This window comes from Nocardia sp. NPDC056611 (assembly GCF_042792755.1).
Classification (GTDB): Bacteria; Actinomycetota; Actinomycetes; order Mycobacteriales; family Mycobacteriaceae; genus Nocardia.
Window position 1 is genome coordinate 338,805 of the sequence record NZ_JBHTVV010000001.1, and the last position, 227,589, is coordinate 566,393.

203 protein-coding genes, 2 tRNA genes and 1 pseudogene (2 of these 206 running past the window's edge) are annotated in these 227,589 nt (G+C 69.0%); 105 read left to right on the forward strand and 101 right to left on the reverse strand.

Translation table 11 applies throughout. From position 1 onward, the window contains the following. The 4 genes from ACFRAQ_RS01445 to ACFRAQ_RS01460 form a co-directional block, all read left to right on the forward strand. Window positions 1-16,840, forward strand: the final stretch of a protein-coding gene (locus tag ACFRAQ_RS01445) for a non-ribosomal peptide synthase/polyketide synthase (protein WP_379092551.1). The gene continues 27,272 nt to the left of window position 1, outside the view; the window shows 16,840 of its 44,112 coding nt (coding positions 27,273-44,112); the start codon falls outside the window, past its left edge; it ends in the stop codon at window positions 16,838-16,840. A gap of 339 nt (window positions 16,841-17,179) precedes the next feature. Further along, window positions 17,180-17,929: an ABC transporter ATP-binding protein gene (locus ACFRAQ_RS01450; RefSeq protein ID WP_357091369.1), complete on the forward strand. Its 750-nt coding sequence runs from the start codon at window positions 17,180-17,182 to the stop codon at window positions 17,927-17,929. Further along, complete coding sequence (locus tag ACFRAQ_RS01455; RefSeq protein ID WP_379092554.1) at window positions 17,914-19,482, forward strand: hypothetical protein; 1,569 nt, start codon at window positions 17,914-17,916, stop codon at window positions 19,480-19,482. Before ACFRAQ_RS01450 ends, ACFRAQ_RS01455 begins: the two co-directional genes overlap by 16 nt. Window positions 19,483-19,603: 121 nt before the next feature. Next, window positions 19,604-20,287, forward strand: coding sequence for a hypothetical protein (locus ACFRAQ_RS01460; protein ID WP_379092557.1), 684 nt, complete (start codon window positions 19,604-19,606; stop codon window positions 20,285-20,287). On the opposite strand, the gene ACFRAQ_RS01465 is transcribed toward ACFRAQ_RS01460, so the two are convergent. After that, window positions 20,260-21,408 carry a GDSL-type esterase/lipase family protein gene (locus ACFRAQ_RS01465; RefSeq protein WP_379092560.1) on the reverse strand — a complete coding sequence of 383 codons (1,149 nt, stop codon included), beginning with the start codon at window positions 21,406-21,408 and terminating at the stop codon, window positions 20,260-20,262. The genes ACFRAQ_RS01460 and ACFRAQ_RS01465 overlap by 28 nt on opposite strands. 110 nt (window positions 21,409-21,518) lie before the next feature. Here ACFRAQ_RS01465 and ACFRAQ_RS01470 point away from each other — a divergent pair, with 110 nt between their 5' ends. After that, window positions 21,519-21,992 carry a MarR family transcriptional regulator gene (locus ACFRAQ_RS01470; protein ID WP_357280812.1) on the forward strand — a complete coding sequence of 158 codons (474 nt, stop codon included), beginning with the start codon at window positions 21,519-21,521 and terminating at the stop codon, window positions 21,990-21,992. A gap of 93 nt (window positions 21,993-22,085) precedes the next feature. Further along, window positions 22,086-22,928 carry a patatin-like phospholipase family protein gene (locus ACFRAQ_RS01475; protein ID WP_379092565.1) on the forward strand — a complete coding sequence of 281 codons (843 nt, stop codon included), beginning with the start codon at window positions 22,086-22,088 and terminating at the stop codon, window positions 22,926-22,928. Window positions 22,929-22,944: 16 nt separating this feature from the next. On the opposite strand, the gene atzF is transcribed toward ACFRAQ_RS01475, so the two are convergent. From atzF to ACFRAQ_RS01505, 6 genes are all read right to left on the reverse strand, one after another. Next, window positions 22,945-24,549 (reverse strand): allophanate hydrolase, encoded by a 1,605-nt coding sequence (gene atzF / locus ACFRAQ_RS01480; RefSeq protein ID WP_379092568.1) that lies wholly within the window; start codon window positions 24,547-24,549, stop codon window positions 22,945-22,947. Window positions 24,550-24,586: 37 nt separating this feature from the next. Next, entirely contained in the window at window positions 24,587-26,521 is a 1,935-nt protein-coding gene (locus ACFRAQ_RS01485; protein WP_379095714.1) for a 5-oxoprolinase/urea amidolyase family protein, read from the reverse strand. 74 nt (window positions 26,522-26,595) lie between these two features. Beyond that, window positions 26,596-27,216: an urea amidolyase associated protein UAAP2 gene (locus ACFRAQ_RS01490; protein ID WP_379092571.1), complete on the reverse strand. Its 621-nt coding sequence runs from the start codon at window positions 27,214-27,216 to the stop codon at window positions 26,596-26,598. Next, entirely contained in the window at window positions 27,213-27,959 is a 747-nt protein-coding gene (locus ACFRAQ_RS01495; protein ID WP_379092574.1) for a DUF1989 domain-containing protein, read from the reverse strand. The genes ACFRAQ_RS01490 and ACFRAQ_RS01495 overlap by 4 nt, the downstream gene beginning before the upstream one ends. A gap of 2 nt (window positions 27,960-27,961) precedes the next feature. Then, window positions 27,962-28,111, reverse strand: coding sequence for a hypothetical protein (locus ACFRAQ_RS01500; RefSeq protein ID WP_379092577.1), 150 nt, complete (start codon window positions 28,109-28,111; stop codon window positions 27,962-27,964). Window positions 28,112-28,127: 16 nt separating this feature from the next. Next, entirely contained in the window at window positions 28,128-29,684 is a 1,557-nt protein-coding gene (locus tag ACFRAQ_RS01505; RefSeq protein WP_379092580.1) for an amino acid permease, read from the reverse strand. Window positions 29,685-29,868: 184 nt separating this feature from the next. Here ACFRAQ_RS01505 and ACFRAQ_RS01510 point away from each other — a divergent pair, with 184 nt between their 5' ends. After that, a complete protein-coding gene (locus ACFRAQ_RS01510) occupies window positions 29,869-30,558 on the forward strand; it encodes a TetR/AcrR family transcriptional regulator (protein WP_379092583.1) in 690 nt (229 codons plus the stop codon). A gap of 10 nt (window positions 30,559-30,568) precedes the next feature. On the opposite strand, the gene ACFRAQ_RS01515 is transcribed toward ACFRAQ_RS01510, so the two are convergent. Beyond that, a complete protein-coding gene (locus ACFRAQ_RS01515; protein ID WP_379095717.1) occupies window positions 30,569-31,960 on the reverse strand; it encodes a TerD family protein in 1,392 nt (463 codons plus the stop codon). Between the two features lie 173 nt (window positions 31,961-32,133). On the opposite strand from ACFRAQ_RS01515, the gene ACFRAQ_RS01520 reads away from it, so the two are divergent. After that, a complete protein-coding gene (locus ACFRAQ_RS01520; RefSeq protein WP_379092585.1) occupies window positions 32,134-33,801 on the forward strand; it encodes an MFS transporter in 1,668 nt (555 codons plus the stop codon). Window positions 33,802-33,861: 60 nt separating this feature from the next. Here the strand turns inward: ACFRAQ_RS01520 and ACFRAQ_RS01525 are convergent, their stop codons facing one another. Both ACFRAQ_RS01525 and ACFRAQ_RS01530 read right to left on the reverse strand, forming a co-directional pair. Further along, the gene (locus tag ACFRAQ_RS01525) at window positions 33,862-34,257 is read right to left on the reverse strand and encodes an NUDIX domain-containing protein (protein ID WP_379092588.1); all 396 of its coding nucleotides are present in this window, start codon (window positions 34,255-34,257) and stop codon (window positions 33,862-33,864) included. 42 nt (window positions 34,258-34,299) lie between these two features. After that, on the reverse strand, window positions 34,300-34,824 hold the full coding sequence (locus ACFRAQ_RS01530; protein WP_379092591.1) for a hypothetical protein: 525 nt from the start codon (window positions 34,822-34,824) through the stop codon (window positions 34,300-34,302). Between the two features lie 158 nt (window positions 34,825-34,982). On the opposite strand from ACFRAQ_RS01530, the gene ACFRAQ_RS01535 reads away from it, so the two are divergent. Continuing rightward, on the forward strand, window positions 34,983-36,350 hold the full coding sequence (locus ACFRAQ_RS01535) for a serine hydrolase domain-containing protein (protein WP_379092594.1): 1,368 nt from the start codon (window positions 34,983-34,985) through the stop codon (window positions 36,348-36,350). A gap of 12 nt (window positions 36,351-36,362) precedes the next feature. On the opposite strand, the gene ACFRAQ_RS01540 is transcribed toward ACFRAQ_RS01535, so the two are convergent. After that, window positions 36,363-36,953: an isochorismatase family protein gene (locus ACFRAQ_RS01540; protein WP_379092597.1), complete on the reverse strand. Its 591-nt coding sequence runs from the start codon at window positions 36,951-36,953 to the stop codon at window positions 36,363-36,365. Between the two features lie 136 nt (window positions 36,954-37,089). On the opposite strand from ACFRAQ_RS01540, the gene ACFRAQ_RS01545 reads away from it, so the two are divergent. Next, a complete protein-coding gene (locus tag ACFRAQ_RS01545; RefSeq protein ID WP_379092600.1) occupies window positions 37,090-38,076 on the forward strand; it encodes a GlxA family transcriptional regulator in 987 nt (328 codons plus the stop codon). Here ACFRAQ_RS01545 and ACFRAQ_RS01550 read toward each other — a convergent pair whose 3' ends face one another. From ACFRAQ_RS01550 to ACFRAQ_RS01570, 5 genes are all read right to left on the reverse strand, one after another. Beyond that, the gene (locus tag ACFRAQ_RS01550; protein WP_379092603.1) at window positions 38,077-38,874 is read right to left on the reverse strand and encodes a family 1 encapsulin nanocompartment shell protein; all 798 of its coding nucleotides are present in this window, start codon (window positions 38,872-38,874) and stop codon (window positions 38,077-38,079) included. Between the two features lie 38 nt (window positions 38,875-38,912). Continuing rightward, entirely contained in the window at window positions 38,913-39,920 is a 1,008-nt protein-coding gene (locus ACFRAQ_RS01555; RefSeq protein ID WP_379092606.1) for a Dyp-type peroxidase, read from the reverse strand. 63 nt (window positions 39,921-39,983) lie between these two features. Continuing rightward, window positions 39,984-40,310 (reverse strand): cupin domain-containing protein, encoded by a 327-nt coding sequence (locus tag ACFRAQ_RS01560; RefSeq protein ID WP_357091284.1) that lies wholly within the window; start codon window positions 40,308-40,310, stop codon window positions 39,984-39,986. Window positions 40,311-40,415: 105 nt separating this feature from the next. Beyond that, a complete protein-coding gene (locus tag ACFRAQ_RS01565; RefSeq protein ID WP_379092609.1) occupies window positions 40,416-40,910 on the reverse strand; it encodes a dihydrofolate reductase in 495 nt (164 codons plus the stop codon). Beyond that, entirely contained in the window at window positions 40,907-41,713 is an 807-nt protein-coding gene (locus ACFRAQ_RS01570) for a thymidylate synthase (protein WP_379092612.1), read from the reverse strand. Before ACFRAQ_RS01570 ends, ACFRAQ_RS01565 begins: the two co-directional genes overlap by 4 nt. 20 nt (window positions 41,714-41,733) lie before the next feature. On the opposite strand from ACFRAQ_RS01570, the gene cobF reads away from it, so the two are divergent. The 3 genes from cobF (at window position 41,734) to ACFRAQ_RS01585 (ending at window position 45,213) form a co-directional block, all read left to right on the forward strand. Next, entirely contained in the window at window positions 41,734-42,498 is a 765-nt protein-coding gene (gene cobF / locus ACFRAQ_RS01575; RefSeq protein WP_379092615.1) for a precorrin-6A synthase (deacetylating), read from the forward strand. Between the two features lie 123 nt (window positions 42,499-42,621). Further along, entirely contained in the window at window positions 42,622-44,232 is a 1,611-nt protein-coding gene (locus tag ACFRAQ_RS01580) for an AMP-binding protein (RefSeq protein WP_379092618.1), read from the forward strand. 114 nt (window positions 44,233-44,346) lie between these two features. After that, window positions 44,347-45,213 (forward strand): Fpg/Nei family DNA glycosylase, encoded by an 867-nt coding sequence (locus ACFRAQ_RS01585; protein WP_379092621.1) that lies wholly within the window; start codon window positions 44,347-44,349, stop codon window positions 45,211-45,213. Between the two features lie 5 nt (window positions 45,214-45,218). Here ACFRAQ_RS01585 and ACFRAQ_RS01590 read toward each other — a convergent pair whose 3' ends face one another. From ACFRAQ_RS01590 to ACFRAQ_RS01600, 3 genes are read right to left on the reverse strand one after another with little or no spacing between them, the layout of a single operon-like run. Next, the gene (locus ACFRAQ_RS01590; protein WP_379092624.1) at window positions 45,219-45,641 is read right to left on the reverse strand and encodes a type II toxin-antitoxin system VapC family toxin; all 423 of its coding nucleotides are present in this window, start codon (window positions 45,639-45,641) and stop codon (window positions 45,219-45,221) included. Further along, window positions 45,638-45,958: a type II toxin-antitoxin system Phd/YefM family antitoxin gene (locus tag ACFRAQ_RS01595; protein ID WP_379092627.1), complete on the reverse strand. Its 321-nt coding sequence runs from the start codon at window positions 45,956-45,958 to the stop codon at window positions 45,638-45,640. The genes ACFRAQ_RS01590 and ACFRAQ_RS01595 overlap by 4 nt, the downstream gene beginning before the upstream one ends. Window positions 45,959-45,979: 21 nt before the next feature. Next, window positions 45,980-46,669, reverse strand: a complete 690-nt coding sequence (locus tag ACFRAQ_RS01600; protein ID WP_379092630.1) for a pyridoxamine 5'-phosphate oxidase family protein — start codon at window positions 46,667-46,669, stop codon at window positions 45,980-45,982. 176 nt (window positions 46,670-46,845) lie between these two features. On the opposite strand from ACFRAQ_RS01600, the gene ACFRAQ_RS01605 reads away from it, so the two are divergent. The 3 genes from ACFRAQ_RS01605 to ACFRAQ_RS01615 all read left to right on the forward strand — a co-directional run bounded on the left by ACFRAQ_RS01605 (window position 46,846) and on the right by ACFRAQ_RS01615 (window position 50,418). Further along, window positions 46,846-48,246: a PLP-dependent aminotransferase family protein gene (locus ACFRAQ_RS01605; RefSeq protein ID WP_379092633.1), complete on the forward strand. Its 1,401-nt coding sequence runs from the start codon at window positions 46,846-46,848 to the stop codon at window positions 48,244-48,246. After that, window positions 48,243-48,488 carry a DUF2630 family protein gene (locus tag ACFRAQ_RS01610; protein ID WP_357280742.1) on the forward strand — a complete coding sequence of 82 codons (246 nt, stop codon included), beginning with the start codon at window positions 48,243-48,245 and terminating at the stop codon, window positions 48,486-48,488. Before ACFRAQ_RS01605 ends, ACFRAQ_RS01610 begins: the two co-directional genes overlap by 4 nt. A gap of 316 nt (window positions 48,489-48,804) precedes the next feature. Then, window positions 48,805-50,418, forward strand: coding sequence for a carboxylesterase/lipase family protein (locus ACFRAQ_RS01615; protein ID WP_379092637.1), 1,614 nt, complete (start codon window positions 48,805-48,807; stop codon window positions 50,416-50,418). A gap of 6 nt (window positions 50,419-50,424) precedes the next feature. Here the strand turns inward: ACFRAQ_RS01615 and ACFRAQ_RS01620 are convergent, their stop codons facing one another. Beyond that, a complete protein-coding gene (locus ACFRAQ_RS01620; protein ID WP_379092640.1) occupies window positions 50,425-51,675 on the reverse strand; it encodes a hypothetical protein in 1,251 nt (416 codons plus the stop codon). Window positions 51,676-51,825: 150 nt separating this feature from the next. After that, on the reverse strand, window positions 51,826-52,587 hold the full coding sequence (locus ACFRAQ_RS01625) for a crotonase/enoyl-CoA hydratase family protein (protein ID WP_379092643.1): 762 nt from the start codon (window positions 52,585-52,587) through the stop codon (window positions 51,826-51,828). Between the two features lie 65 nt (window positions 52,588-52,652). Between ACFRAQ_RS01625 and ACFRAQ_RS01630 the strand changes: the two genes are divergently transcribed. From ACFRAQ_RS01630 to ACFRAQ_RS01640, 3 genes are all read left to right on the forward strand, one after another. Then, window positions 52,653-53,282 carry a TetR/AcrR family transcriptional regulator gene (locus ACFRAQ_RS01630; RefSeq protein ID WP_379092645.1) on the forward strand — a complete coding sequence of 210 codons (630 nt, stop codon included), beginning with the start codon at window positions 52,653-52,655 and terminating at the stop codon, window positions 53,280-53,282. 12 nt (window positions 53,283-53,294) lie between these two features. Continuing rightward, on the forward strand, window positions 53,295-54,917 hold the full coding sequence (locus ACFRAQ_RS01635; protein ID WP_379092648.1) for an acyl-CoA dehydrogenase family protein: 1,623 nt from the start codon (window positions 53,295-53,297) through the stop codon (window positions 54,915-54,917). A 133-nt stretch (window positions 54,918-55,050) separates the two neighbouring features. Further along, entirely contained in the window at window positions 55,051-55,287 is a 237-nt protein-coding gene (locus tag ACFRAQ_RS01640; RefSeq protein ID WP_379092651.1) for a hypothetical protein, read from the forward strand. On the opposite strand, the gene ACFRAQ_RS01645 is transcribed toward ACFRAQ_RS01640, so the two are convergent. Next, window positions 55,288-57,813: a UvrD-helicase domain-containing protein gene (locus tag ACFRAQ_RS01645; protein WP_379092654.1), complete on the reverse strand. Its 2,526-nt coding sequence runs from the start codon at window positions 57,811-57,813 to the stop codon at window positions 55,288-55,290. A gap of 364 nt (window positions 57,814-58,177) precedes the next feature. Here ACFRAQ_RS01645 and ACFRAQ_RS01650 point away from each other — a divergent pair, with 364 nt between their 5' ends. Continuing rightward, window positions 58,178-58,486 (forward strand): chorismate mutase, encoded by a 309-nt coding sequence (locus ACFRAQ_RS01650; protein ID WP_357091322.1) that lies wholly within the window; start codon window positions 58,178-58,180, stop codon window positions 58,484-58,486. Between the two features lie 211 nt (window positions 58,487-58,697). On the opposite strand, the gene ACFRAQ_RS01655 is transcribed toward ACFRAQ_RS01650, so the two are convergent. Continuing rightward, entirely contained in the window at window positions 58,698-60,149 is a 1,452-nt protein-coding gene (locus ACFRAQ_RS01655) for an NAD-dependent succinate-semialdehyde dehydrogenase (protein WP_379092657.1), read from the reverse strand. Between the two features lie 89 nt (window positions 60,150-60,238). Here ACFRAQ_RS01655 and pgi point away from each other — a divergent pair, with 89 nt between their 5' ends. Further along, window positions 60,239-61,879, forward strand: coding sequence for a glucose-6-phosphate isomerase (gene pgi / locus ACFRAQ_RS01660; protein WP_379092660.1), 1,641 nt, complete (start codon window positions 60,239-60,241; stop codon window positions 61,877-61,879). Window positions 61,880-61,960: 81 nt separating this feature from the next. Here the strand turns inward: pgi and ACFRAQ_RS01665 are convergent, their stop codons facing one another. Next, window positions 61,961-62,929: a M23 family metallopeptidase gene (locus tag ACFRAQ_RS01665; RefSeq protein WP_379095720.1), complete on the reverse strand. Its 969-nt coding sequence runs from the start codon at window positions 62,927-62,929 to the stop codon at window positions 61,961-61,963. A gap of 854 nt (window positions 62,930-63,783) precedes the next feature. On the opposite strand from ACFRAQ_RS01665, the gene sucC reads away from it, so the two are divergent. From sucC to purH, 6 genes are all read left to right on the forward strand, one after another. Further along, complete coding sequence (gene sucC / locus ACFRAQ_RS01670) at window positions 63,784-64,950, forward strand: ADP-forming succinate--CoA ligase subunit beta (protein WP_357091328.1); 1,167 nt, start codon at window positions 63,784-63,786, stop codon at window positions 64,948-64,950. Window positions 64,951-64,964: 14 nt separating this feature from the next. Beyond that, window positions 64,965-65,879 (forward strand): succinate--CoA ligase subunit alpha, encoded by a 915-nt coding sequence (gene sucD, locus ACFRAQ_RS01675; protein WP_357280709.1) that lies wholly within the window; start codon window positions 64,965-64,967, stop codon window positions 65,877-65,879. 292 nt (window positions 65,880-66,171) lie between these two features. Further along, entirely contained in the window at window positions 66,172-67,164 is a 993-nt protein-coding gene (locus ACFRAQ_RS01680; protein ID WP_379092664.1) for a DUF5336 domain-containing protein, read from the forward strand. Window positions 67,165-67,284: 120 nt separating this feature from the next. After that, on the forward strand, window positions 67,285-68,886 hold the full coding sequence (locus ACFRAQ_RS01685; protein ID WP_379092667.1) for a DUF6350 family protein: 1,602 nt from the start codon (window positions 67,285-67,287) through the stop codon (window positions 68,884-68,886). Window positions 68,887-68,989: 103 nt separating this feature from the next. Further along, complete coding sequence (purN, locus tag ACFRAQ_RS01690) at window positions 68,990-69,625, forward strand: phosphoribosylglycinamide formyltransferase (protein ID WP_379092670.1); 636 nt, start codon at window positions 68,990-68,992, stop codon at window positions 69,623-69,625. After that, window positions 69,622-71,196, forward strand: a complete 1,575-nt coding sequence (gene purH, locus ACFRAQ_RS01695) for a bifunctional phosphoribosylaminoimidazolecarboxamide formyltransferase/IMP cyclohydrolase (protein ID WP_379092673.1) — start codon at window positions 69,622-69,624, stop codon at window positions 71,194-71,196. The genes purN and purH overlap by 4 nt, the downstream gene beginning before the upstream one ends. A gap of 92 nt (window positions 71,197-71,288) precedes the next feature. On the opposite strand, the gene ACFRAQ_RS01700 is transcribed toward purH, so the two are convergent. Then, complete coding sequence (locus ACFRAQ_RS01700) at window positions 71,289-71,747, reverse strand: hypothetical protein (protein ID WP_379092675.1); 459 nt, start codon at window positions 71,745-71,747, stop codon at window positions 71,289-71,291. Window positions 71,748-71,964: 217 nt separating this feature from the next. On the opposite strand from ACFRAQ_RS01700, the gene ACFRAQ_RS01705 reads away from it, so the two are divergent. Then, window positions 71,965-72,525 (forward strand): LysM peptidoglycan-binding domain-containing protein, encoded by a 561-nt coding sequence (locus tag ACFRAQ_RS01705; protein ID WP_379092678.1) that lies wholly within the window; start codon window positions 71,965-71,967, stop codon window positions 72,523-72,525. Between the two features lie 178 nt (window positions 72,526-72,703). Here the strand turns inward: ACFRAQ_RS01705 and rpsR are convergent, their stop codons facing one another. Genes rpsR through rpmB form a run of 4 tightly spaced genes read right to left on the reverse strand, consistent with a single transcriptional unit; the run spans window position 72,704 to window position 73,733 of the window. Next, complete coding sequence (rpsR, locus tag ACFRAQ_RS01710) at window positions 72,704-72,958, reverse strand: 30S ribosomal protein S18 (protein WP_357092315.1); 255 nt, start codon at window positions 72,956-72,958, stop codon at window positions 72,704-72,706. Between the two features lie 50 nt (window positions 72,959-73,008). Next, window positions 73,009-73,314 (reverse strand): 30S ribosomal protein S14, encoded by a 306-nt coding sequence (gene rpsN / locus ACFRAQ_RS01715; protein WP_379092682.1) that lies wholly within the window; start codon window positions 73,312-73,314, stop codon window positions 73,009-73,011. A gap of 1 nt (window position 73,315) precedes the next feature. After that, window positions 73,316-73,486 (reverse strand): 50S ribosomal protein L33, encoded by a 171-nt coding sequence (gene rpmG, locus ACFRAQ_RS01720; protein WP_379092685.1) that lies wholly within the window; start codon window positions 73,484-73,486, stop codon window positions 73,316-73,318. 10 nt (window positions 73,487-73,496) lie between these two features. Further along, window positions 73,497-73,733: a 50S ribosomal protein L28 gene (rpmB, locus tag ACFRAQ_RS01725; RefSeq protein WP_357280687.1), complete on the reverse strand. Its 237-nt coding sequence runs from the start codon at window positions 73,731-73,733 to the stop codon at window positions 73,497-73,499. A gap of 110 nt (window positions 73,734-73,843) precedes the next feature. On the opposite strand from rpmB, the gene mrf reads away from it, so the two are divergent. Genes mrf through rpmF form a run of 3 tightly spaced genes read left to right on the forward strand, consistent with a single transcriptional unit; the run spans window position 73,844 to window position 75,595 of the window. After that, window positions 73,844-75,130 carry a ribosome hibernation factor-recruiting GTPase MRF gene (mrf, locus tag ACFRAQ_RS01730; RefSeq protein WP_379092688.1) on the forward strand — a complete coding sequence of 429 codons (1,287 nt, stop codon included), beginning with the start codon at window positions 73,844-73,846 and terminating at the stop codon, window positions 75,128-75,130. 4 nt (window positions 75,131-75,134) lie between these two features. Continuing rightward, entirely contained in the window at window positions 75,135-75,422 is a 288-nt protein-coding gene (locus ACFRAQ_RS01735; RefSeq protein WP_379092691.1) for a type B 50S ribosomal protein L31, read from the forward strand. Further along, the gene (gene rpmF / locus ACFRAQ_RS01740; RefSeq protein ID WP_379092694.1) at window positions 75,422-75,595 is read left to right on the forward strand and encodes a 50S ribosomal protein L32; all 174 of its coding nucleotides are present in this window, start codon (window positions 75,422-75,424) and stop codon (window positions 75,593-75,595) included. The genes ACFRAQ_RS01735 and rpmF overlap by 1 nt, the downstream gene beginning before the upstream one ends. A gap of 86 nt (window positions 75,596-75,681) precedes the next feature. Here rpmF and ACFRAQ_RS01745 read toward each other — a convergent pair whose 3' ends face one another. Together ACFRAQ_RS01745 and ACFRAQ_RS01750 are read right to left on the reverse strand one after the other, a co-directional pair. Then, window positions 75,682-75,906, reverse strand: coding sequence for a hypothetical protein (locus tag ACFRAQ_RS01745; RefSeq protein WP_213559337.1), 225 nt, complete (start codon window positions 75,904-75,906; stop codon window positions 75,682-75,684). Between the two features lie 292 nt (window positions 75,907-76,198). Next, the gene (locus ACFRAQ_RS01750) at window positions 76,199-77,227 is read right to left on the reverse strand and encodes a glycoside hydrolase domain-containing protein (protein ID WP_379092698.1); all 1,029 of its coding nucleotides are present in this window, start codon (window positions 77,225-77,227) and stop codon (window positions 76,199-76,201) included. 131 nt (window positions 77,228-77,358) lie between these two features. On the opposite strand from ACFRAQ_RS01750, the gene ACFRAQ_RS01755 reads away from it, so the two are divergent. Next, complete coding sequence (locus ACFRAQ_RS01755) at window positions 77,359-78,144, forward strand: VOC family protein (protein WP_379092701.1); 786 nt, start codon at window positions 77,359-77,361, stop codon at window positions 78,142-78,144. A 6-nt stretch (window positions 78,145-78,150) separates the two neighbouring features. Here ACFRAQ_RS01755 and ACFRAQ_RS01760 read toward each other — a convergent pair whose 3' ends face one another. From ACFRAQ_RS01760 to ACFRAQ_RS01780, 5 genes are read right to left on the reverse strand one after another with little or no spacing between them, the layout of a single operon-like run. Next, the gene (locus ACFRAQ_RS01760; RefSeq protein WP_379092704.1) at window positions 78,151-78,990 is read right to left on the reverse strand and encodes a hypothetical protein; all 840 of its coding nucleotides are present in this window, start codon (window positions 78,988-78,990) and stop codon (window positions 78,151-78,153) included. Between the two features lie 46 nt (window positions 78,991-79,036). Continuing rightward, a complete protein-coding gene (locus ACFRAQ_RS01765; RefSeq protein WP_379092707.1) occupies window positions 79,037-79,732 on the reverse strand; it encodes an ATP/GTP-binding protein in 696 nt (231 codons plus the stop codon). Beyond that, entirely contained in the window at window positions 79,713-80,090 is a 378-nt protein-coding gene (locus tag ACFRAQ_RS01770; RefSeq protein ID WP_357092287.1) for a DUF742 domain-containing protein, read from the reverse strand. The genes ACFRAQ_RS01765 and ACFRAQ_RS01770 overlap by 20 nt, the downstream gene beginning before the upstream one ends. A gap of 31 nt (window positions 80,091-80,121) precedes the next feature. Then, entirely contained in the window at window positions 80,122-80,529 is a 408-nt protein-coding gene (locus tag ACFRAQ_RS01775) for a roadblock/LC7 domain-containing protein (RefSeq protein ID WP_213559341.1), read from the reverse strand. Then, the gene (locus ACFRAQ_RS01780) at window positions 80,526-83,831 is read right to left on the reverse strand and encodes an ATP-binding protein (protein WP_379092711.1); all 3,306 of its coding nucleotides are present in this window, start codon (window positions 83,829-83,831) and stop codon (window positions 80,526-80,528) included. Before ACFRAQ_RS01780 ends, ACFRAQ_RS01775 begins: the two co-directional genes overlap by 4 nt. A 331-nt stretch (window positions 83,832-84,162) precedes the next feature. Between ACFRAQ_RS01780 and ACFRAQ_RS01785 the strand changes: the two genes are divergently transcribed. The 9 genes from ACFRAQ_RS01785 (at window position 84,163) to ACFRAQ_RS01825 (ending at window position 92,712) form a co-directional block, all read left to right on the forward strand. After that, window positions 84,163-84,852 (forward strand): response regulator transcription factor, encoded by a 690-nt coding sequence (locus tag ACFRAQ_RS01785; RefSeq protein WP_379092714.1) that lies wholly within the window; start codon window positions 84,163-84,165, stop codon window positions 84,850-84,852. A gap of 88 nt (window positions 84,853-84,940) precedes the next feature. After that, entirely contained in the window at window positions 84,941-86,326 is a 1,386-nt protein-coding gene (locus ACFRAQ_RS01790) for a HAMP domain-containing sensor histidine kinase (protein WP_357280877.1), read from the forward strand. A gap of 745 nt (window positions 86,327-87,071) precedes the next feature. After that, the gene (locus ACFRAQ_RS01795) at window positions 87,072-88,526 is read left to right on the forward strand and encodes a S1C family serine protease (protein WP_379095723.1); all 1,455 of its coding nucleotides are present in this window, start codon (window positions 87,072-87,074) and stop codon (window positions 88,524-88,526) included. A 98-nt stretch (window positions 88,527-88,624) separates the two neighbouring features. Continuing rightward, the gene (locus tag ACFRAQ_RS01800) at window positions 88,625-89,119 is read left to right on the forward strand and encodes a MogA/MoaB family molybdenum cofactor biosynthesis protein (protein ID WP_357280873.1); all 495 of its coding nucleotides are present in this window, start codon (window positions 88,625-88,627) and stop codon (window positions 89,117-89,119) included. Beyond that, entirely contained in the window at window positions 89,116-89,334 is a 219-nt protein-coding gene (locus tag ACFRAQ_RS01805) for a hypothetical protein (RefSeq protein ID WP_379092717.1), read from the forward strand. Before ACFRAQ_RS01800 ends, ACFRAQ_RS01805 begins: the two co-directional genes overlap by 4 nt. 245 nt (window positions 89,335-89,579) lie before the next feature. Beyond that, a complete protein-coding gene (locus tag ACFRAQ_RS01810) occupies window positions 89,580-90,254 on the forward strand; it encodes an MspA family porin (protein WP_379092720.1) in 675 nt (224 codons plus the stop codon). Between the two features lie 63 nt (window positions 90,255-90,317). Then, window positions 90,318-90,989: an MspA family porin gene (locus tag ACFRAQ_RS01815; RefSeq protein WP_379092723.1), complete on the forward strand. Its 672-nt coding sequence runs from the start codon at window positions 90,318-90,320 to the stop codon at window positions 90,987-90,989. 299 nt (window positions 90,990-91,288) lie between these two features. Continuing rightward, complete coding sequence (locus ACFRAQ_RS01820) at window positions 91,289-91,969, forward strand: MspA family porin (protein WP_379092726.1); 681 nt, start codon at window positions 91,289-91,291, stop codon at window positions 91,967-91,969. Window positions 91,970-92,031: 62 nt separating this feature from the next. After that, entirely contained in the window at window positions 92,032-92,712 is a 681-nt protein-coding gene (locus tag ACFRAQ_RS01825) for an MspA family porin (RefSeq protein WP_379092729.1), read from the forward strand. Window positions 92,713-92,800: 88 nt separating this feature from the next. On the opposite strand, the gene mscL is transcribed toward ACFRAQ_RS01825, so the two are convergent. The 5 genes from mscL to ACFRAQ_RS01850 all read right to left on the reverse strand — a co-directional run bounded on the left by mscL (window position 92,801) and on the right by ACFRAQ_RS01850 (window position 96,686). Continuing rightward, window positions 92,801-93,202 carry a large conductance mechanosensitive channel protein MscL gene (gene mscL, locus ACFRAQ_RS01830; RefSeq protein WP_379092732.1) on the reverse strand — a complete coding sequence of 134 codons (402 nt, stop codon included), beginning with the start codon at window positions 93,200-93,202 and terminating at the stop codon, window positions 92,801-92,803. A gap of 79 nt (window positions 93,203-93,281) precedes the next feature. Continuing rightward, window positions 93,282-93,929 (reverse strand): SAF domain-containing protein, encoded by a 648-nt coding sequence (locus ACFRAQ_RS01835; protein WP_379092735.1) that lies wholly within the window; start codon window positions 93,927-93,929, stop codon window positions 93,282-93,284. 87 nt (window positions 93,930-94,016) lie between these two features. Continuing rightward, on the reverse strand, window positions 94,017-94,331 hold the full coding sequence (locus ACFRAQ_RS01840; protein ID WP_357092261.1) for an FmdB family zinc ribbon protein: 315 nt from the start codon (window positions 94,329-94,331) through the stop codon (window positions 94,017-94,019). Window positions 94,332-94,401: 70 nt separating this feature from the next. Further along, window positions 94,402-94,986 carry a 5-formyltetrahydrofolate cyclo-ligase gene (locus ACFRAQ_RS01845; RefSeq protein ID WP_379092738.1) on the reverse strand — a complete coding sequence of 195 codons (585 nt, stop codon included), beginning with the start codon at window positions 94,984-94,986 and terminating at the stop codon, window positions 94,402-94,404. A 47-nt stretch (window positions 94,987-95,033) separates the two neighbouring features. Further along, entirely contained in the window at window positions 95,034-96,686 is a 1,653-nt protein-coding gene (locus tag ACFRAQ_RS01850; protein WP_379092741.1) for a purple acid phosphatase family protein, read from the reverse strand. 200 nt (window positions 96,687-96,886) lie between these two features. On the opposite strand from ACFRAQ_RS01850, the gene ACFRAQ_RS01855 reads away from it, so the two are divergent. The 4 genes from ACFRAQ_RS01855 to glpR all read left to right on the forward strand — a co-directional run bounded on the left by ACFRAQ_RS01855 (window position 96,887) and on the right by glpR (window position 101,205). Further along, a complete protein-coding gene (locus tag ACFRAQ_RS01855; RefSeq protein WP_379092744.1) occupies window positions 96,887-97,825 on the forward strand; it encodes a UTP--glucose-1-phosphate uridylyltransferase in 939 nt (312 codons plus the stop codon). 33 nt (window positions 97,826-97,858) lie between these two features. Next, a complete protein-coding gene (gene glp, locus ACFRAQ_RS01860; protein WP_357280640.1) occupies window positions 97,859-99,118 on the forward strand; it encodes a gephyrin-like molybdotransferase Glp in 1,260 nt (419 codons plus the stop codon). A gap of 82 nt (window positions 99,119-99,200) precedes the next feature. Next, window positions 99,201-99,869, forward strand: a complete 669-nt coding sequence (locus tag ACFRAQ_RS01865; RefSeq protein WP_357280638.1) for a GNAT family protein — start codon at window positions 99,201-99,203, stop codon at window positions 99,867-99,869. A gap of 184 nt (window positions 99,870-100,053) precedes the next feature. Next, a complete protein-coding gene (glpR, locus tag ACFRAQ_RS01870; protein WP_379092748.1) occupies window positions 100,054-101,205 on the forward strand; it encodes a gephyrin-like molybdotransferase receptor GlpR in 1,152 nt (383 codons plus the stop codon). Window positions 101,206-101,683: 478 nt separating this feature from the next. Here glpR and ACFRAQ_RS01875 read toward each other — a convergent pair whose 3' ends face one another. Together ACFRAQ_RS01875 and ACFRAQ_RS01880 are read right to left on the reverse strand one after the other, a co-directional pair. Continuing rightward, window positions 101,684-102,748, reverse strand: coding sequence for a hypothetical protein (locus ACFRAQ_RS01875; RefSeq protein ID WP_379092751.1), 1,065 nt, complete (start codon window positions 102,746-102,748; stop codon window positions 101,684-101,686). Next, window positions 102,748-103,482: a ParA family protein gene (locus ACFRAQ_RS01880; RefSeq protein WP_379092754.1), complete on the reverse strand. Its 735-nt coding sequence runs from the start codon at window positions 103,480-103,482 to the stop codon at window positions 102,748-102,750. The genes ACFRAQ_RS01875 and ACFRAQ_RS01880 overlap by 1 nt, the downstream gene beginning before the upstream one ends. 295 nt (window positions 103,483-103,777) lie before the next feature. Here ACFRAQ_RS01880 and ACFRAQ_RS01885 point away from each other — a divergent pair, with 295 nt between their 5' ends. Beyond that, window positions 103,778-104,728, forward strand: coding sequence for a C40 family peptidase (locus ACFRAQ_RS01885; protein WP_379092757.1), 951 nt, complete (start codon window positions 103,778-103,780; stop codon window positions 104,726-104,728). 69 nt (window positions 104,729-104,797) lie between these two features. Continuing rightward, window positions 104,798-105,748 (forward strand): SMP-30/gluconolactonase/LRE family protein, encoded by a 951-nt coding sequence (locus ACFRAQ_RS01890; protein ID WP_379092760.1) that lies wholly within the window; start codon window positions 104,798-104,800, stop codon window positions 105,746-105,748. On the opposite strand, the gene ACFRAQ_RS01895 is transcribed toward ACFRAQ_RS01890, so the two are convergent. Continuing rightward, window positions 105,697-106,359: a TetR family transcriptional regulator gene (locus ACFRAQ_RS01895; RefSeq protein ID WP_379092763.1), complete on the reverse strand. Its 663-nt coding sequence runs from the start codon at window positions 106,357-106,359 to the stop codon at window positions 105,697-105,699. The two genes, ACFRAQ_RS01890 and ACFRAQ_RS01895, sit on opposite strands and share 52 nt — an antisense overlap. A gap of 89 nt (window positions 106,360-106,448) precedes the next feature. On the opposite strand from ACFRAQ_RS01895, the gene ACFRAQ_RS01900 reads away from it, so the two are divergent. Then, the gene (locus ACFRAQ_RS01900) at window positions 106,449-107,531 is read left to right on the forward strand and encodes a substrate-binding domain-containing protein (RefSeq protein ID WP_379092766.1); all 1,083 of its coding nucleotides are present in this window, start codon (window positions 106,449-106,451) and stop codon (window positions 107,529-107,531) included. Between the two features lie 206 nt (window positions 107,532-107,737). Then, entirely contained in the window at window positions 107,738-108,448 is a 711-nt protein-coding gene (locus ACFRAQ_RS01905; RefSeq protein ID WP_379092769.1) for a MarR family transcriptional regulator, read from the forward strand. Here ACFRAQ_RS01905 and ACFRAQ_RS01910 read toward each other — a convergent pair. Further along, a complete protein-coding gene (locus tag ACFRAQ_RS01910) occupies window positions 108,442-108,783 on the reverse strand; it encodes a hypothetical protein (RefSeq protein ID WP_379095911.1) in 342 nt (113 codons plus the stop codon). The genes ACFRAQ_RS01905 and ACFRAQ_RS01910 overlap by 7 nt on opposite strands. A gap of 12 nt (window positions 108,784-108,795) precedes the next feature. On the opposite strand from ACFRAQ_RS01910, the gene ACFRAQ_RS01915 reads away from it, so the two are divergent. Further along, on the forward strand, window positions 108,796-109,749 hold the full coding sequence (locus ACFRAQ_RS01915; RefSeq protein ID WP_379095727.1) for an undecaprenyl-diphosphate phosphatase: 954 nt from the start codon (window positions 108,796-108,798) through the stop codon (window positions 109,747-109,749). Window positions 109,750-109,819: 70 nt separating this feature from the next. On the opposite strand, the gene ACFRAQ_RS01920 is transcribed toward ACFRAQ_RS01915, so the two are convergent. After that, window positions 109,820-111,451 carry a cutinase family protein gene (locus ACFRAQ_RS01920; protein WP_379092772.1) on the reverse strand — a complete coding sequence of 544 codons (1,632 nt, stop codon included), beginning with the start codon at window positions 111,449-111,451 and terminating at the stop codon, window positions 109,820-109,822. Window positions 111,452-111,596: 145 nt separating this feature from the next. Beyond that, window positions 111,597-113,000 (reverse strand): lipase family protein, encoded by a 1,404-nt coding sequence (locus tag ACFRAQ_RS01925; RefSeq protein ID WP_379092775.1) that lies wholly within the window; start codon window positions 112,998-113,000, stop codon window positions 111,597-111,599. Window positions 113,001-113,274: 274 nt separating this feature from the next. Between ACFRAQ_RS01925 and ACFRAQ_RS01930 the strand changes: the two genes are divergently transcribed. The 11 genes from ACFRAQ_RS01930 to ACFRAQ_RS01980 all read left to right on the forward strand — a co-directional run bounded on the left by ACFRAQ_RS01930 (window position 113,275) and on the right by ACFRAQ_RS01980 (window position 122,772). Beyond that, window positions 113,275-113,685: a zinc ribbon domain-containing protein gene (locus tag ACFRAQ_RS01930; RefSeq protein ID WP_379092778.1), complete on the forward strand. Its 411-nt coding sequence runs from the start codon at window positions 113,275-113,277 to the stop codon at window positions 113,683-113,685. After that, entirely contained in the window at window positions 113,682-114,827 is a 1,146-nt protein-coding gene (locus tag ACFRAQ_RS01935) for a thiolase family protein (protein WP_379092781.1), read from the forward strand. Before ACFRAQ_RS01930 ends, ACFRAQ_RS01935 begins: the two co-directional genes overlap by 4 nt. Continuing rightward, window positions 114,824-116,365 (forward strand): class I adenylate-forming enzyme family protein, encoded by a 1,542-nt coding sequence (locus ACFRAQ_RS01940; RefSeq protein WP_379092784.1) that lies wholly within the window; start codon window positions 114,824-114,826, stop codon window positions 116,363-116,365. The genes ACFRAQ_RS01935 and ACFRAQ_RS01940 overlap by 4 nt, the downstream gene beginning before the upstream one ends. Then, a complete protein-coding gene (locus ACFRAQ_RS01945; RefSeq protein WP_379092787.1) occupies window positions 116,358-117,134 on the forward strand; it encodes a crotonase/enoyl-CoA hydratase family protein in 777 nt (258 codons plus the stop codon). Before ACFRAQ_RS01940 ends, ACFRAQ_RS01945 begins: the two co-directional genes overlap by 8 nt. A gap of 2 nt (window positions 117,135-117,136) precedes the next feature. Next, window positions 117,137-118,051 carry an SDR family NAD(P)-dependent oxidoreductase gene (locus ACFRAQ_RS01950; protein WP_379092790.1) on the forward strand — a complete coding sequence of 305 codons (915 nt, stop codon included), beginning with the start codon at window positions 117,137-117,139 and terminating at the stop codon, window positions 118,049-118,051. Window positions 118,052-118,064: 13 nt separating this feature from the next. Then, window positions 118,065-118,766, forward strand: a complete 702-nt coding sequence (locus tag ACFRAQ_RS01955; RefSeq protein ID WP_379092793.1) for a TetR/AcrR family transcriptional regulator — start codon at window positions 118,065-118,067, stop codon at window positions 118,764-118,766. A gap of 14 nt (window positions 118,767-118,780) precedes the next feature. Further along, window positions 118,781-119,344, forward strand: coding sequence for a DUF4822 domain-containing protein (locus tag ACFRAQ_RS01960; protein ID WP_379092796.1), 564 nt, complete (start codon window positions 118,781-118,783; stop codon window positions 119,342-119,344). Window positions 119,345-119,492: 148 nt separating this feature from the next. Further along, window positions 119,493-119,981: a carboxymuconolactone decarboxylase family protein gene (locus ACFRAQ_RS01965; protein ID WP_379092799.1), complete on the forward strand. Its 489-nt coding sequence runs from the start codon at window positions 119,493-119,495 to the stop codon at window positions 119,979-119,981. A gap of 84 nt (window positions 119,982-120,065) precedes the next feature. After that, the gene (locus ACFRAQ_RS01970; RefSeq protein ID WP_379092802.1) at window positions 120,066-121,637 is read left to right on the forward strand and encodes an HD domain-containing phosphohydrolase; all 1,572 of its coding nucleotides are present in this window, start codon (window positions 120,066-120,068) and stop codon (window positions 121,635-121,637) included. A 44-nt stretch (window positions 121,638-121,681) separates the two neighbouring features. Then, window positions 121,682-122,047, forward strand: a complete 366-nt coding sequence (locus ACFRAQ_RS01975; protein ID WP_379095730.1) for a peroxiredoxin — start codon at window positions 121,682-121,684, stop codon at window positions 122,045-122,047. Between the two features lie 20 nt (window positions 122,048-122,067). Beyond that, the gene (locus tag ACFRAQ_RS01980; RefSeq protein ID WP_379092805.1) at window positions 122,068-122,772 is read left to right on the forward strand and encodes a hypothetical protein; all 705 of its coding nucleotides are present in this window, start codon (window positions 122,068-122,070) and stop codon (window positions 122,770-122,772) included. 4 nt (window positions 122,773-122,776) lie between these two features. Here ACFRAQ_RS01980 and ACFRAQ_RS01985 read toward each other — a convergent pair whose 3' ends face one another. Genes ACFRAQ_RS01985 through ACFRAQ_RS01995 form a run of 3 tightly spaced genes read right to left on the reverse strand, consistent with a single transcriptional unit; the run spans window position 122,777 to window position 123,825 of the window. Next, window positions 122,777-123,208, reverse strand: coding sequence for a hypothetical protein (locus ACFRAQ_RS01985; protein ID WP_379092808.1), 432 nt, complete (start codon window positions 123,206-123,208; stop codon window positions 122,777-122,779). A 57-nt stretch (window positions 123,209-123,265) separates the two neighbouring features. Then, window positions 123,266-123,397 carry a hypothetical protein gene (locus ACFRAQ_RS01990; RefSeq protein ID WP_357280600.1) on the reverse strand — a complete coding sequence of 44 codons (132 nt, stop codon included), beginning with the start codon at window positions 123,395-123,397 and terminating at the stop codon, window positions 123,266-123,268. Next, window positions 123,397-123,825 (reverse strand): hypothetical protein, encoded by a 429-nt coding sequence (locus ACFRAQ_RS01995; RefSeq protein ID WP_379092811.1) that lies wholly within the window; start codon window positions 123,823-123,825, stop codon window positions 123,397-123,399. The genes ACFRAQ_RS01990 and ACFRAQ_RS01995 overlap by 1 nt, the downstream gene beginning before the upstream one ends. Window positions 123,826-123,955: 130 nt before the next feature. On the opposite strand from ACFRAQ_RS01995, the gene ACFRAQ_RS02000 reads away from it, so the two are divergent. Next, window positions 123,956-126,670: an ATP-binding protein gene (locus ACFRAQ_RS02000; RefSeq protein WP_379092814.1), complete on the forward strand. Its 2,715-nt coding sequence runs from the start codon at window positions 123,956-123,958 to the stop codon at window positions 126,668-126,670. A gap of 87 nt (window positions 126,671-126,757) precedes the next feature. Continuing rightward, window positions 126,758-127,795, forward strand: a complete 1,038-nt coding sequence (locus tag ACFRAQ_RS02005; protein WP_379092817.1) for an alpha/beta fold hydrolase — start codon at window positions 126,758-126,760, stop codon at window positions 127,793-127,795. A gap of 63 nt (window positions 127,796-127,858) precedes the next feature. Here the strand turns inward: ACFRAQ_RS02005 and ACFRAQ_RS02010 are convergent, their stop codons facing one another. The 8 genes from ACFRAQ_RS02010 to ACFRAQ_RS02045 form a co-directional block, all read right to left on the reverse strand. Continuing rightward, window positions 127,859-129,454 carry an ABC-F family ATP-binding cassette domain-containing protein gene (locus ACFRAQ_RS02010; RefSeq protein WP_379092820.1) on the reverse strand — a complete coding sequence of 532 codons (1,596 nt, stop codon included), beginning with the start codon at window positions 129,452-129,454 and terminating at the stop codon, window positions 127,859-127,861. A 192-nt stretch (window positions 129,455-129,646) separates the two neighbouring features. Then, window positions 129,647-131,089 (reverse strand): aldehyde dehydrogenase, encoded by a 1,443-nt coding sequence (locus ACFRAQ_RS02015; RefSeq protein ID WP_379092823.1) that lies wholly within the window; start codon window positions 131,087-131,089, stop codon window positions 129,647-129,649. Window positions 131,090-131,238: 149 nt separating this feature from the next. Next, entirely contained in the window at window positions 131,239-132,696 is a 1,458-nt protein-coding gene (locus ACFRAQ_RS02020; protein ID WP_379092826.1) for a dihydrolipoyl dehydrogenase family protein, read from the reverse strand. Window positions 132,697-132,715: 19 nt separating this feature from the next. After that, window positions 132,716-133,162 (reverse strand): VOC family protein, encoded by a 447-nt coding sequence (locus ACFRAQ_RS02025; RefSeq protein ID WP_379092829.1) that lies wholly within the window; start codon window positions 133,160-133,162, stop codon window positions 132,716-132,718. A 36-nt stretch (window positions 133,163-133,198) separates the two neighbouring features. After that, entirely contained in the window at window positions 133,199-134,050 is an 852-nt protein-coding gene (locus ACFRAQ_RS02030) for an alpha/beta fold hydrolase (RefSeq protein WP_379092832.1), read from the reverse strand. Between the two features lie 196 nt (window positions 134,051-134,246). Continuing rightward, window positions 134,247-134,609, reverse strand: a complete 363-nt coding sequence (locus tag ACFRAQ_RS02035; RefSeq protein ID WP_379092835.1) for a hypothetical protein — start codon at window positions 134,607-134,609, stop codon at window positions 134,247-134,249. 917 nt (window positions 134,610-135,526) lie between these two features. Further along, a complete protein-coding gene (locus ACFRAQ_RS02040; RefSeq protein WP_379092838.1) occupies window positions 135,527-136,387 on the reverse strand; it encodes a cold-shock protein in 861 nt (286 codons plus the stop codon). A 156-nt stretch (window positions 136,388-136,543) separates the two neighbouring features. Continuing rightward, window positions 136,544-137,692 carry a hemopexin repeat-containing protein gene (locus ACFRAQ_RS02045; RefSeq protein WP_379092841.1) on the reverse strand — a complete coding sequence of 383 codons (1,149 nt, stop codon included), beginning with the start codon at window positions 137,690-137,692 and terminating at the stop codon, window positions 136,544-136,546. 484 nt (window positions 137,693-138,176) lie between these two features. On the opposite strand from ACFRAQ_RS02045, the pseudogene ACFRAQ_RS02050 reads away from it, so the two are divergent. Both ACFRAQ_RS02050 and ACFRAQ_RS02055 read left to right on the forward strand, forming a co-directional pair. Beyond that, a pseudogene (locus tag ACFRAQ_RS02050) lies at window positions 138,177-138,908 on the forward strand (tyrosine-type recombinase/integrase); the annotation flags it as partial. Window positions 138,909-139,507: 599 nt separating this feature from the next. Continuing rightward, complete coding sequence (locus ACFRAQ_RS02055) at window positions 139,508-140,857, forward strand: hypothetical protein (RefSeq protein ID WP_379092844.1); 1,350 nt, start codon at window positions 139,508-139,510, stop codon at window positions 140,855-140,857. Window positions 140,858-141,527: 670 nt separating this feature from the next. Here the strand turns inward: ACFRAQ_RS02055 and ACFRAQ_RS02060 are convergent. Continuing rightward, window positions 141,528-142,061 (reverse strand): hypothetical protein, encoded by a 534-nt coding sequence (locus tag ACFRAQ_RS02060; RefSeq protein WP_379092847.1) that lies wholly within the window; start codon window positions 142,059-142,061, stop codon window positions 141,528-141,530. A 217-nt stretch (window positions 142,062-142,278) separates the two neighbouring features. Between ACFRAQ_RS02060 and ACFRAQ_RS02065 the strand changes: the two genes are divergently transcribed. The 3 genes from ACFRAQ_RS02065 to ACFRAQ_RS02075 are packed head-to-tail and all read left to right on the forward strand — an operon-like array spanning window position 142,279 to window position 143,955. Beyond that, on the forward strand, window positions 142,279-142,611 hold the full coding sequence (locus ACFRAQ_RS02065; protein WP_379092850.1) for a hypothetical protein: 333 nt from the start codon (window positions 142,279-142,281) through the stop codon (window positions 142,609-142,611). After that, entirely contained in the window at window positions 142,592-143,122 is a 531-nt protein-coding gene (locus tag ACFRAQ_RS02070) for a DUF6879 family protein (protein WP_379092853.1), read from the forward strand. The genes ACFRAQ_RS02065 and ACFRAQ_RS02070 overlap by 20 nt, the downstream gene beginning before the upstream one ends. Continuing rightward, window positions 143,119-143,955, forward strand: coding sequence for a helix-turn-helix domain-containing protein (locus tag ACFRAQ_RS02075; protein WP_379092856.1), 837 nt, complete (start codon window positions 143,119-143,121; stop codon window positions 143,953-143,955). The genes ACFRAQ_RS02070 and ACFRAQ_RS02075 overlap by 4 nt, the downstream gene beginning before the upstream one ends. Window positions 143,956-145,101: 1,146 nt before the next feature. On the opposite strand, the gene ACFRAQ_RS02080 is transcribed toward ACFRAQ_RS02075, so the two are convergent. The 4 genes from ACFRAQ_RS02080 to ACFRAQ_RS02095 form a co-directional block, all read right to left on the reverse strand. Continuing rightward, a tRNA-Ala gene (locus ACFRAQ_RS02080) sits at window positions 145,102-145,174 on the reverse strand. Between the two features lie 384 nt (window positions 145,175-145,558). Next, complete coding sequence (locus tag ACFRAQ_RS02085; RefSeq protein ID WP_379092859.1) at window positions 145,559-145,798, reverse strand: hypothetical protein; 240 nt, start codon at window positions 145,796-145,798, stop codon at window positions 145,559-145,561. A gap of 58 nt (window positions 145,799-145,856) precedes the next feature. After that, window positions 145,857-146,417 (reverse strand): TetR/AcrR family transcriptional regulator, encoded by a 561-nt coding sequence (locus tag ACFRAQ_RS02090; RefSeq protein WP_379095733.1) that lies wholly within the window; start codon window positions 146,415-146,417, stop codon window positions 145,857-145,859. A gap of 179 nt (window positions 146,418-146,596) precedes the next feature. Then, window positions 146,597-147,325 carry a uracil-DNA glycosylase gene (locus ACFRAQ_RS02095; RefSeq protein ID WP_379092862.1) on the reverse strand — a complete coding sequence of 243 codons (729 nt, stop codon included), beginning with the start codon at window positions 147,323-147,325 and terminating at the stop codon, window positions 146,597-146,599. 119 nt (window positions 147,326-147,444) lie between these two features. Here ACFRAQ_RS02095 and ACFRAQ_RS02100 point away from each other — a divergent pair, with 119 nt between their 5' ends. The 7 genes from ACFRAQ_RS02100 to ACFRAQ_RS02130 all read left to right on the forward strand — a co-directional run bounded on the left by ACFRAQ_RS02100 (window position 147,445) and on the right by ACFRAQ_RS02130 (window position 155,165). After that, window positions 147,445-148,119, forward strand: a complete 675-nt coding sequence (locus tag ACFRAQ_RS02100) for a trimeric intracellular cation channel family protein (RefSeq protein ID WP_379092865.1) — start codon at window positions 147,445-147,447, stop codon at window positions 148,117-148,119. 105 nt (window positions 148,120-148,224) lie between these two features. Then, window positions 148,225-148,668, forward strand: coding sequence for a GyrI-like domain-containing protein (locus ACFRAQ_RS02105; RefSeq protein ID WP_213559389.1), 444 nt, complete (start codon window positions 148,225-148,227; stop codon window positions 148,666-148,668). Then, window positions 148,665-149,099, forward strand: coding sequence for an effector binding domain-containing protein (locus ACFRAQ_RS02110; protein ID WP_357280559.1), 435 nt, complete (start codon window positions 148,665-148,667; stop codon window positions 149,097-149,099). Before ACFRAQ_RS02105 ends, ACFRAQ_RS02110 begins: the two co-directional genes overlap by 4 nt. Window positions 149,100-149,348: 249 nt before the next feature. Then, complete coding sequence (locus ACFRAQ_RS02115) at window positions 149,349-150,098, forward strand: hypothetical protein (RefSeq protein ID WP_379092870.1); 750 nt, start codon at window positions 149,349-149,351, stop codon at window positions 150,096-150,098. Window positions 150,099-150,100: 2 nt separating this feature from the next. Next, entirely contained in the window at window positions 150,101-152,248 is a 2,148-nt protein-coding gene (locus ACFRAQ_RS02120) for an Rv1355c family protein (RefSeq protein ID WP_379092873.1), read from the forward strand. A 64-nt stretch (window positions 152,249-152,312) separates the two neighbouring features. Then, a complete protein-coding gene (locus tag ACFRAQ_RS02125; protein WP_379095736.1) occupies window positions 152,313-154,136 on the forward strand; it encodes a putative bifunctional diguanylate cyclase/phosphodiesterase in 1,824 nt (607 codons plus the stop codon). A gap of 129 nt (window positions 154,137-154,265) precedes the next feature. Beyond that, window positions 154,266-155,165, forward strand: a complete 900-nt coding sequence (locus ACFRAQ_RS02130) for an SDR family oxidoreductase (protein ID WP_379092876.1) — start codon at window positions 154,266-154,268, stop codon at window positions 155,163-155,165. Between the two features lie 57 nt (window positions 155,166-155,222). Here ACFRAQ_RS02130 and soxR read toward each other — a convergent pair whose 3' ends face one another. Further along, window positions 155,223-155,732, reverse strand: a complete 510-nt coding sequence (gene soxR / locus ACFRAQ_RS02135) for a redox-sensitive transcriptional activator SoxR (protein ID WP_379092879.1) — start codon at window positions 155,730-155,732, stop codon at window positions 155,223-155,225. Window positions 155,733-155,858: 126 nt separating this feature from the next. Between soxR and arcA the strand changes: the two genes are divergently transcribed. Together arcA and ACFRAQ_RS02145 are read left to right on the forward strand one after the other, a co-directional pair. Beyond that, window positions 155,859-157,085 (forward strand): arginine deiminase, encoded by a 1,227-nt coding sequence (gene arcA / locus ACFRAQ_RS02140; protein ID WP_379092882.1) that lies wholly within the window; start codon window positions 155,859-155,861, stop codon window positions 157,083-157,085. 7 nt (window positions 157,086-157,092) lie between these two features. Beyond that, on the forward strand, window positions 157,093-157,467 hold the full coding sequence (locus ACFRAQ_RS02145) for a GntR family transcriptional regulator (RefSeq protein WP_357280540.1): 375 nt from the start codon (window positions 157,093-157,095) through the stop codon (window positions 157,465-157,467). A 29-nt stretch (window positions 157,468-157,496) separates the two neighbouring features. Here ACFRAQ_RS02145 and ACFRAQ_RS02150 read toward each other — a convergent pair whose 3' ends face one another. Continuing rightward, window positions 157,497-159,104: a dolichyl-phosphate-mannose--protein mannosyltransferase gene (locus tag ACFRAQ_RS02150; RefSeq protein WP_379092885.1), complete on the reverse strand. Its 1,608-nt coding sequence runs from the start codon at window positions 159,102-159,104 to the stop codon at window positions 157,497-157,499. A gap of 138 nt (window positions 159,105-159,242) precedes the next feature. On the opposite strand from ACFRAQ_RS02150, the gene rsmI reads away from it, so the two are divergent. Beyond that, the gene (rsmI, locus tag ACFRAQ_RS02155; protein ID WP_379092888.1) at window positions 159,243-160,097 is read left to right on the forward strand and encodes a 16S rRNA (cytidine(1402)-2'-O)-methyltransferase; all 855 of its coding nucleotides are present in this window, start codon (window positions 159,243-159,245) and stop codon (window positions 160,095-160,097) included. A gap of 109 nt (window positions 160,098-160,206) precedes the next feature. After that, window positions 160,207-161,439 (forward strand): cytochrome P450, encoded by a 1,233-nt coding sequence (locus ACFRAQ_RS02160; RefSeq protein ID WP_379092891.1) that lies wholly within the window; start codon window positions 160,207-160,209, stop codon window positions 161,437-161,439. On the opposite strand, the gene ACFRAQ_RS02165 is transcribed toward ACFRAQ_RS02160, so the two are convergent. The 8 genes from ACFRAQ_RS02165 to ACFRAQ_RS02200 form a co-directional block, all read right to left on the reverse strand. Continuing rightward, window positions 161,340-163,688, reverse strand: a complete 2,349-nt coding sequence (locus tag ACFRAQ_RS02165) for an MMPL family transporter (RefSeq protein WP_379092894.1) — start codon at window positions 163,686-163,688, stop codon at window positions 161,340-161,342. The two genes, ACFRAQ_RS02160 and ACFRAQ_RS02165, sit on opposite strands and share 100 nt — an antisense overlap. A gap of 110 nt (window positions 163,689-163,798) precedes the next feature. After that, complete coding sequence (locus ACFRAQ_RS02170; RefSeq protein ID WP_379092897.1) at window positions 163,799-164,983, reverse strand: peptide synthetase; 1,185 nt, start codon at window positions 164,981-164,983, stop codon at window positions 163,799-163,801. Window positions 164,984-165,013: 30 nt separating this feature from the next. Continuing rightward, a complete protein-coding gene (locus ACFRAQ_RS02175; protein WP_379092900.1) occupies window positions 165,014-166,054 on the reverse strand; it encodes an NAD-dependent epimerase/dehydratase family protein in 1,041 nt (346 codons plus the stop codon). Window positions 166,055-166,091: 37 nt separating this feature from the next. Beyond that, window positions 166,092-166,361 carry a hypothetical protein gene (locus ACFRAQ_RS02180; RefSeq protein ID WP_379092903.1) on the reverse strand — a complete coding sequence of 90 codons (270 nt, stop codon included), beginning with the start codon at window positions 166,359-166,361 and terminating at the stop codon, window positions 166,092-166,094. Then, window positions 166,358-168,178: a fatty acid CoA ligase family protein gene (locus ACFRAQ_RS02185; RefSeq protein ID WP_379092906.1), complete on the reverse strand. Its 1,821-nt coding sequence runs from the start codon at window positions 168,176-168,178 to the stop codon at window positions 166,358-166,360. Before ACFRAQ_RS02185 ends, ACFRAQ_RS02180 begins: the two co-directional genes overlap by 4 nt. Beyond that, a complete protein-coding gene (locus ACFRAQ_RS02190; protein ID WP_379092909.1) occupies window positions 168,175-169,086 on the reverse strand; it encodes a hypothetical protein in 912 nt (303 codons plus the stop codon). The genes ACFRAQ_RS02185 and ACFRAQ_RS02190 overlap by 4 nt, the downstream gene beginning before the upstream one ends. A gap of 9 nt (window positions 169,087-169,095) precedes the next feature. Beyond that, window positions 169,096-170,148: a 3-oxoacyl-ACP synthase III family protein gene (locus ACFRAQ_RS02195; RefSeq protein WP_379092912.1), complete on the reverse strand. Its 1,053-nt coding sequence runs from the start codon at window positions 170,146-170,148 to the stop codon at window positions 169,096-169,098. Between the two features lie 339 nt (window positions 170,149-170,487). Beyond that, the gene (locus ACFRAQ_RS02200) at window positions 170,488-171,159 is read right to left on the reverse strand and encodes a TetR/AcrR family transcriptional regulator (RefSeq protein WP_379092914.1); all 672 of its coding nucleotides are present in this window, start codon (window positions 171,157-171,159) and stop codon (window positions 170,488-170,490) included. Window positions 171,160-171,359: 200 nt separating this feature from the next. On the opposite strand from ACFRAQ_RS02200, the gene ACFRAQ_RS02205 reads away from it, so the two are divergent. Both ACFRAQ_RS02205 and ACFRAQ_RS02210 read left to right on the forward strand, forming a co-directional pair. Next, window positions 171,360-172,157 carry a helix-turn-helix domain-containing protein gene (locus tag ACFRAQ_RS02205; protein ID WP_379092917.1) on the forward strand — a complete coding sequence of 266 codons (798 nt, stop codon included), beginning with the start codon at window positions 171,360-171,362 and terminating at the stop codon, window positions 172,155-172,157. After that, complete coding sequence (locus ACFRAQ_RS02210) at window positions 172,157-173,794, forward strand: helix-turn-helix domain-containing protein (protein ID WP_379092920.1); 1,638 nt, start codon at window positions 172,157-172,159, stop codon at window positions 173,792-173,794. The genes ACFRAQ_RS02205 and ACFRAQ_RS02210 overlap by 1 nt, the downstream gene beginning before the upstream one ends. Before the next feature lie 216 nt (window positions 173,795-174,010). Here ACFRAQ_RS02210 and metG read toward each other — a convergent pair whose 3' ends face one another. Further along, entirely contained in the window at window positions 174,011-175,567 is a 1,557-nt protein-coding gene (gene metG, locus ACFRAQ_RS02215) for a methionine--tRNA ligase (protein WP_379092923.1), read from the reverse strand. A 54-nt stretch (window positions 175,568-175,621) separates the two neighbouring features. On the opposite strand from metG, the gene ACFRAQ_RS02220 reads away from it, so the two are divergent. Together ACFRAQ_RS02220 and ACFRAQ_RS02225 are read left to right on the forward strand one after the other, a co-directional pair. Next, window positions 175,622-176,449, forward strand: coding sequence for a TatD family hydrolase (locus ACFRAQ_RS02220; protein WP_379092926.1), 828 nt, complete (start codon window positions 175,622-175,624; stop codon window positions 176,447-176,449). A gap of 249 nt (window positions 176,450-176,698) precedes the next feature. Continuing rightward, on the forward strand, window positions 176,699-177,826 hold the full coding sequence (locus ACFRAQ_RS02225; RefSeq protein ID WP_379092929.1) for a transglycosylase family protein: 1,128 nt from the start codon (window positions 176,699-176,701) through the stop codon (window positions 177,824-177,826). Between the two features lie 136 nt (window positions 177,827-177,962). Here ACFRAQ_RS02225 and ACFRAQ_RS02230 read toward each other — a convergent pair whose 3' ends face one another. The 3 genes from ACFRAQ_RS02230 to ACFRAQ_RS02240 form a co-directional block, all read right to left on the reverse strand. Further along, on the reverse strand, window positions 177,963-179,579 hold the full coding sequence (locus ACFRAQ_RS02230; RefSeq protein WP_379092932.1) for an FAD-dependent monooxygenase: 1,617 nt from the start codon (window positions 179,577-179,579) through the stop codon (window positions 177,963-177,965). Beyond that, window positions 179,558-180,871 carry a serine hydrolase domain-containing protein gene (locus tag ACFRAQ_RS02235; RefSeq protein ID WP_379092935.1) on the reverse strand — a complete coding sequence of 438 codons (1,314 nt, stop codon included), beginning with the start codon at window positions 180,869-180,871 and terminating at the stop codon, window positions 179,558-179,560. The genes ACFRAQ_RS02230 and ACFRAQ_RS02235 overlap by 22 nt, the downstream gene beginning before the upstream one ends. A gap of 112 nt (window positions 180,872-180,983) precedes the next feature. Then, the gene (locus ACFRAQ_RS02240; RefSeq protein WP_379092938.1) at window positions 180,984-181,751 is read right to left on the reverse strand and encodes an SDR family NAD(P)-dependent oxidoreductase; all 768 of its coding nucleotides are present in this window, start codon (window positions 181,749-181,751) and stop codon (window positions 180,984-180,986) included. Window positions 181,752-181,913: 162 nt separating this feature from the next. Between ACFRAQ_RS02240 and ACFRAQ_RS02245 the strand changes: the two genes are divergently transcribed. Further along, window positions 181,914-183,071, forward strand: coding sequence for an alpha/beta hydrolase family protein (locus tag ACFRAQ_RS02245; RefSeq protein ID WP_379092941.1), 1,158 nt, complete (start codon window positions 181,914-181,916; stop codon window positions 183,069-183,071). Between the two features lie 25 nt (window positions 183,072-183,096). On the opposite strand, the gene ACFRAQ_RS02250 is transcribed toward ACFRAQ_RS02245, so the two are convergent. After that, window positions 183,097-184,605, reverse strand: coding sequence for an alpha/beta fold hydrolase (locus ACFRAQ_RS02250; protein WP_379092944.1), 1,509 nt, complete (start codon window positions 184,603-184,605; stop codon window positions 183,097-183,099). 238 nt (window positions 184,606-184,843) lie between these two features. Here ACFRAQ_RS02250 and rsmA point away from each other — a divergent pair, with 238 nt between their 5' ends. Next, a complete protein-coding gene (rsmA, locus tag ACFRAQ_RS02255) occupies window positions 184,844-185,725 on the forward strand; it encodes a 16S rRNA (adenine(1518)-N(6)/adenine(1519)-N(6))-dimethyltransferase RsmA (RefSeq protein ID WP_379092947.1) in 882 nt (293 codons plus the stop codon). Window positions 185,726-185,755: 30 nt separating this feature from the next. On the opposite strand, the gene ACFRAQ_RS02260 is transcribed toward rsmA, so the two are convergent. Both ACFRAQ_RS02260 and ACFRAQ_RS02265 read right to left on the reverse strand, forming a co-directional pair. Further along, entirely contained in the window at window positions 185,756-187,348 is a 1,593-nt protein-coding gene (locus ACFRAQ_RS02260) for an ArnT family glycosyltransferase (protein ID WP_379092950.1), read from the reverse strand. Window positions 187,349-187,792: 444 nt separating this feature from the next. After that, window positions 187,793-188,557 carry a TetR family transcriptional regulator gene (locus tag ACFRAQ_RS02265; protein WP_379092953.1) on the reverse strand — a complete coding sequence of 255 codons (765 nt, stop codon included), beginning with the start codon at window positions 188,555-188,557 and terminating at the stop codon, window positions 187,793-187,795. A 93-nt stretch (window positions 188,558-188,650) separates the two neighbouring features. On the opposite strand from ACFRAQ_RS02265, the gene ACFRAQ_RS02270 reads away from it, so the two are divergent. After that, entirely contained in the window at window positions 188,651-189,859 is a 1,209-nt protein-coding gene (locus ACFRAQ_RS02270) for an FAD-dependent monooxygenase (RefSeq protein WP_379092956.1), read from the forward strand. Between the two features lie 9 nt (window positions 189,860-189,868). Here ACFRAQ_RS02270 and ACFRAQ_RS02275 read toward each other — a convergent pair whose 3' ends face one another. Further along, window positions 189,869-190,264 carry a VOC family protein gene (locus tag ACFRAQ_RS02275; RefSeq protein ID WP_379092959.1) on the reverse strand — a complete coding sequence of 132 codons (396 nt, stop codon included), beginning with the start codon at window positions 190,262-190,264 and terminating at the stop codon, window positions 189,869-189,871. A 230-nt stretch (window positions 190,265-190,494) separates the two neighbouring features. Between ACFRAQ_RS02275 and ACFRAQ_RS02280 the strand changes: the two genes are divergently transcribed. Together ACFRAQ_RS02280 and ACFRAQ_RS02285 are read left to right on the forward strand one after the other, a co-directional pair. Then, the gene (locus tag ACFRAQ_RS02280) at window positions 190,495-191,073 is read left to right on the forward strand and encodes a hypothetical protein (RefSeq protein WP_379092962.1); all 579 of its coding nucleotides are present in this window, start codon (window positions 190,495-190,497) and stop codon (window positions 191,071-191,073) included. Between the two features lie 177 nt (window positions 191,074-191,250). Next, window positions 191,251-191,583, forward strand: a complete 333-nt coding sequence (locus ACFRAQ_RS02285) for a chorismate mutase (RefSeq protein WP_379092965.1) — start codon at window positions 191,251-191,253, stop codon at window positions 191,581-191,583. Here the strand turns inward: ACFRAQ_RS02285 and ACFRAQ_RS02290 are convergent. Further along, a complete protein-coding gene (locus tag ACFRAQ_RS02290; protein WP_379092968.1) occupies window positions 191,542-191,937 on the reverse strand; it encodes a GerW family sporulation protein in 396 nt (131 codons plus the stop codon). The genes ACFRAQ_RS02285 and ACFRAQ_RS02290 overlap by 42 nt on opposite strands. Window positions 191,938-192,103: 166 nt before the next feature. Then, window positions 192,104-192,328 carry a hypothetical protein gene (locus ACFRAQ_RS02295; protein WP_379092971.1) on the reverse strand — a complete coding sequence of 75 codons (225 nt, stop codon included), beginning with the start codon at window positions 192,326-192,328 and terminating at the stop codon, window positions 192,104-192,106. 466 nt (window positions 192,329-192,794) lie between these two features. On the opposite strand from ACFRAQ_RS02295, the gene ACFRAQ_RS02300 reads away from it, so the two are divergent. Together ACFRAQ_RS02300 and ACFRAQ_RS02305 are read left to right on the forward strand one after the other, a co-directional pair. Then, on the forward strand, window positions 192,795-193,667 hold the full coding sequence (locus ACFRAQ_RS02300) for a helix-turn-helix domain-containing protein (RefSeq protein ID WP_379092974.1): 873 nt from the start codon (window positions 192,795-192,797) through the stop codon (window positions 193,665-193,667). After that, window positions 193,664-193,858, forward strand: a complete 195-nt coding sequence (locus tag ACFRAQ_RS02305; protein ID WP_379092977.1) for a DUF397 domain-containing protein — start codon at window positions 193,664-193,666, stop codon at window positions 193,856-193,858. The genes ACFRAQ_RS02300 and ACFRAQ_RS02305 overlap by 4 nt, the downstream gene beginning before the upstream one ends. On the opposite strand, the gene ACFRAQ_RS02310 is transcribed toward ACFRAQ_RS02305, so the two are convergent. The 5 genes from ACFRAQ_RS02310 to ACFRAQ_RS02330 all read right to left on the reverse strand — a co-directional run bounded on the left by ACFRAQ_RS02310 (window position 193,859) and on the right by ACFRAQ_RS02330 (window position 198,572). Then, window positions 193,859-194,359, reverse strand: a complete 501-nt coding sequence (locus ACFRAQ_RS02310; protein WP_379092980.1) for an LpqN/LpqT family lipoprotein — start codon at window positions 194,357-194,359, stop codon at window positions 193,859-193,861. 180 nt (window positions 194,360-194,539) lie between these two features. Beyond that, window positions 194,540-196,780, reverse strand: a complete 2,241-nt coding sequence (locus ACFRAQ_RS02315) for a heavy metal translocating P-type ATPase (RefSeq protein ID WP_379092983.1) — start codon at window positions 196,778-196,780, stop codon at window positions 194,540-194,542. After that, window positions 196,777-197,673, reverse strand: coding sequence for a hypothetical protein (locus ACFRAQ_RS02320; protein WP_379092986.1), 897 nt, complete (start codon window positions 197,671-197,673; stop codon window positions 196,777-196,779). Before ACFRAQ_RS02320 ends, ACFRAQ_RS02315 begins: the two co-directional genes overlap by 4 nt. After that, window positions 197,670-197,876: a heavy-metal-associated domain-containing protein gene (locus tag ACFRAQ_RS02325; protein ID WP_379092989.1), complete on the reverse strand. Its 207-nt coding sequence runs from the start codon at window positions 197,874-197,876 to the stop codon at window positions 197,670-197,672. Before ACFRAQ_RS02325 ends, ACFRAQ_RS02320 begins: the two co-directional genes overlap by 4 nt. 102 nt (window positions 197,877-197,978) lie before the next feature. After that, on the reverse strand, window positions 197,979-198,572 hold the full coding sequence (locus ACFRAQ_RS02330; RefSeq protein ID WP_379092992.1) for a TetR/AcrR family transcriptional regulator: 594 nt from the start codon (window positions 198,570-198,572) through the stop codon (window positions 197,979-197,981). A 93-nt stretch (window positions 198,573-198,665) separates the two neighbouring features. Between ACFRAQ_RS02330 and ACFRAQ_RS02335 the strand changes: the two genes are divergently transcribed. The 3 genes from ACFRAQ_RS02335 to ACFRAQ_RS02345 all read left to right on the forward strand — a co-directional run bounded on the left by ACFRAQ_RS02335 (window position 198,666) and on the right by ACFRAQ_RS02345 (window position 202,253). Then, window positions 198,666-199,418 carry an SDR family oxidoreductase gene (locus ACFRAQ_RS02335; RefSeq protein WP_379092995.1) on the forward strand — a complete coding sequence of 251 codons (753 nt, stop codon included), beginning with the start codon at window positions 198,666-198,668 and terminating at the stop codon, window positions 199,416-199,418. A gap of 19 nt (window positions 199,419-199,437) precedes the next feature. Further along, window positions 199,438-200,376 carry a 4-(cytidine 5'-diphospho)-2-C-methyl-D-erythritol kinase gene (locus tag ACFRAQ_RS02340; protein ID WP_379092998.1) on the forward strand — a complete coding sequence of 313 codons (939 nt, stop codon included), beginning with the start codon at window positions 199,438-199,440 and terminating at the stop codon, window positions 200,374-200,376. 68 nt (window positions 200,377-200,444) lie between these two features. Then, entirely contained in the window at window positions 200,445-202,253 is a 1,809-nt protein-coding gene (locus tag ACFRAQ_RS02345) for an ABC-F family ATP-binding cassette domain-containing protein (protein WP_379093001.1), read from the forward strand. 111 nt (window positions 202,254-202,364) lie between these two features. Here ACFRAQ_RS02345 and ACFRAQ_RS02350 read toward each other — a convergent pair whose 3' ends face one another. Then, window positions 202,365-203,228 (reverse strand): Abi-alpha family protein, encoded by an 864-nt coding sequence (locus ACFRAQ_RS02350; protein ID WP_379093004.1) that lies wholly within the window; start codon window positions 203,226-203,228, stop codon window positions 202,365-202,367. Beyond that, window positions 203,219-204,541, reverse strand: coding sequence for a hypothetical protein (locus tag ACFRAQ_RS02355; RefSeq protein ID WP_379093007.1), 1,323 nt, complete (start codon window positions 204,539-204,541; stop codon window positions 203,219-203,221). Before ACFRAQ_RS02355 ends, ACFRAQ_RS02350 begins: the two co-directional genes overlap by 10 nt. A 350-nt stretch (window positions 204,542-204,891) precedes the next feature. On the opposite strand from ACFRAQ_RS02355, the gene ACFRAQ_RS02360 reads away from it, so the two are divergent. Further along, entirely contained in the window at window positions 204,892-205,779 is an 888-nt protein-coding gene (locus ACFRAQ_RS02360; protein ID WP_379095740.1) for a DUF4393 domain-containing protein, read from the forward strand. Window positions 205,780-205,862: 83 nt separating this feature from the next. Beyond that, complete coding sequence (locus ACFRAQ_RS02365) at window positions 205,863-206,384, forward strand: nuclear transport factor 2 family protein (RefSeq protein WP_379093010.1); 522 nt, start codon at window positions 205,863-205,865, stop codon at window positions 206,382-206,384. Between the two features lie 31 nt (window positions 206,385-206,415). Here ACFRAQ_RS02365 and ACFRAQ_RS02370 read toward each other — a convergent pair whose 3' ends face one another. Further along, entirely contained in the window at window positions 206,416-208,041 is a 1,626-nt protein-coding gene (locus ACFRAQ_RS02370) for a peptide chain release factor 3 (RefSeq protein WP_379093013.1), read from the reverse strand. A gap of 103 nt (window positions 208,042-208,144) precedes the next feature. Then, on the reverse strand, window positions 208,145-208,723 hold the full coding sequence (locus tag ACFRAQ_RS02375) for a TetR/AcrR family transcriptional regulator (RefSeq protein ID WP_379093016.1): 579 nt from the start codon (window positions 208,721-208,723) through the stop codon (window positions 208,145-208,147). A gap of 109 nt (window positions 208,724-208,832) precedes the next feature. Here ACFRAQ_RS02375 and ACFRAQ_RS02380 point away from each other — a divergent pair, with 109 nt between their 5' ends. Beyond that, window positions 208,833-209,495, forward strand: a complete 663-nt coding sequence (locus ACFRAQ_RS02380; protein ID WP_379093019.1) for a lysophospholipid acyltransferase family protein — start codon at window positions 208,833-208,835, stop codon at window positions 209,493-209,495. A 66-nt stretch (window positions 209,496-209,561) separates the two neighbouring features. Here the strand turns inward: ACFRAQ_RS02380 and ACFRAQ_RS02385 are convergent, their stop codons facing one another. Then, window positions 209,562-210,032, reverse strand: coding sequence for a hypothetical protein (locus ACFRAQ_RS02385; protein WP_379093022.1), 471 nt, complete (start codon window positions 210,030-210,032; stop codon window positions 209,562-209,564). A gap of 118 nt (window positions 210,033-210,150) precedes the next feature. Next, the gene (locus ACFRAQ_RS02390) at window positions 210,151-210,408 is read right to left on the reverse strand and encodes a hypothetical protein (protein WP_379093025.1); all 258 of its coding nucleotides are present in this window, start codon (window positions 210,406-210,408) and stop codon (window positions 210,151-210,153) included. 372 nt (window positions 210,409-210,780) lie between these two features. Between ACFRAQ_RS02390 and ACFRAQ_RS02395 the strand changes: the two genes are divergently transcribed. Next, window positions 210,781-211,377, forward strand: a complete 597-nt coding sequence (locus tag ACFRAQ_RS02395) for a 50S ribosomal protein L25/general stress protein Ctc (RefSeq protein WP_379093028.1) — start codon at window positions 210,781-210,783, stop codon at window positions 211,375-211,377. Between the two features lie 25 nt (window positions 211,378-211,402). Beyond that, window positions 211,403-211,984, forward strand: a complete 582-nt coding sequence (pth, locus tag ACFRAQ_RS02400; RefSeq protein WP_357092023.1) for an aminoacyl-tRNA hydrolase — start codon at window positions 211,403-211,405, stop codon at window positions 211,982-211,984. 73 nt (window positions 211,985-212,057) lie between these two features. Here pth and ACFRAQ_RS02405 read toward each other — a convergent pair whose 3' ends face one another. Both ACFRAQ_RS02405 and ACFRAQ_RS02410 read right to left on the reverse strand, forming a co-directional pair. Further along, entirely contained in the window at window positions 212,058-213,704 is a 1,647-nt protein-coding gene (locus ACFRAQ_RS02405) for a fatty acyl-AMP ligase (protein WP_379093032.1), read from the reverse strand. Between the two features lie 107 nt (window positions 213,705-213,811). Next, complete coding sequence (locus ACFRAQ_RS02410) at window positions 213,812-214,984, reverse strand: aminotransferase class V-fold PLP-dependent enzyme (protein ID WP_379095743.1); 1,173 nt, start codon at window positions 214,982-214,984, stop codon at window positions 213,812-213,814. A gap of 124 nt (window positions 214,985-215,108) precedes the next feature. Between ACFRAQ_RS02410 and egtA the strand changes: the two genes are divergently transcribed. The 4 genes from egtA to egtD all read left to right on the forward strand — a co-directional run bounded on the left by egtA (window position 215,109) and on the right by egtD (window position 219,958). Continuing rightward, complete coding sequence (egtA, locus tag ACFRAQ_RS02415; protein WP_379093035.1) at window positions 215,109-216,515, forward strand: ergothioneine biosynthesis glutamate--cysteine ligase EgtA; 1,407 nt, start codon at window positions 215,109-215,111, stop codon at window positions 216,513-216,515. A gap of 280 nt (window positions 216,516-216,795) precedes the next feature. After that, window positions 216,796-218,139 carry an ergothioneine biosynthesis protein EgtB gene (gene egtB, locus ACFRAQ_RS02420; RefSeq protein WP_379093038.1) on the forward strand — a complete coding sequence of 448 codons (1,344 nt, stop codon included), beginning with the start codon at window positions 216,796-216,798 and terminating at the stop codon, window positions 218,137-218,139. Beyond that, window positions 218,139-218,990, forward strand: a complete 852-nt coding sequence (locus ACFRAQ_RS02425; RefSeq protein ID WP_379093041.1) for a class II glutamine amidotransferase — start codon at window positions 218,139-218,141, stop codon at window positions 218,988-218,990. Before egtB ends, ACFRAQ_RS02425 begins: the two co-directional genes overlap by 1 nt. Continuing rightward, window positions 218,987-219,958 (forward strand): L-histidine N(alpha)-methyltransferase, encoded by a 972-nt coding sequence (egtD, locus tag ACFRAQ_RS02430; protein ID WP_379093044.1) that lies wholly within the window; start codon window positions 218,987-218,989, stop codon window positions 219,956-219,958. The genes ACFRAQ_RS02425 and egtD overlap by 4 nt, the downstream gene beginning before the upstream one ends. 6 nt (window positions 219,959-219,964) lie before the next feature. Here egtD and ACFRAQ_RS02435 read toward each other — a convergent pair whose 3' ends face one another. The 5 genes from ACFRAQ_RS02435 to ACFRAQ_RS02455 form a co-directional block, all read right to left on the reverse strand. Beyond that, the gene (locus ACFRAQ_RS02435) at window positions 219,965-220,603 is read right to left on the reverse strand and encodes a DUF2461 domain-containing protein (protein WP_379093047.1); all 639 of its coding nucleotides are present in this window, start codon (window positions 220,601-220,603) and stop codon (window positions 219,965-219,967) included. A gap of 42 nt (window positions 220,604-220,645) precedes the next feature. After that, window positions 220,646-220,978: a hypothetical protein gene (locus tag ACFRAQ_RS02440; RefSeq protein WP_379093050.1), complete on the reverse strand. Its 333-nt coding sequence runs from the start codon at window positions 220,976-220,978 to the stop codon at window positions 220,646-220,648. 179 nt (window positions 220,979-221,157) lie between these two features. Then, on the reverse strand, window positions 221,158-222,138 hold the full coding sequence (locus tag ACFRAQ_RS02445) for a ribose-phosphate diphosphokinase (RefSeq protein ID WP_379093053.1): 981 nt from the start codon (window positions 222,136-222,138) through the stop codon (window positions 221,158-221,160). Continuing rightward, window positions 222,135-223,637, reverse strand: coding sequence for a bifunctional UDP-N-acetylglucosamine diphosphorylase/glucosamine-1-phosphate N-acetyltransferase GlmU (glmU, locus tag ACFRAQ_RS02450; RefSeq protein ID WP_379093056.1), 1,503 nt, complete (start codon window positions 223,635-223,637; stop codon window positions 222,135-222,137). Before glmU ends, ACFRAQ_RS02445 begins: the two co-directional genes overlap by 4 nt. Window positions 223,638-223,713: 76 nt before the next feature. Further along, a tRNA-Gln gene (locus ACFRAQ_RS02455) sits at window positions 223,714-223,784 on the reverse strand. Window positions 223,785-223,991: 207 nt separating this feature from the next. On the opposite strand from ACFRAQ_RS02455, the gene ACFRAQ_RS02460 reads away from it, so the two are divergent. The 3 genes from ACFRAQ_RS02460 to mfd all read left to right on the forward strand — a co-directional run. Further along, window positions 223,992-224,606: a TetR/AcrR family transcriptional regulator gene (locus ACFRAQ_RS02460; RefSeq protein WP_357280857.1), complete on the forward strand. Its 615-nt coding sequence runs from the start codon at window positions 223,992-223,994 to the stop codon at window positions 224,604-224,606. 229 nt (window positions 224,607-224,835) lie between these two features. Continuing rightward, entirely contained in the window at window positions 224,836-225,483 is a 648-nt protein-coding gene (locus tag ACFRAQ_RS02465; RefSeq protein WP_357280388.1) for a TetR/AcrR family transcriptional regulator, read from the forward strand. A 165-nt stretch (window positions 225,484-225,648) separates the two neighbouring features. Then, window positions 225,649-227,589 carry the 5' portion of a transcription-repair coupling factor gene (gene mfd, locus ACFRAQ_RS02470; RefSeq protein ID WP_379093059.1) on the forward strand. The gene runs 1,677 nt beyond the window's last position, so only the first 1,941 of its 3,618 coding nucleotides appear in the window; its start codon is at window positions 225,649-225,651; the stop codon falls past the right edge of the window.

The window sequence follows — 227,589 nt, forward strand, 5'->3', positions numbered from 1 at the left end:
CGACTTCTTCGAACTCGGCGGCAACTCGCTGATCGCCACCCAGGTCGTCGCCCGCGTGGGCGCGGCCCTCGACACCCGGATCCCCGTCCGAGCCCTGTTCGACGCCCCGACCGTGGCCGCCCTCGCGGCCCGGGTCGAGGCGCAGGCGGGCACCGGCAGCCGCCGCGCCCTGGTGGCGCAGGCCCGCCCGGACGAGATCCCGCTGTCGCTGGCCCAGCAGCGCATGTGGTTCCTCAACCGCTTCGACACCGCCTCGGCCGTCAACAACATCCCGCTCGCGGTGCGCCTGACCGGCGACCTCGACACGGATGCGCTGCTGGCCGCCGTCGGCGACGTGCTCGAGCGCCACGAGGTGCTGCGCACGGTCTACCCGGAGAACGCCGAAGGCCGTGGCGTGCAGGTGATCCTGCCCGCCGACCAGGTCCGCCTCGACTCGGCCGCCGATGCCGGAATCCACGGCGGCGGCACCGGGCTCGGCGCGATCGACGTGGCCGAGGCCGACCTGCGCGAGCGGATCGCCGAACTGGTGCTCACCGGCTTCGACGTCACCGCCGCCGCGCCGGTGCGCGCCGGACTGTTCCGGGTCTCGGATGCCGGAGTGCCCACGCACGTCCTGGTTTTCGTGGTCCACCACATCTCCGGCGACGGCTGGTCGGTGCGCCCGCTGGCCCGCGACGTCATGCTCGCCTACGCGGCGCGCGCCAATGGCGAAGCGCCGCAGTGGGCTCCGCTGCCCGTCCAGTACGCCGACTTCGCGCTCTGGCAGCGCGAGACCCTCGGCTCCGAGGACGACGCCGACTCGCTGATCTCGCAGCAGGTGGCCTACTGGAGCAACGACCTGGCGGGCCTGCCCGACCAGATCGACCTGCCTTCGGACCGCCCGCGCCCGGCCGTGGCCTCCAACGCCGGTGGCGTGCACGAGTTCGCCATCGACGCCGAGCTGCTGGCCGGACTCGAGGCCCTGGCCCGCCAGCACGGCGCCTCGCTGTTCATGGTCGTGCACGCGGCCTTCGCGGCACTGCTGGCCCGGCTGTCCGGCGGCGACGACATCGCCATCGGCACCGCGGTCGCCGGTCGCGGTGAGCAGGTGCTCGACGACGCCATCGGCATGTTCGTCAACACCCTGGTGCTGCGCACCGGCGTCGACTCGGGGGAGAAGTTCACCGAGCTGCTGGCCCGCACCAAGGACAGCGACCTGGCCGCCTTCGGCCACGCCGACCTGCCGTTCGAGCGCCTGGTGGAGATCCTCAACCCGGCCCGCTCGCAGGCTCGCCACCCGCTGTTCCAGGTCATGCTGTCGTTCCAGAACACCGGTGAGGCGACCTTCGCCCTGCCGGGTCTGGAAGTGGCCGGCGTGCCGCTGGACGTGGTCACCGCCAAGTTCGACCTGCACCTCAACCTGACCGAGCGTCCCGGCAGCGACGGCATGATCGCCGAATTCGCCTACGCCACCGATATGTTCGACGCGGCCACCATCGCCGGGTTCGGTGAGCGCCTGGTGCGTTTGCTGTCGGCCGTGGTCGCCGAGCCGACCGCGCTGGTCGGCGATATCGAGCTGCTGAACGCGGCCGAGCGCCGCCAGGTGCTGCGGTCCTGGAACGCCACCGAATACGACGTCAAGCGCGTCGCCTTGGGCGGCAAGAAGATCGTCGCAGAGGTCACCCTCGCGTCGATGTTCGAGAACCAGGCCAAGAACACTCCGAATCTCACCGCCTTGGTGTTCGAGGGGACGCCCGGGCAGAGCCCGGAAATTCCTATACAGCTGTCCTACGGTGAGTTCGCGGCCCGCGTGCACAAGCTCGCCCGTCACCTCATCGCCGAGGGCGTCGGCCCGGATTCCTATGTGGCCCTGGGTATGCGCCGCTCCTTCGACCTGCTGATCGGCATGTACGCCGTCACGGTCGCCGGTGGCGCGTACGTGCCGCTGGACCCCGACCACCCGGCCGAGCGCAACCAGTACGTGCTCGACACCGCACAGCCCGTGTGCGTGCTCAGCACCACGCGCGACGAGTTCGAAACCACCACGCGCACACTGCTGATCGACGAACTGGACCTGTCCGGCCACTCCGACGCTCCGATCACCGACGCCGACCGCATCGCCCCGCTGCGCGGCGACGACGTCGCGTACGTGATCTTCACGTCGGGTTCGACCGGCCGCCCGAAGGGTGTGGCCGTGAGCCACACCGCCATCGTCAACCGACTGGTCTGGATGCAGACCGAGTACGGCCTGTTCGACGACGACGTGGTGCTGCAGAAGACCCCGGCCACCTTCGACGTGTCGGTGTGGGAGTTCTTCTGGCCCTTGCAGATCGGCGCGTCGCTGGTCATCGCCAAGCCGGACGGCCACCGCGATCCCGGCTACCTGGCCGACCTGATCACCGAGACCGGTGTCACCACCGCGCACTTCGTGCCGTCGATGATGTCGGTGTTCGTGGCCACCCTGGCTGACCGGGAATCCGATACGGAGAAGGCCTCCGAACGCATTTCGCTGCACCAGGTCTTCGCCTCCGGTGAGGCGCTGCCCGCGCCGACCGCGCAGAAGCTGCGCGAGCTCACCGGCGCCCGCCTGCACAACCTGTACGGCCCGACCGAGGCGGCCGTCGACGTCACCTACCACGAGGTGGACGACGCCGACACGCTGTCGGTGCCGATCGGCGCCCCGGTCTTCAACACCCGCGTGTACGTGCTGGATGCGCGTCTGCACCCGGTCGCCCCGGGTGTCGCGGGTGAGCTGTACCTCGCGGGCGTCCAGCTGGCACGCGGCTACGTCGCCCGCCCCGAGCTGACCGCCGACCGCTTCGTCGCCGACCCGTTCCACGACGGCGAGCGCATGTACCGCACCGGCGACCTGGTGAAGTGGACGCCGCGCGGCGAGCTGGAATACCTGGGCCGCACCGACTTCCAGGTCAAGCTGCGCGGTCTGCGCATCGAGCTCGGCGAGATCGAGGCCGCCCTCACCGCCATCGACTCCATCGCCCAGTCGGTGGTCGTGGTGCGCGGCGACGAGCGCCTCGGCGAGCAGCTGGTCGGCTACGTCATCCCGACCGCCGGCCACACCGTCGACCTCGACGCCGTGCGCGCCGAACTGCAGGACGGCCTGCCCGGCTACATGGTGCCGGCCGCCCTCGTGGTGCTGGACGCCTTCCCGCTCAACGCCTCCGGCAAGCTGGATCGCAAGCAGCTGCCCGCGCCGGTGTTCGAGGCCAAGGTCTTCCGCGCGCCGTCCACCCCGATCGAGGAGATCGTGGCGGGCACCTTCTCCGACGTCCTGGGCGTCGGACGGGTCGGCGTCGACGACGACTTCTTCGAACTCGGCGGCAACTCGCTGATCGCCACCCAGGTCACCGCCCGCCTCGGCGCGGCCCTGGACACCCAGCTGGCCGTGCGCGATCTGTTCGAGGCGTCCACGGTCGCGGCGCTGGCCGCGCGGGTGGAACGCAATGCCGGTTCGGGCCGGCGCCCGAGCCTGGTCGCGGGGGAACGGCCCGCGCACCTGCCGCTGTCCCCGGCGCAGCAGCGCTACTGGTTCCTCAACCAGTTCGACACCAGCACTTCGGCGGTCGACAACATTCCGCTCGCGGTCCGCTTCACCGGTGCGCTCGACCTGTACGCCATGAAGCAGGCCATCGGCGATGTGATCGCCCGCCACGAGGTGCTGCGGACCGTGTACCCGCGGTCGGCCGAGGGCCCGCACCAGGTGATCCTGGCCGCCGCGCAGACCGATCTGACCTTGGTGCCGGAGCCGGTGACCGAGGCCGAACTGCTCGGCAAGATCATCGAATTCGCCATGACCACCTTCGACGTGACCGTCGAGGTGCCGCTGGCGGTCAAGATGTTCGAGATCACCGACAGTGAGACCACCCAGCATGTGCTGGCCTTCACCGTCCACCACGTCTCCGCCGACGGCTCCTCCATGGGCCCGATGGCGCGCGACATCATGGCCGCCTACGTGGCCCGGGTGAACGGCGATGTGCCGCAGTGGCAGCCGCTGCCGGTGCAGTACGCCGACTACGCGCTGTGGCAGCGCGAGGTGCTCGGCCGCGAGGACGACGCCGAATCGCTGGCCGCCCAGCAGGTCTCGTACTGGACTCGCGCGCTGGCCGAGCTGCCGGACCAGCTGGAGCTGCCCACCGACCGGCCGCGTCCCCCGGCACAGTCGTTCCACGGCAAGGCGCTGCGCTTCGACATCGACGCCGAACGCCACGCCAAGCTGCACGAACTGGCCCGCGCCAACAACGCCTCGCTGTTCATGGTCGTGCACGCCGCCCTCGCGGTGCTGCTCGCCCGCCTGTCGGGCACCGACGACATCGCGGTCGGCACCCCGATCGCGGGCCGCGGTGAACGCGAACTCGACGACCTGATCGGCATGTTCGTGAACACCCTGGTGTTCCGCACCCAGGTCGACGGCAACGCGAGCTTCGCCGACCTGCTCTCCGAGGTCCGCGAACGCGACCTGGAGGCCTTCGCCAACGCCGACGTGCCGTTCGAGCGCCTCGTCGAGGTGCTCAACCCGGTCCGCTCCACCGCGCGCAACCCGCTGTTCCAGGTGGGCCTCTCGTTCCAGAACCTGGCCGAGACCGCCTTCGAACTGCCGGGCCTGCACGTGGCCGCGGTCGAATTCGACTCGCAGCTGGCCAAGACCGACCTGCACGTCACGCTGTACGACCGCTACACCGAGGACGGCACCCCGGCCGAGATCCTCACCGAATTCGGTTACGCCGTCGACCTGTTCGACGAATCGACCGTGCGCGCGTTCGCCGACCGGTTCGTGCGGGTGCTGGACGCCATCCTGGCCGACACCACCGTCGCCGTCGGCGACATCGACCTGCTCGACGACGACGAGAACACCCGGATCCTGCGCCGGTGGAACAACACCGCGCAGGATGTGAACGCGGTGTTCGACGGCGGCTCCGAGGCCACCCTGGTCTCGCTGCTCGACCGTGCGGTGGCCGACGACGCGAAGGCCGTGGCCATCGTCGCCGACACCGCGGACGGTGTGGAGAACCTCACCTACGCCGAACTCGACACGCGGGTGAACCAGCTGGCCCGTGAGCTCATCGCGCGCGGCATCGGCACCGAAGACCGGGTGGCCCTGGCCATTCGACGGTCCACCGACCTGGTCGTCGCCATGTACGCGGTCGCCAAGGCCGGCGCCGCCTACGTGCCGATCGATCCGGATCAGCCCGCCGAGCGCGTCGGCTACGTCCTGGAGACCGCCGCGCCCAAGGCCGTACTCACCACGGCCGCGGTCGGTTTCGACACCGACCTCGCCGAGGTGCTGCGCATCGACGAGCTGGACCTGTCCGCCCATTCGGCCAAGCCGATCGCCGACGCCGACCGGGTGCGGATGCTGACCGCCGCCAACACGGCGTATGTCATCTTCACCTCCGGTTCCACCGGCCGCCCCAAGGGTGTGGCGCTGCCGCACGGCGCGGTCGTGAACCAGCTGCTGTGGAAGGTCACCGAATTCGGCCTCGACCCGGCCGACGCGGTGCTGCTCAAGACCGCCGCCACCTTCGACCTCTCGGTCTGGGAGTTCTGGTCCGCCGCAGCCTGCGGTGGCCGCCTGGTCATCGCCGCGCCCGACGGGCACAAGGATCCGGCGTACCTGAACGAGCTCATGGCCCGCGAATGGGTGACCACCCTGCACGTGGTGCCGTCCATGCTGGACGCGCTGCTCACCGACGGGCTGCCGGACTCGCTGTGGCGCATCCTGGCCATCGGTGAGGCGCTGCCCGGCCCGCTGGCGCAGCGCGTGCTGCGGGAGCGTCCGCGCACCGAGCTGTTCAACCTGTACGGCCCGACCGAGGCCGCGGTGTCCATCACCAACCACCGGGTCACCGAACGCGACGAGCTGTCGGTGTCCATCGGCTCGCCCGAATGGAACTCCCAGGTGTTCGTGCTGGATTCGCGTCTGCGGCCGGTGCCGGTGGGCGTCTCCGGCGAGCTGTACCTGGCCGGTACCCAGCTGGCGCGCGGCTACTTCGGCCGCCCGGACCTCACCGCGGACCGCTTCGTGGCGAACCCGTTCGCTGACAACGGTTCCCGCATGTACCGCACCGGTGACCTGGTGGCCTGGCAGGCGAACGGCGAACTCGAGTACCGGGGCCGCACCGACTTCCAGGTGAAGATCCGCGGCTTCCGCATCGAGCTCGGCGATATCGAATCCGCGCTGCTGCGCCTGGATTCCATCGCCTCCGCCGCCGTGGTCGCGCACACCGACCCGGTGCTCGGCGACCGTTTGGTGGCCTACGTGGTCGGCGCCGACGGCGATCCGGACAAGCAGGCGCTCCAGTCGGCGCTGGCCGCCGAGCTGCCGTCGTACATGATCCCGTCGGTCTTCATGCCGCTGAACGCGTTGCCGCTCAACGCCAACGGCAAGCTGGACCGCAAGGAACTGCCCGAGCCCACCTTCGAGAAGGCGGTCTTCCGCGCTCCCGTCAGCCCGATCGAGCAGATCGTGGCGGGCGTGTTCGCGGAGGTGCTGCGCGTCGAATCCGGCCGTATCGGCCTGGACGACGACTTCTTCCAGTGGGGCGGCAACTCGCTGCTGGCCACCCAGGTCGCCGCGCGCCTCGGCGAGGCGCTCAACACCCGGGTGCCGGTGCGACTGCTGTTCGAGGCGTCCACGGTGGCCGCGCTCGCGGCCCGCGTGGAACGCGACGCCGGGGCCGGTGGCCGCAAGGCGCTGACCGCCGCACCGCGACCGGAGAACATCCCGCTGTCGCTGGCCCAGCAGCGCATGTGGTTCCTCAACCGCTTCGACACCGCCTCGGCGGCCTACAACGTGCCGGTCGCGGTGCGCCTGTCCGGTGCGCTCGACGAGGACGCGCTGCGCGCCGCCATCGCGGATGTGGTTGCCCGCCACGAGATCCTGCGCACCATCTACCCGCAGACCGAGCAGGGTCCGGTGCAGGTCATCCTGCCGCCGGCGCGGGCCGTGCCCGAGCTCGCGGTGCGCACCGTGACGACCGACGAGGTCGTCGGCGCGGTGGTGGAGCTGACCTCCACCAGCTTCGACGTCACCGTCGAGGTGCCGATCAAGGTGGCGCTGTTCAGGATCGAGGACGACGCGGCGGCTCCGGTCGTCGAGTCCGAGGCGGCCGCGCACGCGGCGGCCTACACCTTCGACTTCGCCGACATCGCCCCGACCGGCCAGTACCCGGCCGTGGACCCGAACGCCCCGGTGAGCGCGGAATACGTACTCGCCCTGGTCATTCACCACATCTCCGGTGACGGCTCCTCGGTGGCCCCGCTGACCCGCGACCTGATGACCGCGTACGCGGCGCGCTCCCTCGAGCAGGATCCGGGCTGGACCCCGCTCGCGGTGCAGTACGCGGACTACTCCATCTGGCAGCGCGAACTGCTCGGTGACGAGAACGACGCGGACTCGCTGGCCGCCAAGCAGGTCGCCTACTGGCAGCAGGCGCTGGCCGGGCTGCCCGACCAGCTGGACCTGCCGGCCGACCGGCCGCGCCCGGCGGTGCAGTCCTTCGCCGGTGGCAAGATCGACATCCGCATCGACGCCGAATTGCACTCGGGGCTGGTCGATCTGGCCCGCGCCGAGGGCGCGACGCTGTTCATGGTCGTGCACACCGCGCTCGCCGTGCTGCTCGCGCGTCTGTCGGGCTCCAGCGACATCGCCATCGGTACGCCGATGGCCGGACGTGGCGAGGCCGTCCTCGACGACCTCATCGGCATGTTCGTCAACACCCTGGTGTTCCGCACCGAGGTCGACGGCGGCGAACCGTTCGACGCCCTGCTGGCGCGTCAGCGCGAGACCGACATCCAGGCCTACGCCAATGCGGACGTGCCGTTCGAGCGCCTCGTCGAGGTACTCAACCCGGCCCGTTCCACCGCGCGGCACCCGCTGTTCCAGGTGGGTCTGTCCTTCCAGAACCTGACCCGCTCCACCCTGGAACTCCCGGGCCTGAGCGTGTCCGGCCTGGACGTGGACACCGAGCTGTCGCAGTTCGACCTGCACCTGATCGTCTCCGACCTGTACGGCGACGACGGCGCGGCCGACGGCATCACCGGCATCCTGACCTACGCGACAGACATCTTCGACCGGGAGACCGTGGTCGGCTTCGCCGATCGCTTCGTGGCCCTGCTGCGCGAGATCGTGGCCGCGCCGCGGATCGCGGTCGGCGAGATCGAGATCCTGGCCGCCGCCGAGCGGGCCGAGATCCTGGACCGGCGCAATGACACCGCGCACCCGGTCGATGCGAGCGCGACGCTGGCGTCGATGCTCGCCGCGACCGTGGCGGCCAAGCCGACCGCCATCGCCCTCATCGGCCCCGACGGCGAGACGCTGACCTACGGCGAACTCGGTGCGCGGGTCAACGGCCTCGCCAGGCACCTGATCTCGATGGGCGTCGGCCCGGAGGCGCGGGTCGCGCTGGCGTTGCGGCGCTCGATCGACCTGATCGTGGCCATGTACGCGGTCTCGGTCGCCGGTGGCGCTTATGTGCCGGTCGACCCTGACCAGCCCGCCGAGCGGACCGGGTACATCCTGGAAACCGCCGCGCCCGTGTGCGTGCTGACCAATGCCGCGGCCGAGTTCTCGACCGATATCGCACCGCTGGTGCGGATGGACGAGCTGACGCTGTCCGGCGCGAACCTCGCTCCGGTCACCGACGCCGAGCGGGTCGCCCCGCTGCGTCCGGACCACACCGCCTACGTCATCTTCACCTCCGGTTCGACCGGCCGCCCGAAGGGCGTGGCGCTGCCGCACGCGGCCATCGCCAACCAGTTGCAGTGGAAGAGCGCCGAATTCGGGCTCGGCCCGGACGACGCGGTGCTGCTCAAGACCGCCGCCACCTTCGACCTCTCGGTCTGGGAGTTCTGGTCGGCCGCCGTCACCGGTGGCCGCCTGGTGATCGCCGCGGCCGATGGCCACCGCGATCCGGCGTACCTGAACGAGCTGATGGCGCGCGAGCGGGTCACCACCCTGCACGTGGTGCCGTCGATGCTCGACGCGCTGCTCACCGCGGGCGACGGCACCATGAACGACGCGCTGCGCCGGGTGCTGGCCATCGGTGAGGCGCTGCCCGCCGCCGTGGCCCAGCGCTTCCGCGCCGGGAACCCGGATGCCGGGCTGTTCAACCTGTACGGCCCGACCGAGGCCGCGGTGTCCATCACCAGCCACCAGGTCACCGACGCCGACCGGGGTTCGGTGTCCATCGGTGCGCCGGAATGGAACTCGCGGGTCTACGTGCTCGACGCGCGCCTGAACCCGGTGCCCGACGGCGTGTCCGGTGAGCTCTACCTCGCCGGCGCCCAGCTGGCCCGCGGCTACTTCGCGCGACCGGACCTGACCGCGGATCGCTTCGTGGCCAACCCGTTCGCCGTCGGCGAGCGCATGTACCGCACCGGTGACCTGGTCGCCTGGCAGGCGAACGGCGAACTCGAGTACCGGGGCCGCACCGACTTCCAGGTGAAGATCCGCGGCTTCCGTATCGAGCTCGGCGAGATCGAGGCCGCGCTGCTGGCGTTGCCGGAGATCGCGCAGACCGCGGTGCTGGCCAAGCAGGACGCCAAGACCGGTGACCGCCTGGTCGCCTACCTGGTGCCGTCCGGCTCGGGTGTGGATGTGCCGCTGGTGAAGTCGGCGCTGTCGGCGGGTCTGCCGTCGTACATGGTGCCGTCGGCCTTCGTGGTGCTCGACGCCCTGCCGCTCAATGTGAACGGCAAGCTGGACCGGAAGGCGTTGCCGGAGCCCGAGTTCGAGACCACCGCCTTCCGCGCGCCCTCCACCCCGATCGAGGAGATCGTGGCGGGCGTCATCGCCGAGGTGCTCGGTGTCGAGCGGGTCGGCGCGGACGATGACTTCTTCGCCCTCGGCGGCAACTCGCTGCTCGCCACCCAGGTCGCCGCGCGCATCGGCGCGGCCCTGGACGCGCGGGTGCCGGTGCGCGCCGTGTTCGAGGCGTCGACCGTCGCCGGGCTGGCCGCCAAGGTCGAGCAGCACGCCGGAGCGGGAGATCGCAAGGCGCTCACCGCCGGACCGCGACCGGAGACCGTGCCGCTGTCGCTGGCACAGCAGCGCATGTGGTTCCTCAACCAGTTCGACACCGCGTCGGCCGCGTACAACGTGCCCGTCGCCGTGCGCCTGACCGGCGCGCTGGATGTGGACGCGCTGCGCGAGGCCGTGTCCGACGTGATCGGCCGCCACGAGACGCTGCGCACCATCTACCCGCAGGTCGACGGCGCCGCCGCACAGGTGATCGTGACCGCCGCGCAGGCCATGCCGGATCTGCGTCCGGTCACCGTCACGGCCGAATCGGTGACCGAGCGCATCGCCGCTCTGATCACCACAGGCTTCGACGTCACCACCGAAGTTCCGTTGCACGCCAAGCTGTTCCGCGTCGAGGACGCTGGGGACGTCGAGCACGTGCTCGTCTTCGTCACCCACCACATCGCCGCCGACGGCTGGTCCATGGGCCCGCTCACCCGCGACGTCATGGTGGCCTACGCCGCCCGCGCCGCCGGCGTGCAGCCCGGCTGGGCCCCGCTGCCGGTGCAGTACGCGGACTTCTCGATCTGGCAGCGCGAGGTGCTGGGCTCCGAGGACGACGCCACCAGCCTGATCTCGGCCCAGGCCGAATTCTGGCGCACCGCGCTGGCCGACCTGCCCGATGAGCTGAACCTGCCCTCGGATCGCCCGCGCCCCACCGCGCAGACCTTCCGCGGCGGCCGGGTGCTGTTCCCGATCTCCAACGATCTGCACCGCGGCCTGCAGCAGATCGCGCGCACCAACAACGCGACCATGTTCATGGTCGTGCACACCGCCCTCGCGGTGTTCCTGGCGCGTCTGTCCGGCACCACCGACATCGCCATCGGCGCGCCCATCGCGGGCCGTGGTGAAGCCGAGCTGGACGATCTGATCGGCATGTTCGTCAACACCCTGGTGCTGCGCACCGAGGTGAGCGGCCAGACCGGCTTCACCGAGCTGCTCGCCGCGAACAAGGACAGCGACCTGGCGGCGTTCGCGCACGCCGACATTCCGTTCGAGCGGCTCGTCGAGCTGCTCAACCCGGAACGCTCCACCGCGCGGCACCCGCTGTTCCAGGTGGCGCTGTCGTTCGAGAACCTGCCCGGCGGCTCCTTCGAGCTGCCCGGCCTGAAGGCCGCCGCGGTCGACTTCGAGAACGAGATCGCCAAGTTCGACCTCATGCTCACCCTGACCGAGGCCCCGGCCGACGCGGACGCGGGCATGTACGCCGAATTCGGTTTCGCCCGTGACCTGTTCGACCAGGAGACCGTCGAGGGCTTCGCGGAGCGGTTCGTCCGCCTGCTGTCCGAGATCGTCTCCGCGCCCCGCAAGGCGGTCGGCGACCTGGAGATCCTGGCCGCCGACGAGCGCGCCGACCTGATCGCCCGCACCGGCGGACCGGCCATCGCGCCGCGCACGCTGCCCGAGCTGCTGGCCGACGCCGTCGCCAACAACCCGGTCGGCGAGGCCGTCGCCTTCGACGGCCAGGCCCTGGGCTACGCCGAACTCGACGCGGCCTCCTCGCGTCTGGCGCGGGTGCTCATCGAGCGCGGCGCCGGACCGGAAACCCGTGTCGCCGTGGCCATCCGGCGTTCGTTCGAATCGGTGCTGGCCATCTGGGCCGTCGCCAAGTCGGGCGCGGCGTTCGTGCCGGTCGATCCGTCCTACCCGGCGGACCGCATCGCGCACATGGTGGACGACTCCGGCGCGGTGCTGGGTCTGACCATCGACGCCGAACTCGAGGGGCTGCCGCCGGTCGCCAGCCTGGCGGGCTGGATCTCGCTCGACGACCCGATGGTGCACGCCGAGATCGCCTCGCACTCGGCCGAACCCGTCACCGACGCCGAGCGGTGGGGCGTGGTCCGGCCCGAGCACGTCGCGTACGTGATCTACACCTCCGGCACCACGGGCATGCCCAAGGGCGTCGTGGTGACGCACGCTGGTCTGGCCAACTTCGCCACCGAGCAGATCGTGCGCTACCACCTCGACTCCGGTTCGCGCGCACTGCACTTCGCGTCGCCGTCGTTCGACGCGTCGGTGCTGGAGTACCTGCTCGCCATCGGCGCGGGCGGCACCCTCGTGGTGGTTCCGCCGGGCGTCTACGGCGGCGAGGAGCTCGCCGAGCTGATCAAGCGCGAGCGGGCCACCCACGCGTTCATCACCCCGGCCGCGCTCGCCACCCTCGACCCGAAGGGTCTGGACTCGCTGCGGGTGCTGGTCGCCGGTGGTGAGGCCGTCCCGGCCGATCTGGTCGAGAAGTGGGCGGTGCCCATCGGAGAGGGGGCGCAGCAGAACCGCACGATTCGTGCGTTCCACAACGGTTACGGCCCCACCGAGACCACGATCATGACCAACATCAGCGACGCGCTGACGCCGGGCGAACTGGTCACCATCGGTGGTCCGATCCGCGGCATGCAGGCGCTGATCCTGGACGCGCGGCTGCGGCCGGTGCCGGTCGGCGTCGCCGGTGAGCTGTACCTGTCGGGTATCCAGCTCTCGCGCGGCTACCACGACCGCCCGGGTCTGAGCGCCGAGCGGTTCGTCGCCAACCCGTTCGTGGCGGGCGAGCGCATGTACCGTTCCGGTGACGTGGTCCGCTGGACCCCGGACGGCCTGGTCGAATACGTGGGCCGCAACGACTTCCAGGTGAAGGTCCGCGGTTTCCGTATCGAGCTCGGTGAGATCGACGCGGCGCTGGCCTCGCACGAGACGGTCGACTTCGCGGTCACCGTGGGCCACAAGACCGAGGCGGGGGCCACCATCCTGGCGGCCTACGTGCTCCCGGTCGCGGGCCGCAGCATCGACATTCCGGCGCTGACCGAGCACGTCTCGGGCCGCCTGCCGGAATACATGGTCCCGACCGCCATCACCGTCCTGGACGCCATCCCGCTGACCCCGGTCGGCAAGCTGGATCGCCGGGCGTTGCCCGAGCCGGTGTTCACCGCGCGCGACTTCCGCGCTCCGGTCACCGAACTCGAGGCGACGCTCGCCGAGGTCTTCGCCGACGTGCTCGGCGTGGAACAGGTGGGCGCGGACGACTCGTTCTTCGCCCTCGGCGGCGACTCGATCCTGTCCATCCAGCTGGTCTCGCGGGCCAAGGCGCGCGGCATCAAGTTCTCGCCGCGCGACGTATTCGAACAGCGGACCGTCGCGGGCCTGGCCGAAGTGGCCACGCTGGGCGACGACACCGCGCAGGAGAAGCTGGCCGAACTGCCCGGCGGTGGGGTCGGCGACATCCCGCTGACGCCGATCATGCACGCCATCCTGTCGAGCGGTTCGTCCTACGAGCGGTTCTCGCAGACCATGCCGCTGCGCCTGCCGGACGGCATCACGCGACCGGTGCTCGTCGGGGCCATCTCGGCCCTGTTCGACCACCACGACGTGCTGCGCTCGCGCCTGCGTGGAAACGCCTCGGACGGGTTCGAATTCGAGGCGCTGCCGCGCGGGGCCGTCGACGTCGACGCGCTGGTGCACCGGGTCGAACTGGCCGCGGACATCTCCGACGAGGAGCTGACCCGCGTCGGCAGCGTCGAATTCGACGCGGCCCTGGGCCGTTTGGATCCGGCGAACGCCGCCATGGTGCAGTTCGTCTGGTTCGCCTTCGCCCCCGAGGGTTCCGACGAGGCGCGCGTCCGCCGCGACGTGCTGCTCATCGTCGCGCACCACATGGTGGTGGACGGCGTCTCCTGGCGCATCCTGATCCCGGACCTGGGTCTGGCCTGGTCGCAGGTGGCTTTCGAGCAGCCGATCGCGCTGCCCGAGACCGGCACCTCGCTGCGCCGCTGGGCGCACGCCCTGGTCGAGGAATCGCGCAGCGAGGCGCGGGTCGCGGAACTGCCGTTCTGGCAGCGGGTCACGGAAACCCCGGACCCGCAGCTGGGTTCGCGGGCCTTCGACCCGAAGGTCGACACCTTCGACACCGTCGAGCGGATCGAGGTCAGCGTTCCGGCCGAGGTCACCGACGCCGTACTCACCGCCGTCCCCGGCCTGTACCGCGGCGGCGTGAACGACGGCCTGCTCTCGGCGCTGGCCATGGCCGTCGCGCGCTGGCGCGGCGAGACCACGGGCGGCTCGGCGCTGATCAAGCTCGAGGGCCACGGCCGTGAAGAGGAGATCGTTTCGGGCGCGGACCTCTCGCGCACGGTCGGCTGGTTCACCGCCGCCTTCCCGGTCCGCCTGGACCTGAACGGCGCGAACCTCGACGACGCGTTCGCGGGCGGAAACGCCCTGGGCGACATCGTGAAATCGGTCAAGGAACAGCTGCTCGCCATGCCCGACAAGGGTCTGGGCTGGGGTCTGCTGCGGCACCTCAACCTCGACACCGCCCCGCAGCTGCGGGACGTCGGCCAGATCAGCTTCAACTACCTGGGCCGCATGTCCGCGGGCGAAGCGCCCGAGGGCATGGCCGAGATCGGCTGGGTGCCGGTCGACGACCTGGGCCGCCTGGACGGCGACATGGACGCCGACATGCCCGCCAACGCCACCCTCGACATCAACGCCATCGTCACCGACGGCGAGGACGGCCCGCAGCTGGGCGCGGCCTTCTCCTACCCGCGCGGCCTGCTGGAGCGCGAGCGGGTGCAGGAGTTCGCCGACCTGTTCGTGGCGGCGCTGACCGCGCTGGCCGCGCACGCCGAGCGGCCGGAGGCGGGCGGTCTCACGCCGTCCGACCTGCCGCTGGTCCGGGTCGCGCAGTCCGACATCGAAGTCTGGGAACGGAACTACCCCGCCCTGGGCGACGTGTGGCCGCTCTCGCCGCTGCAGTCCGGTCTGCTGTTCCACGCGTTGCTCACCCAGAACACGGTGGACGTCTACACCATTCAGACCGTGCTCGACCTGAGCGGTGTGGTGGACGTGGACCGTTTGAAGGTGGCCGCGCAGGCCATCCTCGACCGGTACCCGAGCCTGCGGACCGCGTTCGTCACCGACGCCGACGGTCAGGCCCACCAGGTCGTGCTGGATCGCGTGGAAGCGCCGTTCCAGGTCATCGACCTGACGGATCTGCCCGAGGCCGAACGCAATCCGCGCATGCGGGAGATGATCGAGGCCGATCGCGCCGATCACTTCGATCTGTCCGCGGCGCCGCTCATGCGGTTCACCGTGTTCCGGATCAGCGACGACCTGGTGCACCTGGTCATCACCACCCACCACATCCTGGTGGACGGCTGGTCCATGCCGCTGCTCATGCAGGATCTGCTGGTGCTGTACGCGGTGCGCGGTGACGCGTCGGTGCTGCCCCGGGTGCCGTCGTTCCGGAACTACCTGGCCTGGCTGGCCGGACGGAACCGGGACGAATCGATCGAGGCGTGGAAGCGCGCCCTGGCCGGGGTCAGCGAGCCCACCCAGCTCGCGCCGGCCGCCACCCGCGACGAGAACTACGAGATCGGCCGCTACACCGTCGATATCGACGCCGACCGCACCCGCGCGCTCACCAAGCGCGCCGGGGAACTCGACGTCACGCTGAACACGCTGATCCAGACCTCCTGGGCGGTGCTGATCGGCCGCCTCACCGGACGCAGCGACGTGGTGTTCGGCGCCACCGTCTCCGGCCGCCCCGGCGACCTGCCGGGCGTCGAAGCCATGGTGGGTCTGTTCATCAACACGGTGCCGGTGCGCATCCGGGTCGACGATCGCCTGACCATCGGCGGGCTGCTGCAGCGCGTCCAGAGCGATCAGGCCGACCTGCTCGAGCACCACCACATCGGGCTCACCGAGATCCTGCAATTGGCCGGCGCCGGAGCGGAATTCGACACCATGATGGCGTTCGAGTCCTACCCGGTGGACAAGGACGCGATCGCGGCCGCCAGCTCCATCGACGGCATGTCGGTCAGTGGTGTCGGTATCAACGACAACACCCACTACCCGATGAGCCTGGTCATCATGGCGGGCGAGACCATCGACATCTCCATGCGCTACCTGGGCAGCCGGTTCACCGCCGACGAGGTCGTCATCCTCGCCGCGCGCTTCAACCGGATCCTGGACGCGCTGGTCGGCGATGCCGACGGCCTGGTCGGTGACATCGACATCCTCGATGCCACCGAACGCGCCCGCATCCTCGCCGAAAGCGCCGTCACCCCGGCCGATTCCGCGGCCGACGCGGCGCGGGTGGGCACGGCGACCGTGGCCAACGTGCTGGCCGAGGTCGTCGAGGAGGACCCGCAGGCGCCCGCCCTGCTGTCCGGCGGCGAGGAGATCGCGTACCACGTCCTGGACCGCCGCAGCTCCCAGCTGGCGCGTCTGCTCATCGACCGCGGCGCGGGCCCCGGCGACGTCGTCGCCGTCGCCCTCCCGCACTCGGTCGACGCGGTCGTGGCGGTCTGGGCCATCCAGAAGGCCGGCGCCGCGGCACTGTTCGCCGACACCCTCTCCTTCGGTGACATCCTCGCCGCCGGAGCCGGTTTCGGCATCGCCCTGGAACCCGCCGCCAGCTCGGTCCGCTGGCTGGTCCCCTCGGACCCCAAGGTCCAGGCCGACCTGACCGCCCGCCCGGCGCACCCGGTCTCCTACACCGACCGAGTCCGCCCGCTCTCCGAAACCGACCCGGCCTTCATCTACCGTCACGCCGACACCTGGGCCACCCTCACCCAGTCCGAGGCCCTCGACCGCGCGGCCACCCTGCGCGCCGACCACGAGATCGACTACGAGTCGACCACGTACACCACCGCCTCCACCGGCACCGCGGCCATCGACGAGTTCCTGTCGTCGTCGACCGCGGGCGCGCTCTCGGTCCTCCCCACCGGCGACATCCCCGCCGACCTGGAAGACGGCGAAGTGACCCACTGGTTCACCACCGAGACCGACCCGGCGGGCGAAGCGGGCGACGAAATCCGCATCATCCCCAGCTAGCGGCAACTCGCCGGTGACGAACGAACAGATGTTCGTCACCGGCGAGTCGTTCGTCGGACCGCGCTAGCCTCGACCGCGTCGGCGGTGGATTCGACTTCAGCTGCGAATCAGGGGGTGTTTGCCTCGGCGATGCCACTACCCGAGCTGGTCGTCATGCGGCGGCCCTTCGAAATCGCTTTCGACACAGCGAGACTCTTGCCCCAGCCCCGGTCCGGGGTGGGTTCGTTGCGCCATGAGAGCCGTTCGCGATAACTCGTTGAACAGCGGGTTCGGACGTATCGTGGGCAAAGCGCCGTGGGGGCGCGCGCGAAGGAGGGGCTTGTGACGACCAATGGGCAGATGGCGCTCGAGCTGAGCGGGCTGTACAGGAGATTCGGCGGGCCCTGGGTGGTCGAGGGCGTGAGCCTGGCGGTGCCGCCCGGGTCGTTCTTCGGGCTGGTGGGGCCCAATGGCGCGGGGAAGACGACCACCCTGTCGATGGCGGTGGGGTTGTTGCGGCCGGACCAGGGGCTGGCGCGGATCTTCGGGCACGACGTGTGGGCGGACCCGGTCGCCGCGAAGGCCGTGGTCGGGGTGCTGCCCGACGGGATGGCCTTGCCCGAGCGGCTGACCGGGCGCGAGCTGTTGAACTTCACCGGGCTGCTGCGCGGGATGGACAAGGCGACCGTGGTCGGCCGGGCGGACGAGCTGCTGCACGTGCTGGAGCTCGATGGCGCGGAAAACACTGTGGTCGTGGACTATTCGGCCGGTATGCGGAAGAAGATCGGGCTGGCCACGGCGCTGCTGCACGCGCCGAAACTGCTGGTATTGGACGAGCCGTTCGAAGCCGTGGATCCGGTGTCGGCGGGGACCATCCGGACGATCCTGCAACGGTTCGTGGCCGCCGGGGGATCGGTGGTCCTGTCCAGTCACGTGATGGCTCTGGTGGAATCGATCTGCGATCGGGTGGCCGTGATCAACCGGGGCCGCGTGGTCGCGGGCGGCACCCTCGCCGAGGTCCGTGGCGACGGGACCCTGGAGGAGGCGTTCGTGCGGCTCGTCGGCGGGCGGGTCGGCGGCGAGGAGGGGCTGTCGTGGTTGGCGTCCTGATCCGGATGCGGCTGCGCATCATCGGACGCGGCCTGCGCGAGACCCGGTCGGCGCTGAACTTCGTGCTGGGCAGCATCTTCGGACTGCTCGCGGCCCTGTTCACGGCGCTCATCATCGCCACGGGACACGAGAGCGTACACGGCGGCGTGACCATCGCCGCGGCGTTGTTCGGGGCCTGGACCCTGGGCTGGATCTGCGGCCCGGTGGTCACCGGAACCAGCGACGAAACCCTGCAACCCGAGCAGTTCCGGTTGCTGCCGTTGACGACTCGGGAACTCGCCTACGGACTCGGGGCCGCCGCGTTCGTGGGACCCGCGCCCATCGTCAACCTCATCGCCTTCGGCGGGCTGGTCCTGCTGGGCGCTCAGATCGGCTGGGCCGCAGCCGGAATCGCGGCGCTCGGCGCGGTCCTGCAACTCGTGTTCGTGGTGCTGCTGGCCCGCGTGGTGGTGGCCTGGCTGGGCGCGGCCATGCGCTCCCGGCGCGGCAAGGACCTGGGCGTGCTGTTCGCGGCGCTCATCGGGCTGGCGTACTACCCGCTGAACCTGCTCATCACCACGGCCGGGCCGAAACTCGACGGCGACCGCGGCGGCCTGTCCATCCTGCTGCGCTCGGTCCCGTCGGGCTGGGCCCCGTACGCCGTCGAGGCCGCCTCCCGCGGCGACTACCTGCTCGCGCTGCTGGCACTGCTGGGTCTGGCCCTGCTGTCGCTGGTGCTGTGGCAGTCGTGGGCGGTGCTGCTGGAGCGCCGGCTCACCACCCCGCCCGCACCCGAGGCCCAGATGGTCGACACCGGCGGCGGCCTGCTCGACCGCTTCCTGCCCACCACTCCGGTCGGCGCGGTGGTCGCCAAGGAACTACGCACCTGGTGGCGGGACGGCCGCCGGCGCGCGGCCCTGATCCCGCTGCTGATCATCGGGTTCGTGCTGCCGATCTTCCTGTCGGTCCGCAACGGCGGTAGCGGGACCATCGCGTTCTCGGGCGCTTTCGTGGTGTGGCTGGCCACCATGTCCTCTACCAACCTGTACGGATTCGACGGCACGGCGGTCTGGCAAACGCTGGTGACGCCGGGCGCGGCCCGGGCGGACGTGCGCGGCCGGGCCTACGCCTGGGCTCTGCTGGTCGGGCCGGTCGCCGTGATCTCCACGCTCGTCCTGCCCGGCGCGCTCGGGCTGGCCCACCTGTATCCGTGGGCGCTGTCCACGCTGCCGGTGCTGTTCGGCGTGGGTGTGGGGGCCGTCGTGTACCTGTCCACCCACGCCGCCTTCGCGCTGCCGCCGCAGCGCGGAAATCCGTTCGCGGGCACCGGGAACCCCGGCTGTATGAAGATGCTCATGCAGTTGGCGGTGGGCGTGGTGCAGGTGCTGGCCGCCGCTCCCGCCCTGGCCATGCTGGGAATCGGCGCCTACCTGCACAATTCGCTCGTGCAATGGTCCGCCCTGCCGGTCGGTGTACTGCTCGGCGTACTCGCCGCGCTGCTCGGAATCCGCTTGGCGACCACCCGATTGGAGGATCGGGGTCCGGAACTGCTGGCCGAGGTGAAACCGCGCTGACCGCCGCTACTCACCCCGCCGCCGATCATCGGCCCGGAATCGGGTAGCGCACTACTGCCGACATTCCGGGCCGATCCGGCGACGCTGGTCCCACTGCTCGAAACATTGGGAGACAGCGAAAGTGGATCAGATCCTGTATTGGAACGCGGTGGCGCTGGAGTCGGACCGCATGGCGCACACCGACACCGGCGGTTCCCGTGCCCTGGCCGTCGTACACCTGGCCATGCACGATGCCATCTTCAGCATTTTCGGTGCACCGCACGGCACCTGGCTGACCGCGCCACCCGTGGCGGCCCCGGGCGCCGCGCCAGAAGCCGCCATCGCGGTCGCCGCCCACACCACCCTGTCGGCGCTCTATCCGGAGCGGATCACGCGGTTCGACAAGGCCCTGCGGGAAGCGGGATTGCGCGGGCCGGGCACCCGCCGGGGCGGCCACCAGGGACAGGCCGTCGCCCACGCGATCCTGAGGGCTCGCGCGGACGACCCGGCCGACCCGGAATCGGGTCGCGATACACCGCATCACGGTTCCGCCGACGCCCCGACCCGCTTCTGCAATCTGATGACCCGCGAGATCGCCATCGTCCAGGGCAATGACGTGGAACAGAACGCCCGCCTGTTCGCCCTGGTCAACGCCGCCCTCGCGGGAACCGTGATCCGGTGCGGGGACGACGCCGCCTGCGTGGGCACGACCTTCCGGACCATCGTCGGCTACTACGCCGCCGCCGACGGCCTCGAAAGCCTCACCGACGATCTGTGGGCCGCCGGGTTGCGGCAGGATCAGGCGGCCGGACCGCGCGTGCCCTGAAAAGCGGGCGGCAGCACGGTGAGATCCACCGTCTCCGCCATCGCCCGGGCTCCCGCGTCATTGAGGTGCATACCGTCGCCGCCGTCGAGGTCGGGGCGGATGAAGTCCGGCCGGGCCGGATCCTCCACCGCCGCGGCCACATCGAAGACGGCGTCGAACACGTCGGTGCCGCGCAGCCACTCGTTGACCGCGTTCCGGACCGGAATGCCGTCCGCCAGCGAGAGGCCGGGGTAGATCGCCCCCGCGAACGGCCCGATGGTGTTGGCGTACACCGGAAGTCCGGCCGCGTGGGACCGCTCGGCCAGCGCGGTGAACCCGGCGATGAGCGCCTCGGCGGTGGCGGTCCCGGCCAGGATGAGGTCGTTGATGCCGAAGTTGGCCCACACGGCCGTCACCCCGGGCACCGACAGCACGTCCCGCTCGAACCGGGCCAGGCCGTGCTCGCCGATCTCGTCGGTGAGCAGCCGGTTGCCGCTGATGCCCTGGTTCACCGCCCACCCGGCGGCCAGCCGCTCGTTGAGGACATCCACCGAGCGCCGGTTGGCGGCGTGGGTGGACCCGACGCCCTCGAACCAGGAGTCGCCGAAGGCCACCAGCACCGGCACGTCGGCATCGACAGCGACGTCGATGCCGGTGAGGAAGAACCGCAGCGCGGTCTCCTCGGCATCGGACGGTGCGGCGTCGCCCGTCCGATCACCGGCGCTGATCCAGCTCGAATCCATCGGGAACTGGGCGAACGCGGGCCGGGTCGGCTCCGGGAGGTACACGCTGACCGCCAGTTCGGCGCCCGCCTCCACCGGCAGCTCGACCGGATCGCTGACCAGATCGGCCCCGGCCGGGATCCGCGTCGATGCGGACCCCGCGAACCGCACCTCGGTATCGGTCTCCGCCACGATCTCGCCGCCCGCCTTGCGGAGCGCGACCCGGGCCGCCCCGATCACCAGGTCCTCGGTTCCGTACCGATTGGTCAGCCGGACCCGCAGGCTCGACCCGCCGCCGGCCACCCGCACCACCTGGCGGACCGTCTCGTCGGCGAAGTCCCGCGGCTCGGCCAGTTTGATCTCCTCGGCCGGATTCACCAGCGGCGCACGGAATCCCGCTGCCCAGCGCTGTGTCGTCATGAGAACCTCCGTTTAGTTGCTGTGCGGAATATTGCGCTGACAACAAGATAGCGCATTTGTTCCGCGTGTCAACTATCCCCAGCGAAATCATCTGGTTTACGCTGGTCGGCGTGGATCCCAAGCATCTCTTCGACGACCCCCGGCTGACCGCCGTCGGCCTGCTCTATGAGGCCCACGAGGGGCTCATCGCCCGGCTCGAGGAGACCTGGAAGAGCAATGGACTCTCCGGTCTCGACCTCAATGCCCTGATGCGCTTGAGTCGCTCACCGGGCCGCCGGCTGCGCATGACCGACCTGGCCACCCAGACCGGTTTGTCCACCAGCGGCGTCACCCGCCTGGTGGACCGCTTGGAACGCAACGGCTTCGTGCGCCGCGAACCCGACCCCGCCGACCGCCGCAGCTCCTATGCGGTCCTCACCGCCGCCGGTGCCACCCGCGTCGCCCGCGTGCTGCCCGCCTACCTGGACGGCATCGACCGCTGGTTCACCAGCCTGCTCACCCCCGCCCAGCTCGACGACCTCACCGCGAGCCTGCGCGTGATCCGGGACGCCACCAATGCCGCGGCCACCCAGATCTCGGAATGAGCCGACATTCCGCACAACCGCCGCGACGGGCGCGCAGCCGGTAACTTGCGAACCGCAGGGTGTGTGTTCTTCGTGGTGAGAAAGTGGGACGGAATGACGACCGAACGTGCGCTGGTCATCGGCGGCGGTGGTGTGGCGGGGATTTCCTGGGCGACCGGCATCGTCGCCGGGCTCGCCGACGCGGGGGTGGATGTGACGGGGGCCGACCTGCTACTCGGGACGTCGGCGGGGTCGAACGTGACCGCGCAGCTCGGCAGCGGGACCGAGCTCGCGGAACTGGTCCGGCGGCAGGCGGATCCGGCGGTGCAGAGCCGCGAGATCGTGCCGTCCATGGAGAAGTTCGCGGGGCTCTGGGAGACCATGGCGGCGATCATCGAAGAGACGCAGGGGGATTCGCCCGAGCGGCGGCAGCGGATCGGGGCGCTCGCGTTGACCGCGGAGACCGTCCCCGAGGCGGACCGCCGGGCCGTCATCGAGACTCGGCTGCCGGTGCACGAGTGGCCCGCCCGCGACCTGCGCATCGTCGCGGTCAACGCCGAGACCGGGGAACCTCGGGTCTTCGACAAGGACTCCGGGGTCGCGCTGGTCGACGCCGTGCTGGCCAGTTCGGCGGTGCCCATGGTGTGGCCGTGCGCCACCATCGACGGGGTGCGCTACACCGACGGTGGCGTCCGGACCTCGGTCAACGCCGACTTCGCCACCGGCTACGCCCGCGTGCTGGTGATCGCGCCGATGCCCGATGAGGAGCTCGAGGCGCAGGTCGCGGGACTGGTCGCGGCCGGGGCGCGGGTCGAGGTGATCGCGCCCGACGAGGCGGCCACCACCGCCTTCGGACTCAATCCCCTCGACACCGCCACCCGGGTCCCGGCACTGGAAGCCGGTCGCGCCCAGGGCAAGTCGGACGCGGCGCGGATCGCCGCGCTCTGGCAGGACTGATCCGAGAAGGACCGCCTCAGCCGATGGCGCCGGCCGCCAGCGCCGCCTTCCACCCGCCGTATTCGCTGATGTCCTTCGCGGATTCGGCGGCCGCACCGGCGCAGCCGAAACCGGTGTGCCAGGTGCCGTCGGCCAGCTCGACGGCACCGAGCTGCATCGGGGCGGGCAGCTTCGCGAGGAAACGGCCGAGCGCGGCGGGGGAGAGCAGCCAGCGCTCCCCGGCCACCGCGACGCCGGATTCGGCTGCGGCGACGCGAGTTACGGCCGGCTTGGGCGGGACCGTGTCGAGCGCGCCGAGGCGGTAGTGCGGGGCGGTCTCGACCGGGCCGCCCCAGCGGGCGCCCAGCTCGATCAGCTGGTGTTCGAGGGGCTGACCACGCAGATGCGCGCCGAAGACGATCAGGTCCTGCACGGGCGCGACGGCCGTCGGCCAGCACCGGTCGAGCGGCGTGCCGGTGATCAGGGCGGCGATATCGATCGCGACGGCGTCCTCGAACGCGCGGGCCAGCACCGTCACCCCGAAGTGCGGCTCCTCGGTGGGGACCGCCACCGCGCACAGGTCGAAGAGGTTGCAGAAGTTCGTGTACGTGCCCAGCCGGGAGTTGACGCCGATCGGGTCGGCGGCGACCTCGGCGATGGTCGGGTGGATCGGCACGGTCGGCGTCAGCAGCACGTCCGCGCCCGCGAGACTCGCCATGGCGGCGGCGCGCAGGCGTTCCAGCGCGGCGAGATCGGTGACCAGCCGGTGCGCCGGCAGGTCGCGGGCGGCCCGGATGATGGAACCCACTGTGGGATCGACGGATTCGGGATGCGCGTCGACGAACTCCCCGACCGCGGCGTAGCGTTCCGCGACCAGCGCGCCCTCGTAGAGGAGCTTCGCGGCGGCCAGGAACGGCGTCGGATCGATCTCGACAATGGTCGCGCCCGCAGCGCGCAGCGCCGCGACGGTGCGCTCGAACGCGGTGTGCCACCGCGGATCCAGGTCCGGCAGCGTGCCGAAGACGGCCACCACGGGCTCGGGCGGAGCGGCCAGGCGGGTGTCGGCGGGCCACGGACGGCCCGCGGCACCAGCGGCCATCACCCCCATGGCGCGGTCGGCCAGGTCCAGGTCGGCGGCGAAGATCGTCACGCAGTCGTAGGACCGGCACGCGGGCACCACGCCCTCGGTCGAGATCACGCCCACCGTCGGCTTGATGCCGGCCAGGCCGTGCAACGCGGCGGGGACGCGTCCCGAGCCCGCGGTATCGGTGCCGATGGCGATGTCCGCCTCGCCCGCGGCCACCGCCACCGCCGAGCCGGAACTCGAACCGCCCGAGACGTATCCGGGCCGGAGCGTATTCTCGACGACCCCGTACGGCGAGCGGGTACCGACCAGGCCGGTGGCGAACTGATCGAGATTGGTCTTGCCGACCACGATCGCGCCCGCCGCCCGCAGCGCCGCCACCGCGGGCGCGTCCCGCTCCGGGGTGTAGGCGAAGTCGGGGCAGGCCGCGGTGGTCGGCAGTCCCGCCACGTCCACATTGTCCTTGACGGCCAGTCGCAGCCCCGCCAGAACTCCTGCGGCGGCGGCGATGTCGGCGGCCACCTCGGCCTCGTCGCGGCGGTGAATCCACGTGGTCATTCGTGCTCCCGGATCAGGTCGGAGTGGTGGGATCAGGTCAGGGCGTTTCGGCGAGTTCGCCCGCCTCGCGCCAGGAGTTGCGTTCGGCGGTGAAGGCGTCGGCCTGCCGGTCGCGGAAGTCCGCGATGGAGGCGGCGTTGTCGGCCAGGAACTTCCGGTAGTCGACGAGCCGGAACTCGCCGTCCTCGGCCAGCAGTCGCCCCCGCCCGGCGGCGGTGTCGGCGCGCAGGTCGAGCAGTTCCTCGGCGCTCACCGGATACCAGCTGATCCGGTCGAAATAGCGCAGCAGCCACGGGTCTTCGCCGATCCCGCTGGAGCGGTGGTTCCACACCTGGGTGGTGCGGCCGACGAACTGGTAGCCGCCGGGACCCTCCATGCCGTAGATGCACAGGTACGCGCCGCCGATGCCGACCGCGTTCTCCGGCGTCCAGGTGCGGGCCGGATTGTACTTGGTGGTGACCAGCCGGTGCCGGGGGTCGGTGGGGGTGGCGACCGGTGCGCCCAGGTACACGTCGCCGAGGCCCAGCACCAGGTATTCGGCGGCGAAGACGGTGTCGAAAACCTCGTCCACGGAGGCCAATCCGTTCATCCGGCGGATGAACTCGATATTCCACGGGCACCACGGGGCGTCGGCGCGGACGCCGTGCATGTACCGGGTGATGGCCTCCCGGGTGGACGGGTCGTCCCAGGACAGCGGCAGGCGCACCGTGCGGCTCGGGACCACCAGCCGGTCGGCGGAGGGCAGGTCGGCCTCCACCTCGGCCAGCAGGTCCAGCAGCTTGCGGGTGGGCAGGCGATCGGGATCATTGCGCACCTGCAGTGACCGGACGCCCGGGGTCAGCTCGGTGATGCCCGGTTCGGCGCGTTCCAGCAGCGCCTGGTGCAGGGCGTGCACGCGGGCGCGCAGCTCCAGATCCAGTGTCATATCGCCGTATTCGACGAGCAGGCCGTCATTGCCCGCACGGCGGTAGGTGACGGCGGTGTCCGCGCCGTCGCGACGGGCCAGCACGCCGTCGTCGCCGTCACCGCCGGTGGACAGCACCACCGGCCAGGCGGCACGGCGCTCGGCTCCCAGTTCCCGCAGCGACGCCGCGCGTTCGGCGCGCACCGGCACGAAGCGCACGCTGTCACCCGGGGTGAGCTGGCCCAGCTTCCAGCGGTCGGCGGCGACCACGGTGACCGGGCAGACGAACCCGCCCAGACTGGGGCCGTCCGGGCCGAGCAGGATCGGGGTGTCGCCGGTGAAGTCCAGCGCGCCGATGGAATACGCGGTGTCGTGGATATTGGAGGGGTGCAGGCCCGCCTCGCCGCCGTCCAGGCGCGCCCACTGCGGCTTCGGCCCGATCAGCCGGACACCGGTCCGGTCGGAGTTGAAGTGCACCTCGTAGTCGGTGCCGATGATGGTGTCGAAGTCGGCGCGGGTGAAGAACTCCGGCGCACCGTGCGGGCCCTCGGTGACCGCCAGCTCCCACCGCCGGGTCAGCACCGGCTGATCGTCGCCGGGCACCCCGGCCGTCACCCGGCCCGCCGGGCCGAGCTCGAACCCGTCGTCGGCCGCCAGCGCGCGCCCGGTGCCGCCGCCGAACTTGCCGAGCGTGAAAGTCGAACGGCTGCCCAGGTATTCGGGCACCTCGATGCCACCGGCCACCAGGACGTAGCACCGCATGCCCGGCCCGCGCACCATGCCGACATCCAGCACCCCGCCCGCGGGCACCAGCACGCTGCGCCACTGCCGGACCGCGCGGCCGTTCACCGTGACCGGCACCGGCGCGCCCGTCACACACACCCAGGTGTCGGTGTCGAAGCGCAACGCCGGGCCGCCGAGCGTGCACTCCAAACCCGCCGCGCCCTCGGGATTCCCGAGCGCCCGATTGCCCAGCCGGAACGACAGATCGTCCATCGGGCCCGACGGCGGCACTCCCACATGCCAGTAGCCGACCCGGGCGGGCCAGTCCTGTACCGTCGTCTGCATGCCCGGGCGGACGACCCGGAAAGCCGGTGCGGGGGAGGGGTTCTCGGTCACGCTGAGATCGGGGAGCACGGCTGTCATCGGGTCACCACCATGCGGACGGGCGTCGGGTCGAAACCGTTGCAGGGATTGTTGATCTGCGGGCAGTTGGAGACCAGCACCAGGGTGTCGATCTCGGCGCGCAGGGTGATGGTCTTGCCGGGCGCGGACAGGCCGTCCACGATGCCCAGCGTCCCGTCCGCCTCGACCGGAACGTTCATGAACCAGTTGATGTTCGAGACCAGATCCCGTTTGCCCAGCCCCCACTTCAGGCCCTCGGCCAGGAAGTTCTCCACGCAGGCGTGCTGATGGCGGGTGTGGTGGCCGTAGCGCAGGGTGTTGGATTCCTGCGAGCACGCGCCCGCCACGGTGTCGTGATTGCCGACCTCGTCGGCGGTCACCGTCATCAGCGGGGTGCCCGCCTCGGTGAGCAGCACGCTGCCGGTGGTGAGGAAGATATTGCGCTGCGCGGTCACGGTGGCCTGGGCGCTGTAGCGGTCGGCGTGGTCGGCGGCGTTGTAGAGCAGGCAGTCCACGGCCTGATTGCCGTGCAGGTCGATGATCTCCAGCTGCTCCCCGGCCCGGACGACGGCCGACCAGGGGGCGCGGGCGGGGACGGTCTCGTCGAGGACCACGGTGCGGTCGGTGGTGGTGATCATGCGCGGGCCTCCAGAGTGCGTGCGTGCCAGTCCTGTTCGGTGTTCTCCACCGCGCGCAGGTATTCCGGGTCGGAGTCGGGGGCCGGGGCCAGAGCGGCGGGCGCGGCCCAGGCCACGACCTCGAGCGAGGTCACGGGCGTGGGATCGAGGGGGTGTTCGGCATTGGCGATCAGCAGCGTCACCGGCAGGTGGATCAGCAGGTCGACCGCCGCGCCCGCGCCCGCGCCGCCGGTGACGGTCAGCGCGCCGTCGGGTGCCACGCGCACGCCCCGGAAGAACGACACCGTCGGACCGATGTCGCGGGGGTCCAGTCCTTGTTTGACCCCGGCCATCCTCAAGCCCTGGCGTGCGGCGGGCGAAGGACCGCAGAGGGTGTCGTGCTGCCCCGAGGTATCCGTGAGAACGGTGGCCAGCACGCGGCCCTGATCCGACAGCAGCGGATGGCCGGCGCCCAGGTACGCCTGCCACGGCACCTTCACCGTGTCCGCGACATTCAGCCGCTCCCACGGTGATTCGGCCCGCAGCAGCAGGACGTGCGCGCACGCCCCGCCCTCCGGGTCGGACAACCGCACCCGGGTGCCGCGGGCCAGCACGACATTCGCGTAGCCGCCGGCCGGAATGCGCTGGGCGAAGGTGACGGTCGCGGCATCGATGTCGGCGGGCAGACTCGGTCCGTGGCCGGCGGCGGCCGCCGCCTGCGCGCGGGCGTGATCCCGCGCTCCGGTCGTGTTCGCTGTGGTCATTACTACTCCGTTCCTCGGGGGTCGCCGGAATCCCGGCCGTGGTCGGCGCGCCTGTCGCGCCACCGGCGGTAAGCCCGGCGCAGCAGGTCGTCGAGCACCATGGCCAGTTCCGGGCGACCGTGCAGACGTGGGTCGGGTTCCGGCGAGATCATCGGGATGCCGTGCGGGTCAGGCGATCTGGACGGCAGGCTCGGCGTCCGGTACGCGGGCGGGTGTCACCAGCCGGTGCACCACCGCCCCCACCGCCAGTGTGGCCAGGACGAACAGCGGTGCGGCCCAGAGCATCCACCAGCCGCCGCCGTTCGGGGTGTAGACGGCGCTGCGCGGCCAGGCCAGGTTCACCGCCATGGCGACGCCCCAGACGACGGCCAGCGCGTTGATCGCGATGCCGTAGCGGCCCAGCGCGAAGAGCTTGGTGCCCGCGGCGTCACCGGCCACGTCGGCGGGCCAGCCCTTGATCCGGCGCATCAGCAGCGGCACCGTCACCAGCAGGTAGGCGAGGTAGAGCATGACGATGCAGACACTGGCCAGGGTCGCGAAGATGGCCGCGTTGCCCAGGTTCAGCAGTAGCAGGCCGATGCCGAGCACGCCGATCGCCACCGCGGGCCACACCGGGGTGCCGAAGCGGGGGTGCACGGTCGCCAGCTGCTTGGAGAACGGGAGCCGCTCGTCGCGGGCCATGGAGAACAGCAGTCGCGAGCCCGCCGTCTGGATCGCCAGGGTGCACACCGTGATAGCGCAGGCCACGCACGCCAGCACCACCTTGCCGGGTGTGGTGTCCAGCTTGGCCTCGATCACGTACGCCAGCCCGCCGCTCGCCAGTGAGCCGTCGGTCAGGCTCGGGGCGGCCATCAGCGCGCCCAGCAGGATGAGTCCGCCGCCCAGCGCCGACACCGCCAGTGCGGACAGGATGGTGCGCGGCGCCACCTGACGGGGGTTCCTGGTCTCCTCGGAAAGCTCACCGGCGGAGTCGAATCCGACCATCACGTAGGCGGCCATCAGCCCCGAAGCCAGGAACGCGGCCCAATAGGGCCCAGCCGCCGCCTGATCGGTGTGGGTGACCACGCCCGGGCCACGATCGGTGTGGGTGAAGAAGACCGCGATCACCGCGAGCACGCCGATGATCTCGATGGTGACGCCGAGCGAGTTGATCCGCGCCATCCAGTCGATGCCGATCACATTGATCAGCGTGGTGAGCGCCAGCAGCGCGCTGCCCAGCAGCACCGCGTTCGAGGCCCCGTCGCGGGAGGTGAGAGCGGTGTCGGTGCCGATCAGCTGGAAGCCGGACCAGATGGTCGGCAGCACCACCTGCAACGCGATGGCGGCGGCCGCGGCGGTCACGATCTGCGCGATGATCATCATCCAGCCCGCGAACCAGCCCACCACCTCCCCGGCCAGGCGACGCGACCACTGATAGATGCAGCCCGAGATCGGGTAGCGGGCGGCCAGTTCCGCGAAGTTCAACGCCACCAGGAACTGGCCGGCGAAGACGATCGGCCAGGTCCAGAAGAAGGCCGCGCCTCCGAAGGAGTACCCGAAACCGAAGAATTGGAAGATCGTGGTCAGGATGGAGACGAAGGAGAAGCCGGCCGCGAAGGAGGCGTAGCGGCCGAGCTTGCGGTGCAGCACCGGCTGATAGCCGAAACGCGCCAGATCGGTGCTGTCGGCGCTGGTATCGGGACCGGTCGGAGAGCCCGGGGTGAGGGCTTCGGCGGAGGCAACCATGGGCGGTGAGTCTTTCCCGAGGCGAATATCTATCGCTTGAAAGGTTTCCATTCGCGATCGCCGCTCCGGTGACGCCGATGTATCGGGTGCGTGGCCCGCCGTAACTTCTGCGTTGCCGGTATTTCTATCAAGTGACAGGAACCTCACCTGCCAGGTCGCGGCGACGGTAGGACAGAATGAAAAGGTGACCCAACTCGGACCCGGCCGGCCCAGGCTCGAACCGCGTCGGCGCGCGGGCCAGACGCCACGCGCCGAAATCCTCGACGCCGCCGCCGAATTGTTCACCAGCCACGGGTACGGAAACACCTCCACCCGGGCGGTCGCCGACGCCGTCGGCATCCGGCAGGCCTCGCTGTACCACCACTTCGCCGCCAAGGACGACATCCTCGACGCGCTGCTCGCCGAAACGGTCACCGCACCACTGGAATTGGCGGGCACCCTCGCCGAACGTCCCGAACCCGCCGCCGTGCGGCTCTACGCGCTGGCCTGGTTCGACGTCAGTCAGTTGTGCGCCGGCCGCTGGAACCTCGGCGCGCTGTACCTGCTACCCGAGCTGCGCAGCGAACGCTTCGCCCGCTTCCGGGAACGCCGCGACGAACTGCGCGGCCATTACGAGACCCTGGCCGCCGCCGTCATCGCCGAGGCCGGGACGGGCGCGGTCGCCGGCGCCGAACGACTGCCGTTCCGGCTGGTCGAATCGGTGATCAATATGCGCTCCGACGAGGGCGCGGCGCCCGAGTACGCCGAACAACTCATCCCCGACGCCATCCTGCGGCTGCTCTGCTGGACCGGCCCGCTCGCCGAGAACCGGCTCGCCGCACTCGAATTGGCGCGCGAACTGCGCCCGGCGGTACACCGGGCGCCGTCGAACTGAGCCGGTCGGCTCAGGACTTGCCCTTCGAGGTGCCCCACTTCAGGCCCCAGCCGTAGGCCTGGTCGACCGCCATCTTGCCCCAGAACTTGCGGCCCTCCGGCGGTCGGATGAACCGGCCCTCGCGGCGCACCACCAGCTCGCCGCCGATGTTCTCGATCAGCGCCAGCACCATCTCGCGCGAATCGTCCTGGCAGCCGCCCACTTCCATCTCGATCGGCGGGGCGTCGCGCGGGAACAGGGTCGCGGTGGCGTGCACGCCACGGAAATCCTGGGCGCCCTCGTAGATCGAGGCGAACACCAGGATGCGGCGGAAGGCCGCGGTCTGGTCCAGATTGATGGCCAGGTTCTCGCCCGCCGCGCTGCCGCCGGTGCGGTCGTCCTGATCCAGCGCGATGAACGGCGGCTTGGTGAGATTGCCGAACGTGTCCAGCGCGCTGACACAGCCGCGCGAACCGTCCGTCAGCTCCCAGAAGGCGCACAGGTCCAGATCCAGGCCGCCCTGCGCGCGTTTGCGCCCGAACAGACCGCCCGAACTCGGGACCGACCAGTTCAGGTTGACCCGCATGATGCCGCCGGTCGCGCCCGCCTTGGTCAGCGAGACCGCGGGGGCCTCCTTGGTCAGCGAGATCTTGGCCAGGTTCACCCGCGGCGCGGGCGCGGGCGGCTGCCCGGGAGCGAACTGCGGTGGCGGCGGCGCGGGCGCGAACTGTTGTGGCGGCGGTGGGGGTGCGAATTGCTGCGGTGCGGGTGGGGGTGCGAATTGCTGCGGCGCGGGCGGCGGCGTGAACGGTTGCGGCGGCGGTGGCGGCGCGAACTGCTGCGGCGCGGGCGGCGGCGTGAACGGTTGCGGGGGAGCGAGCGGCTGCGGCGGAATCGGCTGCGGGGCGGGCGCGTCGTCGACGGTGATGCCGTAATCGGTTGCGAGTCCGGCGAGTCCGGAGGCGTAGCCCTGGCCGACCGCGCGGAACTTCCAGCCCCCGTCGCGGCGGTACAGCTCACCCAGCACGAACGCGGTCTCAGAGGTGGCGTCGGCGCTGTCGAACCGGGCCAGCTCCACCCCGCGGGCATCCACCAAACGCACGTGCAGGCCGCGGAATTGGGCGAAGGTGCCGCCGTCCGCGGAGGCGGCCAGCACGATGCTGTCGATCTGCGGCTCCACGCGCGGCAGATCCACCGACAGCGCGTCGACCACCACGGGTCCGGGCTGCTTGCCTCGGTGGTGCACGGCGCCGGAGGCGTGCGCGGGCTGGTTGTAGAACACGAAATCGGCGTCCGAGCGGACCCGCCCACCGGCCAGCAGCAGCGCGGAGGCGTCGGCGTCGGGGACCCCGGGTCCCGATTCCCAGCCCAGTTCGATCCGAACTTCGGAGGCCGCCACCGGAACGTTGGAACCCTTCATCATCGACACGATTTCCAAGTTATCCGATTCCGGCATGCACTGTTTCCCCTTTCCGACCGGCTAATGTTCGGCTGTCCAATGACCTCGGCCTACACTGATCAACGGACATTTCGCGCATAGATGGCTAACTGAAACATCGGCGTCCACGGACAACTGTTCAGCGGCGGGAGCGACGGATGACGGAAACTCGGCCCGATCTGGGGCGCAGGAAGTGGATCACCCTCGGAGTCTTGGCGCTGGGCCTGGGCATGGTGGTGCTCGACGGCACCATCGTCTCGGTCTCACTGCCGGTCCTCATCGACGAGCTCGGGCTGAATTTCACTCAGGCGCAATGGATCAACAGCATCTACGCGGTGGTCCTGGCCGCGCTGCTGATCACCAGCGGCCGACTCGGCGACCGGCTCGGACGGCGCACCATGTTCGCCGCCGGCGTCATCGTCTTCCTGCTCGGCAGTCTGCTCGCCGCGCGGGCGCACAGCGCGGGACCCCTCATCCTCGGACGCGTCATCCAGGGCATCGGCGCGGCGGGCGTCATGCCCGGCACGCTGGCCACCGTGAACGCGCTGTTCCGCGGCCGCGACCGGGCCATCGCCTTCGCCGTGTGGGGCTCGGTCATCTCCGGTGTCGCCGCCATCGGGCCGCTGCTCGGCGGTTGGCTCACCACCTACTTCACCTGGCCCTGGATCTTCCTGGTGAACATCCCGCTGGGCATCGTGGTGCTGATCGGGCTGGTGCTGTTCGTGCCCGAGACCCGCACCGGCAAGAACGCGCCCGGCCTGGACGTGGACGGATTCCTGCTCAGCGCAATGGGTTTCGCGCTGCTGGTGTTCGCGCTCATCGAGGGCCAGACCTACGGCTGGTGGAAACCGCTGCGGGAGTTCCCGATCGCCGGATGGAAATGGCCGGTCAGCGCGCCCATCTCACCGATCCCGGTGCTGCTGGTGCTGGGCGTGCTGGCGCTGTACCTGTTCGTGAAGTGGGAACAGCATCGCCATCTGATCGGACGCTCCGCGCTGCTGGATCCCGCGCTGTTCCGGATCCCCAGCTTCCGCTGGGGCAATATCACCGCGTTCCTGGTGGCGCTGGGCGAATTCGGCCTGCTGTTCGTGCTGCCGCTGTTCATGGTGAACGTGCTCGGGCTGTCCACCCTCGGCGCGGGCTACGTCCTGGCCGCCATGGCCGTCGGGGCGTTCCTGGCCGCGGGGATCGCCGAAGGGCTGGTGCGGCGCTACGGGCCGGTGCGGGTGGTGCAGCTGGGCCTCGCCTTCGAGGTCGTCGCGGTGGCCCTGGCCGCGCTGTTCGTCACCCCGCACATCTCCGGCTGGTGGCTGGCCGTGCTGCTGATCGGGTACGGCATCGGACTCGGCATGGCCTCCGCCCAATTGACCGGGACCGTGCTCGCCGATGTGCCGCCGCGCAATTCAGGTCAGGGCTCGGCCACCCAGAGCACGGTGCGGCAGGTCGGTTCGGCCTTCGGTACCGCGGTCGTCGGTGCGTTGCTGTCCGCGGCCCTGGCGCACGATCTGCCGAGCCGCCTCGCGGCGGTCAAGGATCTGCCGCCGAACGTCGCCGACACCCTCGCCACCGCCACCCGGGAATCCGCGGGTGGCGCCATCCCCGGGGTGCGCGAGCACGGAGGCGGCGCGGCCATCGCGGACGCGCTGAGCCGGGCCTTCACCGACTCCACCCGCACCACCCTGCTGGCCGCCGCGCTGTTCCTGCTGGTGGGCCTGGCCGCGGCCACCCGCATCCCGAACCGGCCCTACACGGGGGCCGCCGACAACGTGCCGCCCGACGACTCGCGGGCATTGTCCGACGGCACCGGGGACGGTGAGAGCAGCTGACCGTCCCGGCACCGGCCGGACGAACGGGCTGACGTCTTCGGTCGCGTAACGGTTCCCGGATCAGTCGATCAGACCGAGCGCGTGCAGGTGCTGGAAGACCAGCAGCGAACCGGGAGCGACCTCGTCCATGGCGGCGTACTCGGCGAGGGTGAACCAGCGCAGTTCGGCGATCTCGCCCGAGGGCCGCGGCTCCTCGGTGAGCTCGCCCAGGAAGCAGGTCATGTGCAGGCGGGTGCCGGGCGCGTGCCCGTACGCCTCGGCCTCGAACACGCCCAGCTCGCTCACCCCGGCCGTGCCGACCCCGAGCTCCTCGTGAATCTCCCTGTGCAGGGCCATCTCCGGGGTCTCGCCCGGGTCGATCTTGCCGCCCGCCATGTAGAAGACGGTCTTGCCGTCGGACCGGGTCTGCAGCATGCGGCGGTCCCGGATGTGCGCCAGTGCCGCGGTACGAATCACGGCACCCACCCTAACCGGGCGCCGATGCGGGCTCGCCGGAGATCACCGCGTGGGCGGGGCGATCTTCCAGTGCTCCTGCAACGCCTCGGCGATCTCCGGCAGGATGGTCACCGGAATCCGGCGCTGCCGCAACATGGTTCGGATCTCGGTGACCTGCTCGCGCTTGCGCTGGTCGTAGGCACCGGCCACCGGGCGGTGCACCGGCGGGATGGACAGCAGCACCAGCTCCCGATGCGGCTCGTCGCCGTCGGTCAGGTCCAGCGCCAGCGTCCAGCGGCCGTGCTCGTCGAGCGCGAACCGCGCCGCCACCACCCGATCCCACGCCACCGTCGAGGTGCCCCACGGCGTCCGGCGCACGATCGCCGCCTCGGTCAGTTCCACCCCGTCCCGCCCGAACAGCAGGATCAACAGCCCCACCGCGGCAGCCACCCCGAAGAACAACCCCGTGAACACCCGATTCAGCCCGAAGACCCCGATCGTCCCGGCGCAGACCACCGCGACCAGGAACACGCCCGCCGCCGCGTAACCGGCAATCCGGCGTCCCGGCACCACGCCCGCCCGCACCATCGCTCATCGCCTCCCGCAACCGACTGCGCGTCACCGTACCCGTCCCGGGTCCCGGCTGCCCGGCGATCTCGACACCGGCGCCGTCGCCGACCTAACCTACGGTGCCCACTCCTACCGCCTCCGGCGGTGTGGGTCGGCATTACCCGAAGGAGCGACCCATGGTGCCAGCCGTCGATCTCGAACGCCGGTTGGGCGACCTGCTCGAGGAGTACGGGGTACCCGGCGCGCAGGTCGCGGTCCTGTCCGGCGGCCGGATCACCGACGCGGCCGCCGGGGTCCTCAACACCGCGACCGGTGTTGCGGCGACCACGGATTCGGTGTTCCAGATCGGCTCGATCACCAAGCCGTGGACCGCGACCCTGATCATGCAGGCCGTCGTCGAGGGCCTGCTCGACCTCGACGCCCCGGTCCGGCGCTACCTGCCCGAATTCCGGGTGCGCGACGCGGCCGCGGCCGCCGCCATCACCGTCCGGCAGCTGCTCGGTCACACCTCCGGCATCGACGGTGACCTGTTCCTCGACACCGGGCGCGGCGCGGACGCGGTCGCCAACTTCGTGCCCGCCATCGCCGACGCCGGGCAGGTGCACCGGCCCGGCGCCATGTTCTCCTACTGCAACAGCGGGTACGTACTGCTCGGCCGCATCCTGGAAGTGTTGCGCGGCAAGCCCTTCGACACGCTGCTGCGGGAACGGCTGGTGACCCCGCTCGGACTGACCCGGGTGGCCACCGACGCCGACGAGGCCATCCTGTTCCGGGCCGCGGTCGGGCACACCGGATTCGAGCCCGGGACCGGTCCGTTGCCCGCGCCGGTGTGGGCGCTCCCGGCCTCCAATGCCCCGGCCGGAGCCCGGCTGGCCATGTCCGCGCGCGACCTGCTGGGATTCGCCCGGCTGCACCTGTCCGGCGGGCGCGCCCCGGACGGAACCGCCGTGCTCCCGGAATCCGCGGTCCGGGACATGACCCGGCCGCACATCGAGGTGCCCGATATCGGCTACGGCACCCACTGGGGACTGGGCTGGCAGCTGTTCGACGCCGCGACGGGGCTGTTCGGGCACGACGGCAGCACCCTCGGCCAGAACGCCTTCCTGCGCATCGCGCCCGCCTCCGGCGTCGCGATCGCCTTGCTGGCCAACGGCGGAAGCGCGTTCGCGCTCTACCGGGACCTGGTCGAGGACCTGCTGTGGGAACACGCGGGCATCCGGCTGCCCGCCCGCCCGGTGCCCCCGGCCCGCCCCGAACCGGTCGACGCCGCGCGCGTCAGCGGCCGCTACCGCTCCGCCATGTACGAGCACGCCATCGACGTGGACCCCGGCGGACGCGCCTGGCTCTCCACCAAACCCCTCACCGCGGAGGCCGCCTTGGTCGCGGTCCCCGACCGCATCGAAGTGCTGCACCTGCGGCCCGACGCGCTCATCGCCGCCCACCCGATCCGCGGCCGCCACACCGTCTACGGCCTGATCAACGGTGACGGGCACGCCGGGACGCGCTACCTGCACACCAGCCGCGCGATGCCCCGCCAGCCCTGACCCCGGGGGCGGTCAGTTCAGCTCGGAGCCGGAGGCGACCACGACACCGTAGAGGTCGGCGATGGTGGCCAGGGCGCTCTCGTGCAACTGGGCGGCGCCGACCTCACCGGCGGCCGACCGCAGGGGACGGGTGGCGGACGCGTCGGCCACGACCGTGGGGCGATTGCCGCGCAGGAACGCGCCCTCGGTGGTGAAGGTGACGCACATGTGGGTCATGAAACCGGCGATCACGACGTTCTCGTGGCCCGCCGCGTCCACGTGCGCGGCCAGGTCCGTGCCGACGAAGGCGTTCGGAACCGTCTTCACCACAACGGGTTCGCCGTCGATCGGGGCCACCCGGGGATGGATGCGGCCGATCTCGTCGGTGATGTCGTAGGGCGTGCCCGGACCGCCGTCGTTCACGATGTGGATGACCGCCGCACCGGCGGCCCGGGCCCGCGCCAGCAGGTCGGCGGCGGCGTCGAGGGCGGGTTCCCAGCCGGTCAACTCCATCACGCCGCGGGTATAGGTGTTCTGGTAGTCGACCAGGATCAGGGTGGCGTCGGACAGGGTGGCGGGGGTCTGATCGAAGCCGCTGAGGTCGCGCAGGGTCTGGGCGGACATGGGAATTCCTCCGGTCGTGTGTCGTCCGCGCCGCCTGGTGCGGGGGACGTCGTCCACGCTATGAGCCCGCGGGCGTGTCGGAAATGTCATGTAACCTGCAAATCCGGACATTGCCGGATCGGGCGGACGGAGGACCGTGGGCACCATCGAACGATTCGTGGTCATCGTGCTGTTCGACCGCGTCGACCTGCTCGACGTGACCGGACCACCCGAGGTCTTCGCGCTGCTGCGGCGAGAGATGAACGGGGAGACCGGATATCGCGTCGCGCTCGCCGCGGAGACCCTCGACCCGGTGACCACCTCCGCGGGCGTGCGGGTGCTGCCCGACATCACCTTCGCCGAGATCGGCGACCGCGGTATCGACACCCTGGTCGTGCCCGGCGCCGTCGACGTGGACGCGGACGGCCGGGTTCGCGCGCTCAGCGACCCGGCCGTGGTCGAGTGGGTGCGCAGACTCGCCGGACAGACCCGGCGAGTCGCCTCGGTGTGCGTGGGCGCGCACATCCTCGCCGACGCCGGACTCCTGGACGGCAGACGCGCCACCACGCACTGGTCCACCGCCACCCAGCTCGCCGCCGAGCACCCGGCCGTCGAGGTCGACGCCGACCCGATCTTCATCCGCGACGAGAACGTCTGGACCGGAGCGGGACTCACCGCCTGCCTCGACCTGGCGCTCGCCCTGGTCGCCGACGACTTCGGCGACGCCCTCGCACTGCGGGTGGCCCGGCAGCTGGTCATGTTCCTGAAAAGGCCCAGCGGGCAGAGCCAGTTCAGCGTGTCACTCGAACCCATCTCGACCACGCGGCGCATCGACGACCTGCGGCACTACATCACCCGCCACCTCGGCGACCAGCTCACCGTCGCCGACCTCGCCGCCGAGGCGCATATCAGCGAACGGCAGCTGACCCGCGTCTTCAAGACCGACCTCGGCACCACCCCGGCCGCCTACATCGAGTCCGCGCGCGTGGAATTCGCGCGCAACCAGCTCGAGACGACCGATCACACCCTGGAACGGGTGGCGACGCTGAGCGGCTTCAACACCACCGACACCCTCACCCGGGCCTTCCGGCGCACGCTGGACACGACGCCGACGGAGTATCGAAACCGCTTCCGCATCACCTGATCACGCTTCGAGCGCGACCGCCGCCTCGGCCGTGTACACCAGGAACGTCAGGCTCTCCTGGAAGTACAGCTGCACCGTCTCCGCGTCGTGGGACAGATAGCCGATCGACAGGTCCTGGCCCAGCTGCAGATCGAAATCGCCACCGCGCGTGGACAGTACGAACGCGCCGTCGATGGCCGGCGCCCAGATGATCTCGCCGTCGATGAGCCGCTCGATGTGCGTGCGGATCGGGTGACCGTGATCGGAGGTCTCGCTGACCGCGGTGTACAGGTCTGCCGACAACAGCACCGAATACGGGCCGTCCACACCCGCCAGCCGCAGCTTGCTCAACGCCTGCGCCACCGCTTCGGGAGCCAGGCGCGCGTCACCGGGCAACTTCACCGGCTCGCACGAGGTGGCGGCCCGGATGCCCTGGATCTCCGCCGCCGGATAGCCCTCGAAGATCGCGCGGTCCTCCGCGAACGCGATCTTCTTGGCGGCCGCCTTCACCGGGTCCAGGTCGGCGTCCTGGGCTCCGCGTTCCACATTGTCGAGCTCGGTGCGCGAGAGCGTGAACGGCACCCGCAACTCGATCAGCGGCACCACCGCGCGCTGCCGCGCCTGTACCCCGTCGCCCGGGGATTCGATCGCCGTGGTGCGGCCCGTACCGACCGCGGAATAGTCGACACCGTGCGGTCCCGACAGATCGACCACGCGGCGACCCGCGATGTGCCGCTTGAAGGTTCGCGTCGCCTCCTCCTCGATGGCCTTCCATGCCTCCGAGGTGATCGGCGCCAGTTCGCGATGCAGGTTGTTCATACGTCAGCTCCTTGTCGGTTCGACGATTTCGTAGCTACTCAACGATTTCGCAGCGTCCCGATTCCCAGCGACCCGTCAGGGGATCCCGCGCCATTGGATTCCGGCGCGGCGACCGCGGCCGCCGCCGGCGCGGGCGCGTCGGGAAGAGCGTCGAAGAACGCCGCGTGCGGGGCGAAGAACGAGGTGCCGGTGATGGCGGTGGAGAAATCCAGGATGCGGTCGTACGCCGCCTCGTCGCTGCCCAGGAACATGCGGGTCAGCATGGCTTCCGGCACCGCCGGATCGTCGGCGTAGGCGATGTAGTACGTGCCGTATTCGCCGTCCTGGACCGAGCCGAACGGCATATTGGCGCGCACGATATTGCCGGAGACGTCCTGATCATTCACGGCCACATGGGAATCCGCGGGCTGATCGTCCTCGGAGAGCTCGAAGTCGTCGAGTTTGGTTCGCCCGATGACCCTTTCCTGCTCGGTGGTCGAGAGCGCCTTCCAGGCGGCCATATCGTGGAGGTACTTCTGCACGATCACGTAACTGCCACCGGCGAATTCGGGGTCCTCGTCACCCACCAGCGCGGCGGTCACCGCGAGCTGGCCCTCCGGATTCTCGGTGCCGTCCACGAAACCGAGCAGATCGCGCTGTTCGAAATAGCGGAAACCCACCGTCTGATCCACGATCGTGCCCGCCCCCGCCAGCCGTTCGGCGAGCTTCATCGCCAATTCGAAACAGGCGTCCTGGACCTCGGCCCGGATATGGAACAGCAGGTCACCCGGCGTGACCGGGGCCTGGTGCCGCTCCCCGACGTAACCCGGAAACTCGTGCAGCTGTGCGGGTTTCGGCCCGGCGAACAGACGGTCCCAGGCCGCGGACCCGATGCTGGTGATGCAGGCCAGGCCCGAACCCGGCAGTCGGAAACCGACGGAGCGGCGCAACCCGGGCAGATCGGCGAGCAAATCCCGCGTCACCGCCTCGCCCCCCTCGTCGATGGTCACCACGAGGAAGAGTGCGGCCGGGGTGAGCGGGTCGATGATCGGCTGTGGCTCACGCATGAGCACCAGCCTAGGCCCTGCCCTCCACCGCCGAACGGTCCGGTCCGTCCGTGTCGGGGCGCCCTACTTGGCCACGGTCAGCAGAAACGCCACGTCATCGATGGCTTTCACACTGTGCCGGGCATTCGGGATCACGATCAGATCGCCGGCCGAGCCCTTCCACTCGTTGGCGCCGCTGATCAGCACCAGCACCCCGCTGATCACCATGAGCGTCGCCTCGCCCGGATTCTCGTGCTCGGCCAGCGTCTGTCCGGCCGTCAACGCGATCACCGTCTGCCGCAGCGAATGCGCGTGGCCGCCGTAGATCGTCGACGAACTACGCCCGCTCGAGGCCGTGGCGGCCAGCTTCAGCTGCTGGCGAGCAACCGCGGTCAGCGACTTCTTGTCCATGGACTGCCTTTCGCCGGAGTATCGCTGAGTATGCCGGACACACCCGGGGCGCTCGGCGGTTTCGACGCGGTGTGTGCGGGAATTGCCGGACGAGGAGTCCGACCGTTATCCGCGCGGGCGGGTATAACGACGGAATCGATAGCGCAGACCCGTCGACGACTCACGCCAATCGGCCGCCTCGGCCCGCCACTGCCGGTCGATCGCCGGCGCGACAGTGTCGCCGTCGATGTCCGCGTCGATCTCGGTGACCATCAGCTCGGTCGCGAAAGGCATTGCCGCGCGGTAGATCTCACCGCCGCCCATGATCCACACCGACTTGTCGCCGGTCATCTCCAGCGCCTCGGCCAGCGAACCCGCGCGCTCCGCGCCGTCCACCGCCCACTCCGGCTGCCGGGTCACGACGATATTGCGGCGGCCGTCCAGCGGACGGAAACGCGCGGGCAGCGAATCCCAGGTCTTGCGGCCCATCACCACCGGATGACCGAAGGTGACGTCCTTGAAATGCGCCATGTCCTCGGGCACCCGCCACGGAATCGTGTTGTCCCGCCCGATGATTCCCCGCGTCGTCTGCGCCCAGATCAGGCCGACGGTTCTGCTCACACCGCCACCGGCGCCTTGATGGCCGGATGATGCTGGTAGCCCTCGATTTCCACGTCCTCGTATTCGTAGTCGAACAGCGAGGGGGCGGGACGCAGGTGCAATGCCGGGAACGGGTACGGCTCACGGGTCAGCTGCTCGCGCACCTGCTCCACGTGATTGTCGTAGATGTGGACGTCGCCGCCGGTCCAGATGAACTCGCCGGGCTGCAGTTCGGTCTGCTGCGCCACCATCAGGGTCAGCAGCGCGTAGCTGGCGATATTGAACGGCACGCCCAGGAACAGGTCCGCGCTGCGCTGATACAGCTGGCACGACAGCTTGCCGTCGGCCACGTAGAACTGGAAGAACGCGTGGCAGGGGGCCAGGGCCATCTTGTCCAGCTCGGCCACGTTCCAGGCCGACACGATGATGCGGCGCGAGTCCGGGTCGGTGCGCAGCGTCTGCAGCACCTGCGAGATCTGATCGATGTGGGTGCCGTCCGGGCTCGGCCACGACCGCCACTGCACGCCGTAGACCGGGCCCAATTCGCCCTGCTTGTCGGCCCATTCGTCCCAGATGGTGACACCGTGCTCGCGCAGCCAGCTCACATTCGAGTCGCCGCGCAGGAACCACAGCAACTCGTAGACGATCGACTTGAGATGCACCTTCTTGGTGGTGATCAGCGGGAAGCCCTGCGACAGGTCGTAGCGCAGCTGATGCCCGAAGATGCTGCGGGTGCCGGTGCCGGTGCGATCCGCCTTCGGGGTGCCGGACTCCAGCACCAGTCGGAGCAGGTCCTCGTACTGGGTATCTCGGGCGCTCTCCACGCCTGGCAAGCTTACGCACCGTGCGAAAGTTGTTTGTGATCGGAATCGGGGCGGGGGACCCGGACCAGGTGACGGTGCAGGCCGTCAAGGCGATGCGCCAGGTGGACGTGTTCTTCCTCATCGGCAAGGGAGCCGAGAAACAGGAGCTCACGGACGTGCGCGCGACGATCCTGGCCGAACACGTCCAGCATCCGCACACGGTCGTGGAGATCACCGACCCGCCGCGCGATCGCAGCGTGCCCGCGCGTGGCGCCGACGCCGCCTACCAGGGCGTGGTCGCCGACTGGCACGAGGCGCGCGCCGAACTCCTGGAACAGGCCTTCGCCGGAACCGAGGGCGTCGGCGGCATTCTCGTCTGGGGCGACCCGTCTCTCTACGACAGCACGCTGCGCATCGTCGAACGCGTCCTCGACCGTGGCCGCATCCAATTCGACTACGAGGTCATTCCCGGTATCACCAGCGTGCAGGCCCTCGCCGCGGCCCACCGCACCGTCCTGCACGAGATCGGCGAACCCCTCCACATCACCACCGGCCGCCGACTGCGGGACGAGGGGCTGGCCGACGGTCAATCCACCCTGGTCATGCTCGACGGCGAATGCTCGTTCACCCAGCTGCCCGGCGACGACATCTACATCTGGTGGGGCGCCTACCTCGGCATGCCCGACGAGGTCGTCATCGAAGGCCCGCTGCGGGTCGTCGAATCCCGCATCACCCGCCGCCGCGCGGCGCTGCGGGAGGCCAAGGGCTGGATCATGGACATCTACCTCCTGCGCCGCTCCCTCTGACGGATCCGGCGCGGCTGTTGACTCTTACTGGCGGAGCGTCAATAGTCGGAGCGACGGTGTAGCGGGGGTCACAGTCCGGGGTTGGACAACGGGCTGGGACCCCCTCGCGTGTGGAGGTACGGCATGACGACCCCGATCCAGCGGGCCCTGGAACTACGTGACGAGTACGGGGCCGCCGACGCCTGCGCGGCCGAGCTGCTGTGCGACCGGCATCCCGGCGACGCGGTGGCGTTCACCTTCGTGCAGCCCGACCTGTCGAGTGTCGACGTGACCTTCGGTGAACTGCGCGAGAAGTCCCGGCGAGCCGCCGCGGCGCTCGCGGAACTCGGTGTGGCGGAAGGTGATCGGGTCGCCACCCTGATGGGCAAATCGCAGGAACTGGTGATCGCCCTGCTGGCCGTCTGGCGGCTCGGGGCCGTGCACGTGCCGCTGTTCACCGCCTTCGCTCCCGGCGCGATCGCCTTGCGCGTCACCGGGAACGGCACCACATTCGTCATCACCGACGGCGACCAGCGGGCCAAACTCGCGCCGAGCGCGGACCTCCCGGCCGAACGCGACTGGCGGATCATCACCACGGGCGTGCCCCAAGACGACGACGTCGCCTTCGCCGATCTGCTCGAGAACACCGGGCCCGCACCGGAATCCGTGGCCATCGGCGGTGACGGCGTACTCGTGGAACTGTTCACCTCCGGTACCACCGGCAAACCCAAGGCCGTCCCCATGCGGCTGGGCGGCATGGCCGGGGTGGTCATGTACCTCGAATACGGCATCGACTACGCCGACGGCGACGTGTTCTGGAACATCGCCGACCCCGGCTGGGCGTACGGGCTCTACATCGCCATCCTCGCGCCCATGGCGACCGGCAGACGCAGCATGCTGGTCTGCTCGGCCTTCGACCCGGCCCTCACCTGGCGGGTGCTGGACCACTTCGGCGTCACCAACTTCGCCGCCGCGCCCACGGTGTACCGCGCGCTGCGCAACAGCCCCGTGCCCGATGGCGTGCGGTTGCGCCGCCTGTCCTCGGCCGGAGAGCCGCTCACCCCCGACGTCATCACCTGGTCGAAACAGATACTGGGACTGGAGATCCGCGACCACTACGGGCAGACCGAGACCGGCATGACCGTCGTCAACGCCTGGCACCCCGACCTGCTGGCCGACATCAAGATCGGGTCCATGGGCCACCCCATGCCCGGCTACACCGTCGAGATCCTCGGCCTGGACTCCGACGAGCCGGCGCCGGTCGGGCAGCCCGGCCGGGTGGCCATCGCGACCTCCAGCCCACTGCTGCTGTTCCGTGAGTACCGCGACGCCCCCGAGGCCAGCGCCGCCCGGTTCACCGCCGACGGCCGGTGGTACCTCACCGGCGACGTCGCCTCCCGCGACGCCGACGGCTACCTCACGTTCGCTTCGCGTGACGACGACGTCATCCTGATGGCGGGCTACCGTATCGGCCCCTTCGAGGTGGAAAGCGTCCTCACCGAGCACGATTCGATCTCCGAGGCCGCGGTCATCGGCGTCCCCGACGAACTGCGCGGCGAGGTGCTCATCGCGGTCGCGGTCGCCACCCCCGGAATCGACCCCGACGACACCCTCACCACCGACCTCCAGCACCTGGTCAAACGGAAACTGGCCGCCCACGTCTACCCCCGCCGCATCCACTACGTCCCCGAACTCCCCAAGACCCCGAGCGGCAAGGTCCAGCGCTACCTGCTGCGTCAGCAGTTCCGCGACTGAGGGCGAACCGCTGGCCGCGCTGAATCCCGGGGGTGTCGGCGGGGACGGCTAGGGTGGGAGACGATCATCCGGGTCGGCAGACCCGGAGATGCCTCGGGGATTGGAGGAGATCCGTTGCCCGAACTACCGGAGATAGTGGCGCTCGAGCAGTTTCTGGCCGAGCATGCGGTGGGGGCGGTGGTCGGCCGGGTGGACGTGGCCGCGCTGAGCGTGCTCAAGACCTTCGATCCGCCGGTGACGGCGCTGTCGGGGCGCGATGTCACCGGGGTGGGGCACTGGGGCAAGCACCTCGGAATGGATTGCGACGGGCTGTGGTTGATCACCCACCTGTCCCGGGGCGGCTGGCTGCGGTGGATCGACGAACCGGGAGCCAATCCACCCAAGCCCGGCAAAGGCCCGCTCGCCCTGCGTGTGCACTTCTTCACCCCCGAAGGGGCCACTCCCGCCTTCGATCTCACCGAGGCGGGCACCAAGAAACGGCTGGCCGTATGGATTACGGCCGACCCGCTCTCGGTGCCCGGCATCGCCCGCCTGGGACCGGATGCCCTCGCGGTGAGCGAACCCGAATTCGCCGAGATCCTCGGCGGCACCTCCCAACGGGTCAAGAACGCCCTCACCGACCAAACCCTCATGGCGGGCATCGGCAACGCCTACTCCGACGAAATCCTGCACACCGCAAAGATTTCCCCCTTCGCCAACTCCGGCACCCTCAACCCCCGGCAGCTGGCCGCCCTCTACTCCGCCATGCGCGCCACCCTCTCCGACGCCATCCTGCGCTCGGTAGGCCAGGACGCCGCCCGCCTCAAGGGCGAGAAACGCTCCGGCTTCCAGGTCCACGCCCGCACCGGCCTCCCCTGCCCGGTCTGCGGCGACACCGTCCGCGAAGTCTCCTACGCCGACAAGTCCTTCCAGTACTGCCCCACCTGTCAGACCTCCGGCAAGATCCTCGCCGACCGCCGCATGTCCCGCCTGCTGAAATAGCGGGGTCAGCGATTGTCCGGATGGGTGACCTTCTGGACATCGACCAACCCGGCCAGGCCGGTGAAATCATCCGGATTGACCGTGAACAACGGCAAACCGTGCACGGAGGCGATGGCGGCGATCATCAGCTCGACCCGCCGAGGTTTGGGCTTGCGTCCGGCCGCGAGCACCGACGCGACGATGTGCCCGAACCGCCGCGCTGCCCGGGTGTCGAAGGGGAGCGGCTCGAACAGGGCTTCCGCATTCTGGAGGCGCTCGATCCGGCTGGCGCGTTCACCCGGTTCGGTCGCGAAATGCGGGCCCGCCGCGAGCTCGGCCATCGTCACCGCGCTGACGACCAACTCGGCGGGCAGCTCATCCGGGTCCAGTGCCTCGAGCAGAATGAGCATGTTCGTATCGACCAGCCCGCGAACGGGTACCGGGCTCATTCGCCACCGTCTTCCGCGAATTCCCCACGGCGATAGGCCCGGTCGTACGGGTCGTAGAGCGAATCGTCGATGAGTTCACCCGGATGGTTCGGCGCTCCCGTCGCGGCACCGGACGGTCCGCTGAAGGCCGCGATGGCTTCGGTGAGCGGAACGGCCGTGCGCCGGCGCAGATTCCGGTGCGGAACCAGATCCGCGACCGGGGTTCCATCGACCGTGATGGTGTAGGAGCGCCCGGCGCGGACCTCCCGGAGAACCCGGCTCGCGTCGTTCCGCAGCTCCCGTTGAGGGATCTCCGGAAGCTCCGCTGGACTCGTCATCATCCCAGGATACGGGACTGGCTACAGCGTTACTACGCTTTCGCTACACCTCTCCATGACGTGGTTCGGAACCTCGATGCCCGGCTCCAGATCCGCGGCCGGGATGGGGGCGTCGAAGATCTGGCGGAGGGGGAGGATGCCTGCCCAGACGCCGCCGGCGGCGATGTCCTCGGGGGTGTCGCGGGGGCCGCCGGTGCGGATCTTGACCGAGGCCTCGGTGAGGTCGACGGCCAGGACCAGGGTCGCGGCCATCTCCTTCTTGTCGGGGGAGCGCACCGAGTCCCACGCGCCGGGGGCGGCCTGGTCGACGATGACGCGGAGGGCGTGCATGCGTTCTTCCGGGTCGGTGAGTTCGGTTGGCCGGGCGTGGATTACGGCCGATCGGTAGTTCATGGAGAAGTGCATGGCGGAGCGGGCGTAGACGATGCCGTCGACGTGGGTGACGGTCAGGGAGACGTCGCCGGTCATGGCGGCGCGCAGGTTGCCGGCGCCGGTGGAGCCGTGCAGGTAGAGGGTGTCGCCGTCGCGGCCGTAGATGGTGGGGATGACCACCGGGGCGCCGTGCAGCAGGACGCCGAGGTGGCAGAGCAGGCCGGTGTCGAGAATGGCGTCCAGGTCGGCGCGGTCGGTCCTGCCCCGCTCCTTGGACCGGGTGAGGCTGCTGCGCGGGGTGGGTGACAATGAGGTCCGGGTCGTCGCTGTCTCACTCATATGACCAGTTTCGGCGGGGAATTGGCATTGTTGAATAGCCAATTCTTCGGAAGATTCGCAGACCACTTGTGGCCTCGCGCTGTTGGGGTCCATTCGCGGCTGCCGTCGGCTCGCAGGTGCTGAGGTGTCGAGTGGCATCCTGATATCTACTGTTCGCAGAGAAATCAGGAGGCCACTTGCGGGGGAATCGCCTGGTTGACGATGATCTGCCGTTCGCCATCGAGCGGGATGGGCGGGAGCCGCTGACCGTGCAGGTGGCCGATGGGCTGCGGCGGGCCGCGACCAGCGGGGCGCTGCGCGGGGGTGATCGGCTGCCGTCCTCGCGGGAGTTGGCTGCTCGGTTGGGGGTGAGCCGGACGGTGGTGACGGCCGCCTATGACCAGTTGCACGCGGAGGGGTGGCTGGACGGCCGGCACGGGTCGGGGACGTATCTGACGGCCACGCCGCCGCGGGTGGACGCGCAGGCCGATGGGCCGCAGCGGGTCGACCCGCTGGCCGGGCTGCTGGATCTGGGTGCGGGAGCGCCGTCGATCGAGGCCATCGATGCCGCGGCATGGCGTCGCGCGTGGCGGGCCGCGTCGGATCGGCCGCCGGTGATCCGGCGGGATCGGCGCGGGGAGGCCGCGTATCGCGAAGCCGTGGCGGAACACCTGCTGCGGCATCGAGGATTGGGTGCGGGCAGCGGGGCGACCGTGCTCGCCACCGCCGGAACCAGCGCGGCGGCAGGCGAACTCGCGGCCGCGCTGCTGCGGCCCGGCGATGTGGTGGCGATCGAGGATCCGGGGTATCAGCGGGCCGGCGGCGCGTTCCGGGCGGCGGGCGCGCGCCTGGTGCCGGTGCCGGTCGACGCCGACGGGCTGCGCGTCGAGCTGCTCCCCGAGAACGCGCGCATGGTGTATTGCACTCCAGCGCACCAGTTTCCGCTCGGCGCGCGCATGCCCGCGGCGCGGCGGGTACAGCTCATCGAATTCGCGCGCCGCGCCGGAGCACTGGTGATCGAGGACGACTACGACGGCGAATTGCGGTACGACACCGCGCCGCTGCCCCTGCTGGCCACCCTCGCCCCGGACGTGGTCGTGCACCTCGGCACCACCAGCAAGATCCTCACCCCGACGCTCGGAACCGGCTGGCTGGTGGCCGATCCCGCCGTCACCGAGGCCGTGCTCGCCCACCGCGAACTCACCGGCGCCAGCCCCTCACCCGCCGGACAGCAGGTGGTGGCCGAACTCGCCCGCGCGGGAGACCTCGCCCGGCATCTGCGCCGCCTGCGCCGCGACATGCCCGCCCGCCGCGCGCTCGTCCTGGAAGAACTGCGCCGCCACGGTCTGGAGGTGCGCGGCGACGACGCGGGTTCGCACATCTACGTCCCCCTCGCGAGCGCGGAGCAGGAGGATCGCGCGATCACCGCGTCCCGGGCGAACGGCGTCTACCTCGACGGCCTGGCCCGCCACCACGTCGGCCCCCGGCACACCTTCGGCATAGCCCTCGGATACGCCGCCCTGCCCGCGGCGGACCTGCCCGGCGCGGTCCGGTTGGCCGGAAACGCGCTGGCCCGGGTCGTACAGTGGACCGCATGACCGAAAAGGACATCCACGCGCGCATCAAGGAACTCGTGGATCGTGAGCACGAGCTGCGCGCCCAGACCACCGGCGGCGAACTCGACCCCGAGGCCGAACGCCGCCAGCTCGCCGAGATCGAGGTCCAGCTCGACCAGTGCTGGGACCTGCTCCGCCAGCGTCGCGCCCGCTTGGACCAGGGCCGCAATCCCGACGAGGCTCAACCCAACTCCGCCCGCCAGGTCGAGGGCTACCTCCAGTAGCGGAAGCCCCGCGCCCCCAGTACCACCTCGAGCGGTCTCGGACCGAACCGTGTGACCTCGCCGCGCGCCGCCTGCCAGTAGGTCTCGGCCTCCTGAACCGGCCGGTGTCGTCCGCCCTGGGACAAGAGGCGGGACCCCCGTCATGGTGTAGCGGGAGCCGTCCGCCTTGGACAACCGGATCCTCCGTCCCGCAGCGGCTGGAGCTGCGGCCACTCCTAGGCGGGCGCCGCGCGCCCCGGGTGGCGGGAGTCGCCAAATATGGGGTCCCCACGCGTAGGCCCTGGGAGCGCCCGACCGTTGGGTCTACGCTTTTCAAATGGTGGCAACCACAGACATCACGACCGCGGACGGGGTGGTGCGCGGAATCCGGGGCCGCCGCGTCTCACGCTGGCGGTCCATTCCCTTCGCCGCGCCGGCGGTCGGCGACTTGCGCTTTCGGGCGCCGCAGCCGGTGCGACCCTGGACCGGGGTGCGGGACGCGACCGACTTCGGCTATGCCGCAATGCAACACCGTGACGGTGCGCGGATCGGGCCGCGGCAGGCGCAGGCGACGGGGGAGGACTGCCTCACCCTGAATGTGGCGGCGCCGAACTCGCCGTCGGGGACGCCGCGGCCGGTGCTGGTGTTCATCCACGGCGGCGGCTACATGATCGGAACCTCCGCGCTGCGACTGTATTCCGGTGCGCGGCTGGCCGCCCGCGGCGATGTCATCGTCGTGTCGGTCAACTACCGGCTGGGCGCGTTCGGGTACGTCGATTTCGGTGAATACTCCACGCCCGACCGGCAATTCGACTCCAATCTGGGTCTGCGGGACCAGGTCGCGGCCCTGGAGTGGGTGCAGCGCAATATCGCGGCGTTCGGCGGTGACCCCGGCAACGTCACCATCTTCGGCGAATCCGCGGGCGCGCACGCGGTGCTGTCGCTCATGGCGACCCCCGCCGCGGCCGGACTGTTCCATCGCGGCATCGCGCAGAGCGCGCCCGCCGACTGGGCGCCGAGCCAGGCCGAGGCCCGCCTCTTCGCCCGCCGCTGCCTCGACGAACTCGGCATCGACCCCGCCGACGCCGCCCAGGCCCTGAGCACCGCCGGGGCCAATGACATTCGCAAGGGCGTCGACCGCGCGCTGGCCCGGGTCATGCACGAGCAGCCGGGCCTGTTCCCGGTCGCCCCGGTGGTGGACGGCGAATTCCTGCCCGCCGCACCGGTCGCCGCGTTCGCCCACGGCACCGCGCACCGGGTGCCGCTGATCCTCGGCACCAACCGCGACGAGGCCACCCTGTTCGTGCGCCTCGACGACACCCTGCCCACCACCCCCGACCGCATGCGCTGGCTGCTGCGCCACGTCGACCAGGCCCTCGAGGCCGACGGTGAGGGCCCCATCTTCACCAAACTCGGCCGGACCATGCCGACCTCGGAGGAACGCCTGCACGACGCGCTGTCCGAATACGACGCGGCCGTCGAATCCCGGGTCGCCGCCGCCTATCCCGGCTTCCCGGGCAAGAAGGCCACCATCCGGATGGGCGGCGACTTCACCTTCTGGCGGCCCTCGGTCCGGGTCATGGAGGCGCACAGCCGATTCGCGCCGACCTACGCCTACCGCTACGACTTCGCCCCGCGCGCAGTCCAGGTGAGCGGGTTAGGCGCGACCCACGCCCTCGATTTGATCCCCGTGTTCGGCGCGGTCGACACGGGCATCGGGCGGGCCATGACCGCCCTGGGCGGGCATCGCGGATTCCAATCGGTGTCCAAGCAGTTCCAGGACAATTGGCTGTCCTTCGCCCGCACCGGCGCCCCGCTCCCGGCCTGGCCCGCCTACACCGAGGACCAGCGCGCCACCCTCATCATCGATGCACCGAGCCGGGTCGAATTCGACCCGGACCGCACCAAACGCCTGGCCTGGCAAGGGGTCCGGATTCCGGCGCTCACCTGAGCGGCGTCACCAGCGGGTGGACGGCAGGCCGAGCGCGGACAGTTGCGCGTCGGCCAGCGCCGTGAGCGCCGCGGCCGTGGGGACGGCATCGGGGTCCAGGCTCACCAGAGACAGCGTGTAGGTGTCGGCGATCCGGGTCAGGTACCCGGACAGCCGGGTGCGGGGCAGGGCATCGAGCCGCAACCCGGGGTGGATGGCGCGCGCCGCCACGCCGGTGCAGGCGTGCGGCCCCAGCGCCAGCAGCGATTCGGGCAGATTGCCGATATTGGAGCACAGGATGTCCCGCTCGCCCGCGCCCTTGGCCAGCCGGTACGCCCAGCGGTCGGGGATGACCTGGAGCAGTTCCTCGGGAATGCCGCCGGGGCTGGTCATGCGGTGCTCGTAGGCCCGGCGGGCCTGCTGCCGCAAGGAGGCCGGGGTGTCGTCGCGGGTGATGGCGATCTCGGTCATGGACATGTCGTTGTCCACGCGCGGTTCGTCGCGGGTGTCGACGGGAAGGCTCGCCGCGATGGTGTCGGGCTGGAATCCGCCGGCCCACAGCATTTTCGCGATCACGTAGACGAACAGGCTGTTGGCCGTCCCCGCGTGTGCGACGGCGACGCGATTCCAGTCGCGGGCCGGAATCTGTAGCACGGTCGCGAGGGTGGCCGGTCGGTCACCAGATTTCCTGCCGCCTGATACCGCCTCGCGGTCGGTGTTCGGGACCGGTCGCGCCGGGATGCCGCGGCGCAGCGCGCGAGCGGTTCCGCCCAGCACGGTCGCCCACATGCCGCGCGCGTCGGCCCAATCCGAATGCCCCGCAACGGGAGCCGCGAGCGGAATGCCCGACAGCGCGTTGTCGATGGCCAGGGTCAGTGCCCGCCCGTCGGCCAGGGCGTGCGAGCAGGTCAGCGCGACCAGGCAGCCGCCGTCGTCGAGCCGCGCCGCCGAGAGCCGCCAGCCGGGCCCGGTCTCCGGGTTCAGGTCCTCGCCCTGCCGGTCGGCCCACTCCAGGATCGCGGCGACCGGGATCGGCTCGCTGGTCATGGTGAACGGGTGGGCGGACTCGTTGGGCTGCCAGCGCGGCCGCGCCCCGGGTACCCGGGAGCGGACCACGCGCCGGCCCAGCGGCCCGGTGCGCAGATCGCGGTGCACCCGCCACAGCAGGGCCGGATGCACGGGTTCGGCGGTACGCCAGAGTCCCTGCAGGACGATCGGGGTCCCCAGACCCCGATGCGACCGCAGGAAGATCTCGTCCAGCACGCTCAGCCGATTCATCGAACGGCTAGCGTACCGATCGGTCCGGCAGGGCGCTGCCGGGCGTATACGGGGCTTCCGCGAGGCGGGCCCGCCGTGCCGAGCCGGGCTGCCGCCCCGCCGGGCGCGCGGTCGCTCCGACGGCCCCGCTTCGCGCTGCGGCTGCGCTGACTACGCGCTGTTGCCGTGCCGTCCGGCGCCCGCGGCGAAACGCTGGGCGCCGTCGAGCGCGCCGTCCATGAGGGCCTTCGTGCCGTGCCGCAGTTCGTTGGAGATCGCCGCCGGCTCCTCGAGCCCGTCCTGCTCCAGCACCGACATCCGGTCCGAGCGCAGGCAGGTCTGCGGCAGCGCCGCCAGTTCGAGCGCGAGTTCCTCGGCGGCGCGCCGGGATTCGCCGTTCGGCACCACCCGGTTCACCAGGCCGATCTGCAGCGCCTCGGGGGCCCCGACCGCGCGGCCGGTGAGGATCAGATCCATGGCGCGGCCCTCGCCGATGATGCGCGGCAGCCGCACCGTGCCACCGTCGATGAGCGGCACGCCCCAGCGACGGCAGAAGACGCCGAAAGTGCTGTCCTGCTCCGCGATTCGCAGATCGCACCACAGCGCCAGCTCGATGCCGCCCGCGACCGCGTAACCGGAGACCGCGGCGATGACCGGCTTGGACAGTTTCATGCGGGTGGGGCCCATGGGCCCGTCGCCGTCCTCGGTGACCCGGTTGGAGCGTTCGGTGCCCAGCGCCTTGAGGTCGGCGCCGGCGCAGAAGGTGCCGCCGTCGCCCCACAGCACGGCGACCGCGGCGGTGGGGTCGGCGTCGAACTCGCGGAAGGCGTCGGCCAGGGCTTTCGCGGTCGGGCCGTCCACCGCGTTGCGGGCCTGGGGGCGGTGCAGGATCACGGTGTAGACGGGGCCGTTGCGCTCCACTCGTACTGTCACGCGGCCGACGTTACGCCGTAAACCCGGGGTTGCGTCAAGAAATGAATCGGTGGTTCACTTCTTGCATGGCCTATCGGAGAACACCCGCTGTCCAGGCTCGACTGGACGCTCAGGCGGGGTCGATCGTGCGCGCGGCCATGACCGTCCTCTCCCGCGACGGCTTCGCCGGACTGTCCATGGCCGCCGTCGCCGCCGAGGCCGGGGTCGCCACCGGCACCGTCTACAAGAACTTCAGCGGCAAGTCCGAACTCGTCACCGCCGTCTTCCGCGAGGTCGTCACCCGCGAGGTCGACGCCGTCGCCGAAGCGGGCGCGGCGGGGGCGGGCCGCACCGCCTCCGACCGGGTCACCGCGGCCGTCGAGACCTTCGCGGGCCGCGCCCTCAAGAACCCCAAACTCGCCTACGTGCTGCTCGCCGAGCCCGTGGACACCGCCGTCGACGCCGAGCGCCTGCGCTTCCGCCGGGCCTTCGCCGAGACCTACGTGGCCGCCATCGCCGACGGCATCGCCCATGGCCAACTGCCACCTCAGGATCCGGCGACCTCCGCCACCGCGCTGGTCGGCGCGATCGGCGAGGTGCTGGTCGGCCCGCTCTCCCAGCAGCTCCAGAGTGAGTCGGTGCTGCCGGAACTGGTCGCCTTCGCCCTGCGCGCCCTCGGCGTCCCCGCCGAAGTTCGCGGCGTCCCCCACGAATAGGAGTCACCCGTCATGCACACCCACGACGTCTTCAACCAGGTGCCGCCCATCTCCCCGTTCGACAACTCCCGCAACCCCGCGCTGATCGAGGGCCTGCACCGGGAGGGCGCGGGCTGGGCCGAGGCCGAGGTGCGGGAACTGGGCGTGCTCGCGGGCGGGATCGAGGCCCAGGAGTGGGGGCGGGTCGCCAACGAGTGCCCGCCGGTCCTGCACACCCACGACCGCTACGGCCACCGCATCGACGAGGTGGAATTCCACCCGTACTGGCACAACCTGATGGATGTCGCGGTCACCCATGGCCTGCACGGCGCGCCGTGGCGCGACGACCGGCCGGGCGCGCACACCGCCCGCGCCGCCAAATTCTTCACCTGGGGCATCGCCGACGCCGGGCACATGTGCCCGATCTCCATGACCTACGCGGTGGTGCCCGCGCTGCGCCACAATCCGGAACTCGCCGCCAAGTATGAGCCGTTGCTCGCCTCGCGCACGTACGATTTCGGCCTGCGCGAGCCGTCCACCAAGGCCGGTCTCATCGCGGGCATGTCCATGACCGAGAAGCAGGGCGGCTCCGACGTCCGCGCCAACACCACCACCGCCACCCCGCTGCCCGACGGCAGCTACCGCATCGTCGGCCACAAGTGGTTCACCTCGCACCCCATGGGCGACCTGTTCCTCACCCTGGCCCAGGCTCCCGGCGGCCTGTCCTGCTTCCTGCTACCCCGGGTGCTGCCCGACGGCACCCGCAACGCGCTGCGCATCCAGCGGCTGAAGGACAAGCTGGGCAACAAGTCCAACGCCTCCTCCGAACTCGAGTACGAGAACGCCATCGGCTGGCTGGTCGGCGCGGAGGGCGCGGGCGTCAAGACCATCATCGAGATGGTCAATATGACCCGCCTGGACTGCGTGATCGGCTCGGCCACCGGCATGCGCGCCGGGGTTGTCTTCGCCACCCACCACGCCCGCCACCGGGAGGTATTCGGCAAGAAGCTCATCGACCAGCCCGCCATGCGAAACGTGCTGGCGGACCTGGTGATCGAATCCGACGCCGCCACCACCGTCATGATGCGCCTGGCCGGGGCCACCGACCGCGCCGACTCCGATCCGGCCGAGGCCGCGCTGCGCCGCATCGCGCTGGCGGTCACCAAGTACTGGGTGTGCAAGCGGGCCCCCGCGCACGCGGCCGAGGCGCTGGAATGCTTCGGCGGCAACGGCTACGCCGAGGAATCCGGCATGCCGCGGCTGTACCGGGAAGCCCCGCTCATGTCCATCTGGGAGGGCTCGGGCAATGTGGCGGCGCTGGACGCGTTGCGCGCCATGGGTCGTCAGCCCGAGACCGTCGAGGCGTTCTTCAACGAGGTCAACCTGGCTCGCGGCGGCAACCGTCACCTGGACGAGGCGATCGACCGCATCGGCAAGGAGCTCACCGACTTCGTCGACATCGAATACCGGGCCCGCCGCGTGGTCGAGCTGATGGCGCTGGTGCTGCAGGGTGCGCAGTTGGTGCGGCACGGCCACCCGGCCGTCGCGGACGCCTTCTGCGAGACCAGGTTCGGCGGCGACTGGGGCATCGCGTTCGGCACCCTGCCCGGGGGCGTGGACGTCGAATCGATCATCCAGCGCGGCTACGTGGACTGACCTCTCAGCCGAAGGCGAGGCCCCGCGCGACCAGGGCCTCGCGCAACACCCGAATCGCCTTCGGTCCCATGTCATCATGGGAGCGCGCACAGCTGTTGGTGCTGAAAGCGAAGCAGGACAACGGGAGTCGAGGATGAAACTCCGGGCACGCACCGGTGACGGGGATTACGGACTGCTGGTGGCCGTCGCCACTGCGTACGACATGCGTTCCGCACGCCATGTGCGGCAACTGCTGAACAGCCACGGGGTGCGCGCCACGCTGGGGCCGGCGCGCATCCACCGGTGGCGGAACCTGAAGGACCACTTCCGGATTCTGGTGTTCCCCGAGGACGCCGTGCGCGCCTACGACGTCCTCAGCCGCCTCGGCTGATCAGAGCTTGGTCAGGGTCCGGCTGTAGGACGGGATCAGCCGGATCTTGCCCGCGGTGCCGAAGTCGATGGTGACGGTGGCCAGCGCACCGAAACCCTCCGCCGCGATGACCCGGCCCAGACCGTACTTGTCGTCATTGACGCGATCGCCGACCGCCAGCACCAGGCCGGTGTTGTTGCGCTTCACCCCGGCCGCCGCCGGAGCGGGCCGGCCCTCGCCGCGACCGCGCAGACCGGGACGAGAGTCCGACCAGCCGTCGCCGCGCGTCCAATCCCGTTCCAGGCCGTCGTCCTCGCCGCGGCGGCGGAAACCGCGCGACTGCGACTGCGAGGGCGTCGGCTCCAGCCGCTGCCAATCCATCAGATGACCCGGAATCTCCTGCAGGAAGCGGGATTCCGGATTCGACACCGGCTGCCCCCAGCCCGAACGCACCACCGCGCGGGTCAGATACAGGCGCTTGCGGGCCCGGGTGATGCCGACGTAGGCGAGGCGGCGCTCCTCCTGCAACTCCGCCGGATCGCCCAGCGCGCGCATGTGCGGGAACTGGCCGTCCTCCCAGCCGGTCACGAACACCACCGGGAACTCCAGGCCCTTGGCGGTGTGCAGGGTCATCAGGGTGACCACGCCCGAGCCCTCCTCGGGAATCTGGTCCGCGTCGGCCACCAGCGAGACCCGCTCCAGGAACGCCGCCAGCGACCCCGGCTCGGGCTCGCCCTCGGCCTGCTCGGGCACCAGGCCCTCGTCCCGCGCGGCCTCCACATTGTTGCGCGCCTCGGAACTGAATTCCCGTGCGACGCTCACCAATTCGTTGAGGTTGTCCAGCCGCGCGCCGTCCTGCGGATCGTCGGAGGCCTCCAGCTCGGCCCGGTATCCGGTGCGATCCAGCACGGCCTCGACGATCGAACCCACGTCGGGGAAGTCCACGGCGGCGGTGCCGCCAGTGTGCTCGGCGGCCGCGCCGCCAGTGTGCTCAGCGACCTGCGTTCCGGCCGCCCGGATCTCCTCCAGCAGCTCCAGGAACCCCGAAATCGCCTTCTGCGACCGGGAATTGAGCAGCGCGACCTTGCCCGCGGCGGCATCCCGCAACGCCTGCGCGAAACCGATATTCCGCTGCTCGGCGTGCACGGCCACACACGCCTCCGCGCGATCACCGATCCCGCGCCGCGGGGTGTTGAGCACCCGGCGCAAGCTCACCGCGTCGTTCGGATTCTCCAGCACCCGCAGGTAGGCCACGATGTCGCGGACCTCCTTGCGCTCGTAGAAGCGGACGCCGCCGACCACCTTGTAGGGCAGGCCCATCCGGATGAAGATCTCCTCCAGGGCGCGCGAATTGTTGTTGGTGCGGTAGAAGACCGCCACATCCGCGTAGTTGGCGTCGCCCTGATCCACCAGCCGGTCGATCTCGCGGGCCACGAACGAGGCCTCGTCGTGCTCGTTGTCGGCCACGTACCCGACGATCAGATCGCCGTCGCCCTGATCGGTCCACAGCTTCTTGTCGCGGCGGCCCTCGTTGCGGGCGATGACCGCGTTGGCGGCGGTCAGGATGTGCTGGGTGGAACGGTAGTTCTGTTCCAGCAGAATGGTTTCCGCGTCCGGGAAATCGCGTTCGAATTCCTCGATATTGCGGATGGTCGCGCCGCGGAAGGCGTAGATCGACTGGTCCGCGTCACCCACCACGCACAGTTCCGACGGCGGCACCCGATGCTCGGAGCCAGTGTCCGGGTCGTCGCCCCACGCCCCGCCGCGGTGATGGCCGACCAGCTCGCGCACCAGCACATACTGGGCGTGGTTGGTGTCCTGGTACTCGTCGACCAGCACGTGCCGGAAGCGGCGGCGGTAGTACTCGGCCACCTGCGGATGCCGCTGCAGCACCGACACCGTCTCGCCGATCAGATCGTCGAAGTCGAAGGCGTTGGCCGCGCGCAGCCGCCGCTGGTACTCGCCGTAGACCCGGGCCACGATGCGCGGCAGCTCGGTCTCCTCGGTCTCGGCGTCGGACGCGGCCTGGGCGGCGTCGATGAGCTCGTTCTTGAGGTTCGAGATGGCGGTGGCCAGCAGGCGCGGCGTGTACTTCTTCGGGTCGATCTCGAAATCGCGGATGATCATGCCCAGCAGCCGCCGGGAGTCGTCGGCGTCGTAGATGGAGAAGTTGGAGTTCATCCCCGTCAGCAGCGACGCCTGGGTGCGCAGGATGCGCACGCAGGAGGAGTGGAACGTCGACACCCACATACCGGCCGCACGCGGGCCGACCAGCCCGGCGACGCGTTCACGCATCTCGGCGGCGGCCTTGTTGGTGAAGGTGATGGCCAGGATCTCGCTCGGCCGCACCCCGCGGGCGTCGAGGAGATAGGCGATACGACGGGTCAGGACCGCGGTCTTTCCAGAACCGGCCCCGGCCACGATCAGCAGCGGGGTACCGGTGTGCATCACCGCGGCGCGCTGTTGTGGATTCAACCCTTCGAGCAACGCTCCGCCACCCCGCGCTTGCTGGGGCTTCTGCTCGTCCTGTGCCACCGTCGTATTCATCGCCCATCCACGCTACCGGCGCGCACCGACAGCCGTCGGGCGGGATCGCACAGGTGTCCGATTAGTGCCGGTCCGGCGAACTTCTGGTGAACCGTGTGACAGGAGGAAACTCAGGAGATTCACAAACGTACCCGTTTTGCATGGGTACCTCTCCGTGGCAGACTCGTCCTATGACCGGCTCGACCGCGGTGCGACACACCTGCTCACCGAGGGCGCGGTGCACCTGAGCCCGATCCTGGGGAGACAATGATTTTCCAGGGGGGACAATGTATGGCCGACAGGTCAGATTCTTGGTGAAGAACCGATCGGTAACAGGATGGGTCCACCCGCCGATCCACGTTCTGGACCACGAGGAGTTGAAAGTATGAGCATCTCGACGACGGGACATTCCGAGTCTGCCACCGGCTCGGACTCCGCCCCGCTGCCCTCCGAAGCGGAGATCGAAAAGCTGCGCCTGGAGATCGACAAGCTGGACGCCGAGATCCTCGCGGCCATCAAGCGCCGCACCGAGGTCTCGCGCATCATCGGACGGACCAGAATGGCGAACGGCGGGCCCAAGCTCGTCCACTCCCGTGAGATGAAGGTACTCGAGCGATTCAGCGAGCTGGGTCAGGAGGGGCACACCCTCGCCATGCTCCTGCTGCGTCTGGGCCGCGGCCGGCTGGGTCATTAACAACTCTCGTAACTCTCAGGGGCTGCGCCCCTGAACCGCGGACCCTTCCGACTCGGGAAGGTCCGTTAACGCTGAGCGCCGCCCGGCTCGATACAACAGGCGGTGCGTCGCGAATCGCGGGCACACACAAGCCACGCTGCATGCGGAGCCACGGATGCAGCACCCCCAGGCCGCCCCGGGTGTCTCGACCCCGGGGCGGTTCTTCGTCTTCCTAGGGCAGGGCGATGTACTTGGTGTCGAGGTACTCCTCGATGCCCTCGTAGCCGCCCTCCCGGCCGAAGCCGGATTCCTTCACGCCGCCGAAGGGCGCGGCCGGGTCGGAGATGACGCCGCGGTTGACGCCGACCATGCCGGTCTCCAGGCCCTCGGCGACCCGCAGCGCCCGGTCCAGGCTGCGCGTGTAAACGTATGCGACCAGGCCGAATTCGGTGTTGTTCGCCGCCGCCAGGCCCTCGGCCTCGGTGTCGAAGCCGACGATCGGGGCGACCGGGCCGAACACCTCCTCCCGCAGGATGCGGGCCTGGGACGGGATGTCGGTGAGCACGGTGGCCGGGTAGAACCAGCCTGGCCCGCCCGGGGCCTTGCCACCCAGCTTCACCTGCGCGCCCGCCGACACCGCGTCGTCCACCAGATCGCTCACGGTGTCGAGCTGGTCCTCGTTGATCAGCGGGCCCAGGGTGGTGTCCGGGTCCACGCCATTGCCCAGCCGATATTCGGCCATGGCCGCCACCAGCTTGTCGGTGAATTCCTGGCGAACCGAATTCTGGACGTGGAAGCGGTTGGCCGCGGTGCACGCCTCACCGCCGTTGCGCAGTTTGGCCAGCACCGCGCCCTGTACGGCCGCGTCCAGGTCGGCGTCGTCGAAGACCACGAAGGGGGCATTGCCGCCCAGCTCCATGGAGGTGCGCAGCAGACCGTGCGCCGACTGCTCGACCAGCTTCTTGCCGACCGGGGTGGACCCGGTGAAGGTCAGCTTGCGCAGGCGCGGGTCGTTCAGCAGGGGAGCGGTGACCGCGCCCGACCGCGAGGTGGCGATCACCGACAGCACGCCGTCCGGCAGCCCGGCCTCGCTGCACAGCCGAGCCAGCAGCAGCATGGTCAGCGGGGTCTCGCCCGCCGGCTTCACGATCATGGTGCAACCCGCCGCCAGCGCCGGGCCGATCTTGCGAGTTCCCATGGCCAGCGGGAAGTTCCACGGCGTGATGGCCAGGCAGGGCCCGACGGGCTGCTTGTGCACCAGGATTCGACCGGTCCCGCCCGGGGCGGCCTGGTAGCGGCCGTGCACCCGGACCGCCTCCTCGGAGAACCAGCGGAAGAACTCGGCGCCGTAGCGGACCTCATTGCGGCTCTCCGGCAGGGCTTTACCCATTTCCAGGGTCATCAGCAGCGCGAACTCGTCGGCCCGCGCGGTGATCGCCTCGAAGACCTTGCGCAGGATCTCCCCGCGCTCGCGGGCCGGGGTCGCGGCCCACTCGGCCTGCACCGCGGCCGCCGCGTCGAGCGCGCGCACCGCGTCCTCGGGGGTCGCGTCGGCCACCTGGGCGATGACCTCACCCGTGGCCGGATTGTGGACGGGGAAGGTCGCGCCGCCGGTGGCGTCCACCGGCCCCCCGATCCAGAGCTGTGTGGGAATGGATGAAAGAAGCTCAGTCTCAGACACCATGTCCTCAGGGTAGGACCGCATGCAAAGCCTCGCCCCGCCCGTAGCGAAGCGGAGGGCAAATTTGGCACCGTGGTTGTAACCTGCCGAGAGTGAGCAGCGACATCACCGCGTCGGCGGTCTGGCGGAAACTGCACGATCATCACTCCTCTCTGGCCTCGCGGCACCTGCGCGAGTTCTTCGCCGAGGACCCCGAGCGCGGCCGGGAGTTGATCGTGCGGGTCGGTGACCTGCATATCGATTACTCCAAGCACCGCGTCACCCGCGAAACCCTGGATCTGCTGGTCGAATTGGCGGAGACGGCCGGGGTCGAGCGGCGTCGCGACGCCATGTTCGCGGGGGAGCGGATCAACACCTCCGAGGACCGCGCGGTCGGGCACGTCGCGCTGCGTGTCCCCGCGGGCGGCCACATCGACATGGACGGCGAGGACGTCGTCCCCGAGGTGCAGGACGTGCTCGAGCGGATGGGCGCGTTCACCGACGCCGTGCGCTCGGGGGAGTGGCGCGGCGCGACCGGCGAACGCATCACCACCGTGGTGAACATCGGCATCGGCGGCTCCGATCTGGGCCCGGCCATGGTGTACCTGGCGCTGCGGCACTACGCCGACGCCGGCATCGCCGCCCGCTTCGTCTCGAATGTCGATCCGGCGGACCTGGTTTCGAAGCTCGACGGCCTGGACCCGGCCACCACGCTGTTCATCGTCGCCTCCAAGACCTTCTCGACCCTGGAGACGCTCACCAATGCCACCGCGGCCCGCCGCTGGCTGGTGGCGGCGCTCGGCGAGGATGCGGTCGCCAAGCACTTCGTGGCGGTGTCCACGCACGCGCAGCGGGTGTCGGACTTCGGCATCGACACCGCCAACATGTTCGGGTTCTGGGACTGGGTCGGCGGCCGCTACTCGGTGGACTCGGCCATCGGACTGTCGGTGATGGCGGTCGTCGGCAAGGAGCGCTTCGCCGAATTCCTGGCCGGAATGCACACCGTGGACGAGCATTTCAGGAACGCGCCCCTGGCTGAGAACGCGCCGGTCCTGCTCGGTCTGCTCGGCGTCTGGTACTCGAACTTCTTCGGCGCCCAGTCCCGCGCGGTGCTGCCGTACTCCAACGACCTGGCCCGCTTCCCGGCCTACCTGCAGCAGCTGACCATGGAGTCCAACGGCAAATCGGTGCGCGCCGACGGCTCCCCGGTCACCACCTCCACCGGCGAGATCTTCTGGGGCGAGCCCGGCACCAACGGCCAGCACGCCTTCTACCAGCTGCTGCACCAGGGCACCCGGCTGGTGCCCGCCGACTTCATCGGATTCGCCCGTCCCACCGACGATCTGCCCACCATGGACGGCACGGGCAGCATGCACGACATCCTGATGAGCAACCTCTTCGCCCAGACCAAGGTGCTGGCCTTCGGCAAGACCGCCGAGGAGATCGCCGCCGAGGGCACCGCCCCGAACCTGGTGCCGCACAAGGTGATGCCCGGGAACCGGCCCTCCACGGCCATTCTCGCGCCCCAGCTGACCCCGTCGGTGCTCGGACAGCTCATCGCCCTGTACGAGCACCAGGTCTTCACCGAGGGCGCGATCTGGGGCATCGACAGCTTCGACCAGTGGGGTGTGGAGCTCGGCAAGCAGCAGGCGCTGGCGCTGGCGCCGTTGCTCACCGCCGCGGAAGATCCACAGCCGCAGGCGGACTCCTCCACGGACGCGCTGATCGGCTGGTACCGCGCGAACCGGCGCTGACCGGACCCAGGGCATCGACCCGGCGAGATACGAGAAAGGCGCGTCCCGCAGGACGCGCCTTTTCGCTGTTCCGGGGGCCGGTCAGTCCCTTTCGGGGCCCAGGGAGATGCCGCGGGAGGCCAGCCAGGGCAGCGGGTCGATCTTGTCGACACCGTTGAGCCAGACCTCGAAATGGCAGTGCGGGCCGGTGGAGAACCCGCGGTTGCCGACCGTGGCGATCTGATCGCCGGCCATCACGCGCTGGCCCTGCGAGACCGTCGCGGTGTCGATGTGGCCGTAGATGGTGACCGTGCCGTCGTCGTGCAGCAGGCGGACCCACATGCCGAAACCCGAAGCGGGCCCGGCCTCGAGCACGGTGCCGTCGGCGACCGCGTAGATCGGGGTGCCGATCGGGGCGGCGATGTCCACACCCTGGTGGGCGACGCCCCAGCGGATGCCGAAGCCGGAGGTGAAGGTGCCCGCGGCGGTGAACTTGGTCCACAGCGGCCGGTACTTCGAGGCCTCCTGGTTGGCCATGTCGGCGGCGAACTGCTTGCCCTTGGCCAGAATGTCGTTGAACTGGTCCAGGTTCGCGGGCGCGTTCGGGTTCAGCACCTGCGGGGAGCCCGCGGTGGTGTCGGAACCGCCGACCACGGAGGTCGCGGCGACCTCCTTGACCTGGTTGGCCGCCTGGTAGTCGACATTGCTGCTGTCGCTGGCCGAGGCTTCGATGGTGGCCTGGCCGGCCGCCACGACCGCACCGGCCGCGACCGCGACCACGGCCGCCCGGCCCTTGAGGGCGGTCGGCGGGGCGGGTAGGCGGTGCGAGCCGCCGGCGCGGCGCTTGCCGCCGGTCCGGGCCGGACGCGGCTCGTCGGCCGAATAGTCGTCGAGCGCACCGTGATCGACGCGGGCGCCGTCACCGGAGAACTGGAGCTTCTCACCGGACGCGGTCTTGAAGCTGTAGACCGGTCGGTAGTTGTCGGAGGGGGTCGGGTCCGCGGTCTGATCCCAGTTGGTCCGCGACTGCGGCGCCCAATCGGTGGGATTCGGTGCGGCCCAGCCGTTCACCGTGGTCTGGGCGTTGTAGTCCCAGTTCGGTTCGGCCTGCCAGTCGTCGGATTCGGCCTGCTGCCACTGCGGGGCCTCGTCCCACTGCTGCTGGGGGTCCCACTGCTGCTGGGGGTCCCACTGCTGCTGGGCCTCACCCCACTGCCCGCCGCCGTTCCAGTCGGCGTCGGACTGCCACTGCGCCTGCGGATCCCACTGGGCCTGCTGGTTCCACTGCTGCGCGGGCTGTTCCCACGGCTGGGCGGGCTGCTCCCACTGGGCGCCGCCGTTCCAGGCCTGGGTCGCGTCCCACTCGCCGTGGGCGACCGCGCTGTGGGTACTGACGGGAGAATCGAATGTCGTTGCGCCGCCGGAATGATCCGCGTCCTCGCGATAGCGGTGGCCGCGGCGGGGCCGGTGCTGCGAAGGGAACGAGCTGTCGCTCAAAGCCTGCCGTCCTCCTGTCCGTGACCGGGTTGTGACATCGACCGCAACGACGGTAACGAAACGATTGCGGCTCAGCAAGCGATGGGACTGCTTCGACACACTGCTGTGACATTCATCACTCGTTTATCCGGAATGTGCTCACTGTGCCTTGGGTAACCGCGTGAGGTTTGTCAACTACGCCACGTAGTAGCCAGTGTCACTCTCCGGGATTCGCTGGCTCCACCTGGCACCGGGTCAACAAGCTACCCGTCAGTAGCATTGACGAGGGGTTTTCCACTCCCGGAGACAATCCCGTGACCTGCGCCACTTAGGCTGTATGCGGCTGATTTCCGCTCCATGTGACTGATTAGAGTCCGAGCCGACCCGCCTCCGACGACGGGCCGCCAACCAAGACGTTGTCACAACAACGCAGACGAGACGGTGAGTACATGGATCTCTTCGAATATCAGGCGAAGGAACTCTTCGTGAAGCACGGAGTGCCTTCGTCGGAGGGCCGCGTCACGGACTCGGCCGAGGACGCCCGTGCGATCGCGGAAGAAATCGGCAAGCCGGTGATGATCAAGTCGCAGGTCAAAGTCGGTGGCCGCGGCAAGGCCGGTGGCGTGAAGTACGCCGCCACCCCGGACGACGCCTTCACCCACGCGACCAACATCCTGGGCCTGGACATCAAGGGCCACATCACCAAGAAGGTCCTGGTCGCCGAGGCCAAGGACATCGCGGCGGAGTACTACATCTCCTTCCTGCTGGACCGCTCCAACCGCACCTACCTGGCCATGTGCTCGGTCGAGGGCGGCATGGAGATCGAAGAGGTCGCCGCCACCAAGCCGGATCGTCTGGCCAAGGTGCCGGTCGACGCGGTCAAGGGCGTGGACCTGGCCTTCGCGCGCAGCATTGCCGAGCAGGGCCACCTGCCGGCCGACATCCTGGATGCCGCGGCGGTCACCATCCAGAAGCTGTGGGAAGTCTTCATCAAGGAAGACGCCACCCTGGTCGAGGTCAACCCGCTGGTGCGCACCCCCAACGACGAGATCCTGGCCCTCGACGGCAAGGTCACCCTGGACGAGAACGCCGAGTTCCGCCACGCCGACCACGCCGAGTTCGCGGACATCGACGCCACCGACCCGCTCGAGCTCAAGGCCAAGGAGAACGACCTCAACTACGTCAAGCTCGACGGTGAGGTCGGCATCATCGGCAACGGCGCGGGTCTGGTCATGTCGACCCTCGACGTCGTCGCGTACGCCGGTGAGAACCACGGCGGCGTGAAGCCCGCCAACTTCCTCGACATCGGTGGCGGCGCCTCGGCTGCCGTCATGGCCGCCGGCCTCGATGTCATCCTGGGTGACGCCCAGGTCAAGTCCGTGTTCGTGAACGTCTTCGGTGGCATCACCGCCTGTGACGCGGTCGCGAACGGCATCGTCGGCGCCCTCAACACCCTGGGCGACGAGGCCAACAAGCCGCTGGTCGTGCGCCTCGACGGCAACAAGGTCGAGGAGGGTCGCAAGATCCTCGCCGACTTCAACCACCCGCTGGTGACTCTCGCTCAGACCATGGACGAAGGCGCCGACAAGGCCGCCGAACTGGCCGCCGCCAAGTAAGGACACGAACCCACATGTCTATCTTCCTGAACAAGGACAACAAGGTCATCGTCCAGGGCATCACCGGCGGTGAGGGCACCAAGCACACCGCCCTGATGCTGAAGGCGGGCACCAACGTGGTCGGCGGTGTCAACGCCCGCAAGGCCGGCACCACCGTGTCGCACGTGGACAAGGACGGCAACACCGTCGAGCTCCCCGTGTTCGCTTCCGTGGCCGAGGCCATGGAGAAGACCGGCGCCGACACCTCCATCGCGTTCGTCCCCCCGGCCTTCTCGAAGGACGCCATCATCGAGGCCATCGACGCGGAGATCCCGCTGCTCGTGGTCATCACCGAGGGCATCCCGGTGCAGGACACCGCGTACGCGTGGGCCTACAACGTCGAGAAGGGTCAGAAGACCCGCATCATCGGCCCGAACTGCCCCGGCATCATCACCCCGGGTGAGTCGCTGGTCGGCATCACCCCGGCCAACATCGCCGGCAAGGGCCCGATCGGCCTGGTCTCCAAGTCGGGCACCCTGACCTACCAGATGATGTACGAGCTGCGGGACTTCGGTTTCTCCACCGCCATCGGCATCGGCGGCGACCCGGTCATCGGCACCACCCACATCGACGCCATCGAGGCGTTCGAGAAGGACCCGGAGACCAAGCTCATCGTCATGATCGGCGAGATCGGCGGCGACGCCGAGGAGCGGGCCGCGGCCTACATCCAGGCCAACGTCACCAAGCCGGTCGTCGGCTACGTCGCGGGCTTCACCGCCCCGGAGGGCAAGACCATGGGCCACGCCGGCGCCATCGTCTCCGGCTCCGCCGGTACCGCCCAGGCCAAGAAGGACGCCCTCGAGGCCGCGGGCGTGAAGGTCGGCAAGACCCCGTCCGAGACCGCCGCCCTCGCGCGCGAGATCCTGGAGAAGGCTTCCATCAGCGCTTGATGGTTCTCGTGCCCCGCTGATGCCGATGCGGGCCGCAGGCCCACCTGCTCCCCATGGCTGATACGAAGGCCGCCTGTCGAATTCGACAGGCGGCCTTCGTGATTCGCGGGAGTGTGAGCAACGCGTCGTGCGCCGGGCGTTTGGGGAGGCGCGGGGGCGGGTACTGCCGTCGGGTACTGCGCCGAATCGGGCTATTGCGGTAGAGGCACGGGTGGTGGTAGATGCTGCCACCGGCCGCTGCGTGCAGTAGCGTCGGTGGAAGTTCGTGAACGACTCGATAGGAGACGACGACATGGCTTACCCGACCGGGGGCTCGGGATACAACGCGCCCCAGCCGACGCCTTCCTCCGGTTCCGGATTCGGCGCGGGCGCTCCCGCGGCCGGTTCGGGAACCTCGCCTGTTGCGGGCAAGGGGCTGCCTTTCTTCCTGACCGTCGGCGTCGCCGCGCTCGGCGTCCTCAACTTCCTGCTGGGCTTCGCGCCCTATGTCGGCACCAAGGCCGTCGAGATCGGCAACACCCGGGTCGGCGGTGACACCACCTTCAGCCTGTTCGAGAGCGCGGGCTCCGCGGCGCTGGTGACGCTCCTGCTGATCGCCGGCCTGGTGGCCGGGCTGTCCCTGCTGCCCAAGCAGAGCGGCAACACCGGTCTGGTGGCGGCGGCCTCGCTGGGCGCGTTCCTCGGAATCCTGTTCGGCTCCTTCAACCTCGGCGACAGCATGACGCTGAAGTGGGGCGGCTGGGTGATCCTGTTCCTGTCGTTCGTGCAGGCCGTGGTCGCGGTGCTGGCGCTGCTGTTCGAGGCCGGCATCGTGAAGGCGCCGGAGCCGAAACCGGCCGCGCCGCAGGGCGGTTTCGGTCAGCAGCCGCAGCAGCCGTTCAGCCAGACCGGCCCGCAGTCCTACCAGCAGCCGTCGTACGGTCAGCAGGGCGGTTTCGGCCAGCAGCCGCAGCAGTCCTTCGGCCAGCCCGCCCAGCCCGCCTACGGTCAGCAGCCGTCGTACGGTCAGCAGGCCGGGTACGGTCAGCAGCCCGCGGGCTACGGCACCGGTTCGCAGCCGACCTACGGTCAGCAGCAGCCCGGGTACGGTCAGCAGCCGCAGCAGTCCTTCGGCCAGCAGCCGTCCTACGGCGCGCAGCAGCAGCCCGCGGGCAGCGCGGACGCGACCCAGCACTTCGGCGGTCAGCAGCAGCAGCGCCCGGCGCAGCCGTTCGGTGGCGAGCAGGCGGCCGATCCGGCCGCGGACGCCACCCGCGCCTTCCGTCCGGGCCAGGACGACAAGTAGTTTTCCGCGTCAAAGGTGCGGCCTCCGGTATCCGACCGGGGGCCGTTCTCTTTGCCCGCGCGCCGCTCGCCCGGCGCGCCTGACCCTACGGTTTCCGAGATGCTGCCACGCTGGTTGTCCATGAGTGCCCCGAGAACTGCCCTGGCTCGCCTGAGCGACCCCGACCTGCGGGCGCCGCGGCGGCCGCGGGTGCAGCGGGGTGGGGGCGACGGCGGGGGATTCGGTTCGCTCACCCCGGAATTCGCGCGGGTCCTGATGCTGGTGGCGGCGCGGGCGTCGGCCATCACGCTGCTGATCATCTTCATTCTGGTGTACGCCACGTTGTTCGCGGCCGGCGGCGGCATGGGCGGCTCGTCCGGGGCGATCGCCGCGAGCTGGCTTGCGGTGCACCAGGTTCCGCTGGTCATCGGCAAGACCGGGATCGGCCTGTGGCCGCTGCTGCCGACCTTCCTGATGCTGTGGCTGGTGGCCCGCGACAGCGCCCAGGCCGCCGACTCCGACTGCGAGATCCGCGATCTGGGTTGGGTGCTGGGCGCGGCCGTCGGCGGTCCGCTGCTGATCACCGCGGTCTGCCTGGCGGTGGCCGAGGACGCGGCGGCCCTGGTGCCGCTGCAACCGCCGGACACCCTGGCCGCGTTCGCCTGGGTCGCCTGGCTGAATCTGCTGGCCGCCATGGCCGGTATCGGTTCGCGCCGGTGGCGCGAGTTCGCGGAGCTGCTGCCGATTCCGCTGCCGGACTGGGTGGTTCCCGGCGCCCGGGCGGGTGCGCTGGCCGCGGGCCGGCTGCTGGCGGCCGCGGCCGTGCTGACCGTGGTGTCGTTCCTGGCGCACTGGTCCCGGATCGGCGACACCTATCACGCGGCCGCCGGAAGCGTCTCCGGCGCACTGGGTTTGACGCTGCTGTCGCTGGCCTACCTGCCGAATATCGCGGTCGACGGGGTGAGCCTGCTGGTCGGCGGGCAGGTGCGGATCGGCCCGGGATCGTTGAGCCTGTTCGCGATCGACGGTGCGCCGGTGCCCGCGGTGCCGGTGGCGGCCGCGGTGCCGTCGGGTCCGGTGGCGCTGTGGTGGCTGGTGCTCTTGCTGGCGCCCGCGGCGATCGGCGTGCTGTCGGGGCTGGAATGCGGTCGCACCTCCCGGGATCGGGCGACCGCGCCCTGGGCGACGCTGACCGCCGCCGGGGTCGCGGCCGTGGGCATGGCGCTGCTGGGCGCGCTGGCCGGCGGCGAGCTCGGCACCTTCGGCCGGATCGGCCCGGCCGCGCTGAGCGCGGTGCTGGTGTTCGTGTGGTTCGCGGTGGCCGGATACGTGGGCCTGCTCGGTGCGCGCTGGTTCGGCGGCCCGGCCGTGGCGCCCGCCGTCGCGGACGACGTGTACGCGGATGACGAGTACGACGACTACGAGTACGCGGACGACGAGTACGAGGACGACTACGCCGACGACGACTACGCCGAAGGCGAGTATGCCGACGACGACTACGACGACGAGTACGACGACTATGGCGACGAACTCGGGGAGGACGCCCCCGCCCCCGCCTCGGAGCCCGGTACCGGCCACCACGCCGAGAGCGGCTGGTACGACGACGAGGATCTCGACGACGCCCTGGACGCCGAACTGGTCGACGACCAGGACGACGACGGGTCCGCCGCCGGTGTGAAATCCGCCGACAACCCCGACATCGTCGACGCGGAAGTGGTAGAGGGAGACCTGCCGGACAAGTAGCCGGTGCACGGTCGTTAGGCTGTTGGTCGGCGGATAGCTTCCCGCTGTCCCTTCCCCGCCCCGATCGACAGGGAGTAGTGCGCTGACGTCCACGCCCGCCCCGATGTTGCCGCCGACCGCACCCGCGTCCGTCGTGGTGCTCGCCTCCGGCACCGGGTCCCTGCTGCGTTCCCTGTTGGAAGCGACCCGGCAGCCGGGCTACCCGGCGCGGGTGGTCGCCGTGGGCGTGGATCGCGACTGCGCCGCCCTGGAGCACGCCGAGGCGTTCGACGTCTCCTCGTTCAAGGTCGCGCTGGGCGAGTTCGCCGACCGTGCCGAATGGGATCGGGCGCTGACCGAGATCGTGGCCGCCTTCGCACCGGATCTGGTGGTGTCGGCGGGCTTCATGAAGATCCTGGGCCCGGCTTTCATGGACCGTTTCGGCGGTCGCATCATCAATACCCATCCCGCGCTGCTGCCCGCGTTCCCGGGTGCGCACGGCGTGCGGGACGCGCTCGCCTACGGCGTGCGGGTGACCGGTTCGACCGTGCACCTGGTCGATTCGGGCATCGACACCGGGCCGATCCTGGCGCAGGAGGCGGTCACCGTGCTGCCCGATGACGACGAGGCGACCCTGCACGAGCGCATCAAGGTCGTGGAGCGCCGGCTGCTGGCGGAGACCGTCGCCGCCGTCGCTACCCGAGGCATTGTCTCCGATGGACGAAAGGCAGTTATCCCAGATGAGCGAGTTCTCCGGTGAGTGAACGCAAGCCGATCAAGCGGGCCCTCGTAAGCGTCTACGACAAGACCGGGCTGATCGAACTGGCTACCGGTCTGCACCAGGCGGGCGTGGAGCTGGTCTCCACCGGTTCGACCGCCGGCAAGATCGCCGACGCCGGCATTCCGGTCACCAAAGTCGAAGACCTGACCGGTTTCCCGGAGACCCTGGACGGCCGGGTCAAGACGCTGCACCCCCGCGTGCACGCCGGCATCCTGGCCGACACCCGCAAGGAAGAGCACGTCGACCAGCTGGTCGAGCTCGGTGTCGAGGCCTTCCAGCTCGTCGTGGTGAACCTGTACCCGTTCACCCAGACCGTGGCCTCGGGCGCGAGCGTCGACGAGTGCGTGGAGCAGATCGACATCGGCGGCCCGTCCATGGTGCGCGCCGCCGCCAAGAACCACCCGTCGGTCGCGGTGGTCGTCAACACCGGTGACTACGCCGAGGTGATCGCCGCCGTGGCGCAGGGTGGTTTCACCCTCGCCGAGCGGACCGCCCTGGCGGCCAAGGCTTTCCAGCACACCGCCACCTACGACGTGGCCGTCGCCAGCTGGATGACCAGTGTCGCGGTTCCGGCCGTGGCACCGGAATCGGCTGCCGCGCAGCAGTTCCCGGAGTGGATCGGCGGCACCTGGCAGCGCGAGGACGTGCTGCGTTACGGCGAGAACCCGCATCAGGCGGCCGCGCTGTACACCAGCCAGGGCGGCCCGCGCGGGCTGGCGCAGGCGCAGCAGTTGCACGGCAAGGAGATGTCGTACAACAACTACACCGACGCGGACGCCGCCTGGCGCGCCGCCTACGACTTCGACGCTCCGGCCGTGGCGGTCATCAAGCACGCCAACCCGTGCGGCATCGCGGTCGGCGCGGATATCGCCGAGGCGCATCGCAAGGCGCACGCCACCGACCCGGTCTCCGCGTACGGCGGCGTGATCGCGGCCAACCGTGAGGTCTCGGTCGAGATGGCCGAGCAGGTCGCCGAGATCTTCACCGAGGTCGTGGTGGCCCCGTCCTATGCCGACGGCGCGGTGGAGGTGCTGGCGCGCAAGAAGAACGTGCGCGTGCTGGTGGCCGACCCGGCCCAGCGCAAGGGCGCGGAGCTGCGTCCGGTCAGCGGCGGCGCGCTGCTGCAGGACCGTGACATCCTCGACGCCGAGGGCGACAGCGCCGCCAACTGGACTCTCGCCGCGGGCGAGGCGGCCGACGAGGCCACCCTGCGTGACCTCGAATTCGCTTGGCGCGCTTGCCGTGCCGTGAAGTCCAACGCCATCCTGCTGGCCGACGACGGCGCGGCCGTGGGCGTCGGCATGGGCCAGGTCAACCGGGTCGACTCCTGCAAGCTGGCGGTGGAGCGGGCCGGGGAGCGGGCCAAGGGTTCGGTGGCCGCGTCCGACGCGTTCTTCCCGTTCTCGGACGGCCCGCAGATCCTGGTGGCGGCCGGTGTGCGCGCCATCGTGCACCCGGGCGGTTCCATCCGAGACAAGGACACCATCGACCTGTGCCGTGAGGCCGGAGTCACCTTGTACCTCACCGGATCTCGTCACTTCGCGCACTGAGCGTGAGTCGGCGGTGACGCGGTAGCGGTACCACGAGATCGGGACAGGGCCCGGATCGCCTATGCGGTCCGGGCCCTGTCGCGTATGCGGGATTACGTGGCGCTCAATACTTTCCGATCGCCGAGTGGGGACTTCAGTGGCACCTCGAGGGTGCCGAAGACGGCGATCATGGTGCACATCCTGCCGACCGCGTCGGCGCGGGTGCCCGAGCGCAGGTCCACGGTGACGGTGGACGAGGTCTCGGTGACGCTCGCGTCCACGCCGTAGCATTCGGGGGAGCCGGTCTGGAAGTTGACGGCGATCTTGTCGGGGGCGACGCGGGTCCAGCTGTCGAACGGAATGCCGTGCGGGCTCACGATGGTCGGGTCGGCGGTGAACTCGCGTCCGATCTGTCCGCTCGTGGCTTCGGTGGGCGTGGCGGCGGTGGTGGTCGCGCCGGTGCTGCTGGAGGTGGTGCCGCCGTTGCCGGAGTTCCCGCAGGCGGTGAGGCTGAGCCCGATCAGAGTGGCTGCGGCGGCAGCGATCAGGCGGCGTGCCCGTATCCCGTACATGGCTGACACCCTAATGTCCCGCCGCCGCACGACTGGTCCGGAGCGCCGTGTAAGCCCAGCCGGCGAATTTCTGGCGAAGACACGCCGAAATCTTCGCAGAACCGGCGCGTAACGATGCGGTGACGGGGGCGGAGTCGGTACTGTCGTCCCCAGATGTGCGAATGCAGTTCCGCGACATCGTCTTATCTCATGTTCCCCCCTCCCGAAAGGACGCACCGTGGGCGACTCGTTGAAGGTTGGCGAAGAACTCGGTCGTGGTCAGTCGCTGCAAGGCGGCGCGTACACCCTGACTCTGCAAGATGATGGCAACCTGGTGCTGTCCGACCCGAGTGGCAAGGTCGAATGGGCTTCCGGCACCAACGGTCAGGGCGTCGTGAAGGCGACCCTGCAGGATGACGGCAACTTCGTCCTCTACAAGGAGGACGGCGCCGCCTGGTCCACCGAGACCAATGGCAAGAGCGCGGAGCGCCTGGTCGTGCAGGCCGACCGCAATGTGGTGCTGTACGGCTCCGACGGCGGCTCGCTGTGGTCGTCGGGCACCAACACCGACAACCCGCTCCCCGCTCCGGAGCCGGTCCAGACCCAGGCCGCCGCGGTCGAGGATGTCCCCCCGCCGCCGCCCGCCGCCCAGACCTACACCGTCGAGCCGGGTGACACCCTGTGGGCCATCGCCGAGCGCTTCTACGGCGACGGCAACCGCTACCAGGAGATCGCCAACGCGTCGGGTGTCGACAACCCCGACCTGATTCAGCCCGGCCAGGTGCTGACCATCCCGTAAATCGCGGCTCCGCCACGTGAACGAGAACGAGGCCCCCGAGTGCAAAAAGCACTCGGGGGCCTCGGATTTGGGGTGGACGGGCCGTGCCGTCGCTCCCGCTCACACCTCTGCCGGGGTTTCAGGGAGTACCCCTGAGCGTCCGAGAGTTGTTCCCATTCCTGGGCTTTCGCTCCGCGGGCTATCGGCTCGTGAAGGGCAGCAAGGCCATTTCGCGGGCATTCTTCACGGCCACCGCCACCTGGCGCTGCTGCTGCGGGGTCAGTCCCGTCACGCGGCGGCTGCGGATCTTGCCGCGGTCGGAGATGAACGTGCGGAGCAGGTTCACGTCCTTGTAGTCGACGGTCTCGACGCCGGCCGCGATGAGGGGGTTCTTCTTCGGGCGGCGGGCCTGCTCGGCCCGCATCTTCTTCGACGGTGCTCGCTTCACTGCCATGTCAGCGGTTCCTCACTCACGCGGTGTCGTTGTCAACGAATGGTGGATGCTTACCAGCTCGATTTGTGCACACCGGGCAGCTCTCCTCGATGAGCCATCGCGCGAACCCGCACACGCGAGAGGCCGAACTTGCGGAGATGGCCGCGGGGGCGTCCGTCCGCGGCGTCCCGATTGCGCAATCGTACCGGACTGGCATCGCGCGGCAGCTGCTGTAAGGCGGACTGCGCGGCCGCCCGCTGGGCGTCGCTGCTGGTCGGTTTGCGGATGATCTCCTTGAGCTCCGCGCGCCGCCCGGCCCAGCGTTCCACGATCAGTTTGCGCTCTTCGTTTTTGGCGATCTTGGACTTCTTCGCCATGTCACCGGTCCTCGCGGAAGTCGACGTGCTGGCGGACGACCGGGTCGTACTTCTTCAGGACCAGCCGGTCGGGGTCGTTGCGCCGGTTCTTGCGCGTGACGTAGGTGTAGCCGGTCCCGGCCGTGGACTTCAGCTTGATGACGGGCCGGATGTCGGTCGATTTCGATGCCATCGTCTTCCTTTCAGATCTTCTCGCCGGCGGCGCGCAGGCGAGCGACGACCGCTTCGATGCCGTCGCGGTCGATGACCTTGATGCCCTTGGCCGAGACCCGCAGCGTGATGCGGCGGTCCTCGCTGGGCAGGTAGTAGGTCTTGCGCTGGATGTTGGGGTCCCAGCGCCGGTTGGTCCGCGTGTGCGAGTGCGATACGGACTTGCCGAAGCCCGGCTTGCGGCCGGTGACCTGGCAGATGGCCGACATGGGCACTCCCTTCGGGGGTAGACGATACTGACAATCGTTTTCGACAACGAACTTATTCCACGGTACATTGACTCTCCGGTAATTGAAAATCATTGTCGAAAGGGGGACCGGTGGCGTCCCAACGCAAGCCTGTGCTCGTCCTCGCGGGACTCCCCGGACGCGCGGCCGACGGTGTCGAGCAGGCCGCGCGCCTGCTGGGCGCCGAGCCCGGCACCGTCGTGGTCCGGCACGACCTGAGCGAACTGCGTGAGGGTGTGGTGCGCCGGACGGTTCGTCTCGACGGGCGCGAGACCGTCACCGTGCTGGAACTCGCGCACGGTTGCGTCTCCTGCACCCTGCGCGCCGACCTGCTGCCCTACCTGTGTCAGCTCGCCGAACGGGATTCGGTGCGGCGCATCGTGCTCGCGCTGGATCCGGCCTTCGAAGCCGAAGCGGTGTGCCAGGCCGTCAATGACGTGGTGGTGACCGGTGTGCTCGGTCGCGTCGACGGCCCGGCCGCCCGCAGCGTGCGCATCGATACCGTCCTCACCTGCGTCGACGCCCGCGATTGGCTGGCCGACGCCACCGGCGACGAGACCCTCGCCGAGCGCGGCCATGTCACCGCGGAGGACGAGCGCACCGTGGCGCAGCTGGCCGTCGGCCAGGCCGAGTTCGCCGATGCGCTGCTGGTTTTCGACTCCGGAGCCGACCTGCTCGACCGGGAGCGCACGACCGCCGTGCTGGCCCGGCTGTCCCCGCGCGCCCCGATCAGCTGGGTAGCCGACCCCGCCACCCTCGACGTCGACGATCTGACCTGGCTGCTGCGCCGGGTGCCCGACGGCGCGCGCCGCGGCGCGGCCTTCGATCCGCACGCCCCGCTGCTGGCGGGCGCACCGCCGTTGGAGCCGGATTGCGGTGTGGCGCTGCTGGAATTCGCCACCGACCGCCCCTTTCACCCCGATCGACTGCACTCGGCCATCGATGTGCTGCTGGAGGGCGTGGTGAGCGCGCGCGGCCGGGCCTGGCTGGCCACCCAGCCCGACGAGGTGGTGTGGCTGGAATCGGCGGGCGGCGGGCTGCGCGTCGGCGGCGCCGGAAAGTGGCTCGCGGTCATGACATCCCGCGAGCTGGACGAGGTGGACCCGGAACGCCGCGTGCTGGCCTCGCTGCGCTGGCACGAGCACTTCGGCGACCGCCACACCTCGCTGGTGATCCTGGTCGCCGACGCCGACGCCGACGAGATCCGGAACGCGCTGCATTGGGCGCTGGTGGACGAGGACGAACTGCGGCAGGTGCGCTTCGCCCCGGAACGGGTCGCGCTGTGGGTCGACCCGTTCGGCGATCAGCACGAGGAGCCGTGCGACACCACCCGCTCGACGCCCGCCGGCGACGGCAAGACCCGCAACAACGAAAGGTGAAGTGATGAAACAGGGAATCCACCCCGACTACCACCCGGTGGTCTTCCAGGACGTGGGCACCGGCAAGTGCTTCCTGACCCGTTCCACCGCGGTCTCCACCCGCACCATCGAGTGGTCGGATGGTAATACCTACCCGCTGCTGGTGGTGGACGTGACCGCCGATTCCCACCCGTTCTGGACCGGGAATCAGCGCGTCCTGGACACCGCGGGCCGCGTGGAGAAGTTCGAGCGCCGCTACGGCAAACGCGTTCGAGGAAACCGTGATTCGATCACCGGAGAGGAGAACGCCTGATGGCCGTTCCGAAGCGCAGGATGTCGCGCGCGAACACCCACAGCCGCCGTTCGCAGTGGAAGGCGAGCCCGCCGGATCTGGAGCCGGTCACGGTCGGGGGAGTGGTGCGTAGGGTGCCGCGGCGGCTGCTGCGAGCCGTCGAACGCGGGCTGATCGATCCCGGGAAACTCTGAGTTCGAGAAGACCGCGGGTCGTGGGGGTTCGGGGCTTGGCCCCCGAACCTCCCCACTGCTGCGGGTCCGGGTTTCCCCGGGGCCCGTCAGCCCTCCTTCGCGGCCAGGTCCACCAGGGTGGCGGCGAGACGGAAGTACTTGTTCTTGCCGAGGTCGGCGATGGTCTTCACACCGAGCGCCTCGAGCAGCTGGGCGTCGTGCTTCTCGGTGAGTCCGGCGAGCGCCGACGGCGGCGCGGCCAGGATGTCGTCGAGAGACTTGGATTCGTAGGCCTTGTCGAGAGCTTTGTCGAGTACCACGTTGACGGCCACGAGAGCCTCCTTCGTCTGGAACTGGAGCAAGAGAACGGACGAGCCCGACAATAGCGTTGAAGTTGCTGTCCCACCAGTGATCTGCTCGGGTGTTGCGGAGGCCCCGGTCACGGGTGGACTTTTCGCGAGGGTGCGAAAAAGTCTTCCTAAAGTTGTGAAGTCGTGGCCTGGTGACGGTATTCTCGTGCCTTGAGGGCGGGTTCTTCTGATTACAGGAGAACCCGCTCATCGCCACTTCAGAGGCCGTTTCGGGTTCTTCCCCCGACGGAGAGAATCCGACAATTCACCCAATCTAACTGTCGGATACGGCTTTCGGCGCGGCACTCGCCGAGGCTGATCCATTCGCGGCCTTATCGCCGGAATGTCCGTTCGGTCCGGTTCCCCAGCCCGGCAACGGCACATCCGGCAGCAACTGCTCGAGCTTTGCCAGCTGATCGGCGAACGCGGTGGCCGGACCCTCGACGAGCGAGAACGGGAAGGGCCAGTGCCCCTTGCCCGCCACCCGCGCCAGTTCCTCCTTCAACTCGGCGGTGGTGGCTTCGAGTTCGCTGATCTCGGTGCGCAGTTCGTCGATCCGCGTGAGCGCGGCCGCCAGCCCGTCCACCACCGTCCGGTTGCGGCCCTGGGCATCGGTGCCCAGCTGCGGCCAGCCGTTGAGGCCGGGTCCGCGCAGCTGGATCTGGATGTCGTGCAATGCCGCGTCCTGTTCGGGTGTCAAGTCGGGTTCCTCCGTTTCCACATCCCACTGGCCGAAATCGATTCGGTCGGTTTGATTCACATCGCATTCCACGCCGTCGACGATCACCTGCTCGCCGTTCTGGTAGATCGCGATCCGCGGATCCACCCGCCCGCCCGACCACGCCACCGTCTGCCACGCCCAGGTCGCCGTCCCGGCGTCCAGCGCCCGGCTCACCGGCCAATACCCGCCGTAGATACCGACATTCGAGCGTCCGAGGACACTCGCCGCGCCGTCCAGGTAGGCGTCGATCGGCACCTGCTGTTGCGGGGTGGCGTCGAAATCCGCGGAGAAGTAGATCGGCCGATCCGTCCGCCCGCCGCAGCGCAGCATCTGCGCCAGCGCGGCGCGCGCGTCGGTGACGCCCGCGCCGTAGCCGTCCAGCATGCGGGCGGCGGTGGTCTCCCAGTTCGCGACGATGGAAATCCCGTGTGCGCGCAGGTCATCCGCTTCGGCGGGGGTGAGCAGCTTGCCCGGCAGCGAGGGGCCGCCCTCGGACAGGTAGCGAACCACGAAGTCGTAGCCGTTGGCCGTGATGGCACTCGGCGCGGGCCGACCTGCGGCGTAGTCCAGCCCGAAACGCATGACTCCCACTGTAATTCGACGGCGGCGCCGCCGGGAGCCGAATCCGAACCATCGCGGCGATCGATCGAGAGTGGTTGACTGGGGACGCTTTGTGAGGTGCGTCACTGATGAGTGGGAACGGAGATTCGTAAATGCCTGTACGCGACGAGGCGTGGCCGCCCGGAACACCGTGCTGGGTCGACTGTCAGGTCGATGATCCGGCCAAGGCCGGCGAGTTCTACGCCGGACTGTTCGGCTGGGACATGCAAGGCGGCGGGGAGGAGTCGGGCGGCTACCTGATGGCGCTGCGGGACGGCCGCGCGGTGGCGGGCATCGGGCCCAAACCCGAGGCCGGGGTGCCCGCGGTGTGGACCACGTACTTCGCGGTGGCCGACGCCGACGCGTGCGCGCGGCAGGTGACCGCGGCGGGCGGCCGCCTGCTGGTGCCCGCCTTCGACGTGATGGAGTTCGGCCGCATGTTCGTGGCCGCCGACGCCTCCGGCGCGCCCTTCGCGGTGTGGGAGGCCCGCGCCCACGACGGCGCGGCCGTGTACAACGAGCACGGCGCCTATGTCTGGAACGACTTGCACACCGGCGATTTCGCGGCCGCGAAGTCCTTCTACGCGGCGGTCTTCGGCTTCACCTTCGCCGAATTCGACGACGAGACAACGCGATACGCCACCTTCACTCCGCTCGGCGAGACCGGCTCGGTCGGCGGCATCAACGACGACAGCGTGAACGGCGTCGCCCCCGCCCAGCCCTACTGGCTGACCTGGTTCCAGTCCGAGGACATCGATTCCGGCCTGACCCGCGCCGTGGAACTGGGCGCGACCGTGCTCATGTCCGCCACCGACGGACCGTTCGGCCGGATGGCCATCATGGCCGCGCCCCAGGGCGAGCTGTTCGGTCTGCTCGATCCCCGGGACGTGCCGCGCTAGTGCGGATCAGAGCATCGATTCCGGTCGGCGCGCACCCTGCTGCTGCGACGCCGCGGCGTGCTGCGAGGCCGCCTGCAGCGACGTGCTGTGCGCGACCGCCGGGTCGGGGACCGCCATCGGGGCGCGGGCCTCGCGCCGGTCCGGGGCGACCAGGATGGCGGTGATCGGAATCGCCAGCGACAGCGTGCCGATGATGAAGAACGGCACGAAGAAGGTGAACAGCACGTTCCCCTGCGGCGCGGGCGCGCTCGGGTCCACGTGCACCTGCAGCCCGGTCAGTCCGGCGTAATGCATGCTGGTCACGAGGACCGCGTACACCACCGCGCCGGCCAGCACCATCGGCACCGAACCGACCCACAGGCTGAACCACAGGGTGAGCGCCGAGAGCACGAAGGCGATCGCGTACACCGCGACGGTGGACACCAGGCCGCGGTCCGCGGTGCCCTGGATCCGGATGGCGCCCAGCAGCAGCTGGTGCACGTCGCCGATTCCGAAGGCCATCACGGCCGCCGCGACCAGCAGCCGCCACCACACCAGCGTCTTGCCGGTGATCAGCAGCGCCAGGAACACGGTGATCGCCGACAGCACCGAGAACAGCGTGATCGAGAGGTTGTCGTAGCGCAGCTGGGTGCCGCGCACATCGAAACCGAGCATGGAGACGAACACCGGCATGGCGACCCCGACGCCGCCGATCGACACCGCCGCCACGAAAAGCCATACGATCCGGAACTTCTGGGTCACCGACTTGGTGGACTGCCGAATGCACGCCAGCCCGCAGGCCGCCCCCGCGAACGACACGATCACCGCCAGCGCGAGCACCCAGTAGCCCATCGAGAAGTAGATCATCCAGACACCCCTGTCCTTCGTAAGCCCGAACCCGGATGGGCGAACGTCAGCCGCGCTGCGCGGTCTCGCGCTGCGCCACCATCAACCGTTCGATCGCGTATTCGGTGACCGCGGCCAGCGACCGCCGCACCTCGACCGGGTCGCGCGCGTCGATGTCCACGATCGGCACGCCCTCGCGGACACTGAGCGCTTCGCGCAGCTCGGCGACCGGGAAGCGCGGCGCGTCCGGGAAGCGGTTGACCGCGATCAGGAACGGCAGCGACTTGGCCTCGAAGAAGTCCACGGCCGCGAAGCTGTCCTCGATGCGGCGGGTGTCGACCAGCACGACCGCGCCGATGGCGCCCTTGATCAGGTCGTCCCACATGAACCAGAACCGCCGCTGTCCGGGCGTGCCGAACAGGTACAGCACCAGGTTGCCGGGCAGGATGATGCGCCCGAAATCCATGGCCACGGTGGTGGTTTCCTTGCCGGGCGTGGCGGCGAGGTCATCGACCCCGTCCGAATAGCCGGTCACCATGGCCTCGGTGCGCAGCGGCACGATCTCGGAGACCGCGCCGACGAAGGTGGTCTTGCCCGCGCCGAATCCGCCCGCCACGACGATCTTGGTCGACGCGGTGCGCGACTCCTCGCCCGGCCGCGGCGGGTACTGCAGTCCCGGGTTCGGGAACTGCCCGGTGGTATACGCCGGCCCCCCGTGCGGGCCGGCGGGGTAGCCTCCGCCGTTATAGGGCGCGGAGTCCATGCAGGGTCCTCTCCATCAGGGAGCGGCGCTCGTCGAAGGTCGCCTGATCGCTCAAAGTCGAATGCACACGCAGGGTTCCGGCGACCACCAGATCGCCGATGACGACCCGGACCATGCCCAGCGGACGGCCCAGGTGCGCCGCGATCTCGGCGACCGAGAGCCGGGCCGTGCCCAGCCGCAGGATCTCGGTGCGCACGTCGCCGGCGGGCCAGTCGAAGTGGGCGGTGTAGGACAGGGTCTCGACGACCGCTTCCAGCGGTAGCTCGACCGCCGGCTCGGTACGGCCGGAGGTCAACGCGTAGGGACGAACTCGGGTGGTCGGTGGCCGGTTACCGCCACCGCCATGAGGATTGGTCATTTGCGGCTCATCTAGGCAGTGTTCGACTCATCTAGGCAGTGCGGGCGGTGGCCGAGACGACGGAGCCGACCCGGTCGACCAGTAGGGCCATCTCGTAGCCGATGCGGCCGATGTCGTGCTGCTTGTTGGCCAGCACCGCCAGGTGCGAGCCATTGCCGACACTCATGACCAGCAGGTAGCCGCGCTGCATCTCCACGATGGACTGCATCACCTTGCCGCCCTCGAAAAGCTGTGCGGCGCCGGCGGACAGGCTGGCCAGACCGGCCGTCACCGCGGCCAGCTGCTCGCCGCGGTCGGACGGCAGGTGCGGGCTGGTGGCCTGCAGCAGACCGTCCGCGGAGACCAGCACGGCGTGCGAGACCCCGGGCACCTCCTTGGTGAAGCGGGTGACCAGCCAGTTCAGATTCTCATCCGTTGTGGTGCTCTGGGTGTCGGTCATGCATGCCCTCCGTCGTTGTACTGGGAGTCGGCCCGCCCGGAGTGGACGCCGCTGAGATGCCTGCTGAGGCTGTTGCGGATCTCTTCCGGGTCGCGGCCGGTACCGTCGTCCTCCTGGGCGACCGCGCCCGGCACCAGCTGGGCGCCGGGCCGCCGAATCGGCAGGCCGCCTTCGGTACGACTGGTTGTGGTCGGGTTGGCCGCGTCCTCGGCCGCGGCCCAGCCGACGTCCGAAGTCGACGACCAGGCGGCGCCGGTCTGCTGCCCGTCGGCCGGTTCCACCAGCCACTCGGAGACCATGCGCTGGTAGATCGGGGTCGGAGCGCCCTCGACCGGACGCAGGCCGGTCTGCGGCGCGGCCGGTCGCGATCCGGCGGGTGCGGCCTCGTTGCCGCGCGCGGCGTCATTGCCGCGAATAGCGTTGTCGGCGCCTCGAACAGCGGCGCCGCCGATGTCGCCGGCGGTCACGCTGCCGGGGACGGCGGTGGGCGGGAGCGTGGGGCGGTCGTTGTCGCCGAAGGCACTGAAACCGTTGCCGAAATAGCTGCCGGTGTCCGGGCCGTTGGGGTTCTCGACGTAGCCGCTGCCGCCGTTGCGGGTGCTGGTGATCGGCGCGGTCGGAGCGGGCGGCGGTGCGAAGGACCCGGCCGGTGTGAAGGGCTCCCGCGCCGGGGGCGTGAAGGGCTCCCGCGCCGGGGGCGTGAAGGGCTCGGGCGCCGGTGTGAAGGGCTCGGGCGCCTGCGCCACGGGCTCGGGTGCCGGAACGAGGCGCTCGGGCACCTGGGCGACCCGCTGCGGCATAGGCGTGACCTGCTGGGGCGCGACCCGCTGGGGGAGCGGGGCGACCGTTTCCGCGGCCGGGGCGATCGGCTCCGGCGCGTAACCGGCCGGTTCCTCCGTGTCCGGCACGGACCCGGCGGCCTGCTCGGAAACCGTGTTGTGCTCGGCCGATTCCGTGGACTCGGCGGCCTCGCCCCAGAAGCTCATGGGGGCGGGCCCTTGCGGGGCCGCGGGTTCGGGCCGGACAGCGCTCGCGCCGTAGGCCCGGGCGTCGTCGGGGGTGAAGGCGTCGGTGAATCCGTCGGAGAAGCGATCGGCCTGCTGCTGCGGCGGTTCCGGGAACGCGGGGACGATCGGGTGCTCACCGGTATCGGTGCCCGGCTTGCGCTGCGGCAGGCCGGAACTGGTGGTCGGGAAGCGGCCGGTGGGCGGTTCGGGCAGATTCGGCACCGGCGTCAGCCGCGGCGGGTTGACCACGGGGTTCGGTCCGGTGATCGGCCCGACGGGCGGCGGAATCTGACCCGGCGCCGCCGGAATCGGCCCGGAGGCGGCCGGAATCGGGCCCGAGACGAGGGCCGCGGCCGGGATCGGCCCGGAGGCCAGGGCCGACGGGGGCATGGGCAGCGCCGTGGCCACCGGGTACTGACCGGTCGGGTCGCCGACGCGTTCCGGCGCGGGCGAGACCAGGCTGCCCGGCAGGTGCACGCTGGCGGTGATGCCCGGCTGCTGCACCATGGCGGAGGTGCGGCGCAGGCTCACCGTGATGTGGTGCCGCTTGGCCAGGCGGCCGACGACGAAAAGACCCATGCGGCGCGCGGTCTCGACATTGACCTCGCCACCGGAGGCGAGGCGGTCGTTGATGCCCTGCAGGTCGTCGGCGTTCATGCCGAGGCCGCGGTCGGTGATCTCGATCAGGTAGCCGCCGTCCACGGCGCGCGCCACCGACACCGCGACCGGGGTGGTGGGCGGGGAGTAGCGCAGCGCGTTGTCGATCAGCTCGGCCAGCAGGTGCTCGATGTCGACCGCGGGCTCGCCGGCGACGATGCCGTCGGGCACGGTGCCGATCTCGACGCGCTGGTAGTCCTCCACCTGGGAGACCGAGGACCACAGCATGTCCGACAGCGGCACCGGCGCGAGATGGCCACGGCGCAGCGCGGTTCCGGCCAGCACCAGCAGGTTGTCGCCGTTGCGGCGCATGCGGGTGGCGAGGTGGTCGAGGCGGAACAGCGACTGCAGGCGCTCGGAGTCGTCCTCGTCGCGCTCGAGTTCCTCGATCAGCGACAGCTGCTGCTCCACGAGGGATTGGCTGCGGCGCGAGAGGGTTTCGAACATGTTGCCGATCTGCAGGCGCAGTCGCGCCTGTTCGGCGGCCAGGTGGAGGGCCTGGGAGTGGATGTCGTCGACGGCACGGGCCAGCTGCCCGATCTCCTCGGTGGTGTGCACGTCGACCGGCGAGATCTCCGGGGTCGCGCCGCCGGCACGCACCACCTCGAGCTCCTGCGGCAGGTCGATGTGGGCCACCTGCAAGGCGTCTCGCCGCAGGCGGCGGACCGGCACGACCAGCGAGCGGGCCACCACCAGCGCCAGCGCGAGACCGGCCAGCAGCATGCCGATCACGACCGAGGTGTCACGCAGCACGTTGTTGCGCGCCTCGGTGGTGAGCTCGGACAGCTTGGCGCCCATGGTGCCCGCGACGGTGGCGACCTCGGAGGCGTAGGCGTCCGCGCTGCCGCGCAGCGAGTCCTGCATGGCGGGCAGGGTGCCCGGGTCGGGCACGTTCTGCATCAGGATGCCGACGCGGGCGCCGGCGTTGTCCTTCAGCGTGTTCGCGTTCTGCGCCGATTCCGGCGCCATGCCGCGGTACACCTCGATCATGGTGATCTCGGCGCCGATGGCGGTGAGCAGCTTGGTCCGCAGCGCGGGGTTGGCCCCGGCGCCCGGCACCGCGAGCATGACGCGCTCCTGGGTGAGCAGGCGCGAGGCGGTCAGGGCGGCGCCGAACTGCAGGAAGGACTGCTGCACCCGGAGGTCGCCGACGGTGGGCGCGCCCGCGAGCGAGTTCTGCGCCCGGGTCTGCACCTCGTCGGCCTGATCGCCGATGGTCTGGGGGGAGCTGGTGCGCAGGCTGTTGCGCATGGTCTTCGCGACCGCGATGGCGGTGCCGAGTTCCTTCACGACGCCGGGGTCGGCGTTGGAGGACTTGAGCGCGGTCTCCAGTTCGGCCTGGGCCTGGTCGAACTTGGCGGTGGCGGCGTCGAGGTCGGCGTCCACGTCCTGGTTGCCGCCGACGATGGCGGCGACCGCGAGTTCATTGGTGCTGGTGAGGAATTTGACCGTGGGACGGAGCACGTCCATCTGCTCCGAGGCCGCGCTCAGTTTGGAGATGGTCTGCAATTCGCTGTTGATGCGCAGTACCGCGAAGGTCGCGGCGAGAAGCACCGGGAGCACCAGCACGATGCCGACCTTGCGGGTAACGGGCCAGTTGGACAGGCTGAATTGCCACGACCGGGGTGCTGCTTCCATCCCGCTTCCGTCGCCTCCGCTTTCACGATTGACCCCCGGGTACGTATGCGGTTGTACGGCTTTGGGGTCGAGCCCGCGCAGAACCAACTAAGGGTCTTCTTTTCCGGCCTGCAACATACCGCGTGAGCTGAGTAACGGCAATTCGGAAGACGTAGTGTATAAGCCTCCGAATGCGGGCTTGCCGCAACGGCTTTCGCGTCGAATTGGGTGACATTGCAACCACTCGGCATCGGCCGTTCGTAAAACACGCAGGTCATCTGCCTCACCCATCCGGCGTGTCGGAAGGGCCCTTCTCAGTGGACTCTCAGTCGTTGTGGGCAGACTGGTTGCCATGCGCATTCTGGTAGTCGACGACGACCGCGCGGTTCGTGAATCGCTGCGTCGCTCGCTGACCTTCAACGGGTACACCGTCGACCTCGCCGTCGACGGTCTGGACGCCTTGGAGAAGACCGCCAGTCAGCGACCCGACGCCCTGGTCCTGGACGTCATGATGCCCCGGCTGGACGGGCTCGAGGTGTGCCGCCGGCTGCGCAGCACCGGCGACGATCTGCCGATTCTGGTACTCACCGCACGGGATTCGGTGTCCGAGCGGGTCGCCGGGCTGGACGCCGGCGCCGACGACTACCTACCCAAGCCCTTCGCGCTGGAGGAACTGCTGGCCCGGCTGCGCGCCCTGCTGCGCCGCACCGCCGGCGACCCGGTCGACGCCGCCTCCGAGGCCATGTCCTTCGCCGACCTCTCGCTCGACCCCGTCACCCGCGAGGTCACCCGCGGCGAACGGCCGATCAGCCTCACCCGCACCGAGTTCTCCCTGCTGGAAATGCTGATGGCCAACCCGCGCCGGGTGCTCACCCGCAGCCGCATCCTGGAGGAAGTGTGGGGCTACGACTTCCCCACCTCCGGCAACGCGCTCGAGGTGTACATCGGCTACCTGCGCCGCAAGACCGAAGCCGACGGTGAGCCGCGGCTCATCCACACCGTGCGCGGCGTCGGCTACGTGCTGCGCGAGACTCCTCCGTAGGCAGGCGCTCGTGGGTAGAAGCGTTCCCCGGCGGACGGTGGTCGCCGGACTCGGATCGCGGACGGAGCACGACGGGCTGCGGCCGCCGATGCCGCTGACCCGTTCGGTGTCGCTGCGCTGGCGGGTGACACTGCTGGCTGCCTCGGTGGTCGCCGTCGCCGTCGCCTTCACCTCCATCGCCGCCTACGCCATGGTGGCCCGGTCGCTGTACGCCGACGTGGACTCGCAGCTGCGGGCCCGCGCCTCGGTGATGATCGACAACAACCTCGACAGCCTCGGCTTCCAGTCGCTGGTGTTCGCGGGGCTGTACTCCAGCGATGTCGGGGTGGCGCTGGTGTTCGCGGACCAGTCGCAGTACGTGCCGCCGCAGACCACGATTCCGCCGATCGGCAATCAGGAACGGCAGGTGGCCCGCGGCGAGATCGGTTTCTCGCTGCGCACCGTCGACGACCAGCGGGTGCTGGCCCGCCGCACCCACTCCGGATCCACGCTGGTGGTGTCGCAGCGGCTGCAACCCACCAAGGAAGTCCTCGACCGGCTGGCCTGGCTGTTGTTCGTGGTCGGCGGCTGCGGGGTCATCGTCGCCGCGGCGGCCGGAACCACCGTGGGCCGCACCGGGTTGCGACCCATCGCCCGGCTCACCGCCGCCACCGAACGCATCGCCCGCACCGACGACCTGACCCCCATCCCGGTCACCGGCGACGACGAACTGGCCCGGCTCACCGAGAGTTTCAACACCATGCTGCGCGCCCTCGGCGAATCCCGGGAGCGGCAGCGCCGCCTGGTGGCCGACGCCGGCCATGAGCTGAAGACGCCACTCACCTCTTTGCGCACCAATATGGAACTGCTCATCGCCTCCTCCCGGCCAGGCGCGCCCCGCATCCCCGACGAGGACATGGCCGAACTGCGCTCCGACGTGATGGCCCAGATCGAGGAGTTGTCCACGCTGGTCGGCGATCTGGTCGATCTGGCCCGCGAGGACGCCCCGGAAACCGTGTACGAGCGCATCGACCTCGGCGAGATCGCCGAACGCGCGCTGGAGCGAGTCCGGCGGCGGCGCACCGGAATCGATTTCGAGGCCCAGCTGCGGCCCTGGTTCGTCTACGGCGACGAACCCGGCCTGGAACGCGCCCTGCTCAATGTCCTCGACAACGCCGCCAAGTGGAGTCCGGAGGGCGCGCAGGTGTTCGTCACCATGCGCGAGAACGGGCGCGGACTGCTCGAGTTCGCCGTCGACGACGCCGGGCCCGGCATCCCGCCCGCCGAACGCGAGCTGGTGTTCGAGCGCTTCTACCGCACCACGGCCTCGCGCTCCATGCCCGGCTCCGGGCTCGGCCTGGCCATCGTCAAGCAGGTGGTGACCAAGCACGGTGGCACCATCAACATCGACACTTCCGACCGAGGGGGCGCGTTGATCCGTATCGTTCTGCCTGGAGAAAGCGCACCGCCCCTGCCCGCCGAGGCGGACAACTGAACCCGGAAAGCTCGGCGAAAAGCAAGCACGGTCTCAGTCCACTCTCAGTCGTTCCCGCCAGGCTTGGCGACGAGACTCGAGGAGAAAACGAGAAATGACCGAGGATTCGAACCAGCGGGGCACCGAGCCCGAAGGCCAGGCCGCCGACCACGCCGCCGCGGCCGGCGCACCCTCCGGGCCCGCCGGCGCGCAGCCCGCCTCCGGCGGCCAGGCCCCCGGTTCCGACCGCCCGGCCTCCGGCTCCGACACCACCGCGTCCGGCCTGCCGAAGCGGGACCCCGCGGGCGCTCCCGTGGCCGACTCCTTCAACGGCTTCGCGGCCGCCACCCCGGGTTCGGCTCCGGCGCCCGGCGCGTTCCCGTCCCCGGCGCAGCCCGGCCATCCCGGAGCGCCCGCGGCGGGTCCCGCGTCGAGCGCTCCCGGCGCGCCCGGTTTCGGTGCGGCGCAATCGTTCTCCGGCGGGATGCCCCAGGCTCAGGGCAGCGATCCGCGGGCCGATCAGCCCGCTGCGGGCGCGCAGCCGCCCGCTGGTTCGGCGCCGGCCTTCGGTGATCCGGGCGGGACGGCGTACGGCGTTGCGGGGCAACCGGGTTCGGGTGCGGTCGATCCGGCCACCCAGGTGCTGCCCGGTGCGGCGCACCCGGGTTTCGGCGCGCCGCAGGGTGGCCCCGCCTACGGGTCGGCTTTCGGTGGCGCACAGCCTTATTCGCAGCAGTACGGTGGTGGGAATCCGCCGACCGGGGAGATTCCGGGCGGGGGTTACGGGCAGGCGTACGCGGCGTCGGGGGCCGGGTACGCGGCCGGGCAGCAGCCCACGTCCGCTACCGGACAGCCGCCGACCGCCGGGACGGGACAGCAGGCTGCCGCCGGGGCGGGGCAATCGCCCTACGCCACGGGCCAGCAGCCCACGTACGCCACGGGCCAGCAGCCCGCGTACGTGACGGGGCAGCAGTCGGCGTATTCGACGGGGCAGCTTCCGGCGTACGCGGCGGGTCCGCATCCGACGCAGGTGATTCCGGCCGTGCCCGGTGGTCCGGGTGGGCCCGGGATGCCGGGTGAACCGGGTCTGGCGTACGGCGGCGCGCCGGGGCCGAAGCGGTCGGGCCGCACCGGTCTGGTCGCCGGCGCGGTCGTGCTGGCGCTGCTCAGCGGCGGTATCGGTGGCGCTGTGGGCGCGCTGGCCACCCACAGCAGCGATCACGGCACGGTGAGCAATGCGCTGGATCAGCCCGCGGGCAACGGCAAGGCCGCGCCCGCGCCGGAGGGTTCGGTGCAGGCGGTGGCGCAGAAGGTGCTCGCGAGCGTCGTCATGATCCGGGTCGCGGGCGCGCGGGCCGAGGGCGAGGGCTCCGGGGTGATCCTGTCCTCGGACGGGCTGATCCTCACCAATAATCACGTGGTCAGCGGCGCGGGCCAGAACGCCAAGATGGATGTGGCGTTCAATGACGGCTCGACCGCTCCGGCCACCGTGGTGGGCGCGGACCCGGTCTCCGACATCGCGGTCATCCGGGTGACCGGCAAGTCGGATCTGAAGCCGATCGAGCTGGGGCAGTCCGGCAATCTGCAGGTGGGTCAGGGCGTGGTGGCGATCGGTTCGCCGCTGGGCCTGGCGGGCACGGTGACCAGCGGTATCGTCTCCTCGCTGAACCGTCCGGTCTCCACCAGCGGCGAGCCGGGTTCGCAGGGCACGGTCATCGACGCCATCCAGACCGACGCGGCCATCAACCCGGGCAATTCCGGCGGTGCGCTGGTCGATATGAACGGCAAGCTGGTCGGCATCAATACCGCCATCGCCACCATGGGCACCGCCGAGTCGGCGGGCGCGCAGAGCGGCTCGATCGGCCTGGGCTTCGCGATCCCGGTGGACACCGCGCGCCGCGTCGCCGACGAGCTGATCAAGAACGGCAAGGCCACCTACGCCCAGATCGGCGTGACCGTGCGGGCGCAGGACGATGTGAACGGCGCGCGCGTGATGGACGTGTCGCCCGACGGCCCGGCCGCCAAGGCGGGCATCCCGAAGAACGCGATCATCACCAAGATCGACGACCAGATCGTGGACTCGGGCAATTCACTGATCGCCGGGGTGCGCTCGCACCGGCCCGGCGACAAGGTCAAGGTGACCTACACCGACGACCAGGGCAAGAACCCCAAGACTGTCGAGGTCACCCTCGGCGAAGCAGCCGCGGAGGGCGGACGATGAGCAACCGTGTCAATGGCAGGGAACCGGTACCGGCGATCCGTGTCACCTCCGACGGGGGATGGGAGCTGTTGTCGGACAAGGGCGCTACGGTGAGCACCATGGAAATCGATGCCGCTGTGGCGGGCCGTGCTCTTGTCGTGGTCGTCGACGATCGAACCGCCCATGGCGGAGTGGACTCGCTGGGTCCGCTGGTCACCGAGCTACTCACCGAGGCCGGGTTCCTGGTGGACGCCTCGGTGTCGGTGTCGGCCGATGAGGTGGAGATCCGCAATGCCCTCAATACCGCGGTGATCGGTGGTGTCGACCTGGTCATCTCGGTCGGCGGCACCGGTATGTCCCCGCGTGACGTGACGCCGGAGGCCACCGAGGAGGTGCTGGACCGGGTGCTGCCCGGGATCAGCGAGGCCCTGCGGGCGTCGGGTCTGGCCTCGGGGTCGCTGGACGCCGGCCTGTCGCGCGGTCTGGCCGGGGTGTCGGGCAGCACGCTGGTGGTGAACCTGCCGGGTTCGCGCGCCGCGGTCCGGGATGGCATGGCCACTCTGGGCCCGCTGGCGAGCAAAGTCATCGATGAATTGTCCGGTCTGTCGGAATGACCGACGCCGACACACCTGATTCACCCGAGTCGCCCCGTCCGGCCGAGCGCCGGGCGGGGTCTCGTCGTCTGACCCCCGCCGAACGCGCCCGGCTCGCGCGCGTCTTCGGCGACGAGCTGCCGTCCACGACCAAGGACGAGCGCACTCCCGAGCCGGATTCCGTTCAGTCCTCCGATGATTGGCTGCGCGCGCAGAAGCCGCCCCATCACGGTTGAGATTCGCTTACATCACGGCTGCCGGGAATTAGCCATCTCTCGAAGGTCGTGATTTGGCGCGCCGTTATCAATTTGTTGCCAAACGGTAGCTGTTGTGGCTAAAATCTCCTCCGGGTCAACAAAGCTACGGCTGTAAAGAAAATGAGCAGCGCGCTTGATAGTTGCTCTTGCCGAGTTCTGTGCCGTAGTGGCTCTCTTCAGCCCCGGTGGTCGGGGTTGTCCGCAAAAAAACTGATGAGGGAACAATGAGCGAGAACCGGACTGCCGGTTTGCGTTGGACCGCGCGTGCCGCGGGCATCGGCGCAGCCGCCTCCGTGGCTTTCGGCCTGCTGTCGACCGGCGCCGCCAACGCCGACACCTTCGTACCGTTGCCGGACGGTCAGAAGGTCGGACCGGGCGTGACCATCAACCGTCTCGGCGAGCACGCCGTCATCTCGCCGTCGCTGTCGGCGAACGGCGCGGGCCGCACCGCCTGGCTCTCGGGCAAGGTCGTCGCCGACGTCACCGAGACCCCCGCGGGCACGGTCGGCCCGAACAACGGCCCCACCAACGGCCCGGGCACCAACAACTCCTCCACGCACGGCGCCTCGCAGGTCAACACCGGTTACATCATCGGCTGCCAGGTGAACATCGCCGACAACGCCATCTCCGCCGGTGTCTCCGGTGGCGTGAGCCTGACCGGCGCGAACGCGGGCGGTTCCATCGGCGTGAACCTCGGCCCCGGCCAGGTGACCTTCCTCCAGATCAACTCCAAGGACATCCTCGACGCGGGTCGCTACTCCATCGACTACAAGGATGTGCCGGTCGACGTGCAGGGCTGCGCGGGTTACGCCCAGGCGCGCGCCTACACCGTGGTCGAGATCATCGGTGACCACTACTCGAAGACCACCCTCTACGGGCAGCCGTTCAGCCTCGGCTGACGTGTGGTCAGACAACCGATTCATCTCTCGCGCAAGCGAATTCGACCCTAGAGGGAAACCATCATGAACGTTCGCAAAACCATGGCGCGGGCCGCCGGGATCGGCGCCGTCGCCACCGCCGCCCTGGGCCTGTTCTCCACGGGTGCGGCCAACGCCGACACCTTCGTGCCGCTGCCGGGCGGTTCCATCACCGAGACCATGGACGACGGCACCGTCGTCACCATCTCCATGACCGGCGAGTCGGCCAACATCAACCCGTCGCTGGGCTCGACCCCGCTGCACCGCAACGCCTGGGTCTCGGGTAGCGCGCGCGTCGAGCTGTCGGGCACGCACGGCGATGCCGGCGGCAAGATCGTCCCCGGTTACGTGGTCGGCTGCCAGGTCAACATCTCCGGCGGCGGCGCCAACGGCGGCCCGAGCGCGGGCGCCAACTACGACGGCTCGAGCCCGTCGGCCGGTGCGAATGTCGGCGGCAACCTGACCCTGGGCCCCGGCCAGTCGCAGGCGTTCTACGTCCTGGATCAGGAAGCGCCCGACGATTTCGGCAGCGAGGCGCACTACAAGCGCAACAAGTTCTCGGGTAACTCCGGTTCGGTGACGTGGTCGGATGAGACCATCAACCTGAACGGCTGCGGCGGTTACGCGCAGGCGCGCTCGTTCATCGCGGTTCAGGTCGAGACCGACCATGTGATCACCGCCTACACGCTGTGGGGTCAGCCCTTCAGTCTCGGCTGATCAGTTTCCGCTCAGCGGAATGCCAAGGGGCCCGGTGCGATTAGCACCGGGCCCCTTTTGCTATCCACGACTTTCTCTGGATACCTGCGGGTTTGTGTCGGCGAGTGGTCGATCCTGTTCGCTCACGTCTCAGAGCTCACAGCTGTGATGTAAAGTGCCCTCCGTCGCTACGGGAAAAGAATTCGTAACGAGTAACACAGTGGCAACAATGTGGCGACAAACTCAATCGGGGATTCGCAAGAGTCCCATTTCAACCTCGGTGGTCGAGGTTGACCGCAAGAAACCTGATGAGGGGAAGTATGAGCGAGAAGCGCTCCCACGGTCTGCGTACCGCGGCCCGTTTCGCGGGCATCGGCGCGGCTGCTGCCGTGGCCATCGGCCTTTTTTCCACTGGTGCCGCTAACGCTGACACCTTCGTGCCGTTGCCGGACGGCCAGAAGGTGAACCCGGCGGGCACCGTCACCATTACCCGGACGGGCGAGCACGCCATCGTGTCGCCGTCGCTCGCTGCCAACGGTGCCGGCCGTGTGGTGTGGGTGAGCGGCGCCGCCTCCGCGGTGGTCACCGAAACCCCCGAGGGCACAGTCGGTCCGAACAACGGCCCGGTCGGTATCCCCGGCAGCAACAACTCGTCCACCCACGGCACCTCGCAGATCAACACCGGCTACATCGTCGGCTGCCAGATCTCCATCGGTGAGGACGCGATCTCGGCCGGTGTCTCCGGCAGCATCAACCTCGACAGCGCGAGCATCGGTGGTTCGATCGGCGTCAACCTCGGCCCCGGCCAGGTGGCCTTCGTCCAGATCGACTACAAGGACATCACCAAGGCGGGCACCTACTCGGTCGAGTACCGCGACGCCGAGATCCAGATCCAGGGCTGCGCGGGCTACGCCCAGGCGCGTGCGTACACGGTCGTCGAGGTCATCGGCGATCACTACTCCAAGACCACCCTCTACGGCCAGCCGTTCAGCATCGGCTAAGTGGTCTCCGCCCGCCAAATCCTTTCTCGCGCAAGCGAACCAAATCTGAGGGACAACCAGATATGAACATCCGTAAGACAATGGCGCGGGTGGCCGGTGTCGGTGCCGTCGCCACCGCGGCCCTTGGCCTGTTCTCCACCGGTGCGGCCAATGCCGACACCTTCGTGCCGCTGCCGGGCGGCGAGCTCACCCAGACCCTGTCCGACGGCACCGTGGTCACGGTGAAGCTGGTCGGCGAGTCCGCCAACATCAGCCCGTCGCTGGGTGCCACCCCGGTGCACCGCAACGCCTGGGTCTCGGCGTCGGCGCAGGTCAACATCTCCGGCGACACCACCGCGACCGGCGGCAAGATCTACCCCGGCTATGTCGTGGGTTGCCAGGTCACCATCGACGGCGGCGGCGTCAGCGGTGGTGCGGAAGGCGGTGCGAGCTGGGACAGCAGTGGCAACGCCACCCCGACCGGCGGCGTGAACTCCGGCGCCAACCTGACCCTGGGTCCGGGCCAGGCCAAGTCGTTCTACATCCTCGACCTGGAGATGCCGGACGACTTCGGCCACGAAATCCACAAGAAGCGCAACGCTTTCAGTGGCACCAGCGGTTCGGTCACCTGGTCGGACGAGACCATCGGCCTGAACGGCTGTGGCGGTTACGCCCAGGCGCGTGCCTTCGTGAGCGTCGAGGTCGAGACCGACAACGTGATCAGCTGGGTCACCCTGTGGGGCCAGCCCTTCAGCCTCGGCTGATCTACACCCCGGTGTAATCCGAACGGGCCCGGCGCTTTTCGCGCCGGGCCCGTTTTGCCTTGTGATGCAGGGGAGTTCGCGCCGCGGGTCAGAGTTCGTGCCGCCCGCCCGCGCTGCGCTCCGCGAGCAGGTCCCGGATCTCGTGCAGCAGTTCGTTGTCGGTGAGCACGTCGTCCGCCTTGGCGCCCCACCTCTTCTTGGCCTTGGTGGCCGGGACGACCAGGATGAAGTAGAGCAGGGCCGCGATGATGACGAAATCGATGGCCGCGGTGATGATCGGCCCGATCGCGATGAAGGTGGCGGGCTTGTCGGCCACCAGCTGGAAGCCCAGCCCGAGCTGATTGGTGCCGCCGAAGACCGCCAGCAGCGGTGTCACGATGCCGTCGGTGAAGGCGGTGACGACCGCGACGAAGGCCGTACCCATGACGACGGCCACGGCCAGGTCGATGACATTGCCGCGCATCAGAAAATCTTTGAAACCCTTGAGCATTGCCGAAACTCCTCTACCTGAGGGATCGAACGCAGAATGATGGGGTTGTGAGGCGATGCTAGTTCACCGATGCGCCGGTTCAGTGGAACACGACCGTGAGCGCCGTCCGCAGCGAGGCGGCGGCCACCGCGGTGGCGCGTCGGGAATCCAAGGCGACCAGCACCACCCGGTCCGTGCGCCCGCGGGTTCCGTCGGCCTGCGGCACCAGCACCACGGCGGCGTCGGCGGCCAATAGCCGTGCGGGACGGCCGGTCCCGCCGGTGTCCTCGCCCGCCACCACGTCCACCCGGTCGCCGGTGCGCAGGATCTCGGCAACGGCGTTGTCCGCCAGGCGGATCGGGACGATGCGCGCATCGGGGGAGCCCGCCGCCACGGCGGCCAGTCGCGGGCTCAGCACCCGCACCTCGGTGAGGATCTCCCCGGCCGTGAGTGCGGCGGCGAGGGTGGCCCCGCGCACCCGCGCGGCGTCGCGCACGGCTCCGGCGGGCAGGGTCGCGGTCTCCCGGTCGGCGGTGCGCAGATCGCCGTCGCCGAGCACCTGCCCGGGCGGCAGCTCCCGCGCGGCGACCAGGACGGGTGTCCGGTCCGCGGATGGATCCGGGCGTACGGCCAGGAAGGCCGCCGCCATGAGCAACGCGACCGCCCCGGCCCGCCGCAGTAGCACCGAGTCCGCCCAGGTCAGGCGGCTACGGAACTCGTGCGGGAAAGCTCGATACGATCGCGTCACGGGGGCAGCGTACGGTCGCCCCGACACCGGCACGCCCGGGCCGGACCCGGGCTGTGGATAACGAAGAGCCTGTGGAGAAAGCTGAGATCAGGCCGCGGACGTGCTGGAACCGCTGGACGACGAGGTCGAGGTACTCGACGTGGACGCGCTCGACGCGGTGGAGCTCGACCCGCCGTTGTCCGACGAAGAGGACGACGGCTTGGCCGGTTCGGACGAGGTGGAGCCGTTACGGCTGTCGGTGCGGTAGAAGCCGCTGCCCTTGAAGACGATGCCGACCGAGTTGAACAGCTTGCGGAGCTTGCCGTTGCAACGGTCACACGTGGTCAGTGCGTCATCGGAGAAGGACTGCACGATGTCGAACTTGTTGTCGCACTCGGTGCATGCATACGAGTAAGTAGGCATCGGGAAACCTCCACGCTCTTCGTCGAATTAGCACTCTACAGCTGGCAGTGCCAACGCTGCCAATCGGGTGTCAATTCCCGGCTCGATCTCCGAGGCGGCGCAGCCCGCCGAACGGGGTCAGTGCCCACCCCATTCGATGGTCGTGTGACTCCTCCGGCAAACGGTCCACGAGTTCGTCGTCGCGCACCACGGCGATCAATCGCGCGTCGCCGCGCGCGGCGTTCAGACTTCGATCGTAATAACCGGCTCCGCGTCCCAATCGGACCCCGCGCCGATCCACCGCGAGCGCCGGAATCAGAATCGTCGAAGCCGTCGAGATTCCGTCCGCGACCGGGACTCCGTCCGGTTCGCGCAGCCCGAACCGGCCGCGGCGCAGCCGGTCGGGCCCGGTGTATTCGGCCCAGGCGAGCGGCCCGGGTTCGCCGGTGACCGGGAGCAGCACCCGGGCGCCGGCGGCCCGCAGCGCGTCGAGCAGGGCCACGGAGCCGGGTTCGCCGCCCACGGGCACGTAGGCGCAGACCCAGCCGCTGTCCGCGAGCCGTCCGGCCGCGGCGGCCAGCGCCGCGGCCTCGCGCTCGCGGACCTCGGCGGGCAGGGCCTTGCGGCGCGCGAGGATCTCCGCGCGCCACGCCGTCTTGTCCCGCTCGTCCGTCACGCTTCCACCCTAGGGCGGCCGTTCTGGGCGATCCGCGCCCGCCGCGCTCAGCGGTCCGCGCGCGGCCGGGTCAGGGTGAAGGTGTCGACGGCCTTCAGCTCGCTGGTCGGCCCGGTGAGGGCGTAGTAGGTGCCCTTGATGGTGGTGTTCCCGCCGGGTGTGCCGGGGTCGACGTCGAAAGCGCAGAAGCCGTAGGGATGTTCGGCGTCCTTGAACGCCGACCAGGGCGCGTCCTCCAGCACGTACGTCGGGACCTTCTTGCCGGTGGCCGGATCCGCGTTCCCGACAGCGGTGATGACCCGGCACCTGTCGCCCGGGAAGAACAGATGGTTGGACGGCACCGAGGTGCCGCCCCCGCCGATCACCAGGTGCACGGTGCCCTTGCCGGTGTCGACGACGTCCTTGCGGGTGTCGGCGGGCTTGGGGGTGAGGGTCTCGGACCCGGTCGTCCCGCGCACGGGATGCGAACGCTCGTAATGGTGTTCGTGCCCGCACAACACCAGGTCGACCTGGTATTTGTCGAACAGCGGCAGCCATTCGGCGCGGATGCCCAGGTCCGCGCCGTTGGCCTTGTCGGCCGAGGAGATGGCGACCTGGTGCATGAACACCACCACCCAGTCGATGCCCTGGTCGGCGCGCGCCCCGGCCAGTTCGCTTTCCAGCCAGCGTTTCTGGGCTCCGCCGGAGTAGCCCTTGACGTAGCTGTTGCCGCCGTCCTGCAGGCAGACGTCGTCGTTGGCGACCGCGATCACCCGCATGCCACCGACGGTGAACGAGTACCACAGGCCCTGGGCGTGTTCCTCGCTCCCGGCGTCGGGGACGGTGAAGTAGGTCTGGAACGCCTGGTAGCCGATGGGCCCGTTGCCGAGTTCGTTCTCGTGGTTGCCGGGGGCGGGCATCCAGGGCCGGTAGCGGGCCGAGCGAGAGTTGTTGGCCCACCAGTCGTTCCAGGTGCGGATGCGGTCGGTGGACAGATTGGCGTAACAGAGGTCGCCGTTGACCAGGTTGAACAGCGGGGCCAGTGATTCCACCGCGGAGGTGATGTCGCCGGCGTACTGGGAGCCGAGGTTGTCGTTGAGGGCCTTGCCGTCGACGATCTTGCCGACGGTGGGTGTGCCCTGGTCGCCGAAGCTGGTGAACCGGAACTTGGCGCGTCCGGCGGGCGCGGTGCGGATGGTGCCCAGTTCCGGCGGCGCGCCGTCGTGCCCGGCGGCGTAGACGTAGTCGGTGTCGGGGGACAGGCCGGTGAGCCGGGCGTGGTGGGCCTGGATCTCGATGCCGGACTTGGAATCCCGGTAGGTGCGGGTCCGCGCGGAAACCGCCGTGCCGAATCCGGAGTCGGCGGTGCCGTAGCGCACGGTGGGCGCGCTGACCGATCCGAGGGTGTGCCAGGTGACCACGACCTCGCGGGCCGCGTCGGCCCCGAACTGGAGGTGCAGCCCGGAGACCCGGGGCGCGGCGGCGCGGTCGGGGGTGGTGACGAGTTCGGCGGAGCGAGGCCAGGCGGCGGTGGATCCGGAGCTCTTCAGCGCGACCGCGCCGCCCGCGCCGACGGCCAGTCCGGCCAGGCCCGCGACGGCGGAGGCGCCGAACAATCGGCGGCGGCTGACCGCCCGGGTGGTGTCAGGGGTGCTGACAGTAGGTGTGTCGGGGTTGTCCGGCGTGGAATCGGGGTTGTGGGAATCCTCACGATCGGTCATGGGTGTCAGTCAACAACCAGTGGGTACGAGGGAGGTCACAGTGCGACGAACGCCAAATGAAAAGAACGGGTCGGTCGGTGAGAACGCCCTCGGTCCGGCGTTCGGTGCGCTCCTGCCGTCCTCGCCCCTTAGGCTCTCGGGGATATCGAGGCGGCCACGAGCCACTCTCGGGCATATGACGGATGGATAGGGTGAAATTCATGACAGCTACTGGCGGCGGAACCGAGTCGTGCTTCCGCACCGCGGTGGTCCCCGCGGCCGGGCTCGGCACCAGGTTCCTGCCCGCGACCAAGACGGTTCCCAAGGAGTTGCTGCCGGTGGTCGACACCCCGGGCATCGAATTGGTCGCCGCCGAGGCCGCGGAATCCGGCGCCAATCGGCTGGTGATCGTGACCTCGCCCGGAAAAGACGGTGTGGTCGCGCATTTCGTCGAGGACCTGGTGCTGGAGAGCACCCTCGCCGAGCGCGGCAAGTTCCATCTGCTGGAGAAGGTGCGCAAGGCCCCCGCCCTGCTCGACGTCACCTCGGTGGTGCAGGAGGAGCCGCTGGGCCTGGGTCACGCGGTGGCGCAGGCGGAATCGGTGCTCGACGCCGACGAGACCGCCATCGCGGTGCTGCTGCCCGACGACCTGGTGCTGCCCGGCGGCGTGCTGGAGCTGATGGCCGACGTGCGGAACACCTACGGCGGTTCGGTGCTGTGCGCCATCGACGTGCCCAAGGAAGAGGTCAGCGCCTACGGCGTCTTCGACGTCGAGGAACTGCCCGACGGCCCGTGTGACGTGCTCAAGGTCAACGGCATGGTGGAGAAGCCCGCCGTGCACGAGGCGCCCTCCACCTTCACCGCGGCCGGGCGATACCTGTTGGACCGCGCCATCTTCGACGCGCTGCGTCGCATCACCCCCGGTGCGGGCGGCGAACTGCAGCTGACCGACGCCATCGCGCTGCTGATCGCGGAAGGCCACCCGGTTCATGTCGTAGTGCATCGTGGGTCGCGGCACGATCTGGGCAACCCTGGCGGTTATCTTCGTGCTGCGGTCGATTTCGCTCTGGAACGCGAGGAATACGGTCCCGCTCTGCGCGAGTGGCTCGAGCAGCGGCTCGGTCCGGACTGGAATCCGCAGCTGACCACGTGCGAATGAGGCGACGAGCAGGCGCGACAACGGAAGGGCGGCATGCGCTCGGTTGAGGATCAGCAGATCAAGGTGACCGCCGCGGCCGTGGCCCCACGGCCGGTCCGGGTCGCGATCAGCGAGGCACAGGGTTTGCTGTGCGCCGAGGATGTGGTCACCGAGCGCCCGCTGCCGGGCTTCGACCAGGCCGCCATCGACGGATACGCCGTGCGCAGTGTGGATGTGGCCGGCGCGGGCGCGAATATCCGTGACGAGGACGGCAATTCGGTGCTCCTGAGCCTGCCGGTGGTGGGCGAGGTGGCGGCCGGTTCCCGCCAGCCGATCCGCCTGCAGCCCCGCCAGACCGTGCGGGTGGACACCGGCGCGCCGCTGCCCACCCTCGCCGATGCCGTGCTGCCGCTGGAGAACACCGACGGCGGCCGCGCCCGGGTCAAGGTCTACGAGGCGGTCCGGTCCGGGGACTACGTGCGCCGCATCGGCGACGACGTGCAGCCCGGCGATCTGGCCGTGCGCGCCGGCACCATCATCGGCCCGGCCCAGGTGGGCCTGCTGGCCGCGGTCGGCAAGGACAAGGTGCTGGTGCATCCGCGGCCCCGGCTGTCGGTGCTGTCGGTGGGCGGCGAGCTGGTCGACATCGACCGCACGCCCGGACCCGGCCAGGTCTACGACGTGAACTCCTACGCCCTGGCCGCCGCCGCGCGCGACGCGGGCGCGGACGTGAACCGGGTCGGCATCGTGAGCGCTGATCCGAAGCGGCTGCGGGACGTGGTGGAGGGCCAGCTGGTCCGCTCCGAGGTGGTCGTGATCGCGGGTGCGGTCGGCGGCTGGGCGTCGGAGCAGGTGCGCGAGGCCCTCGAGGGGCTCGGCGAGCTGGAGATCACCCGGGTCGGCATGCATCCCGGGTCGGTGCAGGGTTTCGGCCTGCTCGGCCGCGACGAGGTGCCGACCTTCCTGCTGCCCGCGAATCCGGTTGGCGCGCTGGTGGTTTTCGAGGTCATGGTGCGGCCGTTGATCCGGATCGCGCTGGGCCGTCGTCACCCCATGCGGCGCATGGTGCGGGCGCGCACCATCCTGCCGATCGCCTCGATCCCGGGCCGCCGCGGCTATCTGCGCGCGCAGCTCATGCGCGACGAGCAGACCGGCGACTACCTGGTGCAGCCGCTGGGCGGCCCGAACGGGGCGTCCTCGCATCTGCTGGCCACCATGGCCGAGGCCAACAGCCTGATCGTGATCGACCCCGAGACCACCGAGGTGCGTACCGGTGACGAGGTCCAGGTCGCGTTCCTGGCTCAGCGTGGGTGAGGCCCGACATGATCGGTCAGGGCACGAAGGCGTCACTCCTCCACCCAGCACTTGCTCGCGTCACCACGCAGGGCACCCGAGCATGGCGAATGGATTCAGCGTGAACGTCTTCCGTTCGGCCCAGCATCCGGGCTGGCCGGCGCATCTGGGTCCGGTGCGGGTCGCGGCGGGCACGGTCACGCTGCGGCCGATCCGCCTGCGGGACGCGTCCGCGTGGGGCCGGATCCGGGTCCGGGACAAGGATTATCTGGAGAAGTGGGAGCCCACCGGCCGCGGTCCGTGGGAGGCGCGTAACCACTCCAGCAATTGGCCCGCGCTGTGGTCGGCGCTGAAGGCCGAGGCGCGGCGCGGCGCCATGATTCCGCTCGTCATCGAGGTGGACGGCCAGTTCAGCGGTCAGCTCACGGTGGGCAATATCGTGCGCGGCGCGCTGCGGTCGGCGTGGATCGGTTACTGGGTGTCGAGCGAGCTGGCCGGGCAGGGCGTGGCCACCGCGGCGCTGGCCCTGGGCCTGGACCACTGCTTCGGCGAGGTGGGCCTGCACCGGGTGGAGGCCACGGTGCGGCCGGAAAACCTTGCCAGTCAGGCGGTTCTGCGCAATGTCGGTTTCCGCGAGGAGGGCATGCTGCAGCGCTACCTCGACGTGGACGGCGCGTGGCGGGATCATCTGCTGGTCGGCATGACGGTCGAGGAGGTTTCGGGGACCGTGGTGGACAGGCTGATTCGTGCGGGGCGCGCCAGCAAAGCCTGATAACTCGCTGAGCGCGGCGTGTGAGAGTTTTCGCGACCGAATTCGTGTGACTAGTGTTGCGTGTGTGGTCGGCGCGCCTGAGGGGAATACCCACGGCGTGGAATTAACCTACGCACGTCGGTGGTGCGTCTGTTTTCCGATCAGAAGGGACAGACAACAGGGCGGGACGGAGGTGTAAGGGCCAATGCCGAATTCGATCTTGTGGATCGGGTTGGTGGTGCTCTGGGTCTTCGTGCTCTTCCCGATGCTGGCCAATCGCCATCCCCGCATCCGGCAGCACACCGACGCCGCCCTCTCGACACGAGTGTTGCATCGCGGTGGTGCCAAGCGACGCACCAGGAAAGGTCCGGCGACCGGACATGACACCGACCCGGACTACGTGCCGGTTCGCAGAAAGCTTCACCCGAATGAGGATCCGGAGGATCGGATGACCAGATCGGACGACAGCCCCGCCGAACCGGAAGCCATCACCGCCGCCGCCGCGGCCGCGACGGCAGCAACCGTAGCCGAGAAGGACGAGGTCGTCGCCGCGGTGAGCGCCGAACTGCCGGAGCCCGAGACGGATTCGACCGACCCGGAGGACACCGACGACGCGGACGAGGACGCCGCCGAATCCGAGCCCGCCGCAGCGGAATCCGAGACCTACCCCGAAACCGCCACGGATGAGACAGAATCCGAGATCGTGGATGCCGCGGCCGAGACCGACGACGCTGAGCCGGAAGCCGCCGTGGCCGAGGTGTCGGCGGCCGAGCCCCGCAAGCGGGTCTCCCGCGCCCCCGCCCTGCGTGACCCCGAGCCGGAGCCGGAGCCGGAATCCGAATCCGACGACGAGGACGAGGATTTCGTGCCGTCCCGGCGCGGACGCGGCGGATTCGACCCCGAGGCCGACGCCGCCGCCCGCGCGGCCCGCTACACCTTCCGCCAGCGCGCCGTCCTGGGCCTGGTGCTGGCCGGCCTGCTGTTCGCCGCCTCCGGCGTGGCCATCTCCTCGATCCTGTGGTGGCTCGCGGCGCTGTCCGGCACCGTGCTGGTCGCCTACCTCGCCTACCTACGCAAGCAGGTCCGCATCGAGGAGGACATCCGCCGCCGCCGCGCCGCCCGCGCGTCCCGCACGCAGACCGAGTCCGACGCCGACGCCGAGGAGGAGCGCCGCACCCGCGAACGCCCCCGCCCCGACCGCGACGAGACCCGCACCCAGCTGCGCCGTGCCGTTCTGGTCGAACCCGACGACGAGGACCCGTTCTTCGAGCACCTCGACCTCTTCGACGCCGCTGAGGCCCGCGCCACCCGCCAGCGAGCCGCCGGCGCCCGCGAACGCCGCGCGGTAGGCGAATAGCCCACAACGCACCGAGAAGGGCTCCCCGTTGAACGGGGAGCCCTTCTCGCATATCCGGGTCGTCAATAGGCGGTGCGGGCGAGGAGCCGCGCCACGGCTGTGCGGGTGAGGCCCCGAGCCATGGGTGATGCGAGTGAAGCGCTGAGCCGACTGGGGTTCGGAGTGACGCCGAGAGTTCGCACGGGGGTGAGGCCGAGAGTTCATCGGGGGCGGGGCGTGGGTGGGTCGTGATTCATTGGGCGCGCGTCGGGCATGAGCCCCCCGATGACTGCCGGTTGATACGCGACGACCGCGGCTACTGTGAGCGCCGCTCCGCGTTGTCTGGAGTTCGGGTGTGAGGCTGCGGGTTTCCGTGGGTTCGGGGGCGTAGCCCCTGAGAGGTTCGAGAGGTGTCTCTCGCGAAATTGAATAGGCTTTTGCTATTACAGCGAAAGGGCCCGGCTTTCGGCCGGGCCCTTTCGGCGGGTGCTGTCGCGAGCTAATCGACGTCCGGCATTCGGCCGGTTGCCGGAATCTGCCGCTCGATGAGTTCGGCCAGCGTCCGGAGTTTGGCCGCGAATTCGCGCGCGGCCACCGGATGCTCCCCGGACCCCTTCACCACCTTCTGGGTGAGTGCGGTGAGCCGGGATTCGACCGCGCTGAACACGTCGGAGGTGGCGGGCTGCTCCTCGGTGAGGTCCCCGCGCAGCCAGGCGCGCAGCCGCTGCACGACCGCGCCCTCGTCGTAGTCGTCGGGCAGGACGGCGACGGCTTCGCGGAGTTTGCCCGCGGTGACCTTCACGTCGGCGGCCAGCGTGGTGTACACGGTGACCGCCGCGTCCTCGCCGTAGGCCGCGGCCACCGGCAGCAGCTCGCGGATCTGGCCCTCGTTGAGGGCGGGCGCGACCGGGTGCAGGCGCGCGGCGAGCGGCCAGGCCCGGATCAGCTTGTGCGCGTAGGACCGTTGCATGTCCCAGCGCTTCTCCACGTACTCGTCGAAGGTGGCGTGGTCGGCGCGGTAGAGCCGGCCGTCGCGCACGATCTGCAGGGCGCGCCCGGCGGTCCAGAAGGCCACCCGCAGCGCGTCGATGGAGGACTCGCACACCTCGAGCTGATCGGACTCGCTGCGGCTGAGCGGTCCTTCGCCACCCGTCGTGGGCAGCGGCAGATCCAGTACGCCGGGCGTGCTCTCGGCCGCCGCCGGGGTCGCCTCGCGCGCCACCGGCTTCGGCGCCGGAGCCTTCGGTGCGGCCGGGATCCTCGGTGCTGCCGGGATCTTCGGCGCGGGTGTGACCGGTTGCGCCGCCACGGGTTCGGCCGCCACCGTCTCGGGCTTCAGGGTGGCGGCCGCGGTGGCGGCGGGCGCCGCCGCCGCTTCCGCCGGGGCCGCCGCGGGCGCGGCCGGCGCCATGAGGACGGTGGTGGCGGCCGGTGAGAGTTTCGGTGTGCGCGGCCATTTGGCGTCGCGCAGCGGGGACACCGGGGGAGTGTGCTCGGCCTCGTCGGAGAGCGGGTTGCGGCCCAGGCCGCCGCCGATGGAGGTCTTTCTCCGCTGGGGTGGCATCAGGCCGACACCTCCGCCGGCACGCACGACTCGATGTAGTCGCGCACCAGCTCGTCGCCGACGGCCCGGTATTCGCCGAGATCCTCGATCGGGTTCTCGGCGCCGTCACCGACTTCGCCGTCGGCGGCCTCTCGATACCACTTCCAGGCGCTGACGTAGGAGTCGAAGACCTCGTAGCCCGCGTCCTCGAGATTGCCGCGCTGCGTGCGGTATTCGGTGGATACGTTGACGCCGTTCTTCATGGTGACCGGAACCTTGGTCATGAGCACACGCACGCGAACGGCCTTCTCGTGTTCGGCGGCCGCTTCCTCGGCGGCGCGGTAGGTACTGGGGACGCGTTTGACTTCCGAGGGGCTGACGCTGGTGACGAGGATGAGTTCGTCGCTGACGGGGACGGCGGCCTTGAAGATGTCGGCCGATTCACCGCCGGCGTCGACGATGATCACGTCGTAGTTCGCGGAATTGTCGGTGATGCAGTCATTCACGTGCCGCGAGGGGAAGGCGAGCAATTCGAAGGGAATGTCGACCTCGGCCTTCTGTAGTCGCCGATACCAGGAGTACCCGGTCTGACTCAGCGGGTCGGCGTCGATCACCAGTACTCGAAGTTCGTGCGCGGTAGTGAAATACGAGGCGAGGAAGAAGGCGGATGTCGTCTTGCCCACGCCTCCTTTGAGATTCCCGAGCGTGATCACCAGTGGCTCGGGAAGGTTGCCTAGCGCAGGGGATTTGGTCATCGATCAACCTCCTGTTGATGGGGAGGGCAGCTTCCTCGATCAGTCTCACACGCGCGCGGGACGCGCCCGTGAAGGCTCGCTCGGGGGTGTCGAATTGGTTGGAAACCGGCTGTGTCCAATTGGACACAGCCGTCAATGGTTACCGTTTCGTAATGAATAACACGCATGTCATTCATTGCCACCTCCGACGTTCCGGCGAAATATGCATTCTCGGATCTGCTGGCAGTACCGAAGAATTTCGCGTGATGGACGGAAACCGGATAGCTCTCACGGCTTGATCGGAGGACGACCGCTCATGGAAACCAACGGTGATAGACAGAAGGTTCGATTACTTCCGCGGCTGAGCCTGCGGACCCTGGTGACAGGAGTCCTCGGAGCTGCAGCCATAGGAGCCGCCCTGTTCTTCGCGGCGGGCCAGGCGCAGGCGGCGCCGGTGACGATCCCCGGTATCGGGGCGATCGACATCCCGGACGAGATCGCCGCCCCGCTCGGCCGGGTGACCCCCGCGATCGGCATTCTGCCCCCCGCGGCCGGAACCACTTCTCCCACGCCGGAATCGGCGATCGGCGAGCCGGACGCCCCCCGGATGACGGTGGCGCCGCAGCACATCGTCATCGCCCCGGCCGACACGATGCCCGACCCGGCGCCGGTGCAGTCACTGCTCCCGGAGTCGCTGCGCCCGGCCATCGTGCCCCCGGCGATCGGCACCCCTGCCGTCGCCATTCCTGCCGTCGCCGCCCCGACCGGTGTGATCCAGGCCCCCGCGCCGGTATCGCGCACGGTATCGGTGGCCGGTCTCGGCACCTTCGCGGTGCCCGCCGCCCTGCCCCCGCTGACCGGAATCCCCGGCGTGACCGATTCCGCGGTCACCCGCACCACGGTGCCCGCGGCGATGCCGAAGACGGCGGGCGAGCGCGCGGTCGAGGCGGCCCGCACCAAACTCGGCGCGAACTACAGCATGGGCGGGAGCGGCCCGGACTCCTTCGACTGCTCCGGTTTCGTGCAGTGGTCGTATCGAGAGGCGGGCGTGGAACTGCCGCGCACGAGTTATTCACAGCTCGCTGCGGGAACCCCGGTCGGGATCGACGAATTGGAGCCGGGCGATCTGGTCTCCTACTACGGTGGTGGCCATTCGGCGATGTACCTCGGCGATGGAAAGATCATTCACGCCAGTGACTACGGTTCCGGGGTGAAGGTCTCACCGCTGTCGAATATGCCGGTGACCGGAGCGCGTCGCTTCCAGTGAACCGATCGAGATCGGCGGACGTGATTCCCCCGAATTCTTGATCAATCGACCGATAGTGCGAGGTAGGGCATGGGTGCAAGGAAAACGGTGGCACTGGCTCTCGCCACGCTCGCGGCCGCGGCCTGGTCGACTGTCGCCGAGACTCCCGCGAATGCCGCACCGGTGTGTGCGAGCGCGGGCGGGCCGACCGTCACCGTGGCGAATCTGCCGGGGACCGCGCTGGAAGGCATCACCGTCGACCCGGCCGGGCGCGCGTTCGTCACCGATCTGGTGAGCGGGCGGGTCTTCCGGATCGACGCCCCTGGCGCACCGGCGGTGCCGATCGCGCGGGTGCCCTCCGGCGGGGCGGGTGCGCTGGCCTGGCTCCCGGACGGCCGGCTGCTGGTCGGATACGGCGCGGATCCCCGTGTCCTCGTGGGTGATTCGCTGCGGCAGGCGGGCATCGTGACCGTCGACCCGGACACCGGGGCGGTGGCTCCGTTCGCGGCCGGGTTGTCGGCGGGCGACGGTATGGACGTGGCGGCGGACGGAACCGTCTACGCGACCAATGATTTCGGCTCGCTGGTGGGCCGGGTGAATCCGAACGGCGTGGTGCAGGCCGACTGGGGCAGTCTGCCCAGCGCCAATGGCGCCGTGCTGAACCGGGATGGCTCCTACCTGTACGTGTCGCGGACTTTCGCCAATCCGGGCGTGAGTCGCATACCCACCGATGCCCCGTGGGCTCCGCAGTCGTTGCTGGACCTGTCCGGTGGTGACGCCCTCGCGGCCGCGGATGGGCTGACCCTGGATTCGGCGGAGCGCCCGGTGCTGCCGTTCAATCTGTCGGGTGAGGTCGTGCGGATCGACGCTCCGGGCCGGTACTGCGTGCTCGGCGCCGGCCCGCGGCTGACCAGCGCGGTGCAATACGGCCGTGGCGCGCAAGGCTTCTCGGCGGGCCGGCTCTTCGGCGTCACATTCGGCGGTGTGGTCTACGAGGTGCCGGGCGGCTTCGATCCGGACGCCCGGACGGCGGCCCCCTGACCGGGGTGGTTCACCGGTTCACTGAGTAGTCCGACGATCATGGCGATGATGCTGTCGCGCACCTCGTCGCGTTCGATCTCGGTGGGCAGCACGTACCGCTCGTAGTCGGCGAGCAGGGCGAACATGACCGTGGTCATGGCCTGCAGCCGGTACCGGCGTTGCGCCGGAGTCAGTTCCGCCAGTGCGTGATACAGCCTGGCGACGAGAACTCGTGTTGTCTGCCAACGTTTTTCGTTGAGATTGGGTCCGGTGACCGCCGGATGGGCGCGGGCCTGCTCCAGGAACCGCGCGTAATGCGTCGAGCCCTCGGCGTAAGGCACGTCGAACATGGGCCGCACCAGAATGGCGACCAGCGCGGCGACGCTGTCCGGGGCGCCCGAGGACTCGTGCTCGGCGAGCAGTTCGGTCCGGCGGGATTCCAATGCGGGCTGATGGCGTTCGATAATGGCGGCGATGAGTCCGTCCCGGGAACCGAAGTGATAGTGGACCGCGGAGTTGTTGCGTTGTCCCGCCGCCACCGCGATATCGCGCAGGGCCACATGCGGCCCGCGTTCGGCGATGGTGCGCTCACCGGCGAGCAACATGAGCTCGCGCGCGTCAGGACTGTTCACGGTGCTATCGTGCCCCTTCGTCTCGCACCGCGTGGTCCCGGGTGGACGCGCGGGCGGATCCGTGGGCATTCGGACGGCGGTGATGATCGATGACGCCACGTGCGGCCCGGTCGCGCCGGGCGACGGTGGACCTGGCCCTGGTCGTCCCGATGAGCGGTTCGGCCGGCATCTTCGGGCCCTCCTGCGAGGCGTGCGCCGCGCTGGCCGTCGAGGACATCAATGCGATGGGCGGGATCCTGGGCCGCCCGGTCCGGCTGCATCCGGTGGACGCGGGCGCGCCGCTGCCGGTGCTGGCCGCGCGGATCGACCGGATGGTGAGCCGCGGCATGATCGACGGCGTGGTCGGCTGGCACCTGTCGAACGCGCGCAAGGCCATCACCCCGTACACCGCGGGCCGGGTGCCCTACATCTACACCACCTTCTACGAGGGCGGCGAGGACTCCGACGGCGTCTACATGGTGGGGGAGACCCCGGATCAGCAGTTGTTCCCCGCGCTGCGCTGGTTCCGTGCCGAGCTGGGGGTGCACCGCTGGTGCATCGTCGGCAACGACTATGTCTGGCCGCGTGAAACAGCAAGGGTCACTTGGGAATTCGCTGACACGAGCGATATCGACGTGGTCGGTGAGGTTTTCGTGCCGTTGGGCAGCCGGGATTTCACCGCGGCGCTGGAGCTCATCCGCAGTTCGCCCGCCGAGGGCGTGCTGCTCTTCATGGTCGGCGCGGATTGCGCGGCGTTCAATCAGGCTTTCGCGGCGGCCGGGCTGGACGAGAGCCGCCTGCGGCTGAGCATGATGATCGGCGAGGACGTGCTCTATGCGGGCGGTCCGGACAGCGCGCGCGGATTATTCACCGCCAGTGGCTATTTCGAGAGCCTGGTATCGCGGGAGGCGATGGCCTTCGGCAGCCGCTACACCTCCCGCTTCGGTCAGCTGGCGCCGGCGCTGAACAATATCGGCGAATCCTGTTACGAGGGCCTGCTGTTGTTCGCCTCGCTGGCGGAGGCGGCGCACAGCCTGGACGTGCGGCTCATCGAGCGCGGCGCGGCGCGGGTGAGCTACGGCGGCCCGCGCGGTGAGGTGCGGGTGCGCGGCGCGCACACCACGCAGCCGGTGTACCTGGCGGGCGCGGACATCATGGACTTCACGGTGCTGGCCGACCTGACCGGATTGTGAAGCGCGGGCTGTTCGACTGATGGCGAACGCTACGTTGCGTTCCCAACCGGGGTGAAGACCGAATGCCGTCACGAACAGGATAATGCAAGTGTGCCAAGGGTTTTCGATTGTCGCGATGATCATTTGCGGCGCCCACCGGGCGGTTTTCGTGTTGCAATAGGGTGATGCCGCGCCGCCTCGGCGGCATCTGATGAAGGAGCCGCTCCGTGCCAGGAGGAAGACTCAGCCCCGATGATCGCCGCCTCATCGCCGCCGGTCTGGCCCGGGGCCTCGGCTACGCCGAGATCGCCCGTCGCCTGTCCCGGCCGACCTCCACCGTGAGCCGTGAGGTGACCCGCAACGGCGGTCCGGGCCGCTACCGCGCGGAGCTGGCGCAGGCCGCCACCGCGGTGCGGTCGCGCCGCCGCACGCCGCGCCCCAAACCCGTCGAGAAGCCTTCCGGCGTCGACGAATACGGCCGCGATCCGATGCTGCTGACCGAGGTCAGCGACCGCTTCGCGCTGCTGTTCGCGCAGTTCGGGATGCCGCGCATGGCCGCCGCGGTGCTGGCCCGGCTGTACGCCGCGGACTCGGGCAGTCTCACCGCCGCCGAGCTGGCGGCCCAGTTGCGGGTGAGCCCCGCGACGGTGTCCGCCGCGGTGGGGCGGCTCGAGGAGCGGGCGCTGATCCGCCGCGACCGGGACCCGGGCACCCGCCGCGACCGCTACGTGATCGACGAGTCCGCTTGGTACCGAGCCACTCTCGCCGGGGCGCAGGTCAACGAGCGGCTGGCGGCCCAGGCCCGGCACGGCGCGGACGCGCTCGGTGTGGCCACGCCCGCCGGGCTGCGGCTGCTGGGCATGGGGGACTATCTCGAGCGGGTGGGCCTGGACATGGTCCGTTCCGCCGAACGCTGGCGGCCGCGGCTCGATCAATGAGCGACGGCGATGCCGGGAAATCTGCGATGAATGCGATCGACATACTTGCGCACCGTGGAAAGTTCGGCCGAGATCGTTTGCCGGGCTTCCGCGGTGGGCGCGGTGTGTAATCGCCGCGTCAGTTTGACTACATGCCTTTCCAATTCGTCCAGGAAGATGCGGGCCTGAGCTAACTCGGGATCCTCGCCGACATCGGGATTACCGAATCCCCTGTACTGCATATCGCCGAAGTATTCCACGCTGCCGGACGCCGCGCCGCGCAATTGGATTGCTTCCGGTAGCCTCGCCAGGCGAGCTGCCCCGGCGCCATCGGGGTGTTCGGGTCCCCGCACCACCGCCCGACAGGAATTCGAATGGCCATCAGTTACCTGGAGTCGATCGTCGTCGGCGCGCTGCAAGGGGTGAGCGAGCTGTTCCCGGTCTCCAGCCTGGGCCATAGCATCCTGCTGCCGGCCTGGGTGGGCGGGCAGTGGGCCGACGATCTGAGCATGTCCGCCAAGGATTCCCCGTACCTGGCGTTGCTGGTGGCCATGCACGTCGCCACCGCGCTGGCCCTGGTGATCTTCTTCCGGCGGGAGTGGGTGCGCATCCTGCGCGGCCTGTGGGATGTGGCGCTGACCCGCGAGATCCGCACGCCCGAAGCGCGATTGGGCGTGCTGCTGGTGGTGGCGACGATTCCGGTCGGCCTCGCCGGACTGCTGTTGGAGAAGATCGTCCGCAACTATCTCGGCACTCCCGTGCCCACCTCGATCTTCCTGGCGATCAACGGTTTCGTGCTGCTGTCCGCGGAGATCATGCGCAAGCGTGAGCCCGAGCCCGACTTCGTGCTCGCCGGCCCGACCGGCCGCCGGGACGTGTCCATGGAGGACACCATCGTGCTGCCGATGACCGACCCGGACCGCGCCTCGGACGTGCGACTGTCCCGCCTGACCATGCGCGACGCCACCCTGATCGGATCGGCCCAGATCGCCGCGCTCTTCCCGGGTATCAGCCGTTCGGGCAGCACCATCGTGGCGGGCCTGTTCAAGGACATGCGCCACGAGGACGCCGCCCGCTTCGCGTTCCTGCTGGCCACCCCGGTCATCCTGGCGGCCGGCGTGCTGAAGACGCCGGAGCTGTTCAAGCCCGAGAACCACGCCATCCTCGGTCCGGCCGTGGCGGGCAGCGTGGTCGCGGGCGTGCTGTCCTATATCTCGGTCAAGTTCCTGACCGCGTACTTCGAGACCAAGACCCTGACCCCCTTCGCCGTCTACTGCCTGATCGCGGGGCTGGGCAGCCTGGTCTGGTTCACCATTCGCTGACTCGTCTCCCCGGGTGACGAAACCAGAACGCGCCCGGCATCCGAGGGATGCCGGGCGCGTTGCTGCGCTGTCAGTTCGTGGGCGTGGTGGTGGGCGCCGCGGTGGTGGTGGTGACGACAGGTGTCGTCGCCGGAACGGTGGTGGTCACCGGGGGCGTGGTGGTGACCGGCGCGGTGGTGGTGTCCGGGGCGACCGTCGTGGTGGCCGGAGGCGTCGTGGTGGTGACGGCCGGGGCCGGGGTGGTGGTGGTCGTCGTGGTTCCGGTCGCCGGTGTGGTGGTGGCGGCCTCGCCGGACTTCGGGGCGGCGGCCAGCGCGGCCGGGGCCTTCGAGGTGGTGGTCGGGGTCGGCGTGGTGGTCAGCGTCTTCGGGTCGAGCTGGTGGGCCTGGGCCTGCTTCGCCAGTTCGGTGAGCCAGGCGGCGGCGTACTCGGCGGAGCTGACGGGCTTGCCGTTGTCCGGGTTGGAGTCGTGCCAGTAGTCGAAGTGGTGGCCGGTGCCGTTCGGGCCCAGGGTCAGGTTGTACGGGTCGTTCATGATCACCGGGATGGTGTTCTGATTGGTGGTGATCAGCCCGATGACCTCGTTGAACACCTTCTGCGGCAGGTACGCCAGCGGCGACATGTTCTCCGCGGCGATATTGTCCGCGGCCACCGGGGTCGCGTTCTGCTGGTTCGCCTGGTAGCCGGGCTGCGACACCTTGAGCAGCACGTCGAGGAAGGTCTCCTTGCTGGTCCACCAGCCCGGGTTGTGCGCGATGTCGGCGAAGGCGTCGCCCGCGATCTTGCCGAGCACGACGGCGACGTCGATGCCGGTGGTCGGGTTGAGGCCCTCGTTCTGCATCTGGTCGGCATTGATCTGGCGGCCGACATTGATGGCGAGCTGCAGCAGCGAGATGTTCTTCGGCGCCGCGCAGGTGAGGTCGCCGTCGGAGCAGAAGGACGCGATGCGGCCGTTCAGCGCGCCGAAGTCACCGGCCTGGTCGGGCAGCGCGCCCTGTCCGCCCGCGACCTGCTTGCCGGTCTGGTAGCTCTGGTTGAAGTTGTCCGGACGGCTCGGGTCCTTCGCGCCCGGGAACGGACCTTCCCCGGCGGTGCGGCCCGCGTCGGCGAGGATCACCACGCCCGCGACATTGCCGGGATCCACGATCCCGTATTTGCCGTCCGCGCCCGCGCTCTGGTGGCCGATCTGCATGGCGACTCGCCGCACCACGTCCGCGCCCTCGGAATAGCCGACGATCGCGTACTTGGTGTTCGGGCAGGCCGCGGAAATATCCCGCATGACCTGCTCGGTATTGGCGACACCGGTATTGACGGCGTCCTCGTAGCTGTTCAGGTTCGCGGGATAGGAGATGTAGACGGCCGAATACGAATTGGAGTCGACCGAGCCGCCGGGGGCGTTGACCACCGGGTCCACCCAGTGGCTCTGGTAGTCGTCGGACAGGGCGGCGGGCAGTTCGTTGCCGTTCGCGTCGACGAGCATCTTGGTGGTCCCGGACTGCGGCGAGTCGTTGCGTCCGGCCACCGAGATGGTCACCATGTCATGGCATTCGGTGACCGACGAAGTCAGCGCCGGATCGGCCTGCTTCGAATCCGGCCCCGTCAGCGCGTAGGTGGCCGCTATCGCGGCCGCCACACCCAGCACTGCGGGAGCGGCGACCGCCGATGCGATCTTATGTCGTTTCGCGAACCCGCGAATATCCATGCCCGAATCCCCATTTCACCCCGACAAGTGAACTGTCAGGCCCAGCGACTGAGCGGGCCGTCTTCACACGGAGACGTCGTAACCGGAGATCCGAGTGTTACTTATGCGAATGAGTCGTTACCGCACCCTGACCCGAACCCGCTGATCAGGCGCCGATCGGTTTGCCGAAGAATGAGGCGAAGGTCTCACCCAGCGTCTCGCCCAGGGACTGCAGCTCACCGGGGGTGCCGAGCATGGACGGCATGTCGGTGGTGGAGCAGCCCGGTTGCGCGCCAATACCGTTCAAGCGATCGAACAGCCACAGCAGCGCGGCCGGTCCGCCGGAGACCTCGCCGATGACATGCTCGCTGGCCCAGTCCCGGGTGTAGGCGACCTGTGCTCCGGGCTGCGCGCAGTAGGTGTCAACCAGCTTGTCGGCCGCGGGTAACGGCAGGATCTCGTCCCAGCGCGAGTGCCACACGAACAGCGGCATGTCCGGCAGGCTCTTGCCCAGGCGGGTGTCCTCGAGCATGGCCTGAACAGCGGGTTCGGCGAGCGGGTCGGGGGAGTTGATCATGCCGGTGATATTGAGGAACGGCAGCAGCGCGGTCTGGTACTGCACGCAGAACGGCGCTTTCACCGTGCGCAGCAGCTGGCCGAGCGGGTTGAGCTTCTGGTCCAGCAGGGCGCTGAAGTCCGGGTACTCCCGCGAGAGTCCGAGGACCGCTCCCAGCACCAGGCCCGCGGTGGCCTGATTGTTGGCCATGAGCAGTGCCGCGCCGAGGTCCGCGCCGGTGCCGCCGGAGGCCGCGCCCACGATATTCAGTTCCGGCGCATAGGTTTTGCGCATCTCGGCGGCGTGCATGGTGGGCATCGACCCGCCCGAGTAGCCGTACAGCGCGGTCGGCGCGCCCGCGCCGACGCCGAGCGGCGCGAACGAGGTGGCGGCGCGAATGCCGTCGAGGGTGATGCGTCCGGCCAGCGGCCCGGCGGCGTACGCCGAATTCGGGCCCTCGTGATCGGGGATCACCACCGCGAACCCCTTCTGCAGCGCGGCCTGCGCGAAGAGGAATTCGGCGGGGGCGACGATCTGCCCGAGGAACGGCGCGGCCGAAAGGTGTTGCAGCGCATAGGAGGGACTGCAATATCCCTGCGTGGAGTCCTCGGCGATCTGCACCGAGAGCAGCTTGCGCGGCGCGGGCGCGGTGCCGCGCGGCTTGATCAGGGTGGCGACCGCTCCGATGGCCTCGTCGCGACTGTTGTTGGAGCGGTAGGAGACCTGCCAGGCGTCCACGTTCAGCGGGATCAGCCCGAAGTTGCCGAGATTGACCTGCCGGGCCGCGATGATCTCGCCGGGCGCGGCGGCGGCGATCACGTCGGCGGGCGGGTTGTAGAAGCCGGGATCGAGTTCCGGCGGCAGTGGCAGCACCTGTGCCGGCGCGATCGAGGGCGGCGCCGGCGCGGCCGGATCGGCGTGCGCCGGTCCCACCGTGAATGCCGCCGCCACCAGCGTCGTGATGGACACCGTCCCGAAGCGTACGAGCCGCCCGGTCAGTCGTCTGGTCTTCATCGACCCACTTCCTCACCCTGAATCCCCAAGTTGTGAGACTACCTAGTCTCAATATTGCGTGGCTCACTCTGCCACACCTGTGACCGGGCTCGCAATATGCGCGAGCGGCGGAATCGGGGATTGGGCGGATTCGGCCTATCGACGCCGGTGGCGTGGTTCGACGGGCCGGGATGCGAGGTCGTGGGGCAATTTCGGCAAGGCCCTTCCCAGTGGCGGGGATCACTGCTAGTTTCACACTTACTGAACGCTCAACAAGTAAGTTTGCGAGGTCTCGATGCGCGTTGCCGTCAACCCCAGGCTCTATGACCCGCTACCGGACGATCCGGTGCTGCTCGGCTGCGAATGCGAGGCGTGCGGCCGGGTGTACTTCCCGCCGATCGGGCTCGGCTGCGAGATGTGCGGCGCAGGGGAGGGGCGGCTGCGTGCGCGGCCCCTGCGCGCGGAAGGCGTGGTGTTCGCGGTCGCGGAGGTGGCGGTCGACCCGCTCGGCGCGGCCCCGTTCACCGTCGCGGAGATCGTGCTCGACGAGGGGCCGCTGATCCGCGCGCTGACCCACCCCGACTCGCCCGCGCCGCGGATCGGCGATCGGGTCGCCGCGCGCTGGCGGGTCGTGCGGGGCGACGACGCCGAGATGGTCGAGCCCGCCTTCGCGGCGGTTCCGGCCGGGAGCGAGGTGCGGGCATGAGCACGGACCTGCGGCCGGTGTGGGTCATCGGCGTCGGCTTGCATCCCTATCGGAAGGCCGGCCGCACACCGTATCCGGAGCTCGGCGTCACCGCCGTCCGCGCGGCGCTCGCCGACGCGGGCCTGCGGTGGGATCAGGTGGACACCGCGTACACCGGAACCGCCACCACCTCGATGGCGTTGTCGCGCTTGATGTATCGGCATCTGGGTGCGACCGGCATCCCGATGGTGCAGGTCGAGAACGCCTCCGCGTCGGGGTCGAGCGCCTTCCGGCAGGCGTACCTCGATGTCGCCGCGGGCCTGCACGATGTGGCCATCGCGGTCGGCGTCGACAAGCCGCTGAACCTCACCATGCCCGCCCGCGCCGCCGGGCTGGAGGACCTGGTCGGGAATCGGCTGCTGCCGGTCTCGCACTTCGCGCTGCTGGCCTCGCGGTACATGCACGAGACGGGCGCGACGCCGGAACAGATCGCGCGGGTGGCGGTGAAGAACAGCCGCAATGCCGCGCTCAATCCGAACGCGCAGCGCCCCAGGGCCAGAACGCTCGAGGAGGTGCTGGCCCCGCCGGCCCTCAGCGGCGTGCTCACCCGCCTGCAGTGCTGTCCGATCGGGGAGGGCGCGGCCGCCGCCATCGTCGTCTCCGAACGGGCGATCACCGACCTCGGCCTCGACCGGGGTCGCGCGGTGCGGGTGCGGTCCTCGGCGCTGCGGTCGGAAACCTATTACGGCACCGAGAATTTCGACGCCGCCCTGACCGCGGAGACCACAGCCGAGGCGTTGCGGGCGGCCTGCGTGAGCATCGACGACGTGGATCTGATCGAGCTGCACGACGCCTTCACGGTGGAGGAGCTCGTCTATCTCGAGGCGATGCAGGTGTGCGAGCCCGGCCGGGCCGCGGCCGCCCTGGCCCGGGGTGATTTCGATATCGGCGGCAAGGTCGCGGTCAACACCTCCGGCGGGCTGCTGTCCATGGGACATCCGATCGGGCCGACCGGCGTCGGGCAGATCGCGGAGCTGGCTGTCCAGCTGCGCGGCGAAGCCGGGCCGCGGCAACACCCCGATGCGCGAATCGGCTTGGCGCACATGGTCGGAATCGGCGCGGTCTGCGCCGTACACGTGCTCGCACGCGAGGAGGAATGGTGAACACACCCGACATGGGATCCCCGGAGTTCTGGGCCGTCCATCGACCGGACGCACCCGCGGTGGTCAGCGGCGGCGCCGTGCTGACCTATCGGGAATGGAACGACGCGGCCGACCGGGTCGCGGAAGGCCTGGCCCGGTGCGGGCTGACCGGCGGCGATCGGATCGGCACGCGGTTCCGGCTCGCGCCGGAGTACTTCGTCGTCCAGCGTGCCCTGCAGAAGCTCGGCGTGGCCCAGGTGGCCGTGAACTGGCGGTTGACCCCGGACGAGGCGCTGTACATCCTGCGCGACAGCGGCGCGAAAGGGCTGGCCTGCAATGACATCGACGTCACCGGATGGGATCCGGACATGGTCGGCCTGCTGATCACCGTCGGCCAGACCGCGGGCGCGCCCGGGGTCCGCTACGAGGATCTGCTCGAAACACCGGACGCCCCGACTCGTTTCGGTGCGGCTCGGCCCGCTCTCGTGCTCTACACCTCCGGTACCACCGGCCACCCGCGCGGCGTCCCGCCGACCGACCCGGCCACCGTCACCGATCCCGAACGCCTGTACCGGTTCCTGACCTCGGTGGCCTCCGTCCCGCCCCTGCCCGACGCGGTGCGGGCACTGCTCACCATGCCGATCCATCACGGCGCCGGACCGGCGGTCACGGCGTCGGCGTGCGGGCGCGGCGGGACCGTGGTCACGCTGGATCCCTTCGACGCCGAGGCGGCGTTGCGGCTCATCCACGAGCATCGCATCCAGTCCTGGATCGCGGTGCCCACCATGCTGCTGCGCCTGCAGAAACTGCCCGGCGCGGTACTCGACCGCTACGACCTGTCCTCGCTGCGGCACCTCGGAACCGGGGCTGCACCGGTCCCGCAGTCGCTGAAGGAATGGGTGGTCGAGCGCTTCGGCGACGACGTGCTGTGGGAGAGCTACGGCGCCAGCGAACCCGGCATGATCAGCTACACCGCGCCGGAGCATCAGATCGCCAAGCCGGGCACCAGCGGCCTGCCGTTCGACGGGGTCGAGATCGCCATCGTCGACGCGGAGTGGAATCGGCTGCCCGCCGGGGAATCCGGGGAGATCGCGGTCAATACGCCGATCGTGTTGCGCAATTATCTCGGCGGTCCGCCGCTCGGCGAGGACGTGATCAAGGACGGCTTCTACCGCACCGGCGACGTCGGCTACCTCGACGCCGACGGCTTCCTGTTCATCACCGACCGGATCAAGGACATGATCGTCGCGGGCGGGGTCAACATCTATCCGGCCGAGATCGAGAAGGCCCTGGTCACGCACCCGCGGGTGATCGACGCCGCGGTGATCGGCATCCCCGACGAGGATTTCGGCGAGAAGCCGCTGGCCTACATCGTCGCGACGCCGGGATCCGCGCCGACCGAGGCCGAACTGCTGGCCCACCTGGAAGGACGGCTGGCCGGGTACAAACGCCCCCGCCGCTTCGACTTCGTCACCGACCTGCCCCGCAACCCGGTCGGCAAGGTTATGAAACACGAACTGCGCCAACCATATTGGGAAGGACGTGAGCGCAATGTCTGACCGACCCGATCTCATCGTGACCGACGTCGTCGACGAACGGATCCTGCTCATCCGGATCGACCGGCCCGAACGGCGCAATGCCTTCGACGGCGCGACCGCCCGCGCCCTGGAGGCGGCCATCGACCGCTACGAGGCCGACGACGCGCTGCGCTGCGCGGTCCTCACCGGCTCCGACCTGGTGTTCTCCGCCGGACAGGATCTGATCGCCGCCGCGACCGGCGATATGGGCGTCACCGAACGCCGCGGCGGCTTCGGCATCATGGCCCGGCCGCCGGTCAAACCCATCATCGCCGCGGTGGAGGGCCACGCCCTCGCGGGCGGCCTCGAACTGTGCCTGGCCTGCGATCTGATCGTCTGCTCGCGCACCGCCACCCTGGGCCTGCCGGAGGCCGCGCGATCGCTGGTGGCCATGGGCGGCGGCTGTTTCCGGCTGCCCAAGCGGATTCCGTATCACCTGGCCATGGAGCTGATCCTGACCGGAAAGCCCAGGCACGCCACGATGTTCGCCGAACTCGGACTGATCAACCGGCTCACCGAACCGGGCGGGGCGGTCGACGGCGCGCTGGAGCTGGCCCGCGACATCTGCGCCGCCGGGCCGCTGGCGGTGCGGGCGAGCAAGCAGATCGTCGTCGACTCCCAGGGCTGGACCGACGAGGAAGCCTGGGCGAAGCAGATGCCCTATCTGACCGCACTCCAAGAATCCGAGGACCTGCGAGAAGGCCTGCGCGCCTTCGCCGAGAAGCGGCCGCCGGTCTGGAAGGGACGCTGACCATGCTGACACCGAGCTTCGAGAGCGGTCTGCTGGACGGGCAGGTCGCGATCGTCACCGGTGGTTCCCGCGGAATCGGCGGCGCCACTTCGACATTGCTCGCGGCCAATGGAGCCAAGGTCGTCATCGCCGATGTGGACAAGGACAAGGCGGACGAGGCGGTGACCGCGATCAACGACGCCTACGGCGCGGGGTCGGCCGGCGCCTTCGTCGCAGACCTGGTGGCGCCGGGTGCGTGCGATGACCTCGTCGCCCACGCGATCGCCGAGTACGGCGGCCTCGACATCGTGGTCAACAATGCCGGATACGCGTGGGACGCCCGCGTGCACGCCATGACCGACGACCAGTTCCAGGCCATGCTCGACATCCACCTGATGGTGCCGTTCCGCCTGGCCCGGGCCTGCGCGCCGGTATTCCGCGCGGCCGACCGGGCCGACGCCGCCGAGGGGATCACGCGGCACCGCAAGACGGTGATGGTGTCCTCCATGGCCGGGCTGCTCGGGCTCGACGGCGCGGCCAACTACGCCTCGGCCAAGGCCGGTGTGCTCGGGCTGGCCCGCACCCTGGCCCAGGAGTGGGGGTCGATGCACGTGAACGTCAACGCGGTGGCGTTCGGGATCATCCAAACCCGTTTCGGGCAGCCGCAATCCGATCGCGAGGTCATCAACACCGGTGGCCGCGAGATCCGGGTCGGCATGCCCGCCAAGCAGGCGCGGCGGATGGGCATCACCGTGGATCCCGATGTTCCGCTCACCGATGCCGAGATCTACGCGGCGCGGCCGATGCCGTTCGTCTCGCTGGGCCGCACCGGCACCGTCGGGGAGGCGGCCGATGTCATCTTCTGGCTGTGCTCGCCGCTGTCGAACTACGTGACCGGGCAAGTGGTGCCCGTCAACGGTGGTTCACGACTGGGCTAGTTAGGGTTGCGCCATGGCGGGTCGCGCGGAGAGGTCCATGGCGGAGGCCACCGAGCAGTCGGTGGCGCGGGCGGCGAAGGGGAGCGACGCGGCCCCGCCCCCACGCCGCACCCAACGGGAACGGGCTGCTCAGGCCGGTCAGGCGCTGCTGGACGCGGCCGAGTCGCTGTTCTCCGAACGCGGTGTCGACCAGACGTCGCTCGCCGATGTCGGGCAACTCGCGGGCTACAGCCGCGGATTGGCCAACCATCACTTCGGCACCAAGGCGGCCCTGGTCGATCAACTCGCCCAGCGCATCCAGGCCCAGTTCGTCGGCGAGGCGGGTGTGGCCGAGCTCGAGGAGCCCGGATTCGATGCCGTCGCGGTGCTGTCGCGGCTGGCCGAGGACTACCTGACGGCCATGATCGGATACCCCCGGACCAGCCGCGCCTTCTTCGTGATGTGGGGCGCCGCAATGCCTTCCGAGGCGGCGCTGCGCCCGGTGTTCGCCACCGACGACGAACGCTTCCGGCACGGCGTCGAGCAGTTGCTGCGCGCCGGACAGCGCAATGGATCCGTGTCCGCCGACGTCGAACCGGCGTCCACCGCGACGGTGCTGACCGGCATGTTGCGCGGCGTGGCGGCCCAGTATCAGATCGCTCCCGACGCCGTGGATCTGCCCGCCGCCATCCGATCCTGCCAGCGATTCCTTGAGCGAGGACTTGCCACCGGATAGCTAGAGTGGGCCGGATGACAGGTAAAGAGATGACGAGGAACATCGCGACTCTTGCCGTGGCCCTCGCGGCGGTCGGTGCGCTCGGAGCGTGCAGCAGTAACGACAATTCCAGCTCCGACACCACCTCCGCCCAGCCGACCACTTCCGTCCAGCCCACCACCTCCGCGGCCGCCTCCGCCACCGTGGCCGTCCCGCCCGGTTCCCCGGCGGCCCTGCTGGCCGCGACCGCCTGGGAGACCACCTCCGCCACCGACGCCCAGGGCAACCAGGTGCCGCTGACCGACGACAACGTGAAGAACTACGTCGGCTTCGCCTACTTCAAGCCCGACGGCACCTTCACCATGTACAACCTCGACGACACCCCGAAGATGCACGGCGACTGGTCCGTCCCCGCCGATGGCAAGACCCGCACCATCGTCGCGAAAGACGATGCGGGACAGGAGCAGTTCCGCCGCGTCACCGACATCATCACCTTGAACGACAAGGAATTCACCTACCGCGTGTCCCCGGACGCCAACGACAAGACGGTGTACTTCGACATCATTCACACCCCCACCACCCACCCGGAACCGAAGTAACCGGTCGCAGCGCCCGCGTCATCCCCGGATGGCGCGGGCGTCTTCTGTTTCGGCCGTGGCCCACCTCACAGGCTGGACGCTGTCACGCGGACGCGTTCTCCGGCGTCTTGTGGTCGTCCAATTCATCACCGCACGTGAGGATCACATGATGGAACCCCGAATCGACCTGAACACCAACGCGGTCGGCGCCAAGCTCGGCAAGCGGTTCGCCGGTGTCGGCCTGGCGATCACCCAGTCGGGCCTGCCGAAATCGTTGATGGAGCTGGTGGAGTTGCGGGCCAGCCAGATCAACGGTTGCGGCTTCTGCGTCGACGGCCACACCAAGGAGCTGGCCGCCGCGGGCGAATCCGCGACCCGCGTCAACCTGGTCGCCGTCTGGCGCGAATCGACCGTTTTCACCGAGCCCGAGCAGGCCGCCCTGGCCCTCACCGAGGAGGGCACCCGCCTCGCCGACACCGGTCACGGCGTCTCCGACGAGACTTGGGCGCTGGTCCGCAAACACTACGACGAGGACCAGGCCGCGGCGCTCGTCTACGTCATCGCGCTGATCAACGCGGCCAACCGGCTGGCGGTCATCACGAAGACCAAGGGCGGCTCCTACCAGGCGGGCACCTTCGAGGCGATCGCCGCCGACTGACGGGCACGCCCCGGTCCGGCCCGTCGGTCCAGGCCGCGGGCCGATCCGAGATCGAACGGCTCGGCGCGCGCCTATGCTCGCAGCATGGCGCGTGACGCTCGGGAGACGGGTGTTTCGCTGGCGGCACTGCTGGCAGCGTTCTCGTTCGCGATGGATCTCGGCCTGGGCCAGCCGATGGCGCACGTCCTGCGGTCCTGGCGGCTCGCCACGCGACTGGGGGAGCGGGTCGGGCTGACCGAGGGGGAGCGGTCCGACCTGTACTACACCGCGGTCCTGGCCTGGGCCGGATGTGTGGCCGACGCGCCCGAGGTTTCGGCGTGGTTCGGGGACGATATCGCGTTCCGGGCCGACAGCTACGGGACCGATCTGCGGGGGCTCGGCGGAGCGCGGTTCTTCCTCTCGCACGCGGGGGCTTCCGGGCCGTTCGCGCAGCGGGTGCGGAAGACGGTGGCGATCGCGGCGAAGGGCGGGCGCGATATCGAGCGCGGGCTCATGTCGCACTGCCTCACCACGTCGACCATGGCCGACCGGCTCGGGCTGGCCCCCGCGGTCGGGGATTCGCTGCGGCAGTTCTTCGCGCGGTGGGACGGCAAGGGCGTGCCGGTCGGGGTCGGCGGGGATCGAATCGGGTTGGGGATGCGGCTGTTCCATCTCGCCGACGTGGCCGAGGTGTTGCATCGGACCGCCGGAATCGAGGCCGCCGTCGAGGTCGCCCGGGCTCGGCGGGGCACCCAGTTCGATCCGGCCGTGGTGGACGAATTCTGTGCCTCGGCGCGGGACCTGCTGGCCGACAATGATTCCGATCCGGACTACGGGGAGCTCATCGCCGCCGATCCCGCGTTGCGCCGCAATCTCACCGGCGCCGAACTGGATACGGCCCTCGAGGTGATCGCCGACTTCACCGATCTGCGCTCGCCCTATCGGGCGGGCCACTCGCGCGGCGTGGCCGATCTCGCGGCCCGGGCCGGGGCCGCCGCCGGGCTCGCCGAACCCGACGTCACGGTGCTGCGTCGCGCGGCCCTGCTCCACGACATCGGGTTGCACGGTGTTCCCGCAACGATTCTCGACAAGCCCGGCCCCTTGAGTGTCACCGAGTTGGAGCGGCTGCGCATGAACTCGTACTACACCGAACGGGTCCTCGCCCGCCCCGCCGGACTGGCCCGGATCGGCGCCATCGCCGCCATGGCCTACGAGCGACTCGACGGCTCGGGCGCGCATCGCGGCCTGACCGGCCCGTCTATTCCGGTCTCGGCGCGGCTGCTGGCCGCCGCCGACACCTATCGCGCGATGAGCGAACCGCGCGCGTACCGGGAGGCCTTGCCGCCCAAGCGGATTCTCGCCGAACTCCGCTCCGAGGTGCGCCGCGGACGGCTCGACGCGGGCGCGGTCGACGCCGTCCTCGAGGCGGCGGGACAGCCCCGTCAGCGCCGCCGCACCGGCCCGGACGGCCTCACCCCGCGGGAACTCGAGGTCCTGGCCCTCATCGCCCGCGGCGCGTCCACCCGCCAGGTCGCCCGCACCCTGGGCATCGCCCCGAAAACGGCGGGCACCCACATCGAACGCATCTACACCAAGACCGGTTCGTCGACCCGCTCGACGGTCACCCTCTACGCCGTCCAGCACGGTCTGCTCGACACTCTGACCACCGATTCGTAGGGAGAACGCCCGACGACATCCGGATTCGCCGCGCCTACCGTCGAATCATGTCGAAAGCCGTGATCAGCCTGACCACCGGGCTCGAAGACCCCGAGAAGGTCACCGTCGCGTTCCTGGTAGCCGTGGGCGCCGCCGAAACCGGGCGCGAGACCCTGATGTTCCTCACCAAGGAGGCGGTCCGGCTCGCGCTGGCCGACACCGCGGTCGGCGTCGCCTGTGACGGCTGCCCGCCCCTCCAGGAGCTGTGCAAACGCTACGAAGCGGCCGGCGGCCGCTACTTCGTGTGCCCGGTCTGCTTCAACGCGAAGCAACTCGAGGCCGGCAACCTGGTCGGCAATGCCGAGCTGCAGGGCACCATTCCGATGTGGCAGTGGATCGGCGACGACCCGGCCACCACCTTCAGCTACTGACTCCCACCGGAGGTGACCCCATGCTCGATCTGGCCTCCCGGCTCACCGGCCTCCCCGAACACCGCGGCCAGGCGCCCTGGCCCGGCCACGAATACGTCAAGGGCTGGGGCGTTTTCGGCCTCCCCTTCGACAGCGGCCATGTGCTGGCGCTCCGCGTCTTCCCCGAAAACGATTTCGGCCCTTACAAAACCGTCTGGCATCGGGACCCCGAAGGCCGCTGGTCGATCTTCGTGGACGGCGAGCGCCTGGATCACGCGTGCCCGCGTTACTACGGCCCCGCCTGCGACCACACCGGTTTCGCGTCGATCAGCGCCGAATGGACGGGCCCGACGTCCCTGCACGTCACCGTCGACAAGCCCGCCCTGGATTGGACGCTGACCGTGACGGAAACCCCGGCCCTGCGCGCCCTCAACGCCGTCGGCGGCCACCTGCCACTCGCCACCTGGCGCTCCCGCACCCTCGTCCGCTCACGCGAAATGATGGCCACGGCACTGGGATTGGGGCGACTGCAGATGGCGGGAACCATGCCCAGCGGACACACCGGCCTTCTCATGCCGGAACGCATGTACCTGGTCACCGACTCGACCGCGGTCCTCGACGGTCACGACCTCGGTCGCCCCGCCCACCTGGACGCCAACCCCCGGATCGGCGACGTCACCCTGCCCGCCCGCGGTGTGGTGGCGATCGGCCAGGCGATGTGGCAGATCCGGGACGACGCGGACTGACGCGTCAGCGCACGCTGGGCTCCACCCAGCGGCGCAGCGCGTCGATGGTGGTCTCCGGTGACGTGTTGAAGCAGAACCGAATTCCGGGCACCTCGTCGGCCAGCGTGTTGACCAGCCGCTCGAACAGCAGGGTGTGCTCGCCGGCCATCCGGACGCCCGCGCCGATCATGGCGGCCCGGAACGTCTGCCCCGCAATGCGTTCGCGCAGTGCCGCTTCCGCCGCATCGGGGTCGGCGGGCAGCTGACACGACACCAGATCGAACCCGGCCTCGCGCAAGGCGGCCTCGCCGGCCGTGATGCGCGCGGTCAGAATCTCCTCGGTCAACTGGGGGTAGTTGCTGTAATCCACAGCGCTGGGATGCAATCCGACCGACAGCACGGTCGATCCGTTCGGGTTCTGCTGGTTCACGAGGTCTTCCGAGCCGGTTGTCGTCATGGACGGTACAAGCGCGCGAAGCCGCCCGATCTTCCCGAACCGACAACCGGATCCGGACTAGCCGAGGAGGTCTCGCACCGACGGACCGCGACCGTGCAGCACGGCGGTCTCGGACCAGAGCAGCATCGCGACCGGTCCGCAGACGAAAAGGTCGGCGATCACGTGCTGGTGGGGCTGCGATGCGGACATCACGCGGCCCGCAGCGGTGTCGCGAAGGACTTGCGGAGCGAGGACGGGCCGATGAGGGGCAGCAGCGCGGCGAGGATCTTGCCCTTGAACGCCTGCGGGGTGCGGGTCAGCTCGACGTCCACCCGGCTGCCGGGCAGGTCGGGGGCGATGCGGAAGACCCAGCCGCCGCCCGCGCCGAAGAGTTTGGAATCGAGGGTGGTGATGGTGACGGTGTCGCCGGACGGGTCCCAGTCGTAGCGGGCGCGCTCCCAGGCGGCGGCGGTGCCCTCGGTGACCTCGGCCCAATTGTCGCCGCGAGCGTGGACGACGAAGTGTTCGGCGTCGATGCTGGGCCAGGCGTCGGGGCGGGTCGGGCCGAAGTCGGTCAGCACGTGCATGACCTCGGCGGGGGACAGGGTGGACATCAGGTGGAATCGAACGGTAGCCATGGAAATACCTTCGCGGTCACGGCCGGGTCGCCGAATCTGTCAGATGACGCTGTCTTGACGTAATCGACGGTGGGTAGGGTCGCGGCGGGACCCACATCTTCCGTGCGGGCCCGGAGGAGGATTCCGCACCATGCCGTTGTTCGGACGCGACACCGAACTGAAAGACCTGTCCGCCCTGGTGGACGGACCCGGCGAGCGCAGCGGCATCCTGATCGAGGGCGAGCCCGGCATCGGGAAGTCGACACTGGTCGAGCAGACCGTCGCCGTCGCCTCCGCCGCCGGTCACCGCGTGCTGCGAACCGCGGGCGTGGAAGCCGAACGCAATCTCGTCTACGCCGGGCTGCAACGGCTCCTGTATCCGCTGCGCCGCGAGTTCGGCGCCCTGCCCGCCCGGCAATTCGAGGCGCTGACAACCGCTCTGGGCATGTCGGAGAGCACCGACGAGCCGAGCATCCACCTGGTCGGGCTCGCCGCCCTGACCCTGCTCGCCGATTCGGCGGCCGAGCGCGCGGTGCTGATCGTCGCCGAGGACGTGCACTGGCTCGACCTGGCCAGCGCCGAGGTGCTGGCCTTCGTCGCGCGCCGCATCGACTCCGAACCCGTTGCGCTGCTGGCGACCCGGCGCGACGGCGCGGCCTCGCCGTTGAGCGCCGCCGGGTTGACCGTCATGCGGCTCGGACCGCTGCCCGGCGATGACGCGAACGCGCTGCTCGACGCCATCGCACCGGATCTGCCCGCTCAGCTCCGGCGTCGCGTGCTGGCCGAATCGCACGGCAACCCGCTCGCCCTGACCGAGCTACCCACGACCGCAATGGATCTCACCGAGAGCGCTTCGGCTCTGCCGTTGACCGAGCGTCTGGAACAGGCCTTCTCGGCCCGGAGCGCCGCCCTGCCCGGCCCGACCCGCTCGGTCCTGCTCGTCGCCGCCCTGAACGACGGCGACGCGGTCGCCGAAACCCTGACCGCCGCCGGGATTCTCCTGGATTCCGCCGCCACCGCCGAGGATCTCGCCCCGGCGGTCGCGGCCCGGCTGGTCGACATCGGTTCCGGCACGGTCACTTTCCGTCATCCCCTGGTGCGGTCGGCCCTGGTGGCCGCGGCGACCGGCGCGGAACGCCGCCGCGCCCACCTGGCCCTCGCCGATGTACTCGCCGAGTCGCCGGAACGTCAGGTGTGGCATCGGGCGGCGGGCACGGCCGGCGCCGATGAGGACGTCGCCGCCGCGCTCGAAGCCGCCGCCGAGCGGTCCCGGCACCGCGGCGGCGCGGTCGCCGCCATGGAACACGCCGCGGCTCTCACCGTCACCCCCGGCCGCCGCGCGGACCGCCTGCTGCGCGCCGCCGAACTGGCCGTCGACGCCGGTCGCCGCGACACCGTCGAACGGCTGATGGACGCCGCGCGCATGCTGCCCCTCACGGCCGGACAGCAGGCCACCGCGGCCTGGCTGCTCAGCGGTTTCGAGGACGGCATGCGCGAAAGCCACACGCGCATCGGTGAACTGGCCGTGCTGGCGGCCGACGTCGCCGCCGACGGCTACCCGGATCCCGCGCTGCGGATCCTGTGGGCGGCGGCGGCCCGCTGCTTCTGGTCCGAACCCGGGCCCGACACCCGGCGCGCGGTGCTCGCGGTCGCCGACACCTTCGCCATTCCCGACGGCGATCCGGCCAAGCTGGCGATCGACTCGATCGTGGCCCCGTTCGAGCGGGGCGACGAGGTCCTCGGCCACCTGCGCACGCTGGCGGCCACCTCCGGCCGCGACACCGAGGTCGACCACTTTCTCAGTAGCGCCGCCTACCAGGTCGGCGCGTTCGATCTGGCGGCCCAGTTCGCCGCGGCGTCCGCACCCGGATTCCGTTCCGCCGGACGGCTGGGGCTGCTGACCCGGGCGCTCGCGATCCAGGCGTGGAGCCTGGCCCGGCTCGGCGATATCGCCACCGCCGCGCCCATCGCGGCCGAGGCGGCGGCGTTCGCGCTGGAGACCGAGCAGCCGTTCATGCATGCGGTGATCGTGTCGGTACAGGCCGAAATCGCCGCGCTGCGTGGCGATTACACGCACGCCACCACCCTGGCGGCGGACGCCGAACGCACCGGACTGGCCGCGGGAGCCCGGCCTGTGCTCGCCACCGTGCAGCTCACCCGGGGGCTCACCGCGCTCGGGGAAGGCCGATTCGACGACGCTTTCACCGACCTGGCCCGCATCCACGATCCGCGCGATCCCTCGCATTCGCCGGCGCTGGCCGCGTACTTCCTCACCGAACTCGCCGAGGCCGCCGTCCGCGCCGGTCGAGCCGACGCCATGACGGACCTGCTGCGTGGTCTCGAAGCGGCCGCCGCGTCCACGCCGTCACCGGCCCTGCACATCGGCCTGCGCTACGCCCGAGCGGTGCTCGCCGGCGACAAGGCCGCCGAGGCGTTCGCCGCCGCCCTGGCCGCGGATCTGACCGGCTGGCCGGCCGAACGCGGTCGCTTGCACCTGGCCTACGGCGAATGGCTGCGGCGGCAGCGCCGCGTGGTCGAGTCCCGCACCCACTTGCGCACGGCCCGTGAGATCTTCGATGCGCTCGGCTTCACCGCGTGGAGCGAGCGGGCCCGCCTGGAACTGCGCAGCGCCGGTGAATCGAGCCCGAACCGCGACCCCGATGCCCGCGAGCGGCTCACCCCGCACGAACTGAGCATCGCGCAACTCGCGGCGCAGGGCCTGACCAACCGGGAGATCGGGCAGCGGCTCTACCTGTCGCACCGGACCGTCAGCACCCACCTGCACCGGATCTTCCCGAAGCTGGGCATCAGTTCGCGCGGGGATCTCGCGGCCCTGCTCCCCACCCTGGACGACACGGCCGGATGATCGGCCGGTCGCCGACGCGACCGATCGACACCGATTACGTCATCCGACGCACGCGGCGGCCCGGGTCCGCTCCCTAGCGTCGAAGGCATGAACTTCGACCGACGACGCCTCTTCGGCGCCACGCTGGCGGCGGGCCTGGCCGCGGCCACCCTCACCGCCTGCGCCACCGACTCCACCACCCCCGCGCCGGCTCCCGCGAGCGTGAACCTGCGGGCCGGATCGGGGGCGCACACCAGCCTGGGCCCGATCAAGAAGATCGACGCGGGCGTGCTGAACGTCGCCTACGCCGAATTCGGTCCCGCCACCGGGCAGCCCGTGATCCTGCTGCACGGCTGGCCCTACGACGCCTACAGCTTCGCCGATGTCGGCCCGCTGCTGGCCGACGCCGGGTACCGGGTCCTGGTGCCCTTCCTGCGCGGCTACGGCGAAACCACCTTCCGGTCCCCGCAGACCGTGCGCAACGGGCAGCAGTCGGCCATCGCGCGCGACATCGTCGACTTCATGGACGCCCTGCACATCGACAAGGCCGTGCTCGGCGGATTCGACTGGGGCGCACGCACGGTCGACGTCATCGCCGCACTGTGGCCGCAACGCGTCAAGGCCATGGTCGCGGTGAGCGGCTACCTGATCACCCAGCAGGCCGCCCAACAGCAGCCCTTGCCGCCCGAAGCGGAGCTCGGCTGGTGGTACCAGTACTACTTCGCCACCGAACGCGGCCGCGTCGGCTACGACCGCAATCGCCACGACTTCAACAAGCTCATCTGGCAACGCGCCTCTCCCGCCTGGACTTTCGACGACGCCACCTACGACCGCAGCGCCACCGCCTTCGACAATCCCGATCACGTCGACATCGTCATCTCCAACTACCGGTGGCGGCTGAGCCTGGCTCCCGGCGAACCGCAGTACGACGGCTACGAACAGCAGCTCGCCGCCGGGCCGGTCATCTCGGTGCCCGCGATCACCGTGAGCAGCGATTTCGACGGTGCGGCCAAGGACGGCAAGGGGTATCGCGGCAAGTTCACCGGCAAGTACGAGCACCGCGTCCTCGACGGGATCGGCCACAACGTCCCGCAGGAAGCGCCCCAGTCGTTCGCGCGGGCGATCATCGACGCCGACCATCTCTGACGGTGGCGGAAGGTTGTGCGGATCCGGCTCCGAGCACACGAAGGCGCCCGGAGCCGGAGGCATTCACAGGGAGCCGCGCTGCTGGATGCGGCCGCCCGGTTCGAGTTCCACCACGGTGTCGACCCCGATCCCGCGCAGGAAGGGATAATCGTGGCTGACCACCAGGATCGCGCCGCGATAGTCGGCCAGCGCCTCGGTCAGCTGCTCGACGCTGGTGATATCGAGATTGTTGGTCGGCTCGTCCAGAATCAGCAGCTGCGCCGGCGGATCGGCGAACAACAGGCGGGCCAGCGACACCCGGAAGCGTTCACCGCCCGACAGCGTCGAGACCGGACGTTCGACACTGCTGCCACGTAACAGCAAGCGGGCCAGATGATTACGGATCGCGGCCGGGGCTGCCGTGGGTGCCGCGGCGTGCACGTTGTCGAGCGCGCTGGCGTCCTCGTCGAGGTTGTCCAGACGCTGCGGCAGATACCCCACCCGATCGGTGAGCAGACTGCCCCGTTCCGGATCGCGGCTCGTGAGCAGGTTCTCGATCAGCGTCGATTTTCCGGAGCCATTGGGGCCGACCAGCGCGACGCGTTCCGGGCCCTGAATGATGACCCGCCGATCACCGTCACGCAGTTCCGCGATCCGGCGGCTGCGCGGCACATCCGGATCCGGGAGATCGAGGTGGATGTGCTCCTCACGGCGGACCCGGGTCGACGCGTCGTCCAGCAGCTGTTGCGCGGCGTGGAGTTTCGCGTCCAGTGTGGTGCGCATGGCGCCCGCCGAGCCCTGGGCCCGGCTGGCCCGGTTGCCCGCGAGAATCCGTGGAATCCCGCCGTCCCGCTGTGTCGCGCGGGCGGTGCGCTCGCGGCGGGCCAGCTTGGTCTCGGCCTCGATCCGCTGCCGCTTCTCGACCTTCACGGCCTGTTCGGCGGTGCGGGCGGCCTGGACTGCCGCGGCCTGCTCCTGTTCGACAGCCGCCTTCCAGGCGCTGAAGGGTCCGCCGAAGACCGCCAGTTCCGCACCGCGCAGCTCCGCGGTGGCGTCCATCCGCTCGAGCAGTTCGAGATCGTGACTCACCACGATCAGGGTTCCGGGCCAGGAATCCACGAATCCGGCCAGCTTGGCGCGGGTTTCGCGATCGAGGTTGTTGGTCGGTTCGTCGAGCAGGGTGATGGGGGTGCGCTGGACCCGCAGGCCGGTGATCGCGACCAGGACGGCCTCGCCACCCGAGATCTCGCCGACCCGTCTGTTCAGATCGGCTGCGCTGAAACCGATGTCGTGGAGGGCCTCGTCGGCGCGGGCTTCGATGTCCCAGTCGTCGCCGATCGTCTCGAAATGCTCGTCGCTCGTCTCGCCGGACTCGATCGCGCGCAACGCCGCGAGCTTGCCCGCGATACCGAGCAAGTGGGCGATCGTCGCCTCACGGCCGAGGGTGAGGCTCTGCGGGAGATACCCGACCGCGCCGGTGGTTTCGACCCGCCCCGCCGTCGGGGTCAGGCTTCCGGCGATCAGCCGCAACAGCGTTGATTTCCCCGCGCCGTTGCGGCCGACCACACCGGTGCGCCCGGTGCCGAGGGTGCCGCTGAGCCCGGACAGCGCGATGCTGCCGTCGGGCCATTCGAAGGACAGATTCCGCAGGGTGACGGCGGAAGGCATGGATGTGGACATGGGTTGTCGACTCTTTCCTGCTCGCGAACGAGCGGCCGGACGTGATTCGGGAACGTCTCGGAGCCGGGCGAAGGCCAGGAACGCTCGGCCGATGGGGCCGAGCGACAGGTGTGTGAGAAAGCGCCGCCTTCGACCGGGCGGCTAGATTCTGTCGACTTCCTCGATGAGCACGGGACCACCCTAGCAGCGACGTCAGACGGTGATCGTCTGGAATTCGGTGTACTGGCCCAGGCCGACCGCGCCGTATTCGCGGCCGATCCCGCTGGCCTTGAAGCCGCCGAACGGGCCGTCGAAGCCGACCGGCGCGCCATTGACGGTGACGGTCCCGGTCCGGATTCGCCGGGCCACGGACAGCGCCGCGTCGACGTCCGCCGACCACACGCCTCCGGAGAGCCCGTAGTCGGAGTCATTGGCGATGCGGACGGCGTCGTCGAGGTCGTCGTAGGCGAGGACGACCAGCACCGGGCCGAAGATCTCCTCTCGGGCGATCCGCATGGACGGGGTCACATCGGCGAAAACCGTTGGCGTGACATAGAAGCCGTCCCGCAGCCCCGGCGGCAGCTGCGGGCCGCCGCAGACCAGGCGCGCGCCCTCGGCGATGCCGAGCTCGATGTAGTCGCGGACCCGCTGTTGCTGATCGCCGCGAACCATCGGGCCGATGAAGGTCGCCGGGTCGCGTGGGTCACCGACCGGCAGGGATGCCACCAGCCCCGCCAGCGCCTCGACCACCTCCTCGTAGCGGGAGCGCGGCGCGATGATGCGCGTCTGGGCGATACAGGATTCGCCATTGTTCAGCAGCGAACCGAACTTCAAGCCGTTCAGGACCGCGGTCAGATCGGCATCGGGCAGGATCACCGCCGCCGACTTGCCGCCCAGTTCCAGGCTGACCCGTTTGAGCTGCTCGCCCGCGATGGCCGCGATCCGGCGACCGGCCCCGGTCGAGCCGGTGAACGCGATCTTGTCCACCCCGGGATGGGAGATCAGGTACTCGCTCGTTTCCCGTTCCGCGGGCAGCACACTGATCACACCGCCGGGCAGGCCGATGCGATCCACCAGCTCGGCCAGCAGGCCCATACTGAGCGAGTTCTCCGGAGAAACCTTGAGCACCACGGAGTTTCCGGTCAGCAGGGCGGGCAGGATCTTCGACGTGGCGGACGAGAAGGGGGAGTTCCACGGGATCACCGCCGCCACCACGCCGACCGGCTCGCGCCGAACCACGCTGCGCACCGGGGAATCCGGGTCCGATGGGGTGAGGGTGCGCTCCCAGTCGAAACTCTCGGCGGCGGTCAGATAGGCGTTGGCCTGCCGGGTCAGCGCGGCCTGACCCGCCCGGGTGAACCACGCCGCGGAGCCGTTCTCGGCGGTGATGAGCTCGGCGATCCGGTCGGCCTGCTCCTCGCGCAGTTCGTTGAACCCGCGCAGCACCGTGATTCGTTCGCTCGGCGGGGTGTCGCGCCATTCCCCGCTGTCGAAGGCGGTGCGCGCCGCCGCGACCGCGCGGTCCACGTCGGCGGGTTGCGCCTGTGCCGCCGCGCCGATGAGTGATCCGTCGTGCGGGGACAGGATTTCCAGCAGCGCCGGTTCGGCGGGTTCGGTCCAGGCGCCGCCGACATAGAGCCGGTCATAGGTGATCATCCGTGTGCTCCTGCGTCGAGGGCGGGGCGAAAGATGCTGGTCATGGTGGTGACGCTAGAAGCCGTCGGGTGCGGGCCGCGAGCGTCGGATGACGTACTCGCTGACGGTCACGCTCCCACTCCTCGAGCACGATGCGCGGCGCTCCCCGGTCAGGGCTTCGCGCGCTGATCCCGGTAGGTCTCCAGCAGTCGCAGCCACACTTCGCTGATGGTGGGGAACGACGGCACCGCATGCCAGAGGCGGTCCACGGTGATCTCGCCGGTGATGGCGATGGTCGCCGAATGCAGCAGCTCCGCCACGCCCGGCCCGGCGAAGGTGGCCCCGACGATCACCCGGCGCTCCGGGTCGATGAGGATGCGCGCCCGGCCGCGATACTCCGGATCGTGCTGGATCGCGCCCGCGACCCGGCCGATCTCGTAGTCGACGACATCCACCGTGCGGTCCAGCCGCGCCGCCTCCTCGGTGGTGAGGCCGACCGCGGCGATCTCCGGATCGGTGAACACCACCTGCGGCACCGCGACCAGATCGGCGGTCCCGGCGTGCGCGCCCCACGGCGAACGGTCCAGCTCCCGACCGGCCGCCCGATCCGCGATGACCTGCCCCGCGATCCGCGCCTGATACTTGCCCTGATGGGTGAGCAGCGCCCGGTGATTGACATCGCCTACGGCGTACAGCCATTCGCCGTCGACCGCGGTCACGGTGAACGCGTCATCGGTGGCGAGCCAGTCGCCGGAGCCCACACCGACTGTCTCCAAGCCGATATCGTCGGTGCGCGGCGCCCGGCCCGTCGCGAACAGCAGCTCGTCGACGACGATCCGCTCACCGCCGGACAGACCGAGGTGGATGCCGTCGTCGGGTCCACCCGCCCGTTCCGCGGTCACGATGCCCGACCCGAACCGCAGGTCGACACCCGCCGCCCGCAGTCGGTCGGCCACCAGGTCCGCGGCGAACCCCTCGACGCGGGCGAGCAGCCGCGGTTCCCGCGCGATGAGCACGACCTCGGACCCCAGAGCCCGCCACGCCGTGGCCATTTCGACGGCGACCACTCCCGCGCCCACGATGCCGAGCCGGCGCGGCGCCTCGCGGGCACTGGTGGCCTCACGACTGGTCCACGGCCGCAACGCGTCCAAGCCCGGCAGCGGCGGCAAGGCCGCCCGGGTGCCCGTGCACACCGCGACCGCGTGCCGGGCCCGCAATCGCACGGTGCCGCCGCCGGGAGTCTCGACCGTCACCTCCCGCACCCCGTCGAGCCGCCCGTGACCGCGCACCAATTCGATGCCGGCCGACTCGAGCCATTCGACCTGGCCCCGATCGTCCCAATCGGCCGCCATCCGGTCGCGATGCTTCAGGACCGCGTCGGCGTCGAGGGGACCGGTGACCGCGTTCGCGACGCCCGGGAACCGCGCGGCCTCGCCGTACAGCAACGCGGGCCGCAGCAGCGCCTTGCTGGGTTCGCAAGCCCAGTACGAACATTCGCCGCCGACCAGCTCGGATTCGACGATGACGGTGCGGAGTCCCGCGGCGGCGGTGCGGTCGGCGACATTCTCGCCGACCGGCCCCGCCCCGAGGACGATGACGTCGTAGATCTGGATGTTCTCGTCGGACATGATCTGCTTTCGGTCCGGGTCAGCGGCCGGGTGCGCGCTGAGTGATTTCCTGCAGGAACCAGCTGTTGCCGTCGGGGTCGTCGAACGCCGCGAAGGAACCGTAGCTGCGGCGCTCCGGGTGCGTGCCGGCGACGCGATCGGTGGTGCCGGCGTGATGGAAGACGCCGGTCGAGTCCCGGAACGGACCGTCGACGGCGACCCCGCGCTCGGCCAACTCCGCGACCGCCTTCTCGATATCGGTGACCACCAGGTGCAGGCCGCGCAGCGTTCCCGGCGCGGAGTCGCTGACACCCGCCCCGAAGATGATGGAGCATTCGGACCCCGGCGGCGTCACCTGAATGACGCGGTAGCCGTCGTTCACCGCGAAATCCGCGTCCAGCCGGAAGCCGAGCCGATCCACATAGAACGCCTTGGCGCGGTCGACATCCGACACGGGCAGCACGACGACTTCGAGTTTCATATCCATGATCGTGTTCTCCTGTGGTGTAAGGATTGTCGAGGTTCAGTGCGCGGCCGCGGCGGCCTGCTCGATCACGTCCGCGACCACATCCGGATGCGACACGGCCACCGAATGCGACGCCTTCACCTCGGTGACCGTCGCGTGCGCCCGCTCGGCCATGAACCGCTGCGCCTGCACCGGGATATTCAGATCCTCGGTGGTGACGATGTCCCAGCTGGGCTTGTCCTGCCACCCCGCGACGGTGGCCCGCTCCTCCAACGCCGCCTGCGCGATCGGCCGCTGCGCCGCCGCCGCGAGAGCCGCCTCGCTCTCGGGGACATCGGCCGCGAACTGGGCCCGGAACTTGTCCTGCTGAATGTAGAGATCGGTTTGCGCGACCCCGTCGACACCGGTGTACGCCACCGGATTCAGCGTGCCCGGCAGCGTCGACCCCGGGAACTTGTTGGTCAGTTCGAGCGCGTTCTCACCGACCGCGGGCAGAAAAGCGGCCACATAGACCAGCCCCTTCACCTTGTCGTTCCCCGCGGCCGCCGCACTGATGACGGACCCGCCGTAGGAATGCCCGACCAGAACGACGGGCCCATCGATCTTGCTGATCAGTCCCCGCAGCGAGGCGGCATCATTCGCCGGGCCCCGCAGCGGATTGGCCGCCGCCACCACGGGATACCGATCCTTCCGCAGCTTCTCGATCACCGCGTTCCAACTCGACCCGTCGGCGAACGCCCCGTGCTCCAGCACGATGGTCGGCCGCGGCGCATCATCCACGGGCCCGGCCTTGGTGACGGCCTCCGCACTGCACGCGACAACCAGACCGCCTCCGGCCACCCCCGCCACGACCGCCGTGGCAACCCGCGCCGCCCGCCGCCGCAGCCATCCATATCCATTGCCGACCATGAGTTTTCATCCTCCGAAGCAGTGAGATCCAACAACGTGATCCCACTGTCGCCCTCCGGCCCCCACCGCCACATCCGTCAGCTGACGCTACCGGCGACGTACACCCTCGGTGCGTCGTCGGTCGAGGTCGGCGATCTCGACGCTGAAACGACAACCGCCCGTGACCTCTGTCGAGGTCACGGGCGGTGACTGTGGACTAAGGGTGGTAGATCTCGACGTAGGCATTTGTCGCCACGGCGAAGACGCCGGGACCCATTCCGGTGCACCCTGCCGAGATGGTTTGACCGGAGGGTGTGAAGGGATAGCTGAGCACCTTGTAGGGCCCGACGGCATACAGCGGGAACGGCCCGCTGGCGTAAAGGCCGACACAGTCGAGATGGAGCACATAGTTGGTGCCGCCATCCGCCCCGCAGACCGCGGACGCGTCGAACACCCCTCGCGTCACGCTGCAGTCCTGTGGCGCGGCCTGCGCGCTACCCGACCCGGCCACCGCCCCGAAGCCCAATCCCGAAACACTCATGGCCGCAACCGTCGCGGCGATACCCAATGACTTGCCCATGAATCCCCTCGGTTCGTATCGCATGAAGAGCCAGGAGCCGACTCCCGATCGGACTACCCAACTCGAGGAACCAAACACCCGACAAACCAGGTCGGACGTTCCGAAGCGTATCGGGCAGATGCCCAGTTTCGTTTCGGCAGACACCTTCCGGATCCGCGCCTCTCCGAACATGCAACAGAGCCGCAGGTCATCAACCTGCGGCTCTGTGTTCGGTGGAGCTAAGGGGAATCGAACCCCTGACCTTCTCGATGCGAACGACAACTCGATTGGGTTTGTCCGTATTGGGTGGTCGCTGATTCTGTTGGATCCGTAGCGTGAACAGGCATTCGCGTGTTGACGGTGTTGGTCGATTCGGGCGGTACCTGCATCTGCTGCGGACGAACTGCGGACGGGAGCCGCTCGCAAGAGGACGCCAGGGGGTCGTTCAGGCCCTTGTGCCTTCCGTGCCGCCAGTGGGTGGCGAAGAATGATCTTGAAGTCAGCGTTAGTGAGTGGTCAGCAAGGCGACGCGTCGCTCAACCGCTTCCGCGTCCATGAGAAGTGCGCTGAGACGACCGCGAATGCCCCGGCGGCTCAGGGAAACCGGGGCACTTGCAGGGTCAGTTGCTACGACCGGGCCGACAGGCTGCTGAGGAGGCCGCCGATCACCGGAATGGAACTCGCGCTACCGGTTCGCCGCCGGTGGGCTGGGTGCAACTCGGCTCGGCCGGAGCGGACTGCATTATGGTGACTGCCAGTGGCCCTCCAAAGGGGGTGCCGTAGCCGCCCTGGCTGTATGGGCCATCATGAGCTGCCACTGCCCCGCCGCAGGTGGCGTCCACTGCACAGTCACGTCCTGGCCGGCTGGAGGTCCTCATGCCGCTGTCTTCATTCCTGTGCAGGCGCTTGAGCTTGAGCGGGAACTCTCACCAGAGAGCTCATGAGGTGGGGGTGATCCGCACGTTGGTGGCTTTCGGTCCCTTCCTGCCCTGCCCGATCTCGTATGTGACCCTCTGGCCAGCGACAAGTGATGGTTGACCAGGTGTTGTGATCGCCGATGCGTGCACGAAGACGTCCTGGCCCTCGTCGTCAGGCTTGATGAAACCGAATTGTTTGGCCGGGTCAAACAATTTCACTGTTCCGGTATGCGAGTGCGGCAGTGAGTCCACGTTGAGTTTTTGCTGCCACCAGCGGCGGTGCGCTTCGGTTGTCGCCTCCTGGATCACTTCCAGGTGCGGAGCCGTGATGTAGACAGCAAAGGTCGCCCCCGCGGTAAAGATGGCCATCGCATACTGCCCTGCGGCGAGCTCTGTCGTCGCCGCCAGCAGGGGCGCTTTCCCCAGCAGCGTTGACAGGCTCTGCAGCCCCGACGGCATTGACCCGAACACCGGAACTGGGATCTCTGCGATCCTGGGCCCCAAACCCGGGTAGCGGAAAGTGAATGTGTACAACAGATCCCGTGCCGACAATGTGCCCGCCGAGTCGATGTAGATCGACTTGACCTCGAATCCGGGCATCACGATGTTCAGCCAGTTGACCGCTGCACGCACCATAGGGTCGGCTTCAACGATTCGCGCGCGATAGACTGCCGGTGCAGACGTGTGCTGGTCGGACTTCAGGCCCATCTCGGCCAGCTCGTTGAATAGGTCCCCGAAGCTCGCCGCAGTGGCACTGTCCAGTTCGGCGGCGCGGCAACCGACTTCAAACCACGCTCCCGACGGACTCCCGATGAAGGCACTGGTTGCCATGCCCCATTGCTCGAAGCTGACTTCCTGTTGTTGTTGCGTTGTAATAGTCACCCCATCTCCTTTTCATCTGCAAGTGCGTTCGTTGCGGGTATTGGCCGGCACGCTGGAGCGATGCTCGATCACCGGATCGCTCAGCACGACCGATCCGATACTGGTAGTAACCCCAATCCATGGTCGGCGGTAATCCTTCACATTGCCAGGTCCTGGCTAGAACGACGCCGGCCAGTGCCATGCGGAAATGTCTGCGGGGTAGCCGGGGTCGACTGTTCCGGCGCCGGTCTCGCCGCGGGTGACGCGTATGTACCGGCCGCCTTTGAAGAAATAGCACTTCGAACCTGAATACAGGGTGGCGTCGATGCCCTCATTTCCGAAGCCGTACGCGGTCAAGCCCAATGCCGCTATGGATCCCGGGTAGCCGGGATCAAGGGTCCCGGAACCGGTGTCACCGCGCGCGACTGAGATGAATTCGTTGCCGGCAAAGAAATATGTCCTTGAGCGGTGGGTGCCGGTAGTTGTCTTGGACCACCCATTCGAGTGATGGGCGGCGTCGATGCCGTCTGTTCCGAAGCCCTCTGGCCACTGCCATGCGGAGATATCGGCGGGGTAGCCGGGGTCGACAGTTCCAGGACCGGTGTCGCCGCGGGTGACGCGGATGTACTTGCCGCCGTTGAAGAAGTAGCACTTCGAACCCGAGTACAGGGCGGCATCAATGCCATTCATATGGGAATCGAAGCCAGTCGGCCAGCCCCATGCGGAGATGTCCGCCGGGTAGCCGGCGTCGATGTTTCCGAGGCCGGTGCTGTGATTGACGCGGATGTACCGGCTGCCTTTGAAGTAATAGATCTTGGTGCCCGAGTACAGGGCGGCGTCGATGCCGTCTCTGCCGAATTCGTTCAGTGGCCAACCTCCGGCGATTTGCTGCGGGTAGCCGGGGTCGACGGTCCCGGCACCGGTGTCGCCGCGGGTGACACGGATGTATTTGCTACCAGCGAAGAAATAGGTTTTGTCGCCGCGGCGAAAGGCGGCGTCGATGCCGTCAGTTGCCCAGCGACCCGGCCAGCCCCATGAGTCGATGTGCTTCGGGTAGCCGGGGTCGACAGTTCCGGCACCGGTGTCGCCGCGGGTGACGCGGATGTACCGGCTGCCGGAGAAGAAGTAGCACTTTGGACCCGAGCGAAACGCGGCGTCGATGCCGTCATTTCCGAAGCCGGCCGGCCAGCCCCATGCAGAGATGTCCGCCGGGTAGCCGGGGTCGACAGCTCCGGCACCGGTGTCACCGCGGGTAACGCGGATGTACTGGCCGCCGTTGAAGAAATAGGTCTTGGTGCCCGAATCGAGGGCAGCGTCGATAGGCATTGCATCTTCCCTCTCGTAGTATTTGCTGGCTGAGCCTGAGATTGTTACGTCATTGGCGCCCAGGGCCCCACAGGCGCCCGATCACGTTGACCTCTTGGTCGGTCTGCCATGTCGCAGGACCGTCGGATGCCCGCGAGAAGTCACGTGATGACTGTTGCATCGTGGTCGCGAGTTGGCGCGAGTAGTGAACTACTTGAATCCAGCCAGCCAGACTAGGCGGGCGCGGCCATCGACGGCACCAGGATTCCGATGGTCTGACGATGTGTGGCGCGGCAATCAGCGGAGGCGTCCCTGTGACTGCGGATCGACCGCGGGGCTTCGATCGGTGCGTTGATTGCCGACACTGGATGCATCCGATGGAGATAGACCCACGCACTGCTTATGTGGGGATCCAGCAATACCTGCAAAGGGATGCGTCGGAACGGGTCAGTCTGCGTGCGACCCAACTATCGGACTCCAGATCTGCGGTATCTGGTGCGCCAGATACCTCACGCACGTTCAGGTCGAGCTGCTAGCGCGAGAGGTGACCGAGATGCCCACGGTTATGCGGTTTCTGGCCCGCACCGGATTGCGGTGGGGAGAGATGGCCGCGCTGAAGGTATCCGACTTCGACATGCTCCGCCGGCGGGTGAACGTCCGCGAGGCCGTCGCCGAGGTGAAGGGGAAGACAGTGTGGTCCACGACCAAGACTCATGCTCGCCGCTCGGTACCGTTCCCGAAGTTTCTCGCCGACGAACTCGACGCGCAAATGCGCGGGAAAGGTCGCAATGCCCTGGTCTTCACCTCTCCTCAGGGTGCGGTGTTGCGGGTATCGACTTACCGGAAGCGCGTCTTCCGTCCGGCGGTCTCCCGCCTGCGCAACCCCGAACGACAGGCAGCCGGCACAGGAGACAGGAGCGTGTCCGCCGTCGTCTCCCTTGGTGCCCAAGGAGACTGCGGAGCCGGTGCCGAGGAGTCACGATCGTTTCCGTAGTTCGCCCCGCACGATCTCCGGCACACCGCGGTGTCGCTGGCGATCAGCGCGGGTGCGAACGTGAAGGCCGTCCAGACCATGCTTGGCCATAAGTCTGCCGCCATGACCCTGGACGCCTACGCCGACCTGTTTCCCGACGATCTCGAATCCGTAGCCGAGGCCCTCGACGCTGCCGCTAGGTCCACACTCGTCGCCGCTGCGGACGAACTGCGGACGGGCACCGACAACCAAGATTCCGAATAGATCCGAAAACCAAAACCGCCCGCAGCCTCTGCCGAGGTTACGGGCGGTTCTTCGTGTTGTGGAGCTAAGGGGAATCGAACCTTTTCGGTACCGCCGAGAGTGACTACCGCACCCAACGGCCGACTGTCGACGACACCCTTGAAAGCTGTGCTGATCAGGTGTTACGTCAACTCTTGACGATCTTGGCGACCGAACACAGATTCGAACGGCTAAGGCGGTCATTTACTTTATTGGGACTTAGTTGGACGCTCTGTAAGACCCCGCCCGGCGTGTTGTCATGCAGACACGCCGGGCGGGGTTTCTGGGTAGTGATCACCTGGCTATCGGGCGGAGGGCGTACTGCCGACGCCGAGCCAGGCTTGGGGCTGCGACGCGTGGAGTCCACCAGTTGTCCGCGCCACGTCTTTCGCTATGTACTCCTAAAGCGGCTGCCCTGAACCGTTGTGCCACCACGGGCAGGGTGTGGGCGTTTCTCTACAGGCCGGGTGCGGGATGTTGGTGGTTCTGTAGTGGGGAAGCGGGATTGTGGCCGTATTTGTCACTAGCGGATAGGAGTTTCCTTGAGGGGTACCTGCGTGTCTACGGCTACGATTTCAGACGTGACGGAGCATATGCAGGAAACGATGAGCGGGACCGCGGGGTACTTCTGGGATCAAGTGCCCAAAGAATTGGACCTTGAAACCTCGCTGCCAGGTTATGTCCAGCTTCAAGAGGACGGATACTTCCACATTGTTGTCGTTACAAGTCATGCAAAGTCGGCAATAGATTGGGATAGCCGAGATCGGGACTATCCAAATTCAATTGTCGGTATGACAAACGTTCGTGGATCACTGTTCTTCGATTTCGCCGGAATGAGCGAGAGCAACATCATAGGAGCTACGCGGGCTTCAACGAGAACATTTAAGACTAGGTCGAGTATCGTTGGTGTTAGTCTCGATGAACTGAAGACTGATAATTTTCGGTCTCTAAGTGTTCGAATGCCCAATTTGACGAAATGGTCAGGTCTGAACCATATTAAGGAGGAGGTTACAAGAGGCGATGATCAAAGGCTGAAATCTTGGTCGGGCAGCGTAGATTCGACGGAACCTATTGTCGGCAATCTTGGTAAGGGTCTGACATTATCACTTTCGACATCATGGTCCGTAAGCGGGCCTAGTGATAACAGAATTGTCGCAGCCCCGCTCGTGATCAGCACCGAGGTTAACCGGCCAAGGAGTTGGCAAGACTTGATCGGGCCACTTGTTGCGGTGCAGGACCTGATCAATCTAGCGCATAAAGGGCACGTGGTGGCGAACGGCGGAACAGCAACGCTGGACTTAAACCCCGGCTATCGGCCGAGTGGTGCACCGGAGTTCTGGTCCGACAGACTCATGCGGCTTCCCGCGGGTAGTGCACCGCCTGTCAGCATGGACGAATTCCCCGCCTTCAATTTGTCGCACATAGGCGGGATGAAGGGGATTCGCGCATGGATCAGGCTGGACAGAGATCATCCTAGGGCCACGGGCCCACTGGTAAATACATACAGGTACGGTCGGTCTGGCGTTGAGATGAGACTTATGGAAGTTGCGCTTGGAATTGAGTATTGGACAAAAGCGAACAATAAGCTCAAATGGGCAAAGCTTGTAAAGAGTGGTGGAAAAACCGAGAAGCTTCCAAATGCGCTCGCACGTAAGGTGGGTAGACCTTTTGCTGATTTCGTCGGTGATCCCACCGTTTGGTCCGAGTTGTTTTGGGATGTCTATAACAGCCTTAAGCACGCCCCAAACTTTCAGTATGATGTAGACAATATCTATTACTTGGGAGAATCGGGGGCGCTGTTGCTTGAGGCTGCGCTGCTGAACAGGGTTGCTGGTAATAGTTTACCGGCTCGGGCGATATTTGCCAGCCATAGAAATCACAATATAGGCCGCGGGATTACGCAGCTTGTCTCATTGAGCAGTCCGAAATGACATCCGTTTTAGCCTCCTGCTGTGATTGTTTGATGACCTCCTGATTGTCGATGTGCCTATTCGGAGGAAAGCGCCGAAGGCGCGCGGCAGTCCTATGACGGCGACACACCGATTCAGACTGGGCTTGCGTCGGGAAGTCGGTGAGCGGGCGGTTTGGTTCGGCCCTCCCCACCCTGGTTCTGTGCCCGGGGTGCCTGCCCGGGAGCGGAGCGGGAGGGCCGGCGCACCGGGCGGCGTGCGCATGCGCGCCGCTCTTGATTCTGTAGAGGAAAATTCGCCAAGTTCTCGTCGGGGGTTCCCGATCTTCCTTCTTCTCCTTTCCTGCCTCCACTCTTCGGGGGTTCCGCTCACTTCTCCCGCAGCACGGGTGTCGAGATTGCGGCACACCTGGATTCGCGAGACGCATCAGGGAGCCCCCACCTCACGTCACGCCTTCCGGCAGGCACGCCCCGTGTGCAGGTGTCAGTGGTGGCAGGCAACCGAAGCGTGTGTAGGGAGTGGCCCCAGTCCGTCTCCGGTGGACTGGGGCCACTCCCCGTGTGGTCGAAACCCTCGGCGCGGTTGCGGTGGCCGAGGGTCAATTCCGAAATGCGTTGTGGAACAGCGTTATCGGGTTGTCCTGAATCGGTCGATACACCACACCTTTCGGTTCCCGAGCACTCGGAGTGGTCTAGGCGCCGTCTGCCTTGGCGGGTGGTAGGTCGCGAAGGGGTGGCATTGTCCGGCGGGCGTAGGTCTCTTCCGGGTTTACCGTGATCACATCGAGTTGCTGCACCAGCGTGCCCGGGATCTCGCTGCCCTCGAAGTGCTCGGGGCTGGGGACGATGACCGCTTCGGCGTCCAGGCGGGTTGCTTGGGCCTTCAGGCGAGCCAGTGGGGGCCGTCCGAACCTGGGGTCGTAGATCACCATGTCGGTGAAGTCGTAGCCCAGGCGTGTTGCGAGCTTGCGGATTTGGCTCTGGTCCCAGAGCTGCGCCAGCCCGGACACGTCGGTTCGGATGTATCCCAAACATGTTGGCTTGTAACGCATTACAGCCCCTCTGTCCTCATGTCCATCGAGTGCGATGTGTCCGTGTATTTCGAGATAGAACCCTGAGCAGTCGTCTGCTTCGGCCCCAGTGCTCTGGAGCTCGAGCACGCCCCCGGGGAACGGGAACAGGCGTGTACGCGAGGTGGTCACTGCTTCATCTGATTCGTCGATCACGACTGCCCCTGTCGTTGCTGGTGAGGCGCTCCGGGACCGAGACGACTGCACCGACCCCGAACGCCTGATCTGACGCTAGGTCTGCGGGTAGAGGCCACTCCAGGAGTTTTCTCGAGTTTTCTAGACAAACGAGGTTCCGGCCCGGAATCGGGTGCTGAGCGGGACGATTGGTTGGGCGTGACGACATCCGCCACGCGACCAAGCGGGAGGACTGATCATGAGCAAGCGGTTGCGGTTTCTGGGAAAGAACGGTTCACCCGGCAACACCTGTCCGTCGCTGTACGAGACCGAGGACGGTTTCGTCACGCAGGGATGGCGCACCGATAGCCCTGGCACGGTCGAAATCCCTCATGTGCTGCTGGGTTACGCCGATCCCGGAACATTCATCGGCTCGCCTCTTCAGGACACGGGTCGAGGCACGTTCCTGGTGAGTGGTGAGCCAGTTACGGACCCGGATCTGTTGGCGCAGATGGAGATCGCGCCCAACGAGACGGCCGTGGAAGTGCCGAAGATGGAGAGGACGTTCTACGGTGAAGCTGTTGCAGGGTGAGGCCCTCGATGACCTGATCCGAAGCAGCCAGCGCGAGGCGTTCCACCTGGAATTGAAGGACGACTACGAGTCTCCTGGTGGGGACGAGCCGTACCGAAATTGGTTGGCCGGAGGCCCGGCGGACGACTATGCCTGGTTTCAAGGTTGGCTGAGTCTGGTGCGGGACTTCACAGCTCGGGGCGCTGTGATGCGCCGGGTGCGGGTTGTCACGGTACCTCTCACCGACTATCAACGGTGGATGCTGGAGATCACCGCGAAGAACGTGGATGCAGGGGAACAGGTTCGATACCTGCCGAGGCAGCTGGCCGACTCGGGCCGATTGACCACCGACGACTGGTGGCTGCTGGACGATGAGACCGTGGTCTATACGACGTTCGAAGAAGATGGACGATTCGCCGGCGCTGCCGTCACCCATGATCCGCGGATTGTTGCCTACTGCCAGGAGGTCCGAGACTACGTATGGTCGGCGGCTGTGCCGTATGCCGAGTACGTAACCCTCCAGACACGGTGACCAGCGCTGTTCACGAACAACGGCAAGCTCTCGGAATACGGCTCCGAGAGCTTCGTCGTGATGCCGGTCTGACTGGCCGGGCGCTGGCCAAGACGGCGAACTGGCCCGAATCGAAGATCAGCAAGCTCGAGTACGGCAGGCAGACGCCCACAGAGGATGATCTCCGAGCTTGGTGCGAGCACACGGGCAGCGGCGACCAGTTGCCGGATTTGATTGCAACGCTGCGGAATATCGAAGCTGCCTACATGGAGTGGAGGCGGGCGCTGGGCATCGGCACGCGTCGGCACCAGCGAAGGCTGGATCGAGTCGCGCAGGCCGCGGGCCAATTGCGCTGGTATGAGCCAATACTGATTCCCGGACTACTGCAAACCCCGGGATACGTTGAGGCGGTGCTCCGCAGAATGATCAAGTTCTATGGAATCCCCAATGATCTGGACGAGGGTGTTTCGGCGCGGGTCGAGCGTCAGCAGATCCTGCACCAGGGCAATCGGAGATTCTCGTTTGTGATCGCTGAACAGGCTCTACAGACCACGGTCGGAGACGGTTCGGTGATGGTTGGGCAGTTGGAACACCTGCTCGCCGTGATGTCCCTGCCGCGCCTTGTCATTGGGATCGTGCCGGCGCGGTTCGCTCTTGACGGTCCGGCTATCAACGGCTTCGTGATGTATGACAACCGGCTGGTTTTGGTGGAGACGGTGAGCGCTGAGCTGTCGATCAACCAGCCACGCGAGATCGCGCTGTACGGCAAGCTGTTCGCCCAGCTGGCCGACCAAGCCGCCTACGGTGAGCCAGCGCGCCAGCTGATCATGAGTGAGCTCGAGAGGCGGAGCTAGCTGCGGGTGCCCATCCTAGGTCGTTTTGGGCAGGTTCCGTGTCAACGGAGCCCCGCTGTGCGTGGTGATTTCTGGTGCAGCGGTGGAGATTCGGTCGTCCACCGCATTCGGTGAACGCCGGCTATTGGAGGTCACCACCTCGTCCGTGGAGGTGTTCCTGAAAGAGCTCGGAGTGGCCAAGGTCCGTCGTCCATGCGGACGGGGCGCAACGTGTTGTCTGGGATGTTCCGGTACGCGGTGCGTAAGGATGCGCTGAGCGTCAATCCGGTTCGTGAATCCCAGCTGGCCAAGAATGTGGAGGCTAAGGGCCGGACCGGTGGTGCGCGAGATATCACGGTGGAGGAGTGCGATTCATGCTGGCCGCGGTGCGAACCTCACCGGCTCCCTGCCCTCGCAAGCTGTCTCGCGCAGAACGGAACCGCAATACGCCGGTGAAGTCGTACACGCCGCCTACGGTCCCGGACTACTGCGAGAGCACCGACCTGGCCGACTGGGTGAACCTCCTCACGGCAACTGGGCTGCGGCGCAGTCAGACTCTCGGCTTGCTCTGGTCCGACATCGATCGAAGGCTCGGACTCTTCAGATGAGCGGCAAGGTCGTTCGGGCCAAGGGAGAGGGCTGGTTCGGGTCGAGAAGGACGACGATCCGAAGAACCCGCCGGGGTGTCATCGCACTGCCAGAGTTTCGCGGTGGAGATGTTGAACCGGCGGAAGGTGGCACACTGGCGGCCCGGAGACTGGGTCGCCTCCCGATCCGAAGACGAAGGTCGTGGATCTGGTGTTCCCGTCCACCGTGTGGACCTTGCGCGACGCAGAATGTCGGCCACGAGCGGCAGCGGGTACGTGTTGCCCTCGGCATCCCGGAGGACGTGACGGCGCACAGCTTCCAGGGTGCGGTGGCCACGATTCTGGATGACGCCGGGTTGTCGGCGCGGGTGACAGCGGACGTGCTCATGCACGTTGATCCGGCCATGACCCAGCGGCACTACATGGCTCGCGGGCGGGCGCACCAGGCCGCCGCCGATGCGCTGGACCGTGCAGTCAGCGGGCAGGGCTGTTCCGCCATGGCGGCAGGGATTAGTTGGAAGATCAGGAAAAGCAAGAGGCCGGCCCTCTGCGAGGAACCGGCCTTCACCTGCGGTAACTGTGGAGCTAAGGGGAATCGAACCCCTGACCTTCTCGATGCGAACGAGACGCGCTACCAACTGCGCTATAGCCCCGCGTCGGATCTTCCGATCCGCGCTCGGAGAACATTAGCAGGTGGGGTGGGGAGTCGGCGAATCGGCTGGTTGGGAGGGGTTTCTTGGGGTGGTGATGGGGAGGTGGGCGGGTGTTCCCGGCTGGGGAAGAGCGGTGGAAGGGGCTGCGCGGGGGATGTTGCAGGGGCCGGGCGGGCGCAGTTTGGGGGGCGGGGAGGTGTTGGGTGTGGGGCTGGGCGGGTGGAGACGATTTTGGGTGGTGGTGGAGAGCTTGGCGGGGGTGTGCGGGTTTCTGGTGGCGGGCTGGGGGGACTGGGGTGATGGAATGGGTATGCGGTGGAATTCGCGGCGGGGGTGGACGTGGTTCGGGCGCAGGTGATTCCGTTGCTGCCGGGGGTGGGCGGGCTACGGTTGCTGGGTTTGTGGGATGAATTCCTGTCCGGCGAACGGAAATTCGAATCCGGGCCGGTGTTGATTCATGTTGATATGAGCATTGGTAATGTGCTCGGGGCGGGCGTCGGAGCGGAATTCGTTCGACGCGTACGGGAATGCGGCGGGGAGGCGTTGGGCGATCGGCTCGTTGTCGAACTTCGCTTCGGGGAGAAGTCCGATCGGGCGTTCGACATAGTGCACGCCATCGCTCACGATCTGCCCGAATTCCGGGAGAACGTGCGCGCGTCGTGGGCCGCACAGGTCCGAACGGTCAGGCCGGTTCGCTGTAGGAGTCGAGGACTCGCAGGAACAGGTCGATCCGGTACTCGCGGACCGCGGGGTTGTCCGGTTCCAGCAGGCATTGGGCCAGGGTGCCGTCGTGTACGGCCACCAGTGCCCGGCCCAACGCGGCCGGATCGGGCACTCGCCGGGCATTGCGCCGCATGAGCGCCACCACCACCGGGGTGAGCGCCGCCGCGATCGCCTCCTCACGCGCCACCATCACCTGCCGCAGATCGGGATTGCGGAGGGCGTGCGCGGTGAACTCCGAGGTGATCCGAAACCACTTGTCGTCCACCGGAACCGCGGTGAGGACCTGTTCCACCGCGCGCCGGGGATCGTTCGCCACCGAGCCGGGCGCGTCCAGCACCGCCGCCGCCTCGGCCAGCATCAGCGCCGACCGCTGCTCCCACATGGCGAGGAACAGCTCCTCCAGCGAGGTGAAGTTCGAGTAGAACGCGCCCCGCGTGAACCCGGCCCGCTCACACACCTGCTCGACCGAGCACCGGCCGAAACCCTCCTCGGCGAACGCCTCGAACGCCGCGTCCAGCAGCCGCTGCCGGGTCTCGGCCCGCCGCGGCCGGACGCCGTTCCCGCCACCCCGGACGGTCGCGCCGCCCTGCCCGGATTCGTCATCGGCCCTGCTCACGACCGTATCCTAGCCGGTCCGCCCACCCCGCCCGGTTCGCCGAGTGGCACACCCTGGCGGGAGTTTCGGACAAAACCCCTCCATCATGTGCCACTCGGCGGTTGGGGGAGGCCGGCGGCGTGGGCGGCGTCGCGGAGGACCTGCTGCAGCATTTCGGGGGTGAGGCGGCCGGTGAAGGTGTTTTGCTGGGATGGGTGGTAGGCGCCGAACAGGTGGATCGGGGATCGGGCGGGGGTGGCGCCGTTCAGTTCGATGTGCGCGCCGTGGCCGAAACGGGGCTTGGGTTTGGGTACCGCCCAGCCGGATTCGGATAGGGCGGGGAGCAGGGCCTGCCAACCCCAGCCGCCGAGCACCACGATCGCGCGCAAGGTCGGCGCCAGCAGCGTCAATTCGGTGGTGAGCCAGTGGCGGCAGGTGTCGCGTTCCAGGGGTGTCGGCTTGTTGTCGGGCGGCGCGCAGTGCACCGGCGCGGTCACGCGAGTTCCCAGCAAACGCAGACCGTCGTCCGCGGAGACGCTGGTCGGCTGATTGGCCAGGCCGACCGCGTGCATGGCGGCGATGAGCACGTCGCCGCTGCGGTCACCGGTGAACATGCGACCGGTGCGATTGCCGCCGTGCGCCGCGGGCGCCAGCCCCACCAGCAGCAGCCGGGCATCGGCCGGACCGAGCCCGGGAACCGGCTTGCCCCAGTAATTCTCGTCACTGAACGCGGCCCGTTTCTCGTGGGCGACCTGTTCGCGCCACGCCACCAGTCGCGGGCAGGCGCGACAGGCGGTCAGTTCCGCATCGAGCTGGGCAATTGTGCGGCACACCAGGCGACTCAATCACATTTCGGCCCGTACCGTGCGGCTGGGCGTCGGCACGGCGGACCGGGCATACTGAGCGCCGTTAGCGGAGAGTTAGCGACCCCAGGAAGGGAACCGGGCGTGCAATGAGTGATCTCGTCGAACTCGGCACCGCCGCCGACGCCGCGCAGAGCGCGGGAAACCTGATGGGAGTGTTCGCATTCGGAGTGTCGGGTGCGCTGCTCGCGGTGCGCCGCCGCTTCGACGTGGTCGGCATCGCGGCCCTGTCGGTGGCGACCGCGACCGGTGGCGGTGTGATCCGCGATCTGGTGATCGGCCGCACCCCGCCACGCGCCTTCGTCGACCTCTCCTACGCGGCGACGGCACTGCTGGCCGCGGTGCTGATCTTTTTCTGGCACCCGCCGGTCCGCCTGACTCGCACCCCGCTCAATGTCGCGGACGCGATCGGTCTCGGCATCTTCTGTGTGACCGGCACGGTCACCGCGTTCCAGCACGGCATGTCGGCGACCTCGGCCGCCGCGCTCGGTCTGGTGACCGCGGTCGGCGGCGGTGTGATCCGCGACGTGCTGGCCGGTGTCACACCGAGCGTCCTGAGTGACGGAGAGCTCTACGCGGTCCCGGCGCTGCTCGGATCCGCGGTGACCGCGACCCTGCTGCACTACGGCCAATACACCTACTGGACAGGCGCTTTGGCTGGTGCGGGCGCGGTCTCCCTGCGCCTGCTCGCGCTGTATCGGCACTGGCACGCACCCATGGCCCGCCCGCACCGCCGCCGCGAGGACGACCCCGCCGCCCGGTGAGACGAGCGCCTCTGTCGTGTCGCCCAGCACGGTTCCCGGCGATTGATAGCATGGCGAAGGCTTGGCCGACCGGCTGTGAATCACACCTCGAGAGAGTTCCTTCCCATGCAGTTCGAGATCGTCGAGCGGGACGAGACCTGGGTTGCCGGTTTACCGGTGCGCAGTCCCAAACGCGCCCTCGGTGAACTGCGCGATCACGACCTCGAGGTGGCCTGGGCCGCGGTCCTGCACCAGGACCTGGGCGGCCCCCTCGCCTCCGCCTACACCGACTACGCGGCCGAGTTGGGCACCTACAACACCCAGATCGTCGGCTACCAGTGCTCCTCCCTCGACGAGGTGACCCGCGGCCATCTGGTGGCCCGGCTCCCGCGCGGCACGTACGCCCGCTTCTCCTCGATCGGCAATTTCCCGCAGGTGATGACCGACCTGTGGACGCAGATCGCCTACGCCGAGGAGCACAACCAGATCAAGCGCATTCACACCGGTGATTTCGAGACCTACCCGCACGCGTACAAGATCGATCTGTACCTGGCGGTCGAGCCGTCATGACCTATTCGATCGTGGTCCGCCCCGGCGGCGTCTACGGCGGCCTGGTGGTTCCCCGGGTGCGCCCCAGCTTCAAGGTCTCCAACAGTGAGCTCATCGAGTTCCTGCGCGACCGCCTCCGCGACCGCGGCGCCACCCAGCGCCCCCTGGCCACGGTCTACGTCCCCGACCCCGCCGGCAACTACAACGTCCTGGTCTCCTACGAATACCCCGGCCCCGACGAAGCCCCCACCGGCGACATCCTCATCCGCGTCCCCAAGGGCGTCTACGCCCGCTTCAGCCCCAACGGCGACTACCACGACCCCGTCGAGGACGTCTGGGCCCAGGTCGACGACGCCACCGCCTCCGCCGAGATCACCCGCGCCTACCGCGAGGAGATCGAGATCTGGCACGGCCCGTCCGAACTGGAGCTGTTCATCTCCATCCTGGTCTGATAGCCGGTTGTTAACTGATTGAGAACCAACCGGTCTTGTCGAAGGTTTTCATGACTGATAGCAATGGTTTGACCTGGCGGGATTTCTTTACGACCATTCGGGTTTCGGAAGATTTGCCGGACGCCTGGACAATTTCTGCCCCCTGGCGGATACTCCCCTAGGCGCCTTCGTCCGTCGGTCGTGGATGCACGACCGTATCGGGCGAAGGCGCAGCAGTCGCGCGGGTCGTTTTTAGTGGAGTGGAACTGTATGGCAGTCGAACCGATCGAGCGCGTACCGGAGGGAAGTCCTGGTCACGGCATGCTTCGATTTCAGGAGTCGCGAACGGGATTCACGATCTTGGTCGGCCCTCCGGAGGCCGACCCGGATCTGTGGCGCCGAAACATGGACGGCGCGCTCGCGGCCTATCGGCGGTTCGGCTCCGAGGAAGCACTCGAGTACGACAAGGTGATCGACGGCGTCAGCACATCGCTGTTCCTCGTGGCGCTCGATCCCGAGGGCCGGGTGGTCGCGGGAGTGCGGGCGGAGGGCCCGCACAAGCAGGTCGACGAGATGCGTGCTGTCGCGAGCTGGGAAGGGCTGGAAGGTGACTCGGCTTTCCGGCACCTGATCGCCGAACAGATCCCGCGCGGTGTGATCGAGTGCAAGGCCGGCTGGGTGGACCGTGATTCCGAACACCGCCACGCGCTGGCCGATTGGATGTCGCGGGCCTGCGTTCATGCCGCGCTGCTACTCGGCGTCCGCTACATCGGTTCGCATTCTCCGGAGCACGCGTTGAATCTCTATCGCAGCAGCGGGGCGAATGTGGCGTGGTGGATTCCGCCGTCATCGTATCCGGATGATCGTTATCGGACCTTCGCGATCTGGTGGGATATGGATACATATGCTTCCGTGGCGACCGAATCGCAAGCGCGAATGATCGAGATCGAATTGTCCCAATTGCGGGAGAATGGTCTGTTGCCGCGCATTGACTGGGCGCCGGCCCAAGGGCTGGCGTAATCATGATCGAAAACGGCGGATCGGACGAGCATTATCGCCCGATACTGCTCGATGAATCCGATCCGGAGCAGGCCACCCGGCTTGCCGAGTTGTTGTCGGATTCGACGATCGAGGTTCGGGACTTGCGAGCCGGTCTGCGTGCCGAGTTCGCGAGTCTGGTTGCGCCGCCGGAAATATCCGATTCACCGGATTTGGAGCGGTGGGCGTATTACCCCTGGCGCCGTGCTGTCATCGCGCTGCCCGGTCCGGAACTGCTTCGCACCGTCCGGCTCGACCGGAATCGCAACAACCTGACTCGCGCGGAACAGGAGATCCTCGGCACCCAGGCCATCGGTGTGGTCGGGCAGAGCGTCGGTCACGCCGTGGCCCACGTACTCGCCATGGAAGGCACGTGCGGACTGCTGCGGCTGGCGGACTTCGACGCCGTCGAGCTCTCCAACTTGAACCGGCTCCCGGGCACCCTGTTCGACCTCGGAGCCAACAAGGCCGTGGTCGCCGCCCGCCGGCTCGCCGAGCTGGATCCCTACCTGCCCGTGGAGGTCTTCCCGACCGGGGTCGACGAGGAGAACATCGAAGCCTTTCTCGCCGGTCTGGACATCGTTGTGGAGGAATGCGATTCGTTCGACATGAAGCTCGCGGTGCGCGAGGGCGCCCGCCGCCTGAGGCTCCCGCTGGTGATGCATTCCAGCGATCGCGGGCTGCTCGATGTGGAGCGTTTCGACCTGGAACCGGAGCGGGAGCCGTTCCACGGCTTGTTGGGCGGCGTCACGGCCGCCGAACTGCGCGGACTGTCCACCCGCGACAAGACCCCGCTCATGGTCCGCGTTCTGGACGGCCGCAATCTGTCGGCCACGCTCGCGGCGAGCATGGTGGAGATCGGCGAGACTCTCAACAGTTGGCCGCAATTGGCCTCCGACGTGCAGCTCGGCGGCTCGAATGTGGCCGCGGCGGTGCGCCGGATCGGACTGGGGCAGAAGCTGAGGTCCGGGCGCACGCGCGTCGACATCGAGAAGAGTCTCGACGAGATCGTCGAGCCCGAGTTCCGGGACGAACTGGTGTGGCCGGACGGACCGGACGAGCCGGGACCGCGGTCCGGCATCGAGGCCGTGCTCGAATGCGCGCAGCGGGCGCCCTCGGGTGGCAATGTCCAGCCGTGGACGCTTCGCGCCGACACGGCCGAGGTGACCATCGCCCTCGCGCCCGAGCGCTCCTCGATGATGGATATCGGCGGTCGGGGCAGTGCGCTCGCGGTCGGAGCCGCGCTGTTCAACGCGCGTGCTGCCGCTGCCGCGCAGGGGATGCTCGGTGAGAGCGAACTGCGGACCGGCGCAGCGGGACCGCTCACCGCCGTGATGCGGTTGGGCTCGGGTGCTGACCCGGAGTTGTCCCAGCACTATCGGGGGCTGCTCGATCGGCACACCAATCGTGGCGAGGGGACCGGCGCGCCGATCCCGGTCGAGGTCTTGGACGGACTCCGGGCCGTCGCGAACCGGGCGGGCGCGACGTTGCGCATGGTCACCGACCGCCGCGGTATCGACTCCGCGGCGCGCATCCTGGCCGAATCCGAGCGGACGCGCTACCTGACCCGGGACATGCATGCCGAGATGACATCCGAGCTGCGATGGCCTGGCGACGATCTGCGAACCGGGATGGATCTGCGCACCCTGGGCCTTCGGCCGGACGGTTTGGCCAAGCTCGAGATCGCCATTCGCCCCGATGTGATGGCCCATCTGCGCTCCTGGTCGGGCGGTGCTGCCCTGGTGGAGGACACACTGACGAAGCTGCGATCCAGTTCGGCCGTCGCCGCGCTGACCTTCCCGCGCCCGGAATTGGACGGGCGATCCGAGCTCGTCGCATATGCCCAGGCTGGCGAGGCGATGCAGCGGGTATGGATTGCCGCCGAACGATCCGGACTCGCGGTTCAGCCGGTTTCGCCGGTATTCCTTTATGCCCGACGCCCCGGGGAACTACACGCGGTTTCCCCGGAGTTCGCCGATACACTAACGTCACTTCAGGGCAGCTTCCTGGAGCTGTTGGAAGTGCCTGGGCACGAAACGATGGCGCTGGTGCTGCGTCTCGGCTACGCGTCGGAACCTGCTGTTCGCAGCGGGCGACGTCCGATACCGAGTCTCGGCATGCGCGGCGAGTGAGATCGGAGACAAGGTGCCTCGGCGAACTCTCGACTCATTGGTGACCCAGGTCGCCTCGGAGTTGATGGCGGTCGATGCGTCCACGATGGCGGCCGCGAGTGAGCGTGTGCTGGCCTGGCTGGTGGAGCACTTCGATGTCGATTTCAGCTTCCTGCGTTTCACGGATGAGACCCGCGCGGCTTCGGTCCTGATCGCGGAGTGGCCGCATCGAACGATGCCCGCGGATATCGATCCCTTGCAGGTGGCCGACCTCGAGGATCCGACCGAGGCGTTGACACGGTTCGGCGAGACCGTCGAACCGATCATCATCAGGCCCATCCCCGAATTCGCCGACTATCAGCGACTGATTCACCAAGCCGCCGGAATCGAAGCCGTGTCTGCCGCCGCGGTGCCCCTGGTTTCCCGTGGCAAAGCGACCGGATTGCTCGGTTTCATCAAAGAGGGCGACCGCGAGTGGAGTACTCGCGAGCTCAATGTTCTCAAGGCGATCGCCGCCCTGTTCGCTCAGTTGCAGGCGCGCGTGGTGGCCGAGGAGCGGCTCAGATATATCGCCATGCACGACGATCTGACCGGGCTGGTGAACCGGCGCGCGCTGCTGGAGCACATGGAGGATCGGCTGCGGCCCGGTAATGCCGGGCCGGTGGCGACCTTCTTCCTCGATCTGGATCGGCTCAAGGCGCTCAACGACTTCCTGGGGCACACCGCGGGTGACAATTTCATCCGCTCGCTCTCGACCCGGTTACGCGAGAACCTGGATCCTTCCGACATGATCGCCCGTCTGGGCGGCGACGAGTTCGTGATCGTGCCCGCGAAGCCGATGGACGCGGAGTCGGCCGGGGCGGAGGCGACGCGGATTCAGCAGTTGATCGGGCGGCGGGTGACGGTGGGGGAGGAGACCGTCAGTCGCGGGGCGAGTGTGGGTGTGGCGCTGGGGATTCCGGGGGCGACCACGGTCGCCGATGTGCTGCGGCGGGCCGATCATGCCCTGTTGTCGGCGAAGTCCAGTGGCGGCAATGGGGTGGCTGTTTTCACCGATGCCATGCGGGCGCAGTTCGAGTTGCAGGACGATGTCGAGCTGAATTTGCGGAGCGCGGTGTCGGACGGGTCGCTGGTGCTGCACTATCAGCCCGAGGTGGATTTGCGGACGGGGCGGGTTGTCGCGTTGGAGGCGTTGGTGCGGTGGCAGCATCCGACGCGGGGGTTGTTGCCGCCGGGGGCGTTCGTGGGGGTGGCGGAGGCCACGAATCTGGCGGGGGAGCTGGGGCGGTGGGTGATCCGCACGGCCAGTGAGCAGTTCGCGTTGTGGCGGCGGCGGGGGCTGGCGTCGAATGTGGTGATCCGGATCAATGTGTCTCCGGTGCAGCTGGTTTCGCTGGACTTCGTGGAGACCATGGAGGGGATTCTGCGCCGGTACGGGATCGACGGGTCGTCGGTGTGCCTGGAGATCACCGAACATGTTGTGGTGCAGGATCTCGCGCGCACGCAGGTGACGTTGCGCGGGCTCAAGCGGATGGGCGTGCAGATCGCGATCGACGACTTCGGGACGGGGTATTCGTCGCTGTCGCATCTGAAGGCGCTGCCGGTGGACGCGGTGAAGATCGACCGCGGGTTCGTGCAGCGGCTGGGCGCCAGCGCGGATGATCTGGCGATCGTGAAATCGATTGTGGGGCTGGCTGGTTCGTTCGGTCTCGGCGTGGTCGGCGAGGGGGTGGAGACCACGGTGGCGGCGCGCACGCTGGTGGCGCTGGGCTGTTATCGGGCGCAGGGCTTCCTGATCGCGCGGCCGATGCCGGCCGAGGAGGTCGAGGAGCATCTGGCGGCGGGCCGGATCGCGCTGGATCTGGATCTGCCCGGTACCAGCCGGTCGGTCCTGCCGGGACCGTCCTGACCTGCCCGGAAATAATTCGAACCCCCGGGAAATCGGGGCGAAACCGGTACTCGTCCGACTCGCGAACACTATTGTTCGTGATGTAGCGTGCGGTTCTGACAGGGCTGTCGAAGTAAGGGATGGATCGGCGTGCGTGATCGTGGCCTGAGCGGCAAGAAGACTTTGATTACCGGCGCGGCGAGCGGCATCGGCCGGGCCACGGCGCTGGCGGCGGCCCGCAAGGGCGCCCGGCTGGTGCTCACCGACGTGAACGCCGAGGGGCTGGACGCCACCGTCGCATCCATCCGTTCCGGCGGCGGCGCCGTGGAAGTGGCCACCGCCCTCGACATCAGCGACTACGAGGCCGTCACCGCGTTCGCGGAGAAGGTGCACGGGCAGGTCGGCTCGCTCGACGTGGTGATGAACATCGCGGGCGTCTCCACCTGGGGCACCGTCGAGAACCTCGAGCACAAGCACTGGAAGCGCATGGTGGATGTGAACCTCATGGGTCCCATCCACGTGATCGAGAACTTCGTGCCGCCCATGGTCGAGGCCGGGCGGGGCGGGGCGCTGGTCAACGTGTCCTCCGCGGCCGGTCTGCTCGCGCTGCCCTGGCACGCCGCGTACAGCGCCAGCAAGTTCGGTCTGCGCGGTGTCTCGGAGGTGCTGCGCTTCGATCTGGCCCGCCACGACATCACTGTCCACCTGGTGGTGCCGGGCGCGGTCGACACTCCGCTGGTGCAGACCGTGGACATCGTCGGCGTCGACCGTGACGACCCGCGAATCCAGGCCTGGATCAAGCGCTTCCGCCGCCACGCCAAGTCGCCGGACGAGGTGGCCGAGACGATCCTGCGCGGCGTGGAGAAGGGCACCTACCTGATCCACACCCAGTTCGACATCCGATTCGGCTACTGGTGGGCCCGCAAGTTCGCCTGGCCGTACGAGTTCGCCATGCGTCGCGCCAACGACCTGTTCACCACCTTCCTGCCCAGGCCGGAGTCGAAGTCCGGGCGGCAGGACGAAGTGACGGGTGCGAACACGGCGGATTGACCGGCGGGTCGGGCCTGGCGGTAGGCCGGACCCGGTGCGGCGGATCGGCCGACCGGGTCAGATCTGATCGGCGGTCGGCTCGCAGACGCCCGGCTTGGTGCAGTTCTCGGCCGCGTGCGTGTCGAGCACCCGCGCTCCCGGTCCCTCGTCGCCCAGGTGGTCGTGGGCGTTGAAGATCTTGCACACGCCCAGCGACAGGCACCCGCAGCCGATGCATCCGGTGAGGTTGTCGCGCAGCCGCACCAGCTGTTCGATGCGGTCGTCGAGATCGGCGCGCCAGGTGGTGGACAGGGTCTCCCAGTCGCGACGGCTGGGGTTGCGCCCGTCGGGGAGGTTGTCGAGGGCGCGGCGGATCTCGGCGAGCGGTATGCCGACCCGCTGGGAGATGCGGATGAAGGCGACCCGGCGCAGGGTCTCGCGGGAGTAGCGGCGTTGGTTGCCGCTGGTCCGGCGGGCGCTGATCAGCCCTTCTCGTTCGTAGAAGTGCAAGGCGGACACCGATACTCCGGCTCGCTGGGCGAGCTGACCGGGGGTCAGCTCCTTCGCCTGCCACGACGCGGTCTGCATTCCTGAACATTACTCCAGGTTTCCGGCCGCGGCGACCCGGCGACCGGAGGATTCACCGGGGCGACTCGAGGTTTTCCCGGGTGCGAATTGCATGCCATCCGTGCCGCGGGCAACTACCGTCGTGTCATGGGAACAAAGGCCGCACCCACGGCGCGACCGTTTTCCGTGACCTCGGAGGTCGGCGCACTGCGCACGGTGCTGTTGCACCGCCCGGGCGACGAGCTGCGCAGGCTCACCCCGCGCAACAACGATCAGCTGTTGTTCGACGCCATTCCGTGGGTGGAGCGCGCCCAGCAGGAGCACGACATCTTCGCCGACGTGCTGCGCGGCCGCGGGGTCGAGGTGCTGCTGCTGGCCGATGTGCTCACCGAGACCATCCAGGGCAGCGGCGCCGCCCGGATCCAGGGTATTTCCGGGGCCGTGGACGCCCGCCGGCTCGGTCACGTGCTGGCCGACGAGCTGGCCTCCCACCTGCGCCGGGTGCCCGCCCCGGAGCTGGCGCAGATCCTGATGTCCGGCATGACATTCGATGAGCTGCCGTTCGGTCAGGACGCCACCTCGCTGGTGCGCCGCATGCATCACGGCCACGATTTCGTCATCGATCCGCTGCCGAACCTGCTGTTCACCCGGGACTCGTCGTTCTGGGTCGGCCCGCGCGTGGCGATCACCTCGCTGGCGCTGCCCGCGCGGGCCCGCGAAACCTCGCTCACCGACCTGATTTACGCCTTCCACCCCCGCTTCCTGGGTGTGCGCCGGGCCTACGAATCGCACACCGCCCCCATCGAGGGCGGCGACGTGCTGCTGCTGTCCCCGGGCGTGGTCGCGGTCGGGGTGGGTGAGCGCACCACCGCCGCGGGGGCGGAAGCGTTGGCGCGCAGTCTCTTCGAGGATGACCTGGCCCACACCGTGCTCGTCGTGCCGATCGCCCAGACCCGTGCGACCATGCATCTCGACACGGTCTGCACCATGGTCGACGTCGACGCCGTGGTCATGTATCCGGCGATCCAGGACGAATTGTGCGCCTTCACCATTCGTAAGGAGGAGGGTGGCGTGAGCATCTCCGGTCCCGACCCCTTCCTGCGGGTGGCGGCCGAGGCCATGGGCATCGGCAAGCTGCGGGTGGTCGACACCGGCCTGGACGGCGTCACCGCCGAACGGGAGCAGTGGGACGACGGCAACAACACCCTCGCCCTGGCCCCCGGCGTGGTGGTGGCCTACGAACGCAACGAGAACACGAACGCGCGGCTCGAAGACGCCGGAATCGAGGTGCTGCGCATCCCCGGCTCCGAGCTGGGTTCCGGCCGTGGCGGTCCGCGCTGCCTGTCCTGCCCGTTGTCGCGTGACGAGGTGTGATGAAGCCATGCTGGACATCCCGGTCGACCACCACTCGACGGTCCCGCCGTATGAGCAACTGCGCCAGGGCATCATCGCCCGGGTGCGCTCCGGTGAGCTCGCCGCGGGCACCAAGATCCCCACGGTCCGGGCGCTGGCGGCGACGCTGAAACTGGCCCCCAATACGGTGGCGCGCGCCTACCGCGAGCTGGAGCAGGACGGCATGCTCGAAACCCGCGGGCGGCTGGGCTCTTTCATCGCGTCCTCGGGCGACCCGACCCGCGACCTGGCGGGCCGCGCGGCCACCGAGTACGTGGCGGTGATCAGGCGACTAGGTCTGGACGACGATGCCGCGGAGCGCTATCTGCACGCCGCCCTCGGCGAAAACGACACGGCGCCATAGTTTCCGGCGGTCGACGCCGAGCGTCGGTCCTACCTCCAGCTGGGCAGCCACAGGTGGTCGTGCCAGTTGCCGGGTGTGATCGGCATACCGGTCAGGATCGGCCACAGCCAGATGAAATTGGCGATGACCAGCGCCAGGTACAGGCACACCAGCAGCAGCCCCAGCCCCTGTCGTTCACTGGGCGGGGTGAACATCTGCCAGCCCGGCGCGCCCGAGAGCCGCCGTCCGCTGGGCGGCGCGTGGCCGAGGATGTCGCCGAGCGCCAGCGCCACGCCCATGGCGAGGAACGGGGCCAGCGGCACCGCGTAGAAGAAGTACATCTGCCGGTCCAGGTCCAGGAACCAGGGCAGGATTCCCGCCCCGTACCCGACCAGGACGGCGGCGTAGCGCCAGTCGCGCCGCACGATGCTGCGCCACAGCGCCCACCCGAGCATGGGGAAGACCACCCACCACAGCGCGGGCGTGCCGATCGCCATGACCGCCTTGACGCAGGCGGCCTGCCCGCACCCGCTGACATTAGTGTCGGCGTAGTAGTAGAGCATCGGCCGCAGTCCCATGGGCCAGGTCCACGGCTTGGATTCCCACGGATGGTGATTGCCCGCGGAGTTGGTGAGTTCCTTGTGGAAGTTGAGGACCTCGCCGCCGTAGTACCAGAGTCCGCGCAACGCGCCGGGCACCCACGAGAAGTCCCCGCCGCGACCGACCTTCGACCCGACCGCGTACCGGTCGTAGCTGGTCTCGCTGGCGAACCAGCCCCAGAAGGACATGAGGTAGACGAACACCGGTACGACCATCAGCGCGTAGACGGTGGGCCCGAGGTCGCGCCGGGCGACGCCCTCCCACGGCTTCTTCACCCGATACCCGCGTCGCGCGGCCAGGTCGAACGCCAGTGACAGCGCCGCGAACCCGACGATCCAGTACGCGCCGGACCATTTGGTGCCGCAGGCCAGTCCGAGCATGAGGCCCGCGCCGAACCGCCACCAGCGCACGCCGAACCGCGGCCCGTATTCGGTGTCGTCGATGCGTCCCTCGGCGGCGACCAGCGCGATGCGGGCGCGGATGTCGTCGCGGTCCACCACCAGGCAGCCGAAGGCCGCGGTGACGAACAGCGCCTGGAAGATGTCGAGCATGCCGATGCGCGAGGACACGAAGGTGAGTCCGTCGCAGATCAGCAGGATGCCCGCGAACGCGCCGATCAGGGTGGATCGGGTCATCCGCCGCACGATGCGGATCACCAGCAGCACCAGCAGCGTTCCGGAGACGGCGGCCGTGAACCGCCAGCCCCACGGCCCGTATCCGAAGATGGCCTCGCCGAGCGCGATCATCTGCTTGCCGACCGGCGGGTGCACCACCAGCCCGTAGGCCGGGTTGTCCTCGACGCCGCCGTTGGTGAGCACCTGCCAGCCTTGCGGCGCGTAGTGCTTCTCGTCGAAGACCGGCGTGTGCAGGTCGGTCGGATAGTTCAGCAGCAGGAACCGGGTGATGCCCGCGATCGCGGTGAGGAACAGCGTGACCACCCAGCCCCGCGCCCAGTCCGTGGGCCCGAAATCGGGTGAGGGCGCCAGCGGAGCGGGACTCGACAGCGCCGCCGTCTCCGCCTGAACCGCTGACGGTCGCACGTCGGTTACCTGGGTCACGCCGTCGATCGTAAGCGGTCGCGCCCCTCGAGTCGCCTTCCGGTGAGCCGCCGCCACTCCGGTGGCGGCCCCCGGCCGAGGTTCGCGCGCCCGCGCCGGTAGGTTCGGCGGGTGTCTCGGAGTGGAACAGCGGAACAGATGAGCGCCGGGTCCGGTGCGCCGGGCCGGCTGGTCCTGGCGGCGACGCCGATGGGCGATATCGGTGACGCCTCGCGGCGATTGCGGGACGCGCTCGCCACCGCCGACATCGTGGCGGCCGAGGACACCCGGCGGACGCGGTCGCTGGCGAAGGCGCTCGAGCTGGAGATCTCCGGCCGGGTGGTGAGCTTCTACGACCACGTGGAGACCGCGCGCATCCCGATGCTGCTCGAGGAGATCGAGTCCGGGAAGACGGTGCTGCTGGTCACCGACGCGGGCATGCCGTCGGTGAGCGATCCCGGTTATCGGATGGTGGCGGCGTGCGTGGAGCACGGCCTGCCGATCACCTGCCTGCCCGGGCCGTCCGCGGTCACCACCGCGCTGGCCCTGTCCGGCCTGCCCGTCGAACGCTTCTGTTTCGACGGGTTCCCGCCCCGCAAGTCCGGGCAGCGCAAGGAGTGGCTGCGCACGCTGACCTCGGAAGCCCGCGCGGTGGTGTTCTTCGAGGCCCCGCACCGGCTCGCCGACTGCCTGGCCGACGCGGTCGAGGTGCTCGGCCCGACCCGCCGCGCCGCGGTCTGCCGGGAGCTCACCAAGACCTACGAGGAGGTCGTGCGCGGCACGCTGGCGGAGCTGGCCGCCTGGGCCGTCGAGGGGGCGCGCGGTGAGATCACCGTGGTTCTCGAAGGCGCGCAGCCCGTTTCGGCCGAGCCCGCCGATCTGGTCGGCCAGGTCGAAGCCCTGATCGAGTCGGGGCTGCGGTTGAAGGACGCGTGCGCGGAGGTGTCCGCCGCCACCGGGGCGTCGCGTCGCGAGCTGTACGACGCGGTGCTGGCGTCTCGTTCCGCCGAATAGCACTGTGCGGGTCGGTGTTCGGCCCGCGATTGTCTGGCCAGTGTGCCCACTGGAAGGGGTGCGCCGATGCCGCGCCCGGCCCGGCGGGCCGCTGTTACAGTCCCCGTTCATGGTGCATGAGACGGCCGCTCCGGCAAGTGAATTGGTGCTGGAACCGTTCGAGTTGAGCGACGATTTCTATCAGCGGCCGCACGACGCGTACGACCTGTTGCGGGCGCGCGGCGCGGCGCATTTCGTGCGCTTCCCGGACGGCGGGACCGGTTGGCTGGTCACCGATTACGAAGCGGCGAAGGCCGTCTTCCTGGATCCCGCCGTCAGCAAGGCTCTCAAATCGCCGGGCGCGCAGGCCGCGCTCGGTGGTGATGCCGGCGGCGCGGCCATGTTCGGCGACATGATGCTGTTCTACGACCCGCCGGAGCACACCCGGCTGCGGGCCCTGGTGAATCGCGCGTTCAGTGGTCGCGCGGTGCGCGAACTGGCCCCGCGCATCACCGAATTGGCCGACGGTCTGCTGGCCGGGCTGGCCGAGGACGCCGCGACCGAGCAGGATCTGCTGGACCGCTACGCGTTCCCGCTGCCCATGCTGGTGATCTGCGAACTGCTGGGCGTGCCCAACGAGGACCGCGACAGCTTCCGCGCCTGGTCCACGACCCTGGTCTCCAATGACGAGACCCCCGAGGCCCGTGGCGCCGCCGTCAGCCAATTCCTCGGCTATATCGACGGATTGATCCGCGCCAAGCAGGAAGCGCCCGCCGATGACCTGCTGTCCGAACTGATCTCGGCCAGTGAGGACGGCGACCGGCTCTCCCACCGCGAGCTGATCAGCATGGTGTTCCTGCTGCTGATCGCGGGTTTCGAGACCACCGTGAACCTGATCTCCAATGCCGTCGCGATCCTGTTGACCGACAACGGAGTCCGGGCCGCTCTCGCCGCGGACCCGGGCCGGATGGCGGATTTCGTGGAGGAAGCCCTGCGCTTCGAGTCCCCGGCCGGCGAGGGCACCTTCCGCTACACGACCGCCCCGGTCACCGTCGGCGGCATCGAAATCCCCGCGGGTCAGCGGGTTCTGGTGTCGATGGCCGCCGCCGACCGCGACCCGTCGCGCTTCGACGACCCGCACCGGGTGGACCTGGACCGCGCCGACAAGAATCATCTCGCCTTCGGCTACGGCGTCCACCGGTGCGTCGGCGCTCCGCTGGCGCGCATGGAGGGTGGGGTCGCGCTGACCCGCCTGCTCGCGGCCTACCCGGACCTGGTGCTCGCGACCGACACCGAATTGTCCTGGCGCAAGTCGCTGATCGTGCGGGGACTCACCGCGCTGCCGGTCCGCCTCCGTCCCTGACCCGGGGTCCACCAGTTGGCGGGCCCCATCAGTTTCACCAGCGCCGGGACCAGCAGCATGCGGACCAGGGTGGCGTCGATGATCAGCGCGATCACCATGCCCAGGCCGAGAAACCGCATGGGCGTGAGCGGCGACAGCGTGAACGCGCCGGTGATGAGCACGAGCAGCGTCGCAGCGGCGGTGATCACGCGCGCGGTCCGCACGGTTCCGACGCGCACCGAGGTCTCGGTGTCCGCGCCCGCGTCGTGCGCTTCCACCATGCGCGACAGCAGGAACACCTCGTAGTCGGTGGAGAGCCCGAACACGACCGCGATGATGAGGACCATCATCCCCGCGGACAGCGGGCCGACGCTGACGTGCAGCGCACCCGCCAGATGCCCCTGATCGAAGATCCAGGTGAGCACGCCGAAGGTGGCGGCCAGGCTGAGGAAGGCCATGAGGACGGCCTTGAGCGGCAACACGATCGAGCGGAACGCCACCGCCAGCATGAGCAGCGTGACGGCCACCATGACCGCGATCATGAGCGGGAGCCGATCGAGTACCGCCGCGATGCTGTCGACGGTGGTGGCGCTTTCGCCGCCGACCCGCAGCTCGAGTCCGTCCGGATGCAGGTCCCGCAGGTCGCGCACGATGCCCTGGGCGCGCGGTGAGCGGTCCGGGGCGGCGAGCGCGGCGTGCACGATGACAGTGTCGTCGCGGGTATCGAGGGCCAGCGCCTGCCGGACTCCGGGGACGCCGCCGATCTCCCGCAGCGCGCGGCTGACCACGGCCTGAGTCGGTGTGCCGCCGCCGGTTTCGCGGACCAGGATGGTGGCCCCGCTATTGGCGGCGGGGAAGTGCGCCGTCAGTTCCTCGACGGCGACCCGGGTTTCATTGCCCGCGGGCAGGGCGGTGTGGTCGATGTCGCCGAGCCGGACACCGGTCAGCGGCGCGGCCAGCACCAGCAGGATCGCGCCGACGGCGAGGGCGATCACGCCCGGCCGCCGCATGACCGCGGTGACGACGCCACCCCAGAACCGTTGCGCCCGAGCCTCGGAACGATCGAAGGCGTCCGCGCGCCAGCTCCACTTGCCGATCCGCGGACCGAGCAGCGCCAGGATGGCGGGCAGCGCGGTCACCGACAGCGCGGCGGCCAGCCCCACCGCCGCGATCGCCCCGATCCCGAGCGAACGCAGCACCGCCAGCGGGAACACGAACGTCCCCGCGAACGCGCACATGAGCAGTAGCGCCGAGAACAGCACCGTGCGCCCGGCCGTGCCCAGCGTGCGGGTCACCGCCGCCTCCACGCCGGTTCCGCGCGCGAGTTCCTCCCGGAACCGTCCGACGATGAAAAGCCCGTAATCGATGGCCAATCCGAGCCCCAGCAGCGACACCACGTTCATGGCGAACACGCTGACCTCGGTGAGCCTCGCGATCAGCCCGACCGCGCCCAGCGCCCCGATCACCGCCAGGGTGCCGATCGCCACCGGCAGCGCGGCGGCCACCACACCGCCGAACACCAGAACCAGCACCAACGCCGTCAAGGGGATCGAAATGGATTCGGCCAGTACCAGATCGTCCCGTGATTGCGTGCTGATCGTGTCGGCGAGCGCGCTGTACCCGGTCAGCTTGGTGTCGAGCCCGTCGACCCGCAGCGCGGCAGCGATTCTCGGATACTCGGCCACCCGCTGGTTGTCGTCGCCCGCCGAGAACACCACGGCGACCGCCTGCCGCCCGTCGGCCGACCGCAGATACTGCGATCGCGCACTGCTCCAATAGCTTTCGACGGGCCGCCGCAACAGCGCCGGGTCGATGGACGCGATGGCCGCTGTCACCCGTGGCCCGATATCCGCCAGCGACTGCCCTTCGGGCGCGGTGTACACGGCGATGACATCCGGATTCTGCGGCCCGAGCCGCTCGGTGACCCAGGCGTCCACCTCCGTGGATTCACTGCGCGGCACCACGAATCCCGCCGAACTCACCCGCTGCTGCAGTCCGGTCGCGAACACCCCGCAGGCCAGTGCGAACAACACCGCCACCACCAGCACGGTCTTCGGCCGGGCGACCACCACGCGCGCCCACGCGGCGACGAGACCGCCGACCGCCGCGTGATCACCGGATGCCGCGCCACCGCGCGATTGTCCGCCGGCCGCCCCGGATTCGGTTGTGGCCGAGTAGTCGGTCGGCTGGGCGGGCCCGCCGGTGGCGCCGGGCGAGTCGCCCTCGATCCCAGCTCCGGTGGCCTCGGTGGAATTGCCGGTGGTGGTCATGGGCACTCCGATCCTGTTGTGCGCGAGCGGGTGAGCGCGGCGGGCGGGGCACTGTGGCCAGGCCGGACTCGCTCGGCGGCGTCGCCGCTACACCCCGGTGGGCTCGGTCCCTAGTTGTGAGCGGTCGAAGGTTGCTGGGCGAGTTCGCTTTCCAGCGTCCGGACGATGCGGTCCAGTAGTGCGTCCAGGCGTTCGGGCACGCCGCGGCCGCTGCGCGCGGAGACGGTGAGCTCGGTGCGGCCGCCGCATTCGGTCATGCCGATGAGCAGTGGCATGGCGACGCTGTGCTGCGGCATCACCTTGATGGCGGTGGGTGCGAAACCGGGGACGGCGAGGGCGTCGAGGTCGTAGCGGCCCATGTGGGAGACGGTGGCGGAGGCCAGGTTCAGGCCCGTCCGCGAGCCCAGGGCGTTGAGTACGCGCAGTAGTCCGCGTCCGGCGGCCTGCGGCAGGTACTTCAGCCCGCCGTTGTCCATCTGGTTCAGTTCGCGGTTCTCCGCGAGCCCCGCGCGCTTGATCTCGTTGAGCTGCCGCCAGTCCATGCCCGGCCGCGCGTCCAGGAACAGCGGCAGCGCGAGATTCGCGGTCGACCGCAGCTCCGGGTCGTGGCGTCGGATGTCGACGGGGATCATGATCCGCGAGACGGGCCCGCCCTCATCGGCCAACATGGCCGCCACCCGCATCAGTGTGCCCGGCCCGGTCGCGTGAATGGTCCTGGTGCGCAACAGATGCCGGTGCTCGCCACGCTCCTGGCGGCCGTGTCCGGTCGCCGATCGGAAGCGCGGCAGCATGAGGGTGGGCCGCCCGGGCGCGCCGATCCGCTTCACCAGTTCGGCGTCGGCGATCGGGTCGGCCGCGCCCACCGGCTCCTCGCCGCGCAGCGCCCGCAGCACGTCGGTGGTCCACATGACCATGCCCATGCCGTCCATGACGCCGTGGAACACCCGGAAGACCAGGGCGGTGGTCGTGCCGGTGAGCAGCAGCACCTCCACCGTGGCGTCCGGGGTCGGCCCGATCGGGCTGGTCAGCACCGGATCCGCTTCCAGCGCGGGGTAGCGCAGCGTGTGCTCGACCACGCGCACGCCGGGTGCGCGTCCGCTGTCCACCCAGTGGCGGCCGTCGCGCACCAGGCGCGCGCCCGGGTTCGCGGCGGCGGCGGTGGCGACCGCGCGCCGCAGCGTCTCCGGGTCGATGCTGCCCGTGCCCTCCACCACCAGTTGCATGAGGAACGGCGGAGCCAGATCCCGCATCGGGAAGTAGATGAGTTCGGTGGGGGAGATGGGACGGCGGAACATGGGTCTACCTGCCTGGATCGTCTCGATGCGTTAGATCTGCGCGTTCAATGCCACCGCGCCGCCCTGGCTTTCGAGCCAGGTCAGGAAACCGGCCAGGCCGGTCTCGCGGTCCACGATCGGCCGGTAGCCGAGATCGCGGGCGGCGGCGGAGGTGTCGTAGGTCGCGGTGCGGGTCATCAGCGCGACCACGTACCGGGACAGCGGCGGCGACCATCGGGTGGCGACGAACGGTATGCGCCAGACGGTTTCGATGGTGGCCACGATCGCGGCGAGGACCTTCGGATTCGGCTGCCGGGTCGGCTTCGGGTAGCCGAGACCGGTGGCCACCTCGCCGAGGAAGCCCCACACGTCGGTGCGTTCGGCGTCGGCGACGAAATACGCCTTGCCGCCGGCGTTCTCGCTGCGCGCGGCCAGCACGCAGGCCTCGGCGATATTGTCCACGTGGCACAGCGAGGCGTACACCTGCCTGCCGTAGGACAGGTCCGGCAGCGACCCTTCGCCCGCCCGGCCCAGCAGCCGCACGATCGGCCCGGACCGGTCGCCCGCGCCCCAGATGGCGCGCGGCCGCAGCGCACACGTGGTGAACCCGTCCGTATTCGAGGCCAGGACCAGGCGTTCGGCCGCGGCCTTGGTCTCGGAGTAGTGGTTCAGGTAGCGGCTCGGGTACGGCACCGATTCGTCGATATCGACCTGATCGCCGCCGTCGCGGTCCATGAGCGCGCTCGGGCTGGACACGAACACGAACCGCGCAGCGCCATTGCGCTTCGCCGCCCGCAGCAGATTCTCGGTGGCCGTGACGTTCTCGGCGACGAACTGGTCGCGCGTGCCGCGATCGTCCACCCGTGCGGCGCTGTGGAAGACCACGTCCACGCCCTTGGTGGCGCGGTCCAGGGACCCCTGATCGGTGAGGTCGCCGGTGACGACCTCCACCCGATCCAGCACCTCCGACAGATCGCGCAGGTTGCTGGTCGGCCGGGCCAGAATGGCCACCTCGTAGTCGCCGTCGCGGACCAGGCGGCGCACCAGCGCCCCGCCCAGGAATCCGGAAGCGCCCGTCACCAATGCCTTCACGCCCTGTCCTTTCCGCGTGCCCGGGAGCGCTGCGTGGTCATGCGGCCTCCTGCGTCTTCCACCAGGTGATCCCGAAGATCTGTGTCATGGCCGCCGTCTTGACCGGCGAGTGCCCGCTGTCCGCGGTGGCGCGCAGGGCGGCCGGGATCTGGGCCGCGTGCACCACGACGCTCAGGAACGCGTCGATCCAGAACACCGCGCGCAGCAGCCGGTTCTCCGGGGCGCGATCCCCCGCCGCGAGCAGCACGCCCACGGCGAGATACAGCCAGCCCAGCACCGGAATCGCCCGTAGTACCAGCACCTTCATCGTCGTTCGTCCTTTCCGAGCCGCTCCGCCGCCCAGACCGTGAGCTGCTCGCGGCCGATCTTGGCATTGTGTCGGATATCGACCGGGAACTTCGGGTGGAACAGGAACGTGGAAACCGCTGCGGTGACCGTGAATTCGGCCGCCCGCGCGCGCAGCCCGGCCGTCACGGCCGCGGGATCCGCGCCCGGTTCGGTCTCGACGCACAGCACCGGCCGCTGCGCGCCCCGCTCGCCCACGCCGACCAGCGCGGTCCGGGCCACGCCGGGCACGGCGTTGAAGACCTGCTCCACCTGCACCGAGAACATGGGTCCCGCGGCGGTCTGCAGCCGCTGACTCTTGCGTCCGCAGAACCAGATCCGGCCCTCGCCGTCGATGCGGGCCAGGTCGCCGGTGCGATGCCACACCGTCTCGCCGTCCTGGATCTTGCCCGCCGCGTTCGCCGACTCCGGCCAGTAGTAGCGGGTGCTCACGTTCGGCCCGGCCACCACCAGTTCGCCGATGCCGCGGGTGGCGGCCAGCTCGGTCTCGCGGGCCTGCGCGTGCGCCCAGGTCGGGATCGGGTCGTCGGTGATGGCGACCAGCCGCGCGCGCACGCCTTCGGCGGGACGGCCCACACAGGTGCCCTCGCCGAGGCGGGCGCGATCGGCCGGACCGGCCAGCAGCTCGCGGGATTCGATGGTGGACATGGGCAGCGCCTCGGTGGAGCCGTACCCGGCGTACACCTCCGCGTCCGCGGGCAGCACCCGGCGCAGCCCGGCGATGCAGGTGTCCGGGACGGGCGCGCCGCCGGAGAAGATGCTGTGCAGCGTCGGCACCGGCGTCCGGTGGGTCTCCAGGTGCCGCAGCAGCGGGATCAGCACGGCGGGGGAGGCGAACATGGTCTTCACCCCGAACCGGTTGATCGCGTCCACCACGTGCGCGGGATCGGTGGAACCGACCTTGCTGGGCACCAATGGCGGCAGCACACACCGGGATCCGAGGAGCATGTCGAGAATGCCGACCAGCGGCAGCGTGATCAGCGAGGTGCCCGGCTCCACCCGGCCGCGGGCGGCGTGCACCTGCTCGACCATGGCGCTGAGATTGCCGTGCGTCATCTCCACCGCCTTGGCGGGGCCGGTCGAGCCGGTCGTGTAGGCGATGAGCAGCACCTCGTCGGCGGGCGCGGGCACCCGCTCACGCAGGGTGAAGGCGTCGAACGGGGCGCGGTGCTCACCGGACGGCCGCCGTGAGTCGGCGACGGAGGCGAGCAGTTCCTCCAGTCGCGCAGCCACTTTCGCGCCGACCGGACCGGCGGCGTCGCCGCGGAAACGGGTGCCGAACCGGCTCGCCGTCACCGGGGCGTCCCAGCTGCGCAGGGTCGGCCCGCCCCAGAACCAGCGCGGGCCCACGGTCAGCGTCACCCGCACATTGCGGAAGTACTTGGCGAACAGCACCCGCGCCGCGTGCGCCTGCGGGATGCCGATGAACGCCTCCGCGTTCGCCGCGCGCAGGCAGTTGAGCATCTTGCGCACACCCATGCCCGGATCGATCACGACCGGGATGGCGCCGATCTTCAACAGCCCCAGCATGATCGCGTACAGCTCCGGGCTGGGCAGCACCAGCACGATGGTGCGGGTGCCGCGGCCCACCCCGGCGGCGGCCAGGTGCAGGCCGATGGTGTCGGACCACTCGTCGAGCTCACGGTAGGTGAGGTGGCGGTAGTCCGGCAGGCCGGAGGCGGTCTTCCCCGCGGGGTAGATCACCGCCTCACGGTCCGGATCGGCGGCCACCACCGCACGGAAGCGGTCGATGGCCTGCCAATAGGTCGCGGTGGTCACGCCGCGGCCCCGACCACGGCGGGTAGGCGGTACACGACGGCGGCCGCCGACGGGCCCGCGCCCGCCGCCACGAACAGCACATCGCGGTACCCGGTCAGCGATTCCGCCTGGGCGGCAGCGTGATACGCCAGCGACAGCGACGCGGTGTGCGGGTCGCCCTGGGACAGGTCCGGGAGGAACACCGCGTCCGGGGCGATGCCCAGCTCCTCGGCCAGGCGGGCCGGGAAGTCGCCGCTCGGGGTGGCGGCGATCAGGGCGGTGGTGGTCTCCTCCACGTCACCGCCCGCGAGGGCGGCGCGGGCGGCGTCGGCGGCGACCGTGAGCAGCCGGTCCAGGTAGTCCGGCTCACGGTCCACCGTCATCAGGCCGCGGCCGCGGTCGCCCATGGTCTCGGTGTCCACGTACGACTCCAGGCCGGGGGTGCCCGCGGCGGCCCGGGTGTGCACGTGGCCGAAGCCCTCGGGCTCGCCGGTCTGCTCCAGCAGGAGCGCGGCGCCGGCGGTGGCGTAGGGGAATTCGTCGTCTGCGGCCGCGCGGGTCATCGACGGGTGGGTGTCACCGGAGACGATCAGCACGTGCTCGGCGCTGCCGGTCGCCAGCACCGCCTGGGCCACCTGCACGGCATTGAGCACGCTGGTGCCGGCGTTCATCAGGTCGAAGGAGAAGGACCGCGGGTCCTCCTTCACGTAGTCGAGGCCGATGCCCGCGGCCTTCTGGATCAACGCCGAGACGGCGGGCTCGACGGTATTGCTGTCGCGGAAGATGCCCGCGTTGATCATGACCCCGACCTGTCCGGGCTCCACCCCGGCGCTCTCCATCGCCCGGCGCGCGGCCCGGCCGCTGAGCTCCACGATGCTGAAAGTGTCGGTGTCCCGGGCGATTCCGGTGGATTTGATGCGCACACCCATGGCGGTACCTCAGACCTTCAGCGACGAGATGGTGGTGGACAGGAATCCGCCGACGACGCCCGACGCCGCGGGAATCATCAGGATCTTCGATCCGGCGGCCAGGTTCTGCTGGCTCAGCTGATCGTGCAGCACGATGAAATGGGAAGTGCTGGAAGTGTTTCCGTACTTCTCGATGACATTCAGGTCCGGCGGCATGGGGTGGCCGAATTCGCGTTCGGCGATGGCGTTCATGAACGGGATCGCGGCCGCGCCGAACTGGTGGTGGACGATGTAGTCGAAGCCCTCGTCGGCGAAGGTGAAGCCCTGCGCCTCCATGAAATTGCGCTGGGTGTCGGTCCACAGCAGGAACCGGGCCTCGTTGTGCATCTTCCGGTTGTCGGTGTACAGCGCGACGCCGTTGGACTTGTCGCTCGGCATTCCCAGACAGAGGTGGGAGAACTCCGACGCGGTGGTGAGTTCGATGTAGTGGATCACGTCGTTGTCGTCGACGGCTTCGTCCAGCACCACGCACGCGCCGGAATCGCCGACGGTGAGCGAGGCGAATTGCAGATCGTATTTGCTGGAGATTTCATTGACCGCGGTTTCCGCGATCGGTGTGATGGCCTCACCGCTGACCACGATGCCGCGTTTCACGGCGCCGCTGCGAATCATGCGGTCGAGAATGTAGACGCCACTCATCATGCCGGCGCACGCATTCGAGAGATCGAATGCGATGACATCCTCGCGGGCGCCGATGGCGCGGGCGATCGTGCCGGCGAAGGACGGCTCCATGTACATCTTGGTGCCGTGCTTGCTGCGGGTGATGGAGGTGGAGATGATGATGTCGAGATCGCCCGCGGCGTACGACGACCTGGACAGGCAGTCCTCGACCGCCTTCATGGCGAGCGCGAAGGAATCCTCGCGGCTCTCCGGGCGCGTGTCGCGGAAGCGGCGTTCCTTGACTCCCGTAATTCGTTCGAGATCGAATTCGGGAGCCTCCTTCAATCGCGCGACGAGTTCTGCTGTGGTGACCCGGTTCTCGGGCAGATAGGCGCCGATCGATTCGAATCGAGATTGCGGCACAGGGGACTCCTGAAACTGGGGAGGCTGAAAAGCGTTGGGGGGAAAGGTGATCGACTGTGATCGTCAAGCTCGGATGCGCTGAGGCTACCCGAGGGTAACCAGCTTGGGGAACTGTCGCGTTCCGTGTAACCGTCTGAGACGAAAGGTGAACAGTCACTTACTGTTACTGGCAGTGACAGAAAAGCCCTCAGCGCAGCCAGCCTCGCCGAGGTCGCGCTGAAATGGGGGTTTGACCTTCTCCGGCAATGCAAGTGAACATCCGGCTATCCTCGGTCATGCGCCTTCGGCATGGTCCGGATATGACAGGACGAGGCCCCCTGTTGTGAGTGAGTTCACGCGTCAGGCGCGTGCGGGCAGCCCCAATACCGCGTTCACGAATTCCACGAACAGCGGCGCCAATTCGGGCACCCGATGCGCCCCCTCGGCGACGATGACCCGCCGCGTGCGCTCCCCGATCGCGTCCGGGATCAGCGCGAACAGTTCGTTCGCGATCACCGGCAGGCTCGGATCGGTCACCCGTGCCTCGGCATAGAACGCGCGATACAGATCCGCGAACCGATCCACCGACAGATCCCGCAGCGCCACCGATTGCTGATCCACCTTGAACGCCTCGACCAGCATCAGCCGCGCGAAATCCGGCTCGGAGGCCACGGTTTCGCAGAATGTCACCACGATGGACTCGATCCGCTCGTGCGCCCCCGCATCGGTCGGCAACTGCCCCAGTTCATCGGCGATCCGAGTCGCGATGATGTCCGAAGCCGTCCGCACCGCCTCCACGAAACACTCTTCCTTATTGCTGAAGTGCTCGTAGAACGTACTGCGCGATACCCGGGCCCGCGCCACGATATCGCTCAATGTGACCGCGTAATACCCTTTCCCCTCAACGCATTCCACCATCGCCTCCAGCAACCGCCCCCGCTGCGAGGTGAGTACCGCCTCCCGGGCGGCCCGATGCCGCTGATCGAAGTCCGTGCGCTGCAACCCCGCGGCCGACCCACCCCAACCCCGCATCCAAACCTCCCTGACTGAACTGTCAACACTTCAGATCCCCATTATCGAGCCCCCGCCGAAGCCGCCCCACCCCGGTATTGACATCGCATGCCATCAGTCTCCTGCGGTTGTCCTCTCAACCGGGTCCCGCGTCACTGTGACCTGCACCGGACCGTAGGCTGACGGAAGATTTCCGGAAGGGTGGACGACAGGTGCTAGGAGTGTTCGACTCGATCCCCGAACAACCCTTGCTCGGGATCTACATGCGGTATCGGCGCGAGACGCTCGGCATCACCCAGGAGGAAACCGCCAAGCGCATGTTCGTCAGCCTCTCGCTGTACCGGAAGCTCGAGAGCGGGGAACGCGCGCTCACCGCCGAGCGGCTCTCGGACTGGTGCGCCGTCATGGACGCGCCGAGCTGGATGCTCGAGAAAATGGTCTCGCTGACGATGCCGAAGATCGCGACGGTGGCGCGGGGAGTGTGGCCGCCGGTGCTGCGTCGGGAAGACCTCGATCATCTCCACGCCCTGCCCTACCCGGCCTTCTACCATCGGTTCCCCGAATACGAGGTGCTGGCGGCCAATTCGGCGGCGACCGCCGTGTTTCCCTGGCTGGCCCCCGCGCCCGAGGGTTCCGAGCGCCCGGTGAACGTCATCGAACAGATGATGACCGTGCCCGAAGCGCGTGAGTCCCTGGTCAACTGGGACACCGTGGCGCACCGGCTGCTGTTCACCCTCCGAGTCCTCTCGCCCGGCGTCGTCGCCCCCGAACGGCTCGCGCAGATCATCCGGACCTGCCACGCCGATCCGGAGTTCCAGCGCATGTGGAACACCCCCATGGACGAGGACCTCTACACCGATTCGCTGATGCTGGTCCGCGATCCGGAAGCCGGCGAGATCAGGCACTTCACCATGCGCGCCTACAACGCCTATCACCCCCAGGACTGCTCCTACCAGCTGTTCGTCCTCACGCCGCGAACCCCCGGCACCGCCACCGTCGACCCCTTCGCGCTCGCATGATGGACATCGAACCCGAACCGTCGCTGCTCGCGATGTACCTGCGCTACCGGCGCGAGACCCTCGGCATCACCCAGGAGGAGATCGCGCGGCGCATGTTCGTCTCGCTCTCCCTCTACCGGAAGCTGGAGAGCGGCGAGCGGGCGCTGACCCCGGAGCGGCTCGAGGACTGGTGCGTCGCCACCGAAGCGCCGATGTGGATGCTCGAGAAGATGGTCACTCTGGCGGTTCCGAAGATCATGACGATCGCCCGCGGGGCCTGGCCGCCCGAACTGCGTCAGGAAGACCTCGACCACCTGCGGGCCCTCCAGTACCCCGCGTACTTCCACCGCTTCCCGGAATACGAGGTGCTCGCGGCCAACGAGGCTGCGACGGCGGCGTTTCCGTGGCTGGCGCCCGCGGGTGCCGGCGCGGAGCGTCCGGTGAACGTCATCGAGCAGATGCTGACCGTCCCCGAGATGCGGGAACTGCTGGTCAACTGGGACACCATCGCGCATCGGCTGGTGTTCGGACTGCGTGTCCTCTCGCCCGGCATCATCGCCCCGGAGCGGCTCGCGCAGATCATCGAAACCTGCAGCGTGAACCCGGAGTTCGAGCGGATGTGGAACACCCCCATGGAGGAGTACTGTTCAACGACTCCCTGGTGCAGGTCCGTCATCCCGAATCCGGCGAGATCATGTCCCTCACCATGCGCTCGTACAACCCGTCCCTCCCTCAGGACTGCTCCTACCAGCTGTTCATGCTCACGCCGCGCACGCCCGGCACCCCCACTGTCGACCCTTTCGCGATCGACTGACCCGCCCCGAGGAGGTGGACCGATGGTGTCCGGTGAGAGTCGGCCCGCGCCGGAGCAGCCCATGCTCGGCATGTTCATGCGCTACCGGCGCGAGCATCTGGGATTGACCCAGGACGACGTGGCGCGACGCATGTTCGTGAGCCTGTCCCTCTATCGCAAGCTCGAGAACGGTGAACGCCCCATGTCGCCGGAGCGGCTGGCGGACTGGTCCCGGGCCATGGACGCGCCCGCGTGGTTGTTGCGCAAGATGGCTTCGCTGGCGCTGCCGATGGCCTCCGCAGTGGAGGCGGGGGTGTGGCCGCCGGCGTTGCGGGCCGAGGATATCGAGCATTTGGAGGCTTTGCCGTTTCCGGCGTTCTATCACCGGACGCCCGAGTACGAGATCTTGGCGGCGAATCAGGCCGCGCGGGAGGCGTTTCCGTGGCTGCTTCCCACGCACGCGGATGCCGAGCGGCCCGCGAATGTCATCGAGCAGATGATGACCGAGCCGATCGCGCGGGAGGTGCTGATCAACTGGGAGCTGATCGTGCATCGGCTGCTGTTCATCCTGCGGGTGAACGCGCCGGGGACCGTCGCTCCGGAGCGGCTCGCGCAGATTCTGGAAACCTGCCGGGTGAATCCGGAGTTCGAGCGATTCTGGACCACCGACCTCAGTGAAGAGCAGTTCAACGATTCACTGGTTCTGGTGCGGGACCCGGAGACCGGCGGGCAGATGGCGCTGACCATGCGCTCCTACAACGCCTGGCATCCCGACAACTGCCCGTACCAGTTGTTCATGCTCACGCCCCGGGCCGACCCGGCGCCGAGCGTGAGTGCCCCAATTCGTGCGACCTCTGCGGGTTGACCCTGCCGCGACGGGGCCGGATGCTTGTTCGGCGAGATCAAACTGCTGCTGCCCGGTCCGAGCCCGTGCTTCGGATCGGGCAGTTTCGCGTTTTCTCGCGGCATTCCCGTTCCGGTGCTGGTGGAGTTCGGAGGGGAATCTCCACCCGTGGTGGATACGGGTGTGACGACTCGGTGACCGCCCGCCGAAGGGGGGCGGGCGGCACCGGATCTCGCATTACTTGGGGGTCGCGTACTTCGGGAAGACGACTTCCGGCTCGGGGAGAGCCGTGCCCGGGACCAGCGGGGTGGAGACGTCGGCGAAGGTGCGGTCGGGGGCGGCCAGCAGGTCGAGGATCTTGCCTGCCGACGCGGGGATCACCGGCTGGACCAGGATCGAGACGATGCGCAGGACTTCCATGGTCACGTAGAGGATGGTGCCTTCGCGGGCGGTGTCCTCGGGGGTGCCGGCCTTGGCCAGGGTCCAGGGGGCCTGGGCGGAGAAGTAGCGGTTGGTCTCGCCGAGGGTGAGCCACAGCTGTTCCAGGCCGAGATGGATCTGCTGCTGGTCGAATTCGGCGCGGACCTTCTCGAGCAGGCCGTTGGCGCGGTCCAGCAGGGCCTTGTCGTCCTCGGTGAACTCACCGGGGGTGGGGACCACACCGGCGAAGTCGCGGCCGACCATCTTCAGGCAGCGCTGGGCCAGGTTGCCGTACTCGTTGGCCAGGTCGGAGTTGATCCGGCCGATGATCGCCTCTTCGCTGTAGGAGCCGTCCTGGCCGTAGGAGATCTCCCGCAGCAGGAAGAAGCGGACGGCGTCCAAGCCGAAGGTGTCGACCAGCTCCATCGGGTCGACCACATTGCCGACCGACTTGGACATCTTCTCGCCCTTGTAGTTGACGAAGCCGTGCACGAAAACCCGCTTCGGCAGCGCGATTCCGGCGCTCATCAGGAACGCGGGCCAGTACACGGTGTGGAACCGCGAGATGTCCTTGCCGATGATGTGCAGATCCGCGGGCCAATACTTCTGGAACGAGCCCGAGGAGGTGTCGGGGTAGCCCGCGCCGGTGAGGTAGTTGGTGAGCGCGTCCACCCACACGTACATGACGTGATCGGGGTGCCCGGGCACCGGAACGCCCCAGTCGAAGGTGGTGCGCGAGATCGACAGATCCTTCAGACCGGCCTTCACATACGAGACGATCTCGTTGCGCCGCGTCGCGGGCGCGATGAACTCCGGCTGCGTCTCGTACAGTTCGAGCAGCTTGTCCTGGTACTTGGACAGGCGGAAGAAGTAGTTCGACTCCTCGGTCCACTCCACCGGGGTCTTGGTGTCGGTGGAGATGCGGGTGCCGTCCTCGAGGACGGTGGTCTCCTCCTCGGTGTAGAACGCCTCGTCGCGCACCGAGTACCAGCCGGCGTAGGTGTCGAGGTAGATATCGCCCGCGGCGACCATCTGCTCCCAGATCGCGACCGACGCGGCGAGGTGGTCCTCGTCGGTGGTGCGGATGAAGCGGTCGAAGGAGATGTCGAGCGCCTTGTCCATGTTCTCGAAGACGTCGGAGTTGCGCGAGGCGTACTCCTGCTCCGAGAGCCCGGCGGCCTTGGCGGCCTGCTGCACCTTCTGGCCGTGCTCGTCGGTGCCGGTCATGTAGAACACATCGAAGCCGTCCAGCCGTTTGAAGCGGGCCAGGGCATCGGAGGAGATGTACTCGTAGGCGTGCCCGATGTGCGGTGCGCCGTTCGGGTACGCGATGGCCGTGGTGACGTAAAAGGCGGGGCGATCGGATGCGCTCATGGTGTGTCTACTCTATCTGCGTGTCCTACGTCGCTCGCGTGAATATCCCCGTCCATGAGTAGCCGCCGACCTGCGCCCGAGCCGCCGGAGCCGCTGTCACCGCTGATCGACGCGCACACCCACATCGACGCCTGCGGGGCCACCGATCCGGAATCGGTTGCGGCGCTGGTGGACCGGGCCCGGGCGGTCGGCGTCCGGGAACTGGTGACGGTCGCCGACGACCTGGAGGCGGCCCGCTTCGCGGTGCGCGCCGCCCACTGGGACGACCGCGTGTACGCCGCCGTCGCGCTGCATCCGACCCGCGCCAACCACCTCGACGACGCCGCCAAGGCCGAGCTGGAGCAGTTGGCCGCCGATCCGCGCGTGGTCGCGGTCGGCGAGACCGGCCTGGACTACTACTGGCCGGGCAAACTGGAGGGCTGCGCCGATATCGAGGAGCAGGTCGAGGGCTTCCGCTGGCACATCGACCTGGCCAAACGGCTGGGCAAGCCGCTCATGATCCACAACCGCGAGGCCGATCACGACCTGCTGGCCGTGCTGATCGACGAGGGTGCGCCGGACGAGGTGATCTTCCACTGCTTCTCCTCGGACCCGAACATGGCGATGGCGTGCGTGGAACAGGGCTTCGTACTGAGTTTCTCGGGCACGGTCAGTTTCAAGAATGCGCACGAATTGCGGGAGGCCGCGAAACTGGTTCCGGACGAACTGATTCTGGTGGAAACCGACGCGCCGTACCTGACGCCGCATCCGTTCCGGGGCGCGCCGAACGAGTCCTACATGCTGCCGTACACGCTGCGCGCGCTGGCGGAGCTGCGGGAGCAGGATCCGGCGCAGCTGGCCAAGATCACCACGGCGAACGCGCGCCGCGTCTACGGGATCTGACGCCCGGTCTACAGGATCTGCGGGGCCGCGGAAACGCGGCCACCGCACCTTTTTTCGTCTTCGCGCGATTCCCGCGTTGCCATCGGCACGAGTTGAATTGGTGTGGTTTGGCTCACTAAGATCTGCCGCGATCGTGATTCACCTGCGGTTCGATACCGGGTCGTGACCCTCGTTCCCGCAGCACTACCGCGAGTGGTTGTGATTCACTGACCCCCTCGTTATCGTATTGTGACCATGCCGGGATTTCCGATGCACGCTTTGGCGAAGATCAACTCGTCGCGTTCCCCGATGTTGTACGGGGCGATCGCGGCGATGCTCGTCACGCTCATCGTCGGTGCGGGCGTCGCCATCATGAGCAAGAAACAGGTGACCTTCGTCGTCGACGGCAAGAATTTCGTCGAGTCCACCATGCGCGGCGATGTGCGCGGCGCGCTGGCGGACGCCGGCTACGGCATCTCCGGCCGCGACGACGTGTCCCCGTCGGCGGGTGCGCGCATCAGCGACGGTTCCACCATCACGCTCAACCGCGCCCGCGAGGTCTCGCTGATCGTGGACGGCACCCCGTCCAAGGCGTGGACCACCGCGCTCACCGTGGCCGAGGCCGTGGTGAAGCTGAATCTGCCCGGCGACGTCTACACCTCGCCCGCGCGCCCGACGCCGCTGCCGCTGCTGGGCGCGCAGCTGCTGATCACCAACCCGCGCACGGTCGAGCTGAGCGACAACGGTTTCGCCCCCGCCCTGGTCCGGCTGGCCGCGCCGACCGTCGGGGAACTGCTCCAGGTGCAGGGCCGCCCGCTGGTGAATCAGGATTTCGTGGTCCCGGCCGCGAACACCCCGCTCACCGAGGGCATGAAGATCACCGTCACCCGCAAGATCGTGCAGAACCGCACCGAGCGGGTGCCGCTGGATCCGCCGGAGAACACCATCGAGGATCAGTCGCTCAATATGAGCCGCACGATCGTCGAGAACGCGGGCGTACCGGGCACGCAGGACGTGACTTTCGCGGTCTCCATCGTGAACGGCCAAGAGGCGGGCAAGGATCCGATCAAGTCCACCGTGATCGTCCCCGCGCAACCCAAGACCGTGCGCCGCGGCGCCAAGCCCGGCACCGAGGTTCCGGAGGTCAAGGACGGCCGTACCTGGGACGCCCTGGCCAGCTGTGAATCCGGCGGCAACTGGGCGATCAATACGGGCAACGGCTATTTCGGCGGCATCCAGTTCGACCAGAGCACCTGGGAACGGCAGGGCGGCACCCGTTACGCGCCTCGCGCCGATATGGCCACGCGCGAGGAGCAGATCGCCATCGCCGAGGTGACCCGCGCACGCCAGGGCTGGGGTGCGTGGCCCGCGTGCACGTCGCGGCTGGGAATCAGCTAGTCAGGACCCCTCATCGGTCCGGACAGCCACATCGATCGGGTCGAACGGCTGTCCCGCGACTGCGGACAGCGGACACTCACCGGGGATGTCGGTTCCGCGAATCAGGGTGTTACCGAAGATCTCTCCCGCGGCATGGTCAGCGGAAAGTGGATTCGAGATAGGTCATCAGGTCCGCGATGTCGGCCGCGCGCCGGGCGTAGCCCAGGTACCCATCGGGCCGGATGACGAAGACCGAGCGCCGCGCCGCCCGGTAGGCGCGCGCGAATTCGCCTGCGGTGTCGCGGATCAGCGGGAGGGTCGTCGCGTCCGCCACGGCGCCGGGGGTGGCGATCAGATACACGTTCAGGTGGCAGCGGGCGGCGGCGATCGCGGTGGTGGCCAGCTCTTCCAGCGCGCGCAGGTCGGAGTCGGCGGTGGTGTCGTCCGCGTGCAACAGCAGGGTGTGGCGGGTGCCGTCCAGCAAGGGGAGCAGCCGGAGGTCGAAGGCGACGGCGGCGCGGGTGAGGCCGCGGGCGTCGGGAGCGCGGGCCCCGGCGCGCGGGGCGGGTTCGTCGGCGGGGGAGGCCGCCACGATCGGGCTGCCCGCGTAGTCGATGAGTAGCTGGGCTTCGCGGCGCAGCACGTATTCGGGGTCGGTGGAGTCCGCGCCGATGCCTTCGCGGGCGCTGCGGACGGTGCGGCCCACGACCTCCTCGCCGACCGGGCGGCGTTCGGCGTCGTAGGAGCCGAGCAGGGCGGGGGAGGCGTCGCCGCGGACGGCCAGCGCCAGTTTCCACGCCAGGTTGTGCGCGTCCTGGATGCCGGTGTTCATGCCCTGCGCGCCGGTGGGCGGATGGATGTGGGCGGCGTCGCCGGCCACGAAAACCCTGCCGTGACCGTAGGAGTCGACGATCCGGTGGCTGATCCAGAAGACCGAGGACCAGCGCAGATGCGAGACCCGCGCCGGTTCGGGGGCGAGCCGGTCGACGACCGCTTGCAGGTCGTCGATTTCGGGCGTCCACCCGGTGGTGAAGCCGTGCTCGACGCTGTCGCCGGTCTGCTCGCCCGAGTGGCCGTCGGGCAGCAGCATGGAGATGCGGTACCGGTGCAGGCCGGGCAGCGGGATGCAGACCAGCACGTCGTCGACGACGCCGTCGGTCCGGTGGCTGGCGCGAATGTTGTAGCCGCGCGGCATGTTCCAGCCGAGTTCCACATCGCCGAGCATGTACTGCTCGGCGAACGCGGCCCCTTCGAACGACAATCCCAGCGCCTTGCGGACCGTGCTGTGCGCGCCGTCGCAGCCGACGAGATACCCCGCGCGCGTGGTCGCGGCGCCGCTCCCGTTCTCCGAGGTGACCGTGACCCCGTCGGCGTCCCGTGCGAAAGCCGTTACCCGCGTACCGCGTTCGATGACGCCGCCGAGTCCGGTCAGCCGGTCCCGCAGGATCCGCTCGGTCTCGTACTGCGGCAGCCCGACGAATCCGAACGGCACGTCCGGCGGCAGCGTCAGCTCCATCCGCCCGTCCGGTTCGCCGTTGACATAGGCGAGTTGCCCGCGCAACGGTATTGCGGCGTCGAGGATTTCCCGCACGACCCCCATCTGCTCGAACACCTCCAGCGCGCGCGGCTGGATGCCGACGGCCTTCGCGTACTGCGGTGGTTCGAGCAGCGGGTCGAGGATCCGGCACGGTACGCCCCGGCGGCGCAGTTCGATGGCCGCGGTCAGGCCGACGGGTCCGGCTCCGGCGATGATTACCGCGGTGTCGTCGTCCACGGCGTCGACTCGGTAGGCGAGGCGGCGGTGGTGCTGGTACCGCTATCGCGTTGTGCCGGATCGTTTCCGGACAGGACGTTGGGGCCGTAGAAGGTCGGCAGCATGGCCTTCACCAGCACCAGGGCCGATCCGTCGCCCGAGGGCACCGCCGCCAGGTTGGTGGCGACCACGATGGTGAGCTTGGAATCCGGGTCCGACGCCATGTAACTCATGAAGCCCGGGAGCTGGCCGTCGTGCCCGAACTGGTGTTCACCGAATCGCACCAGGCCCAGGCCGTATCCCGCCAATGCCGGAAGGTCCGGGTTGATCGGCTGGATGCTGTCCATCCGCATCTTCTGGAACTCGGCGTCGAGCAGCTTGCCCTCGACGAGCGCCTTGGTGAAGGTGGTCATGTCCTCCACCGTCGAGATCGCGGCCCCGGCGGCCCAGGCCCAGGAGGGGCTCGAGGTGGTCGAGTTGTTCGGTTGCAGGGTGCCCGCCAGCGCCGCCGCCCGCTGGTCCGGGGGCAGGGCGTAGGTGTCGATGGTGGAGACCATGGTGCCGAAGGTGTAGCCCTGCGGGTGCGGATCCGGGATCGAGGAGTCGGTCACCGCCGGGAACGAGGTGTTCTTCAGCCCGAGCGGCTCGAAGATGCGCTGGCGTAGGGCATCCGCCAGGGGCATCTTCGCGACCTTCTCGATGACCAGACCGAGCAGGATGGTGTTGGTATTGCTGTATTCGAACTTCTCGCCCGGCGGGAATCGGACCGGGTGCGCGAAGGCGATGGCCAGCAGCTCCTCGGGGGTCCACACCTTCTGCGGGTCCTTGTCGACCTCGACGCTCAGGTCGCGGTCGAAGGTGTAGTTGTAGAGGCCGCTGCGCATTTCGGCGAGCTGGGCGAGGGTGATCTTGTCGCCGTTGGGCACTCCCGGCCAGTGCTTGTCGATCGGATCGTCGAGGGAGAGCTTGCCCTCCTGGGCGAGCTGCATGAGGACCGTGACGGTCATGGTCTTGGTATTGCTGCCGATCCGGAAATGGTCGTCCACTCTGATCGGGTCGTCCTCGCCGAGGGTCCCGGTCCCGAAGGCGGCCTTCCAGTTCCCTTCCTTGGGCGAGGTGATCATGACGACGGCGCCCGGAATGACGTTGTCCTTCATCAGTTTCGTGATGAGCGGGCGCAGCGTCGCGGCGTACGCCGGTTCCTTGGATCCATTCGATTCCGGGGACCCGCTGGTGGATTCCTTCGATCCACCCGAGTCCTTCGAGGACTCGCATCCCACCGCCGCTGTCAATCCCACGGTGGCGACAAGCACTCCGAAACTCCGCCGGTTTCCCATGACTCTCCGTCCGGGTCCGATGTTCGTGGCTAGGAAGTGCTTGCCAGCCTAACTCCGTACCGACTGGTCCCGATTGAAATCGGGCCCGCTACATCAGCGCGCCGCCGTCGACCCGCAGCTCGGTGCCGGTCATGTAGCGGCCGTCGTCGGAGGCGGCCATGGCGACCACGCCCGCGATGTCCTCCGGCTTGCCCAGCGCGCCGCCCTCGATCCAGCCGGGCAGCCGCGCCATGAGCGACCAGTCCGCGTCGGCGGGCAGCGCCAGACCGGAGGTGATGCCGGAGCTGATGCCGCCGGGCACGATATTGACCGCGCGCAGGCCCTTCTTCACGTATTCGAGCGCGATGGAGTGGGTCAGCGCGTTCACGCCCGCCTTGGACGCGGAGTACGCCGCCATATACGGGTTGGACCCGAACGCCGAGGTGGAGGAGAAGTTCACGATCACGCCGCGGCCGGATTCGATGAGCGCGGGCAGGGCGGACCGGATCATCAGGAAGGTGCCGGTCAGATTGACCGAGATGACCTTGTTCCAGTCCTCGAGCGGCATCTCGTGGGTGTGCGCGGCGCGCAGGATGCCCGCGGCATTGACCAGAACGTCCAGGCCGCCGAGGAATTCGAGGGCCTCGGCGGTGACCGCGCGGACCGAGTCCTGGTCCGCGATGTCGATGGTGAGGGTGCGCAGGCGTTCGCGCTGCGCGGCGGGGGCGGCGTCGACGGTGGCGGCCAGTCCGGCCTCGTTCACATCCGCGGCGACCAGCTGGGCCCCCTCGGCGAGCAGGCGCAGGGCCACGCCCTGGCCGATGCCCGATCCCGCTCCGGTGACAATGACTCGACGACCTTCGTATCTGCTCGACATGGCGAGAAATTAGAACAAGTTTCAAAGCCCGTCAATGGGGTGTGCGCCGGATACTCCTCGGCTATTTGCCAGAGTGTTCACATATTTGAACGACAGTCCAGTAGATAAACTCCTTCGCCGTATGTGTTCGGGCAATGAGGGTCGGGATCTGATGGAGGATTCATGCGTTCGGTTGGTTGGCGTACTCGTGTGTGCACGACGGCTCTCGCGGCCGCCGGCGCCCTGCTGGTGATCCCCGGCGCTCCGGCACAGGCCTATCCCGGCACCGCCTTCGCCACCACGCCCGCGTCGGACGGCTTCCGCGGCCTGTCCGACGGCACCTTCATCGACTACTGGACCACCCGCTCCAACGGCGAACCGGTGAAAGCTAGTGGCGCGCTGTTCGTTCCGCCCGGCCCCGCGCCCGAGGGCGGCTGGCCGATCATGGCCTACGACCACGGCACCTCCGGCATGGGACCGGGCTGCGGCGGTCAGACCGACACCACCCACATCACCCGGGCCACCGAGGACAAGTTCCTGCAGTACTTGGTGAACAAGGGCTTCGCCGTGGTCGCCCCCGACTACCTCGGCCTGGGCCGCTTCGACACCGGCCCGCACCCGTACCTCGAGATCAGCACCGAGGCCGGCTCGACCATCGACCTGCTGAAAGCCGCTCGCGCACTGAATCCCTCGCTGTCGCGCAGCTGGGCGGTCACCGGCTTCTCACAGGGCGGCCAGGCGGCACTGGGCACCGCGCACCTGCAGGCCGCCACCGCACCGGATCTGGACTTCCGCGGCACCATCACCGTCGACCCGGAATCGGATCTGGAGAAGATCACCCCGTTCGTCGGCCCGTGGATGCCGGAGATCCCGGGCCAGGCCGGGACCGCGGTCAACGGTTTCGTGGTCAGCATGCTGGCCGGCCTGCGCGCCACCCACCCGCAGGCGAACGTCGACAGCTTCCTCACCGAGCGCGGCCGCCAGGCGCTCGACGAGTCGCAGAGTCTGTGCTTCCTCGACATCATGAAGAAGGTCGAGGGCATGGGCATCGGCGACATGCTGTCGCGGCCGCTCAACGATCCCGCGTTCCAGACCGCCATGAACCAGTACATGACCGTGCCGGTCAACGGCTACGACGCGCCGATCCTGTTGCTGGTCAACGCGACCGACACCACCGTGCCCTCCCCGCTGCACGCCGCGCTGGCCGCGCAGTTCGCCGCCAACGGGGTCGACTTCTCCACCGTGGTCGGCACCGGCAGCCACACCCAGCTGAACCCGGCCATGTGGGATGCGATCGGCGCCTTCACCGATCGCATCCTGTCCACCCCCACCCTGCCCTGAGCCGGGGCGGTCCGGCCCGGACCGGCTACTTCGGGAACCAGTTGTAGTCGGGCGCGCAGGTGATGTCCGCGTCCGGGCGGACGCCGGTGGCCAGGTAGGTGTTCACGGCATCGTTCACGCACGGGCTCAGATCGTCGCGGAACGACGCGTGAATTCTGGTGTCCGCCAGGGTGATCAGTCGCGACTTCGGGAGTTTCGCGTGCAGCGCCAGGCCCTCGGAGTAGGCGGTGCGGGTGTCGTGGACATTGGCCAGCATCAGCACCGGGGTGTCGTTGCCGATCTCGGTGGGCTGCTCCACCGGATCCGGCCAGAAGGCGCAGGCGGTGATGTTGTTGGCGAACGCGCCGAACACCGGCTGCGACGCCCGGGTGGCCTCGACGTTCTTGTAGTACCAGGCGGGATCGCGCGGCGCGGCCTTGTCGCCGCACATGATGGCGGCCATGGCGGCGGCGTCCAGCGGCACCACCGAGAAGATCTTGGCCTGGAGGGCGTCCATGTCGATCGGGCCGCCCGCGACGCCGCTGGCCACCATGGTGAGGATCTCGGCGAGGTTCGGGTTGAACTGCGGATTGGGCAGCAGCGCAACCAGAATCATCGGGATGGTGTGCTCGTCGACGAGGAAGCCGCTGCCGTAGATCTCGTGGCCCGCGGACCGGCGGATCAGGTCCTCGACCCAGCCGCGCACCGCCTCGGGGGTGGTGCCGAAGTGGTAGAGGTCGTCGTGGCGGGCCGCCCAGGTCGCCCAGTCGTCGAGCGCCCATTCGTTGATCGCGCCCATGTCCTGGTAGAGGCCGATGTAGTAGCGGTCCGGGTCGATGGGGGAGTCGAGGACCATCCGGTCGACGCGGTCGCCGAACAGCTGGGTGTAGACCGCGCCCAGGTAGGTGCCGTAGGAGGCGCCGAAGAAGTTGATCTTCTGCTCGCCCAGCACGCTCCGGATGACATCCATGTCGCGGGCGGTGTTGCGAGTGGTGATGTGGCGGATCTTGCCGGGGTCGGTGGCCACGCAGGCGCTCGCCATGGCCGCGGCCACGGTGGCGTCGCGGGCGAAGCCGAGGACGTCGAAGCCCGCCGAGAACAGAATGGTGGGAATCGGGATCGTGCAGTTGACCTTGTCGGACCGGCCGATGCCGCGCGGGTCCATGCCGATGATGTCGTATTGGGCGCGCACGTCGTCGGACAGGTTCGTCAGGTAGTTGGCGGGCATGCGCAGGCCCTGGCCGCCCGGACCACCCGGATTGGTCAGCAGGATGCCGCGACGGCGCTCCGGATCGGTGGCCTGGACCCGGGAGATGCCCAGGGTCAGGGTGCGGCCGCCGGGATCGGCGTAGTCGAGCGGGACGACCACGCCCGCGCACTGCGCGCCCGCCTTGTCCAGGATCTTGTCATTGCATGCCTGCCAGTTCAGCGTCTGATGCGTGAACCGATCCGGCGCGACGGGCGCTTCCGCGTGCACCGGGCCCGCGGGCAGGGTGGCGGCCGCGGTCACCAGCGTCGCGCCCAGAACGAACCGTCGAATCCGCCGAGCGGGCATGCACTCTCCTCCAAGGTCGTGGTTGCCGGGTGGCGACGCTACCCGGGCGTGGGGCGAAAAGCCCTGAGTGATGGGGTTTTTGGTCCGACGCGCGCGTCCGCCACGCCGTAGCGGCGCTGCGGCGGATGACCGCGGCGCCGGCCTCGGCGAGCTCACCGACCGCATCCGCGCCGCGCCGACCGTGTCCTGACCGGGGTGTCGGCGCGAGTGATCCGCCCAGCTTGATAGGTTTTCCAGAATGTCCGAACCCGAAGTCGCCGGTCGTGGAAAAGCCGCCCTGCTGGGCCCCGCCGAAGTGCGTGAGCTCGCCGAGCGATTCGGGGTCCGCCCGACCAAGCAGTTGGGGCAGAATTTCGTCCACGATGCCAATACGATGCGCCGCATCGTCGCCACCGCCGGCGTGACACGCGGAGACACCGTGCTCGAAGTCGGGCCCGGGCTCGGATCGCTGACACTCGCCCTGCTCGACGTGGTGGATCGCGTCATCGCCGTCGAAATCGATCCGACGCTGGCCACGCATCTGCCGCAGACCGTCGGGGCGCGCGCTCCCGAACTCGCGGACCGGCTCACCGTGGTGCCCATGGACGCCATGAAGGTCACCCACGCCGACCTGCCGGCCGAGCCGACCGCGCTGGTCGCCAACCTGCCCTACAACGTCGCGGTGCCGGTGCTGCTGCACCTGCTGGCCGAATTCCCGAGCATCCGGACCACGCTGGTCATGGTGCAGCTCGAGGTCGCGGATCGGCTGGCGGCCACGCCGGGCGGGCGCATCTACGGCGTGCCCAGCGTGAAGGCGGGCTTCTACGGCAGCGTGCGGCGCGCCGGAACCGTTGGCCGCCAGATCTTCTGGCCGGTGCCGCAGGTGGAATCCGGGCTGGTCCGCATCGACCGGTTCGACGACGCGCCCTGGCCGCAGGACGACGCCTTCCGGCAGCGGGTGTTCGCCGTGGTCGACGCGGCCTTCGCGCAGCGCCGCAAGACCCTGCGCGCGGCCCTCGCGGGCTGGGCGGGCTCGGCCGCGGAGGCCGAGAACCGTCTCACCGCGGCCGGTATCGCGCCCACCGCGCGCGGTGAGACGCTCGATACCGCCGCTTTCGTTCGTCTGGCTCAACAAGGCTGACTCCCCGCAGCCGGCCGAGTCCGTGGACTCTCAGATTCCGCTGGGGAAGGTGAGGGTCTGCAGGCCCGGCCACACGTCGGCCCACGGGTGCTTGGGTTCGCGGCACACGTAGACGGTCATCAGGCGCTCCAGGCCGGGCAGGCCGTTCGGGTCGTTGATCTTGGTGACCTCGGTGGTGGAGTTGAACTGGGCCAGGAAGTCCTTGTCGCCCACGCCGTCCACCGACAGGTAGACGATGGTGCGGTAGGAGTCCGACGGCGGGCCGAAGTAGCCGAAGCCGCGGTTGGGGCTGAACACCGGCGGCAGGTTGTAGTCGCGGCCGAATTCCTCCAGCGCGCTGGCCTGCACGTAGGCGGCGGCGACCACGGCGGTGTTGTTGCGCTCGGCCTCCGGCAGTCCGGCCACCGCGTCGGCGACCGCCTTGGTGAAGGTCTCGTATCCGGCCGGGCCGGTGAGCGATTCACGCTGCCAGTACTGCGCCTGGTCGGTGATCGGCTTGTCGATGCCGGTGAAGTCGCGCGCCCACTCCCAGCTGTAGGGGACCGGGATCGAGGCCATCCACGCCGTGAACATGACCGCCGACAGCACCGCCACGGCATTGACCCACTTGCTGATCTGCTTTCGCGCCTCGACCGTGCTCAACGCGAACGCGCCCGCGCCGACCAGGGCGGGCCAGAAGCCCGCCACGTAGTAGGAGCGGCCGTTCTCCACCAGGACGATGATCAGCAGGCCCAGGCCCGCGATCAGCGCGAAACGGTAGGGGCGCAACGCCTCCAGCCGGGTGAGGCCCCACAGGCCGAAGATGCTGAGCAGGCCGCCGAGCAGGCCGCACTGGACGGCGATCTCGATGGCGCAGATCAGCGGACCGGTATTGGCGGCGTACTGCTCCTGGGCGATGATCTCGGTCATCTGCGATTCCACCCAGCCGTGCTGCACCTGCCACACGATGCCGGGGACCATCGACAGCGTCAGGATCGCGGTCCCGACGTACAGCGCCGGGCGGCGCAGCAATTCGCGCGGGCCCGCGATCAGCACGCCCAGGCCGAGCAGCGCCCACACGCCGGGCATCATCCACTTCGCCTGGAACGCCAGCGCGGCGGCCACGCCCGCGACGATCAGCAGGTAGTCCTGCCGCGTGCGCACCCAGCGGATGAGCAGCCAGATGATGGCCGCCTGCAAGGGGATGTCGAAGGTCAGCGTGATCAGCTGCATCTGGTTGAACGCCAGCGGTGACACCGCGTACGCCGTCGCGGCCAGCACCTGGTATCGCGCGCTCGCGCCCAGCTCCCGCGCGGTGGCGGCCGCGACGACCGCCGCGGCGGCCATCAGCAGCAGTGCCGGAATGCGCAGCGCCAGTACCGAACCCGGCGCGATCAGATCCATCACGTGCGCCACGAACGGCGCCAGCGGACCCTGATCCGGGTAGGCCCACGCGAGCCGACGCCCGGCCGCCAAGAAGTACAGCTCGTCGCCGAAGTAATTGATCCGAGCCGCGGGGAGGCCGAGCACGGCGGCGAACCCCAGCGAAACCGCCAGGACGCCCTTCCACGCGAACGGATGCACCCGCCGATCGGCGACCGGTTCGACGGCGACCGGCTCCGGCGCCACTTCGGTGGTTGACACTATGCCCTCCCAGGGAACACAAAAACGCCCGGCGAAACCGAAAGTCGGCAAGGCCGGGCGTCGATCACGCAGCAGAATATCCGCAAACCCCCCGTGCAGTCGCCCCGAACTTTCGGGGGCTTGCCGCCCCCTCCGCAGCAACCCGCCTCCCGGCGCCCGGGTTCGCCCCCTCCTCGCGGTGTCCCGGCAGGCCTTGTCGAACAGTTCTCAGCACCCCTCCAGCTACCCCTGTGAACGGCCGCTGAACACCGTAAACGCGGCTACCGAGCCGGTGCTCTCGCGGGTTCCCGCCACGGGTGCGCACCCGCTGATCGCGCGACAGTGACCGCGCTCATCTCGTGTGGACTTGTCTCAAATGAGACAAGTCGTCTATGCGCCATTCGGGTGCGCCTGTGGGCGGTGCGATCTCGCCGCCCGGATTCGCGAGTGTGTCTCAAAAATGTCTCACGTTGCCGTCTCGGAGCCGTCGCCGGTGGGTGTGGCGAGATACCGATAGACGGTCGCGCGGGACACGCCCAGCTCGGCGGCGATCTCGTCGACGGTGTGGTCGCCCGCATCCCGCATGCGCTGGGCGGAGGCCACCATCGTCGAGGTCATCGCGCCGGGACGGCCCCGGGCCGGACGGCGGCGCGGTGTCTCGGGCGCTCGGGCGGGGGTGGCGGTGCGCCGGGGTGGCGGCGTGTTCAGGAGTTGTTGCGCGCCCGCGAGAATCGCGGCGCGCAGCTCCGGCTCGGGATGGTCGGCGAAGATGACCACCGGGTCGCTGAGCGCGGCGTACACCTGCGTGGCCCGCACCCGCTCGGTGAAGTCGGCCTCGGGTCCGGCGATCACCTCCTGGGCGGCCAGCGCGATGTCGCGCAGCCGGGCATAGGTCGCGTTGTCGGCGGACAGCGCCTCGTCGTGCAGCTGTATCCGCAGCACCCGCGCGTGCCGCAGCCAGGTGTCGATGAGTCCTTCCACCACGGCCCACCGTCGTTCGGCCGAGTCCGGGAGCGTCTGAATCGATTCGAGCAGGGCCTCGGTCTCGGCCAGCAAGGGCTCGACCAGGGCGGCGACGATGTCGCTCTTGCTCGGGAAGTGGTAGAGCACGGCGGTTTTCGTCAGACCGACCTGCTCGGCGATCTCCCGCACCGACACCGCGTGATACCCGCGCTCGACGAACAGTGTGAGCGCGGTGCGCAGGATGCGGGCCCGTGAGTCGTCGGTCATGCCCCAGCACCTTACCCGTTGACTGACCATCGGTCAGTGGCCTACAGTCGAGACTGACCGTTGGTCAGTATTTTTGAGATAGGGGTAGTCATCATGTCGAACGAGCGAATTCTGATTTCCGGCGCCGGGATCGCGGGCCAGGCTCTGGCGTATTGGCTCGCCCGCCACGGATTCCGGCCGACGGTGGTCGAGCGGGCGGCGCGGCTGCGGACCGGCGGCCAAGGCGTGGACATTCGCGACCAGGCGATCGAGGTCGCCGAGAAGATGGGCATCATGCCGCGGGTGCGCGAGGCGGCGGCCGATGTGGTCGGCATGCGGTTCGTCCGCGCCGACGGCCGCGAGATCTCCCGCATCGACATCGAGGGCATCAAGAACGAGAACGGCAGCGCCGAGGTCGAGATCATGCGCGGCGACCTGGTGCGGATTCTGCACGACATCACCTCCGGCGCAGTCGAATACCTCTTCGACGACGCCATCACGGCGCTGGATCAGGACGACGACGGCGTGACCGTCACCTTCGCGAACGGACCCGCCCGCCGCTTCGACCTGGTGGTCGGCGCGGACGGCTTGCACTCCACGGTCCGCACACTGGCCTTCGGGCCGGAATCGGACCACGTGCGCTTCCTGGACCACTACTTCGCCTTCGGCAATGCCGACGCGAAGCTGGGCCCCGACCGGTGGGTCACCATGTTCAACACCCCCGGCCGCATGACCGGCGTCTACCGATCGGGCAACCACCCGCAGGCCAAGGCCTACTTCATGTTCCGCAGCCCCCGGCGCGACATCGACCTGCGCGATCAGCAGGCCGCCCGCGCCCTGCTGTCCGCCGAGTTCGGCGACGAGAGCGACTGGCACGTACCGGGATTGCTCGCCGGCGTCCTCGCCGACCCCGACGCCTACATCGACGCGCTCGGCCAGGTCCGTATGGAGTCGTGGTCCAGCGGCCGGGTCGTCCTCGTCGGCGACGCGGCCTACTGCGCCTCCCCGGTCTCGGGGGCGGGCGCGGAGATCGCCCTGATCGGGGCCTACCGGCTCGCCGGGGAGCTGGCGGCCGCCGCCGGTGACCACCGCATCGCCTTCGACCGGTACGAGCGGTCGCACCGTCCCCTGATCACCCGCAAACAACAGGTCGGACCCAACCTTCGGCTGATGGTGCCGAAGACCTGGCTGGGCATGGCCGTGCGCAACGCCGTCACCCGCCTGCCGCTGCTCGAGTCGATGTCCGGCATGGAGCGCATCATGTCCCCGAAGGCCACCGACCGGCTCCCCGACTACGAGTCCGTAGCCGATCCGGCCCGGTGAAGGCCCCGCTCACCGGTCCTTGTGGCACACCGCTTCCAGCATGACGCCGTCGTACCCGCGCCAGAACGTGGCGTAGTACGGCGGCGGATACTGCGGGAAGGACTGGGGCGTATGGATGATCTCGTCGCCACGACCCGAGGCCCAGTCGTGGACCCGGTCGACGTCCGCGCGGGTGGGGACCATGAACGCGAGATGCTGAAGACCCGCGCGCTCGGGGGAGTAGCCCGGCTCCGGGGCCGGGTAGAAGAACAGATAGGTGCCGACCTTGCCGCCCGCGGGCCAGTAGGCGAACTGCGTATCGTCGGCCAGCAGCTTGTCGTAGCCGATCAGCGGCATCAGCTGGTCGTAATACTGGCGTGCCGCAGCGAGATCGGTGACATTGACGCCGAGGTGTCCCAGGGGCATGGTCGGAATCTACGCGATGTTCCCCACGCGATCCCCGTGATCGGTCCGGGGACATCCACATCGGGCCGATAGATTGCCGTCGGAGGAACGTGCCGGCGGAGGGAGCGATGTCGTCGGTGTCGATGGCCGGACGCCTGTCGCCGCGATCCTGTCCCTGACTCGCCGGCCAATTCCCTTGCGGTAGTGGGCGATATCGCGTTCTGTCGGTGGGCCCTGCCATGCTGACCGGCATGACTTCGAGATTGTCGGTCGATGTGTCGAGCGAGCGCGTGTTCACCGCGGTCACCGGTTCGGGGATGCTCGCGCTGTGGGATCCGGCCGCGTTCACCCATGTCGTCGACTACGACAGCTGGGAAGCGGAGTTGCTGGATGACGAACCGATCATCGAGCACATCCGCGCCGGTCGGCTGGTGCCGCTGAACATCCTGTCCGACGGGCGATTCGGAGTGCTGGTACGGCAGGGCGCGGCAGGGGAGCTCACCGAGCGGGAGCGGCGGTACGCGCAGAACTCCTCCGAGCCGTACCTGTTCGTGTCCACGGGCGTCGCCAAGATCAGCGGCATCGAAGAGGTCGGCTCGTTCGATGAGGAAGAGTCGACGGTGGCCGACATGAAGCCGACCGACATCGACCTTCCGGCAGGCTCGTACGCCGTAACCGTCCACCTCCTGGACTGGGAAGCGGAACCCGGCGCGACGGACGACAAGGGCGACGCCACCGCCACCGCCCTGCCCGACTTCGTCGTCCTGATCGCACCCGCCGACGGGGGATCGTTCCGCACCGACATCGAAACCTTCGACGACCTCGACTGATCGGCGACCGCCGTGGACCTGTGGTTTGATGGCCGAGTGATGGTGATGACGCAGTCGTGGCGGCCGAGGTTTCGGCGGCTCTGACGTGCGTTCGTGTCGGCTGCCGGTGCGGTGGCCGACGCGTCTCGCGTCGCTCGGCTGACGCGTCGGTGGCCTCGAATCGAGAGGTCCGAATTCATGTCTCTGGAAGAAGTACGCGGCGAGATCGATGCGATCGACGCGCAGATCATCGAATTGCTCGGCGCCCGGCAGCAATTGGTGATGCGCGCCGCCACCTTCAAACGCGACGAACACGAGGTCCGCGCCCCCGACCGCCGCGCCCGGATGATGGTCCGCCTCCGCGAACTGGCGGTGCGCCACGGCGTCGAGCCGACATTGGTCGAGCGGGTCTACAACACCCTGATCGACGGATTCATCGAACTCGAGCAGCAGCGCCACCGCGCACTCACCGCCGGTGAGGTGGCCGGTTCAGCCGCGCCGCGCCCGGTAGAGGCGGCGCCCGGCGCGTAAGGCGTACGGTGCGAGGAGGCCGGCGGCGATCCCGGCCAGCGGCAGGGCCACGCCGGTCCACCGGGCCGGGAGCGGGCGGTAATGGGCGGAACCGTCCCGGATTTCGATGAATCCCAACGGCCGCATCTCCATTCCGCCGCCCGAACCCCCGCCGTCGACGACCTCGTCGGCGGCGGAACCGCGACCGGGCACGACACCGAACGCGAACCCCGCCCGGGCCACCGGCACGATCGTGACCCCGTCGCCGGTGATCGGATCCCCGAAAACCACTGACGCGCGCGCCTTCTCCCCGAGCCGATCGACCAGCTCCTCCATCAGCCGCTCGGTAGACCCGCCCGCATCCTCGAAATCCATACCGCCATTGTTCCGCCAACCGGACACGACCGCCGAGTCCGCCACCCTGACTGGTCTTTTCCTCCACAACCCTGCGGCTAATCATCGAATCGTCGCCAATTCATGAGCAATAGTGGTGGTTCAGGCCAGTTCAGCGCTGCCGCACCGGCCGTCGGACCCGACGGGATCAACGAAACCTACTCGCCTTCGAGGTGAGCGCTGCACGGCCGCGCGGGGTGATCTGCCAGCGCCCGCGCGGGTGACTGGGAACGATCAGACCACGGGATTCGAGATGGGCCAAGGCGTTGCGCGTACGCCAGGTAGTGAGAGTTGCGGCGAGCTGGACTTGGGCGGCGGTGAGAGTGCGGTCGGGGCTGAGTGCGGTGAGAACGGCCACCTCGGCGGGGGTCATGCCGCGAACCTTTGCGGCGTCCGGCGGAGATGCCTTGGGTGAGTGCGCTTTGGTCGTGGTCCTCGGCGATGACGTCCGGGATCTGCTTCGGGGCGGGGGACGTCGAGGTGGCCGCCGCCGATGACGGAGAGTCGTAGGACGGTGGGCTCCGGTGCGGGGGTGTCGTGGTGGAAGCCCCACCAGGACCAGAGGATCACGCTGCCGCAGAGGACTGCGATAGTCAGAAGTGCCCAGGTGTCCCACCGCATTACGGTCTCCTCTCGAACGCGGATCTCGGTCGCTCCCGGGTTCCCGGTGGGGTTTCGGAGTGGTTGGGGAACCGGGGATGCGTACATCGGACAGCAGAAACTGCGATCGAAGGACCGGGATTTCTGCGTGCGCAGGATTTCTGCGCGTTTCCCCAGCACGCCATCCGATTTCGGCGCACAATTGATTCGGGTTTCGGAGCCGACGCCAGGAGATGGTCATGTCGAAGCGCTCCAGCAATCTGCCTCGCCGCCAACTTGGGCGGTACTTGAGAGAACTGCGGCAGCAGTGTGGTCTGTCGATCGTGCAGGCGGCCAAGCTGGCCGAGCGAGGTACCGGCAGCCTGCAAAGGCTGGAAACCGGAGTGACCGAACGGATCCACCTGAGCGACATCGAAGAACTGTGCCGGATCTACGATGCGCCCGAATATGTGGAGCCGCTGAAAGGGCTTGCGCAGCAAGCCAATGTGAAATCGTGGTGGCACGAATACGGAGACCTGATTCCGGCCGGGTTCAACGTGTACGTCGGGTTGGAGTCGGCGGCCGAGCGGATCACGATCTACCGGCCCGACATGGTGTCCGGTTTGTTCCAGACTCCGGAGTACGCGCGCACGCTGGACCACATCTACTTTCCGTACGAGTCGCCTACGGCCATCGAACGGCGGGTGCATCTTCGAATCAGGCGACAGTCCCTGATCACCAGGAAGCGCAAGCCCGCGACCACGCGCCTGGTCATCGACGAAGTCGCGCTGCAACGAGTGGTCGGTGGCCCGAAGGTCATGGCCGCCCAACTCCGACACCTCGCGGCCATGCCGCCGAATGTGTCTGTTCGGATCCTGTCGGCCGCGGCGGGATTTCCCCTGGGCGTCTCGCCCGGCCCCTTCACGATCCTCGATTTCGCCGTGGACGATGACGGCGAGCCCGAGGAGCCAACTGTCGTCTATGTCGAGAGCTACACGGGCGCAATGTACTTCGAGCTGGATGGCACCGTCGACCAGTATCGTGCCGCGTTCGCCACCATCGAACGCGTAGCGTTGAACGAGGCCGACAGCAGAAACCTGCTGCGGCGGATGGCAAAGGAGTATTCAGCGTGAAAAATGAGCTGGCCCAAGCCGAATGGTTCAAAAGCAGCCGGAGCGCCGGGGGACAGGACTGCGTCGAGGTCGCATTCCTGAACCGGGGCGGGGTCGGGGTCCGTGATTCCAAGGACCCCGGTGGGCCCGCGTTGGTGTTCACCGGCGAGCAGTGGGATCGCTTTCTCGCCGGTGGGGTGTGGGAGCGGTAGCTACGCCGAGATGGACAGGCCCTCGAGGATGGTGGTGGGGGCGCTGCCGTCGCTGTCGTTGCGGGTGGTGATGGTGAGCTGGACCAGGTACTGGCCCTGGTCGGAGTCGACGATGATGTAGCGGTTGTAGGCCCACAGGGTGAGGTTCTGGACCTCGTAGGTGCCGGTGATGGCGGCCGAGGGGAGGCCGTCGTAGTCCGCGGTGTCGGTGTCGATGTCCTGCCACGCGGGGAGCTGGCGGGCATCGTCGAAGGCGTGGGTGAGGAGTTCGGCGGGGTCGACGGCGGGGGTGAAGGTCGCCACCAGGAGGACCGCGTTGTCGGCCCAGCCGTCGACGGGCGGCTGGGTCCAGACGCCGAAGGAGCCGGGGAACATCTGCGGCGGGACCTGCTGCCAGCCTTCGGGAACGCCGACGGTGACCTTCGGCGCGCCGGGGGCCGCGGGGTCGACCGGGGCGGCCTGGATCTGGGCGGAGGCCAGGTATTCGGCGATGGTGGTCAACGAAGCTCCTCGAGAGGGGGCGGCGGTGGACACCCGACATTCAACACGATGACAGCGAAGCGCAGGACGACGACCGCGACGGGCCGCCCGGATCGTGCGATCCGGGCGGCCTGCCGCCGTGACTCACCTGCCGCCGTGACTCACCTGCCGCCGTGACTCACCCGTCGACGCGGTGTCGGCTCACCCGCGGAAGCGGCGCAGCCGCAGGCTGTTGCTGACCACGAACACGCTGGACAGCGCCATGGCGGCGCCCGCGAGCATCGGGTTCAGCAGGCCGGCGGCGGCCAGCGGGATGGCCGCCACGTTGTAGCCGAACGCCCAGAACAGGTTGCCCTTGATGGTGCGCAATGTGGCGCGGGACAGCTTGATCGAGGTGGGCACCGCCCGCAGGTCGTCGCGGACCAGGGTGAGGTCGGCGGCCTGGATGGCGACATCGGTGCCGGTGCCCATGGCCAGGCCCAGATCGGCCTGGGCCAGGGCGGCCGCGTCATTGACGCCGTCGCCGACCATGGCGACCACCTTGCCCTCGTCCTGCAGCTTCTTCACCACGTCCAGCTTGTCGCTGGGCAGCACTTCGGCGATGACCTCCGCGATGCCGACCTGATCCGCCACGGTGCGCGCGGTCGCGGCATTGTCGCCGGTCAGCAGCACGGGGGTGAGCCCGAGCGCCTTCATCTCCGAGATCGCCTGCGCGCTGGTCGGTTTCACGGCGTCGGCGATGACCAGCACGCCGCGTGCCTGTCCGTCCCAGGCCACCACGATGGCGGTCTGCCCGGCCTGCTCGGCGCGAGTCTTGGCGTCCGCCAGGACTTCCGGCACCGTGATCGACCAGTCCGCCATCAGCTCGGTGCGCCCGATGACCACGGCCCGCTCGCCGACCAGACCCTGCACGCCCTTACCGCCGTGGCTGACGAACTGCTCCACCTTTTCGGTGTCGAGTCCACGCTCGGCGGCGCCGGCGACCACGGCCTTGGCGACCGGGTGCTCGGAGCCGTGCTCGACGGCCGCGGCCACCGACAGCAGCTCGTCGGCATCGACGCCGGCCGCCGGAATCGCTTCCGCCAGCGTCATCTTGCCGGTGGTGACGGTGCCGGTCTTGTCCAGCACCACGGTGTCGATCCGCCGGGTCGACTCCAGCACCTGCGGGCCCTTGATCAGGATGCCCAGCTGCGCGCCGCGCCCGGTGCCCACCAGCAGCGCGGTGGGCGTGGCCAAGCCGAGGGCGCACGGGCAGGCGATGATCAGCACCGCGACGGCCGCGCCGAACGCGGTCGCCACCGCCGCACCGGTGCCGAGCCAGAAGCCCAGCGCCGCCACCGCGATCGCGATGACGATCGGCACGAACACGCCCGCCACCCGGTCGGCCAGCCGCTGCACCGGCGCCTTGCCGTTCTGCGCGTCCTCGACCAGCGAAGCCATCTGCGCCAGTTGGGTATCCGCGCCGACCCGGGTGGCGCGCACGGTCAGCAGGCCGCCGGCGTTCACGGTCGCGCCCACCGCCTGATCGCCGGGGCCCGCCTCGACGGGCACCGATTCACCGGTCAGCATGCTCATGTCGAGCGCCGAATTGCCGCTCACCACAACACCGTCGGTGGCGACCTTCTCGCCGGGACGGACCAGGAACTCCTCGCCGACCCGCAGATCGCCGATGGGAATCCGGGTCTCGACGCCGCCGCGCAGCACCGACACGTCCTTCGCGCCCAGCTCCAGCAGCGCCCGCAGCGCGGACCCGGCCTTCTCCTTGGACCGCACCTCGAAATAGCGGCCCGCGAGAATGGCGGTGACCAGGGTGGCCGCCACCTCGAAGTACAGCGCCGAGGACGAATCGCCGCGCTCGATGACGAAACTGAACGGGTGCTTCATGCCGGGCATTCCGGCATTGCCCCAGAACAGGGCGTACACCGACCAGCTGAACGCCGCCAGCGTGCCCAGCGAGATCAGCGTGTCCATGGTGGCCGCGCCGTGCTTGGCGTTCACCCACGCGGCCCGGTGGAACTGGGACGCGCTCCACACCACGATGGGCGCGGTCAGGGTGAGCGAGAGCCATTGCCAGTTGGTGAACTGGAAGACCGGGAACATGCCCATGGCGACCACGGGGACCGCCAGCGCGAGCGTCACCAGCAGCTTGTGCCGCAACAGATCCGCCGCCGACGGGGCCGAATCGGTCTCGGCCGCCTCGGTTTTCACCGGTTCGGTGTGGTGCACGGCCGCGGTGTAGCCGGTGTCGACGACCTTGGCGATCAGGTCATCGGCGGTCACCGAGTCGGGGAAGCTGACCTTCGCCTTCTCGGTCGCGTAGTTGACCGACGCCGTGACGCCGTCCATCCGGTTGAGCTTCTTCTCGATCCGGGAAGCGCAGGAGGCGCAGGTCATTCCACCGATATCGAGTTCGATCGAACGCTCGGGAGCCGGGGCGCTCATGAGTGACCTCCTCCGTGTGATGCGGGCGCACCCGAAGCGGGTGCGGCGGTGGATGCGGTGCCGGTGAATTCCGCGGTGTGGACCGCGCCGCCGTGCTGGAAGTCCAGGTACAGCCGGTACTCGCCGCCGCTGGGCGCTTGCGCGTGGAAGGCGACGTCGGGGCCGGGAGCGGTCTTGCCGACCTCGCCCTCGGGGTGGACGTGCAGGTAGGCCAGGTCCGTGGCTCGCAGGGCTACCAGGTGCGCGTAGGCGCCGAGGTAGGGCTGCAGGTCGGTCACCGGCTTGCCGTCCCGGGTGACGCTGAAGGTCAGTTCGCTGCCCGCGGTGGTCAGATCACCGGCGAGGGTGACCCGGTACCCGTCCACGTCGGCGGTCTCGGAGACCGGCGGCAGCGGCTTGTCGGTCACATTGCCCGCGACCGCGACGGTGCGGCTCAGGACCAGTTCGCCGGGCCCGCCGGCGGGGGAGAAGTCGGCGAACATCCGGTAGCTGCCGGGCGCGGCCCACTTCCAGTCCAGCGACCAGGTGCCGTCGGCGGCCCGGGTGGGATGCACGTGCCGGAACTGGCTCGCGTCCGAGCGGACCACGATCAGGTGCAGGTCCTTGTCGTGGAGGTTGTCGTATCGGGTGACGGTGCCCTGCGGTCCGGTGATCCGGAAACGCAGCGCGCCTTGCTGATCGGGGGTGGCCGGGGCGCTGATCTCACCGAGGGTGTAGCCGGAGAGGCTGTCCTGCAGGCCGGTCGGCGCGGCGGTCTCGTGCTGGGAGTGGTCGGCGGCCTCGGCCGGGGCCGCGCCGGACCGGTCGCCCACCAGGGCGCCGATGCCGAGCGCGGCTCCGAACAAGACGACCAGTCCGCCACCGAAGGCGGCGAACTTCAGTCGATCGTTCACCTGGCCACCTCGTAACCCGCTTCGTCGACGGCGGCGATCACAGCGGCGTCGGCGAGCTCGGCGGCCGACTCGATGGTGACAAGACCGCTGGCGAGATCCACATCCACGCTGGTGACGCCGTCGATCTTGCCGATCTCCTTCTGGACCGAACCGACGCAGTGGCCGCAGGTCATGCCGGTGACGGTGTAGGTGCTGGTGGCCATGGTGGTCTCCTTCGCTCGCTTCTCATACGGTGAGGGGGTATCCCCGACATCGAGAAACATACCCCCCGTGGGTACCTGACGCAAGCGGTTGGTCCGAGAAATTCAGCCGGGCCAGGCCAGCATGGCCAGCGCGGCCACTCGGCGCAGCTCACCCTCGTCCGCGCCGTCCCGCGCGGCCTGCGACATGCCCTGCATGACGGCCCCGGTGTAGCGGGCCAGGGCCCGGGCGTCGGTGTCGGCGGGCAGGTGTCCGGCGGCCACGTCCTCGCGGATCCGCCGCTCGAAGGCATCGATATTGTCATTGCGCAGCGTCTGAAGCAGTTGCAGCACTTCATGATTGGTGGTGTTGGTACCCGCGTGGATGACCAGGCAGCCGGGCGGCTGTCCGGGTCGGGCGTATTCGGCCGCGGCCTCCCGCAGGGTGCGCTCCGCGGCGGTGCGGGCGGTCGGCTCCTCGGCGAAGGCGCGCGCCGCGAAGCCGCCGTAACTCGTGCCGTAGGTGGTGAGGACCTCGTCGAACAGTTTCCGCTTGTCGCCGAACGCCGCGTACAGGCTGGGCGCTCCGATGCCGAGCGCCTTGGTCAGGTCGCTGACCGAGGTGGCCTCGTAGCCGCGTTCCCAGAACAGCCGCAGCGCCTGGTCGAGGGCGGCGTCGCGGTCGAACGAGCGGGGGCGACCCCGGGTGGTTGTGGCCATGTCAGCGATTTTATAACGACCGCTACACATGTGTTATCGTCGGTTTCTGTAACGGTCACTAGAGAATGTGGCCGGCGAACGAAGGACGAGGTCATGGGCGCACTTTCCGGCAAGACGGCACTGGTCACCGGCGGCGGACGGGGAATCGGGCGCGCCATCGCGCGGCGGCTCGGCCGCGACGGCGCCCGGGTCGGCGTCCACTACAACGCCAACGCGGCCGCCGCCAAGGAGACCGTCGCGAGCATCGAGGCCGCGGGCGGCCAGGCCTTCGCGTTCGCCGCCCCCCTCGGCGTGCCCGGCGACGCCGAAGCGCTGTGGACCGCCTTCGACGCCCACGCCGACGGCCTCGACATCCTGGTCAACAACGCCGGCACCGACGGCGTCCGGGAACCCATCGGGGGCACCTCGGAAGAGGCGTTCGACCGGGTCTTCGCCGTCAATACGAAATCCCCGTTCTTCGTCACCAAGCTGGGCCTGGACCGGCTGCGCGACAGCGGGCGCATCGTCAACGTCTCCACCGGGCTCACCCGCGGCGCGGGCATGCCGGAACTGCTCGCCTACACCATGACCAAGGGCGCGATCGACGCCTTCACCTCGGTGCTGGCCAAGGAGGTCGGCGCGCGCGGCATCACCGTCAACGCGGTGGCGCCGGGCGTGGTGGACACCGACATGAACGCCGACTGGCTGCGCAACGACGCGACCATGGCGGCGGTATCGGCGAAGTCACCACTGAATCGCGTGGCCGAGCCCGCCGAGATCGCGGATATCGTCGCGTTCCTGGCCTCGGACGACAGCCGCTGGGTCACCGGCCAATGGATCGACGCCACCGGCGGTGCGCTGCTCTGAGCACCATTAGGCTTGGCGCGTGCTGTCAGTTGTGCCGAGTCCCGTGATCGTGCGTGCCCCGTCGAAGGTGAATCTGCACCTCGGGGTGGGTGACCTGCGTGAAGACGGGTACCACGACCTCACCACCGTCTTCCAAGCCCTTTCGCTCAGTGACGATCTGAAGATCGCGCCGGCCGCCGCCATGCGGGTCAAGGTGACCGGCGAGGGCGCCGACGAGGTCCCCACCGACCGCACCAACCTGGTCTGGCAGGCGGCGGTCCGGCTCGCCGATCAGGCGGGCCGGGCGCCGCTGGTGGAAATCGGGATCACCAAGGGGATTCCGGTGGCCGGTGGGATGGCGGGCGGCAGCGCGGACTGCGCCGCGGCCCTGGTCGGGTTGAACGACCTGTGGGAACTCGGCCTCAGCCGGGCTGAATTGTCCGATATCGCAGCCGAACTCGGCAGTGATGTCCCGTTCTCCCTGCACGGGGGCACCGCGCTCGGGCGGGGCCGCGGCGAGAAACTGCTCCCGGTGCTGTCCCGCAACACCTTTCACTGGGTGCTGGCCCTGGCCAAGGACGGCCTGTCCACCCCGGCCGTCTTCAAGGAACTCGACCGCCTACGCGAGGCCGGTGACCCGCCGCGCCTCGGCAGCCCCGAGGACCTGCTCCAAGCCCTGGCCTCCGGCGACGCGACCCAGCTCGCCCCGCTGCTCGGCAATGACCTCCAGGCCGCCGCGCTCTCGCTGAAGCCCGACCTGCGCCGCACCCTGCGGGCCGGTGTCACCTCGGGAGCCCTGGCGGGCATCGTCTCGGGTTCCGGCCCGACCTGCGCCTTCCTGTGCGAGAGCGAGGAGGCCGCGGTCGCCGTCGCCGCCGAGCTCGCGGGCGCGGGCGTCGCCCGCAGCGTCCGCACCGCCCACGGCCCGGTCCCGGGCGCGCGCCGCATCACCGATCCGCTGGATGCCGCCAAGCGCTGACCGAAGGACGGTCACGGCTGCTCGGTAGGCTTGCTCGGGGCAAGCAATCGACCGTCGTAGAGGATCCCGTGGCCAACCTGATCAACCTGGAAACCGTCTCCAAGAGCTTCGGCGTCAAGCCGCTGCTCGACAAGGTGTCCCTCGGGGTTCAGGAGGGGGAGCGGATCGGTGTCGTCGGCATGAACGGCGGCGGCAAGACGACGCTGCTGGAAGTGCTGACAGGTCTCGAGAAGCCCGACTCCGGACGGGTGAGCCAGGTCGGTTACCTGCGGATGGCGGTCGTCACCCAGCGTGGAGTCCTGCCCGAGGACGCGACTGTCGGTGACGTGGTCCTCGCGGGCCTGGCCGAGGATCAGCGCACCGACGGTGTCGCAGAGCACGAATGGGCGGCCAACCCCCGCATCCGTTCCGTGGTCGAGGGCATCGGCATCGCCGACCTCGGTCTGGACACCCCGGTCGCCAATCTCTCCGGTGGCGAGCGCCGCCGCACCGCGCTGGCCGCCGCCCTGGTCCGCGACCTCGACCTGCTGGTCCTCGACGAGCCCACCAACCACCTCGACGTCGAGGGCGTGCAGTGGCTGGCCGAGCACCTGATCGAACGCCGCAGCGCGCTGGTGGTCGTCACCCACGACCGCTGGTTCCTCGACACCGTCGCCACCCGCACCTGGGAGGTGCAGGGCGGCAAGGTGGAGACCTACGACGGCGGCTACAACGACTGGATCTTCGCCCGCGCCGAACGCGTGCGCCAGGCCGACGCCAGCGAGGCTCGCCGCCAGAACCTGGCCCGCAAGGAACTGGCGTGGCTGCGCCGTGGCGCGCCCGCCCGCACCTCCAAACCGCGCTACCGGATCGAGGCCGCCGAGGCCCTGATCGCCAATGTCCCCGCCCCGCGCGACACCGTGGAACTGGCCTCCTTCGCGCGAAAGCGACTGGGCCGCGTAGTGGTCGAGCTCGAGGACGCCACCCTCGCCCTCCCGGACGGCCGGGAACTGGTGAAGGACCTGACCTGGCGGCTCGCGCCCGGCGAACGGGTCGGCCTGGTCGGCGTGAACGGCTCCGGCAAGACCAGCCTGCTGCGCGCGCTCGCGGGGGAGCGGGACCTGCAGTCCGGCAAGCGGATCCAGGGCCAGACCGTCAAGATCGGCTGGCTGCGCCAGGAACTCGACGACCTGCCGCTGGACATGCGCGTCCTGGAGGCCGTGCAGGACGTGGCGCAGCGAATGATGCTGGGCGACAAGGAGATCAGCGCCGGTCAGCTGGCCGAGCGGCTCGGCTTCACCCCGGCCAAACAGCGCACCCCGGTGCGCGACCTGTCCGGCGGCGAGCGCCGCCGCCTGCAGCTCACCCGCATCCTGATGGCCGAGCCGAACGTGCTGCTGCTCGACGAGCCCACCAACGACCTCGACATCGACACCCTGCAGCAGCTCGAGGACATGCTCGACGGCTGGGCCGGAACCATGGTGGTCATCTCCCACGACCGCTACCTGATCGAGCGCATCTGCGACACCACCTGGGCGCTGTTCGGCGACGGCAAACTCACCAACCTGCCCGGCGGCATCGAGGAATACCTGCGCAAACGCGCCGCGCTGAGCGGGGGCCCGGCCACCCCGGCCCGCTCCGCCGCCCCGGCCGCCGCCGCGAATTCCACGGCCCCGGCCACGGATTCGGCCGCCTACCGCGCCGCCCGCAAGGAACTGGCCAAGCTGGAACGCGCGCTGGAGAAGCTCACCGACCGCGAGGAGAAGCTGCACGCGGCGCTCGCCGAAGCGGCCACCGAGCCGGACAAGCTGGTGAAGCTGGGCGCCGAACTGAAGCAGGTGCAGGCCGAGAAGGAGACCACCGAAGAGCGCTGGCTGGAACTGGCCGAAGACGCCTGAGCTCCGACGACAACGCCTGAGCTCCAACGACAATCGCCGTTCACCCTGGTGGTGGACGGCGATCGATTGTTCGTGAACACTGCCGGACATCCATCCGTGCGGTTCGAGAATCTATCCGTGCTGCTCGAGCATCTGCGGGTCGAGTGAGGGAACCGGCAGGCAGGTGCGGACGAAACCCGCACCGAAGGAGGTCAATTCGACGGTGCGATAGAGCACCTTGGTGCCGAAGCTCGCCCGCTTGAGTAGCCTCCGCACCTCCGGCAAGGCCTCGAGCAGCTGGTACCGGTTGGGGTTGCCCAGCGCTTCGCGGGTCACGTCGAGCAGTCCGAGCCGGTCCAGATTGGCCAGGTACTCGTCGATCCGGTTCGGGTAGCGCAGGGCCGCGTCCTCGCCCAGCAGGTTGAACACGCCCCGGTAGGAGCTGCGTCCGGTCTTCACCTCGACCGCGGGCTGCGGCCCGTCCAGGTACAGGTGCCGCACGATGCGCGCCTCGTCGGGCGCGAGTTCGCCCAGGATGCGCGAGTAGGCGGTGTGATGGTGGGTGTCGTCCTCGGCGTGGAAGTCCGCGGACCGGCGCAGCAGTTCCGCGCCGCGGGCCCGCAGCAGCGCCGTGTGCCCGGAATCGGGTGCGGCGTCGAGGTCCTCGGGCACGGGCACGCCCAGCGCCTGCCGGACCGATTGCCGCACCTGCGCGCCGGCGTCGGAGAGGATCTCGCGCGGCGGCTGCCCGGCCATGCTGCCGCGCAGCACGACCGAGGTCACCCCGAGCGCGGTGTGCAGACTCCAGAAACTGGCCTCGACCGCCGCCGACATGGCCACCCGAACCACTCCCGTGGCGGCGCGCACCGGTCCGGCCGAACCCCGCCGCTCACCCGAGTCCACCGGCACCGGCAGCGGCGCGGACTCGCGAACAGCGATGACGGTGGAGGGATCGGCGGGATCGTCCTCGCCAGAGGAGGATTCGGTCATATCCATGTGGTGGCGACTCCTGTTCCGAAGATCAGGAGGTGAGCGTAACCGGCGAAGAGCCCCAGCGCGCCGCCATGGACGAACAAAAGCCATTCATCCTGTTTGATGGCCGAACGCAGCATGTCCACGAACTCCGGCGGGGGCAGCGCCGACATTTGTTTGGCGATGTACTCCTGCACCTGCACGCCCTGCTGCACGTTGAACGCGGGGTCGGCGAAGGCGATGGGCGCGATGGTCATCGCCTCGTTGGTGAGGGTGTCCTGGAGGGTGTCGTACTCCCGGCTGCCCAGGGCGAACTTGACCACCGAGCGGGCCGGGCCGAGCGCGCGGTCGGCGGCCGGGCGCAGGGTGTCGGTGAGCATCTGCATGGTGCGATCGGCGCGCGGGCCGTTGAGCAGTTCGTCGCCGATATTGGCGACGGTCATGATCTCGCTGGCCACCAGCGCCGCGTAGCCCTCGGTGATCTCGTCCTGCCGCTTGATCAGCAGGCCCTGCCGCCACGGGCACCACCACTTGGGATAGGCGGGCTCGAAGATCAGGTTGATGCCGATCCAGTTGACCACCCAGCCGATGATCACCCCGCCGACCGGCAGCACGACCAGCGACGACCAGTGCGTCCAGTGCAGGATGCCGACCAGCACCAGACCCATGGGCGCGCCGAAGTAGAAGCCGAAGTTCTGCATGAATCGCAGTTCCTTGGCACCGAGCACCTGGAACACGGAATTCAGCATCTGCGGCCGCGCCTGGAAGTAGCGGATGGTCATGGACTTGACGTCCAGCAGCTGATCGATGTTCTTGCCGAGTTCATCGGTGAGTTCCCGGAGAATATCCGGCAACTGTTCCCGCACGCGGTTGTGGACCATCTCCCGCACACCTGTCGGCAGGTTGTACCAGAGCTGTGGATGTTCGCGTTTGAGGATCTCCTCGACAATGCCGCGAATCTGAAGATCGGCAATTTCAACAAAATGTTCAGCGAGCTTGTCCGGTTCCAGTTCGCGATAGAAATCCGCGACACTCCCGAGTTTCGCCAGTCCTTTGTCGACGGCGATGCTCGCCATCTTGTCGGCGCGCGACGGCACGATCCCCTGCCAGCCGATCCGCCCGTCGTACTGCAACAGCGGCAGCACCTGAATCCGCTTGGGCAGCAAAGGAAACACCGCGGCCAAACCGGGCAGCCGGAATCCGTGGAACCGGATCGGCTTGAACAACATGAGCACGCCGGTCCAGTTGGTGATATAGCCGATCACGCCCGTGAACAGCGGAATCGTGATCAATTCCAATAGGAGGGTCGGACGCACCCCGAAGACACTCTCTAGCACGCGACACCCTCCTGCCGACCCGCAACGCACCGCCTTAGGCGTTGACTACCCCATCGGCGGTTCGGACCTTACTGGCTATTCCGGAAGCGAGTCCAGCGGCGGAGTGTCTGGGTCGGAGATCTCGGTCACACTGCCCGGGCTCGATGTTCCTCTCTCTCGATGGGACCACGAGAATGGCGGAGACCACAGCCATATCGTCCTTTGATCGTTCGTGTTGGGGGTCATGTGCGTCGTTACTCGGCGGACGTGGACTGGGGTAACCTTCGTCTGGCTCATGGGTTCAACGTGCCCGCAGGTCCGTCGGGGGCAATAATCTGTGGACAATTGTGTTCACCTGGCGATACTCGGAGATGGACGTGGCGGAAGACAGGATCCCGGGGCAGGACGTGACCCGTCCGGGACCTCGTGCCGTGGAACGCAGTTCCGATGTGGAGCAGCGGCAGATCAGCAATGAGGCCCGTCTGATCCGCGGGGTCTTCCGGGCCGCCGGGCTCGCGGCCGGCACCGCGGTGCGGGGGACCGAGTGGGCGGTCGGCACCAGCTTCGAGATCACCAAGCAGCTGACCCAGGCCGCGCTGGACGGCGAGTCCTCGGCCGACATCGCCGAGCGCACGGGGGCGGCGCTGCGGTCGATCGCGCGCAGCGCGCTCGGTGTCACCGAGGGCTCGGTGCGCGAGATCGTCAGCTACGTACCGACTCCCATGGGCGCGCCGCAGCAGGCCATCGCCAACGGCGGCGGTCTGGTCCGCTCGGGCACCACCGAGGATCTGCGTCGCCGCGGCGACGCGCTGCTGGCCCGCTCGGCCGACGTCTACTTCACCGAGGACGTGCACCCGGCCTACGACCGCATCCTCGATCAACTCGCCCCCGACGAGGCCCGGATCCTGCGCTTCATGGCGTTGCAGGGCCCGCAGCCGTCGGTCGACGTGCGCACCAATCGGCCGCTGGGCATCGGGTCGGAGCTGGTCGCGGGGGATCTGACCTCGGTTCCGGAGCAGTCCGGCGTCCGCTACCCGGACCGCGCGCGGCACTACCTGATCAATCTGAGCCGTCTCGGTCTCACCATGACCTCGGAAGATCCGGTCGTTTTGTCGCGATACATGGTGCTGGAAGTGCAGCCCGTGGTCGAGCAGGCGCTGAAAAAGGCCGGTCGAGTCCCCAAGATCGTCCGAAAGAGCCTGCGCCTGACCGAATTCGGCGAGGACTTCTGCAACACCTGCTTCACCATCAACAACTGACTCGGTATCCGGCTGATAGCGATCCGGTACAAATCCGTGCCGATTTCCTCAGGTTTCCCGCACCTGATGGGATTGTGGAAGGTATGGATTCCGATGCCGTCGCGGCGATCAGCCGGCTGAAGTTCCGCTACCTGCGTGCGCTCGACACGAAGGCGTGGGAGGAGTTCGCCGACACCATGATTCCGGAGGCCACCGCCACCTACAGCGAGTACCTCCAGTTCGAATCGCGCGACGCCTTCCTCGCCTTCATGCGCAATACGCTGGGCCCGCACGTCATCACCGAACACCGCTGCGACCACCCGGAAATCGACGTCGACGGCGACGAGGCGACCGGCACCTGGTACCTGGCCGACACCGTGCTCATCCCCGGCCACAACATGCTCCTACGCGGCGCGGCGTTCTACACCGACAAATACGTGCGCTGCGAGGACGGGCAGTGGCGCATCGCGCACACCGGCTACGAACGCACCTACGAGGTCGTGCTCTCGCTCTCGGACCTGCCGAGTCTGCGCCTGACCTCCAGCCGTTGGGGCCTGATCGCCCGCGATCCCGCGGACACGCCCCGCGTCGAGCCCAGCTCGGACGGCTCGGGGACGATGGGCTGAACGCCCGCTCCGCCGGAAGCCGACCGGAGTCCTATTCCGTTCCGGCGACCAGCAGTTCGAGGGTCAGCTTCGGCATCTCCTTGGCGATGTACTGCAACCGCCACTTGTCGCTGAAGAGGGCCAGGATCACGCCGTCGGTCCGCGTGAAGACCTCGACGCCGCGCTGCCGGCTGAGCTCCGCGGCCGATTCGGCATCGGTGCGCCGCGCCAGCTGGAACGGCAGATGGTCGAGCTGGGTCTCGACATTGAACTCGGATTGCATTCGCGCCGTGACGACTTCGAACTGCATGGGACCAACCGCGGCCAGCACCGGCGACTGCTCACCGCGGGCGTCGTTGCGCAGCACCTGCACCACACCCTCGGAGTCGAGCTGATCCATGGCCTTGCGGAACTGCTTGTACTTGTCCGCGGTCTTGGCGCGCAGCGAGGCGAAATGCTCGGGCGCGAAGGACGGGATCGGCGGGAACTCGACCTTCTTGTCCACGAAGAGCGTGTGCCCCGGAGCCAGTGCGGTCGCGTTGACCAGGCCGACCACGTCGCCCGGGTAGGCGGTGTCGACCGTGGTGCGTTCGCGGCCGAAGACGGTCAGCGCGTACTTGGTGGCGAAGGGCCGCCCGGTCTGGGCGTGGGTCACCACCATGCCACGCTCGAACTCGCCGGAGACGATGCGCATGAACGCCAGCCGGTCGCGGTGCGCGGTGTCCATGCCCGCCTGCACCTTGAAGATGACGGCGCTGAACGGCGCGGTGGTATCGCGCGGCTCGCCCTTGATGTCGGTGCGCCCGCGCGGCGGCGGCGCGAGCTCGACCAGGGTCTCGAGCAGTTGGCGCACACCGAAATTCAGCATGGCGGAGGCGTAGATGACCGGCGAGGTGTGCCCGGCCAGGAACAGTTCCTGATCGTGGTCCTGCCCGGCCGCCGAGAGCAGTTCGCTCTCCTCGGCGGCGGTGGTCCAGGCATCGCCCTCGCGCTCGGCGGCCTGCTCGGGGCTGTAGCTCTCCTCCGGGGCGATGGTCGCGCCACCGGCGGTGCGGGTGAAGTGGATGTACTCGGTGGCCGCGCCCTCCTCACCGCGGCGCAGCAGGCCGCGGAAGTCGCCGGCGATGCCGACCGGGAGGAACAACGGGGTGGGGGTCAGGCCGATGCGGTCGACGATCTCGTCGAGCAGCTCCAGCGGCGCCTGGCCCGGGCGGTCCCACTTGTTGATGACCGTGATGACCGGGATGCCGCGGTCGCGCGCCACCTGGAAGAGCTTGAGCGTCTGCGGTTCCAGGCCCTTGGCGGCGTCGATGAGCATGACCGCGGCGTCGACCGCGGTGAGTACGCGGTAGGTGTCCTCCGAGAAGTCGGAGTGGCCGGGGGTGTCCACCAGGTTGATGACGCACTCGCCGTACTCGAACTGCAGGGCCGTGGAGCTGACGGAGATACCGCGCGCCTTCTCCATCTCCATCCAGTCGGAGACGGTGGACTTGCGGCCCGCCTTGCCGTGGATGGCGCCCGCCTCGGAGATCACCTTGGCGTGCAGGGCCAGCGCCTCGGTCAGGGTGGACTTACCCGCGTCCGGGTGGGAGATCACCGCGAAGGTGCGCCGCCGCGCCGCCTCACCGGCCAGCCGACCGGCGGTAGCTGAGGTCGCGCTGGCAGTCGGGGAACTCACGGGGGGACTCCTTATGTGCGGACGAGGCAACCGAACCAGGGTACGCGACCGGCCCCCCGCCCCGACCGGCCGGTCCGGCCCGATGTGGCCCTCGAACCGGAGGTCAGTCCGGGTCCGGGGCGAGATGCCGGGCCACGGCCCGTCCGACCAGCGCCTCGATATCGATGCCCGGCGCGATCGCCTCGATACTGCGGTTGGCGACCACCACCGCGATGCCGTGCAGCTGGGTCCACAGGCCGAGGGCCTGTTCGCCGGCCCGCTCGTCCGCGCCGGGGCCCGCGCAGTCGGCGACCAGCTGCCGCCAGCGGGCGAACAGGGGCAGTGACCAGGTGACCCGCAGGTTCCCGCCCGCGCCCTCGAGCAGGTCGTGGCGGAACATCAGGGTGAACATCTCCGGCCGCGCGGCGGCGAAGCGGATATAGGCGAGGCAGTTCCGGCGTACCCGTTCCTCGGGCGTATCCCCGCCCACCGCATCGATTTCCGCGCGCAGGTCCGCGTAGCCGCGGGCGGCGACCGCCGCCAGCAGCGCGTTGTGGGTGGGGAAGTGCCGCCGGGGCGCGCCGTGTGACACCCCCGCCTCCCGGGCGATCGCCCGCAGCCCGAGTTCGGCCGCGCCGACCTCCTCGAGCATGGCGACTCCGGCGGTGACGAGTCGTTCGCGCAGGGGCTCGGCGGTGGTCATATGTCACATTCTCCAGCATTCGTAGACAGTGTCTACTCGCATCCGGTAGAAAAGTACGGGTAGACACTGTCTACGAAGTGGTCGAAACGGCGAGAGTTGGGTGGACTCCATGTGGTACTGGCTCCTCAAGCACATCCTGGTGGGGCCGGTGCTGCGGCTGCTCGGGCGCCCGAAGATCGAAGGGCTGCACCATGTTCCGAAGGACGGGCCGCTGATCATCGCCGCCAACCATCTGGCCGTGGTTGATTCGCTCTACCTGTGCCTGGTGCTGCGCCGCCGGGTCACCTTCATCGCCAAACAGGAGTACTTCACCGAGGGCGGGTTCCGCGGTCGACTCAACCGCTTCGTCATGAACGCCACCGGTCAGGTTCCGGTGGACCGCACCGGCGGCAGCGCGGGCTCGGATTCGCTCGCCGCGGCGGTGCGGGTGCTGGAGTCGGGCGGTATCTGGGGCATTCACCCGGAGGGCACGCGTTCGCCCGACGGCCGCGTCTACCGGGGCCGCACCGGCGTGATCCGGGTGGCCATGCAGACCGGCGCCCCGGTGATCCCGGTGGTGTTGTCGGGCACCGATCGGGTGAATCCGCGCGAGGGCCGTTTCCTGCGCCCGGCCAAGGTCAGCATCTCCTTCGGCCACCCGCGCTATTTCCTGCCCGCCGACCAGCGGGCCGTGCGCCGCGCCACCGACGAGCTCATGGCCGACATCGTCAGCCGCTCGGGCCGCCCGTATGTCGATTGCTACGCAACCACTTTCAAGCAGCAAGCCGCCTGAAACGACGACGGCCGGTTATCCGGGATCCGATCGGGACCCGGATAACCGGCCGTTGTACTGGTCGTCTCAGCTCACGCGCGCGTTCGCGCTGGAGCCGGTGATGCCGAGGGACTGGAGCAGGCCGGCGGCGCTGCCCGTGTCGAGGCCGGAGTTCTCGGCCGCGGCGGAGACGGTGATGTCGACCGGGCCGACGGTGGCGGACTGACCGGCGCCGTTGAGGGTGACCGTGATGTGGTGCGTGCCCGCCGACGCCGGGGTCCAGTTGATGGCGGCCGTGGTGGCGGTGCCGGTCGCCGGGGTCGCGGTGCCGACGGAGACCGTGTTCGACCCGGTGGTGTCGAAGACGTTCGCGCTGACGGTGGGCGAGCCGGTGACGATGGTGATGGTGTAGGTCTTGCCCACCGTGTAGCCGCTACCCGCCACGGTCAGACCGTTGACGGTGGTGTCCGCGGCGGCGAACGGAGCGGCGATGGCGACGGTTGCGGAGATGGCAGCGAGGCCCGCGACGCTGAGGCCGGCCTGGCGGATGTTCTTCATAGATCTCTGTTCCTCACTCGGGAGGCACGCTGATCAGCGTGCCGATCAAACTGCCTAGCATTGGAAAGGAATCCCCGTCCCCGAAACCGGGATAATCGCCTGCTGACGGTGCGGCCCGTCAGCTGACCGAAGCGCCGATGCCGTTGGAGTTGGCGGCGGAGCCGGTGCCCAGCGACTTGATGATCGAATCGAAGCCGCCGCCGCCCGTCGAGGGAGTGGTGGTCTTCGGCGGAGTGGTGGTGGTCGGCGGCGGAGTGGTGGTGCCCGGGCCGCAGTCGTTGTTGGTGGCCGAGGCGATCGGCGCGGTGAGCGCGATGGCGGCGGAGACTGCGGCGATGCCCGCGGCGCTGAAGCCGACCCGGCGGATGTTCTTCATCAAGCGTTTTCCTAACTTGGCAGACAAGCTCCTCGGCGTGCCCTCGAATGACCCGGGACCGGGTAGGAATGGGTTCGAGGGGTGGGCCGAGTGATGCGAAATACTAGTGTGTCAAATTGCCGGATACAAGGGTGGAAATCGCTGCCGCCGAGGGGGTGCGGCAAGTGCCTTCCGGCAGCGTGTTAGAGTCTTCAGGTTGTCTCGGCGAGGGTGTGGCACCTAGCTGCCCACCGTGATCGACGCGGCTCGGCCTATTCGGCCGTCCACGTTGGTCTTCGCCGACGAGCAGACCAACCACTTTGCCAGGGCGGCCCACGTCGCCTGGCGACACGCTGACATTACAGCCGGACGAGCCGTAGGGAGTAGACAGTCATGTCCGACGCCAACCTTCTCGAAGCCACCGTACGTACCGAGTTCGGCAAGGGTGCCGCCCGCCGTACCCGCCGCGACGGCAATGTCCCCGCCGTCCTGTACGGCCACAACGAGGAGCCGCAGCACCTGGCCGTGAGCGCCCGGGCGTTCGCCGCCATCCTGCGTGAGCACGGCACCAACGCCGTCCTGAACCTGGACATCAACGGCAAGAAGCAGCTGGCGCTGACCAAGTCGGTCGTCGTCCACCCGATCCGCCGCTACATCGAGCACGCCGACCTGCTGATCGTGCGTCGTGGCGAGAAGGTCACCGCCGACGTGAACGTCGCCATCGTCGGCGATGCCGCCTCCGGCACCCTGGTCACCCAGGACGCCACCACCCTCTCCATCGAGGCCGAGGCCCTGCACATCCCCGAGTCCATCGAGGTCTCGATCGAGGGCGTCGAGGCCGGCACCCAGATCCTGGCCGGCGGCATCGAGCTGCCGAAGGGCGTCACTCTCGCCGGTGACCCGGAGGCCCTGATCGTCAACGTCATCGCCGCCCCGGCCGCCGCCGCCGAGGCCGAAGAGGTCGTCACCGAAGAGGCCGCCGCGGAGTAACTCCCTACTCCCGCAACGGTTCTCGATGACCGAGGCAACAGCCGGGCCCGCGCTCGTGGTCGGTCTGGGTAATCCTGGATCCGAGTACGAGCGCACCCGGCACAATGTCGGTTTCATGGTCGCCGACCTGCTCGCGGAGCGGGTCGGCGGTCGTTTCACCGTGCACAAGAAGTCCGGCGCGGATCTGCTCGAGGCTCGCCTGGACGGGCGGAAGGTGCTGCTGGCCAAGCCGCGTACCTACATGAACCTGTCCGGGCGGCCCGTCGCGGCGCTGGCCAAATTCTTCTCCGTGCCCGCCACCGAGGTGATCGTCGTCCACGACGAACTCGACCTCCCCTTCGGCCAGATCCGCCTCAAGCGCGGCGGCGGCGAGGGCGGGCACAACGGGCTGCGGTCGATCTCGCAGGCCCTCACCACCAAGGACTATCTGCGCGTCCGCTTCGGCATCGGCCGTCCGCCGGGCCGGCAGGATCCCGCGGATTACGTGCTGAAGCCGTTCTCCGCGCCGGAGCGCAAAGAGGTTCCGGTGATCGTCGAGCAGACCGCGGACGCGGTCGAGCTGCTGCTGCGCGTGGGTCTGGAGACCGCGCAGAACCAGCTGCACTGAGCGGTCAACTGCTGTACTGAGCGTCAACTACGTTGCGCCCCAGGGTAATTCGAGCCCCGGGGCGCTTCGCGTATCAGGACACGCTGGTGGCCGTCGCCGAGCGGCGCAGCTTGCCGGACGAGGTCTTGGGCAGCGCGCCGGGTCCCAGCACGGTCACGCTGCGGGGGCGTACCCCCACCTCGGAGAACACCGCGTGCACGATGTCGTGCTCGATGCGGTGCACCTCCACCGGATTCTGGTAATCGTTGGATTCCACCACCACCGCGAAACTCTCGCGTTTCTGGCCCGCGTCGAGCCGCACCGCCACCGCGTTGCCGGGCCGAACTCCCTTGACGCGCAAGGCCGCTCGCTCGATGTCGGTGGGATAGATATTGCGGCCGCCCATGATGATGACGTCCTTGATCCGGCCGCAGACGACGATGTAGCCCTCCTCGGTGAAGTAACCGACATCGCCGGTGTCGAGCCAGCCCTCGGCGTCCAGCGCGGGGCGGAAGCCTTCGACGGTGACATAGCCGGAAGTCACCGCGGGACCGCGCAACTCGATGACGCCGACACTGCGGGCGGGCAGCGGCTGACGCTCGGCGTCGACCACCCGCCCCTCGAGATTGTCGACCAGGTAGCCCAGGGTGGGCAGGCGGCGCACGCCGCCGTGGTGATGGTCCGAATCGCGGACCGGCACCGCCTTGCCGAGCGCCTCGAGCAGATCGGCGTCGACGACGTCGAGGATCTGGCCGAGCCCCGGATCCGGGATGGAGACGGCCAGGGTGGTCTCGGCCATGCCGTAGACCGGGGTGAGGGCCGCGGGGTTGAGGCCGAAGCGCTGTCCGGCCACGGCGAGCGCCTCCATGGTGTCGGCGTCGACGGGTTCCGCGCCGTTCCACATGTAGCGCACGCTGCTCAGGTCTAGCGAGCCCTCGTCGGCGTTGCGTAATCGCCGGGCCAGCAGCGAGTACGCGAAATTCGGTGCGGCGGTGACTGTTCCGCGATATTTGGAGATCAGCTCGGCCCACAGGATGGGCCGGGCCAGGAAGTCCAGCGGGGTCACGCACACCACTTCGGCGCCGAACTGCATGGGCACGCTGAGGAATCCGACCATCCCCATGTCGTGGAACAGCGGCAGCCAGCTGACCATCACGTCGTCGTCGAGCTGGAACTTCACCCGATCGAACATGGCGTAGGCATTGACGAAGAAATTGCCGTGCGTGATCCGCACGGCCTTCGGCGAGCCGGTCGACCCGGAGGTCAACTGCTGCAAGGCGATATCGTCCTCGCCGGTGGGCACCGGGTCGATGGGGTCGCCCGCGCGCATGGAGTCCAGGGTCACCACGGTGATACCGCGTTCGCGCAGTAGCGGTTCCGCGATCTCGAAGGGCGCGCCCAGGATGACCGCTCGCGCCTCGATCATGCCCAGCACCGTCTCGGTGTCGTGAGCCCACACCTCCAGATCGGTGCGCGGTGTGGGCTGATGCAGCATGGTGAGCGAGGCGCCACGCATCCACGCCGCCTGGCAGGCGGGCGCGATGTCGACCGGCATCCCGGCCAGCACGCCCACGGCGTCGCCGGGGCCGATGCCGGCGGCCGCCAGCCCGCCCGCCATGCGACGGGCGATGTCGTGGATCTCGGCCCATGTCTGACGCAGCGGTGCGTCGGGCTCTCCGGTCACCAGTCCGCGCTGGGAAACGCGGGCGGTGGCATACATTTCGTCGGTGAAGCGGCTCACGCAGAACACTCCTCGAATGCCGGACCAGCATTCAAATATCCCGCGTTCGAGGAGCGCTGTTAACCGTTTTCGGGTGATCCGGTCTGGTATGTGAGGGTTCTGAGGATCTACCCGAGAGCCCGGACGGCCCCGGCGAAGCGGTCCAGGTCCGCGAAGCTCACGAAGCAGTGCGGGGAGGCCCGAACCACCGAGTTCAGTTCTCGCGCCGACATATCCAGCAAGGTGGAGCTGCGGTGGCTGACCGTGACGGTGATCGACTCCGCGGCCAGCCGGTCGCGCACCCGGACCGGTTCCAGCCCGTCCAGGGTGAATGACACGATGCCCGCGTGCTGGATGCCCCGGTCGCGCACGTCGACGCCCGGAATCTCGGCCAGCGCCTTGCGCAGATACTCGGCGCGCTCGGCGATGGCGGCGTAGACGGCGGCCGGGCCGAGGTCGAGCAGGTACCGTACGGCCGCGCCCAGGCCCAGCCGGGCGGCGACCGAGTACTCCCAGAACTCGAAGCGCCCGGCGTCGGGGGAGAGCACGTAGTCGTCGGGGGCGGTCCATTCGGCGCTGTGCTGGTCGAGGCGGCCGGGTTCCAGGCTCAGCGCCAGTTCTGGACGCACGTACAGGAACCCGGTGCCACGCGGGCCGCGCAGCCATTTGCGGCCGGTGGCGGACAGGGCGTCCACATTCAGGGCCGCGACGTCGAGGGGTAGCTGACCGGCCGACTGGCAGGCGTCCAGCAGCACCAGCGCGCCGGATCGGTGCGCGATGCGGGTGGCCTCGGCGACCGGGTTCACCAGGCCGCCGTTGGTCGGAACGTGAACCAGCGATACCAGTTTCACGCGTTCGTCCATCATGGCGCTGAGCGCGTCCAGGTCGAGCTGGCCGCTGCTGTCGCTGGGGATCGCCTCGACGACCGCGCCGGTCTGCCGGGAGCGCTGCAGGGCGGCGATGGCATTGCTGCCGTACTCCGCGCCGGAGATCAGGATGCGGTCGCCGGGGGCCAGCGGGACCGAGTAGAAGAAGTCGCTCCAGGAGCGGCTGGCGCTGTCGCTGAGGGCCAGGGCGGCGGGGTCGGCGTTGATCAGTTCGCCGATCGCTGTTTTGACGGCGTACAGGTCATCGATGCGTTCGTTGGCCGCGCGGTAGCCACCGATCTCCGCTTCGCGGCGCAGGTGGGCGATGGTGGCGTCCACGACGGCCCGGGGGGGCAGCGAGGAGCCCGCGCTGTCGAGAAATACGTGATTTTCACATCCGGGGGTATCGGCCCGCAATCCAGCCATATCCAGCATGGAATCGACCATATAGGTTGCCGCGTTCTTCATTTCGTCAGATTTCTTGTCACAGTCGCTCGCTACTCTGGTTTGGGTCGTCGTTCCGATCCCCAGCGGCGACCGCATCAGACGGAGGTTGGCAATGGCTGTCACAGCGTCACCCGCCGATGTGCTGCGCAGTGGCCTGGATGTCTCGGAACCCGGCGGCGAATTCACCTCACGCGCCGCCGCTGAGGCGTATGTCGGAAAAGTCTGTTTCAAACAGGGCCCACCGCTGCTCATCGGCGCCGAACTGGAGTGGCTCACCGCGCAAGGTGAACTTTCGGCGACGAATTCGCGTCCGGACCTCACGGTCCTCGCGGACGCCCTCGGGCCGTATGCGCCGCGGTCCATCTCTCCCGATTCCCCGGCCGATCCGCTGCCGGGCGGCAGCCGGGTCACCCTCGAACCCGGCGGTCAGATCGAACTGTCCAGTGCCCCGTTCGGCACCGCCACCGAACTGTGCGAGCGCTTGCGGGCAGACACGACCAGCTTGCGGGAGCTGCTCGAATCCCGCGGTATCCGAACCATTTCCGGCGCCGCCGACGCGGTCCGGCTGCCCCTGCGCGTCCTGCGGCTGCCGCGCTACCGGGCCATGGAGGAGTCCTTCGCCGGTCTGGGCCCGTTCGGGGCGCTCATGATGTGCAATACCGCCGCCACCCAGGTCAGCGTGGACGCGGGCGCGGACCCCGCCGAGATCGCCGCCCGCTGGCGGGCGCTGTACGCCGTGGGCCCGGCCCTGCTGGCGGCCTTCGCCTGCTCACCGGGCCTGCACACCGCCCCGCCGGGGGCGTGGGCCTCGCAGCGCATGCGGGCCTGGCAGCGGCTCGATCAGCTCCGTACGCGGCCGCCCGTGCACGACTGGGCCGATCCCATCACCGGCTACGCGCGCTGGGCGCTGGACGTACCCCTGCTGTGCGTGCGCCCCGGCTCCGCTAACGGCACCTCCAGTTCCGCCGCCGGCACTTCGGGCTCCGCCAACGGCACTTCGGGCTCCGCCAACGGCACTTCCGGCTCCGCCAACGGCAGCTCTGGTTCCGCCGGAACAGAGGCCGATTGGTGCGCGCCGCCGGGAGCCACCTTCGCGGACTGGTTGTGCGGAGCGCTCGACGACGAGATCGGCCGCCGCCCGGACCGGTCGGATCTGGACTATCACCTCACCACCCTGTTCCCACCGGTCCGCGCGGCCGGTCACCTCGAGGTCCGCTATATCGACGCGCAGCCCGGGGACGGCTGGACGGTGCCGGTCCACGCCATCGGCGCGCTGCTGTCGTCGGCCGAGACCGTCAAGGAGGCAACGGCTCTGGCGGACCCCACAGCGAGCGCCTGGTCGGAGTCCGCGCGCCACGGTCTGGGCGATCCCGAGTTGCGTGCCACCGCCGTCGCGCTGCTGGAGATGGCGACCGCACATGCCGAGACCCCCGAAGCCGCAGGAGAATTGGCCGCCGCCGCACTTCGATGTCGCCGCGGTGACATTCCCACCGCGGCCGAGTTCGGAGGCGGGGCATGACATCCGAACCCGGCGGTTTCGCACCGGGCCCGCGAACCGGTCTCCGCGGACGACCATCGGCCCGGCGGCGCCGTCGCCCGGTGCGGCGGCACTCGCGATCCCACCGGGGTCGTGCCGCGGGAAGCGCGTGGTGCGCCGCGGCCGACTCCGGCTGCCACCCGGGCCATTCGGCGTCGGTCCGCACCCTCGAACGTCCGGCCGCCGCCCGCCGGGCGCATGTTGCTCGGCCCGTGGCGAAGGCCCGCCCGCCGCGCCTCATTCTCGAATCGGGAGTTCTCTCATGACTGTTCAGCATCTGCCTGGGTCGGACCACGCCGAGACCGAGGCCCTGCGCGGGCGGATCGCCGAGTCGCTCGAACGAGCGCGGCGGCGGACCATCGGGCTGACCGAGTGCCTCGACGAGGCCGAGCTGGTGGCACAGCATTCGCGATTGATGAGCCCGCTGGTGTGGGATCTCGCGCATATCGGCAACCAGGAAGAGCTGTGGCTGGTGCGCGATGTGGGCGGGCGCGAACCGGTGCGGCAGGACATCGACCACCTCTACGACGCGTTCAAGCACGCCCGCGCGGATCGGCCCGCCTTGCCGCTGCTGGATCCGGCACAGGCGCGCGACTATGTCGGCACCGTGCGCGACAAGGTGTGGGATGTGCTGGACCGCAGCCCGTTGCGCGGCCCGGACCTGGTGCGGGACGGGTTCGCGTTCGGCATGATCGCCCAGCACGAGCAGCAGCACGACGAGACCATGCTGGCCACCCACCAGCTGCGGACCGGTGCGGCGGTGCTGTCCGCGCCGCCGACTCCCGCCCCACGGGTGGCGGTCACCGGTGAAGTCGTGATTCCCGCAGGCGAATTCACCATGGGCACGGACACCGACCCCTGGGCGCTGGACAATGAACGGCCCGCGCACCCGGTCCACGTCGACGGCTTCGCCATCGACGCCGCGCCGATCACCAATGAGCAGTACCTCGCCTTCGTCGACGACGGCGGATACGAGCGACCGGAACTGTGGTCCGAGCGCGGCTGGGCGCACCGCGTGGAGGCCGGGCTGACCGCGCCGCAGTTCTGGGAGCAGGACGGCGGCGGACGCTGGTGGCGACGGGTTTTCGGTGTCATGCAGCCGCTGCGCGCGCATCAGCCGGTGGTGCACGTGTGCTGGTACGAGGCCGAGGCGTACGCCCGCTGGGCCGGCAAGCGCCTGCCCACCGAGGCGGAATGGGAGAAGGCCGCGCGCTTCGACGCGAGCGCCGGTCGTTCCCGCCGATTCCCCTGGGGCGATGGCGATCCCACCGAGGCGCTCGCGAATCTCGGTCAGCACCACTTGGAACCGGCCGCTGTCGGGGCCTACCCGGACGGCGCGTCGCCGGCCGGAGTGCATCAGCTGATCGGCGACGTGTGGGAGTGGACGTCCTCGGGTTTCGAGGCGTACCCGGGCTTCCGGGCGTTCCCCTACCGCGAATACTCCGAGGTCTTCTTCGGCGGCGACTACAAGGTGTTGCGCGGCGGCTCCTTCGGCGCGGACCAGGTCGCCTGCCGCGGCACCTTCCGCAACTGGGACCACCCCATCCGCCGTCAGATCTTCTCCGGTTTCCGGCTGGCCCGAGATCTGGGATCGGACGAGCGCTGATGTGCCGTCACCTGGCCTATCTGGGCCCGCCGACCCCGGTCGGCGCGCTGCTCACCCAGGGCCCGCACTCACTGCGCACCCAGTCCTGGGCGCCGCGTGAGATGCGCGGTGGCGGCATCATCAATGCCGACGGCTTCGGCGTCGCCTGGTGGCACCACCCCGACGCGGCGGCGCTCGACCACGGCCCCGGCGTCGTCTGGCACGGTGGCGCGACCGGCGATCCGGCGGACAACCCGCCGCCGATCGATCCGGTGGTCAGCCGCTACCGCAATCCCGTACCGATGTGGACCGATCCGGCCGTGGACGAGGTGCTGCCGCAGATCCGCTCGGCGGCGGTGCTGGCCGCGGTCCGCTCCGCGACCGTGGGCATGCCCGTGGAGCGGGCGGCCTGCGCGCCGTTCGTCCACGGCCGCTGGGCCTTCAGTCACAACGGGGCGATTCCCGACTGGCGCGCCGTGCTGACCGCCGTAGCCGCCGAATTCGGTTCGGGTTCCCTGCTCGGCGCCGAGGCGCTGACGGATTCCGGTGTGCTCTGGGTGATCCTGCGCCACCTGCTCGAGGATGACGCGGAACCGGGTGCGGTGTTGCGGCGGGTGATGGCCGCGGTGCTGAAGCGATCGCCGCGGGCGCGTTTGAACCTGCTGCTGGGGAACGGGTCCGGAGTGTGGGCGACGACGTGGCATCACTCGTTGTCGCTGCTGTCGGGCGACGGGTTCGTGGTGGCGTCGTCGGAACCGTTCGACGACGATCCACGCTGGCGGGCGATCGAGGATCGGCGGCTGGTGCGGGCGCGGATCGGCGCAGTGACGGTGGAACCACTGGATATCGAGATCGGAAGGGCTGGTTCATGACTGCGGCTACGGTGGAAATCCATCTGACGGACGAGGATTTGACGACCGCGTTGCGCGAGGACGTGCGGCGCGGGTTGACGGCGGAGCCGAAGTGGCTGCCGCCCAAGTGGTTCTACGACGCCCGCGGCAGCGAGCTGTTCGAGAAGATCACCGAACTGCCGGAGTACTACCCGACCCGCACCGAGCGGGCACTGCTGGAACGGGTCGTCGGGGAGATCGCGCGGATCGCCGGGGCCGAGGTGCTGGTCGAACTCGGCGCGGGTTCGGCGGCCAAGACCCGGCTGCTGCTGAACGCGCTCTCCGCGGCGGGGCCGTTGAAGAGCTATGTGCCCCAGGATGTCTCGGTCTCGGCGCTGCGGATGGCCGCGGACGAGGTGGCGGCGGAGTTTCCGGGCCTGGTCGTGCACGGCGTGGTCAGCGACTTCACCAAGACCCTGGACAATCTGCCCGGCGGCGGCCGGCGCATGGTCGCCTTCCTGGGCGGCACCATCGGCAATCTGGTTCCGGCCGAGCGCGCCGAATTCCTGGCGGGCATCCGGGATGTGCTCGAACCCGGCGAGCAGCTGCTGCTCGGGGCGGGCCTGGTCATCGATCCGGCGGTGCTGGTCCCCGCCTACGACGATGCCGCCGGTGTCACCGCGGAATTCAATCGCAATGTGCTGCACGTCCTCAACGCCCGCCTGGGCGCGGACTTCGTGCCGGACAAGTTCGCGCACATCGCCCTCTGGGACGCCGAGAACGAGTGGATCGAGATGCGGCTCGAGGCCACCGAGGCCATGACCGTCCGCATTCCCGAACTCGACCTCACCGTCGATTTCGCGGCGGGCGAGCAGCTGCGCACCGAGATCTCCGCGAAGTTCCGCCGCGAGGTGCTCGAAAGCGAGCTGGACACCGCCGGTTTCAGCACCGAGCACATCTGGACCGACCCGGACCGGCGGTTCGCCCTGGTGCTCGCCGAACGCCGGTAGGCGCGGCTACTTCTGCGCCGTCACGGCCGCCAGCCATTCGATGAGCGGCCGCAACTGCTCCCACGCCGCCCGGACCTCCCGGGCGGCGCGCGGGGTGGTCAGCCACTTCGGGGCGCCGAAATCCCTTCCGGCGGTGAGGGATTTGTGCCGCAGCAATTCGATGCGCGGATGGTCGATGTCGTAGCCCTTGGGCTTGGTGGCCAGCTTGTCCCCGCCGATGGCGTAGCCGTCCGCGATCAGCCGGGCGATCAGCGCCTCCAGTTCCGCGCCGCGCACCTCGTCGTCGATGGCGGCGCGCAGCGCGGTGAGCTGGGCGGCCTCGGCGGCGTACATGCCGCCGGCCACCCGCAGCCCGCCCGCGCCGATCTGCACGTACCAGCCGGAGTACTGCGCGCTGTAGACCACCGCGCCCTGATGGTTCTTGTACGGCGACTTGTCCTTGGCGAAACGCACGTCGCGGTAGGGACGGAAGATCTTGGCGGTGCCGAAGTCGGGTTCCAGCTCGGCGACCAGGGCCTTCATCGGATCCCGGACCGACTCTTCCCACACGGTCTTGTGGGCGGTCCAGAAGGCCTTGGAATTGTCGGCTTCCAGGTCCTCGTAGAAGTCGAGTCCGGCGAGCGGGAATCCCGTGAACGCGGTCATGGATCGAGTGTCCGTGATGCCCCGCGGCCGCGTGCGACCGCCCTAGTCCTCGAGCTCCTCGACGATGTCCATGGCGGCGACCTCCGCGGGGCGGTTGTCCTCGATCCCGAATTCCTCGCGCTGACGGCGGCGGGTCCACTCCTGGTCGAGTTCGTCGCCGATGCCGAGGCGGCCGTCGTCGTCGTTCTCGCGATTGCGGATGACCAGGTCGGAGGGCGGGTCGGCGATGTAGCGCTGGTACTCGCGGATCTCGTCTTCCTGGTCGTCGTCGCCGAGGTCGTAGTCGAGGTTGTCGACATCGCTGTCGTAGACCTGATCGGTGTCGAAGACCTCGTCCATCAGCCGGGCGTCGTCCTCGTCGGGCCGGTCGGCCATGCGGCACCACCTCTCCGCGCTGTCAGCGCACCAGTAGCAAACCGTACGTCCGACCCAACGCTACCGCCTGCCAGCCGAAACGAACACGCTTGTCGACCCCATTTCACGCAGAAGCGCCCCTCCCGCGAACAGGAGGGGCGCTCGGTTGGTGCTGGTCGGGGACGTGGCCCCGTCGTCTGTCAGGCGTTCCCGTTGAAAAGGCCGGTGACCGAGCCGTTCTCGAAGACCTCGCGGATCGTCTGCGCCAGCAGCGGCGCGATCGACAGCACGGTCAGGGTCGGGAACTTCTTGGCCTCGTCGATCGGCAGCGTGTTGGTGACCACGACCTCCTTGGCCCCGCAGTTGGCGAGACGCTCGGCGGCCGGGTCGGACAGGATGCCGTGGGTGGCGGCGATGACCACGTCACCCGCGCCGGCCGCCTTGAGCACCTTGACCGCGCCGGCGATGGTGCCACCGGTGTCGATCATGTCGTCGATCAGGATGCAGGTGCGGCCCTCGACCTCACCGACCACGCGGTTGGAGACGGTCTGGTTGGGGACCAGCGGGTCGCGGGTCTTGTGGATGAACGCCATCGGCGCGTCCGCCAGCGAGTTGGCCCACTTCTCGGCGACCTTCACCCGGCCGGCGTCGGGGGAGACGACCGTGATGTTGGACAGGTCGTAGTTGTTGCGGATGTGCTCGGCCAGCTGCACCTGCGCGTGCATGTGATCGACCGGGCCGTCGAAGAAGCCCTGGATCTGATCGGTGTGCAGGTCGATGGTGATGATCCGGTCCGCGCCCGCGGTCTTGAGCAGGTCGGCGACCAGGCGGGCCGAGATGGGCTCGCGGCCGCGGTGCTTCTTGTCCTGGCGGGCGTAGGGGTAGAACGGCAGCACCGAGGTGATGCGCTTGGCCGAACCGCGCTTGAGCGCGTCGATCATGATCAGGTGCTCCATGACCCACTGGTTCAGCGGGGCCGGGAAGCTCTGCAGCACGAAGGCGTCGGAGCCGCGGACCGATTCCTCGAACCGGACGAAGGTCTCGCCGTTCGCGAAATCACGAGCGGTCTGGGGGGTGACGTGAACATTGAGTTCCTTCGCCACCGCCTCGGCGAGCTCGGGATGAGCGCGTCCCGAGAACAGCATCAGATTCTTCTGGTTATCGGTAGAGAACGCGGTCACTGACGTTCGCCATCCTTTTGCTCGTTGGTTTTCTCGGTGGTTCCCGCATCCTCCGGGTTCGAAGCGAGAGCCGCTTCGGCCGCGCGGGCGGCATCGGTATCGGGGCGATTGCGCTGTACCCAACCCTCGAGATTGCGCTGTGCTCCACCCGATACCGCGAGCGCCCCCGGAGGAACGTTTCTGCGCAGTACAGTACCCGCCGCCGAGTACGCGCCGTCACCCACGGTGACCGGGGCGACGAACATGGTGTCGCTACCGGTCCGCACATGCGATCCGACCGTGGTGTGGTGCTTCTTGACGCCGTCGTAGTTCACGAACACGCTGGATGCGCCGATATTGCTGTACTCGCCGATGGTTGCGTCACCCACATAGGTGAGATGCGGGACCTTGGAGTGCGCGCCGATGGTGGCGTTCTTGGTCTCGACGAAGCCGCCGATCTTGCCCTCCTCGCCGAGCGAGGTGCCGGGCCGCAGGTAGGCGAAGGGGCCGACATTCGCGCCGGCGCCGATGCTGGACTTCTCGCCGTGGGTGCGGACCACCTTGGCGCGGTCGCCGACGGTCACGTCGGTGAGCGTGCAGTCCGGGCCGATCTCGGCGTCCTCACCGATCACGGTGTCGCCCAACAGCTGAACGCCTGGGCGGATGACGGTGTCGCGGCCGATCACCACATTGCCGTCGATCCAGGTGCTGCCCGGATCGACGATGGTGACCCCGGCGCGCATGTGCCGCTCCAGGATGTAGCGGTTCAGCGTCTTGGCCGCGCCGGCCAGCTGCACCCGGTCGTTCACGCCGGTGACCTTGGCGGAATCGACCAGCCGCGCGCCGTGCACCGGGTGCCCGGCCTCGCGGGCCAGTTTGAGCACGTCGGTCAGGTACAGCTCGTGGCGGGCGTTGGCGGTGTCGATGCGCGAGATCATGATTCGCAGCACGGCCGCGTCGAAGACGTAGACGCCGGAGTTGACCTCGGTGATCGCGGCCTGCTCCGGGGTGGCGTCGGCGTGCTCGACGATCTCCATGACCCGGCCCTCGTCATCGCGCACGATGCGGCCGTAGCCGTTCGGGTCCTCGGGCACGAAAGTCAGTACGGTGGCGGCGGATCCGTCGGAGTAGCTGCGGTGCTCGTCGAGCAGCGCGTGCAGGGTGTGGCCGTCCAGCAGCGGTACGTCGGCGTAGGTGACGAGGACATCGCCCGCGAAATCCTCGGGCAGCGAGGTGAGCGCGCACTGCACGGCGTGGCCGGTGCCGCGCTGCTCGTTCTGTACTGCCAGGGTGATCGGGCGGCCCAGTTCCGCTCCCACCTTGCCGACCGCGTCGCCGACCTGTTCGCGATCGTGGCCGATCACGGTGATGAGCGACGTCGGGTCGATCTCGTGCGCGGCATGCAACGCGTGCGCGAGCATGCTCCGGCCGGCCAGCGGGTGCAACACCTTGGGTGTCTTGGACCGCATTCGGGTTCCGGCTCCGGCTGCGAGAACGACGACGGCGGTCTCCTGTGGCATGGATCTCCCTCGGCTGCCAGTCATCGTGTGCTGAGTCAGGTTGTGCGGGGCCAACCATAGCGACCCTGCGCGCGAGCTCCGCCGCCAGGACTCGAACCTGGACAAACTGAACCAAAATCAGTTGTGCTGCCATTACACCACGGCGGATTGCAGCGTCATGCGGGTCTGATCCTCGCATGAAGTACGCCTCCACGTCGAACCGCTTACACAGTGTCGATCGTGTCTGTCGATAGGCTACCTACCGAACCGCGGTGGGCGCGGGGCGCGCGACCCCGTAAAGGTGCTCGCGGGCAGGGCGAAAGGGGCAGGTGGGCGATGACGGCTGGCGAAGGCCAACGGCCGGCGCGGGCGCGCATGACCGGCACCCAGCGCCGTCAGCAGCTCATCGAGATCGGACGGGCGCTGTTCGCCGAGCGCGGCTACGACGCCACATCGATCGAGGAGATCGCGGCGCGGGCGCAGGTCTCGAAACCGGTGGTGTACGAGCACTTCGGCGGCAAGGAGGGGCTCTACGCCGTCGTGGTCGACCGGGAGATGTCGACACTGCTCGAGATGATCACCTCCTCGCTCACCCAGAACCGTTCGCGGGTGCGGCTCGAGCAGGTGGCGCTGGCGTTGCTCACTTATATGGAGGAGCGCACCGACGGATTCCGGATCCTGATGCGGGATCAGCCGGTGTCGGCGGCCGAGGGCACCTATTCGAGTCTGCTCAACGAGGCCGTGAATCAGGTGGCCCATATTCTCGCCGGGGATTTCGAACGGCGCGGTCTGGATCCGACTCTGGCGACGCTGTACGGGCAGGCGCTGGTGGGAATGGTTGCGACGGCGGCGACCTGGTGGCTGGACGAGCGCCAGCCGTCGAAGGAAGTGGTGGCCGCGCACCTGGTGAATCTGTGCTGGAACGGACTCACGCATTTGGAGGCGGAACCGAAGCTGGCGTCGGAATGGCCGAGCGGCAAGGGGTTATAGAACCCTGCGGTCTGAATTTTGGTCTGATATGTCTGTCGTAGCGGGGCAGAACCGGACAGTTAACCAGCGAATTGCGAAGGAGGACGGGTCGAATGCTCGAATCGGCTGGCAGCACGCAGCCGGGTGGTACGGTTCACCCATCCTTCGAGTGCTGTTCGAACTGTGATGTCGGTCAACTTCGGGATGGCGGTCTACTTCAGGATGGCTGGTTTGATGACGGGCGGATCTGATGGCTAGGCAAGCGCGTGCGGAGATCACTCGCGATTCCGTGCTCGCGGGCGCTGCCGATGTCTTTCTCCGGCTGGGCTACGCGAACGCGTCCCTGTCCGAGATCATCGCGCAGTCGAATGTGACCAAGGGCGCCTTGTACTTTCACTTCGGCTCCAAGGAAGAACTGGCGCGCGCGGTCGTCGATCAGGGCAACGAGCGACTGATCAGCGCATGCCAGGGTTTCTTCGATCCGCGGGTGCCGGCGCTGGAGGCGTGCATCGGGATCACCTACGTGGTCGCCGATCTCACCATGAACGACCCCATGGTCGGCGCGATGCTCAAACTCACCCATCAGATCGGCGACTACCGCGGCGCGACCGGCGACAATATCGCCAAGACCTGGGGCGAGACGCACCGTTTGCTCGCCGAACGCGCGATCACCCAGGGCGATCTGGAGCCCGACCTCGACCCCGACACCATCGGCATGCTCCTGCAGGAGATGACCACCGGCGTCCACATCGTCGCGGTCAGCACCGAGTCGATCGATCAGATGGCGACCCGCATGGAACGCGCCTGGTACTTCCTCCTGCCCTCGATCGTGCCCCAGGAGAAGGTCGCCTACTTCCGCGAGTTCGCCGCCCGCCGCCTGCGCCGCTACGTGCAGTAACTATCTGCCCTGCCTGCCCTGCGCTCCCTCGCTCCGTCAGTCCGGACCGAGCCGGGCCGCGAACAGCGGGGTTGGTGGAGGTTGGGGGCTGCACGGCTTGTCACGGCCCCGCACTAGACTCGGTTGGTCGTTCTGAAACGCTGATCTGCGCCGAGGAGTCTCCGCATGACCACCGATCGTCCGCCTCTGTCGGGACTTGCTGCGGTGGCGGGTGCCGACGCCGCGTTGACGCAGGTCGCGAGCCTGATCGGGCGCGCGGAGGCCCGGTTGGTCGCGCCGTCGGCGGTGCGGCCGTTCGTGGCCTCGACCATCGCCGGGCAGCGGCCGCTGCTGGTGGTGACGGCCACCGGGCGCGAGGCCGATGATCTGACCGCCGAGCTGACCGAGATCCTGGGCGATACGGTCGCGCTGTTCCCGTCGTGGGAGACGCTGCCGCACGAGCGGCTCTCGCCGGGGGCCGACACCGTGGGCCGGCGGATGCAGGTATTGCGGCGGCTGGCGCATCCCGAGGATCCGGGGGTGACCGGTCCGCTGCGGGTGGTGGTGACCACGGTGCGCTCGCTCATGCAGCCGATGGCGGCGGGGCTGGGGGAGGTCGAGCCGATCGTGCTGCGACCCGGCGCCGAGTTCGACTTCGACGAATTGCTCACGCGGCTGGTGGAATTCGCCTACGAGCGGGTCGACATGGTCGGCAAGCGCGGCGAATTCGCGGTCCGCGGCGGCATTCTGGACCTTTTCCCGCCCACCGCGGATCATCCGGTGCGCGTGGAGTTCTGGGGTGACGAGGTCTCCGAACTGCGCGCCTTCTCGGTGCAGGACCAGCGTTCCATCCACGAGGTGCCGATCGATCTGGTGGTCGCGCCGCCGTGCCGCGAACTGCTGCTGACCGATGCCCTGCGCGAACGGGCCGCCCAGGTGGCCGCCGACAATCCGGCCGACGCCGCGCTGGTGGAGATGCTGGAGAAGATCGCCGAGGGCATCCCGGTGGAGGGCATGGAGGCGCTGCTGCCGGTGCTGCAGCCCGGCGAACTCCAGCTGCTCGTGGACGCGCTGCCCGCGGAAACCCATGTGCTGCTGTGCGATCCGGAGAAAGTTCGCACCCGCGCCGCCGACCTGGTGCGCACCGGGCAGGAATTCCTGGAGGCGTCGTGGACGGCGGCCTCCTTCGGCGGGGCCGCGCCGCTGGGCGCGCACGGCCTGGACCTGGCCGCCTCCGGCTATCGCGGTCTGGACGTGGTGCGCGCCGACGCCGACCGCCGCGGCCTGCCGTGGTGGACGCTGAGCCCGCTGGCCGCCGACGCCCCGGACGAGATCGTGCTGCCGGTGCTGGCGGCCGCCTCCGCGCGCGGTTCGGAGGAACTGGTCGCCACCATCTTCGCCTCGCTGCGCGCGCACGTCGCCACCGGCGGCCGCGCGGTCATCGTGGTGGCGGGACACGGTACGGCGCAACGCATTCTGGAACGCCTCGCCGACGCGGAGGTGCCCGCCGCGGCGCTGGACGCCGGCGCCGAGCCGGTCCGCGGCCTGGTCGGCGTGCTGTGTGGTTCGCTGCACGACGGCATGGTGTTCGACGACGCCAAACTGGTGGTGATCGCCGAATCCGACCTCACCGGCAACCGGGTCACCGCACCCGGCGAAGGCAAGAAGCTGCCCGCCCGCCGCCGCAACCAGGTCGATCCGCTGGCCCTGACCGCGGGCGACATGGTGGTGCACGATCAGCACGGCATCGGCCGCTTCGTGGAGATGATCGAGCGCACCATCGGCGGCGCGCGCCGCGAGTACCTGGTCATCGAATACGCGCCCGGCAAGCGCGGCCAGCCCGGCGACCGGCTGTTCGTGCCGATGGACTCCCTCGACCAGCTGTCCCGCTATGTCGGCGGCGAGATGCCGTCGCTGTCCAAGCTGGGCGGTTCGGACTGGGCCAATACCAAACGCAAGGCGCGCAAGGCGGTTCGCGAGATCGCCACCGAGCTGGTGCAGCTCTACGCCGCCCGCCAGGCCGCGCCCGGTCACGCCTTCGCCCCGGATACCCCGTGGCAGCAGGAGATGGAGGACGCGTTCGCGTTCACCGAGACCGTCGACCAGCTCTCGGCCATCGCCGAGGTG

What these genes read in the sequence shown, in the direction of transcription:
- ACFRAQ_RS01450 (WP_357091369.1), top strand. Translation starts at nt 17,180, where the DNA reads ATGGCGCTCGAGCTGAGCGGGCTGTACAGGAGATTCGGCGGGCCCTGG.
- ACFRAQ_RS01465 (WP_379092560.1), bottom strand. Translation starts at nt 21,408, where the DNA reads ATGACGACACAGCGCTGGGCAGCGGGATTCCGTGCGCCGCTGGTGAAT.
- ACFRAQ_RS01475 (WP_379092565.1), top strand. Translation starts at nt 22,086, where the DNA reads ATGACGACCGAACGTGCGCTGGTCATCGGCGGCGGTGGTGTGGCGGGG.
- atzF (WP_379092568.1), bottom strand. Translation starts at nt 24,549, where the DNA reads ATGACCACGTGGATTCACCGCCGCGACGAGGCCGAGGTGGCCGCCGAC.
- ACFRAQ_RS01485 (WP_379095714.1), bottom strand. Translation starts at nt 26,521, where the DNA reads ATGCAGACGACGGTACAGGACTGGCCCGCCCGGGTCGGCTACTGGCAT.
- ACFRAQ_RS01490 (WP_379092571.1), bottom strand. Translation starts at nt 27,216, where the DNA reads ATGATCACCACCACCGACCGCACCGTGGTCCTCGACGAGACCGTCCCC.
- ACFRAQ_RS01495 (WP_379092574.1), bottom strand. Translation starts at nt 27,959, where the DNA reads ATGACCACAGCGAACACGACCGGAGCGCGGGATCACGCCCGCGCGCAG.
- ACFRAQ_RS01500 (WP_379092577.1), bottom strand. Translation starts at nt 28,111, where the DNA reads ATGATCTCGCCGGAACCCGACCCACGTCTGCACGGTCGCCCGGAACTG.
- ACFRAQ_RS01505 (WP_379092580.1), bottom strand. Translation starts at nt 29,684, where the DNA reads ATGGTTGCCTCCGCCGAAGCCCTCACCCCGGGCTCTCCGACCGGTCCC.
- ACFRAQ_RS01515 (WP_379095717.1), bottom strand. Translation starts at nt 31,960, where the DNA reads ATGATGAAGGGTTCCAACGTTCCGGTGGCGGCCTCCGAAGTTCGGATC.
- ACFRAQ_RS01520 (WP_379092585.1), top strand. Translation starts at nt 32,134, where the DNA reads ATGACGGAAACTCGGCCCGATCTGGGGCGCAGGAAGTGGATCACCCTC.
- ACFRAQ_RS01530 (WP_379092591.1), bottom strand. Translation starts at nt 34,824, where the DNA reads ATGGTGCGGGCGGGCGTGGTGCCGGGACGCCGGATTGCCGGTTACGCG.
- ACFRAQ_RS01535 (WP_379092594.1), top strand. Translation starts at nt 34,983, where the DNA reads ATGGTGCCAGCCGTCGATCTCGAACGCCGGTTGGGCGACCTGCTCGAG.
- ACFRAQ_RS01540 (WP_379092597.1), bottom strand. Translation starts at nt 36,953, where the DNA reads ATGTCCGCCCAGACCCTGCGCGACCTCAGCGGCTTCGATCAGACCCCC.
- ACFRAQ_RS01550 (WP_379092603.1), bottom strand. Translation starts at nt 38,874, where the DNA reads ATGAACAACCTGCATCGCGAACTGGCGCCGATCACCTCGGAGGCATGG.
- ACFRAQ_RS01555 (WP_379092606.1), bottom strand. Translation starts at nt 39,920, where the DNA reads ATGCGTGAGCCACAGCCGATCATCGACCCGCTCACCCCGGCCGCACTC.
- ACFRAQ_RS01560 (WP_357091284.1), bottom strand. Translation starts at nt 40,310, where the DNA reads ATGGACAAGAAGTCGCTGACCGCGGTTGCTCGCCAGCAGCTGAAGCTG.
- ACFRAQ_RS01580 (WP_379092618.1), top strand. Translation starts at nt 42,622, where the DNA reads ATGACGACCCCGATCCAGCGGGCCCTGGAACTACGTGACGAGTACGGG.
- ACFRAQ_RS01590 (WP_379092624.1), bottom strand. Translation starts at nt 45,641, where the DNA reads ATGAGCCCGGTACCCGTTCGCGGGCTGGTCGATACGAACATGCTCATT.
- ACFRAQ_RS01595 (WP_379092627.1), bottom strand. Translation starts at nt 45,958, where the DNA reads ATGACGAGTCCAGCGGAGCTTCCGGAGATCCCTCAACGGGAGCTGCGG.
- ACFRAQ_RS01600 (WP_379092630.1), bottom strand. Translation starts at nt 46,669, where the DNA reads ATGAGTGAGACAGCGACGACCCGGACCTCATTGTCACCCACCCCGCGC.
- ACFRAQ_RS01610 (WP_357280742.1), top strand. Translation starts at nt 48,243, where the DNA reads ATGACCGAAAAGGACATCCACGCGCGCATCAAGGAACTCGTGGATCGT.
- ACFRAQ_RS01615 (WP_379092637.1), top strand. Translation starts at nt 48,805, where the DNA reads ATGGTGGCAACCACAGACATCACGACCGCGGACGGGGTGGTGCGCGGA.
- ACFRAQ_RS01620 (WP_379092640.1), bottom strand. Translation starts at nt 51,675, where the DNA reads ATGAATCGGCTGAGCGTGCTGGACGAGATCTTCCTGCGGTCGCATCGG.
- ACFRAQ_RS01630 (WP_379092645.1), top strand. Translation starts at nt 52,653, where the DNA reads ATGGCCTATCGGAGAACACCCGCTGTCCAGGCTCGACTGGACGCTCAG.
- ACFRAQ_RS01635 (WP_379092648.1), top strand. Translation starts at nt 53,295, where the DNA reads ATGCACACCCACGACGTCTTCAACCAGGTGCCGCCCATCTCCCCGTTC.
- ACFRAQ_RS01640 (WP_379092651.1), top strand. Translation starts at nt 55,051, where the DNA reads ATGAAACTCCGGGCACGCACCGGTGACGGGGATTACGGACTGCTGGTG.
- ACFRAQ_RS01645 (WP_379092654.1), bottom strand. Translation starts at nt 57,813, where the DNA reads ATGAATACGACGGTGGCACAGGACGAGCAGAAGCCCCAGCAAGCGCGG.
- ACFRAQ_RS01650 (WP_357091322.1), top strand. Translation starts at nt 58,178, where the DNA reads ATGAGCATCTCGACGACGGGACATTCCGAGTCTGCCACCGGCTCGGAC.
- ACFRAQ_RS01655 (WP_379092657.1), bottom strand. Translation starts at nt 60,149, where the DNA reads ATGGTGTCTGAGACTGAGCTTCTTTCATCCATTCCCACACAGCTCTGG.
- sucC (WP_357091328.1), top strand. Translation starts at nt 63,784, where the DNA reads ATGGATCTCTTCGAATATCAGGCGAAGGAACTCTTCGTGAAGCACGGA.
- sucD (WP_357280709.1), top strand. Translation starts at nt 64,965, where the DNA reads ATGTCTATCTTCCTGAACAAGGACAACAAGGTCATCGTCCAGGGCATC.
- ACFRAQ_RS01680 (WP_379092664.1), top strand. Translation starts at nt 66,172, where the DNA reads ATGGCTTACCCGACCGGGGGCTCGGGATACAACGCGCCCCAGCCGACG.
- ACFRAQ_RS01685 (WP_379092667.1), top strand. Translation starts at nt 67,285, where the DNA reads ATGAGTGCCCCGAGAACTGCCCTGGCTCGCCTGAGCGACCCCGACCTG.
- purN (WP_379092670.1), top strand. Translation starts at nt 68,990, where the DNA reads ATGTTGCCGCCGACCGCACCCGCGTCCGTCGTGGTGCTCGCCTCCGGC.
- ACFRAQ_RS01700 (WP_379092675.1), bottom strand. Translation starts at nt 71,747, where the DNA reads ATGTACGGGATACGGGCACGCCGCCTGATCGCTGCCGCCGCAGCCACT.
- rpsR (WP_357092315.1), bottom strand. Translation starts at nt 72,958, where the DNA reads ATGGCAGTGAAGCGAGCACCGTCGAAGAAGATGCGGGCCGAGCAGGCC.
- rpsN (WP_379092682.1), bottom strand. Translation starts at nt 73,314, where the DNA reads ATGGCGAAGAAGTCCAAGATCGCCAAAAACGAAGAGCGCAAACTGATC.
- rpmG (WP_379092685.1), bottom strand. Translation starts at nt 73,486, where the DNA reads ATGGCATCGAAATCGACCGACATCCGGCCCGTCATCAAGCTGAAGTCC.
- rpmB (WP_357280687.1), bottom strand. Translation starts at nt 73,733, where the DNA reads ATGTCGGCCATCTGCCAGGTCACCGGCCGCAAGCCGGGCTTCGGCAAG.
- ACFRAQ_RS01735 (WP_379092691.1), top strand. Translation starts at nt 75,135, where the DNA reads ATGAAACAGGGAATCCACCCCGACTACCACCCGGTGGTCTTCCAGGAC.
- rpmF (WP_379092694.1), top strand. Translation starts at nt 75,422, where the DNA reads ATGGCCGTTCCGAAGCGCAGGATGTCGCGCGCGAACACCCACAGCCGC.
- ACFRAQ_RS01750 (WP_379092698.1), bottom strand. Translation starts at nt 77,227, where the DNA reads ATGCGTTTCGGGCTGGACTACGCCGCAGGTCGGCCCGCGCCGAGTGCC.
- ACFRAQ_RS01755 (WP_379092701.1), top strand. Translation starts at nt 77,359, where the DNA reads ATGCCTGTACGCGACGAGGCGTGGCCGCCCGGAACACCGTGCTGGGTC.
- ACFRAQ_RS01760 (WP_379092704.1), bottom strand. Translation starts at nt 78,990, where the DNA reads ATGATCTACTTCTCGATGGGCTACTGGGTGCTCGCGCTGGCGGTGATC.
- ACFRAQ_RS01765 (WP_379092707.1), bottom strand. Translation starts at nt 79,732, where the DNA reads ATGGACTCCGCGCCCTATAACGGCGGAGGCTACCCCGCCGGCCCGCAC.
- ACFRAQ_RS01770 (WP_357092287.1), bottom strand. Translation starts at nt 80,090, where the DNA reads ATGACCAATCCTCATGGCGGTGGCGGTAACCGGCCACCGACCACCCGA.
- ACFRAQ_RS01775 (WP_213559341.1), bottom strand. Translation starts at nt 80,529, where the DNA reads ATGACCGACACCCAGAGCACCACAACGGATGAGAATCTGAACTGGCTG.
- ACFRAQ_RS01780 (WP_379092711.1), bottom strand. Translation starts at nt 83,831, where the DNA reads ATGGAAGCAGCACCCCGGTCGTGGCAATTCAGCCTGTCCAACTGGCCC.
- ACFRAQ_RS01785 (WP_379092714.1), top strand. Translation starts at nt 84,163, where the DNA reads ATGCGCATTCTGGTAGTCGACGACGACCGCGCGGTTCGTGAATCGCTG.
- ACFRAQ_RS01790 (WP_357280877.1), top strand. Translation starts at nt 84,941, where the DNA reads ATGCCGCTGACCCGTTCGGTGTCGCTGCGCTGGCGGGTGACACTGCTG.
- ACFRAQ_RS01800 (WP_357280873.1), top strand. Translation starts at nt 88,625, where the DNA reads ATGGAAATCGATGCCGCTGTGGCGGGCCGTGCTCTTGTCGTGGTCGTC.
- ACFRAQ_RS01805 (WP_379092717.1), top strand. Translation starts at nt 89,116, where the DNA reads ATGACCGACGCCGACACACCTGATTCACCCGAGTCGCCCCGTCCGGCC.
- ACFRAQ_RS01810 (WP_379092720.1), top strand. Translation starts at nt 89,580, where the DNA reads ATGAGCGAGAACCGGACTGCCGGTTTGCGTTGGACCGCGCGTGCCGCG.
- ACFRAQ_RS01815 (WP_379092723.1), top strand. Translation starts at nt 90,318, where the DNA reads ATGAACGTTCGCAAAACCATGGCGCGGGCCGCCGGGATCGGCGCCGTC.
- ACFRAQ_RS01820 (WP_379092726.1), top strand. Translation starts at nt 91,289, where the DNA reads ATGAGCGAGAAGCGCTCCCACGGTCTGCGTACCGCGGCCCGTTTCGCG.
- ACFRAQ_RS01825 (WP_379092729.1), top strand. Translation starts at nt 92,032, where the DNA reads ATGAACATCCGTAAGACAATGGCGCGGGTGGCCGGTGTCGGTGCCGTC.
- mscL (WP_379092732.1), bottom strand. Translation starts at nt 93,202, where the DNA reads ATGCTCAAGGGTTTCAAAGATTTTCTGATGCGCGGCAATGTCATCGAC.
- ACFRAQ_RS01840 (WP_357092261.1), bottom strand. Translation starts at nt 94,331, where the DNA reads ATGCCTACTTACTCGTATGCATGCACCGAGTGCGACAACAAGTTCGAC.
- ACFRAQ_RS01850 (WP_379092741.1), bottom strand. Translation starts at nt 96,686, where the DNA reads ATGACCGATCGTGAGGATTCCCACAACCCCGATTCCACGCCGGACAAC.
- ACFRAQ_RS01855 (WP_379092744.1), top strand. Translation starts at nt 96,887, where the DNA reads ATGACAGCTACTGGCGGCGGAACCGAGTCGTGCTTCCGCACCGCGGTG.
- glp (WP_357280640.1), top strand. Translation starts at nt 97,859, where the DNA reads ATGCGCTCGGTTGAGGATCAGCAGATCAAGGTGACCGCCGCGGCCGTG.
- ACFRAQ_RS01865 (WP_357280638.1), top strand. Translation starts at nt 99,201, where the DNA reads ATGGCGAATGGATTCAGCGTGAACGTCTTCCGTTCGGCCCAGCATCCG.
- glpR (WP_379092748.1), top strand. Translation starts at nt 100,054, where the DNA reads ATGCCGAATTCGATCTTGTGGATCGGGTTGGTGGTGCTCTGGGTCTTC.
- ACFRAQ_RS01875 (WP_379092751.1), bottom strand. Translation starts at nt 102,748, where the DNA reads ATGCCACCCCAGCGGAGAAAGACCTCCATCGGCGGCGGCCTGGGCCGC.
- ACFRAQ_RS01880 (WP_379092754.1), bottom strand. Translation starts at nt 103,482, where the DNA reads ATGACCAAATCCCCTGCGCTAGGCAACCTTCCCGAGCCACTGGTGATC.
- ACFRAQ_RS01885 (WP_379092757.1), top strand. Translation starts at nt 103,778, where the DNA reads ATGGAAACCAACGGTGATAGACAGAAGGTTCGATTACTTCCGCGGCTG.
- ACFRAQ_RS01890 (WP_379092760.1), top strand. Translation starts at nt 104,798, where the DNA reads ATGGGTGCAAGGAAAACGGTGGCACTGGCTCTCGCCACGCTCGCGGCC.
- ACFRAQ_RS01900 (WP_379092766.1), top strand. Translation starts at nt 106,449, where the DNA reads ATGACGCCACGTGCGGCCCGGTCGCGCCGGGCGACGGTGGACCTGGCC.
- ACFRAQ_RS01920 (WP_379092772.1), bottom strand. Translation starts at nt 111,451, where the DNA reads ATGGATATTCGCGGGTTCGCGAAACGACATAAGATCGCATCGGCGGTC.
- ACFRAQ_RS01925 (WP_379092775.1), bottom strand. Translation starts at nt 113,000, where the DNA reads ATGAAGACCAGACGACTGACCGGGCGGCTCGTACGCTTCGGGACGGTG.
- ACFRAQ_RS01930 (WP_379092778.1), top strand. Translation starts at nt 113,275, where the DNA reads ATGCGCGTTGCCGTCAACCCCAGGCTCTATGACCCGCTACCGGACGAT.
- ACFRAQ_RS01935 (WP_379092781.1), top strand. Translation starts at nt 113,682, where the DNA reads ATGAGCACGGACCTGCGGCCGGTGTGGGTCATCGGCGTCGGCTTGCAT.
- ACFRAQ_RS01945 (WP_379092787.1), top strand. Translation starts at nt 116,358, where the DNA reads ATGTCTGACCGACCCGATCTCATCGTGACCGACGTCGTCGACGAACGG.
- ACFRAQ_RS01950 (WP_379092790.1), top strand. Translation starts at nt 117,137, where the DNA reads ATGCTGACACCGAGCTTCGAGAGCGGTCTGCTGGACGGGCAGGTCGCG.
- ACFRAQ_RS01955 (WP_379092793.1), top strand. Translation starts at nt 118,065, where the DNA reads ATGGCGGGTCGCGCGGAGAGGTCCATGGCGGAGGCCACCGAGCAGTCG.
- ACFRAQ_RS01960 (WP_379092796.1), top strand. Translation starts at nt 118,781, where the DNA reads ATGACAGGTAAAGAGATGACGAGGAACATCGCGACTCTTGCCGTGGCC.
- ACFRAQ_RS01965 (WP_379092799.1), top strand. Translation starts at nt 119,493, where the DNA reads ATGGAACCCCGAATCGACCTGAACACCAACGCGGTCGGCGCCAAGCTC.
- ACFRAQ_RS01970 (WP_379092802.1), top strand. Translation starts at nt 120,066, where the DNA reads ATGGCGCGTGACGCTCGGGAGACGGGTGTTTCGCTGGCGGCACTGCTG.
- ACFRAQ_RS01980 (WP_379092805.1), top strand. Translation starts at nt 122,068, where the DNA reads ATGCTCGATCTGGCCTCCCGGCTCACCGGCCTCCCCGAACACCGCGGC.
- ACFRAQ_RS01985 (WP_379092808.1), bottom strand. Translation starts at nt 123,208, where the DNA reads ATGACGACAACCGGCTCGGAAGACCTCGTGAACCAGCAGAACCCGAAC.
- ACFRAQ_RS01990 (WP_357280600.1), bottom strand. Translation starts at nt 123,397, where the DNA reads ATGTCCGCATCGCAGCCCCACCAGCACGTGATCGCCGACCTTTTCGTC.
- ACFRAQ_RS01995 (WP_379092811.1), bottom strand. Translation starts at nt 123,825, where the DNA reads ATGGCTACCGTTCGATTCCACCTGATGTCCACCCTGTCCCCCGCCGAG.
- ACFRAQ_RS02000 (WP_379092814.1), top strand. Translation starts at nt 123,956, where the DNA reads ATGCCGTTGTTCGGACGCGACACCGAACTGAAAGACCTGTCCGCCCTG.
- ACFRAQ_RS02005 (WP_379092817.1), top strand. Translation starts at nt 126,758, where the DNA reads ATGAACTTCGACCGACGACGCCTCTTCGGCGCCACGCTGGCGGCGGGC.
- ACFRAQ_RS02010 (WP_379092820.1), bottom strand. Translation starts at nt 129,454, where the DNA reads ATGTCCACATCCATGCCTTCCGCCGTCACCCTGCGGAATCTGTCCTTC.
- ACFRAQ_RS02015 (WP_379092823.1), bottom strand. Translation starts at nt 131,089, where the DNA reads ATGATCACCTATGACCGGCTCTATGTCGGCGGCGCCTGGACCGAACCC.
- ACFRAQ_RS02020 (WP_379092826.1), bottom strand. Translation starts at nt 132,696, where the DNA reads ATGTCCGACGAGAACATCCAGATCTACGACGTCATCGTCCTCGGGGCG.
- ACFRAQ_RS02025 (WP_379092829.1), bottom strand. Translation starts at nt 133,162, where the DNA reads ATGGATATGAAACTCGAAGTCGTCGTGCTGCCCGTGTCGGATGTCGAC.
- ACFRAQ_RS02030 (WP_379092832.1), bottom strand. Translation starts at nt 134,050, where the DNA reads ATGGTCGGCAATGGATATGGATGGCTGCGGCGGCGGGCGGCGCGGGTT.
- ACFRAQ_RS02035 (WP_379092835.1), bottom strand. Translation starts at nt 134,609, where the DNA reads ATGGGCAAGTCATTGGGTATCGCCGCGACGGTTGCGGCCATGAGTGTT.
- ACFRAQ_RS02045 (WP_379092841.1), bottom strand. Translation starts at nt 137,692, where the DNA reads ATGCCTATCGACGCTGCCCTCGATTCGGGCACCAAGACCTATTTCTTC.
- ACFRAQ_RS02065 (WP_379092850.1), top strand. Translation starts at nt 142,279, where the DNA reads ATGAGCAAGCGGTTGCGGTTTCTGGGAAAGAACGGTTCACCCGGCAAC.
- ACFRAQ_RS02100 (WP_379092865.1), top strand. Translation starts at nt 147,445, where the DNA reads ATGAGTGATCTCGTCGAACTCGGCACCGCCGCCGACGCCGCGCAGAGC.
- ACFRAQ_RS02105 (WP_213559389.1), top strand. Translation starts at nt 148,225, where the DNA reads ATGCAGTTCGAGATCGTCGAGCGGGACGAGACCTGGGTTGCCGGTTTA.
- ACFRAQ_RS02110 (WP_357280559.1), top strand. Translation starts at nt 148,665, where the DNA reads ATGACCTATTCGATCGTGGTCCGCCCCGGCGGCGTCTACGGCGGCCTG.
- ACFRAQ_RS02115 (WP_379092870.1), top strand. Translation starts at nt 149,349, where the DNA reads ATGGCAGTCGAACCGATCGAGCGCGTACCGGAGGGAAGTCCTGGTCAC.
- ACFRAQ_RS02120 (WP_379092873.1), top strand. Translation starts at nt 150,101, where the DNA reads ATGATCGAAAACGGCGGATCGGACGAGCATTATCGCCCGATACTGCTC.
- ACFRAQ_RS02125 (WP_379095736.1), top strand. Translation starts at nt 152,313, where the DNA reads ATGGCGGTCGATGCGTCCACGATGGCGGCCGCGAGTGAGCGTGTGCTG.
- soxR (WP_379092879.1), bottom strand. Translation starts at nt 155,732, where the DNA reads ATGCAGACCGCGTCGTGGCAGGCGAAGGAGCTGACCCCCGGTCAGCTC.
- arcA (WP_379092882.1), top strand. Translation starts at nt 155,859, where the DNA reads ATGGGAACAAAGGCCGCACCCACGGCGCGACCGTTTTCCGTGACCTCG.
- ACFRAQ_RS02145 (WP_357280540.1), top strand. Translation starts at nt 157,093, where the DNA reads ATGCTGGACATCCCGGTCGACCACCACTCGACGGTCCCGCCGTATGAG.
- rsmI (WP_379092888.1), top strand. Translation starts at nt 159,243, where the DNA reads ATGAGCGCCGGGTCCGGTGCGCCGGGCCGGCTGGTCCTGGCGGCGACG.
- ACFRAQ_RS02160 (WP_379092891.1), top strand. Translation starts at nt 160,207, where the DNA reads ATGGTGCATGAGACGGCCGCTCCGGCAAGTGAATTGGTGCTGGAACCG.
- ACFRAQ_RS02165 (WP_379092894.1), bottom strand. Translation starts at nt 163,688, where the DNA reads ATGACCACCACCGGCAATTCCACCGAGGCCACCGGAGCTGGGATCGAG.
- ACFRAQ_RS02170 (WP_379092897.1), bottom strand. Translation starts at nt 164,983, where the DNA reads ATGTTCCGCCGTCCCATCTCCCCCACCGAACTCATCTACTTCCCGATG.
- ACFRAQ_RS02180 (WP_379092903.1), bottom strand. Translation starts at nt 166,361, where the DNA reads ATGAAGGTGCTGGTACTACGGGCGATTCCGGTGCTGGGCTGGCTGTAT.
- ACFRAQ_RS02190 (WP_379092909.1), bottom strand. Translation starts at nt 169,086, where the DNA reads ATGGGTGTGCGCATCAAATCCACCGGAATCGCCCGGGACACCGACACT.
- ACFRAQ_RS02200 (WP_379092914.1), bottom strand. Translation starts at nt 171,159, where the DNA reads ATGCGGGGTTGGGGTGGGTCGGCCGCGGGGTTGCAGCGCACGGACTTC.
- ACFRAQ_RS02210 (WP_379092920.1), top strand. Translation starts at nt 172,157, where the DNA reads ATGGACATCGAACCCGAACCGTCGCTGCTCGCGATGTACCTGCGCTAC.
- metG (WP_379092923.1), bottom strand. Translation starts at nt 175,567, where the DNA reads ATGAGCGCATCCGATCGCCCCGCCTTTTACGTCACCACGGCCATCGCG.
- ACFRAQ_RS02220 (WP_379092926.1), top strand. Translation starts at nt 175,622, where the DNA reads ATGAGTAGCCGCCGACCTGCGCCCGAGCCGCCGGAGCCGCTGTCACCG.
- ACFRAQ_RS02225 (WP_379092929.1), top strand. Translation starts at nt 176,699, where the DNA reads ATGCACGCTTTGGCGAAGATCAACTCGTCGCGTTCCCCGATGTTGTAC.
- ACFRAQ_RS02240 (WP_379092938.1), bottom strand. Translation starts at nt 181,751, where the DNA reads ATGTCGAGCAGATACGAAGGTCGTCGAGTCATTGTCACCGGAGCGGGA.
- ACFRAQ_RS02245 (WP_379092941.1), top strand. Translation starts at nt 181,914, where the DNA reads ATGCGTTCGGTTGGTTGGCGTACTCGTGTGTGCACGACGGCTCTCGCG.
- ACFRAQ_RS02250 (WP_379092944.1), bottom strand. Translation starts at nt 184,605, where the DNA reads ATGCCCGCTCGGCGGATTCGACGGTTCGTTCTGGGCGCGACGCTGGTG.
- rsmA (WP_379092947.1), top strand. Translation starts at nt 184,844, where the DNA reads ATGTCCGAACCCGAAGTCGCCGGTCGTGGAAAAGCCGCCCTGCTGGGC.
- ACFRAQ_RS02265 (WP_379092953.1), bottom strand. Translation starts at nt 188,557, where the DNA reads ATGACCGACGACTCACGGGCCCGCATCCTGCGCACCGCGCTCACACTG.
- ACFRAQ_RS02270 (WP_379092956.1), top strand. Translation starts at nt 188,651, where the DNA reads ATGTCGAACGAGCGAATTCTGATTTCCGGCGCCGGGATCGCGGGCCAG.
- ACFRAQ_RS02275 (WP_379092959.1), bottom strand. Translation starts at nt 190,264, where the DNA reads ATGCCCCTGGGACACCTCGGCGTCAATGTCACCGATCTCGCTGCGGCA.
- ACFRAQ_RS02280 (WP_379092962.1), top strand. Translation starts at nt 190,495, where the DNA reads ATGACTTCGAGATTGTCGGTCGATGTGTCGAGCGAGCGCGTGTTCACC.
- ACFRAQ_RS02285 (WP_379092965.1), top strand. Translation starts at nt 191,251, where the DNA reads ATGTCTCTGGAAGAAGTACGCGGCGAGATCGATGCGATCGACGCGCAG.
- ACFRAQ_RS02290 (WP_379092968.1), bottom strand. Translation starts at nt 191,937, where the DNA reads ATGGATTTCGAGGATGCGGGCGGGTCTACCGAGCGGCTGATGGAGGAG.
- ACFRAQ_RS02295 (WP_379092971.1), bottom strand. Translation starts at nt 192,328, where the DNA reads ATGACCCCCGCCGAGGTGGCCGTTCTCACCGCACTCAGCCCCGACCGC.
- ACFRAQ_RS02300 (WP_379092974.1), top strand. Translation starts at nt 192,795, where the DNA reads ATGTCGAAGCGCTCCAGCAATCTGCCTCGCCGCCAACTTGGGCGGTAC.
- ACFRAQ_RS02315 (WP_379092983.1), bottom strand. Translation starts at nt 196,780, where the DNA reads ATGAGCGCCCCGGCTCCCGAGCGTTCGATCGAACTCGATATCGGTGGA.
- ACFRAQ_RS02325 (WP_379092989.1), bottom strand. Translation starts at nt 197,876, where the DNA reads ATGGCCACCAGCACCTACACCGTCACCGGCATGACCTGCGGCCACTGC.
- ACFRAQ_RS02330 (WP_379092992.1), bottom strand. Translation starts at nt 198,572, where the DNA reads ATGGCCACAACCACCCGGGGTCGCCCCCGCTCGTTCGACCGCGACGCC.
- ACFRAQ_RS02335 (WP_379092995.1), top strand. Translation starts at nt 198,666, where the DNA reads ATGGGCGCACTTTCCGGCAAGACGGCACTGGTCACCGGCGGCGGACGG.
- ACFRAQ_RS02350 (WP_379093004.1), bottom strand. Translation starts at nt 203,228, where the DNA reads ATGGATATGACCGAATCCTCCTCTGGCGAGGACGATCCCGCCGATCCC.
- ACFRAQ_RS02360 (WP_379095740.1), top strand. Translation starts at nt 204,892, where the DNA reads ATGGACGTGGCGGAAGACAGGATCCCGGGGCAGGACGTGACCCGTCCG.
- ACFRAQ_RS02365 (WP_379093010.1), top strand. Translation starts at nt 205,863, where the DNA reads ATGGATTCCGATGCCGTCGCGGCGATCAGCCGGCTGAAGTTCCGCTAC.
- ACFRAQ_RS02375 (WP_379093016.1), bottom strand. Translation starts at nt 208,723, where the DNA reads ATGACCACCGCCGAGCCCCTGCGCGAACGACTCGTCACCGCCGGAGTC.
- ACFRAQ_RS02380 (WP_379093019.1), top strand. Translation starts at nt 208,833, where the DNA reads ATGTGGTACTGGCTCCTCAAGCACATCCTGGTGGGGCCGGTGCTGCGG.
- ACFRAQ_RS02385 (WP_379093022.1), bottom strand. Translation starts at nt 210,032, where the DNA reads ATGAAGAACATCCGCCAGGCCGGCCTCAGCGTCGCGGGCCTCGCTGCC.
- ACFRAQ_RS02390 (WP_379093025.1), bottom strand. Translation starts at nt 210,408, where the DNA reads ATGAAGAACATCCGCCGGGTCGGCTTCAGCGCCGCGGGCATCGCCGCA.
- ACFRAQ_RS02395 (WP_379093028.1), top strand. Translation starts at nt 210,781, where the DNA reads ATGTCCGACGCCAACCTTCTCGAAGCCACCGTACGTACCGAGTTCGGC.
- pth (WP_357092023.1), top strand. Translation starts at nt 211,403, where the DNA reads ATGACCGAGGCAACAGCCGGGCCCGCGCTCGTGGTCGGTCTGGGTAAT.
- ACFRAQ_RS02410 (WP_379095743.1), bottom strand. Translation starts at nt 214,984, where the DNA reads ATGCTGGATATGGCTGGATTGCGGGCCGATACCCCCGGATGTGAAAAT.
- egtA (WP_379093035.1), top strand. Translation starts at nt 215,109, where the DNA reads ATGGCTGTCACAGCGTCACCCGCCGATGTGCTGCGCAGTGGCCTGGAT.
- egtB (WP_379093038.1), top strand. Translation starts at nt 216,796, where the DNA reads ATGACTGTTCAGCATCTGCCTGGGTCGGACCACGCCGAGACCGAGGCC.
- ACFRAQ_RS02425 (WP_379093041.1), top strand. Translation starts at nt 218,139, where the DNA reads ATGTGCCGTCACCTGGCCTATCTGGGCCCGCCGACCCCGGTCGGCGCG.
- egtD (WP_379093044.1), top strand. Translation starts at nt 218,987, where the DNA reads ATGACTGCGGCTACGGTGGAAATCCATCTGACGGACGAGGATTTGACG.
- ACFRAQ_RS02435 (WP_379093047.1), bottom strand. Translation starts at nt 220,603, where the DNA reads ATGACCGCGTTCACGGGATTCCCGCTCGCCGGACTCGACTTCTACGAG.
- ACFRAQ_RS02440 (WP_379093050.1), bottom strand. Translation starts at nt 220,978, where the DNA reads ATGGCCGACCGGCCCGACGAGGACGACGCCCGGCTGATGGACGAGGTC.
- glmU (WP_379093056.1), bottom strand. Translation starts at nt 223,637, where the DNA reads ATGCCACAGGAGACCGCCGTCGTCGTTCTCGCAGCCGGAGCCGGAACC.
- ACFRAQ_RS02460 (WP_357280857.1), top strand. Translation starts at nt 223,992, where the DNA reads ATGACCGGCACCCAGCGCCGTCAGCAGCTCATCGAGATCGGACGGGCG.
- ACFRAQ_RS02465 (WP_357280388.1), top strand. Translation starts at nt 224,836, where the DNA reads ATGGCTAGGCAAGCGCGTGCGGAGATCACTCGCGATTCCGTGCTCGCG.